This window comes from Pseudomonas sp. 10(2024) (assembly GCF_045164175.1).
Taxonomy (GTDB): domain Bacteria; phylum Pseudomonadota; class Gammaproteobacteria; order Pseudomonadales; family Pseudomonadaceae; genus Aquipseudomonas; species Aquipseudomonas alloputida.
Window position 1 is genome coordinate 789,785 of record NZ_CP174006.1, and the last position, 230,686, is coordinate 1,020,470.

The following is a 230,686-nucleotide window of genomic DNA, read 5'->3' on the forward strand; positions in this document are numbered from 1 at the left end:
GTGATATCCCTTTACGCCGCGCCGATGCTTACCCAATAGCGTGTCCTGTACTCGACCCGCACGGGCAGGCTGCGGGTGAGCAGTTGCAGAATCTGCCCGGTGTCAGCCAACTGATAGGTGCCGGAAACCTTCAAGCCCGCCACTTCTGGAGCGCAGCGCAACAGGCCCGGTCGGTATCGGCCGAGTTCGCTGGCAAACTCGGCAAGCGGCATCTGCTGCACGCTGAGTACACCTTCGGTCCAACCCCAGGGGTCGTTGTGCAGTGTTCTGGCCTGAATGCTGCCGTCGGCTGTGACTTGCAAGGTTTCACCGGGCAGCACTTGCCTCGCTGAGGCCGAGGCAGGGAACAGCGTGACTTCACCACGACGCACCGACAGCAGCAGCCCTTGGCTGTTTTCGCGCAGCAACAGCTGGCCATCGAAGGTGGTCAGCGGGCCGACACGGGTGGCGACGTGGAACGGGCGGTTGTCGTTGGGGTTGCTCTCCAGGCTGACCTCGCCATGGATCAGTTTCAGCTGGCGTTGCTCCGCACTGTAGTGCAAGTCGATGGCACTGGCGGTGTTGAGCTGCAGACGGCTGCCGTCACTGCCTTGCCATTGGCGCCGTTCGCCTGTGGCAGTGCTGGTGTCGGCCAGCAGCTGTGGCAGGCCTAGCGGTTCGCGCGTGGCCCAGCCCAGGCTGCCGCCCACGGCCAACAGCCCCAGCAACTTCAGGTGGTCCCTGCGGCTGGCTTTTGGGTGCTGGCTAGCGTCCAGGGTGCGCCGGCTCAGGTCCTTGGGCAGCCCGGCCAGTTCATCACCCAGATTACTGACTCGCTGCCAGGCCAGGCGGTTGTGTGGGTGGCTGGCCAGCCAGTGTTGAAACTGCTGCTCGGTGCGCGGGCTGGGGGTGTCGAAACGCAGCTTCACCAGCCAGTCGATGGCCTGATCGACCTGCGCCTGTGCGGGCGTACCATCAGGCATCGGCATAGCGCAACCGGTAGCAGGCGCCCAGGGCTTTGGCCAGGTCGCGCTCAACGGTGGCCCTGGACACCTCCAGACGTTGGGCAACCTGCACGATGCTCAAACCGTCTAGCTGGGCCAGCAGGAACGCTTGGCGGACGCGCGGTTTCAACTGCTGCAAGGCGCGGTCGAGACGTTCCAGGCTATCGAGGATTACAAGCTTATCCTCTTCGCTGGGCACTTCTGCTTCGGGCAGGTGAGCCAGGCTCTCCTGGTAGGCCCGCTCCAGCGCGCGGCGGCGGAACTGGTCGATCATCAAGCCACGGGCGATGCTGCTGAGGTAGGCGCGGGGTTCTTTGAGCGGCGACACCTGGCGGGCACGCAACAACCGCACGAAGGTATCCTGGGCCAGGTCTGCGGCATGTTCACTGCAACCGACCCGGCTGCGTAACCAGCCACGCAACCAGGCATGGTGAGACTGGTAGAGCAGAGCGACCTCGGTGGGCTTGAGCGTGTCGTTGATCTGCATCGTAGAGAAGGCCCAGTCCAGTGATGTGTGCGATTGTGAATAGTTCTCAATTCTATGCGGGGAAGATGGCGCGGAGCAATGGCATGCCAAAGATTAGCTGCGCAAGAACCGGCGTTTGCCCGATGAACGGCTGCGCTAAGCTGGACCTGCAATCGACTTGATGGAGGTGCAATGATGCTGGCCGACCTTTCGCCCGAGGCCTATCACGAGGCCGCGCAACACCTGGCGGCACTTGACCCGGACTGGTCACGGCATATCGCAGCGATCGGGCCCTGCCTGCACCAGGCTACGCCGGGACGTGAGCCTTATGAGGCATTGGTGCGGGCGATTGCCTACCAGCAACTGCACGCCCGCGCCGCCGAGGCGATCCTGGGGCGTTTGCTGGCATTGTTTCCGGCAGATGATTTTCCCCAGCCAGAGCAGTTGCTGGCGGTATCCCCGGAAACCCTGCGTGCCTGCGGCTTTTCGGCGAGCAAGCTGGTGACGGTCCAGGGCATTGCTCAAGCCACCCTGGAGGGCCTGGTACCGACGCGGGAGCAGGCGTTATCCATGGCTGACGAGGCGTTGATCGAACGCCTGGTGGCGCTGCGCGGGGTAGGGCGGTGGACGGTGGAGATGCTGCTGATCTATAGCCTGGGGCGTTCTGACATTCTGCCGGTGGACGATTTTGGCGTGCGCGAGGGGTATCGGCGGCTCAAAGGGCTGGAGACGGCGCCGACACCGGCGCAAATGCGTTCGCTGGGCGGCGCCTGGCGGCCGTTTCGTACCGTGGCGGCCTGGTACCTGTGGCGGGCCTGAGGTTTTTGCATCGCCCGTACAAGCAACAACATATCCGGGAAACAAAGATGAATCTCTACACCACCCCCGACCAACGCTGGCAAGCCGTAGAGAGCCGCGACACTGCCGCTACAGGCCACTTTGTCTACGCCGTACGTACCACCGGCGTCTACTGCCACCCCGGCTGCAAATCACGCCAGGCCAAGCGCATGAACGTCGAGTTCTACGACACTGCCGCGGCTGCCGAGGCTGCCGGCTACCGTGCTTGCAAACGCTGTATCAGCAAAGCCAGCGCCACCCGCCACAGCCAGCTGGTTACTCACGCCTGCCGCTTGATCGAAACCAGCGACCCCGTTCCAAGCCTCGGCCAACTCAGTGCACGGCTGGCCGTCAGCCCCTTCCACCTGCATCGGCTGTTCAAGGCCGAAACCGGGGTTACCCCCAAAGCCTACGCCACGGCCTTCCGGGCCCGGCGCCTGCGTGCGCACCTGGAAGACGACCAGCACTCGGTCACCGATGCTATCTACAACGCCGGCTACAACTCCAACAGCCGCTTCTACGAAAGCGCCGACCAGCGCCTGGGCATGCGCCCCCGGCAATACCGCGCCGGCGGTGCCGGGGCAACCATTCACTTCGCCCTTGGGCAATGCTCGCTGGGTGCAATACTGGTAGCCCAGAGCGACAAGGGCATCTGCGCGATTCTGCTGGGCGACGACCCCGAGGGCTTGTTGCACGAGCTGCAGGATCAGTTCCCCAAGGCCCACCTGATTGGCGGCGACAGCGCCTACGAACAGAAGGTCGCCGAAGTGATCGGTTTCGTCGAAGCGCCCTCCTTGGGCCTGGCCCTGCCGCTGGATGTGCAAGGCACCGCGTTTCAGGAGCGGGTGTGGCAGGCGCTGCGTGAGGTGCCGGCCGGCAGCCGGGTCAGCTACACCGACATCGCCGAGCGCATTGGCGCCCCCAAGGCCGTGCGGGCGGTCGCCATGGCCTGCGCGGCCAACCGTATTGCCGTGGCCATCCCTTGCCACCGCGTCGTGCGCCGGGATGGCGACATCAGCGGTTACCGCTGGGGCGTGGAGCGCAAACAGCAATTGCTGAAGCGAGAAACGGCACTCTCCTGACCGCCCGAAGCCGCGTAGAATCCCCCGCCAAATCGAATTGCAAAGAGGAATATTCGATGAGGCGTGTCAGCCTTGCCCGTTATTGCCCAGGTCTGATTGCCCTGCTGGCCCTGATGCTGTTGCTTGTCAGCCCAGCTTGGTCGGCCCCGGCCACGCCATTGTCCAACCTGGCGGCTGCCGAGGCGCCCGCACTGGACGAAAACGCCAGCCTCGAACAACTGAGCGACCGCTTGGACCTCATCCGCCAAGGCGTCACCAGCGAGGCCAACGACGACGTGCTGTCGCAACTGCGCCTGGGCGCGATGCAGGTTCAGCGTCAAGCTGATGCATTGAGTGCGCTGCGCACTGCCGATGTGGGAAAACTCGACGATCAGCTGAAGGTTATCGGCCCGGCCCAGCCGGACGAGGCCGCTACCCTGACGCAGCAGCGCAAAGCGCTGGAGGCCGAGAAAAAGGCGCTGGTAGCCCAGCAGGATCAGGCCACCAAGCTGACCCAGTCGGCCCGGGACCTGTCCACGCAAATCGTCAACCTGCGCCGCAGCCAGTTCAATTCGCAAATCACCAGCCGCGCAGCCTCGCCGCTGAGCCCGGCGTTCTGGCAGAGCATCATCCGCCCCACCCAGGACGACGTAGCGCGCCTGCGTGACCTGCGCGGCGAGGCGGCCGACGCCATCAGCAGCGCCTTCAGCGCCGAAAACCGCTGGCTGTTCGTTGCCAGCCTGGTGGCGGCGATTCTGGTGTGGACGTTGGTACGGCGCGTGCTTGAACGCTTGCTGGCCAGTGCCATGATCCGTTGGTTGCCGGAGGGCCGCCTGCGCCGCAGCGCCTTGGCTCTGGGCGTTAGCCTGGCAACCCTGGGCACCATCGCCGGCTCGGTGTCTTTGCTGCGCTGGGGGCTGGAAAGCAATGCGCGATTGGGTTCGGATATCACCAGCCTGACCAATCACATTCTCACCCTGGTGGTGTTCAGTGCCTTCATCACAGGCCTGGGCCGCGCCATGCTGATGCTGCAGCGTCCGTCCTGGCGGTTGCCGGCGATCCACGACGAAGTCGCCAGTGCGCTGGGCTGGTTCCCGAAGGTGCTGGCATTGGCACTGATGGTCATGATGACCATGGAGCGCATGAACAGCGTGATCGGTGCCAGCCTGGCGCTGACGGTGGCCGTCAACGGGCTGACCGCGCTGGTGGTGGCGCTCACCTTTGCAGGCGCGCTGCTGTGTTACCGCCGCACCCTGCGCAAGCATGACCTGGAGCGCCCGACGGGCCTGGCCGGGCTGATCCCGTTCGTGATGGTCATCTGGCTGACGTTGATCCTGCTGGCACTGCTCACCGGCTACCTGACACTCGCCTATTTCCTCACCGCCAAGCTGTTGTGGGTCAGCCTGGTGATCACCTGTGCCTACTTGCTGACCACCTTCTTCGGCGACCTGTGCGAAACCCTGCTGTCGCCCCGCCAGCCCGGTGGCCTGGCACTGGCGTCGACCCTGGGCCTGGCGCCTCGCCATCAGGCGCAGGCCAGCACCATACTGGCCGGCATCGGCCGCACTGTCGTGCTGTTCCTGGCACTGCTGCTGGTGTTGATGCCGTCGGGCACCAGCCCTAGCGAATTGCTGTTGAGTCTGGGCGACTGGGATGGGACCGGCGGCAAGGTGCTCGGCAACCTGAACATCGTGCCGCAGGACATCCTGCTGGCCTTGGCGATCTTCCTCGGTGGCCTGTTCGCCATCCGTGTGGTCAAGCGCTGGCTGAGCGACCGCCTGCTGCCGGAAACCGAGATGGACGCCGGCATGCGGGCCTCGCTGGTGACCCTGGTGGGTTACCTGGGTTTCCTGTTCCTGGCCATGCTGGTGATGTCGACCTTGCGTATCAACCTCACCAGCCTGACCTGGGTGGTCAGTGCCCTGTCGGTCGGTATCGGTTTCGGTTTGCAGCAGATCGTGCAGAACTTCATTTCCGGCCTGATCCTGCTGACCGAGCGCCCGGTGAAGGTCGGCGACTGGGTCAGCCTGGCGGGTGTCGAGGGTGATATCCGCCGCATCAACGTGCGCGCCACGGAGATCCAGATGTCTGACCGTTCCACGGTGATCGTGCCCAACTCGCAGTTCATCTCGCAGAACGTGCGCAACGTGACCATGGGCAATGCGCTGGGCGTGGTCAGCATTACCCTGACACTGCCGCTGGAGACTGATGCCAACCGCGTCCGGGAGCTGCTGCTGGCGGCTTACCATGAGCATGAGGCGATTCTGGATGCGCCAGCTGCCTCGGTGTCGTTCAAGGACCTGACGGCCAGCGGCATGGTGATTGGTGTGAGTGGCTATGTGGCCGGGCCGCGGCAGGTATCGGGAGCCCGCAGCGACCTGCTGTTCACCATTCTTGGCCGGTTGCGTGATGAAGGCATTCCACTGTCTTCGCCGCAGAGCATGGTGCTGGTGCAGGAGGGCGCGCGGCCGGCTGACGAGTCGGTGTAGGCATCGGGGGGCAGTCCAGCTGGTAGGAGCGGGTTTACCCGCGAAAGGGCCGGCCCTGCTGGCCAATCTCCCCCGCCGTTCACCGTTGCCGCCGCCACCGTATTCGCGGGTAAACCCGCTCCTACGCAGATTGGTGGTGGACACACCTCGGGGGTTGGACACAGGCCGTTGTGTAGGATCGGGTTTACCCGCGAATGGGCCGGCCCTGCTGGCCAATTTCCCCCGGTGTTCACCGTTGCCGCCGCTACCGTATTCGCGGGTAAACCCGCTCCTACGCAGATTGGTGGTGGACACACCTCGGGGGTTGGACACAGACCGTCGTGTAGGAGCGGGTTCACCCGCGAAGAGGCCGGCCCTGCTGGCCAATCTCCACCCGCGGTTCACCGTTGCCGCCGCTACCGTATTCGCGGGTAAACCCGCTCCTACGCAGATTGGTGGTGGCCACACCTCGGGGGTTGGACACAGACCGCCGTAGGACCGGGTTCACCCGCGAAGAGGCCGGCCCTGCTGGCCAATCTCCACCCGCGGTTCACCGTTGCCGCCGCTACCGTATTCGCGGGTAAACCCGCTCCTACGCGGATTGGTGGTGGACACACCTCGGGGGTTGGACACAGGCCGTCGTGTAGGAGCGGGTTCACCCGCGAAGAGGCCGGCCCTGCTGGCCAATCTCCACCCGCCGTTCACCGTTGCCGCCGCTACCGTATTCGCGGGTAAACCCGCTCCTACGCAGATTGGTGGTGGACACACCTCGGGGGTTGGACACAGGCCGTGTGTAGGAGCGGGTTCACCCGCGAAGAGGCCGGCCCTGCTGGCCAATCTCCACCCGCCGTTCACTGTTGCCGCCGCTACCGTATTCGCGGGTAAACCCGCTCCTACGCAGATTGGTGGTGGACACACCTCGGTGGTTGGACACAGACCGCTGTAGGAACGGGTTTACCCGCGAACACCGGCAGAGCCGGTGCCATTACGCGGCCCCTTGCGATATCAGCCCAGGCAGCGGGTTACGTGCTTGACCGACTGATAGGCCGACAACCCCCAAGGCCCCAGCTCACGGCCGATCCCGCTGCCCTTGGTGCCCCCCCATGACGTTTCGACGAACACCGCCTGCACCGAGTTGATCCACACATGGCCAACCTCCAGCGCATCGGCCACGCGCTCGGCGCGTTCCAGGTCGGCGGAGCATACTGTAGCCACCAGCCCGAAGCGGCTGTCATTGGCTTCGGCAATGGCCTGTTCCTCGGTGGCAAAGCGCCGTGCGCAGAGCACCGGGCCAAAGATTTCCTCGGTCCACAGGCGGCTGTCTTTCGGCACATCGGTATACAGCGTCGGGCTGACGAACCAGCCTTCACGGTCCAGTGCATGGCCGCCTGCCAGGCACTGCAAACCTTCTTCCCGCGCCGTGGCAAAGTAGCTGGCCACCTTCAACCATTGCGCTTGGCTGGTCAGCGGGCCCATGTCGACCTCTTCGGTCAAAGGATTACCCACCCGCAGGTTTTCCAGTGCCGCCTGCAAGCGCGGCAGCAGTGCATCGGCAATGCCGTCCTGCACCAGCAGCCGCGATGTGGCCGAACACATCTGGCCGGCATTCCAGCTGATGCCGGCAACAATCCATTCCACTGCCTGGTCGACATCGCAATCATCGAACACCACGATGGCCGACTTGCCGCCCAGTTCCAGCGTCACCGGCCGGCACTGCGCCGAAGCGCTGCGCATCACCTGGCTGCCGACGCTGTTGCTACCGGTGAAGGACAACTTGTCCAGGCCGTTGTGATTGCTCAGCGCGGCGCCGGTCTCGGCCTTGCCGTTGACGATGTTCAGCACCCCGGCGGGCAGGCCAAGGGCGTCGGCGATCTGGCCGTAGGCCTGCTCGATCAGCGGGGTGACCTCTGAAGGCTTGAGCACCACGGTGCAACCGGCGGCCAGGGCCGGGGCAAGTTTCCAGGCGCTGGTCACCAACGGGAAGTTCCACGGCACGATCAGGCCGACCACACCCACCGGTTCAAGGCGGGTGCGGGCGGTGAAACCCGGCGCAGCCAGCGGCACAGTGCGGTTTTTCGATGGCAGCTGCTCGGCCAGCTCGGCGTAATAGCCAAAGGTGGCGATGGCGTCATCCAGGTCGATTTCCGCTTCGTGACGCGGTTTGCCGTTATTGCGCATCTGCACGGTGACAAGCGCTTCGCGGCGCTGCCCGAGCTGTTCGGCAAAACCACGCAGGAAGGCGGCACGTTCACTGGCGCAGGTGCTTTTCCAGGCGGGCAGGGCGCTGCGGGCAGCGGCGACGGCCTGGTCGACCTGGCTCACGCTGGCGGCCATCAGCTCGGCGAACGGTTGCCCCAGCGCAGGGTCGTTGACGCTGATGCAGTCGCTGCCTTGGCCTTCGACCCAATGGCCGGCGATATAGTGGGAAGTGGTCATGGTCGGTTTCCAGTCAGGCCATTTCGGCGGTGGTCACAGGCGTATGCGCGGTGCTTTTGCAACGCACCCATCGCGGGCCCAGGGGGCCATACACGCCAGCAGGTTCAGGGAACAGGTTGAGCAACAGCAGGTACAGCACGCCAGCCAGCCCCAGCGTGACCGGCAGGCTCAGGTCGATGCCGCCCGCCAGGTCACCCAGTGGGCCGACGAACTGCCCCGGCAGGTTGACGAAGCACAGGCCAACCGCCGCGCTGGGGATCCACGCCCCCATGCCGCGCCAGTTCCAGCCGTGCAGGAACCAGTAGTGGCCACCACGCTGGCCGCGGGTGAATACCTGCAGGTCATCGGCGTGGTAGAAGCCGCGGCGGGTAATCAGGCCAAGGATCATGATCACCATCCACGGGCTGGTGCAGGTAATGATCAGCACGGCAAAGGTCGATACGCTCTGCACAAGGTTGAAGGTGAAGCGGCCAATGAAGATGAAGCCAATCGCCAGCACGCCGATCAGCAGCGTAGCGCCAGCACGGCTGAGCAGGCGCGGGAACACGCTGGACATGTCCAGGCCGGTGCCATACAGCGCGGTGGTGCCGGTGGACATGCCGCCGATCACCGCAATCAGGCATACCGGTAGGAAGAACCAGCTAGGGGCAACTGCTAGTAGGCCGCCGACATAGTTGTTGGCGGCAATGTAGTCCGGCGCCTGGGTGGCGACCAGGGTGGCCGTACACAGGCCGAACAGGAACGGAATCAGCGTCGCCCCCTGTGCCGCGATCACTGCCAGCATGATGCGTGCCTTGGGGGTTTCGCGTGGAATATAGCGTGACCAGTCACCCAGGAAGGCGCCAAACGACACCGGGTTGCTCATGGCCAGGATCGCCGCGCCGACGAACGCAGCCCAGAAGCCTGCCTGGCCAAGGTTGACGCTGCCTGCGTAGCCGGCATCGAAGGGCCCGGCAAAGGCGACGATGCCCAGCAGGAACAGCAGGCTCGAGGCCCACACGGCAATCTTGTTGACCCACAGCATGAAGCGGAAGCCAAAGATGCATACCACCAGTACCAGCACCGCGAACAAGCCGTAGGCCAGGCCCAGGGTCAGGTCGGTCTCTGGCAGGCCGGCCAGGCGCTTGGCACCACCGACCAACGCATCGCCCGAGCTCCACACCGAGAGCGAGAAAAACGCCACCGCCGTAAGCAGCGACAGGAACGAGCCGACGATGCGCCCGTGTACACCAAAGTGCGCACCCGATGAAACGGCGTTGTTGGTGCCGTTAAGCGCGCCGAACAGCCCCATCGGTGCAAGGATCAGCGCGCCGATGCCAACGCCAAGCAGAATCGCCCACACACCCGCCTGGAAAGACAACCCGAAAAGCACCGGGAAGCTGCCCAGTACGGCGGTAGCGAAGGTATTGGCACCGCCGAAGATCAGGCGGAACAGGTCTAGCGGGGAGGCGTCGCGTTGATCGGCGGGGATCTGTTCGACGCCGTTGGTCTCGATACCGGTCGAGTGGCTCATGGTGGTGCTCCAGCGCGGTTGTTGTAGCCAGCGCAGTGCGCGGGCCTTCTTGTGGGTGCGATGGCAGGGCGGCAGCGCCGCGTAAAGGGTGATCAGGCCGGTGTTACGACCGACAGGTGCTCGTGGCAGGCCAGCCACAGGTCACCATGGCGACGGAAGACGATGGTCTCGCGCTCGCTCAACGGGTGTTCTTCACCGCCGATGCGGATACGCGTGGCCACATCGTGCATGAACACAGCCACGTCGCCTTGCAGGCTTACATGGGCGTTGCCCGATTCGCAGGCAAGCACGGTAAAGCCCTCGGCCTGCCACTGGGCCCAGAGCTCTTCATAGGCGCGACGCGACAGCAGCGGATACGGCAAGGTGTGGAACAGAAAGGTGGCGTCTTCGCTGAAGCAAGCGAAATAGCGGGCGGTGTCGTTGCTGGCGAACGCCGCGACGAGGTCGGCGGCGGCTTGCCGCACTTGAAGTGTCTGGTCCACGGGAGTGGCCTCACGGTTTATTGTGATTGTGGTGAAGCGATTCTGGTGGCGGTGGGCGAGGGGAAAAATCGCTGGCGGCAAATAATCAGTTCAGGAATTTGTGAAGTGATGGGGGACGCCAGAACAGGCAAGCCGACTGACGGTCTCTCCCACCCCCCATCCTTGCCTACGCTGATACTCCCAACCCGCTGAAGCAAGGAGATCCACCGTGGCCTTCCAATACAAGCGTCTGGACAAGAACAACGCAGCCGTACTGCTGGTCGACCATCAGACCGGTTTGCTCTCGCTGGTAAGGGACATCGACCCCGACCGCTTCAAGAACAACGTGTTGGCCCTGTCCGACCTGGCCAAATACTTCAAGCTGCCGACCATCCTCACCACCAGTTTCGAGACTGGGCCCAACGGCCCGCTGGTGCCGGAACTGAAAGAGCAGTTCCCTGATGCCCCCTACATTGCACGTCCGGGCAACATCAACGCCTGGGACAACGAAGATTTCGTCAAAGCGGTAAAAGCCACCGGCAAGAAGCAGCTGCTGATTGCTGGTGTGGTCACTGAAGTATGCGTGGCCTTCCCGGCCCTGTCGGCATTGGAGGAGGGCTTCGAGGTATTCGTCGTCACCGACGCCTCTGGCACGTTCAACGAACTGACCCGTGATTCGGCCTGGCGACGCATGGAGGCTGCCGGGGCGCAGCTGATGACCTGGTTCGGCGTGGCCTGCGAACTGCACCGTGACTGGCGCAACGACATCGAAGGGCTGGGTACTCTGTTCTCCAACCATATCCCGGACTACCGCAACCTGATGACCAGTTACAACAAGCTGGCCAAATAGTGCCTCCCGGGGGCTGCACGACAGCCCCCACATCAATCTGCAAGCGAAGCGGCAAACTGGCATTAATCGACCATACTCACTCTTCATTAGCCTTCAGGAGCGTGTCATGTCGAAGCCGTCCAGGAAGCCCCCCAAAAAACAGCCAGAAAAGCTGGGCGGTAAGGCGTACGAAAAAGCGCTCAAGAACCTGCATGTAGAGTTGGTGAAGCTACAGGAGTGGGTGGTCGCCAAGGGCCTGAAGGTATGCATTGTCTTCGAAGGCCGCGATGGCGCCGGCAAGGGTGGCACCATCAAGGCCATTACCGAGCGTGTCAGCCCGCGGGTGTTTCGTGTAGTGGCGCTGCCCGCACCGACCGAGCGGGAAAAGACCCAGATGTACGTGCAGCGTTACCTGGGCCATCTGCCTGCGGCGGGTGAAGTGGTGATCTTCGATCGCAGCTGGTACAACCGTGCGGGCGTTGAGCGGGTAATGGGCTTTTGCTCTGGCGAGCAAGTGGACAAGTTTCTGACCGGAGTACCCGGGTTCGAAAGGGTCATGGTCGATTCAGGGATCATCCTCATCAAGTACTGGCTTGAAGTCAGCGCCGATGAGCAGACACGGCGCCTGCAGGATCGCATCAACGACGGCCGCAAGCTGTGGAAGTTGTCGCCGATGGACCTCAAGTCGTATAGCCGCTGGGATGAATACACCCAAGCGCGTGACGAAATGTTCCAGGCGTCGGATACCGCCTGGGCACCGTGGTTCATGGCCAATTCCAACGACAAACGTCGCGCGCGGCTGAATATCATCAGCCACCTGCTCAGCCGTATTCCCTACAAGGACATAACCCGCGACCAGCAGGTGAAGCTGCCCAAACGCGGCAAGATCGGCAAGTACAAGGCAGTCGCCTACCCGTTCAAGTTCGTCGAAGAACGCTTCTGAACCCCTCCCAGCAGGGAGCTGCGAAGGTACGAGCTCATGCCACATGACGGCAGCCTGTTGCAGGCGACGGTGGTATTCCTTTTGGCGGTGGTACTTCTGGTACCGCTGGCGCAGCGTCTGAAAATGGGCGCAGTACCGGGATACCTGTTGGCGGGTATCCTGATTGGTCCGTCGGTGTTTGGCCTGCTCGGCAACCCGGACAACGTGGCGCGGCTGTCGGAAATGGGCGTGGTCATGCTGTTGTTCGTGATTGGCCTGGAGCTGTCCCCAAAGCGTCTGTGGACCATGCGCCGGGCGCTATTTGGCGTCGGCAGCTTGCAAGTGGGGCTGACCGCTGTGCTGCTTGGGCTACTGGCATTCTGGCTGTTCGACCAATCGAAACCTGCCGCCATCGTGCTGGGCCTGGGCCTGGCGCTGTCGTCCACCGCCTTTGGCTTGCAGGTACTGGCCGAGCGCAAGGACCTGGGCAAACCTCATGGCCGCCTGGCCGTGGCCATCCTGCTGTTCCAGGACATTGCCGCCATTCCCTTGATTGCCGTGGTGCCGCTGCTCGGTGGCGATGTCAGCACTGCTGACGAAGGTGCCTGGCCCTTGCTGGCTGTGGTTGTCGGCATTGGTGTGCTGATTGTTTTTGGCCGTTATCTGCTGACCCCGATATTCAAGTGGACGGTGGGTTCGGGCCTGCCTGAACTGTCGACCGCCACGGCCTTGCTGGTCGTGCTGGGCACCGCTTGGTTGATGGAGCATGTGGGTGTGTCGATGGCGCTGGGGGCCTTCCTGGCCGGTGTGCTGATGGCCGAGTCGCCGTTTCGCCACGAACTGGAAACCCAGATCGAGCCGATCAAAGGCCTGTTTCTTGGATTGTTCTTCGTTGGCGTAGGTATGAGTGCCGACCTGCGTCTGCTGTTCGGCATGCCGCTGATGGTGTTGGGCCTGACGTTGCTGCTGGTCGCCATCAAGCTGCCCTTGTTGTATGGCCTGGGGCGCACGATGGGTGGGCTCAACAAGGCCCAGGCGCTCTGCCTGGGCGTGGTGCTGGCTTCGGGGGGCGAGTTCGCCTTCGTGGTGTTCAAGCTGGCGCTGGAGCACCAAGTGCTCACGCAAGCGGTACACGACCTGCTGGTGCTGGCCATCACCTTGTCGATGGCGGTGGTGCCCTTGGTCATGATGGCCTTGGCGCGGCAGCTGCGCGATGACAGCCCTGTGCAGGCATCCCCTGAAACGGGGCAGTGAATTGCGCCGTGCTGGTGCATTGAATATCGGGAGATGAATCATGCAGTCGAGTTTCAAGTTGGACAGCGCCCTTTCGCGGGGCTTGCTCGATGTGCTCATCAAGGCCGGTCTGGTGGCAGCCTTGGTGATCTTCGCCTTCCAGGTGTTCCAGCCGTTCCTGGAGTTGATGCTGTGGGCGGTGATTCTGGCGGTCACCTTGTACCCGTTGCATTGCCGCATCCAGCGCCGCACCGGGCTCAAGCAAGGCTATGCGGCGACGCTGGTGGTGCTATTGGTTCTGGTGCTGCTGCTGGTGCCTATCTACCTGGTGGTGATGTCCATCGGCGAATCGGTGGACAGCCTGGTGACGCTACTCAAGAGCGGCGCCTGGAGCGTGCCGGTCCCGCCTGATTCCGTGGCGGCCTGGCCACTGATCGGGCCGAAGGTGCACGCGCTGTGGTTGGCGGCCTCCGAAAACATGGCCAGTGTACTGAATCAGTGGATGCCCCAGATCAAGGGGGCCGGGCTAACGGTGCTGGGCGCTGCGGCCAGCGCCGGCGGGGCCTTCCTTCTGTTCATCGGCGCAATCATCATTTCCGGGGTCATCATGGCCTTCGGTGAACGAGGTGAAATCGCTACCCAACGCATCGCCATGCGGGTTTCAGGCGCAGAGCGCGGTAAACCCTTGGCCACACTGTGCACGGCCACCATTCGCGCGGTGGCACAAGGGGTGATCGGCATTGCCTTCATCCAGATGTTGCTGATCGGTGTCGGCTTTGTCGTCAAAGGGGTTCCCGGTGCCGGGATGCTGGCCATCGTCATCCTCATGCTGGGCATTGCACAGGCCCCGGCGACGCTGGTGACCTTGCCGGTGATCATTTATGTGTTCAACGCCGAAGGCTTCACGGTGGCGACCATCATTTTTGCCATCTACACCTTCGTCGCCGGCCTTGCCGACAACGTGCTCAAGCCGCTGCTGCTGGGGCGCGGGGTTGATGTACCGATGCCGGTGGTACTGATTGGGGCATTGGGCGGCATGGTGGTCAAAGGCATCATCGGCTTGTTCATCGGCCCGGTAATCCTCGGCGTGACGTACGTGCTGTTCTGGCAATGGGTTGCGCTGCAGGTGCCGGAGCAACCGGCACCCCCTGCCGCCTGAGCCATGCCCAACCGCTGCTATGGCCTGGGGCTGCTGATGGTGCTGGCCGGTTGCACTCAGGTTGGTCCGGATTTCGAGAAGCCCCAAGCGCCGTGGCTGGACGGCTGGAGCACGCCAATGCTGGAGCAGGCAGGGCGCAGCGCGGCGGCGCCCGACCTGCGCCAGTGGTGGGCGGTGTTTGCCGACCCGACCCTGGACGCGTTGATAGCCGAGGCCGATGCCAACAACACCAACCTGCGCGTGGCTGGCCTGCGTATCGCTGAAGCCCGTGCCCAGTTGGCCATCGTGCAGACCGGGCGTTATCCGCAGCTGCAGCAACTGAGTGCGCAGAGCCTGTATCTGAAGCAGAATCAGTCTGGTACGCCTTCGGCCCGTGATTCGGTGTTCTGGCAATCCAGCGTGGGCTTCGACATCGGCTGGGAAATTGACTTCTGGGGCCGCTTCAGTCGCGCCATCGAAAGCGCCGATGCCGTCTACTTCGCCTCCCAGGCCAACTACGCCGATGCCATGCTGCTGCTGCGTGCGCAGGTGGCCGACACCTACTTTGCCCTGCGTACCGCCGAGGCGCGGCTGGCTATTGCACAAGAGAACGCCAAGCGCCAGGCGCGTAGCCTGGAGATTACCGAGCGGTTGTTCCGCCACGGCGAAAATGACGAGCTCGACTGGCAGCAGGCGCGTACTCAATATCTGGCGACCCTGGCCACCATTCCCGAGTTCGAGAACCAGCTCAACGCCCTGCGCAACGTACTGTGCTCGCTGCTTGGCCGCCCGCCCGGGCCGCTGCCGCAGCTGGAGGCCGGGCATGGCCAACTGCCCTTGCCCAACCGGGCAGTGTTGCAGGATGTACCTGCCAGCCTGCTGCAGCGCCGCCCGGACATCCGCGCCGCCGAGCAGGCAGTGGCGGCGCAGTCGGCGCTGGTCGGGGTGGCCGAGGCCGATCTTTATCCACAGCTGAGCTTGCTCGGCAGTATCGGCTGGACCTTCCTATCGGCCAATCATCTGCCCGACACCTTCGACCTGGCGGCTGGCCCAAGCCTGATCTGGAACCCGTTCGACTATGGCCGGCGCAAGAACACCGTACGCGTGGAAGATGCTCGGTTGCAGCAACTGATCGAGTTGTACCAGCAGGGCGTGCGCGAAGCCGCCCGTGAGGCCGACGATGCTGCCAGCGGGCTGGTGCGCTCGCTGCAGAGTGCAACCATTCGCGACCAGGCCTCTCAGGCTGCACAGCGCTCGCTGAATTTGGCCAGCTCACAGTATCGCGAAGGCTTCGCCGATTTTCAGCGGGTGCTCGATGCTCAGCAACTGCTGTTGCAGCAACAGGACGGCTACCTGGTCAGCCGTGGCAACGCGGTCAGCAGCCTGGTGACGTTGTACAAGGCCCTGGGCGGTGGTTGGGACGCCAGCCGCGCGCCGATCGACCCGGCCACCCGCCAGCAAATGCAGCAACGCACCGACTGGGGCGAGTTGCTTGACGAGCCAGCCCCCACCGCGCATGCACAAGGTGAAACCGAATGAGCGACGCCACGCCCACGCCGCCCCCGTCAGCCCCGGATCGCGGCATGCGCTGGGTGCTGCTGCTGATTGCCGTCAGCCTGCTCTGGTACTTGCTGGCTGACCGCTATACGCCGTACACCCAGCAAGCTCGCCTGCAGGCTTACGTAGTCCCGGTGGCCGCCGAAGTGGCCGGGCAGATCAAGCGTGTGGCCGTAGGCAACAACCAGGAGGTGCGCCAGGGTGATGTGCTGTTCGAACTCGATCAGGAGCAGTACCGCATTGCCTTGGCCCGTGCCGAAGCCGACCTCGATACCGTGCGCCGGCAGATCGGCGCCAGTACCGCCGGCATCGATTCGGCGCAGGCAGCGCTGGTGGCCGCCCAGGCCAACGAACGCAAGGCGCGGCAGGACGCCGAGCGCCTCAAACGGCTGATTGACGAAGACCCCGGTACGGTGTCGGTGCGCCGCCTGGAAGGCGCCCAGGCCACCCGCGACCAGGCCATCAGCCAAGTGGCGGCGGCCCGCGCCGAGGTGGAGCGCGCCCGTGAGCAGCAGGGCGGGGCACAGGAAGACAACGCCCAACTGCGCAGTGCCGCGGCCAATGTGGAAAAGGCCCGCCTGGACCTTGCCCGTACCGTGGTGCGTGCCGACGCAAACGGTTTGATCACCGACCTGCGCACAGACGTTGGCCACTATGTCGGGGCGGGCAGCCCGATGATGACCCTGATCAGTATCCATGATGTGTGGATAAGTGCCGACATGACCGAGAACAACCTAGGTCGCTTGCGCCCTGAAACCCCGGTGCTGGTGGTGCTCGATGCGCTACCGGGCACTGTGTTGAAAGGGCGTATACGCAGCATTGGCTATGGCGTGAGCGTGGGCCAGAGCACGCCGCCGGGTACGCTGCCGACCGTGCAGAATAGCCGCGAGTGGCTGCGTTCGGCGCAGCGCTTTCCGGTGATTGTCGAACTGGAGCGCGATCAGCTTCAGGACAAGACCGTGCTGCGGGTTGGTGGGCAGGCCGAGGTCATGGCCCTGCCTAGCGAAGGCAACCCACTGAACCTGCTGGGCCGGTTGTTCATGTGGCTGATGAGCTGGCTGTCGTATGCCTATTGAATTGCGCCGCCTGCGCGCACTGCGCCTGGCCTGGGGCGTGGCGCTGTGCCTGGCGGTGAGCTTTGGTATCGGCTTGCCGGTGCCGATCCTGGCGCCGGTGTTTGCGGTGCTGTTGCTGGCCATGCGCAGTCAGCCATTGCCCCTGCGTGCAGCACCGGCCCTGGCGCTACTGGTGCTGCTCGCTTGCGGCAGCGGTTTGCTGCTGATTCCGCTGTTGCGCCATGCTCCGTTGGCTGGGGTGTTACTGGTTGGGATGGGTGTTTTCCTGACCTTGCGCTATGCGCTGAAGGGCGGCAACGGCTTGCTGGCCAACCTGCTGGTGATCGGCCTGACCATGATCGCCGCTGCCGGCACCAGTGACTTCACCCTGGCATTGTCGGTGGTCGAAGCGCTGGCCAAAGGCATGCTGCTGGCAGTGCTGGGCACGTCGGTGGCGCATACGTTGTTCCCCGAACCTGCCAATGCGCCAGCACCGCCGGTGCCGCCGCTGCTGGGTAGCGAGCATGTCAGCTGGGTGGCGCTGCGTGCCACGTTGATCGTGATGCCGGCCTTTCTGCTGGCATTGATCGCCCCTGACCAGTACATGCCGTTGATCATGAAGGCCGTGAGTGTGGGGCAACAAGCAGGCGAAACCCGCGCGCGGCACGCCAGCCGGGAGCTGATCGGTTCAACCTTGCTTGCCGGGGTGTTGGCGATAGCGCTGTGGGTAGCGCTGAGCCTGTTCGTTCACCTGTGGATGTTCTTCTTGTGGGTACTGCTGTTCGCCCTTTGGCAGGCTCGGCGCCTGTACCAGGCGGTGCCGAGCCGGCAGAGCCCGGCGTACTGGGTCAGTTGCCTGACGACCATGTTGATCTTGCTGGGGCAGTCGGTGCAGGACAGTGCAGGTGGGCAGGATGTGTATAAGGCATTTGCGGTGCGTATGGCGCTGTTTCTGGCGGTATCGGTGTATGCCAGCGCCATGTTGATCTGGATTGACCGGCTTCGGAGTCGGCGCGGGCTTCTTCGCAGTTAAGCCCGCTCCCCCAGGCAATTCAGGGCTGCCAATCAACCCCACTCTCTTCCAGATAGGCATCCACCGCGGCGCCCACCGTCGGATGAAAGGCCTTCTCCCCCATGTGTTCGAACAACTCGAACTGCCGCATCTTGTCCTTCACCGGGTCCTTCATTTCGGCGAACTGCAACTCCACCCCCCGCGCCTCCAATGCCCGGTCCAGCTCGGCCAGCATGTCCGCCGAAGTGATATCGATACTGGTCACAGGCTCAGCGGCAATTACCACCCGCTGCACAGGCGTTGGCGACGCGTCCACCGCCGCCATCACTGTGTTCTGGAACTGCTCGGCGTTGGCAAAGAACAACGGCGCGTCCCAGCGCAGCAGCACCAGCCCTGGAATACGCCGGGCCTGTGGATAACGCTGTATGTCATGGTAGCCGCGCAGCCCATCGGCCCGGCCGAGCACTGCGTAATGCGGCCGCCAGCCGTCCCACAGGAACTCGATCACCGACACCGCCACTGCAATGCAGATACCGGGAATGGCGCCGAACACCGCCACGCCGACAAAGCAGGTGAACGACAGCCAGAACTCCCACTGCTGCATGCGGAAGATACGCTTGAGGTCGGCAAATTCGAACAGCCCCAGTGCAGCGGCAATCACCACCGCAGCCAAAGCGCTGTTAGGCAGGTGCTGCATCAGATTGGGCGCTACCAGCAGCAACAGGGTTACCGCCAGGGCGCCGATGATGCCGGTGAGCTGGGTCTGCGAGCCGGCAGCTTCGGCCACTGGGGTGCGTGACGAGCTGCTGCTGATCGGGATGCCCTGGAACAGCCCCGAGGCCACGTTGGCCACGCCCAGGCCGAACATTTCCTGGTTGGGGTTTACCCGCATCTTGAGGCGCGCGGCATAGGAGCGTGACAGCACACTGGTGTCGGCGAACGACACCAGCGCCACTGCAATCCCGCCCAGTAGCACCTCGACCAGGTCAATGTCGCTGACCCAGGGGAAGACGAAGCCGGGCAGGCCCTGAGGCAATTGCCCGAGTACCTTGACGCCCATCTGATCGAGGTTGAACACGCTCACTGCCAGCGTCGCCAGTACCACGGCGATCAGGATGCCCGGCAGGCGCTTGAACGGTTTGAGCAGCAGAATCAGCGCCAGGCTACCGGCACCCACGACAAAGCTTGGCCAGTGCCCTTGGCCGGCGTATAGCGCCTGGCCCAAGTACCAAAGGTCGCGCAAGGGGCCTTCGCTGTCGACTTTGATGCCGAACAGCTTGGGCAACTGGCTGATCAATACGGTCAGGGCGATGCCGTTCATGTACCCATAGCGGATGGGCTTGGACAGCAACTCGGTGATAAAGCCCAGGCGCAGCAGCCCGGCAATCACACAGAACGCCCCGGCGACCAGGGCCATCATGCTGGCGATGGCGATCGCCCGCTGCGGGTCGCTGGCGGCGTATTGCACCACCACAGCCAGGATAGGCGCGGCCAGCGCCGAGTCCGGGCCCAGCACCAGGATACGGCTGGGACCGAACAGGGCATAGGCCAGCAGGGGGATGATGGTGGCGTACAGGCCATAGATGCCGGGGACGCCGGAAGCCTCGGCGTAGGCGATGCCCACAGGCACCAGCATGGTGGTGAGCACCAGGCCGGCGGCGATGTCCTTGGGTAGCCAGGCTGCCTTGTAGTGGAGCAGGGTGACCAGGCCGGGGAGCCAGCGTTGCCAGTCGAAACGAGTGGGTTGGGGCATGGTGTCGGCTCTGGGCGAGAAGGGCGCTGAACCTCAGCTTAGATGCTGGGATCGAGTGCCGCTTTGCGGCCCGTTGTCATCAATGAATCGATCAATGCCCTGCTGGCCCCCGACAGCTGGCGATGCGGCGGATAGATCACCGAGAAAGGCCGTCGGGCACCCTCGTAATCCTCCAGCAAGCGCACCAGCCGGCCCTGCTGCAGGCGTTCTGCGACTATGAACTCGTAGGTCTGGCAGATCCCGACACCTTGCTCGGCCAGTGAGATGCACCCCAGTACATCGTCCGCCACCATCGGATTTCCCTGCGGAACGAAGAGCAGCTCCTCCTCTCCTTGACGGAACTGCCAAACGCCTGGCCTGCCATTGCTGGGCATGATGAAAGGCAGGCAGTTGTGTCCGGCCAGTTCCGCCAGTGATTGCGGCCTGCCGGCACGCGCGAGGTAAGCTGGCGCGGCCACCAGGCATAGTCGAGCCTCCTCCAGCCGACGCGCCACCAGGCTACTGTCCGGCAGGTCGCCAAGGCGAATAGCCAGGTCATACCCTTCGGCCACTAGGTCGACATTACGATTGGTGATGTTCAATTCGACCTGCACTTTCGGATAGCGCAGGGCGAAGGCTGCCAGCATGGCCGGCAACCGGTGATGCCCATAAGTGGTCGGCGCGCTCAGGCGCACACGGCCCTGTACTTCGCCATGGCCGCTCAGGGCTTGCTCTGCGCTGGCGATCTGCTGGAACGCAGCGCGCGCCTGCTCGACGTATTCCAGGCCACTGTCGGTGAGGCTCAAGCGACGCGTGGTGCGGCGTAGTAACTGCACCCCCAGGTGCAACTCAAGCCGCGAAATGGCCCGACTAACCACCGACGGGGTGGTGGCCAAGGCCACTGCTGCCGCACTGAGCGAGCCACGTTCGACCACTTCCAGCAGAGCCTCGACATCCCCCAGGTGACCAAACCGTCGCGCCATTCTGTTCTCCAAAACAAAAATGCTTTCCCACAGGCCCAATTTATCGCTTGTCTGATCGCCAATAAAGTGTCGATCAGTGCACGGCATCCTGCCTGTGCCTGAATGGAGGGAATGCTATGCGCACTTACCAACGACTGGTCCTGGCTGCTGTCATAGGTAGCTCGAGTCTGGGCGCTCATGCGGCGAACGTCCTTGTGGTGCTGTCTGACGAGAGCCATCTGGAGCTACGCGACGGCAAGGCATTTGCAACCGGTTTCTACCTCAACGAACTGCTGGAACCAACCAAAACGCTGCTGGACGCAGGCCATCACGTAACCTTCGCTACTCCCCTCGGTCGCGCGCCGACGTTGGACCGCAGCTCGGCCGCGGCCCAGTACTTCGGCAACGATCCGAAGCAACTGGAGCAATATCAGGCGCTGCTGGACCAGCTGCAGCTTACTTCTGCGAAGCATTCGCCGGTGATCAGCCTGTCCCGCGTGGAGCAGATTGGTTATGGCAACTTCGATGCAGTCTATGTGCCTGGCGGCCACGCCCCGATGCAAGACCTGCTCGCCAACCCGGCGCTGGGGCGTCTGCTTCGCGCTTTCCACGCCGAGGGTAAAACCACCGCGCTGGTCTGCCACGGTCCCATTGCTCTGCTCTCGGCGCTGGAACGGCCGCAGAAGCTGATCCAGGCACTGGAGAGCGGGAACCGGACAGCAACGCCCGACGACTGGATTTATGCCGGCTATCGCATGACAGTCATCAGCAATCAGGAAGAAGAACAGGCCAAGGGCCTGCTCGGCGGGGGGCAGATGAAGTTCTATCCGCAGACCGCCCTGGAGCGCGCCGGCGGGCAGTATCAGAGCAACCCATCGCCGTGGGCGCCTAATGTTGTCATCGACCGCGAATTGATCACTGGGCAGAACCCGGCGTCAGCGGCCCAGGTGGGCCAAGCCATATTGCATCGTCTGCAGAAACACTAACGGTAGAGACACGCCATGACGCAACGTACTTTTCTTGTTACAGGAGCCAGCAAAGGCATCGGCCGGGCAATCTCCGAGCAACTGGTGGAGGAGGGCCATCAAGTCGTTGGTATCGCTCGCCAGGCTGGGGATGCCAGCTTCCCCGGCGAACTGATCGCCACCGACTTGAGCGACTCAGAGCGTTTGATTGCGACACTGGCCGACTTGACCAACCGCTATGCATTCGACGGTCTGGTAAACAATGTGGGCCTGGTCCGTCCCCAGCCACTGGGCGAAATTGACCTGGCAAGCTTCGACGAAGTAATGCGGGTCAACCTGCATCCCGCGCTGCAGGCGACCCAAGCGCTGCTGCCAGGGATGCGCGAGCGCTGCTGGGGCCGCGTGGTGAATATCTCCAGCCTGACCGTGCTCGGCATTCGCCAGCGCACTGCTTACGCCGCTGCAAAGGCAGCGCTGGTCAGCTTCACTCGCAGTTGGGCGCTGGAACTGGCACAAACCGGAATCACGGTTAATGCGGTCGCTCCAGGGCCGATCGAGACCGAACTGTTCCGCGGTGGTAACCCGGTGGGCAGTGCAGGCGAAGCCGCCTATATCGACGGCGTGCCGATGGGGCGGCTCGGGCAGCCACACGAGGTCGCTTCAGCAGTGACCTTCCTGCTCGGGGATCGCAGCGCTTTCATTACCGGGCAGACAATCTACGTGGATGGTGGCGCCTCTATCGGTCGCAGCGGTCTTTGATGACTGGGGGCAGGCGGCTACCCATGGGAATACGGTAGAACGAATGTTCCCACCCTGCATCCCAGAAAAACAAAACCCCTGAGGTGCAGACCTCAAGGGTTTGTAGTGACAGCAGTCTACCGCTTAGACGTTAAAGCGGAAGTGCATCACGTCGCCGTCTTTGACGATGTAGTCTTTGCCTTCCAGACGCCACTTACCGGCTTCCTTGGCACCGGCTTCACCCTTGAACTGGATGAAGTCGTCATAGGCCACCACTTCAGCGCGGATGAAGCCTTTTTCGAAGTCGGTGTGGATAACGCCGGCTGCCTGCGGGGCAGTGGCTCCGACGCGAACGGTCCAGGCGCGTACTTCCTGCACGCCGGCAGTGAAGTAGGTCTGCAGGTTCAGCAGCTCGTAACCGGCGCGGATCACGCGGTTCAGGCCAGGCTCTTCCAGGCCCAGGGCCTCGAGGAACATGTCCTTCTCTTCACCGTCTTCCAGCTCGGCGATTTCCGCTTCGATCTTGTTGCACACCGGCACCACTACCGCGCCTTCTTCCTCGGCAATGGCCTTGACCACGTCCAGGTGCGGGTTGTTGTCGAAGCCGTCTTCGGCCACGTTGGCAATGTACATCACCGGTTTGCTGGTCAGCAGGTGGAAGCCACGGATGACGGCCTTTTCGTCGTCAGCCATGTGCTTCATCAGGCTGCGCGCAGGCTTGCCTTCGGTGAAGTGCGGGATCAGCTTTTCCAGAATGGCCTTTTGCGCCAAGGCATCCTTGTCGCCGCCCTTGGCGTTGCGGGCTACCTTCTGCAGTTGCTTTTCGCAGCTGTCGAGGTCGGCGAAGATCAGTTCGAGGTCGATGATCTCGATGTCACGCTTGGGGTCGACGCTGTTGGAAACGTGGATCACGTTCTCGTCTTCGAAGCAGCGCACCACGTGGGCAATGGCGTCGGTCTCGCGGATGTTGGCGAGGAACTTGTTGCCCAGGCCTTCGCCTTTCGAGGCACCGGCAACCAGGCCGGCGATGTCGACGAATTCCATGGTGGTCGGCAGGATGCGGTTTGGCTTGACGATTTCAGCCAGCGCAGCCAGGCGAGCGTCGGGCATAGGCACGATGCCGCTGTTCGGCTCGATGGTGCAGAAAGGGAAATTCTCCGCCGCGATGCCAGACTTGGTCAGGGCGTTGAACAGGGTGGACTTGCCGACGTTGGGCAGGCCGACGATGCCGCAATTGAAACCCATGGGTATTCCCCTCTCTAAAGGAAATCAGGCCTTCTGGCTGTGCAGCTCGCGCATCGCCTTGGCGAAGTCGCCGGCAAGCACGTCCGGCAGCACGCCGAGGGCAAAATCGATGCTGGCGTCGAGCTTCTCCTGCTCGGCGCGCGGCGCGCGGCCCAGGACGAAGTTGGATACCAGTTTGGCGTCACCCGGGTGGCCGATGCCAAGCCGCAGGCGGTGAAAGTCGTTCTGGTTGCCGAGCTGCGCGATGATGTCGCGCAGGCCGTTGTGCCCACCATGGCCGCCGCCGCGTTTGAGCTTGGCAACGCCTGGGGGCAGATCGAGTTCGTCGTGTGCCACCAGTATCGCTTCCGGCTTGATGCGGAAGAAATTGGCCAAGGCCGCTACGGACTGGCCGCTGCGGTTCATGTAGGTGGTGGGGATCAACAAACGAACGTCGTTGCCCTGATGGCTGAATTTAGCCGTCAGGCCGAAATACTTTTTGTCAGCGGTCAGCGAAACACGCTGGGCGCTGGCAAGGCGTTCAACGAAAAGAGCCCCTGCGTTATGCCGGGTCTGTTCGTATTCGGGGCCGGGGTTACCCAGGCCAACGATCAACTGGATGGCGGTCACGTCAGGGGCTCTTCCTTGGAGTTGGTGGGTTACAGTGCGCGCGGCACTGTAACCCGATCAACGCCGGCGTGCGAGTGGATTACTCGGCAGCGCCTTCTGCTTCTGGAGCAACGCGTGGAGCGTGAACGTTGGCAACAGCTTTGTCATCACCGTGGGCCAGAGCGACGAACTCTACGCCTTTCGGAGCTTTCAGGTCCGACAGGTGGATGATGGTGCCGATTTCGGCGTTGCCCAGGTCAACTTCGATGAACTCAGGCAGGTCTTTGGCTTCGCAGGAAACTTCGATCTCGGACTCAACGTGGGAGATCTCGCCGCCTTTCTTGACCGGGGCTTCTTCGTTGATGAAGTGAACCGGAACCTTGGCGGTCAGCTTCTGGCCAGCAACGACGCGAACGAAGTCAGCGTGCATGATGAACTGCTTGGCTGGGTGGCGCTGCATGGCCTTGATGATGACGTTCTGCTTAACACCGTCAACGTTCAGTTCGATAACGTGGCTGAAGGCAGCTTCGTTTTCGAACAGCTTGGTGATTTCCTTGGCCAGGATGGTCAGGGATTGAGCTTCTTTACCACCACCGTAGACAACGGCCGGGATGCTCAGCGAGTGACGCAGGCGGCGGCTCGCACCTTTCCCCAGGTCAGTACGCGCTTGGGCGTTCAGAATAAAATCAGTCATTTTGTTTCTCCAAAATAGCCCCCCGAGGGCGTTTGCGACCAGCGCCAACGGGGATGGCAAAAAAGCCCCGCCCCAACACAGGTTGGGGCGGGGCGCTTCACATCAACACGTGTCCCGCTTAGCGGAACATCGCGCTGATCGATTCTTCGTTGCTGATGCGGCGTACCGCTTCAGCGACAACCGGTGCGATATCCAGCTGGCGGATACGATCACAGGCTTGAGCAGCGGCGGACAGCGGAACGGTGTTGGTCACCACCAGCTCGTCCAGTACCGACTTCTCGATGTTCTCGATTGCGCGGCCCGACAGAACAGGGTGCGTGCAATAGGCGTAAACCTTGGCAGCGCCGTGCTCTTTCAGGGCCTTGGCCGCGTGGCACAGGGTGCCGGCGGTGTCGACCATGTCGTCTACCAGGATGCAGGTGCGCCCTTCGACGTCGCCGATGATGTGCATAACCTCGGAGTGGTTAGCCTTTTCGCGGCGTTTGTCGATGATACCCAGATCGACGCCCAGGGACTTGGCGACAGCGCGTGCGCGCACGACACCACCGATGTCCGGGGAGACGATCATCAGGTTCTCGAAACGCTGGTCTTCGATATCGTCAACCAGTACGGGCGAGCCGTAGATGTTGTCGACGGGGATATCGAAGAAGCCTTGGATCTGGTCAGCGTGCAGGTCGACGGTGAGTACACGGTCGATACCTACGACAGTGAGCATGTCAGCAACGACTTTGGCGCTGATGGCTACACGTGCCGAACGCGGACGGCGGTCCTGGCGGGCATATCCGAAGTAGGGAATCACGGCGGTGATTCGGGATGCTGAGGAGCGGCGGAAGGCGTCGGCCATCACTACCAGTTCCATCAGGTTATCGTTGGTCGGGGCGCAGGTCGGCTGAATAATGAAAACGTCTTTACCGCGAACATTTTCATTGATCTCAGTACTGATCTCGCCGTCGGAGAATTTACCGACAGAGACGTCACCGAGAGGGATATGCAGCTGACGTACGACACGCCGAGCCAGATCGGGGTTAGCGTTCCCCGTAAAGACCATCATCTTGGACACGCGCAGTACCTGAAGGCTGAGGGTATACCTGGATGAGTATAAGGAAAATGGCAGGGGCGGCTGGATTCGAACCAACGCATGGCAGGATCAAAACCTGCTGCCTTACCGCTTGGCGACGCCCCTGTATCTGTTGCTGCGAACGCTCATGCGCTCGACTTCTTGACCAGACTTTGCAGCTTACGATGCAACATCGAAATATTGCTTCCTTTGGCCACAAACCCTGTTTGGGTCGCTGAAAGAAGGGCCAGAACTTTATCAGCATCGGCTTTGCTTGGGAAGGCCCCAAACACACAACTTCCAGTGCCGGTTAGTCGAGCCTCAGTGAATTTCCCCAGTGAATTCAACGCATTGCGAACTTCTGGGTAATTCTGCTCTACCACCGGTTGGCAGTCATTTCGACTGTTTCCCTCGGGAACGGGGCGCATCTTAAGGGGGAGAGAATCACGTGTCAACTGTGGATGTGAAAAAATTTCTACTGTGCTGACAGACACTTGCGGCACCAGCACGACATACCAGGGTTCGATCGGGTCGACCGGTGTCAGCTGTTCGCCTACACCTTGCGCGAACGCTGCGTGGCCGCGCACGAACACCGGCACATCGGCGCCCAGGCTAAGCCCCAGTGCGGCCAGGCGGTCTTCGTCCCAGTCCAGTTGCCACAGGTGGGCGAGGGCCAGCAGAGTGGTCGCGGCGTCCGAGCTGCCGCCGCCGATGCCACCGCCCATGGGTAGAACCTTGGTCAGCCAGATGTCGGCGCCAAGCGTGGTGCCCGATTGAGCTTGCAGCATGCGTGCGGCCCGTACGATCAGGTTGCTGTCGTGGGGGACTGCCTCGATCTCGGTGTGCAAGCGGATCACGCCATCGTCACGCAGGGCGAAGCTCAGTTCGTCGCCGTGGTCGAGAAACTGGAACACCGTTTCCAGTTCGTGGTAGCCGTCTGCGCGGCGGCCGATGATGTGCAGCCACAGGTTGAGCTTGGCCGGGGCGGGCAGGGTGAGCTTTTGCATGTGATCAGTGCCCCAGCTGGCGCGGCTGCCAGTCCTTGACCACCAGGGTCACGTCCAGGTCCTTGCCGTGCAGCTTCAGGCGCTCGGGCAACCAGTAGCCGTTCTGTTCGGTGTAGCTCAGGTACTGCACCTGCCAGCCGTCCTGGTCGAGGCTGGCCAGGCGGCTGTCGCCATCCAGGGTCAGCTTGCTCTTGCTGTCGGGGGCGGGCAGGCCGCGCACCCACCAGACCAGGTGCGAAACCGGCAGCTGCCAGCCCAGTTGTTCTTCCAGCAGGGCTTCCGGGCTGGTGGCTTCGTAGCGGCCCTGGTTGGCCACTTCCAGCACCACGCCACCCGGGCGGCCGGTAAGGCGCGCGGCGCCACGGCCCAGCGGGCCGGCCAGGCGAATGTCGTAATAGTCCTGGCGTTGCAGCCAGAACAGCGTACCGCTGCCGGAATCGCGCGGGGCGCGGATGCCGACCTTGCCGTTGATCTGCCAGCCATCGAGGCTGCTCAGCTGCGCTTTGTGGGCGCGCCACTGTTGCGGGTCGCCGTGGCCCTGCAGGGCCTCACGGCTACCGAAGCCGGCGCAGCCGGCCAGCAGGGCGATCAAGGTAAAGGTGATGCAATGGCGCAGGAACATGGCGTTAAAGAGTCTCGGATCCGGTCAGGCGCAAGAGGGTCTTGCGCAGGATAGGGCTGTCGGCCTGGGCTTCGAAGCCCTTGGCCCATACCTGGCGGGCTTCGCGGCGCTTGCCGTTGGCCCACAGCACTTCGCCCAGGTGGGCGGCCACTTCGTGGTCGGGGAAGTTGGCAAAGGCCTGGCGCAGGTAGGTTTCAGCTGCGTCGAGGTTGCCCAGGCGATAGTTGACCCAACCCAGGCTGTCGAGCACTGCCGGGTCATCGGGGGTCAGCTGGTGGGCTTTGTCGATCAGCGCCTTGGCTTCGGCATAGCGGGTGGTGCGGTCGGCCAGTGTGTAGCCAAGGGCGTTCAGGGCCATGGCGTTTTCTGGCTCGCGGGCGATGATGGCGCGCAGGTCTTTTTCCATCTGCGTCAAATCGTTGCGCTTCTCGGCCAGCATGGCGCGGGTGTAAAGCAGGTTGAGGTCGTCCGGGTAGCGCTGGATGGCTTGCTGCAGCACCTGGTTGGCCTGGGCGTCCTTGTTGTTGTTGCTGTAGCTTTCCGATTCGATCAGGAATAGCTGGATGGCGTAGTCTGGCTGGGCTTCGCGCGCGTCGGCGAGCAGGCGCGAGGCCTCGGTGCCGCGGCCGTTGGCGATCAGGATGTCGGCCTGGCGCAGCTGTGCCGGCAGGTAATCTGGGCCCGGGCCGACCATGGCGTATTCACGCAGAGCGCCAGCAGGGTCGTGGCGCTCCTCGTGGATGCGGCCCAGGTTCAGGTGCGCGGCGTCAACGTAGCTGTCGCGCTCGACCAGCTCCTGCAAGTAGCCTTCGGCTTCATCCCAGTCTTTGTTCTCCAGGCACACCAGCGCCAGCGAGTAGCGCAATTCGTCATCATCGGGGTATTGCTGGACCAGGCTGATGAACTCGCCTTTGGCATCGGCGATGCGGTCCTGTTCGACCAGGGTGCGAGCGTAGGTGAGGCGCAGGCGTTTGTCGTCCGGGTTGTCGCGAATCGCCCCGCGCAGCAGTGGCAGGGCCTCTGGACCTCGGTCCAGGGCCTGCAGCAGACGGGCGCGCAGCAGGATCGGGGCGACTTCGCCGTTTTGTGCCGGGTGCGACTCAAGCAGTTCCAGGGCTTCTTCGGTCTTGCCGTCCTGGTTCAGCAGCAGGGCCTTGCCGAATATCAGCTGGCCGTTGTCGGGGTATTTCAGCAGCAGGCGTTCGAAACTGTGTAGCAGGCCGTCGCGGGTGCTCTGGTCGGTTTCGGCTGCGGACAGGGCGAGGAAGTCGAAGTGGGTGTCGCCCTGGCCCTGCAGTACCTTTTCCATGTAGGTCATGGACTCGTCATAGCGACCGGCGCGGGCCAGCTGGATGGCGGCGGCGCGCTGGGCGTCGAGGTTCTGCGGGTCATTGCGCGCCCAGACCAGCGCATTCTCCAGTGACGGCTCGTCGGCGCCGAGGTACTCGGCAATGCGGTAGGCGCGCTCGGAAACCCCAGGGTCCTGGGTTTTTGCCGCCTGATCGGTGTAGTTGGCCAGGGCGATGTCGAAACGGTTGCGCTGGCCGGCCAGCTCTGCCACCAACAGGCTATAGAGTGTGTCCTGCTTGAACGAACCATACACCACGGGCTTTTCCGCCTCGCCCTTGCCAGCTTCGGCGACGGGAGGCTCGGCCTTTTGCGGGGCTAGGCTTTGGCAGCCCTGTAGCAGGGCGAAGGCAAGCAGCAATGCGTATGGTTTGTTCATAGAAAGGCTTATAGGAGGACTCACCGGCGGTCGGAGCATGATGACACAAGCGCGGAGGCAAACCCACCTGCGAAGGTCGTGGTTTACAGGCTGGGTGGTGCTGAGTAGGACAACGGGGTAGGGGAGAGGTTCGAGGGGGCTTCCGACGCAATGACCCAGCCCCTGCCTGTATATTTTACGTCCCTGGAAGCAGGAAATGGGAGAGCACAAGCGCCATGAGAAGCGTAATGTGCGGAGTTAGGGGCTGTTCCCGTTTCACATGGGTAGCCAAAGAAAGGCGCAGGCCATGGCCACTGCGCTTTCATAATTCCGCTTGAGCTTGTCGAAGCGCGATGCGGCCGCCCGCTAGTGCTTCAACCGGGCGAAGGCGTTTTCAACCAGGCGCAGCCTGAAAAACCTTGAGCCATTTACCCGCCGCGATCCTCGAATCTACCGTCAGGGTTAGTCGCACCGACAATTTTGTCGAGATCACCGGTCAGGATAGATCCGCTCGTATAGTGCCACGTCGCTGGGGCAGTCAATTTCTCCCCAGGGAGCGTGCGTCGCCACGCCGGCGACTGGAAAACCTTCGCTGACTAGTGTCCCTAAAAGCGATGTCATGTCAGTTTGGTCGCGTGCCTGAGGCGTGAGCCCTTGCAATTGCTTTTTCAACGCCTGCCAACCCGCTGGCGTGACTTTGAACAAGCCCATGTACTGGCCCTGAATGACTTCAAGACTGGTAGCGGTCTGTCCAATAGCGCTCACCCATCCATCGACTAAGCGGAAGTTCTCCAGATCTGGTAGCGGCTCGTTGAAGCGTTGCTGCCAGAGACGCACTGCAGCGGGATCGTAGCCCAGGACAATATCGGCTGGATGGTTAATTAGCTCGGATACTAGGGTGCTGTCGTAGAAGATGTCACCGTAGCTAACAAGGCAAGGCTCTGCGCTCAACCAATCGCTGGCGCAATTTAGAGAGCTGAAAATACCGGAGCTGTGCCAGCGGTGGTTGTGAAACAAAGTGTCGGCGAATGGTGTAAGCATTTCGCTTCGATAGCCTGCAACGATGCCAACCTCGCTGACATCGCATCGACGGAGCGTTTCAATTGCGCGCTGTAGCAGTGGCACACCGTTAAAGGGTACCAAGGCCTTGGGGCGTTCATCGGTCAGGGCTTGTAAGCGGCTCCCGCGACCAGCAGCAAGAATGATGGCTTTCATGAAAAAGCTCCAAAGGCATGTCGCACACGTTGAATATCCAATGGATCGGCAGTTAGTTCTCGCTCGGGGTGCCACATGATCCCGGTATGCCGACGGTGGTCGTCATACACAGCCTCGATCACGCCGTCGTCGGCCAGGGCTAGTACGCGGTAGCCGTCGGGCGCCTCGCGAAAGCCGTATTCATGATAGGAATTCACTCGCCGCCGTTGTTCTTGCATGTTGATCATGTGCTCACCTACATGGCCGGCCAAGCGTTCCAAAGTGCCGCCAGCTCGCGTCAACATTACCTGCATGCCGCGGCATACACCGAGCACCGGAAGCCGTAGATTTTCCGCAAGATCAAGCAAGACACTCTCAGTGACGTCGCGTGTGTCGGCTGTCCCACTGAGGGCCTGGCAACTCCCTCCACCAGTAAGCAGGAGGCCCTGAGGGCGCAATGATTGGACTAACGCCATGCTGACTCTCGGATCGTTTGGAAGGTACAGCGGGGTCAGCCCACATTGGCCTAAGAATTCAACCCAGCGCTGGTCGAGCGCGTCCCGCCATTCCTGGCGTTCGGCGTTGAACTGCCTGAGCATGGTCAGCCCAATCAAAATCATGCCAGCACCTGTATACGCCGCTCGGCGCAGTCGAGCAGCAGGCTTGTCGCCGCCAATAGGGTTTTGAATCGAGTATCGCCCACGCCGATAGCTGCGGGAATGGCGAACTCTCGCGCTCGGATCGACATATGCGAGTTCTCGCCTCCGTAGGCGGTGATGAAACCAGCAATGCGGTGGGTAAAAATCCAATCAAAACCCGGATCAGCGTTTTCGATTAAGACAATGCAACCCTCTATGTCCGGTGCCAATTGCCCTGGAAGCACATGGGCCACCCGCGCATGAGTGGCACTTCGAGTGATGAAGTTGGGATTGCACCAGTGCACTCGATGGCCGAATAGATCTTGCGGCTGACAGATGATGCTTGGCGTACGGACTAACTGCGTTTCATACCAGCGGCTACGGTTGTGGGCAATCGCTTGGTGCAAACGTTTGCGATCAATGTCGGCGTACCCGCGGGTAAAGTCGGTGATTTGCGCAAAGCTGAGTTGGTCGCGGTCAAGACCATGTACCTCCCCCCAATCGCATAGTGAGCGCAAAACATCCGAAACAAACGCTGCATAGAGGTATTTGAGCTTCTCGCGCGATGCAATAGCGGCCTGAGCAAATTGGAGGAACTGCTCGGCGGAAACGTTAAGACCGCACTGGTCGAAAGCTTGCTGCATGGCGTTGACCTGGGCCCGAGATACAGTTAGCCCGTTCGTAGATTTTGGGGGGCGTTGTAATGGGCGCTGCCAGTCAAAATAACTCTCCGGAGTCTCGTCGTAGCGCGCCACACGTATATCGTAGGTACCCGGCCGGACATGACCGTGGAGCTTTAGGAAATCGTCCTTATGCAAAGTCTGGAAATCGTTGGCCATCTCGCGACCGATACTATTGACCCCTCCGGTCACATGATCGATGAAACCGGCAGATGCTACCCCCGCTGTTTCCAGCGATTTAATTATTGCGGTACCTACGAACGCTGCACGGGCAGCGCCAGCGAATACTTCAGCGACCACGTTGGCCGCCGATAGAGCATTCCTCATACGTTGCAAGGACTCGCCCCGAGGTTGCCTCGCCATTAAACTCTGCACCTTGTCAGTAATACTCGGTAGACGTGTCAGGTCGGAGAAGAACGGGCCGCTGGGGGAAATAATGTGCTCGGTCAACTGGCGTAGCTCGTTCAAGTAGCATTCGTGCTGCTTGGTACTAAGAGTCCGGAGCGCCGGCAGCGCGGCAGCGGCATCGGGGCTAGTAAGCTCTGGCGTGAAGCAAGTAGGAATGATCGCGAACTCGATCTTGTCATGCAGATGAGGATGCATGGCCAAGTACTCGCCGCACTGTTCGACTACGCGCTCGGCAACATCTTGAGGTACCGAGGCAGGGATGAATGACTCGATGCTGTGGGCAATGCAGATGTAAGGAGAGCCACCCACCTGATACATCAGCGGTTTGCGCCGCAGATCCCGGTAGCCGTATCGGAATCTGGCAGAGGCCCAATTAAGGTCAGTGATCAGCTCCTTATATAGCGAGTAGGCTAGCGCCCGCGGCTTGGTACCGATCATTTCCGCCGGGTTCCAGTCCGGCATAAGGCCAAGGAAGGCGGTCGACGTAGGACGCAGATGGTGTTGCTTGCAGATCAGCTCTTCGAGCTGGGAAACCTCGTGCTCCAAAACTTTGCGTAGTTGGGCGTCGGCAAGTGCGCTGGCATTACGGGGCCCATCTGCGGTCATGGGACGCACTTGGAATAGCAGAGGGCCATCGACAGTGATCGCGAACTCTATGTCCAAGGCATCGCGCCCGGTTAGAACTTGTACCTCTTCGAGCAACGCAAACAGCCCTGGTAATTCCGCAGGCTCGCTTGCCGCCTCGCTGTCAAGGGAGACGAAAGCATGCACAGTCTCGTTGCCGTTAGTGACACCGTCAGTGCTGGCACCTGGTACATAGTCAACTACGTAATATGGCAAACCCGTCTCTGGATCACGGGTCATCGCCACTCCGCTGGCCAATACTCCTCTCGCCATCTGCTGCACCAGCACCTCATCGCGCTCGCGAGCTAGGCCGTAGGAGGCGATCACCGTGTTGATGGCTTCGCCGAGTGCCTGGCCGCCACACACATCTAGAACTGACGCGTACATTCCTGCACCGGAATGGCCGTCGCGGTCTTCGGCTAGGCAGCTGGATCGTACAATCAGCGGCTCATCGCCAAAGAACTCCTGACAGTGCGCGATCACTGCCTGCCAGTCCTCCCGCCACTGTGCCACGGTGAATCGATGAAGGGGCAACACTTGCCCGGTGCTCAGAAGTGGTGCCAGTTGCTGCAGGGTATCGGCCTTGCCGGAAAAAGCGAACACGGGAGAAGGATTTACTGAGTACATATGTCTTCCCTAATCAGTCGAATCAGTCCGTTGCAGGGGGCTGTCAGTTCATGTCAGGTTTAAGCCAATTCGGCGCCGGTATAAGTCGCGAGTTCAAGGCCGTAAAGTGAGGACAGCTCGCGCAGGAAGCGATTGCCCTTTTTCGCCGCAGAGTGGGGGCAGTCGTCCTCAACGATGACGTGGCCAATTGTGCCGATGTTGCCGCTATAAACGTTTACCGCCTGGCCAGGCGCAACGTGGGCGGTGCAAAACCGGATGGCGTACTTGTCCAGTAATGGCTGTAGGGTGTCGGGGTCGTAGTCGTGGGCGATATTACCGCCATTGCGGGAGGCGACAGTTACGACGCTACCTGCGCGCTGAAGCACTGAGTCGTCAATTAGAATGGGCTCGCCCAGGTGCAGACGGACTAGCAGTTCGAACGGGTCGATGCCGGTCAGCATCCGGTACATCTGCGGCGCTACGCTACCCATCATGCGTGCGTTGATCTCCACTAGACAGGGCCCTTTGGCATCGCGCAACAGTTCAACATGATAAAGGCCAACATCCAGCCCCAGAGCGCTGAACACTGCCTGCACATATGCTTTGATCTCGTCGCGCTGTGCTGCGTCAAGGCCTGACGGCATGGTCGCGGTCATTTCTAATATTTCGCTATAGTCGGCGCGGAAACGGATGGTGGTCGCAAAGCAGGAGACCTTGCTGTCCTGGACGATGACTTCCGCTGAATGCAATGTACCGTCGATGTATTGCTCGACCAGATAGTCGCGGCTTACCAAGTGGTCGATCATAGGATCAGCACCCTTGCGACTCTGGCGCAGCTCGGAGAGAAAGGCGTCAAAGTCGGTCTGGCTATGGCAAATGGCGGAAAACTGCTTGGCGAACCCTCGGGTCGGCTTGACAACGAATGGCAGCGGCAAACTCGGAACGACCCCATTGATCAGTTGCTCCTCGCTTAGTACTTCAAAATCAGGAGAGCGTAGTCCGTGTGCCCGCAGCGTTTCGCGCAGTCGACTCTTGTATACCGCCCCGCACAGAGCTTCGTACCTCGGGTAGAGGGTGCCGATGCGCTGGGCCTCCCGCGCCACCGGTACTATGGCTGCTTCAGAGGTAGAGATCAGGGCGTCAATAGGGCGCTCTGCGTGCAGGTTGGCCAACAACCGGCTGAATTCGCCGCCTTCCAGATTATCGATACGCAAATAAGCATCCACATATCGCAGGTAAGGCTCGAGACGGGAGGTGTCGTCCTTGATCGAGATCGTCAGGAACGAGGCGTCGCGCTGATGAATGAAGGTGACGTGGCAGCCAAGCCGTTTGGCTGCCTCAAAAGCCAGCAGGCCGCTTACGGTGCTGTCGACGAAAACCACGTGTTTCATTGGAACCTCGGATTACCAGGGATGAAAGTAAATAGTGCTGAGCCCGAACAGCATTGCGAAGCAAGCGACCGTCGAAGGTGCGCCATACTTGGGAATTCTCAAGCTGGTGACCTGGAGGATGCCGACCAGGGCCATTAGGCCGACGATCACACCGGCACCGTAATGCCCGGCCGATAACCCCATCAGCGCCAGCGCAAAGACAAATCCTGAATATGTGGTGGGTAGCCCCTGATATCCCCCGCCAGCCGATGTGTTGGGCATGCCAAACAGCGATAGCCGCAAAATGGCCGTGAAAACCAGAGTTACTGCGGCCAGCGTGGCCGAAAGAGAGTGGTCGAGGATTAGGATGACAAGGGCTGGCGTGATGCTGAAATTGAGCAAGTCGGCAAAACTGTCTAGATGCTTGCCGAAGGCCCGTTGCGCGCTGTTCGCAGCCAGGTAGCGCCGGGCTATGTGGCCGTCAAGGAAGTCGAGCATCGCGGCCAGGCAAATCACCGTCGCCGCCAGAACAAACCGTCTTTGCAACGCAAAATAAACAGTACCGAAGGCCAGGCCGATATTGAACATTGTTAATATGTTCGCCAAATCCAAAAGACGGACGAACGGAAACACACGCGCCAATGTGGGCATATTGTTCTCCTTGAAGAAATTATTTAGACAGGTTGTTTTCCCTTGATCGCAACTGCCGTTCGCAGGGCGTTGGATGCGACGAAATAGAAAGCAACGAAGATAATGCTCGTGCTGAACAGGCCAACATACTTAACCAGTATTGATCCGGCGAAGATGGTGATTATCATGCCTAAGTAGACCCCCGCATACTGGACAGATGCCATCAACGGCATGGCGCTGGTAGGTGTGCTTCTGACAAGATCGGCTTGCAATTTGAAAAATGCCAGTTCGAAAAAGAATATGTAGAGAAAATACGCGATGTAACTGGACTGAATATCATGGCCGAACGCTGCGAGCATCATGAACAGGCCGCTGACTACAGCCATCGGCATAGGTAGCGGTTGCACATTACACTTGCCCAAACGATAGAACAGTACTGCGCCCACCAAAGCTGCCACACTATTGACGGCCTGCAACAAACCGACATACGCCTCTCCCAAGCCCAGCACATGGGCCGGTAACAGCACCCTGGACACATTGAAGAAGCCCTGAAAAAGGCTGACGAAGACGATGAACTGATAGAGGCTGAGGCGTAGCGCGGGATACTCCTGCAAAAGCGAACCAAGGGCAGTCAATAGTCTTGGTGCGACCTGCACGGTGATCGGAGGCTTTGTTGGCGCAGGTAGTAGATAGGCCGCCAAAGCCGCGATGGAAAAAAGACTGACAGTAATGAGCAGGGCTAACCCAGGCGTCATGTTGGCTTTGAACAGTAGCAGACTGATGCCTGCCAGGCCGCCGGCAATGAATTGTGCGGTGAGTGTCAGAGGCACTGAGCTGGCGATTTGCGCACCCGGGAAATAACACTTGATGGCAACAATACGCCCTACCCGTTGCAGCGCATCCAGGGTGCCAATGACTACCGCGCCTAACACGGCGACTTCCACATGATGTGGCAGGATCTTGTAGGTGGCCGCCGCGCAGCCCAGCGACAGCAAGTTGGAACTCCACAGCAAGGTGCGTGGTGCTAGATAGTCAGCCAGTCGGTAGATTGGAACGACAAGAATTACCGGCAGAACCATTGGTGCAAACAGCACTACTTGGGAAAGTATTAGGCTAGCAGTATGAGCATAAATATAGTAGGAAAAATAAATATAGCTCAGCGTAGAGGCCGAAATAGCACACAAGTTAACGCCCCAAAGAAGCACTGAGTGCCTACGAGATGCTGCAAATTCTTCCATTGCTCGCGCCTATTATATAGCTTCCTGCCATGCACGAAGCATACCCTGCATTGGAAATCGTTTTTAAGATAAGCTTAACAAAAATGAAATATAAAAATGCTTCTTGTTGGTGTGTCATCAAGTAAGTGTGCATCATTCCAGTTCGTCATTACCGCTACTAAACCTCATCAATAAAGCTTCTAATCATCGGCAAAATTAATAGCTGGAAACCGACTGACTGATAGCTCGATGCTATCCAACTCGTATCGCTGTCTCAGTGAGGAATATCGATGTAGCGGTGTCAAGACTAGGTCCGGAAGGAGGGTAGGGCAACAGTTGGGCATGTATTTGGGAAATGGACTACAAGACCGTGGATAAATCTTTTGGAAATATGTCAAAAGTCTTCTCGACCCGGTCGGCGTAGTTGGCTAGGGCGATGTCGAGCCGATGGCTCTGGCTTTTGCTCTTACTGTCGCTTCTAAGCGCGCGGTTGATCAGGCGCTGCAGATTGCGACTTCAGGAGGCCGAGCGTAGGGCTTGCTCCCGGGAGGACCGCGCTGCAGGCCCCATCCTGGGGCACAGCGCTTGACGGGCATCCATGCCCGTCACCTCCCTGCGCAAGGCCTGCGTTCGGCCTCCTGAAGTCGCGAAGATCAAGATCAGGATCAAAAGCCAGATCAAAAGCCGGCAAGACCTGCAAACACCGCTAGGGCAGGCTACGAAAAGGCGGTAGCCGCAGGACTATCAGCACAATAGCGAACGGTGGTTGTCCAAAAACCTGCGAAAGAGGACAATTATCGGCTTCCCGTCACAACCAGCGACCTTGCATGGCCTTTCTTGCACTTGGTATCAACCATAAGACTGCCTCGGTAGACGTACGCGAGCGCGTGGCGTTTACCCCAGAGCAGCTGGTAGACGCCCTGCAGCAGCTCTGCCGACTGACGTCCAGCCGCGAGGCGGCGATCCTGTCGACCTGCAACCGCAGTGAGCTCTATATAGAGCAGGACCACCTGTCCGCCGACGCCGTGCTGCAGTGGCTGGCCGACTATCACCGCCTCAGCATCGACGAGCTGCGCGCCAGCGCCTACGTGCATGAAGAGCACGACGCCGTGAAGCACATGATGCGCGTGGCCTCGGGCCTGGACTCGCTGGTTCTCGGCGAGCCTCAGATCCTCGGCCAGATGAAGTCCGCTTACGCCGTGGCCCGCGAAGCCGGTACCGTCGGGCCGTTGCTCGGGCGCCTGTTCCAGGCCACCTTCAGCGCCGCCAAGCAGGTGCGTACCGATACGGCCATCGGTGAAAACCCGGTTTCGGTTGCGTTCGCCGCGGTCAGCCTGGCCAAGCAGATTTTCGCCGACCTGGGCCGCAGCCAGGCCCTGCTGATCGGTGCCGGCGAAACCATCACCCTGGTCGCCCGCCACCTGCACGAGCAGGGCGTACGCCGTATCGTGGTGGCCAACCGCACCCTGGAGCGCGCCAGCATCCTGGCCGAGCAGTTCGGTGCGCATGCCGTGCTGCTGGCAGACATCCCACAGGAACTGGCCAACAGTGACATCGTGATCAGTTCCACCGCCAGTCAGTTGCCGATTCTGGGCAAGGGCGCGGTCGAGAGCGCACTGAAACAGCGCCGACACAAGCCGATCTTCATGGTCGACATCGCTGTCCCTCGCGATATCGAAACCGAAGTCGGCGAGCTGGATGATGTCTACCTGTACACCGTCGACGACCTGCACGATGTAGTGGCGGAAAACCTCAAGAGCCGCCAGGGCGCGGCCCAGGCGGCCGAAGAGCTGGTATCCGTGGGCGCCGAAGACTTCATGCTGCGCCTGCGCGAACTGGCTGCGGTGGACGTGCTCAGGGCCTATCGCCAGCAAAGTGAGCGCCTTCGCGACGAAGAACTGCAAAAGGCCCTGCGCCTGCTGGCCAATGGCGGCAACCCCGAAGACGTGCTGGCCCAACTGGCCCGGGGCCTGACCAACAAACTCCTGCATGCGCCCAGCGTGCAGCTGAAAAAGCTCTCGGCCGAGGGCCGCCTCGATGCGCTGGCCATGGCCCAGGAACTCTTTGCCCTCAACGAGGGCTCCACGGACAAATCCCCGCAATGAAAGCGTCGCTGCTGAACAAACTGGAAATCCTCCAGGACCGTTTTGAAGAACTCACCGCCCTGCTCGGTGACGCCGAGGTTATTTCCGACCAGACGCGTTTTCGCGCCTACTCCCGCGAGTATGCCGAGGTAGAGCCGGTCTACGCTGCTTATAAAGAGTGGCGTAAAGTCCAGGACGACCTCGAAGGCGCCCAGGCGCTGCTCAAGGACAGTGACCCGGACCTGCGTGAAATGGCCGTGGAAGAGGTGCGTGAAGCCAAGGAGCAACTGTTGACCCTGGAGGCGCAGCTGCAACGCATGCTGCTGCCCAAAGACCCCAACGACGGTCGCAACGTGTTTCTCGAAATCCGCGCCGGTACGGGTGGCGACGAAGCAGCCATCTTCTCTGGTGACCTGTTCCGCATGTATTCGCGCTACGCCGAAAAGCGCGGCTGGCGCCTGGAGATCTTGTCCGAGAACGAAGGCGAGCACGGCGGCTACAAGGAAATCATTGCCCGCGTCGAGGGCGAGAATGTCTACGGCAAGCTCAAGTTCGAGTCCGGTGCACACCGGGTTCAGCGTGTGCCCGAGACCGAGTCCCAAGGCCGTGTTCACACTTCCGCGTGCACGGTGGCGGTGCTCCCCGAGCCGGACGAGCAGGCCGCCATCGAAATCAACCCGGCCGACTTGCGCGTGGATACCTACCGTGCCTCCGGTGCCGGCGGCCAGCACGTCAACAAGACCGATTCGGCGATCCGTATCACTCACTTGCCCACCGGTATCGTGGTCGAATGCCAGGAGGAGCGCTCGCAGCACAAGAACCGTGCTCGCGCCATGTCCTGGCTGTCGGCCAAGCTGAACGACATGCAGACCAGTGCCGCGCAGAACGCCATTGCCAGTGAGCGCAAGCTGCTGGTGGGTTCCGGTGACCGCTCCGAGCGCATCCGCACCTACAATTATCCACAGGGGCGGGTGACCGATCACCGCATCAACCTGACCTTGTATTCGCTGGACGACATCCTCAGCGGTGGCGTAGACGCGGTGATCGAACCGCTGCTGGCCGAATACCAGGCCGATCAACTGGCCGCCTTGGGGGACTGATGACTGTCATCGCCAGCCTGTTGCGCAACGCGCAGTTGCCTGAATCGCCCACTGAGCGCCTGGATGCCGAACTGCTGCTGGCTGCGGCCATCGGTAAATCGCGCAGCTACCTGCATACCTGGCCCGAGCGTATTGTCAGCAGCGAAGATGCAGAGACCTATGCCGGCTACCTGAAGCGCCGCCGTGGCGGCGAGCCAGTGGCCTATATCCTTGGGCTGCAGGGCTTCTGGAAGATCGACCTGGAGGTCGCGCCGCATACCCTGATCCCGCGGCCGGATACCGAGCTGCTGGTCGAGACGGCGCTTGAACTGCAACCCGCTTCGCCCGCCAAGGTTCTCGACCTGGGTACCGGTACGGGTGCCATCGCTCTGGCGCTGGCCAGCGAGCGCCCGGCCTGGCAGGTGACAGCGGTTGACCGGGTGGAGGAGGCTGCTGCCCTCGCCGAGCGCAACCGCCAGCGGTTGGGCCTGGCCAACGCTCGGGTACGGCTAAGCCACTGGTTCGACAGCCTGGCCGGGGAGCGTTTCGACCTCATTGTCAGCAACCCGCCCTACATCGCCGCTGAAGACCCGCACCTGGTGGCCGGCGACGTGCGCTTCGAACCCAGCAGTGCCCTGGTGGCCGGTGTCGATGGCCTGGACGACCTTCGCGTGATCGCCGCCCAGGCCCCCGCGCACTTGTTGCCAGGTGGTTGGCTACTGCTGGAACATGGCTACGATCAGGCGGCGGCGGTACGCGCTCTGCTGGCTGAACATGGCTTTATCGAGGTGGCCAGCCGCACGGACCTGGGCGGCCATGAACGCGTTACCCTGGGGCGACTGCCATGCTGAGTGATCAGGAACTGCTGCGTTACAGCCGCCAGGTGCTGCTGGCCCAGATCGACATCGATGGCCAGCTGCGGCTCAAGCAGAGCAAAGCGCTGATCATCGGGCTGGGTGGCCTGGGCTCGCCAGTCGCCCTGTACCTGGCCGCCGCTGGCGTGGGTGAGCTGCACCTGGCCGACTTCGACACCGTCGACCTGACCAACCTGCAACGCCAGGTCATCCACGACAGTGCCAGCGTTGGCATGAGCAAGGTCGACTCGGCCTTGCAGCGCTTGCAGGCAATCAACCCGGAAGTCAGCCTGGTTGCTCACCGCCAGGCACTGGACGAGGACTCGCTGGTGGCTGCGGTGGCGGCGGTCGACCTGGTGCTGGACTGCTCCGACAATTTCTCTACCCGCGAGGCGGTCAACGCTGCCTGTGTCGCCGCCGGCAAGCCGCTGGTCAGCGGAGCGGCAATCCGTCTGGAAGGTCAGCTGTCGGTGTTCGACCCGCGGCGTGACTACAGTCCGTGCTATCACTGCCTGTACGGGCATGGTAGCGAAGCTGAACTGACCTGCAGCGAAGCAGGCGTCATTGGCCCGCTGGTGGGGCTGGTGGGTAGCCTGCAGGCCCTGGAGGCGATGAAGTTGCTGGCTGGCTTCGGTGAGCCGTTGATCGGCCGCTTGCTGTTGATCGATGCCCTTGGCACCCGTATCCGCGAGCTTCGTGTCAAGCGCGACCCGGCTTGCACGGTCTGTGGTAAGCGCGATGGCTGAGCGCTCGGCGCCGATCGGCGTCATGGACTCGGGGGTTGGCGGATTGTCGGTGCTTGCCGAGATCCAGCGCCTGCTGCCCAACGAAACGTTGCTGTATGTGGGCGATTGCGGGCATATACCCTACGGTGAGAAGTCGCCGGACTATATCCGCGAGCGCTGCCGACGCATTGCCGGGTTCTTCCATGAACAAGGCGCAAAGGCCATGGTCCTGGCCTGCAACACTGCCACGGTGGCGGCAGTGGCCGACCTGCGTGAGTTGTATCCGACCTGGCCGTTGGTGGGCATGGAACCGGCCGTCAAGCCTGCAGCGGCAGCCACCCGCTCGGGCGTGGTCGGTGTGCTGGCCACCACCGGTACCCTGCAGAGTGCCAAGTTCGCAGCCTTGCTCGATCGCTTCGCGAATGACGTACAGGTTATTACCCAACCTTGCCCAGGGCTGGTCGAGCTGATCGAAGCCGGTGACCTGGTAAGCCCGGCGGTGCGCCAGCTGTTGCAAGGTTATGTGCAGCCGCTACTGACTGCAGGTTGCGATACGCTGATCCTCGGCTGCACCCATTACCCTTTCCTTCGCCCATTGCTGGCCGGCATGGTCCCGGATGACGTGGCCATCATCGACACCGGCGCGGCCGTGGCGCGTCAGTTGCAACGGCTGTTGGGTGCCAATGATCTGTTGGCCGAAGGCCCGGCCGGCGCTGCACGCTTCTGGACAAGCGCTGACCCAGAAGCCTTAAGAAAAATCCTACCTGTGCTGTGGCATAAGTCCGACGATGTGCAAAGCTTTGCGTTGTGAAAAAAACGTGAAAAAAGGCTGAACTATCGTTCCACTTCTGCTTTCTACCGCTTTGCCTGAGATGAGGCGGACAAACAACAGCATCAGAAAGAAGGATGTTTCTTATGAGGAAACTGCTCGGCTTGGCAGCGGCTGCTGCCTTTGTTTTGGGGCAAGCGATGTCGGCACAGGCTGCCGATGTTTCGTTTTCGGTAGGGCAGACTGGCGATTCGACAATGGTCTACCGGCTAGGGCTGCAATCGAATTGGGACGCGAGTTGGTGGCAGACCAGCGTTGGTCGGCTGACCGGCTATTGGGATGGGGCCTACACCTACTGGGATGGCGACGAGACCGCGAGCAATCACAGCCTGTCCTTCGCGCCCGTGTTCGTCTATGAATTTGCCGGGGAGTCGGTAAAGCCCTACATCGAAGCCGGCATCGGGGTGGCGGCGTTCTCCAGCACCGAGCTGGAAAGCAACGAGCTGGGTTCTGCGTTCCAGTTCGAGGACCGCATTGGCTTTGGTTTGCGCTTTGCCGGCGGGCATGAGATTGGGGTGCGGGCGATTCACTATTCCAACGCGGGCATCAAAGAGCCCAATGATGGTGTAGAAAGCTACAGCCTGCATTACAGAATGGCGCTCTGAGTTCGCCTGCATTCGCGGGCAATGCCCGCTCCTGCCGGAATACCACAGCATTAAAGGTCTGGGTAATCTGCAGGAGCGGGCTTGCCCGCGAAGAAGGTAATGCTGATTTCAGCGGTCAACGCGCCAGCGGCCACAGGCTACTGAGGTCCAGCGTCTCCAGGACCAGTTCCGGTTCTCTCTGAGGCCACCGGCGCAGCAACTCCTCTGCGGCACTGCCGGGCGTCCACGCCTCCGGTATCGCCTGTGCCGACGTTACCGTAACCTTCAACGATTGTGGCCCTACGATGGTCAGTGCTACCCCTTGGTCCTCAAGGGCCTTGCGCTGCTCACGCAGCCATTGCGGCAAGTTGTTCCAGCCCGCAGTCACCTGTGTCGGTGCAAACAGCTGCAACGCCGAATAGCGGTTGAAAAGCCCCATCACCTGGGGCGACTGCCCCTTTGCCAGCAACGGCAGCGCTTTGCTCAGGCAATGCTCTGCGGCCAGCTGGTTGGTGGTGACGATCGCTTCGATCAGCTCACTTTCACTGACATTGTCTGGCAGGTAATCGGTGGTGCCGGTGTTGAGGATCAGCCCGTCCAGCGAACACCAGGCATGGCAAATCTGTTGGCACGCATCGGTGACGTGTTGTTCTTCCTGTAACTGCCACGGCAAACGCAACAATTGGCTGCCGTAGCGTGCCCCCAAATCATCCAGTGCATCGCTATCCTTGCCACTCGCGGCAACGCGATGTCCTTCATCGAGCATCCGCTCCACCAAAGCCAAGCCAAGTCCGTTGCTTGCGCCTGTAACCCAAAAACTACGCGAGTTAATCAAGACGTTATCCCCTGATTCTGCCGGCGTGGCAGCCCTTTGAATGCTTCCAGGGCCCGCTGGCGACTGCTGCTGAGATCTACGATTGGACTTAGGTACGAAGTATTACCGAAAAGGTCCGTCGATTTAATGGGTTGATGGATGGCTTTTTCATCGAGCTCCTGTAGTTCCGGTACCCAGTGGCGAATGAACTGACCCTGTGGATCGAAGCGCTGCGACTGTGAAACCGGGTTGAAGATACGGAAATAGGGCACCGCGTCGGTGCCGGTGGACGCACTCCACTGCCAACCCCCGTTGTTGGCGGCCAGGTCGCCGTCTATCAGGTGGCGCATGAAGTGCCGCTCGCCCTTGCGCCAGTCAATCAGCAGGTTCTTGCTGAGGAACATGGCCACGACCATGCGCAAGCGGTTGTGCATCCACCCGGTGTGCAGCAGCTGGCGCATGGCGGCATCAATGATCGGGAAGCCGGTGCGGCCCTGCTCCCAGGCCTCCAGGTCTGCGGGGGCGTCACGCCAGGGCAGGGCTTCGGTCTGGGCGCGGAAGGCGCGGTGGCGCGAGACCTGTGGATAACCGCTCAGGATGTGCTTGTAGAACTCACGCCAGAGTAGCTCATTGATCCAGGTCTGCACGCCTGTGCTGCCACTGTCGAACTCGCCCCGGTTGCCGGCCAGTGCACCGTGCAAGCATTGGCGGGGCGAAATCACGCCGGCGGCCAGGTAGGGGGAAAGCTGGCTGGTACCGGGCTTGGCAGGCAAGTCGCGCAGGTGGTGGTAGTCGTCGATGGTTTCGTCCAGGAAGCGTGACAGGCGGGACTGTGCCTCAGCTTCACCGGCTGGCCAGTGGTCGCGCAGTGCGTGCGTGGTTTTTCCGAAGCCCTCGACATGTTGCGGGATCGGGTCGCTGCCGATGTTCAGCGGGGCCTGGCGCTTCACCCGCCGTGCCAGGGCCGGCAGGCTGCGGTGCAGATGCTCCAGGCAGGTTTTCTTGAACTGGCTGAACACCTGGAAGTAATCGCCACTGCGAGTCAGTACGGTGCCCGGACGGAAGAATAGTTGGTCGAGGTAGCTGTGCGCCTGGATGGCCGACTTTTCCAGCAGTGCCCGGGTGGCATCATCCCGGCGCTGCTCATTGATGCCGTACTCCTCGTTCCAGTGCACGCTTTGCACCTGATGTTGGCGGCAGATATCGAGCACCGCCTGTGGCGCCTGGTCCCAGGTATCGATTGTGCGGATCAGCAGGGGGATGTTCAGCTTTTCCAGTGATTGGCGCAGGTCATGCAGGTTACGCAGCCAGAAGTCGACTTTGCAGTCGGCATCGTCATGGGCTTGCCATTGTCCGGGGCTGACCAGCCACAGGGCGATGGTCGGGCCGCGTTCGGTAGAGGCGCTGAGTGCAGTGTTGTCATCGATACGCAGGTCGCTGCGCAGCCAGGTCAGGTGCATGGGGGATTTATCTCTACAGGCTGTCGATCATGGGCTTGAAGCACGCGCAATGCCGCCTGCGGGGTGTCGAACAGGAAAAGGTCGGGCAGCTCAAAAGCCTGCAAGCGGGCTTCATGCAGCGCCAGCGTGGCACCGCCCAGCAGCTTGGGGATCGGCAAGCCTTGCAGGGTGCGCAGCAACGCCTTGTCGTCGATGCGTGGCCCCAGGTGCAGGAGTAAGGCGCGTGGTTTGAGCGCGTTGACGGCGCTTAGCAACTGCGGGCCTGCGACGGGCTGTTCGAGCACCTCGACCGGGAAACCATTGCTGGTGAGTAGCCAGGCGCACAACCATAAGTCTGGGCTGAAGGTGCGTTCGCAGTCTTCGGCCAGCAACACGGCAGGCCCTTGCAGCAGCTGGTTGTCGTGGTACACGCGGGCACCGAGCTTGCTGCGCAGCCAGCTGTGAAAAAACACCTGCTCCAGCCGAGCGTTGAAGTAATTGCGCCAGCGCTGGTCGAGCATGTCGAGGAGCGGCAGTAGCAGTTGTTCGCACAGGGTGACTGCCGGGTACAGCGCCATTGCCTGGTTGAGTTGCTGATCGAGGGCGCGCTGTGAAAGGCCGGCGATGGCTTCGATCAGCTGGAATTGCCGGGCTTGCCAGTCACCCTTCGGTGGGGTGCTGGCGGGTTTGTCGAGCAACTCGCGGACTTGGCCGACCGACGCGCCACGCTGCAGCCAGGCCAGGACGGCCTCGACGCGTTCGACCTGCTCAAGTGGGTACAGGCGATGCCCCTTGGCGGTGCGCTGCGGCTTGAGCAACCCATACCGGCGCTCCCAGGCGCGCAGGGTGACCGGGTTGACGCCAGTGCGACGGGCAAGTTCGCCGATGGGCAGCAAGTCCTCAGACCGCATTGCGCAAGCCCAGGCTCTCGGGGTGAGGCTGCAGGTAGGCTTGTTGCTGCAGGTAGGGGTCTGGGTGCTTGCGCAAATGGTGTTTGAGCAGGGTCAGTGGCACTACCAGAGGTACCACGCCTTGTTGGTATTGGCCGATGACTGCTTGCAACTCGGCCTTGTCCTGCTGTGTAAGGGCATCCTTGAAGTAGCCGCTCAGATGCTGCAGCACGTTACTGTGGGTGCCGCGGCTGGCGCAGCGGCGCAGGGCCTGCATCAGCTGGCTGAAATAGCGCGGGCCGATGCTCTGTGGTTCATCAGCCTTGCTCATGCTGCCAAGCAGGCGGCCGAGGGTGCGATAGGCCTGGGGGTTGTTGGCCATCAGCAAATACTTGTAGCGCGAATGAAAGCGCACCAGCGCGCCACGGTTCAGGCCCTCGGCCAGCAGGCGCTGCCAGTCGGCGTAGGCGTAAACGCGGCTTATGAAGTTCTCGCGCAGCACAGGGTCATGCAGGCGACCTTCTTCTTCTACTGGCAGGTCCGGGCGCAATGCGCAGAAAGCCTGGGCATAGACGCCACGGCCGCCATGCACGGCCGGGTGGCCGTTGTCCTGATAAACCTTTACCCGTTCCAGGCCGCATGAAGGTGACTTCTGCATGAAGATGTAGCCGCAGATGTCGTCAAGCTCGTTGGCCATCTGCTCGCCATAGGTGCGCAGCGGGTCGGTAAGGTCCTTGCCAGGATCGCGGGTGCCGACCACTTCGGGTTGCTCGGGGTTGCCGACCAGGCGAATCGGGTCGCGCGGGACACCCAGGCCGATTGCCACTTCCGGACACACGGGTAGCCAGTCGAAGTGCTGTTCCAGCTGTTTACGGCACAGGTCGGAGGCCTTGTGGCCGCCGTTGTAGCGCACGCTGTGCCCGGTCAGGCAGGCGCTGATGGCGATACGCGGCTTGCTGTGGGCGGAAGGGTCGTGCATGGCTGCCTCCGAAAATAAACCTGTACGTGACTCGAAACTTGTACAGGTTTATTTCAGCACAGCGCTGAAGTTATGCAAACTAGTATTTTTGTATAGTTCGGCATCACTCAAGGTGTTCGAGCAAGCGCCGCGCTGCTTCCTGGCCACTGAGCCATGCGCCCTCGACGCGGCCGGACAGGCACCAGTCCCCACAGGCGTACAAACCCTGGTCAGCATCGGCCAGTGCGCCCCACTCATGGTTGCTACTGGGGCGGGCATAGAGCCAGCGGTGGGCCAGGGCGAAGGTGGGCGGGGGGACCACGCAGCCGACCAGTTCGGCGAATTCGCCCCACAGCTGCTCGATCACTTCTTCCTTTGGCAGGTCGATGTGTTGCCGGCTCCAGTCTGACGTTGCGTGCAGTACCCAGGTGTCCAGGTGCTCGTCGCGGCCAGGCTTGCTGCGATTGCGGGCCAGCCAGTCCAGCGGGTTGTCCTGCACGAAGCAGCCTTGCATTGGTGTATCCAGCGGTGTCTCGAAGGCAAGGGCGACGGCCCAGGTAGGTTCCATTTGCACGCCAGCGGCCACGGCGGCCAGCTTCGGTGTGGCGGCCAGAAGTGGCGTGGCCTGCGGTGCCGGGACGGCAATGACCACGCGGCTGTAGGGGCCGTGGCTGCAACCTTCGGTATCTTGCAGGTGCCAGTACTGCTTGCCGCGAAACACTTCCGCTATGCGGCAGCCGAAATTGACGGTGACGTCCTTGAGCAAGCCGCGGGTAATGGCGCTCATGCGTGGCACGCCCACCCAGCGCGTCTGCTCGTCGGGGGAGGGGGTAAGTTCGCCATCACGGTAGTTGTACAGTTGAGGCTTCCACTGCTCGGCCCAGCCGGCGGCCACCCATTGCTGCACCTGATCGACGAAGCGTCGGTCACGGGCAGTGAAGTACTGTGCGCCCAGGTCGAGCGCGCCGGCTTCGCTGCGCTTGCTGGCCATGCGCCCGCCACTGCCGTGGCCTTTGTCGAACAAGTGCACGGATTGCCCGGCCTTCTGCAAGGCCTGGGCGGCTGACAAACCGGCGATGCCGGCCCCGATGATGGCGATAGGTACTGTCATGATGGCCTCTTCAAACCTTGCTGTGAGCAGACTACGCTGTCAGGCAAACCTGTACAATGCCAAAATTATGTATAAGGTTATTCCGTGTTGGCGGCAGGTTGGCCTATGTTTATCCGAGAGCGTCGGGTCAAAAAAGTGCCTTGTTGTTAAAAATAGACCACCGACGCATTCTGCGAGGACACAGCCATGCATATATTGCTGACAGGTGGCACCGGTTTGATTGGCAAGCATCTGTGCCAGTACTGGCTGGGCCAAGGGCATCGGCTTACGGTTTGGAGCAGGCGTCCTGAACAGGTGGCGAAAATCTGTGGTAGCGGGGGGCGTGGTATCGCGCGCCTGGAGCAGCTGGAGGCCGACGATCATCTTGATGCGGTGGTCAACCTTGCCGGTGCGCCGATTGCCGACAGGCCCTGGACGGCCGCCCGGCGCAACGTGCTGTGGGCCAGCCGTGTCACCCTTACCGAGCAATTGCTGGCTTGGTTGGGCACCCGTGAGCAGCGCCCGGAGGTGTTGATCTCCGGCTCTGCGGTAGGTTGGTACGGGGACGGTGGCGAACGCGAACTGACCGAGGCCTCTCCCCCGGTGCGTGAAGATTTCGCCAGCCAGTTGTGTATTGCCTGGGAAGAGACCGCGCAGCGTTCGCAAGCGCAGGGGATACGCGTGGTACTGGTCCGTACCGGCCTGGTGCTGGCCAGCGATGGCGGCTTTTTGTCGCGCCTGCGCATGCCCTTCAAACTGGGGCTGGGCGGGCCTTTGGGCAATGGGCGGCAATGGATGCCTTGGGTTCATATAGACGACCAGGTCGCCCTGATTGATTTTCTCTTGCAGCACAAGGATGCCAGCGGTCCTTATAATGCCTGCGCGCCGGAGCCTGTGCGCAACCGTGAGTTTGCCAGGCGACTGGGCCGCGCCCTGCATCGGCCGGCGCTGTTGCCAGTGCCGGCATTGCTGCTCAAGGCCGGGCTTGGCGAGATGTCGACCTTGCTGCTGGGAGGCCAGCGGGCGCGCCCGGTACGCTTGCTGGAAGCCGGCTTCACGTTCCGCTTCAACGATCTGCAATCGGCGCTGGACAACCTGTCCAGTCGCCTCTGACATAGGACGCTGCATGACCGATCACGCCCTGCTGCTGGTCAACCTGGGTTCCCCGGCCTCCACCTCGGTGGCCGATGTGCGCCGCTACCTCAACCAGTTCCTCATGGACCCGTACGTGATCGACCTGCCGTGGCCGGTGCGGCGTTTGCTGGTGTCGCTGGTCCTGATCAAGCGCCCGGAGCAGTCGGCACATGCCTACGCTTCGATCTGGTGGGAGGAGGGCTCGCCTCTGGTTGTGCTGACCCGTCGCCTGCAGGCAGCGATGGCCGAGCACTGGCCCCATGGCCCGGTGGAAATCGCCATGCGCTACGGTCAGCCGGCCTTGCCTGATGTGCTGGCGCGGCTGGCCGCCCAAGGTGTGCGCAAGGTGACTTTGGCACCGCTTTATCCACAGTTCGCCGACAGCACGGTGACCACTGTGATCGAGCAGGCAAAACAGACGGTCAGCGAGCACCAGTTACCGTTGCAGATGCGCGTGCTGCAGCCGTTCTATGAGCACCCGGCGTACATCGAGGCGCTGGCAGCCAGCGCTCGGCCGTACCTGGAGCAGGGTTACGACCACCTGCTGCTGAGCTTCCATGGGTTGCCGGAACGGCACCTGAAGAAACTGTTTCCGAAGGGGGTCAAGCACGACCTGCGCGCTGCCGATTGCTGCCACGGTGCAACCGCCGAAGTACGTTCGGTTTGCTATCGTGGGCAATGCCTGGCTACGGCCAAAGCCTTTGCGCAGAGCATGGGCATACCGGATGGCAAATGGTCGGTATCGTTCCAGTCGCGGCTGGGCCGGGACAAGTGGATCGAACCCTATACCGAGACGCGGCTGGATGAGCTGGCCAAGGCCGGTGTGAAGAAGCTGCTGGTGATGTGCCCGGCGTTTGTGGCGGATTGCATCGAGACCCTGGAAGAGATAGGCATGCGTGGCAGCGAGCAGTTTGTCGAGGCGGGCGGCCAGGAGCTGGTGCTGGTGCCGTGCCTGAATGATCACCCGGAATGGGTGAGGGTGTTGGCTGATATGTGTGAAAAGGCCTGAATCGAAGGGGCCGCTTTGCGGCCCCTTCCGACCGGTCATACATCCAGCTTCTTGTGCTTCCAGCTGTCATTACCCGGCAGAATCAGGTTCAGGGCAATAGCCACAATGGCGCACAGGGCGATGCCCTTCAGGCCCCAGTCATCCGGGCCGTCACCGCTGCCGATCAGCACGCCGCCGATACCGAACACCAGTGTCACCGAGACGATCACCAGGTTGCGTGCCTCGCCCAGGTCAATCTTGTGGCGGATCATGGTGTTCATGCCCACCGCTGCGATCGAGCCGAACAGCAGGCACAGAATGCCGCCCATCACCGGCACCGGGATGCTCTGCAGCAGCGCGCCGAACTTGCCGATGAATGCCAGGGTAATGGCGAAGACCGCCGCCCAGGTCATGATCTTCGGGTTGTAGTTCTTGGTCAGCATCACCGCGCCGGTCACTTCGGCGTAGGTGGTGTTGGGCGGGCCGCCGAACAGGCCGGCTGCAGTAGTCGCCAGGCCGTCGCCCAGCAACGTCCGGTGCAGGCCAGGCTTTTTCAGGTAGTCACGGCCGGTCACGCTGCCCACCGCGATCACCCCGCCGATATGCTCGATCGCCGGCGCCAGCGCAACCGGGACGATGAACAGAATGGCCTGCCAGTTGAACGCAGGGGCGGTGAAATTGGGGATTTCCAGCCATGGTGCGGCAGCGATCCTGGCGGTGTCGACCACGCCAAAGGCGAACGACAGGGCAAAGCCCACCAGCACGCCGGAGATGATGGGTACCAGGCGGAAAATGCCCTTGCCGAATACGGCAACGATCAAGGTTGTCAGCAGCGCTGGCATCGAGATCAGCATGGCCGTCTTGTACGGCATCAGCGCTGTACCGTCCCCACCTTTGCCCATCGCCATGTTGGCGGCGATCGGTGCCATGGCCAGGCCGATGGAGATGATCACCGGGCCGATCACCACCGGCGGTAGCATGCGGTCGATGAAACCGGTGCCTTTGATTTTTACCATCAGCCCCATGAAGGTGTACACGAAGCCGGCAGCCATTACGCCACCCATGGTCTCGGCAAGGCCGAACTGGCCTTTGGCGAGGATGATCGGTGTGATGAAGGCAAAGCTCGAGGCCAGGAACACCGGTACCTGACGACCGGTGACCAGCTGGAATAGCAGGGTGCCGATGCCGGCGGTGAACAGCGCGACGTTCGGGTCAAGGCCGGTGATCAGGGGCATCAGCACCAGCGCGCCGAATGCCACGAAGAGCATCTGCGCGCCCGAAACGACCTGGCGCCAGAGCGGGTCGTTGAAGCCGTCCTGCATGGTCAGGCGTCCTTTTGCTTGGTGCCGAAGATCTTGTCACCGGCATCACCCAGGCCTGGCACGATGTAGCCGTGCTCGTTCAGGCGCTGGTCGATCGAGGCGGTGTAGATCTTCACGTCCGGGTGGGCTTTTTCCACCACCTCGATGCCTTCTGGCGCGGCGACCAGCACCATGGCGCGAATCTCTTTGCAGCCGGCCTTTTTCAGCAGGTCGATGGTGGCAACCATCGAGCCGCCGGTGGCCAGCATCGGGTCGATGATCAGGGCCAGGCGCTGGTTGATGTCCGGCGCGAGCTTTTCCAGGTAGGTGTGGGCTTCGAGGGTTTCTTCGTTTCGGGCAACGCCGACGGCGCTGACCTTGGCACCCGGGATCAGGCTGAGCACGCCGTCGAGCATGCCGATGCCGGCGCGCAGGATCGGTACTACGGTGATCTTCTTGCCGGCGATTTTTTCAACCGAGACCTTGCCACACCAGCCGTCGATCTCGTAGGTTTCGAGGGGCAGGTCCTGGGTGGCTTCATACGTCAGGAGCGCGCCGACTTCCTGGGCGAGTTCGCGAAAATTCTTGGTGCTGATATCGGCACGGCGCATCAGGCCAAGCTTGTGGCGGATCAGCGGATGGCGGATCTCACGAGTGGGCATAGGGGAGGGCTCCGAAAGGCGGGCAAAAAAACCGCGCTAGATTAATCTATTCAGCCTGTGCTGTCGTCTGGTCATTCTGGACGTTAGTCCATAAATGCTTGATCTGTGACGAGCGGATGCGTACCTTTGCCCGCTTTTCCAAAATGCCCCCCGGAGCGCGCCATGTCCGCCGATCTCGAGCATATCCGTCAAGTCATGCATGAAGCTGACTGCCTGTACACCGAAGCCGAAGTCGAAGCGGCCATCGCCAAAGTCGGCGAGCAGATCTGCAAGGACCTGCACGACAAGAACCCGGTTGTGTTCTGCGTGATGAACGGTGGCCTGATCTTTTCCGGCAAACTGCTGACCCACCTGCAGTTCCCGCTGGAAGCCTCGTACCTGCACGCTACCCGCTACCGCAACCAGACCAGCGGCGGCGAGCTTTTCTGGAAGGCCAAGCCGGAAGTGTCGTTCATCGACCGTGACGTGTTGATCGTTGACGATATCCTCGACGAAGGCCACACCCTCAGCGCCATCATCGAGTTTTGCAAGCATGCCGGCGCCCGCTCGGTGTACACCGCTGTGCTGATCGACAAGGACCACGACCGCAAGGCAAGCCCTGACCTCAAGGCGAACTATGTGGGCCTGCCTTGTGTCGATCGCTATATCTTCGGTTACGGCATGGACTACAAAGGTTACTGGCGCAACGCTAACGGCATCTTCGCCGTAAAGGGGCTGTAACCGTGCGCCAGCCTGCGTTCATCGACCAATCGCTGTTCGCCGGGCTGGCCGAAAAGGCCGCTGCCAACCCGCGCGGGCGGCAGCACCATAACTTTCACGCTATGGAAGAGCCCTGCCACCGCATGGCCGTCGGGCTGCAACCGGGCACCTACATTCCGCCGCATCGCCATTTGAGCGCCGACAAGGCTGAAACCTTGATAGCGCTCAAGGGGCGTTTTGGCCTGTTGATCTTCGATGAACAAGGCGCGGTGACTGACAAGCGGGTGCTGCAGGCCGGTGGCGACTGTCTGGGTGTGGATCTGGCGCCTGGTACCTACCATGGCTTGGTGGTGCTGGAACCCGACAGCATCCTGTTCGAGTGCAAGGCTGGGCCATACCGACCAGTGGGCGAGGGCGAGCACGCACACTGGGCGCCGCGCGAGGGTGAGGCTGGCGTGGCCGATTACCAATCCTGGATGCGCGCGCAGTTCGATTGATATCGCCTGTACCCGGCGTGCTAGAGTGCTCCTTCATACAAGGAGCCTCACATGCGTGCGATTCTTCCCCTCCTGCTGGCGGTCAGCCTGCCGCTCGCTGCCGCACCGCTGCACAGTCAGTTCCTGCCTCCTGATGACCAGTCCCTGCGCCAGGAAGCACCGACCAGCCAGCAATTGCTGCAAGTGACTGACTATTCGGTGGTCGTAGGGGCCCAGCGCCAGTCCGATCAGCAGCCGATCCCGATCACATCGTCGTTGCAGGTGCGCCTGAAGGGCAAGCCGCTGAGCAAGGGTGCGACCATTGCCCAGGTGCTGCTGACGTTCGATGGTGAAGCGGCCAAAAGCCTGAAAAAGCCTGTGTATGACGCTAAATCCCGCACCTTGAGCCTGAATTACCCGGTCAGCAACTACCGGGTGGTCATGGACCTGCTGCGTAACGAAACCCTGTACGTGCAGTTTCTGACTTATGGCAACGGCCACATCTGGGCCGACTTGCACACCGGGACGGTACGTACGCGTTGAGGCGCGAAGCCTGCGGGGGGTAAACTGCCGGCCTTCGAAATTCCGTGATGGTCCAGTTGGAGTCGGCAATGCGTAAAGACAAGAAACAGGTAATCGGTGACGAAATCAGCGACGACTACATCAAGTCGTTCCTTCAGTTCGAGCCGGCCGATGGTGTGACTTCGCCGTCGCTGCACAAGCTGGTCAAGGCCTACCGTGGCCTGCGCGTGGACGACTTCGAGCGCTTTGTAGGCTTCTTCGTCGAAGCTGGCCTGGACCTGGACGGCAAGGACGAGCACGGCAAGACCTTCGTCGAGCAGATTGCCGACCAGCGCAATGCCCCTGAGTACATCGAGATCATCGATAAAGCCCGCGGCTGATCTGTAGCCAGTGCCGGCCTCTTCGCGGGCGCGCCCGCTCCCACAGGAGTCGCGTCGCACCTGCGGGCATTACCGAACCTGTGGGAGCGGGCATGCCCGCGAAGAGGCCGGTACAGGCTGATCAAGCGCCAGGCACAAAAAAACGCCCCGAGGGGCGTTTTTGCGTTTCAGGCCGGCTTAGGCGTAATAGACCTTCGTCGAGCAGATTGCCGACCAGCGCAATGCCCCTGAGTACATCGAGATCATCGTAAAGCCCGCGGCTGATCTGTAGCCAGTGCCGGCCTCTTCGCGGGCGCGCCCGCTCCCACAGGAGTCGCGCCGCACCTGCGGGCATTACCGAACCTGTGGGAGCGGGCATGCCCGCGAAGAGGCCGGTACAGGCTGATCAAGCGCCAGGCACAAAAAACGCCCCGAGGGGCGTTTTTGCGTTTCAGACCGGCTTAAGCGTAATGCTTGGCCGCCGGGCTGCTCTCTGCCAGATCCAGCGCCGCGTCGTTATCGGCACTGATCTTGTGGTACAGCGCAGCATCGGTTGCCAGGGTCTTCTCGCGAGCCGGGAAGATTTCCTTGAGCTTGGCAGCCCAGGCGCCCTTGGCCTGCTCGGGGAAGCAGCGCTCGATCAGTTCCAGCATGATCGATACGGTTACCGAGGCACCTGGCGATGCGCCGAGCAGTGCTGCCAGGCTGCCGTCCTGGGCCGAGACCAGCTCGGTACCGAACTGCAGCACGCCGCCTTTTTTCGGGTCTTTCTTGATGATCTGCACGCGCTGACCCGCCACTTCCAGGCGCCAGTCTTCGGCCTTGGCCTGCGGATAGAAACGACGCAGGGCTTCCAGACGCTGCTCCATCGACTGCATCACTTCGCTGACCAGGTACTTGGTCAGGTCCATGTTGTCGCGGGCCACGGCCAGCATCGGGCCGATGTTGCCCATGCGCACCGACAGCGGCAGGTCCATCAGCGAGCCGTGCTTGAGGAACTTGGTAGTGAAACCGGCATACGGGCCGAACAGCAGCGAAGTCTTGCCGTCCACGACGCGTGTGTCCAGGTGCGGCACCGACATCGGCGGGGCGCCGACAGCGGCCTGGCTGTAGACCTTGGCCTGGTGCTGCTTGACGATTTCCGGGTTGTCGCAACGCAGCCACTGGCCGCTGACAGGGAAGCCGCCGAAGCCTTTGCTTTCCGGGATGCCGGACAACTGCAGCAGCGGCAGGGCCGCGCCGCCAGCGCCGAGGAAGACGAAGCGGGCGTCGACTTCACGGCTGCCGCCGCTGTTGACGTCCTTGATGCTCACGGTCCAGCCGCTGCCGTTGCGGCGCAGGCCGACCACCTTCTTGCTGTACTTGACCTGCGCGTCCGGCGAGTCGGCCAGCAGCTTGAGCAGCTTGTTGGTCAGTGCGCCGAAGTTGACGTCGGTGCCTTTGGCCACGCGGGTAGCGGCGATGTGCTGGTCGGCCGGGCGGCCAGGCATCATCAGCGGCATCCAGTCGTTCATCACGGCCTTGTCTTCGGTGTATTCCATCTCGGCGAAGGCGTGGTGCTGCTTGAGCAGCTCGAAGCGCTTCTTGAGGAAGGAAACACCCTTGTCACCCTCGACGTAACTCAGGTGCGGGACAGGGTTGATGAAGGCACGCGCCGAGCCGAAGTTGCCCTTCTTGGTCAGGTAGGCCCAGAACTGGCGCGAAACCTCGAACTGGGTGTTGATGTGCACGGCCTTCTTGATGTCGATGCTGCCATCGGCGGCCTGCGGCGTGTAGTTCAGCTCGCACAGGCCGGCGTGGCCGGTGCCTGCGTTGTTCCAGGGGTTGGAGCTTTCCGCGGCCCCGGAGTCCATCGCCTCGACGACCTCAAGCTTCAGGGTCGGGTCAAGCTCCTTGAGCAGTACGGCCAGGGTGGCACTCATGATGCCCGCGCCTACCAGTACCACATCAACCGATTCGTTCTGCGCCATTTAACGCGTCTCCACAATCTACAGCTACCTAATTGACAGCATAGGACCTGGGTTTGCCAGGGTCGCCATGTCCGACTTTTCGCAGTTCTTGCAACTTCCGCGGACACCGCCAATCAGTCTTCGGGTTCGTGTATTGAACGCCGTTTGCCACAGGTGCGGCAATTCGACTTATGGTCAAGGTGTCGTGCGTGCGTTATGGAACGGTTCAGACACTCATACGGGATGAGCGCATCTGCCGCCTGTTCAGGGCTGTTCGGGACACATCTGCCGCTTTTGCACATGCCAGACTGTTCATTTGCTCGCCACACTCTTGTGAAGTTGTGAAAACCGTTTTTTCACGCTCTTTTGGAGACGTGAACCTCAAAAGGGGACTGCGCGATGGCAACCCGCAGGTTCATGCAGTGTGAAGGGCCGGAAAAAGCAGGCACGACAGCCGATGCAAGACCTGAGTGGAAGGCTCTCTGTGGGCGAAGCGGTGAAGTTGCCGGGGTCAATCGGCGAGTGCGGGGCCCGATCAGGAGACGTCCTTATAATCGGGGGGAGATTATAGCGATGTCGCGGGCAGAAATGTCGCCATTCGTGGTTTTTATTGCAGCGTTTGTCAGGCAGCGAGGAGGCGCTGGTGCCAACGGCGGTTTGCGCGGGCGCAAACCCGGGCTTCGATGGGCAGCTCGCGGCCCAGCCAGGCCAGCTGAATTTCGCTGATCTGCACCCAGTCGATGCCGCTTGGTGCCTGGCTGCATTGCTTGAACGCCAGGCATTTGCCATCCGCGTCAAGGCGGGCATAAGCGTTGTAGCGCGGCCGTTGGAAGAGCTGAGTCCAGAGCGAGGTCATGGCGGCGAGTCCTTTGCGTTAGGGCTTGGCGCAAGGATAAGGGTGTGGCGATGAAACGATTGTGACAAGCGGGCCGGGCCGATGACTGGTCTGTGCCTGGCTAGGTATACTGTGGGCCTTTGCCGCATTTTCTGGAGAAACGCGCATGTTGCAACGTCTGTTGTTCGGTTTGATCGCCGTGGCCAGCCTTAGCCTGGTCGGTTGTGCCCACAGCCCGCAACAACTCAACCCGCAACCCACGCTCAAGGCCCAGCTGGCCCCGGTCGGTCATGGCCAGCCGGTGGTGGTCCGGGTAGTTGATGGCCGGCCTTCGCAGTCCCTGGGTACCCGCGGTGGCATGTACCCCGAGACCAGCACCATCAGCGTCAGCGGTAATGACGTGGTGCCCAAGCTGCAGGCTCAGGCTGAAGCGGCTGTGCGCCTGCTCGGCTTCACCCCGACCCCGAACGCCGGCAATGCGCCGCAGCTGACCGTGACCCTGGCCGAGCTGAAGTATCAGTCGCCGAAAGACAACCTTTACGTGACCGAGGCCACCATCGGCGCCACCTTCCGCGCTGATGTGACCAATGGCGGCCGCCGTTACAGCGGCCGTTATGGCGCTTCGCTGGACCAGCGTTTCGGCATGGCGCCGAACCAGGACACCAACACCCAGCTGGTGGGTGATGTGCTGAGCGATGCCCTGACCCGCCTGTTCAAGGACCCGAGCATCGGGCAGGTGCTGGGTCAGTAAGCTTCAGGTGGTGCAAGAAAACCCGCTGCCTGAGTGACAGGCAGCGGGTTTTTTGTTGTCTGGCCGGTACAGATCTACGCCGCTTCTATGTGGAAATCCAGCAAGCTGAACCCAGTGCCGGCATCCACTTCGGGCAAGTCCTCATGCACATGTCCGCCAAGCGCACAGTAGACCAGCCACTGGCGGTCCTGCACGTTGATGGCAAAACCATCGATCAGCGCCTGTTGTTCATCGCTCTGGGCAACGAGGTAGAGGCGGTCCTGGTTTTCGGCGTGCAACATGAAAAAGCTCCGGGTCATCAAAAGGTCGACAGGGTCGCCTGTATGGATGACGAGCGGATGACAGATGAAATTTAATGACAGTTTGTCGCCAAGGCCGGGCGCCACGGTGCGACTTGGGTAGAATGCTGGCCTTTGCCACTGCTCACACCGAGGTTGCGTGATGTCCTTGCAAGTGCTCTGGGGGTTCCTGGCCGCCCATCCCACCAAGCTGATCAACCTGCTGGCGCTGCTGCTGACCTGCCCGGGCGGTTTGCTGCTGCACAGTGCGCGGCGGCGTGAGGCCGAAACCCGCCAGTACATGGCAGTAGACGACGGGGTAGTGGACGCTTTCGACCTTCGGGTGCCGAAATACTTCTACATTCTGGGCTTTTCGTGCCTGGCGATGGCGCTGCTGCTGTCCTGGTTCAGCACCTGGATCTGAGCACCATCGGGGCTGCAACGCAGCCCCAAACCTGATCAGGCTACAGGTGCCTGCTGCCTGACCTGATACTGGTTGCGCACCGGCGTCGCATACTGCAACACCAGGTATGGCCGCTGCTCTTGCGGGCAGGCATCCAGGCGCCGTTGCCATTCTTCCTTGGCCTTGGCCAGCTCATCCGCCGGGAACACCTTCTCGGCGCTTGGCACCTGCAGGGCTTCGTCCTTGCCCTCCCACATCGCATATGCCAGGTAATGCACCGGGAACAGTCGGTAGCCCCCCAGAATCTGCCGGTCAATCTCTGCCGCCAGCTGTTTTGTGTCTTCGTGGTACTCGGTTACCGGCGGCGCGAAGTTGATGTGGACTCGGCCCTTGTAGCCGGTAATGCCTTTGGCAATGCTGTTGTCATCTTCGCCCGGCGCCTTCTTGTAGGTGCCGGTAGTGGCGCGGATGTACAGCTCGCGGGCCTTGGCCTGGTCGCACGGGTCGTATTCGTAGCTGATCGACACCGGGGTCAGGTTCAGGCTCTGGATCACTGCACCGAACGGTTCGTCCTTGCGGCTCATGTGGAACATCTTGAGGATCGCCGAGTCGGTACGGTCGTCACCGTCCTTGGCCCGACCTTCGGCCTGGGCGATCCAGATCGAGGTGGCATCGTTGCGGATCGAGTGGTTGATGTAAGCCGACAGCAGTTGGTAAGCAGCCAGTTTTTCGCGCCGCCCGCTGATCGAACGGTGCACGATGAAGCTCTTGTTCAGGCGCATCATGTCGCTGACAAAGGGCTTTTGCAGCAAGTTGTCGCCAATGGCGATGCGCGGCGTGGGCAGGCCGGCGTGGTACACCGCATAGTTGACGAAGGCCGGGTCCATGACGATGTCACGGTGGTTGGCCAGGAACAGGTAGGCGGTGCCGGCCTTGAGCTGTTCCACTCCCGAGTAGGTGACGCCGTCGGTGGCGCGATCGATGGTCTGGTCGACGTAGTACTCGACTTTGTCCTGCAAGGTCGAGACACAGGTAACACCGGCGAATTCCTTGCGCAGGCGGCGTGCGATCAAGGGCTTGAGCAACCAGCCGAGAGCGCCGGCCGCCCGTGGAAAGCGGAAGTGGGTGAGGATATCGAGGAATGCCGGGTCGCTGAGCAGGCGTGCCAGAACGGCAGGGACCTCAGCGTCGTCGTACGGTCGGATGGCATCGAATTCGCCCATCATGCTCTCTTGTTGGAAACGGCTAGGGTAATAAGGTAGGGACGGGCTCCGAAAAACGGCTCGGACGCACACAGACCCTGTAAACAGACCGGCAATTATACGCATAAGTCACTGCGGAGGCCGCGATGCTGGAAACCGACTTCTATGATTGCCCTTATTGTGGCGAACGTGTGGAAACTACCGTCGATCTGTCTGCGGGCGACCAGGTTTATACCGAGGATTGCCAGGTGTGCTGCCAGCCTGTGGTGTGCATTCTGCAGGTGCATGGTGACGAATGGATGCTTGAAGTCCGCCGCGAGGACGACACCTGATGCAGCGTATCTACGAACCGGAAAGCCTGCTCGAGGCGCAAATGCTGGCAGGCATGCTTGCCAGCGAGGGGGTCGATGTACACGTGGTCGGCCGTGACCTGGTCGGTGCCGCTGGCGAGCTGCCCTTGCAGGGCCTGCTGGGGCTCGTCGTGGCTGATGAGCAGGCCGAATGCGCACGGCAGCTGATCGATGCGTACAATGATGCCCAGCCACTGGTTGGCGACGAACCGGAGAATGTCCCCGGTACCTTGATCTGCTAGGTTCTGAATTCGCCCATGTGTGGACGTTATGCCCTGTTTCGCTGGCCCCAGGCCCTTGCCAGTCTGCCGGGCTTTCCCGTCGGCCAGCCGGCCCAATGGAATATATCGCCTGGGGCGTCGGTGCTGATCCAGCGTCAGCTTGACGGCCAGCAGCAACTGGCCAAGGCGCGCTGGGGGTTGACCCCGGCCTGGCTCACCGACCTGTCCCGCACCCCTGCCCATGCCCGCGCCGAAACGCTGGCCGAACAACCGATGTTTCGCGATGCATTTCGTCAGCGTCGCTGCCTGATGCCGGCCAACGGCTTTTACGAATGGCGTGGCAGCGTGCGCAAACGCCCGTTCTGGTTGACCCCGGGGGAGGGCGCGTCGCTGTACTTTGCGGCGGTGTGGGAGGCCTATCCGGTGCAGGACCAGGTATGGCTGAGTTGCGCGGTGGTGACCCAGGCGGCCATGAATCAGCGTCGGCCGCTCATCCTCGACGAAGCGGGGCAGGCGGCCTGGCTTGACCCGGACACGCCGATTACCCGCTTGCACGAGCTGCTGGCCAGCCCACCGGCGACGCTACGTGAGCGGGCCTTGGCCAATTTCGTCAATGACCCGAAGCTGGATGCGCCGGAGTGTCTTACCCCGGCTTGATGGGGGGCTGTGCCGGCCCTTTCGCGGGCAAGCCCGCTCCTACAATGATCGTGTTACCCCTGCTGTAGGAGCGGGCAAGCCTGCTCGTGCCCACGGTCGTGTTACCCCTGTAGGAGCGGGCTTGCCCGCGAAGAGGCCGGTTCAGGCGACGAAAATCTTCCCTGCGGCTATGGCAGCCACTGGCGACTCGGCCTAGGATACGGCGCATGTGGATAGGGAGTGTTTTCATGCGTAAGTCTTTTGTCGTCAGCCTGCTGAGCGCTGGCATTCTGTTGGCCGGCTGCCAGGCGGTGAATACCACCAGCGGCGGTGCTGTTGGCGTCGAGCGCCAGCAGTACATGTTCAGCATGCTCTCGACCGATGAGGTCAACCAGATGTACGCGCAGTCGTATCAGCAGACCCTGGGTGAAGCATCGAGCAAGGGTGTGCTCGACAAGTCCAGCGCCGATGCCAAGCGTGTGCAGACCATTGCCAACCGCCTGATCGCCCAGGCGCCCAAATTCCGCCCGGATGCCGCGCAGTGGGACTGGCAAGTCAACGTGATCAAGAGTGACGAGCTGAACGCCAACTGCGGCCCGGGCGGCAAGATCATCGTCTACACCGGGCTGATCGATCAGCTCAAACTCACCGATGCGGAAATTGCCGCAGTGGTGGGGCACGAGATTGCCCACGCCTTGCGCGAGCATAGCCGCGAGGCCATGTCCAAGGCATACGGTGTGGAAATGGCTCGCCAGGGTGCCGGTGCCATCTTCGGCCTCGGCCAGAGCAGCATGGCCATGGCCGACACGGTGGTGAACTACGCCATGACCTTGCCCAACAGCCGGGCCAACGAAAACGAGGCCGACCTGATTGGCCTGGAGCTGTCGGCCCGTGCCGGCTACGACCCGAATGCCGCGATCACCCTGTGGAACAAGATGAGCAAGGCTTCCGAAGGTGCACCGCCTGAGTTCATGAGTACTCACCCGGCGTCCGCGAGCCGCATTGCTTCGCTGCAGGCGGCGATTCCGAAGGTGATGCCGCTGTATCAGGCTGCAGCCAAGCCGTAAATGCCTGAATCCAGGGGCTGCATGGCAGCCCCTGATGTGCCCTTTACCCAATCCAGCCACTGGCCTTCATTGCCGAATAGACGGCCACGATCGCCAGCACGAAGAACGCCGTTGCCGCCAGGCGGCGAATCAGCGTCAACGGCAGTTTGTCTGCCGCGAAGTTACCCGCCAGTACCACCGGAACGTTGGCAATCAGCATACCCAGGGTAGTGCCAATAATGACCATGATCAGGTGCGGATACTGCGCAGCCAGCATCACGGTGGCGACCTGGGTCTTGTCGCCGATTTCGGCCAGGAAGAACGCAATCAGTGTCGTCAGGAACGGCCCGAACCGGCGCGCCGGGTTCTCGTCGTCATCCATTTTGTCCGGCACCAGGGTCCACAGTGCGGTGGCGGTAAAGCTCGCAGCCAGGATCCAGTGCAGGGCCGAATCGCTGAAGAAGCTGCCGACCCACGCCCCCACGGCACCGGCTGCGGCATGGTTGGCCAGGGTGGCGGCGATGATGCCGGCGATGATCGGCCAGGGTTTGCGGAAGCGGGCAGCGAGAATGAGTGCGAGCAGTTGCGTCTTGTCGCCGATCTCGGCCAAGGCAACGATAGCGGTGGGGACCAGCAGTGATTCCAGCATCAGGATTCCTACGGGGGCGGGTCGACACGGCTATGACACGTACAGCCTCCCCGCCCCGGGTAAGGTGTGCGTGTCATAGGTCTTGTCAAACCCTCGATCCGTCTATGCGGATCTCGCCATGCAGGCGTGCATGGTGGGTCGCACGCGCCATGGTCTGTGGACCAAGTATGTTGACGCGTACCGGGCGAGCTGGGTGCTCGCGGGAGACTACTCCCCTAGGACGGTGCGGATTCTGCCTAGGCAAAACGTTTTCGGCAAGCGCTGTTTTTTATCCGCGAGTTGCCTGGTAGATGCGGAAACCGTCGGCCTCATCACGTACCTGGCAGTTGCCCAACGCCCCTTCGATCAGTGGCTGGTAGCGCAGGAAACTGTTGGCGACCAAGCGCATTTCGCCACCTTTTCGCAGATGAACGGCCGATTTTTTCAGCAAGTTTTCCGAAGCCTGATAGTTGGTATGAACGCCGGTGTGGAATGGCGGGTTGCTCAGGATAAGGCTCAGTTCGGTAGGGGCGGCGTCGATGCCATCGCCGCTGATCACTTCGCCTTCCAGGCCGTTGGCAGCCAGCGTCAGGCGGCTGGCGGCCACGGCGAAGGCATCCACGTCCAGCAAGGTCACCCGGCTTTGTGGGTAACGGCGTTTGAGCGTGGCCCCCAGTACCCCGGCACCGCAGCCAAAGTCCAGCATGTGGCCACCGGGCAGTCCGTCAAGATGCTTCAGGAGCAGGGCGGTACCTCGGTCGAGTCGGCCATGGCTGAATACTCCAGGCAGGCTGACCACCTGCAGCGGGCCGTCTTCCAGGGCCAGCTCGAAGCGCTCGGCCAGGCTTTCCAGCGGTTTTGCCTGCGGCGCCTGGTCGATGGTCACTTGCCACAGCTGGCAGTGCCGGGCGCTGTCGAGCTTGCGTGGCTTGCCAAAGGCCTGCAACTGCTTGGCCGCACCCTCGATGCCACCGCGCTTCTCGCCGACCAGGTACAGCTCGCGGCCAGCCAGGCGCGACGCCAGGGCGTTGAGCAGATAGGCGGCCAGCTCGCGGGATTTGGGCAGGAACAGCACGGCGCTGTCGAATGCTGCTTCAGGTGCCTCGACGCCGTAATGGCTGCGGCCTGCGAAGCGGCTTTCGAGCATGGCCTGATCGCCGGCATGCCAGGTCCAGGCCTGGGCCTGAGGCAACTGGCCGAGCAGGTCGTCGGCGGGGGCGCCGGCGATCAGCAGCGGCCCCTGAAACAGCTCTGCCTGACGGAGCAACACTTCACTGCGCGGGTCCATGGACGACGTCTCCTGGAAAAAAGTGGCGCAGTGTAGCAGAGGCGGGCGCCTGGCTCAGCTGACCACGCGGCGTGGCTGCCCGGCGAAGAAGGCCTGGGCGTTCTCGCTGAGCTGGCCGACGATGCGCTGGCGCGATTCCACGGCACCCCAGGCGCTGTGCGGGGTGATGATCAGGCGCGGGATGCCGGGCTCCAGCAGCGGGTTGCCGTTGACCGGCGGCTCCACGCTCAGCACGTCGGTGGCCGCGCCGCCCAGGTGACCACCGCGCAGGGCATCGGCCAACGCCTGTTCGTCGATCAGGCCGCCACGGGCGGTGTTGACCACCAGCGCGTTGGGCTTGAGCAGGGCCAGTTCGCGGGCACCGAGCATATGCCGGGTGTGCTCGTTCAGCGGGCAGTGCAGGGTCAGGGCATCGACTTGCGGCAGCAACTCGTCCAGCGGCAGCCGGTCGGCGCGCTCCGGACGGCCAGGGATCTGCCCGCTCAGTACACGCATACCGAAGGCTTCGGCCAGCCTCGCCACTGCGCCGCCCAGTTCGCCGTGGCCGAGCAGGCCGAGGGTTTTGCCCTCCAGTTCGACGATAGGAAAGTCCAGCAGGCAGAACTGGCTGGCCTTGGCCCACTGGCCATCGGCCACCGCCTGGTTGTAGTCGCACAGCCGAGTGGCCAGGGCCAACAGCAGGGCCAGGGTATGCTGGGCGACAGACGGCGTGCCGTAGCCCTGGCAGTTGCACACGGTGATGCCCTGGGCGCGGGCGGCAGCCAGGTCGACATTGTTGGTGCCGGTGGCGGCCACCAGGATCAGCTTCAGTTGCGGGTTGGCGGCCAGGGTTGCGGCGTCGAGCATGACCTTGTTGCTGACCACTGCCACGGCGCCCTGCAAGCGTTCCGCGACTTGTTCCGGGCGGGTGGCGGCGAACAGTTCGAACTGGTCGAACTGCTGCTTCAGGGGCGAAAGGTCGAGGTCGCCAAGGTCCAGGGACTGGTGATCGAGAAACACGGCGCGACGCGGGCTGGGCATGAAGATCTCCGGTGGCAGGGAGGGATAAGGGCGTTGTGGCCATTTGCGGGCATGCCCGCGCCCACAAGGTCACCACAACCCTTGCAGGAGCGGGCTTGCCGGCGAAGAGGCCCTCGGCTTCGGTGCAAACCTGAAGCCGCCGCCGCAGTGTCTAGCTCAACCTTGCTGCCCGTCAACGCCCGCCACTCATACCTCTGCCGCGCAAATCATTCCTTCGGCTGATTTGGCCGTCACATTGGCGAACTACAGTAAACCCAGACTTGTCCGGCCCGCTTTTCAGAAAAGGGATCCCCATGTTGCAGACACGCATCATCAAGCCCGCCGAGGGCGCCTATGCCTATCCATTGCTGATCAAGCGCCTGCTGATGTCCGGCAGTCGCTATGAAAAGACCCGCGAAATCGTCTACCGCGACCAGATGCGGCTGACGTATCCACAGCTCAACGAGCGCATTGCCCGCCTGGCCAATGTGCTGACCGAGGCCGGGGTCAAGGCCGGTGACACCGTGGCGGTGATGGACTGGGACAGCCATCGCTACCTGGAATGCATGTTCGCCATCCCGATGATCGGCGCTGTGGTGCACACCATCAATGTGCGCCTGTCGCCCGAACAGATCCTCTACACCATGAACCATGCCGAAGACCGCGTGGTGCTGGTCAACAGCGACTTCGTCGGCCTGTACCAGGCCATCGCCGGGCAGCTGACCACTGTCGACAAGACCCTGCTGCTGACCGATGGCCCGGACAAGACTGCCGAACTGCCCGGTCTGGTCGGCGAGTATGAGCAGCTGCTGGCTGCTGCCAGCCCGCGCTACGACTTCCCGGATTTCGACGAGAACTCGGTGGCCACTACCTTCTACACCACTGGCACCACCGGTAACCCCAAGGGCGTGTATTTCAGTCACCGCCAGCTGGTGCTGCACACCCTGGCCGAGGCCTCGGTCACCGGCAGTATCGACAGCGTGCGCCTGCTGGGCAGCAACGACGTTTACATGCCCATCACCCCGATGTTCCACGTGCATGCCTGGGGCATCCCCTACGCTGCCACCATGCTCGGCATGAAGCAGGTGTACCCGGGGCGCTACGAGCCGGACATGCTGGTCAAGCTTTGGCGTGAAGAGAAGGTCACCTTCTCCCACTGCGTGCCGACCATCCTGCAGATGCTGCTCAACTGCCCGAATGCCCAGGGGCAGGACTTCGGCGGCTGGAAGATCATCATCGGCGGCAGCTCGCTCAACCGTTCGCTGTACCAGGCCGCCCTGGCGCGCGGCATCCAGCTGACCGCCGCGTATGGCATGTCGGAAACCTGCCCGCTGATCTCCGCGGCACACCTGAACGATGAACTGCAGGCCGGCAGCGAGGATGAGCGCGTCACTTACCGTATCAAGGCCGGTGTGCCGGTGCCGTTGGTCGAAGCGGCCATCGTCGACGGCGAAGGCAACTTCCTGCCCGCCGATGGTGAAACCCAGGGCGAGCTGGTACTGCGTGCGCCGTGGCTGACCATGGGCTACTTCAAGGAACCGGAGAAGAGCGAGGAGCTGTGGCAGGGCGGCTGGCTGCACACCGGTGACGTCGCCACCCTCGACGGCATGGGCTACATCGACATCCGCGACCGCATCAAGGATGTGATCAAGACCGGTGGCGAGTGGGTTTCCTCGCTCGACCTGGAAGACCTGATCAGTCGCCACCCGGCCGTGCGCGAAGTGGCGGTGGTGGGGGTGGCCGACCCGCAGTGGGGTGAGCGCCCGTTTGCCCTGCTGGTGGCACGTGACGGCCACGATATCGACGCCAAGGCGCTGAAGGAACACCTCAAGCCATTCGTCGAGCAAGGTCATATCAACAAGTGGGCGATTCCAAGCCAGATCGCTCTTGTTACTGAAATTCCCAAGACCAGTGTCGGCAAGCTCGACAAGAAACGCATTCGCCAGGACATCGTCCAGTGGCAGGCCAGCAACAGCGCGTTCCTTTCCACGTTGTAACCCTTGTGCGGGTCGCGCACGTCAGAGCGTGACCCGCATGCTAGAGAGCCCGCCGCCTTGCCAAACGACAGAAATGCGCCATCCTTGAGCACTACCAGCCCGCAACCGAAGCAAAACTGCAGCGAGTTGGTGGCATGGAGCGCAAATCACACTTTAGAGGGATCAAGCGCCTGTGCCTGCTGGCTATAGTCGGGGCCAGGGGATTTTCAGGAATGGGGGAGGGCGACATGCGCAAGCTGTGTCGCCGCAGGTGCAAGCCTGCAATCCGGTCGCTCGGGCCGTTCTTGAAAGGACTCACTGCCATAACAAAAAAGTACATGGAGTAGCGTCGATGAAATCTGCAAACCTGTTCTGGCGCCGGGCCAAGCTGCCCTTGGCCGTCAGCCTTGCTTCCACGCTCGCAAGTCCTGCTTTCGCTGTCAGTTTCAACATTGGTGAAATCGAAGGCCAGTTCGACTCGTCGCTCTCCATCGGCGCCAGCTGGTCGACGGCCAACCCCAACAAGAACCTGATAGGGGTGAACAACGGCGGCAAGGGCCTGTCACAGACATCCGACGATGGCCACCTGAACTTCAAGAAGGGCGAAACCTTCTCCAAGATCTTCAAGGGCATTCATGACCTGGAGCTCAAGTACGGCGACACCGGTGTGTTCGTGCGCGGCAAGTACTGGTACGACTTCGAACTGAAGGACGAAAACCGCGAGTTCAAGGACATCAGCGACTCCAACCGCAAGGAAGGCGCCAAGTCGTCCGGGGCCGAGCTGCTCGACGCCTTTGTCTACCACAACTACTCCATCGGCGATCAGCCTGGCTCGGTGCGTTTTGGCAAGCAGGTAGTGAGCTGGGGCGAAAGTACCTTCATCGGCGGCGGCATCAACTCGATCAACCCCATCGACGTGTCGGCGTTCCGCCGTCCCGGGGCCGAGATCAAGGAAGGCCTGATTCCGGTCAACATGTTCTACATCTCGCAGAGCCTGACCGACAACCTGTCGGCCGAGGCCTTCTACCAGCTCGAATGGGACCAGACGGTCGTCGACAACTGCGGCACCTTCTTCTCCCAGCCGGACATCATTGCCGACGGCTGTACCGACAACTTGCGCGTGCTCAATAGCAGCCGCACGGTGCCGGGCGCTGCGCAGCAGTTCCTCGCCACGCGGGGCGTGGACATCAACGAAGAGGGTGTGATGGTGCGCCGTGGTGCCGACCGCGATGCGCGTGACAGCGGCCAGTTCGGTGTGGCCATGCGCTATATGTTCGAGCCGTTGGACACGGAGTTCGGCGCCTACTTCATGAATTACCATAGCCGTGCACCCATCTTCAGTGCCACAGGGGCCCCGCCGTCCGTGTTCGCCGGGCTGAGCGCCCTGCCTGCGCAGCTGCGCGCATTGGCGCCTCTGATCGTGGCGGGTAATTCCGAGTACTTTGTGGAATACCCCGAGGACATCCGCCTTTATGGCTTGAGTTTCTCCACCACGTTACCCACTGGCACCGCCTGGAGCGGCGAAGTCAGCTACCGCCCCAACGCGCCAGTGCAGCTCAATACCACGGATATCCTGTTCGCCGGTGTCCGTCCCATTGGCGGCGCGTTGAGCAACGCATCGCTGCTGACCGGTACGCCGGGGCAGGACCTGCATGGGTATCGCCGTAAGGAGATCACCCAGTTCCAGACCACCCTGACCCATTTCTTTGACCAGGTGATGGGTGCCAGCCGGATGACTGTAGTCGGTGAAGTGGGTGTTACCCATGTCGGCGGCCTGGAGAATGCCCACGATACCCGCTACGGTCGCGACCCGGTGTTCGGCCCAGGTCCGTTGCCATCCACCGGTGGCGCCGATACCTGCCAGGCGCTCAATGGCAGCACCATCGCCGGCGCCGGTGCGGGGGCGTCCACCGCCAACCTGAACCGCAAATGCGAGAACGACGGCTACACCACCAGCACTTCCTGGGGTTACCGCGGCCGTGTCATCTGGGACTACAACGACGTATTCGCGGGTATCAACCTGAAGCCGAGCGTGGCCTGGTCGCATGACGTGTCCGGTTATTCGCCTGGCCCTGGCGCCAACTTCGAGGAAGGCCGCAAGGCTGTCAGCCTGGGCCTGGACGCCGAGTACCAGAACACCTATACGGCGAGCCTGTCGTACACCAACTTCTTCGACGGCAAGTACAGCACCGTGGATGACCGCGACTTCGTCGCCCTCAGCTTCGGCGTGAACTTCTAAGCATACAGATCCAGGACGACACGACATGAACAAGACCAGAAGTCTGCTGCAAGCCGGTGTGCTGGGCCTGTCCCTGCTGGCGACCAGCGTCATGGCTGCGGTATCCGCCGACGAGGCGGCCAAGCTGGGCAGCACCCTGACCCCGATGGGTGCCGAGAAGGCCGGCAACGCCGACGGCTCCATCGGCCCGTGGGAGCCGCTGTCGAAGACCGCAGGCAGCGTCGACGGCAAGGGCTTCCTGTCCGACCCGTACGGCAGTGAAAAACCGCTGTTCACCATCACGGCGCAGAATGCCGACCAGTACAAGGACAAGCTCTCGCCCGGCCAGTTGGCCATGTTCAAACGCTACCCGAACACCTACAAGATCCCGGTGTTCAAGACCCATCGCGGCGCAACCGTCCCGGCCGATGTGTTCGCTGCCATCAAGGAAAACGCCACCAAGACCACCCTGGTGGAAGGCGGCAACGGCCTGAGCAACTTCCGCACGGCGGTGCCGTTCCCGATCCCGAAAAGTGGCCTTGAGGTGATCTGGAACCACATCACCCGCTACCGCGGCGGCAGTGTCAGCCGCCTGGTGACCCAGGCCACGCCGCAGCAGAATGGCTCGTTCAACCCCGTGTACTTCTCCGACCAGTTCGTCTTCCGCGACAAGATGAAGGACTACGACCCGAACAACCCAGGCAACATCCTGTTCTACTTCAAGCAGGAAGTTACTGCGCCTGCGCGCCTGGCCGGGACTGTGCTGCTGGTGCACGAAACCCTCGACCAGGTGAAGGAGCCGCGCAAGGCGTGGATCTACAACGCCGGCCAACGCCGTGTGCGCCAGGCACCGCAAGTGTCGTATGACGGCCCAGGTACCGCCGCCGACGGCCTGCGTACGTCGGACAACCTGGACATGTTCAACGGTGCACCGGACCGTTATGACTGGAAGCTGGAAGGCAAGAAGGAACTGTACATCGCATCGAACGCCTTCAAACTTGATGATCCTAAGCTCAAGTATGCCGACATCATCAAGGCCGGGCACATCAACCAGGACCTGGCCCGTTACGAGCTGCGCCGCGTCTGGCACGTAGTTGCAACCCTCAAGCCAGGCCAGCGGCACATCTACGCCAAGCGGGACTTCTACATCGATGAGGACACCTGGCAGGCCGCAGTGATCGACCAGTACGACGGCCGTGGCCAACTGTGGCGCGTGTCCGAGGCCCATGCTCAGCCTTATTACAACGTGGAAGTGCCTTGGTACACCCTGGAAGCCATCTACGACCTGCAGTCCGGTCGTTACCTGGCCCTTGGGATGAAGAACGAAGAGAAACGTGCCTACGACTTCGGCTTCAGTGCCAGCAAGGCCGATTTCCAGCCCGCAGCGCTGCGTCAGTCGGGTATTCGCTAAGCTGAAATCACTGAACGCCGTGTGATCCCCAGAACGCCCCGGCTCGCCGGGGCGTTTCTATTTCCTGAACCGGCCTCTTCGCGGGTGAACCCGTTCCTACAGGTTCCGCGGTAGGAGCGGGTTCACCCGCGAAGAGGCCGGGCAAGGCAATAAACCTCCTGAATACCTCTCCAAACCCCCGCCCCAGCCCCTGTCCATCAGCCATGTTGCTTTTTGTCGCAGTCTTTTCCACGCCTATTGCGCCCATCATCTTCAAATGCGCAGCGTTAACGGCTAGTCTCGCAAACATCCATACCGCCGTTGTCTTCCAACCAGAACGAGCCGGCCATGACAGATCTGTCCCGTACCCATGGATTCGCAAGTCAGGCCCTTGGCCTGCGGGACGGGCGTTTCTTCCGGCCGCCGCTGCCGGACGGCCATGTACCGCGCCTGCGTTTGTGCCAGCGGCTGGAGGCCGGTTTGGGCGGGCGGCTGCTGCTGGTCAATGCGCCGGCGGGTTTCGGCAAAAGCTCCCTGGCCATCGAGTTTTGCGAAACACTGCCCGAGCACTGGCGCAGCCTGTGGCTTGGCCTGAGCCAGCGGGATGCCGACCCTGGCCGCTTCCTTGAGCGCTTGCTTGAAGGCCTGCAGCAATACTGCCCGGCACTGGGCGGCCAGGCCATGGGCCTGCTGAAAATGCGCCAGCGCCACCAGCCGTTTGCCTTTGAAGAGTGGCTTGACGGCCTGCTCGACGAGCTTGCGCTGTACCTGCAGGCTGATACGCCGCTGCTGCTGGTGCTGGACGACTATCACCTGGCCCAGGGGCCGGTGCTCGACCGTTGCCTGCAGTTCTTTCTCAATCACCTGCCCCCCGGCCTGGTGTTGCTGGTGACCAGCCGCCAGCGGCCAGACTGGCACCTGGCGCGCCTGCGCCTGTCCCGGCAGTTGGTCGAGCTTAACGAACAGGACCTGCGCCTCACCGCGGATGAGTCGCTGGCGGTGATCGGTCGCCAGCCTACCGGCCTGCGCGGCCAGGCACTGGACAACCTGATCCAGCGCAGCGACGGCTGGGTGGCCGGGTTGCGTTTCTGGCAACTGGCGGCCAGCGACAGCGCCGACGAGCAAGCCTTGCCCCAGGCGCTGCATGGTGGCGAGGGCCTGATCCGCGACTACCTGCTTGAAGAGGTCATCGACAGGCTACCTGCGGACGTGCAGGCCTTCTTGGACGAAACTGCCTGCCAGGAGCGTTTCTGCGCTCCGCTTTGCGATGCGATGCGTGGCCGCCACGACAGCGCCGCCGTCCTGAGCTTCCTGCAGGCGCATCAGGTGTTCCTTGTGCCGCTGGACGAGCATGGCCACTGGTTCCGCTATCACCATTTGTTCTCCGACCTGCTGCGCAGCCGCCAGGCGAGCGAATCGCAGGTCGCTCTGCATTTGCGGGCCTGCCGCTGGTTTGAAGCTCAAGACCTGCTGGACGAGGCGGTGGAGCAGGCTTTGCGTGCCGGCCACCTCGATGTTGCCGCCGACCTGGTGCAAAGTCTGTCCGAGGAGCAACTGCTGGCCGAGCAGAATGTCGGCATGTTGCTGCGCTGGAAGATGGACCTGCCCGACAGTCTGTTGATCAGCACGCCGCGGCTGATCGTGCTGTACAGCTGGGCGTTGGGGCTGGCTTGCCAGCTGGATGCTGCCGAGGAACTGGCTGGCTACCTCAGTCGCTTTCTGCCCGCGCCTTCGGCGACCGCACAAAAGTCGATGCTGGCCCAATGGCTGGCACTCAGTGGGGTCATTGCCCGTGGCCGTGGCGACCGCGAGCGCACCCTGGCCTATTGCGGCGAAGCGTTACAGAGCCTGCCGAGCAAGCGCTACGGCCAGCGGCTGGTGTGTTTGTCGACGCTGTCCAACCTGGCCATTGCCGATGGTGACTTCTGGCGGGCCCGAGGCTGGAACCGCGAGGCCCTGGAGCTGGCCCAGCGGGTCGGTAACCCCTTGTTCGAGGCGCTGGCGCATTACGATCGGGCGCGGGTGCTGCATGCCCGTGGCGAGGTGCTGCGTGCGCTGGACGAAGTGCGCCAAGGGCTGCAACGTCTGCAAGGGCTTTCGGCGCAGCGGCTGTATGCCGTGCGTGCGCGGCTGACGCTTTACGAAGGTTACCTGCTGGTCTCGCGTCTGCAGCCGGCGCAGGGCCGCGCGCGTTTGCGCGCGGGGCTGGGCGAGGCGCGAGCGTGCCGGGACATCAGTGTGCTCATCGGTCATTGCGTGATTGCCACGCTCGATGGCCGGGAAGGTCACTTTGCCGAGGCCTTTGCCGAACTGGCCGAGGCCGAACGCTTGATGCACATCTGGGATGTGCCCCCGGTCTACTACCTGGCCATGATTACCCTGGTCAAATGCGAACTGTGGCTGGCCCAGGGGCGTATCGACCTGGCGGAGTCCTGGCTGCAGCGCCTGGGCCAGACCTATGGCGGCGAGCAGCCGGCGGCGGCACCGGAGTTCCATCCGCTGCTGCCGTTGCACATTGCGTTGCAGCAGGCAGCGCTCGATCGCATCCAGTTGCGTAGCGACGATGCCGTGCAACGCCTGGCATGCTTGGTAAAGCGTGGCCAGGACAGTGGCGGCATGATGCTCGCCGTCAGCGCCCTGAGCCAATGGCTTTCCCTGCTGTTGGACGAAGGCAAGGAAGGGCAGGCCGCGCAGTTGCTGCCAAGCTTGCTGGAAGCGGCGCATGGCGGTGTGATGCAGCCGATGCAGCCACTGCTGGAAAAACACCCGCAATGGCTTCATGAACAACTGCAGGCAGGTACCGCTTGCCCGGTTCAGGCGGAACTGCTCAAGCACCTGCCGCCAGTGCCAATCGCCAGTACGGGCAACGGCGAAGCGCTGAGTGGCCGCGAAATGGCTGTGCTCGAACTGATTGCCCAAGGTTGTTCCAATCAGCAGATCAGCGAACGGCTGTTCATTTCCCTGCACACGGTGAAGACCCACGCCAGCCACATCAACAGCAAGTTGGGCGTGGAGCGGCGCACCCAGGCGGTGGCCAAGGCCAAATCCCTGGGGTTGCTGGCGTGATACTGGCCCTGTAGGTCATTGCTCGTTAAAGTGATGGCCTGACGCCATATTTTCTGGCCGACAATGCTCTACCCTCATCTTTCCCGACCAGCTGCCGATACAGCTATCGGTGGCATCGCCTCGCGCGATTTTTCAATCATTCCAAGGCAGGTCGTGTTGATGCTGCAGTACGGGCAAAAGAGCTTTCTGATCGTCGACGACTTTACCGACTTTCGTACGTCGACCCGTTCCATGTTGCGCGAGTTGGGCGTGCGCGACGTGGACACCGCTGACAGCGGCGAGCAGGCGCTGCGCATGTGCGCGCAGAAGCGCTATGACTTCATCCTGCAGGACTTCCATCTGGGTGATGGCAAGAAGAACGGGCAGCAGGTGCTTGAAGACCTGATCATCGACAAGCACATCAGCCATGAGTGCGTGTTCATCATGGTCACTGCCGAGAGCAGTCAGGCGATTGTTCTCAGCGCCATCGAGCACGAGCCCGATGCCTACCTGACCAAACCGTTCAACCGGGTTGGCCTGGCCCAGCGTGTCGAGAAACTGTTCCAGCGCAAGACGTTGCTGAAGCCGATCCTGCAGGCGCTGGACCGCAACCGTCCGGCCGAAGTACTGGCGGCCTGCGCCGAGCTGTGCAAGAAGGATCCGCGCCTGGCACCCTTGTGCTTGCGCTACCGGGCCGATGCCCTGCGCAACCTCAACCGTTTCGAGGAACTGGAAAAATTCCTCAAGGCCATCCTGGCCAGCCGTCCGCAGCCGTGGGTATATGCTGCATTGGGCGCACTGATGCACAAGCGTGGTCAGAATGCTCAGGCCCAGGGTGTATACGAGCAGGCGCTCAAGGCGTTCCCGATCATGCCAGGCCTTTACGATGGCATGGCCGAGGTGCTGGTGGCTCAGGGGGATACCCGGCGCGCGCAGAACTTGCTTGAAGAAGCCGTGCGCCTGTCGCCTTTGTCGGTGCGTCGGCAGTCGACGCTGGGCAAGCTGGCGCTGGAGAACGAAGACTTCGAGAGCGCATCGAAGGCGTTCCGTCATGCGGTGAACCAGGGGCAGAGTTCGCGCTACAAGGATGCCGAAAACAACCTTGGCCTGGTGCAGGCGTTGATGAGCAAGAATGCAGGCTTCGGCCTGGACGCCCGTACCCGGGTCGAGATCAACACCACGCTCAGCGAAGTGGCCAAGGAAAACCCCGAGGACCAAGGCCTGCAGGTGCGTGCGCGGATGATGAAGGCTGCCAGCCTGCAGCAGGCCGGCGACCCGGAAACGGCCGGCAAGTTGACAGAACAGGCGATTCAGCGTCTGGACAAGATGAACCAGTTCTTCTCGGTCGATTCGGCCCTGACCGTCGCTGCGCAATTGCAGGCGATGGGGCAGGAAGCCGCCGCTATCGGCGTGCTGAAGAACTGTGTGGAAAGTTATGGCGATGACCCCAAGGTCATGGAGAAAGTGGGCAAGCTGACGGATGACCCCAGCGTGCTCAACGCCATTACCGAAGCGGTCACCCTCAATCGTCAGGGTGTGCGCAGTTACCAGGGAGGGCAGCTTGGCGAGGCGTTGCAACTGTTCCGAAAGGCATTGGGTTTACAGCCGAAGAACATCAGCATCGCCCTCAACACCGCCCAGGCGCTGCTGCGCATCGGCGGTGACAACCCTCAGCCTGCGATCATGCAGGAGTGCCGCGACGCTTTGACCAGCGTGGCCGGGATCCCTGCCAGCGACAATCGCTATGACCGTTACCGCAAACTGCACATCCGAGTGTTCGGCGCATGAATCAAGACAATCAGGGGCTGGATTTTTCTACGGTGATCGCCTCCACCGTGCACGACCTCAAAAGTTCGTTGTCGGCGCTGATCCAGTCCCACAGCCAGTGGGTGGAACGCTTGCCCGAGGAACTGCGCGGCGGCGCCGAACAGGGGATCATGGAGCATGAATTTCGTCACCTCAACGGCATGCTGGTGCAGTTGCTGGGCTTGTACAAACTGGGTGTGAACCAGTTGCCGGTATGCCCGGACTACCATGAGCTGGATGATTTCATCGAAGCCCAGCTGGCGGCGCACGAGGAAGTACTCAAGCACAACGACATTCTCGCCACTTGGCGCATCGACACCGACAACCCGCTGGGTTTCTTCGACCGCGAACTGGTGGCCTCGGTGATCGCCAACGTCATCACCAACGCCACCCGCTTTGCCGGGCACGCCTTGCTGATCACCATCGAAGAGGCCGACAACCAGTTGGCCATTTGCGTCAACGATGACGGCCCGGGTTATCCAAAGCACATGCTCGAGCGCCAGGAGGATTACATCCAGGGCATCGACTCGACCAGCGGCAGTACCGGCCTTGGGCTGTATTTTGCGGCGCGGATCGCCGCGTTGCATGAAAGCGGCGGGGTGCGCGGGCGGATCGAGATCTCCAACGGCGGGGCGCTTGGGGGTGGGTTGTTCAGGTTATTCCTGCCTTGAGGTATTGGGTGCCTCGGAGATCGAGCGCCGCCCGCGCGGCGCATCGCGAGCAAGCTCGCTCCTACATCTGTTTCGAGCCAGTTATTCCTGAGGCGGAGGTGCGCGCCCCCTTGGTGCCCACCTCGATATTGTGTGGAACAAACAAGGCGGTCGCGCGCGTGGGTGCAGGCAATACTGGCCCGAAACAGATGTAGGAGCGAGCTTGCTCGCGATGCGCCGCGCGGGCGGCGCTCGATCTCACAGGCGCCACTTCGCTCAAGACATGAACCTCGTGCACCCACCCCATTTTCCTGTCAGGCTCCCAGCAGAACCCAGCTTCACCTGCGAGAACACCATGACCCAAGCCCCGCCTGCTCTCATCCGCGAAACCTTCCCTGTCGGCCCCTTGCAGTGCAACTGCACGCTGATCGGCGACCCCCTGACCAAGAAAGCCATGGTCGTGGACCCGGGTGGTGATGTGGACAAGATCCTTGCTCGCCTGCAGGTCCACGGCCTGACGCTGGTGAGCATCATCCACACCCATGCGCACTTCGACCACTTCCTCGCCTCAGGCAAGCTCAAGGAGCTGACGGGTGCCACGCTGCACCTGCACAAGGACGACCAGATGCTGTGGGACAACCTTGAGATGCAGTGCCAGATGTTCGGCGTACCCTACACGCCGGTACCGGCACCGGACCGCTGGCTGGGCGATGACGAAGAACTGGCCTGCGGCTGCGGTGTGGCGTTGCATACGCCAGGCCATACCCCGGGCTCGATGAGCTTCTGGTTCGCCGACGCCAAGTTGTTGATTGCCGGTGACACCCTGTTCCGCCGGGGTATTGGCCGCACCGATTTATGGGGTGGCGACCAGCGGGCAATCGTGCGTTCCATCAAGGAGCGGCTGTACCGGCTGGACGAAGAGGCCATCGTGGTGACCGGCCACGGGCCCGACACCCGTTTGGGCGACGAGATGCGGGAAAATCCATTCGTGCGTGCCTGATGGCACATGAAGGCACTTTCATGGAATTTTTCGTTGCCGATGCGTTCCAAGGCTGGCATAGAACCCTTTGGGATCTGCCGCATTTATGAATTTCAGTAGGAGCTTGTCCATGTTCACCATGCGTCGTCTGATTATCGTCGCAACCGCCGCTGCACTGATGACCGGCTGCGCCGGCCAGAACCCTTACGACAACCAGGGTCAGGCGCAGGGCTCCACAGGGATGAGCAAGACCGCCAAGTACGGCGGTTTGGGCGCGCTGGCCGGTGCCATCGCGGGTGCCGCCATCGACCACAACAACCGTGGCAAGGGTGCCCTGATCGGTGCCGCAGCAGTGGGTGCTGCCGCTGCAGGTTACGGCTATTACGCCGACAAGCAGGAAGCTGAGCTGCGCGCACAGATGGCCAACACGGGTGTGGAAGTGCAGCGTCAGGGTGACCAGATCAAGCTGATCATGCCGGGCAACATCACCTTCGCCACCGACTCGGCCAACATCGCCCCAAGCTTCTACTCGCCACTGAACAACCTGGCTGGCTCGTTCAAGCAGTTCAACCAGAACACCATCGAAGTGGTCGGCTTCACCGACAGCACGGGCAGCCGCCAGCACAACATGGACCTGTCCCAGCGCCGTGCGCAGGCGGTCAGCACCTACCTGACTTCGCAGGGTGTGGATGCCTCGCGTATCTCTGTACGTGGCATGGGCCCGGACCAGCCGATCGCCAGCAACGCTGACGCCAATGGTCGTGCGCAGAACCGCCGTGTGGAAGTGAACCTGAAGCCGATTCCGGGTCAGCAGTATGAGCAGCAAGGTCAGGTTCAGCAGTATCCCTGATTGACCTTCCGGGCCGCTTTGCGGCTCTGTGGGGGCGGGCAGACCCGCTCCCACAAGGCTTGCAAAGAAGCCTCTGCTTTTAGCGCGCCACGCTGGCCTGAATCGCCGTCAGGGCAATGGTATGCACGATATCGTCAACCTGCGCCCCTCGCGGCAAGTCATTCACCGGCTTGCGCAAACCCTGCAGCATCGGCCCCAGGCTGACCCCGTCGGCACTGCGCTGTACCGCCTTGTGCGTGGTATTGCCGGTATTCAGGTCGGGGAACACGAACACCGTGGCGCGCCCGGCCACCGGGCTAGCCGGCGCCAGCTCTCGCGCGATCGCCGGGTTGGCCGCTGCGTCATACTGCAACGGCCCATCGATCAGTAGCTCCTGCGCCGCGTCCTGTGCCAGGCGTGTCGCTTCGCGCACTTTCTCCACTTCTTCATCGCTGGCCGAATCGCTTGAATAACTGATCATCGCCACCCGTGGCGCGATGCCGAAGGCCTGCGCCGAGGCGGCACTCTGTTGGGCAATCTCCGCCAGCTCGGCAGCGCTTGGGTGCGGGTTCATCACGCAGTCGCCGTACACCAGCACCTGCTCGGGGAACAGCATGAAGAACACCGACGAGACCAGGCTCGAGCCGGGTGCGGTCTTGATCAGCTGCAGGGCCGGGCGGATGGTGTTGGCCGTGGAGTGCACCAGGCCGGAGACCAGGCCGTCCACTTCGTCCAGGGCCAGCATCATGGTGCCGATCACCACCGGGTCTTCCAGCTGCTGCTCGGCCATCGGTGCGTTGAGGTTCTTGCTTTTGCGCAACTCGACCATGGGTTCCACGTAGCGCCCGCGAATCAGTTCGGGGTCGAGAATCTCCAGCCCCGGCGGCAACGTGATGCCCTGGGCGCGGGCCACGGCGTCGACGTCTTCGGGTTTGGCCAGCAGCACGCAACGGGCGATGCCGCGGGCCTGGCAGATGGCTGCAGCCTGCACCAGCAGTGGCTCGGCGCCTTCTGGCAGGACGATGCGCTTGTTGGCCTGCTGAGCACGCTGGATCAGCTGGTAGCGGAACACTGCCGGCGACAGGCGCAGTTCGCGTGGCCTGCCGCAGCGTTGGTGCAGCCAGGCCGCGTCGAGGTGGCTGGCGACGAAGTCGGTGATGAACTCGGCACGCTCGCGGTCGTCCACCGGGATTTCGCGGTTCAGCGAGTTGAGCTGGTTGGCGGTGTCGTACGAGCCGGTGCTGACCGAAAGGATCGGCAGGCCGGCCTGCAGGGCACCGCGGCACAGGCCGAGGATACGCACGTCAGGCTTGCTGTCGCTGGTCAGCAGCAAGCCGGCCAGGGGTACGCCATTGATCGCTGCCAGGCTGACAGCGAGGATGATGTCGTCGCGGTCGCCCGGGGTTACCACCAGGGTACCCGAGGTCAGTAGCGGGACCGTGTTGGCCACCGTGCGTGCACAGATGATGATCTTGCTCATGCGCCGCTGCTCGTAATCGCCGGCATTGAGCACCTGGGCGCCGAGCAGCTCGGCCACATCGCGGGTCCGCGGGGCGTTCAGCTCGGGCTGGTAGGGGATGCAGCCAAGCAGGCGGAAGTCATTACCGCGCAGCAATGGCGAGTGCTCGCGCAGGCGGGTGGCGAAGTCCGCCATGCTCTCGTCGGTGCGCACCTTGTTGAGGATCACCCCGAGCACTTTCGGGTCGCGTGGGCCGCCAAACAGTTGGGCCTGCAGTTCGACCCGCCCAGACAGCTCGCTGAGCACTTCGTTTTCCGGGGCCGATACCAGGATTACCTCGGCATCCAGGCTCTTGGCCAGGTGCAGGTTGACCCGCGCTGCGTAGCTGGCGTGGCGCGTGGGCACCATTCCCTCGACCACAACCACGTCATTGCCGACGCAGGCTTGCTGGTAGAGGCGGATGATTTCTTCAAGCAGCTCGTCCAGCTGGCCATCGCCGAGCATGCGCTCGACGTGGGCCAGGCTCAGTGGGACCGGTGGCTTGATGCCGTGGGTGCGGGCGACCAGTTCGGTGGAGCGCTCGGGGCCGGTGTCACCCGGGTGGGGCTGGGCGATAGGCTTGAAGAAGCCGACCTTCAGGCCGGCACGCTCCAAGGTGCGCACCAGGCCCAGGCTGATCGAAGTCAGGCCGACACCAAAGTCGGTCGGCGCAATGAAAAATGTCTGCATGCGTGCTTCTCGAAATAAGCGGTGCAAGAAATTAACGGTCAAGGGTAGCGCTATCGGCCCCTTGTGCGCACCAGCCGCAAGCGAAAGGCTGGCCGATGTGTTGCGCACGTTGTGCCGGGTCGAGCACCCAGGGGCGTGCCTGCCACGGCGGCTGGTGGCGCAGGTGCTGGGTATGGCCGCACGAAAGTTCCGCCACCCAGTGGCCTTCTTCGTCCTGATGAAAGCCGTTGATCCGACTGATGGGCCGTTGCTCGTCTGCACCACGTTCGCAATCGGACGATGGCAAGGTTACACTTGTCCGCTCTACATTCTTTTGCAAAAGGTCTTGCCCCATGCTGATCGCCGCCAACAAGGCTGTCTCCATCGACTATACCCTGACCAACGACGCCGGGGAGACCATCGACAGCTCCGCCGGTGGCGCGCCGCTGGTTTACCTGCACGGTGCCGGCAATATCATCCCGGGCCTGGAAAAAGCCCTGGAAGGCAAGCAGGCTGGTGACGAGCTGAACGTTTCCATTGAACCTGAAGAGGCCTACGGCGAGTACCTGGCCGAACTGGTCAGCACCCTGAACCGTAGCCTGTTCGAAGGTGTCGACGAGCTGGAAGTGGGCATGCAGTTCCACGCTTCGGCGCCGGACGGCCAGATGCAGATCGTCACCATCCGCGACATCGACGGCGACGACGTCACCGTTGATGGCAACCACCCACTGGCCGGTCAGCGCCTGACCTTCCAGGTCAAGGTTGTGAACGTGCGTGACGCCAGCGACGAAGAAATCGCTCACCGTCACATCCACGGTGAAGGTGGCCATCACCACTGATTTTCTGCGCTAAGCTCAGAAAGTCGCCAGGCGCTCGGGCAAGCCGATTTGCCTTCCTACGGGAGGTGAACGGTTTGGACGAGCGCCTTTTTAGTGGGCGGAATTCGCCTGCACGGCAACCGGGAACCTGAGAGGGGATTTCATCATGAGTGCATTTCACGACCTGAAACTGGAAGCGCTGAACGGCGGAGAGCTGCCCCTCGCACCCTTCAAGGGCCAAGTGGTGCTGGTGGTCAACGTTGCCTCCAAATGTGGCCTGACGCCGCAATACAAGGCCCTGGAAAACCTCTACCAGATCTACAAGGACAAGGGCTTCAATGTGCTTGGCCTGCCGTGCAACCAGTTTGCCGGGCAGGAACCGGGTAGCGAAAAGGAAATCCAGGACTTCTGCAGCCTCAACTACGGGGTCAGTTTCCCGCTGGGGAGCAAGCTGGAGGTCAACGGGCCGCAGCGCCATTCGTTGTACCGCCTGCTGGCAGGGGAGGGGGCCGAGTTCCCCGGTGACATTACCTGGAATTTCGAGAAGTTTCTGGTGGGCAAGGATGGCCGGGTGCTGGCGCGTTTCTCGCCGCGCACGGCACCGGATGACCCGGCGGTGGTGCAGGCCATCGAGAAAGCCCTGGCCTGAAGAGTCTCTGACGTGATGTTTTGGCACCTGTAAGATCGAGTGCCGCGCGGGCGGCGCTGGATCTCACAGGCGCTGCAAACATTGCGCAGAACGCCCAGCCGTAGCACCAGGTTGCCGGCATGCGCTGTTCAGATACCCCTCGAACTGTTCGACAATCGCCGGCCAGCCCTGGCGGCTGGCATGCTGTCGCGCATTCAGGCGCACCCTGCGCAAGGTTTCCACTTCTTCCAGCAACCAGCACGCTGCATCGACAAACGCCGCCTGGTCCCCCGGCATCGCCAGCGCGCCACTGTGGCCATGGCGAATATGCTGCGCGGCGGCCGCCTCGTCATAAGCAACTACCGCCAACCCTGAGGCCATGGCTTCGAGCACCACATTGCCGAAGGTCTCGGTCAGGCTCGGGAACAGGAACAGGTCGCCGCTGGCATAGTGCTCGGCCAGTCGTTCACCGCGCTGGGCGCCGCAAAACACGGCGTCCGGTATCTCTTGTTCGAGCTTGGTGCGCTGAGGCCCGTCGCCGACCATGATCAGGCGCAGGCGCTTTTGTGGATACGTCTTGCGTAATGCCTCGAAGCAAGGCCGTAGCAAGCCAAGGTTCTTTTCCGCCGCCAGCCGCCCGACATGCAGTACGGCGATGTCCTCCGGGCCTAGCCCCCAGCTTTCGCGCAGGGTCTGGCTGCGCCGGGCCGGATTGAACAGGCAGGCATCGACCCCTCGGGCCAGCAACTCCAGGCGTTCGAAACCGCGACGCTCCAGCTCTAGGCGCTGGCTGGCACTCGGCACCAAGGTGATTGCCGTGCGCCGATGGAACCAGCGCAAGTAGTGGGTGAGCAGGCGCGCCAGCAGGCCAAGGCCGTACTGGCCGGAATACTGCGGGAAGTTGGTGTGGAAGCCACTGACAACCGCCACCCCCAGGCGTCGGGCCGCGCGCAGGGCGCTGAGCCCCAGCGGCCCCTCGGTGGCGATGTACAGTACATCCGGGCGCTGCCGGCGCCAGTGGCGCAACAGCTTGTGCATCGACACCTCGCCCCACTGCAAACCCGGGTAGCCAGGCAGCGCCCAGCCACGGCACAGCATCAGCTGCGGATCGTTGTGCGCGTGCCCTTCGCCGGCCTGGCGCGGGCGCACCACCTCGACCTCATGGCCGCGTTGGCGCAACCCATCACTGAGGCGGCCAAGGGTGTTGGCCACGCCGTTGATCTCGGGTGGGAAGGTTTCGCTGACCAGGGTAATGCGTAGGGCGGGTGTATTCATGACAAAAAGTTTCCGCCTGCCGGGTTGCGCCAATGTGACCGCCTTGTGACGTAAAGATGACGCCTGACTGCCGGCATTTTTGCCTTTATGAATATTTCCTCGCACAGCACTCAAGAAGGTGTCGCCGGCAGCCGATGAAGATGCATTCGACTACGTGATGCGCTCCAGGAGAGCGGTGATGTTCAACAACAAGCTCAAGCAAGAAATCCGGCAACTGCGCGAAGACCTGATGTCCATCGAACAGGTCAAGAGTAGTCTCGACAGCGAGATGCTGGTGCTGCAGCTCGACCCTCAGGGACGGATCGAGATGGTCAACGGCAATTTCGAGAGCGAGATGCTCTACCGTGCCGAACAATTGCTTGGACGCAATATCGAGGACATCGTCCCCGCCCACGTAAAGTCGCTGGACTTCTACCAGCGCATGAAAAGTGCGATCAGCCGTGGTGAACACCTGAACGGTGCGTTCCGTCTTCTGCGGGGCAATGGTCAGGAAGCCTGGCTGCGCTCGATCCTGCAGCCGGTGAAGAACAGCGAGGGGCGCATCAAGTACTTCACCCTGCATTCCAGCGACCTCACGCGAACCATCGAGACCTCACGCGAGCACGAAAGCCTGATCAAGGCCCTGATGCGCTCGACTGCGGTGATCGAGTTCGACCTCGACGGCATCATTCTCACTGCCAACGATCGTTTCCTGGCCACCGTCGGCTATCGCCTGGAGCAGATTCGCGGTAAGCACCACCGCATGTTCTGCGAACCGCAGGAGGTCAACTCGGCTGGCTACCAAGCGTTCTGGGAAAGGCTGCGGCGTGGCGAATATGTTGCCGAGCGCTTCAAGCGCATCGATGCCCATGGCCGGGTGATCTGGCTGGAGGCCTCGTACAACCCGATCTTCGATGCCCACGATGTGCTGTACAAGGTGGTCAAGTTCGCCACCGTGATCACCGACCAGGTCAACCAGGAGCTGGCAGTGGCCGAGGCGGCAGATGTCGCCTACAACACCTCGCTGGGTACCGATGTCAGTGCTCGCAAGGCCACCGAAGTGGTCACCCAGACTGTCACCGTGATGCGTGGACTGGAGGCTTCGATGCAAGAGGCCGCCGACGGCATCCAGGCGCTGGATACCCAGTCGCGGGTGATCGGTTCGATCATCAAGACCATCAGCGACATTGCCGGGCAGACCAACCTGCTGGCCCTTAACGCGGCCATCGAAGCTGCCCGCGCGGGTGAGCAAGGGCGGGGCTTTGCCGTCGTTGCCGACGAAGTGCGTCAACTGGCCTCTCGCACCAGCACCGCCACCGAAGAAATCGCCCGGGTGGTACAGCAGAACGAACAACTGGCGCAGGCGGCGGTGTCGATCATCGACACCAGCAAGCGCCAGGCCGAACAGGGGCTGGCGCTGGCGGATGAGACGGGCACCGTAATTGTCGAGATCCAGGACGGGGCGAAGCGGGTGGTGGATGTGGTGGGGCAGTTTTCCAGCCGGTTGGGGCAGTGAAACCCAGGCCAGGCACGCTCTGCTTTTTTGTGGGAGCGGCCTTGTGTCGCGATAGGGCCGCAGAGCGGCCCCAGATTTCAGCGCCACTGCACAGATTGCTGGGGCCGCTTTGCGGCCCTATCGCGACACAAGGCCGCTCCCACAGGGGCCCGCGCAATCCAAGTCAATCGCACACGGTCCAGGAGTCAGCTCCGCTCCCGCACCCAGAACAGCGTAGCCCCGGCCACCGCCGCCGGCATCATCAGCACGTTAACCCCCGGAATCATCAGCGCCAGGTAGGTGATGCCGCCAAAGCCCAGGCTCTGCCAGCGCTTCTGGCGCAGCCAGGCGAGCATGTCCTGCCAGGTCATCTTGTTGTTGTCCGCCGGGTAGTCGATGTACTGGATGGCCATCATCCACACGCCGAAGATCAGCCACAGCGGCGCAGCCACCACGTTGACCACCGGGATCAGCGACAGGACGAACAGGCCGATGGCGCGTGGCAGGAAGTAGCCCAGCTTGCGCATTTCGCGGCTGAAGGTGCGCGGTACCATGGCTGCCAGCTCGCCCCAGCTGAAGGCTGGGAAGGTGTCTTCGCCACGCACTACCACCTCGACCTTTTCCGCCAGAAAGCCGTTGAACGGCGCGGCAATGATATTGGCCACCAAGGTGAAGGTGAAGAACACCATCAGCACCAGCAAGGCAACGAACAGCGGCCAGAGGATGTAGCTGAGGAAGCTCAGCCAGTCAGGCAGAGTGGGCATCAGGGCATCGAGCCACATGCCGAACTGGTGGCCGGCGAAGTAGATCAGGCCACCGAACAGCAACAGGTTGACCGCCAGTGGCAGCAGCACGAACAACCGCAGGTTGGGGCTCAGCACCAGTTTCAGGCCTTCGCGCAAGTATTGGGGGCCAGAGAGGACAGGGGCTTGCATCTAGATACTCCGCAGAGAAGGAAAACGCGCTGACCTTACCGAGTTTGCCGCGCCGACGAAAGGCACGCAGTGGGCGGGAAACGGGATGTAACAAAAGCGCCCGGCGCGTGTTTATCGATGAAATCGCAGCATAGGCGATGCCTATGAGGTGGATTGTCTAAGGATATTTCCTTAATCTTTGCGACCTCGCTACAGTGCGCTCAACTTTTCGCTTTGCGGGCCTGCGCGTTTTAGCCTTCCCCAAGTGCTGCGTGGGTCCTTTTTAATTTCTTGGCTGGCGCAGCCGGTACACCGATGCCGGCCCTGCGGCCCGCTCGACAGGAGTTCGACATGTCTGAAGTACGTCATTCGCGCGTCATCATTCTCGGTTCCGGCCCTGCCGGTTACAGCGCTGCGGTGTATGCCGCCCGTGCCAACCTCAAGCCGCTGCTGATCACCGGCATGCAGGCTGGTGGCCAGCTGACCACCACCACCGAAGTCGACAACTGGCCTGGCGACCCCCACGGCCTGACCGGCCCGGCTCTGATGCAGCGTATGCAAGAGCACGCCGAGCGTTTTGAAACCGAAATCGTCTTCGACCACATCAACGCTGTCGACCTGGCCAACAAGCCATTCACCCTGCAGGGTGACAGCGGCAAGTACACCTGTGATGCGCTGATCATCGCCACTGGCGCCAGCGCTCGCTACCTGGGCCTGCCGTCGGAAGAAACCTTCATGGGCAAGGGTGTTTCGGCCTGTGCCACCTGTGACGGTTTCTTCTACCGCAACAAGCCGGTCGCCGTGGTCGGTGGTGGTAACACTGCCGTGGAGGAGGCACTGTACCTGGCCAACATCGCCAGCAAAGTGACCCTGGTACACCGTCGCGAAACCTTCCGCGCCGAGAAGATCCTGGTCGACAAGCTGAACGCCCGTGTGGCCGAAGGCAAGATCGAGCTCAAGCTCAACGCCACCCTGGACGAAGTGCTGGGTGACAACATGGGCGTAACCGGTGCGCGCCTGAAGAACAACGACGGCAGCAGCGACGAAATCAAGGTCGACGGCGTGTTCATCGCCATTGGCCACACCCCGAACACTTCGCTGTTCGAAGGCCAGCTGACCCTGAAAGACGGCTACCTGGTAGTCAATGGCGGCCGCGAAGGCAACGCCACCGCTACCAACGTCGAGGGTGTGTTTGCCGCTGGCGACGTGGCTGACCACGTTTACCGCCAGGCCATCACTTCGGCCGGTGCGGGTTGCATGGCAGCGCTGGATGTCGAGCGCTACCTGGACGGTTTGGCCAACGCCTCGTTCTGATCTGAGAAAAAGGGGGGCAAAGCGCCTAATGCCAGTCAGTTAAGACTGACGCATTGACCTTTAGCCCATAGGCCGCAAAATCCGATGCTTGGAAACGAGCATCGGATTTTTTATGCGCCTGTCAAAAGCCCTGTCCCTCACTCATGAAATGGCATCGCGGCCACATGCCCTCGAAGGGCTTGGAGCCTTGCTTGATCCAGACATTGTGAAACAGGCCTTCGAAACGGCAGGCGTCTCGACTATACGCAAGCGCCGGTTGCCGTTGGAAAGCCTGGTCTGGTGCATCATCGGCATGGCGTTGTTCCGCCGGATGTCGGCTTGGGATGTCGTGAATCACATGGACATCATGCTGCCGGGCAAGCGACCGCTGGTGGCGCCCAGCGCTGTTGTTCAGGGACGGCAACGGCTGGGTAGCGAAGCGGTTCGCGAGGTGTTTTCGCTCACCCAGCAGCGATGGCATGCAGAAGTCCAACACCCTCAATGGTTGGGGTTAACGCTTTTGGGTGTGGATGGCGTCGTCTGGAATACCCCCGACACCGCAGAAAATCGGGCGTGCTACGGCGGCGCGACCAATCAGCATGGCGATGGCAGTTACCCTCAAGTCCGAATGGTCTGCCAGATGGAACTGACTAGCCATCTGCTGATAAGCAGTACTTTCGAGAGCTATCACAGTAGCGAAATGAAGCTGGCCGAACAGTTGATCGCTACCACGCCTGATCACTCGCTGACCCTGTTCGATAAAGGTTTCTACTCGTTGGGTTTGCTGCATCACTGGCAATCACAAGGCGAGCAGCGTCATTGGCTTATTCCTTTGAAGAAGGGTAGCCAGTACGAAGTCGAGCACAAGCTTGGGCGCAACGATGCCGTAGTCATTCTGCGCACCTCGCCACAAGCCCGTAAGCAATGGCCCGGCCTGCCGCTGGAGACTCGAGCACGGCTGTTAAGCAAGACGATTAAAGGCAAGGTGGTGAGCGTACTGACCTCAATGGTCGATCCGCTGCGTTTCCCGGGTGATGAGATCGTCGACCTTTACAGTCAGCGTTGGGAAATCGAACTGGGATATCGAGAGATCAAGCAAGGGCTTTTAGGTGGTGAATATACGCTGAGAAGCAAGACGCCGGAGATGATTGCGCAAGAGCTATGGGGCGTACTGCTGGGCTACAACCTGTTGCGTTATCAGATGGTGCAAATGTCTCGACAGTGCCCTGGTGTGTACCCATGCGAGATGAGTTTTACTGCCTGTAGCTGGGCAATACTGGGCTTGCTGCATGGCACATCCTTGAACCACCCCGGAAATTTGCCGGGATTTTTGTCGGATCTGCAGGCTTCGGCGGCACAATATGTCTTGCCACATCGACGGCCTGACCGATGGTTTCCGCGAACGGTGAAGCAACGTCCAGCGAAGTACCCCACCCGAAAATGAAAAATGCCAGTCAGCTTAACTGACTGGCATTAGGCCAAGCGCCGGTTTTTTATTGCCTGCAATCAGCTCACAGGCTCAGTCGCATCGACAGGTCCACCGCTTTCACATCCTTGGTCATGGCACCAATCGAGATGTAGTCCACCCCTGTTTCGGCGATCACCCGCAGGGTCGTTTCGTTGACCCCGCCGCTGGCTTCAAGTTTGGCTTTGCCCGCGGTAATGCGCACGGCTTCGCGCATTTCGTCCAGGTTCAGCTCGTCGAGCATGATGATGTCCGCGCCAGCGGCCAGCGCCTGGCGCAGTTCCTCCAGGCTTTCGACCTCGATTTCCACCGGCTTGCCCGGCGCAATGCGGTGCGCTGCGGCCACAGCCTCGGCTACGCCGCCGCTGGCGGCGATGTGGTTTTCCTTGATCAGGAAGGCGTCGTACAGGCCTATGCGGTGGTTGTCGCACCCACCGCAGGTCACCGCGTATTTTTGCGCCAGGCGCAGGCCCGGCAGGGTTTTGCGGGTGTCCAGCAGGCGCACCTGGGTGCCGGCTACCAGGTCGGCGAGAAAGCGCGCACGGGTGGCGACCCCTGACAGCAGCTGCAGGAAGTTCAGTGCGCTGCGCTCCCCACTGAGCAGCGAACGGGCCGGGCCTTCCAGGTGGAACAACGGCTGATTGGCAGTGGCCTGCTCACCGTCGGCCACCTGCCAGTGCACTGCAACGCGCGGGTCGAGCTGGCGGAATACGGCATCGACCCAGGCGGTACCGGCGACTACGCAGTTTTCACGGGTGATGATGGTCGCCTTGGCCAGGCGCTCGGCCGGGATCAGTTGCGCGGTGATATCGCCACTGCCGATGTCCTCCAACAGCGCGCGGCGCACGTTGGCTTCAATTTCAGCGGTCAGGTCGGCAAGGCGTAGGTTCGGCATGGTCGGCTCCACAAGCTAGGTGCCCGCGATTATAGGGCAGGGGGCCGGTGTGTACAGCAGCCTTGGCGCTGACCTTTGGTCGGGCGTCGTGAGTAATCGGAGCAGATCAGGGTCATTAGCCAGCCAGCGAAACGGCGCTGGTAGCTATGTGATTTTTTACCGATAATGGCGACTAGTATTTGGCGTCATAGCTTTGACGATTTTTCAGCCCTTTCGGGCAAGACACCCTGCAAGGAGTCCAGGATGCAAAAAGAAGGCAAGGTGGTGCCCTTGGCGGCAACCATCGACCGAGGGGGGCGTACGCCTCATCCTTGCCTTCCGGTCTTGTTGCTGCAGGTGCGCGACAAGGCAGCGTTGCAGTTGCGTCAGGGCCTGCAGGACTTGTTCGACAATGCCGATGACACGCTCTTCGAAATGGCCGACAAGGCCTTCGACCGCGGTGACCAGAACCTGTACTTCGAAGCCATGCGTGACCTGCGCCTGAAGCGCAAGAGCATCGAGCGTGGTTTTCTGGATACGTTCCATGATGCTTTCCTCCGCGCCGGCCAGGTCGACTTGCTGGCAAACCTGGCCCAGCCGGGCAAGCCGCGCAGCAAGGCTCAAATGGAACGGGCCGCCGCCATCGAGGGCATGGTGGCGCGGGTGCTGTCACGTGATGGCGTTGCCCTGCAGCAACTGGGTCTGCGCCTGCAGGCATTGCTCGACCGCCCCCTGTACGAGCAGCACAACCCATTGGGGCCAGCCGCGCTGTGTCGTTACTTTCTCGACGCCGGGCGTAATCTGGGCGTTGGCCTGCGGGTCAAGCTGGTGCTGCTGAAGCTGTTCGAGCGTTATGTGCTGCGCGATGTCGATGTGATCTATGGCGAAGCCAACCAGTTGCTGGCCGCTGCCGGCGTACTGCCCGAGCTGCAACCGGCGCCGCGCCGGCGTGCCGAAGACCGGCGCATGCGTGCGCGGCCCAGGCCGGCGAACCTTGGCCAGGAGGAGGGGGCGGACGCCGCAGGGCAGGCGTTGTTTGCCTCGTTGCAGGCACTGCTGGCGCCGGTGCGCGGGCAGTTCGCTCCGCGCTTGCAAGCGGTGGCTGCCGCCCAGCCGATCAGTACCGCCGACCTGCTCCGGCTGCTGTCGCATTTGCAGCGCTATGTGCCCGCCACGTACGAGGCCGATGACTTCGAGCTCGGCCAGCAGCTTGAGCAACTGCTGTTGCGGGTCAGCGTGCGCAGCGGTACGCGTCGGCGCCTTCACGTGGCTGACGAAGACATGATCAACCTGGTTGGCCTGCTGTTCGCGTTCATCCACAACGATGACAACCTGCCGGCCAGCCTGCGGGCGCTGATTGCGCGCCTTCATATTCCCCTGCTCAAGGTGGCATTACTGGACAAGGGGCTGTTCAGCCGGAGTAGCCACCCGGCGCGCCGTTTGCTCAACGAAATCGCCGGCGCCGCGATTGGCTGGGAGTGCGGCAGCGAGTGCCAGCGTGACAGCTTGCACATGCGGGTAGAGCGTATCGTCCAGCGCTTGCTCAATGATTTTGCCGACGATGCCAGCCTGTTCGCCGAGCTGCTCGACGACTTCCTGGCATTCAATCAGGACGAACGGCGACGTAACGAGTTGCTGGAGCAACGCACTCGCGACGCCGAAGAAGGCCGTGCCCGGGCAATGCAGGCCAGGCAGCAGGTGCAGCACGTGCTCAACCAGCGCCTGCGCGGCCGGGTATTGCCGCAGGTGGTGGTGCAAATGCTGGTGCAGGCCTGGAGCCAGGTACTGCTGTTGGCTTGGCTGAAACAGGGCGAGGCCTCACAGGCCTGGCACGACGCAGTGCAGACGATGGACATGCTGCTGGCCAGCATCACGCCGCCACATGAGCCGCAAGCCTTGCTGCAGCAGGTGCCAGGCCTGCTCAAGGCGCTGCGCGATGGCCTGGCCAGCATAGCCCTGGACGCGGTGGCGACCCGCGAGTTCTTCCTGCAACTGGAACAGTTGCACCTGCGCGCCTGCGCAGGTAATGAAGCGCTGCCGAGCGGAGAGGGCCAACCCTTGGGCGATGTGCGGGTGGCCCAAGAGATTGTGCTGACGATTGCCGAAGAACCCGCCTGCGTGCCCCTGCACGCTGCCGACGGGCAGGCTGCAGCGCTGCGCCAGGCGCAACGCCTGCGTATCGGCACCTGGGTCGAGGTTCTCGACGAGGATGAGCCACTGCGCTGCAAGCTGGTCGCGCGCATTGAAAGCAGTGACAGGCTGGTGTTCGCCAACCGCACCGGCATGAAAGTGCGCGAGTGGAGCAGCGCCAGCCTGGCCCAGGCACTGCAGCGGCACGAAGTGCGCGTGCTGGATGATCGCCTGTTGTTCGAACGGGCGCTGGAGGCGGTACTTGAAAGCTTGCGGCAAGGGCAGGCGCAATAGGTCGACGCATTACAATCATTCACATGCACACGGCGTTGGCCGCGGGCATACTGTGGGCATGTTCACGGCGTTTTTCAGGATCTGCCCATGCAATTGGACCGTGCCACTGGCTGGTTCCACGGAATCGGAATCACCCACTGCCCCTCGCCGAACTTCAATGCGCGCCCCGAAGGCGAATCGATTTCTCTGCTGGTGATCCACAACATCAGCCTGCCCCCGGCCTGTTTCGGCACGGGCAAGGTGCAGCAATTCTTCCAGAACCGCCTGGCCCCTGATGAACACCCGTATTTTGCCAGCATCACCCACCTGACCGTGTCGGCGCACCTGTTCGTCGAGCGTGACGGCGCGGTGACGCAGTTCGTGTCGTTGCATGACCGTGCCTGGCATGCAGGTGTGTCGAGCTTTGACGGGCGCGAAGGCTGTAACGACTTTTCCATCGGCATCGAACTGGAAGGCACCGACGACCTGCCCTATACCGATGCACAGTATGCGGTGCTGGAACAACTCACCCGGCACATCCGCGATGCCTGGCCAGCCATCGACCTGAACCGCATTCAGGGCCACAGCGACATTGCCCCGCAGCGCAAGACCGACCCTGGTCCGGCCTTCGACTGGTGGCGCTACCGCCAGGCGCTGCAGCACAACGAGGACAAGGCATGAGTTTTCTGGTTTTGTTGCTGGCGCTGTGGGTCGAGAAGTTTTCGGCCCTGCGCCATCAGGTGCAGCGTGACGGGTTCTTTATTGGCGAACTGGTGCGTCTGGAACGCAACGGCAAGGTGCACCCATGGTGGACGTTGGCCATCCTGGTGTTGGCGCCGGTAGCGCTGCTGGTGTTGCTGCTGCATGTGCTGGAGCCGGTGGCCTATGGTCTGCTGGCATTGCCGGTGCACCTGCTGGTGCTGATCTACAGCCTGGGCCGCGGCGATGCCAAGGCATCGCTGGGGGCGTTTCGTGATGCCTGGCGGCGGGGCGACGATCAGGCGGCGCTGCACGCGGCCGAGCGCGACCTGGGCCTGGTGGCCGATGAACCGCACAGCTTGCTGGTGCGGGTGCAGGGTAACTTGCTGTGGCAGGTGTACCAGGGCTTTTTTGCGGTGATCTTCTGGTATTTCGTACTGGGCCCTGGCGCTGCGCTGGCTTATCGATTGTTGGCGCTGTGTAGTGAGCACAGCAAGCAGCCGGCTTTGAAGGCGCGTGCCGAGCAGTTGCGGCACATCATGGACTGGTTGCCGGTGCGGGCGCTGGCGTTGAGCTTTGCCCTGGTGGGCAACTTCCTCGCGGTGACACGGGTGATGCTGCACGAGGTGCTCAACTGGCACATCAGCGCCGGGCACCTGGTGGCTCGGGTGGGGCGGATTGCCGATGACATTCCCGAGGAAGAGGACAGCCAGCGTGGGTTGGGGCGGCTGGACAGCCTGTGGGAATTGCTGTTGCGCTGTGCAGTGCTGTGGTATGCCGGGTTTGCGCTGTGGACCGTGCTGGTCTGATTCCGCGCCACTCGCATCCCGCGGTAATCCCGTTCACCCGAGTTTCACCAGCCAAACAACGTGCAAGCATTGCGGGTGCTGGCCTGTGCCAGCACCTCGACATCCAGCCCCATTACGTGCGCCAGCGCCGCTGCAATTTCCGGCAGGTGCTCCGGGCTGTTGCGTATCCCTGGGTACATCGCCGGTGCCATGTCCGGTGAGTCAGTCTCCAGCACCACACTGTCCAGTGGCAGCCGCGCCAAGGTCTTGCGCAGCCGCAGCGCCTGCGGCCAGGTACCCGCACCGCCCAACCCCAGCAGGAAGCCCAGCTTGATGTACTCGCGGGCCTCTTCGTAGCTGCCGGCAAACGCATGAATCACCCCCGCCCGCGCTGGCTTGTAGCGCTTGAGTGTGGCAATCACCTGGGCATGGCTGCGGCGCACGTGCAGCAGGGCTGGTAGTTCGAAGTCGCAAGCCATCTGCAGTTGCGCTTCGAACAGCGCCTGCTGGCGGGTCTTGTCAAGGTCTGCGAGGTAATAGTCCAGGCCGAACTCACCTACGGCACATAGCCGCGGGTTGTCGCGCAGGCGCTCCAGCCACTCGCGCAGTTGCACCAGGTGCTCAGGGCGATGCTGGTCGAGGTAGACCGGGTGCAGGCCAAGCGCGGCGAACAGGCGCGGCTCGGCGCAGGCCAGTTCCCACACCCGCTGGAAATTCGCCTGGTACACCCCCAGCACCACCATTCGCTCCAGCCCACGCGCCGCCGCGTTGGCCAGCAGGCGCGGGCGGTCGGCGTCGAAGTCGGGGAAGTCCAGGTGGGTGTGGGTGTCGATCAGGCGCATGTTCAGGCCGCTGAGATGCGTTGCTTGAAGGTGCGGCCAACGGCGTGCACGCCGGGTTCATAGCGTTTTTCCTCGATGGCGGCCAGTGCCAGTTCAAGCGCGGTGGCGGCAATCTGGCCATGCTGCTGGGCCATGGCATTGACCGGCAGCGGCAGGAAGTCGAGCAACTGGTTGTCGCCAAAGGTACCCAGCTGCAGTTGGCGCGAGTCGACCGGGCGCGCCTGGAGGGTGTCGAACACGCCCTGCAACAGCACGTACGAAGTGGTCACCAGAGCATCCGGCAGGCCACCCAGGTCGTCGATCAGTTGCTGCATCAGGCGTTGGCCGCACTCACGGCTGAACGCTTCGCCCTGATAGCGGCGCACTTCGCCGGTATAGCCTTGCAGGGCTTCGTCGAATCCGCCGGCACGCGCCTGGCTAACCGACAGCTCGGGGCGTGCGCCTATCAGGGCGATGCTGCGTGGGGCCGAGCTGAGCAGGCTGGCGGCCAGCTGGCGGCTGGCATCGCGGTCGTCGCTGATCACCGAGCAGAAGTGTGCGGGGTCCAGACGGCGGTCGATGGCAATCACCGGCAGGCCTTTGTCCTGCAGCTCGCGGTAGCTGTCATCTTCTGGCGGCAGGCAACTGGCAACGAACAGCGCATCGCATCGGCGCGCACGGAACAGTTGCTGCAGTTGGCGCTCGCTGTCTGGCTGGTCATCGCTGCTGGCGATCAGCAGCTGGTAGCCGCGGGCGCGTGCGCCTTGCTCCAGTTGCTTGGCAATGCGGGCGTAGCTGGGGTTCTCCAGATCCGGGAGAATGAAGCCCAGGGTGCGGGTATGCCGGCTGCGCAGCCCAGCAGCCTGCGGGTTGGGGGTGAAGCCGTGGGCTTCGACCACCGCGCGTACCCGCTCGACAGTACTGTTACTGATGCGCTGCTGTTCAGCCTTGCCATTGATGACGTAGCTGGCAGTGGTCACGGACACACCGGCCAGACGGGCGATATCGCTGAGTTTCACCGAATTTTCCTTGTTATTTCCGGGGCTGCCTGTAAGGCCAGACCGGGTAGTTTGACCCGGTACAGGCATCACGCGCAGACGACCATTGTCGCAATTGTCCGACAGGATGGGGCTTTTTACTGGGCAGATTATCGAGTAACGTGGCCGTCTGGTCAGATTAAACGTTTCAGCTGCCGAATTTTCTGCCTCGGCTGCCACCCGCGCAAGGCTGCTGAACTGGCCCTTTATGTGAATTTCACAACAATACTCCAGTACCCGAACGGGAACTGCAAAAGGAGAAGGTCATGCTCGAGCTCGCCAATGAGCAGATAGCCATGGGCCAGAAGGCCGCCGACAAGGACGAGGCGTTGCGCCTTCTGGCGGATCGGCTGGTTGCGGACGGTCTGGTCGCCGAGGGTTACCTGCAAGGGCTGCAGGCCCGGGAGGCACAAGGCTCCACGTTCCTTGGCCAGGGCATCGCCATTCCCCATGGTACGCCGCAAACACGTGACCTGGTGTATGCCACCGGCGTACGCCTGCTGCAGTTCCCCGAGGGGGTAGACTGGGGTGACGGGCAAATGGTCTACCTGGCCATTGGTATTGCCGCCCGCTCCGACGAACACCTGCGCCTGCTGCAGCTGTTGACCCGGGCGCTGGGCGAGACCGACCTGGCCGAAGCCTTGCGCCGTGCCAGCTCTGCCGAAGCGCTGCTCAAGCTGCTGCAGGGCGCGCCCCAAGCGCTGGCGCTGGATGCGCAGCTGGTCGGCCTGAACGTGCCGGCAGAAGACTTCGACGAACTGGCCTGGCGCGGTGCCCGCCTGCTGCAACGTGCCGACTGTGTCGACAGTGGCTTTGCCGCCGTGCTGCAGCAGGCCGAGCCGCTACCGCTGGGTGAGGGCCTGTGGTGGCTGCACAGCGAGCGCCAGGTTCGTCAGCCGGGCCTGGCCTTCATCACCCCGCAGCAGCCGCTGCGTTACCGCGACCAGCCGCTCAACGGTCTGTTCTGCCTGGCCAGCCTTGGCGCCGCTCACGAGGCCCTGCTCGAGCGGCTGTGCGAAGTGCTGATCGAAGGCCGTGGGCAGATGCTCTACCAAGCCACCAGCAGCCGTGCGGTGCTGGAAGTGCTGGGCGGCGAAGTGCCGGCGGACTGGCCTAGCGCACGTATCGTGCTGGCCAATCCACATGGCTTGCATGCGCGACCGGCCAAGGTGCTTGCACAACTGGCCAAAGGCTTTGAAGGGGAAATCCGTATGCGCCTGGTCGATAGCGCGCAGCCAGCCGTATCGGTGAAGAGCCTGAGCAAGCTGCTCAGCCTCGGCGCACGCCGTGGTCAGGCACTGGAACTGGTCGCCGAACCGAGCATCGCTGCCGATGCCTTGCCGGTGCTGCTGGCTGCTATCGAACAAGGCTTGGGTGAAGAGGTGGAACCGCTACCGCAGAGCGTCGCGCCCATTGCCGATGACGTCCCCGAAGTACTGCAAGCGCCAGCGGCCGGCAGCCGTATCCAGGGTGTGGGCGCCGCCCCCGGCATTGCCAGCGGCCCGGCGCATGTCTGTGTCGAGCGTGAGTTCGACTATCCCTTGCGGGGTGAATCTTGCGCCCTGGAGCGGCAGAAACTGCGTGAAGCCTTGGCTACCGTCAATGGCGAACTGCAGGCTTTGGTCCTGCGCAGCGACAAAGCCATTGGCGAAATTTTCGTCACCCACCAGGAAATGCTTGCCGACCCGGCCCTGACCGACGATGCCGAACAGCGCCTGGCCCAGGGCGAAAGCGCTGCGGCCGCCTGGATGGCCGTGATCGAAGCTGCGGCCCGTCAGCAAGAGGCGTTGCACGATGCGCTGCTCGCCGAGCGCGCCGCCGACCTTCGCGATATTGGCCGCCGCGTGCTGGCGCAGTTGTGTGGTGTGCAGGCGCAGGTTGAACCCGAGCAACCCTATGTGCTGGTTATGACCGAAGTCGGTCCATCCGATGTCGCCCGCCTGGACCCCAACCGGGTTGCCGGCATTGTCACCGCCCAGGGCGGCGCCACGGCCCACAGTGCCATCGTCGCCCGGGCGTTGGGCATACCAGCAGTGGTCGGCGCGGGTGCATCGATACTGCTGTTGGAGAGTGGTACGCCGCTGCTGCTCGATGGCCAGCGTGGTGTGGTCAGCGTCGCACCGCCAGCGGATGAGCTGCAGCGGGCGCTGGCCGAGCGTGACCTGCGCGAGCAACGCCTGCAGGCCGCCTGGGCCAACCGCTTCGAGCCGGCCATCACCCGTGATGGGCATGCCGTCGAGGTGTTTGCCAACATCGGCGATAGCAACGGCATCGCCAAGGTGGTGGAGCAGGGCGCCGAAGGTGTCGGCCTGCTGCGTACCGAACTGATTTTCATGGCCCACCCTCAAGCGCCGGATGTGGCTACCCAGGAAGCCGAGTACCGCCGCGTGCTCGATGGCCTCGATGGGCGCCCGCTGGTGGTGCGTACCCTGGATGTTGGCGGCGACAAACCGTTGCCTTACTGGCCGATCGCTGCCGAGGAAAATCCCTTCCTCGGCGTGCGCGGCGTGCGTTTGACCCTGCTGCGCCCGCAAGTGATGGAAGACCAGTTGCGCGCGTTGCTGCGGGCCGCCGACCAGCGCCCGTTGCGTATCATGTTCCCCATGGTTGGCCAGGTGCACGAATGGCGTGAGGCTCGGGCCATGGTGGAGCGCCTGCGTGCAGAAATCCCGGTAGCCGACCTGCAACTGGGCATTATGGTCGAGGTGCCTTCAGCGGCCCTGCTGGCAGCGCAATTGGCGCGCGAAGTGGACTTCTTCAGCATCGGCACCAACGACCTGACTCAATACACCTTGGCCATCGACCGTGGCCACCCCAGCCTCTCGGCACAGGCCGATGGCCTGCACCCGGCGGTATTGAGCCTGATCGACATGACCGTGCGCGCCGCCCATGCCCACGGCAAGTGGGTGGGCGTGTGTGGCGAGCTGGCAGCCGACCCGCAGGCGGTGGCCGTGCTGCTGGGGCTGGACGTGAACGAACTCAGCGTCTCCGCGCGCAGCATCGCCGAAGTCAAGGCACTGGTTCGCCAGGCCGATCATCAGACAGCCCGCGCCCTGGCGCGCGAGGCCCTGCAACAGGACAGCGCCGCAGCAGTTCGCGCGCTGGTGGAGCGTTACTGAATGGCCAAGATCCTCACTCTTACCCTCAACCCTGCGCTGGATATCACCATCGGCCTGGACACTCTGCGCCCAGGGCAGGTCAACCGTAGCCAGGCGCAGCACAGTCACGCCGCAGGCAAGGGGCTGAACGTTGCCCAGGTACTGGCCGACCTGGGGCACAGCGTAACCGTGGGCGGTTTCCTGGGGAGCGACAATCTGCAGCCCTTCGAGGCGCTGATCGACGGCCGCGGTTTTATCGACTGCTTTGTCCGTGTGCCGGGCGAAACCCGCAGCAATATCAAGCTGGTCGAGGCGGATGGCCGCGTGACCGACATCAACGGGCAGGGCCCGGAGGTCGACGAGGCGGCACGCAGTGCCTTGCTGCACAGGCTGGAACAGATTGCCCCCGGTCACGATGCCGTGGTGGTGGCCGGTAGCCTGCCGCGCGGAATCAGTGCCGACTGGTTCCGCCAGTTGCTCGAACGGTTGAAGGCCCAAGGCCTCAAGGTAGTCCTGGACAGCAGTGGTGAAGCCCTGCGTGTTGGCTTGCAAAGCGCGCCCTGGTTGGTCAAGCCCAATACCGAAGAACTGGGCGAAGTGCTGGGCCTGGCTGTGGATAACCTGACGCAACAGCGTGCTGCCGCCAAGCGCCTGCTGGACAGTGGCGTTGAACACGTGGTGGTGTCTGCGGGCGAGCAGGGCGTCAGCTGGTTCAGTCGCGATCTGGCCCTGCAGGCCCGCCCACCCAAGGTGCGGGTTGCCAGCACGGTGGGGGCGGGGGATTCGCTGGTGGCCGGCATGGTCCACGGCCTGCTGCTGGCCGAGGCGCCTGCGCAGACGTTGACCCGGGCCACTGCCATCGCCGCCCAGGCCGTTACCCAGGTTGGCTTCGGCATCCATGACCGCGAGCACCTGGCGCAGTTGGAAGCGGCCGTGCAACTGACAGAACAACAAGAGGGTTGCCGATGAACATTGCCATAGTCACCGCCTGCCCCAACGGCCAGGTATCGAGTGTACTGAGCGCACGCTTGCTGTCCGCCGCTGCCCAGCGGCGCGGCTGGAGCACCAGCGTCGAAGTGCAGAATACTGAACACCCCGAGCGGCAACTGAGCGCCGCACAGATCGCCGAGGCTGACTGGGTGCTTGTGGTCAGCACCGGGCCGGTGGACCTGGCCCGCTTCGTCGGCAAGCGCCTGTACCAAAGCATGCCGTCCCAGGCGCTGGCTGATCGCGAAGGCTTTCTCGACGAAGCGGCGGCCAACGCCGAGCTGCTGACCGCAGTGACAGATGGCCCGGCCGCCGCTGGCAGTGCTGGTACCCGCATCGTTGCCGTGACTGCTTGTCCGACCGGCGTAGCCCATACCTTCATGGCCGCAGAAGCCTTGCAGCAAGCCGCACAGCAACTGGGCTACCAGTTGACCGTCGAGACCCAGGGCTCGGTCGGTGCGCGCAATCCCTTGTCTGCTGAAGCCATCGCTGCGGCGGACGTGGTGCTGCTGGCCGCCGACATTGAAGTACCCACTGCACGTTTCGCCGGTAAACGTATTTACCGTTGTGGTACCGGCATTGCCCTCAAGCAGGCCAGCGCTACCCTGGACAAAGCCCTGGCGCAAGCCACGGTGGAAAACGCTGCCGACGCCCCAGCGGCGACCACGCCGACCAAGGGCGAGAAAACCGGTGTGTACAAGCACTTGCTGACCGGCGTGTCATTCATGCTGCCGATGGTGGTGGCCGGCGGCCTGCTGATTGCGTTGTCGTTCGTGTTCGGTATCGAGGCCTACAAAGAGGCGGGTACCTTGCCGGCGGCGTTGATGCAGATTGGCGGTGAGGCTGCCTTCAAGTTGATGGTTCCGCTACTGGCAGGCTATATCGCCTGGTCCATCGCCGACCGCCCCGGGCTGGCCCCCGGCATGATTGGCGGCCTGCTGGCCAGCACCTTGGGGGCCGGCTTCATCGGTGGCATCGTCGCCGGTTTCCTCGCCGGTTACAGCGCCAAGGCCATTGCCCGATGGGCGCGCTTGCCCAGCAGCCTGGAGGCGCTCAAGCCGATCCTGATCATTCCATTGCTGGCCAGCCTGTTCACCGGGCTGGTGATGATCTACGTGGTTGGCCAGCCGGTAGCGGCGATGCTCGAAGGCCTGACGCACTTCCTCGACAGCATGGGCACCACCAATGCCATCCTGCTGGGGCTGTTGCTGGGCGGCATGATGTGCGTCGACCTTGGCGGGCCGATCAACAAGGCCGCCTATGCGTTCTCGGTGGGGCTGCTGGCCTCGTCGAGCTACGCGCCAATGGCGGCGACCATGGCCGCCGGCATGGTGCCGCCGATTGGTTTGGGTATTGCCACTTTCCTGGCCCGGCGCAAGTTCGCCCAGAGCGAGCGCGAGGCGGGCAAGGCGGCGTTGGCGCTGGGGTTGTGCTTCATCTCTGAGGGGGCGATTCCGTTTGCCGCCAAGGATCCATTGCGGGTGATCCCGGCCAGTATCGCTGGTGGTGCGCTGACCGGGGCATTGTCGATGTATTTTGGCTGCAAGCTGATGGCGCCGCATGGCGGCTTGTTCGTGTTGTTGATCCCCAACGCGATCAACCATGCGTTGCTTTATCTGCTGGCGATTGTGGCGGGTAGCCTGGTGACAGCGGTGGTGTATGCGGTTATCAAGAAGAGCGAGCGTGTGGAGTTGGCCGTGGCGCCTGCTAAAAGTGTATGAGCAGACCTCGTTCTGTGGGAGCGGCCTTGTGTCGCGAAAGGGCCGCAAAGCGGCCCCGGCAATCTAAGTTGCGAAGCTGAAAATCTGGGGCTGCTTCGCAGCCCTTTCGCGACACAAGGCCGCTCCCACAGAGCCCGCGTTGGCCTTTCAACTGCGATGCTTCTGCCGCAACGGCACCAGTAGATCACCCAGCCCGTTGTGATCGATCTCATGCATCAACGCCAGCAACCCGCCCAGTTCCCCTGCCGGGAAGCCCTTGCGCGCAAACCACGCCAGGTAGTCCCCGGGCAGGTCGGCAATGATCCTGCCCTGGTACTTGCCGAACGGCATGCTGCGGGTCACCAGTAGTTCGAGGGTTTCCGGCTTCATCTTCGCGCACCTGGCTGTGGAAAGGTGCCGACCATACTGCAATCTGCACGAAGCCCCAAGCGGCAATCATGCAGAACGCCGTTGACAGCTGATGCCATCATTTTCGTAACTTATTGAATGGTAAGGAATTTATATTTTTTGAAAGCGTGGCACGAACACTGCAATTCCCTAGTGGACTATCACCTGCCAAGGAGTTCGACCATGAGCAACCCCAACAAAGACGTGATCGATGTACTCAACGACCTGATCGAGTACAGCAAGGATGGCGAGAAGGGTTTCAAGGCCTCGGCCGATGATGTGAAGAACCCCGAACTGAAAGCGTTCTTCGTCCAGCGTGCGGGCGAGTGCGCCAACGCTGCCAGTGAGCTGCAGAGCGAAGTGCGCCGCCTGGGCGGCGATCCGGAAACTTCTACCAGCATCAGTGGCGACCTGCACCGCGGCTGGGTCAACCTCAAGTCGATGGTCACCGGCAAGGACGAGGAGGCAGTGCTGAACGAGGTAGAGCGTGGCGAGGACCACGCCCTCAAGGCCTACAAGGAAGCCCGCGAGAAGCTGGTGAAATTGGGCCGCACTGCCAGCGACATGACCTACAGCCTGGTGGAAAAGCAGCTGCAAGGCGTGCAGCGCAACCATGACCAGGTCAAGGCCCTGCGCAACGCCGCTCGCGCCCGCTCCTAATCGAGCGGGCCCTCTACCCGATTGCGGCCATTGGCCTTGGCGCGGTAGAGCGCTTCGTCCGCAGCACCCAGCAGCCTGCCAAGGTCCTGCTGGGTGCCGGACAGACCGATACCGATGCTCACGGTCACGGCGTGGGCATCATCTGCAAACGGCGCCAGCGCCTCGACGTTGGCGCGGATGCGTTCAGCCAGTAGCTGGGCCCCGGCCAGATCGGTTTCTGGCAACACTACCTGAAACTCCTCCCCACCATAGCGCGCAGCCAAATCCGCAGGGCGACGAATGCATGCCTCGATGGCCTTGGCCACCTCGCGCAAGGCATGGTCGCCACCGGCATGGCCATGGCGCTGGTTGAATGCCTTGAAGTGGTCCACGTCCACCATCAGTATCGCAAGCGGCTTACGGCTACGTTGGGCGCGGGCCCATTCCTGGCGCAGCACATGGTCCAGCCTGCGGCGGTTAGCCAGGCCAGTCAGGCTATCGGTGGAAGCGAGCATGGCCAGGTTTTCTTCGGCGTCGTGGCGGCGGCGTAGTTCGCGGCCCAGCAGCAATGTCAGCCAGAGAATGCCCACGCACAGACCGCCGGTGGCGACGCTGACCAGAATGGCGGTGCGGCGCCAGGACTCGAACACCTCGTCGGCCGAGTGCGCCACCAGCACGATCAGTGGCAACTGCGCGACCCGGGCGAAGGTGAACATGCGCAGCTTGCCGCTGCCGTGGGAGCGGGCGGTGAAGCTACCGCTCTGTTCACTGAGGATGCGTTTGAAATTGGGCCGTTCGGTGTAGTAGGTGCCAATCAGTGGGTCCTGTCCGCGGTAGGGCTGGCGGACGAGCAACTGCCCATCGGCATTGAACAGGTTGATGCTGCTGTCGTGGCCAATGTCCAGGCGCTGGAACAACTCATTGAAGTACGACAGGCGCAGCGCACCCGCTGCCAACCCGGCGAACTCGCCATTGGGGCCGGAGATACGCCGGCTGAAACTGATACACCAGTCCAGGTCGCCAAGCTTGGCCTTGAAAGGCGGGCCCACCAGCAAGCCGAGGTTGGCATTGTGCTGGTGGGCCTTGAACACCCCGGTGTCGCCGAAGTTGGCCTTGCGCGGCACGCTGCTGGTGGAGTCGCCAACGATATTGCCTTGCTTGTCCAGCCACAGCACGTCACCGCGCTTGCGGTCGACGAAGGCTTCATTGAACAGCAGGCGCTGGCGTATCGGGCCGGGGACTTCCGGCAGTTCCTTGCGGCCGACGGCCCAGATCAAGCCTTGCAGGGATTGGTCGTAGAGTTCGACGTTGCGCAGGATGTCGCTTTCGATCAGCTGCACGAGGTTGTTCGACGAGCGCACCGCCGACTGCTCGACACTTTCGCGCTCGCGGGCAAGCAGGTAGCTGACGATGGCTACGATGGCGAGCACGGCAAGGCAACTGCCCAGGTTGAGGATCAGCTCGGGGTGCGACCTGTAGACTGCGAAACGCGGGGATTGGGTGGGCATGCTCGCTACTGCGTGGGCAGGGCCATTCGCGGCGGCGATATTCTAGGGAAGCGGGCATTGTCGGACAAGATTTGTCCGACGGAAGCACGGTGTACCGTACTTTTCGATTTGCCGTCGCCTGTAGGAGCGGGTTTACCCGCGAATGGGCCGGGCCTGCTGGCCAATCTCCAGCAGGCGTTCACCGTTGCCGCCACCACGGTATTCGCGGGTAAACCCGCTCCTACACACTGATCTGCGGTGGACACACACCGGGGATTGGACACAGGCCGTTGTAGGAGCGGGTTTACCCGCGAACATCGGCGCAGCCGGTGCCCAACACCGCGGTGCCTTCTTCGCGGTTGAACCCGCTCCCACAGGGTTATTTGCGATGCTTGCAGCGCAAGATCAGAACACGTTCAGTGGGTAATCGACGATTACCCGCAGTTCATCGTTGTCGCTGTTGCTGTCGATCGACGCATAACCCTGGCTGCCGCGGTGGGTGGCATAGCGTACCAGCACCGACAGGTCCTTGAGGTCACCTTCCTGGAATACGTATTTCACGTCCAGGTCGCGCTCCCAGTGCATGGCGTTCTTGCCATCTTCACGGTAGTAGTCGTAGTGAGTGGTGTCCTGAGTGGCCTTGGTCAGGTCAGCCTCGCCGCGCGAGTAGGACAGCGAGGTGGACAAACCAGGCACGCCGACACCGGCGAAGTCATAGCCGTACTGCAGTTTCCACGAACGCTCGTTCGGCGCGTTGAAGTCCGAGTACATGCGCGAGTTGTCCAGGTACACGCTGTCGCCCAGGTTGATGTAGTCGAATGGCGTGTTGCCGTTCACTCGCTGGTAGGCAGCGGTGACGCTGTGGAAGCCTGCATTGACGGTGAAGTGCACGCTGTAGGTGTTGTTGTCGATCTTGCCTAGCAGGGCCTGGCCGGTGTCCTGGGTGTGATAGAAGTGTACGCCCGGGTTCAGGCTGACCAGGTCATTGACCACATAGGTGTAGTCGAAGTCCGCGTAGTACTGGTTCCAGATGTCCTTCAGCTCGGCGGCGTACAGGTTGGCGGTGATGTGCTCGGTACCGCTCCACGACGCGCCGGCCCAGTTCAGGTGCTTGCTCTTGTCGTGCTCGTCCAGTGACCCGTAGTAGGTGTCGATGCGGCGGTGGCCGCTCTGGTTGTACGGGTGGGTGAAGCTGACCTGGCCACCTTCGAGCAACAGGCCGTCGATGCTGGTGTTGGTCAGGCTTACACCGCGGAAGGTTTGCGGCAACATGCGCGTTTCACCGCCGGCGATCACTGGGTTGGTGAGGAACAGGTCACCGGCTTTCAGCTCGGTGTCGAAGGCTTTCAGCTTGACCGCAGCACCGGCAGTGGAGAACGAATGCGGGGCAGCGCCCAGCTCGCCGTCGTCCTTGATGTGTTCGGGCAGGATGCTGGTGCCGGCATGGCCGCCACCGCCGTCGAGCTTCAGGCCCAGCATGGCATGAGCATCCAGGCCAAAGCCGACCACGCCCGGGGTGTAGCCCGACTCGAAACGCGCTACCGCGCCCTGGCCCCACTCGCGGGTGTCGCGCACGCCGGCGTTGTGGTTGTCGCGGTTGAAGTAGGCATTACGAAAATGCAGGTTGAAGGACGAACCTTCGATGAAGCCATCAGCCTTGTCTTCATCTGCCTGGGCGGCGAAAGGGATCGTTGCAGTCAACGCAATGAAAAGCGGGGTAAAACGAAACGCGGAAGGCACCGGTACTAGCTCCTTGGATCTGGCGGTGTGGCAGTTTTTATATTTGAATGTGCGTCTTTTTTATAGGTACACGTTACAGCCGGGCTGAGCGTTAAAGCACATAAAAAAAGCCGCTGATCGGCAGCGGCTTTAAAAGGCTAACATATCGGCACCGGGGGTGCCCATGGCGTAGCCAAGGGAAAACGGGAGTAGCGACAGCGCGTGATCAGCTGTCGGCACTGGTCTCGACGCTGACTTTGGAAGCTGTCTGTTTCGCGTCTTTTACGGTATCGGCCTTGTTTGCGGCTACAGCGTCACGGGCTTCTTGATGGACAGCCGCGATCTCTGCATTACGGGCAACGAATGCCGGGGATTCTTCGGCCATGGCCAGGGGCGACAACAACAGGGAAGACAGGACGAAGACGCTGGCAATACCCATACTGTTGGACATTTGAAACTACCTTCTTGCGGTGCAAGTGCTAATGAGGACAGGGGTAAAGTTAGTCCTTTCAGTGCACTCGAAACAGAGCGAAGTGCGATAAGCACTGTTGCGCAAAAGGTAACGATCCTAGGGGGAAACAACGGGGCTTTCGGCGAAAGCCCCGTGCTAGGGCGCCTGCACAGGGCGCCGCCTTGGCAGGCTAGAAGCCGATAAAGGCGTAATAAACCGGGGTTTCATGGGTTGTGCGCAAACCCAATGCCTGCAAGCTTGCCGTCAGCGCTTCATCCTGCACATGCAAGGTCCACTGCGCCCCTTCATTCCCCTGTACCTGCGCCAGCGCCGCAGCAAACGCCCCCATATCCGGCAAGTAGGCGGTAAAACCGTTACCCTTGAGCGCACTGGTCGTCATGCCCAATGCCTGGCACACCGCCACCTTGGCGGCAATGTCATCGCGGTCGGCCTGGCGCGAAGCCTGTACCAGCGCCTGCAGTTCCACATCGACCAGTTGCGTGCCGAGAATCAGCTCCGGCCCCTGTTGCCAGGCCTCCGGCGGGCAGTCCTTGCTGTCTGGCCGCAGGGGAATATGCGGGTTGATTTCTACCGGATAGATGCGACAGACCAGTGGGCGCTGCTCATAGATGGTGCAGAGGTCGTTGGCGTCGAGGTTACGGCAACGTCCGGGGTTGAATGCAGCAAAGGTCACCGAGACGCGTGCCTCGCCCTCGCCGCAATGCACCGGATGGGAGCGTCGCAGCACATGGTCACGTTGATCCAGCGGCATGCCGGGGCCGTCCACGACGAAGGCCTCGATCAGTACCACCACCTGGCCGGCATCGTCCGCCCAGCGACGCGCTTCGGCCAGCGTCAGGGGCACATGGTGGCCGGTGCAGCATTTGCCGCAGCCGGTACAGCCGAAACGTAAGCGGTCGGTCACTTGGCTTCCGGGCTCCATTCACTGACGAACGCACGCTGGTGCTGGCGATCGTACAGGCACAGCTCGGTGCCGGTGCGCTGCTGCATGTGTTTCTGTGGGTAGACGCCTTCGATCAGCAGGGCACTCATGCCGGCCTGGTCATCGAACTCGGCGGGCTTGCCGCGGGCATGGGCGTCCTTGAACTGGCTGGCGGTCAGGCAAGCCTTGAGCATCTGCTGGCGCTGCTCGTTCCAGGCCTGGCTACTGGAGGCCTGGGCAATACCGCTGAAGAGGGCGCAGCTGATCAAGATAGAGCTGAGAAGCTTCATACGCGATTCCGGCAATTTTCTTGCGAGGGGCGCGAATTATGCCCGAGTCACCCCCGGCGGCAAGCCGGGGAGTTTGTCGCTGAATATATCAGTGCTCGGCGAACACCACGGTACGCGCAGCCACCACCAGACAATCGGTCAGCTCTGGCGAGGAGAACTTGGTAAGGATGGCATTGGCCCCGGCCTGGGTCGCCTTTTCACTGCTCATGGCACTGTCCAGCGAGGTGTGCAGCAGCACGTACAGGTGCTGGAAGTCAGGGGTTTCACGCAGCGTGCGGGTGAAGGCGTAGCCGTCCATTTCGCTCATTTCGATGTCGGAGACGATGATGTTGATCTCCTGCGCGGTGCCCTGCAGTTCCAGCAGCACATTGATGGCGTCTTTGGCGCTGCGCGCGGTGTGGCATTCGATACCGAGGTTGCGCAGGGTGTGCACCGACTGCTGCAAGGCCACCTGGCTGTCGTCCACCACCAGGATATTGGCGGCGGCCAGCAGGCTGGCATCTTCTTCGTTCAAGGTGCTGTGCACTGGCTCGGCGACGGGCGGGGCGATGGCGTGTATGACTTTTTCGATGTCCAGCACCTGCACCAGGGTGTTGTCGACGCGCGTCACACCGGTGATGAACGAGCGGGTGCCCGAGGCGTAGGGCGGCGGTTTGATGTCGGTGCTCAGGCAATGCACGATGCGGCTGACCGCCTGTACATGCAGGCCTTGGCGCGAGCGGCTGATCTCGGTAACGATCAGGCAGCCACCCTGCGGGTCGACCAGTGGCTGTTCGCCAATGGCGCGGGACAGGTCGATGACCGACAGCGAGTGGCCGCGCAGGGTTGCCACACCTTTTACGTGGGGGTGCGACTCAGGCAGCTTGGTCAGCGGCGGGCAGGGGATGATCTCGCTGACCTTGAGCAGGTTGATTGCCATCAGCTTGCCGCTGCGCAGGGTGAACAGCAGCAGGGATAGCGAATCCGCGCGGGCATTTTGCGTGGCCATGGTGACCTTCGGTGAGGAGCAGGGGATAACCGGTTATCGGCCTGTTTGGGTTGGGCTTTAGGCATTTTGCACAGAACCCAGGAGGGCTAGGGACCCTTGTGGAAGCGGGCATGCCCACGAAGCGTGCGACGCGGTACATTGCACCGGCTTCGCCGGTGTTCGCGGGCATGCCCGCTCCCACAGGGATGTGTGTAAATGCCCGGTTCAGCGGCTTGAAAGGATAACCGAGGATGGATTCTGGCCAGAGTGTGCGGCGAGTTGCCCACTACTCCGGAGCGCCTGGGACCCTTGTGGGAGCGGGCATGCCCGCGAAGCGTGCGACGCGGTACATGGCACCGGCTTCGCCGGTGTTCGCGGGCATGCCCGCTCCCACAGGGGGAGGTGTTTAAACGCCTGGATCAGCGTTCACGCAGGGCCTCCTTGGCTCGGTTCAGCGGCTTGATCAGGTAATCGAGGATGGTTTTCTCGCCCGTTCGGATATCCACCGTGGCAATCATCCCTGGCACGATCGCAAAACGCTTGCCGGCCTTGTTCTGCAAGCTGTCCTGTTCGGTGCGGATGAACACGCGGTAGTAGTAGATTTCCGGTTTGACCTCGTCCTGCAGGGTATCCGGCGAGATGCCCACCACCTTGCCGTCCAGCCCGCCGTATACCGAGTAGTCATAGGCACTGATCTTGACCTTGGCCGCCTGGTCGGGGTGAATGAAGGCGATGTCCCGTGGCGCGATGCGGGTTTCGATCAGCAGGCGTTCGTCCATCGGCACGATCTTCATCACCTGGCCACCAGGCTGCACCACGCCACCCAGGGTGTTTACCTCGATGTCCTTCACGATGCCGCGCACCGGCGAGCGCAGGGTCAGGCGGGTGAGCGAGTCGCTGCGCCCGCGGATCACTTCCGACAGGGCGTCCGCTTCGGCGCTGGCCTTGGCCAGTTCTTCCCGGGCGCGCACCAGATAGTCCGAGCGTGCCTCGTTGGCCTTGAGTTCCAGCTCGGAACGCTGGCGGTTCAGGCGGATCACTTCAACCCGGCTGGAGGCACCCATCTTTGCCAGGTTCTCGGTGATCTTCAGCTCGCTGCGCACCAGCTGCAACGAGTCCTGAATACCCGCCAGGGTCTGTTCCAGGCCGCGGCGGCGGGTCTGGTACAACGCGGTTTCGGCATCGATCAGGTCAGGAGAGTCGCGCAGACTCTCCGGGAAGGTCAGTGGCTTGCCGGTCACCTCTGCCTGCAGGCGGGCCTGGCTGGCCCTGGCAGCGCGGTACTTGGCTTCGCTTTCACCCACACTGGAAGCCGTCTTGGTCGGGTCGAGCTGGGCCAGCACCTGGCCGCGCTCGACCAGGTCGCCTTCGGCCACGCTCATCTGCGCGACGATACCGCCCTCGAACGACTGAATGACCTGCTCTCGCGAGCTTGGGATGACCTTGCCTGTGCCGGTGGACACCTCGGTCACCTCGAACCAGGCCGCCCAGGCCAGGAACGCCGCCAGCATCAGCGCGCAGAGGGTGATGATGCGGCCGGCGCGGAATACCGCCTGGTCGTCCTGCCCGTCCAGGTAGGAAGCCGGGAGTTCATGGTTGCTCATGCCTGGGCTCCCTGCAGTTTGGCCAGCGCGGCATCGCGCGCGTCATCGATGACGATGCGCCCGGCGTCCAGCACCAGGATGCGGTCGACCCGCTGCAGAACACTCAGGCGATGGGTTGCGATCACCAGTGTACGGCCCTGACAGAAGCGCTCCAGGTTATCCAGCAGCTTGCGCTCGGTCATGTCGTCCAGCGACGCGGTCGGCTCGTCCAGCAGCAGCACCTGCGGCTGGCGTACCAGCAGGCGCGACAGCACCAGGGCTTGGCGCTGGCCGCCAGACAAGCCCAGGCCTCCTTCGAGGATCAGGTGGTCCATGCCCTTGGGCAGGCGGCGGACGAAGTCCAGTGCGCCAGTGGCGGCCAGCGCGGCCACCAGTTCCTGGTCGCTGGCCTGGCCGGCGCCGAGGGTGAGGTTTTCCCGCAGGGTGCCGTGGAACAGCCTCGCGTACTGCGGCAGCAGGCCGACGTCACGGCGCAGGTCAGCAGGGTCGAGGTGGGCCATGGCGATGCCGTCCAGGCTGATCTCGCCCTGCACCAGGTCCATGGCCCCACCCAGCGCCTGCAGCAAGGTTGATTTGCCGGCGCCGTTGCGGCCCAGCACGGCAATGCGCTCGCCCGGCTGGATGTCCAGCCGGCCAATGTTCAGCACTGGCGGGTAGTCTTCGCTGTAGCGGAAGTTGGCCTGGCGCAGGCGGTACTCGCCGTGAATGGCCGGCAGGTGCACGCGGGCTTCGCCTTCGGGGTGGTCGACCGGCGACTGCATCAGCTTGTCCAGGCCTTGCAGCGCGACCTTGGCCTGCTGCCAGCGGGTCAGCACATGGGTCAACTGGGCCAGCGGCGCCATCATCCGCGATGAAAGCATGGATGCCGCCACCAGGCTACCCGTGGTGAGGTCGCCGGCGATGACCATGGGGGCGCCGATCACGATGACCACGGCAAACACGGCACCCTGCACGTTCTGCGTCCAGGTCACCAGGCCGTTGGTGAGGGTGCGCAGGCGCAGGTTGGTGTGCGCGCAGGCCGCGTTGTACTGGTTCCACTGCCGTTCGAAGCGTGCCTCTGCCTGCAGTGCCTTGATCTCGTCCAGGCCCTGGATACTTTCCACCAGCATGGCGTTGCGCAGCGCCGACTCACGCATCGAGGCATTGGCCAACCGTGCCAGGCGCCGTTGTGCAAGCAACCCGGGCAACACCATGGCCAGCAGCGCGACCAGCGGGATGAACACCAGTACGCCGCCGATCAGCCAGAACACGAACAGGAACAGCAGGAAGAACGGCAGGTCGGCCAGCACCGTGGCGGTGCTGGACGTGATCAGGTCGCGGATCGACTCCAGCTCGCGCAACTGCGAGATGAACGAGCCGGTGGACTTCGGCCGCACCGAGTTGCGCAGGCGCAGGGCATGGCCGTAGACCAGGTCGCTCACCCGCAGGTCGGCGCGCTTGCCGAGCAGGTCGGTCACCTTTAGCCGCAGCAGGCGCATGCTGAAGTCGAACACCAGTGCCAACACCACACCGCCAAACAGGACGTAGAGGGTGGGCAGGGATTCGGCCGGTATGACTCGGTCGTACACCTGCATCGAGAACAGCACGCCGGCCAGCGCCAGCACGTTGGCCACCAGTGACGCGACCATCACCTGCCCATAGGGACGCAGGTCGCGCAGTACGATGCGGGCGAACCAGTGGCGGTCGTAAGGCGCGGTGTAGTCGTCGGTGCGCACATCGCGCAGTGGCCGGGCCGGGCGCAGCAGGGCAACGCGGTTGATACGGCCCTTCAGGGTGTCGCGGGGCAGGCGCGAAGTCAGGCCCTGGTCACCGGCGAACACCACCGCCAGGTCGTCTTCTTCGGTCACCGACTCGACCACCGCCAGCTGCCCATCGTCCAGCTCCAGCACCAGCGGCGTGCGCCATTGCCGCAGGCCCTTGGCATCTAAGTGCACGAAGCGCAATGCCAGCCCCGCCTGACGTGCCATGTGGCGGAGGATTTCATTCAACGGGCGGGCATCCTCCGCAGCGGCCAGGCGAATACGCTGGGGTGATACGTCCAGGCGGTAGTGGTGTGCCACCTGCAACATCACCTCAAGCCAGGGGCCAAGGTCTGGCCGGTGCGCGGCGGCCTGCTCCGGCGCGGGCGCCTGGTTGGGCAGGGTCACATCGATCGAATCACTCATGGCTGGATCTCCACACCTTGCAGGTTGCGCCCCTCAAGGCCAAAGGCCGTGCGCAGGGCGCCGGTGTTGTACAGGCAGTCGACATCCAGGCGCAGCAGATCGGAGCGGGTGCCGGCAAGTTCGAAGCGTGACTGGTAGATCTCCTGCTCGGCGTTGAGCAGGTCGAGCAGTGGCCGTGTGCCCAGGTCCAGGTACTGACGCCCGTAGAGCATGCGTGCCTCCTGAATGCTGACCTGGCGGGCTTCCAGCGAAGTCAGCCGGCGGCCCAGCCCGGAGGTTTGCGCCTTGGCCTCCGCCAGGCCCCGACGCGCCTGCAGCCGTGCGGCGTCTTCGGCGGAGTCGGCGGCGGTCAGCGCATGGCCGGCAGCGCGGGTGCGGGCGCTGATGGAGCCCCCTTGGTAGATGGGGACTTCGACGTTCAGGTAGATGCCCGCCTGGGTGCGGTCCAGCCGTGCGTTATCGCGGTTGTAGTCGTCGTCCAGGTAATGATTGACCTGCGGTTGCAACGACAGGGTAGGGTAGGCCTCCGCCTTGGCCTGGGCCAGCTCGGCCTGGCCCTGTGCGCGCTGGGCCAGGGCCATCAGCACGGCGGGCAGGCGGTCATCACCCTGAGCAGGGCGCTTGCAGGCCTGGTCCAGCTCGGCGGGTGAGCCCTCGGCCAGTGCCGGAGGGGTAACGCGACCCATCAGCGCCGCCAGGGTCGAGCGCCAGCGCTCGTACTGCGACTGGTACTCCTCCAGGGTGGCACGGGCGCTTTCCACGCGCGACTCGGCCTGTACCACGTCGGAACGGGTGCTGGCGCCCATGTCGCTGCGCTGGCGGGCCATGCCGGCAATGTCGCCCACGCCGCGAATCTGGTCGCGGGCAATCGTCATCAGTTGCTCGTAGCGGCGGGTCTCGATCCAGGCATAGGCTGTGTCGCGGGCCAGATCGTCGACCACCAGCAGGATATTGGCCTGTGCCCGGGCGGCGGCAGCCTGGGCCGCGTTGACGGCGCTGTCGACCTTGCCGAAGTCATAGAGCATTTGTTTGAGCGACAGGTTCAGGGCCTGGCTATTGCGGTCGCCGCCATAGCCGGTGTCATAACCGGTGCGGATACCGCCGGAAATCTGTGGGTAATACCCCGCTCGGGCGACGTTGATGCCTTCGCCCTGCTTGTAAAGGTTGCCGATGGCCTCTGCGATGCTCGGGTGCCATTGCGCTGCCTGCAGCACTGCGTCGGTAAGGCTCAGCCGTTCGCCACTGGCGACCGGGGCCATGCCGATGGGGGGGCGGGCGGGCACCGCTTCGGGCGCATCGCGTAGCAGCGACGGCCCGATCTGGCGCAGGTGGGGGTCTATATCATCGGCTGCCTGGGCAACCGGGTGGAAGTTCAGGGCCAGGAGCCCGAAGGCTCCCAGCAACAGCGGTGACAGCGGACTGCTTCGCTTCACATAGTTCCCTTACTGCTGGTCGTCCATGCCGCCGGGCATTCACCCGGCGGGTTTGCAGCGGCCTCAAACCACATGGATACCGTTTTGTACCCACAGGTGATGGCTTGGATCCTCCTGGGCCGTGTACTGGTTATAGTCGATGCCGTCGGCAGTTTGGTTCCCGACCAGCGTCCAGTTGTCCGTCATGTGAACCGAGTCTTTGTCGTCCCCCTTGATGATCAGTGTGTCGGTAGCGGTTTCGGTGATGGCCACCACATCCGCCAGGTTGAGGGTGAGCGCCACCGAACTGGTGTCGTTGAGGTCGAGGATTTCGATGTCGTGTACGCGCCCGGCCAGGTTGCCCAGATCGATGCTGGCATCACCGCCGCCCCACAGCAGGGTGTCGGTTCCCGAGCCACCGTCGACGCTGGCGAAGTTCTGGTCGACCACCACCAGCGTGTCGTCACCCGCACCACCCTGCAGGGTGATGTGGCCACCCTGGCTGCCATCGAGGTGGTCGTTGCCGTCGGTGCCGGCGATCACATCGGTGGCCGCTGCCAGGCTGGCGAGTGCCTCTGATTCGTCGCCGGTATCGGCCAGCAGCGATGTGGTCGCGGTGAGGCCGGCAGCATCGTCCACGTTGATGGTCAGGGTTGCGGTGTCGGTGGTGCCGTTCGGGTGGCTTAGCTCGTAGGTGAAGGTGTCTTGCTGACCGACCACCGCCGAGGTGAGCCCCGCGTTGAGGGTGTAGGTGTAGCTGCCGTCGGCATGCACCAGCAACGTGCCGTAGGTACCGGCCACGCTTACCCCGTTGTAGCCCGGGATGGTGTAGGTGTTGGCCGCTGTCAGCACGCTCAGCACGGTCAAGGCCGAACCGATGTTGTCGTCAGTCAGCAGGTTGCCGGTGGCGGCTGTCGCGCCACTGACCACGAACTCGGTCAGGTACGTTGTGGTGGTGTTCAGGCTGGTGGTGATGGAGCTGAGCAAGCCAATGCCGCCGGCGGTGACACGGACTTGGTAGGTACCGGCGCCCTGGTTCTCGAAGGTATACCCGGCGCCACCCCCCAGCACGCTGATCAGCGAACCACCCGGTACCGACTGCACCAGAACGTACTGGCCGGTGGCCGGGTTGAGCTTGAGCAGCTCGATGGTGGTGCCGTTGAGCAGGCTCAACAGGTTGGCGGAGTTGACCACCACCTGCAGGTCGGCCGTGGTGTCGGCGGCAACCGTGGTGCTGTAGGTGGCCTGACGGGTACCAATCAGTGGCAGGTTCAGCGAGCCCAGCGTACTGCTGCTGGTGTCCACGCGGTTGTCCAGGGTGACTTGGCTGCTACCAACGTCGTTGACTGCGTCGACCACCGTGGCCGGTGCACCGTAGTTGCTGTCGCTCCAGATTTCCGTGGCTTGCGGGCTGTCGATGCGCACGTACAGGTTGGCGGTATCGGACAGGCCGTTCGGGTGCACCAACTGGTAGCTGAACACATCCACCTTGCCGACACTGTTCGGGCTGCCGTTGGGCGTGTAGGTATAGCTGCCGTCCGCACTGATCACCAGGGTGCCGTACTGGCCCTGAACCGTCGTGGCGGTCCCGGCCGAGACGTAGCTGCCGTCTTTCAGCACTTGCAACACGGCGGCGCTGTCCGGGCCACGGGCATCCACCGCGCCATCGGTGCCCACGTCGGTAATGACGTTGCCGGAGGTGGCAATGCCGGTGCCGGTGAATTGGGTCAGGCTGGTGGAGACGATGTCCAGCGTGGTGCTCACTTCGGTGATCAGGCCGATGCCGCCACTGCCCACGGTCAGTCGATAATCACCGGCTTGCAGCACGCCGATGTCCACCTGCAAGCCGATTGGCAGCACGATCAGGTCGAGCAGGCCTTGGGTGTTGCCGGTGGCGATGGTCACCCAGGCGCCGCTGGCGTCTTTCACCTGCAGGGTGAAGCTGGTGTTGTTGAGCAGTGCCAGCACGCTGTTGGTGGTCAGTGTGAGGGTAGGGTCGGCCGTGGTGCCTGCTGCCACCGTCCAGGTGTAGGTCTTGGAGAACCCCGACAGCAGCGTGGTGAAGCTGTCGGTGTAGGTCTCCGTGGCGCTGACCGCTGCCAGGTTGACCGTGGCCGTGGCCAGGTTGTCGCTGGCGATGACCGGTGCGTTGGCATCCACATCCGGTGCCGTGACGTTGACGTTACCCGACACGTTGCCGCGCGGGTCACTGAGGGTCACAGACAGGATCTGGCCGTTGTCCTGAGGCGGGCTCAGGGTCACGGTGAAGGTGCCGTCCGCCTGCACCGTCGCGGTTTGCAGCACGGTACCGCCGGCGCTGCGTACGGTTACGGTGGCACCCACTTCGCCCGTACCGGTGAGGGTACTGCCGTCGGCACTGAACAGCAGGTTGCCGGCAGCCGCAGGCGGGGTCAGGTCCGGTGCGGTCAGCGCAGTGCCTGTGGACACGTTACCGGCGCTGTCGGTGAGGGTGACGCTGAGCGCCTGGTTGTCGATCTGCGCCGCAGTCAGGCTGACCACGAACAGGCCGTTGCTACCCACCGTTGCGGTGCCCAGTACGGTACCGGCGCTGTTGCGCACGGTGACCGTGCTGCCGATCTGGCCAGAACCACTGACCGAGGTGCCGTTGGCGTTGATGGTGGCCAGCGGGGCGGCTGGCGGGGTGGTGTCCGGCGCAGTCAGGCTGGTGCTGGCGGACAGGTTGCCGGCAGCATCGGCCTGGCGTACCACCAGCAGTTGCCCGTCGTTCTGTGGCGAGGTCAGGGTAATGCTGAAGGTGCCGTTGGCCTGCACCACTCCGGTACCGACCTGGCCGTTCGGGCCTTGGACGGTAATGGTAGCGCCCGCCTCACCGCTACCGGTAAGCACGGTACCGGTGCCGTTGATGGCGACGTTGGTGGGGGCAGCGGGTGGCTGCAGGTCTGCGGCGGTGTAGCTTGTGCTGCCGGACGCATTGCCTGCAGCGTCAGCCTGGCTCACGCCCAGGACCTGGCCGTTGAGCTGCGCGGCGTTCAGGTTGACGGTGAACACGCCACCGCCATTCACCACCGCCGTGCCGAGCACATTGTCGCTGGCATCACGCACTGTCACCGTTGCACCGGCTTCACCCGTGCCGCTCAGCACCAGGCCATTGACAGAGAGGCTGGTCACCACCGGGTTGGCCGGTGGCGTGATGTCAGCCGCTTGCAGGAAGGTCGGCTGTGATTCGCCGCCGACCAGTGCCACCGCTGTCACCGAAATGTGCTCGCCGTTGAGCTGGGCTGCGTCCAGTGTCAGAGTGAAGGTGCCGCTCAGGTTTGCGCTGCCTGTACCGATCAGGTTGCCTGCGGCATCGTACACGCGAATGTCCACACCGCTTGGTGCACTGCCTGTCAGGGTCAGGCCGTCGCTGCCCAAGGTCACGTCGGTTGGCGGCACGGGTGGTGCGATCAACGGTGTGAGGTAGGTCGCGACCGCAGACGTATTGATGCCGTCGGACTGTGTCACTTCCAGGGTGGCGAGCGAGCCCACCGCTGGCACCAGTGTTATCTGGAAGTTGCCAGCGCCATCCACCACGCCAGTACCGATCACGTCTCCGTCGAAGCTGACGGTGACCGTGGCATTGGCTTCGCCCTTGCCGGTCAGCACGTTGAAGGTGTTGTTGATCGCCAGGTTGGTCACCAGGTCGGGTGGCGAGGTGTCGTTGGTCTGGTAAGGGACAGCCACCGAAGCGTTACCGGCATCATCGGTGGACACCACCGTCAGCAACTGGCCGTTGTTCTGTGCCGGGCTGATCGGCACAGTGAACTGGCCGTTCGCATCCACTTCCACCGTGCCCACGATGCTGTTGTCCGGGCCGCGTACCGTGATGGTGCTGCCGGCTTCGGCCGTACCCGTCATCGACGTACCGGCTGCGTTGAGCAGCAGGTCGGTCGGCTGCACCGGTGGCGTCAGGTCTGGCGCAGTCACCGCCAGCGGTACCGACGGGTTGCCAGTGGCGTCCTGGGCGATGATGGTGAGCGTTTCGCCGTTGATTTGCGGGAGGTTCAGGTCAAGGACGAAGGTGCCGTCCGGTTCCACCGTTACCTGGCCCAGCAGGTCGCCGTTGTTGTTGACCACAGTGACGCGGGTGCCGGCTTCGGCAGTACCGGTCACCTGGGTACCGCTGTCGTTGATGCTGGCGATCACGGTGGCCGGTGGTGTGGTGTCCACGGCCGTGACCGAACTGATTGGCGAGATGTTGCCGGTTGCATCGGTCAGGGTGACCTGCAGCACCTGGCCATCGAGCTGTGCTGCATCCAGCCCTACGATGAAGGTCCCGTCGGCGCCCACTGTGCCGGTACCGACCTGCGTGGTGCCGACGTACACGCGCACGGTGGCGCCCACTTCGCCGATACCGCTCAGCTCGTCACCTGCCGCATTGAGCCGCAGCTCTGTTGCAGCAGCTGGCGGCGTGAGGTCCGGCGCCTGGACGTTGACCGGCAGGCTGACGTTGCCGGGTGGGTCGGCCTGCAGCACCGACAGTGTCTGGCTGTTGATTTGTGCAGGTGACAGCTCGACGCTGAAGCTGCCATCAGCAAGCACGATACCCGTGCCCAGTACGGTACCGGCTGCATTACTGACGATTACTGTGGCGCCGGCCTCGCCCAGGCCGCTGACCACGCTGCCGTCGGCGTTGATCACCACTTGGGTGAGTGGGTCGGGCGGGGTGAAGTCCGGGGTTTGCAGAGTTGCCACTGCCGACACGTTGCCGGCCGCATCGGCCTGGGTGAAGCTGAGTAGCTCGGCGTTGCCCAGCGCCGGGTTCAGCGTGATGGTGAAGTGGCCACTGGCATCGACCGTGGCGCTGCCGATTTCCTCGCCTGCCGGGTTGGTCACGGTCACCAGCGCGCCCACTTCGCCGCGGCCGGTGAGGGTGACACCATCACCGGAAACGGCCAGTTCGCCGGGTGCCGATGGCGGTGTGGTATCGGGCGCGGTGATGGCGCTGGCGGCAGACTGGTTGCCAGCCGCATCGGCCAGTACCACTTGCACCTGTTGGCCGTTGGCCTGCGGCGATGCGAGGTTGACCTGGAAGGTACCGTCGGCGCGCACCGTTGCACTGCCCAGCACCGAACCATCGGCGGCGAGCACACGCACGGCGGCACCCGCTTCGCCGGTACCGTTCAGCAAGCTGCCACCCCCGGCGAAGGCCAGGTTGCCGGCAGCATCCGGCGCGACGCGGTCAGGGGCTGTCAGGCTGACGCTGTTGGACTCGTTGCCGGCCACATCGGACTGGCTGGCGCTGAGCTGTTCGCCGTTGATTTGAGCGACGCTCAGGTCGACGTTGAAGTCGCCATTGGCATCGACCACGGCAGTGCCCAGTTCGATACCGCCTTCGCCAAGCACGGTAACGGTGGCACCTGCTTCACCGCGGCCACTGAGTACCAGGCCGTCGTTGGACAACACCAGGTTGGTCAGTGGTTGCGGTGCCGTGGTGTCCGGTGCCTGTAGGGTAGCGGGCAGCGATACGGTGCCATCGGGGCCCGTTGCGCTGACCTGCAACACTTCGCCATTGGCCTGTGCACTGCCGAGATTGACAGTGAACGTGCCGTCGTTGGTGACCGGGCTGCTGCCCAGCAATACGCCGTTGGGGCCGTACACCTTGATTGTGCTGCCCGCCTCGGCGGTGCCGCTCACCGACAGGCCGTCGGCGGCCAGTATCAGGTTGTCCGGCGTGGCCGGTGCCAGCGCGCCCGGCGCCGTCACGTTTTGCGCAGGGGAGACATTCTGTGCGGCATCGGCCTGTACCACGCTCAGGCTTTCACCCGTGATCGCTGCCGGTGACAGGGACACGCTGAAGTGACCGTCGGCGGCCACTGTAGCGTTGCCCAGCACGGTACCGTCCGGTGCTCGTACGGTCACGGTTGCGCCTGCTTCGCCATCGCCTGTCAGGGTGGCGCCATTGGCGGAGACAGCCAGGTTGGCCACGGCGGCCGGCGGCGTGGTGTCCGCTGCAGTGTAAGGTGCGGCCGGCGACACGTTGCCGGCTGCGTCGGTGGCGGTCACCTGCAGCGTCTGGCCATTGGTCTGGGCACTGTTCAGGGTGACCTGGAAGGTGCCGTTGCCACCGGCTACCGCTGTGCCCAGCACGTTGCCGCTGGCATCGCGCACGGTCACGGTGCTGCCGGCTTCGGCGTTACCGGTCAGTTGCAGCCCGGTACCGGACAGCGCGAGTGCTGTCGGTGCCGTAGGCGGGGTGAAGTCCGGCGCGGTGACCGCCACGGCGTTGGAGGTGTTGTTGCCCGCGTCGGTCTGCGTAACGCTCAGGAGCTGGGCGTTGAGCTGGGCGCTGTTCAGGGTGAGGGTAAAGCTGCCATTGGCCGCCACCAGGCCGGTGCCGATGATGGTCCCGTCCGGGCCGTGAACGGTGACCGTGGCACCGGCTTCGCCCAGGCCGGTCAGGGTCAGGCCGTTGTTGTTCAGCACCACGTTGGTCAGCGGTGCGGGTGGGGTCAGGTCCGGGGTTGTCACGTTGATCGCCGGCGAGGTATTGCTGGCGGCATCCATTTGCGTCACGCCGATGACCTGGCCGTTGGCTTGCGGCGTGTCGAAGGTCACCGTGAAGCGACCGTCGACGCCCACCGTGGCGGTGCCGAGCAAGGCACCGGCGGCGTTGCGTACCTGTACCGTGGCGCCCGCTTCACCGCTGCCGGAAAGCTGCCGGCCGTCCTGGCTCAACACCGGGTTACTGATGGCCGCTGGCGGCGTGTGGTCTGGCGTGGCCAGGCTGGCCGGGCCGGACACATTGCCCGCGGCATCACTGAGGGTGACCTGTAGCGGGCTGCCGGTGACCTGCGCGCTGGGCAGGGTGATCTGGAACTGGCCGCTCTGGTTGACGGTGCCAGTGGCCAGGATGGCGCCGCTGGCGTCGCGCACGGTGACGCTGGCGCCGGCTTCGCCCTGGCCGCTGAGCACGGTGGCTGCGCTGTTGAGGCTGAGGTTGCTGGCTGCCAGCGGTGCCTGCAGGTCAGGCGCTTGCAGGGTGGCCGCGAGCGAAACATTGCCTGCAGCATCAGCCTGGGTGACGATCAGGTTTTGCCCATTGGCCACGGCCGGCGAGAAGCTGACGCTGAACAGGCCATTGCTGTCGACGGTTGCAGTCCCCAGCAAGGTGCCTTGTACGTCTGTCACGCGCACGGTTGCACCCACCTCGCCTTGGCCGGTCAGCGTACTGCCGGTGGCGTTGAGGTTTACCTGTGTCGGCGCGTCCGGTGCCGTGGTGTCATTGGCCACGATAATGGCCGGCACCGAAGGCTGGCTGTCGACGGTAGCCTTGGCACTGACCTGCAAGATCTGGGCGTTGAGCTGGGCGTTCTGGAAGAACACACGGAAGGTGCCGTCGCTGCCGACCGTGGCGCTACCCAGCGTGGTGCCACCGGAGGTCACGGTAATCAGCGAGCCGACCGTACCTTGGCCGGTCAGCAGGAAACCGTCGGCGCTGATGGCAAGGGCTGAAGGCGTGGCCACTTCGGTACCGGTCGGGCCAGTCAGTGGTATTTCAGGAGATTCGTTGCCGGCAGGGTCGATCACCACCACATCGACGGTTTCGCCTGATCCCAGCGGTGGGTCGACAGGTATCACGAAGGTGCCGTCCGGCCCTGCAGTTACAGTGCCGCGCACGGTGTCATCCGGGTTGCGGACTTCCACTGTGCTGCCAGGCTCGGCTGTGCCGCCGACCGAGCTGCCGTCCGGGCTTACGGTAAGCCCGGTCGCCGGTTCTGGGTTGGTCGTGTCCGGAGCGGTGACGGAGACCGGCGCGGAGTCGTTGCCGGCTGCGTCGGTCACTACCACGGTTACGGTCTGGCCGTTGTTCTGCGGTGTATCCAGCGGCACGCTGAAACTGCCATCCGGGTTGACCGCAACGGTGATCACATTGCCGGCCCCATCGCTCACGGTCACTGAACTGGCGCCAGGTGCATTACCGGTCACAGCCGTGCCATCGCCGTTGACTGCAACGTCGGTAGGCAGCGCTGGTGGCGTGATGTCAGGCGCAAGGATCTGGCTGGGCTGCGAAATATTGCCGGCCGCATCTGTCAGCGTCACATCCAGGGCCTGGCCGTCCAACTGGGCGGGCGATAGTGGGACTGTGAAGCTGCCGCCTGCGGGCACAACGACCGTGCCAACCAACGTGCCGTCGGCAAGCTTCACTTCCACCGTGGAGCCAGCTTCACCGGTACCCTGGATGGCACTGCCGCCCGGGGTGATCGTGAGGCCGGCAGGCGCAGCTGGCGCGGTGCTGTCGTCAGCGGTGAACGTGGCCGACGGCGAGGCATTGCCGCCGCCATCGATCAGCACCACCGACAGCACTTCGCCGTTGGTCTGGGCCGGGGAGAGTGCCACTTCGAACGTCCCGTCAGCATTCACCGGGATGGTGCCTAGCAGGTTGCCCGCAGCATCGCGTACCTCTACGGTGCTGCCTGCCTCGCCCTGCCCGCTGAGCAGTGTGCCAGTAGGATCAAGGCCCAGCCCTTGCGCCGGCAGCGGTGCCTCGAAGTCAGGTGCGATCACAGTGCCAGCGGGCGAGCCGTTGCCGCTATTGTCCGCCTGAGTGACAGACAGCGTCTGGCCATTGAGCTGTGGCGGGTCGATGGCCACCTGGAAGGTGCCATCGGGCTGGACCGTTGCGGTGCCCAGTACTGTGCCGCCAGTGCCGGTCACGGTCACCTGCGCACCCGGCTCACCGCTGCCGCTCAGGCTGCTGCCGTCGCCGGCCAGGACCAGCCCGGTGGGGCTATCGGGTGCCTGGGTATCCGGTGCCGACAAATCGACCTCCGCCGACAGGTTGCCGGCCGCGTCGCGTTGCTCCACGGTCAGTGCCTGGCCGTTGGTTTGCGGCTCGTCGAGGGTAATTTCGAAAGCGCCACCCGCGCCGACCACCGTGCTGCCCAGCACGCTGCCATCCGGCCCGCGCACGGTCACGGTGGCGCCCGGTTCGCCGTTGCCGGTGATCGTGGTACCGGTGCCGTCGATGGCCGGGTTGGTGACCACTTGCGGTGGGGTAGAGTCGGGGGCGGTGAAGTCCACCGGCCCTGCGCTATTGCCCAGGTTGTCGGTCGCTTCGACGGTCAGGCTTTCGCCATTGCGCTGTGGCGCGTCGAGTGTGACGTCGAAACGGCCGTCGCCGCCCACGGTGGCAGTGCCCAGCACATTGCCGTCGGCGTCACGCACGGTGACGATGGAGCCGCTTTGGCCCTGGCCGGTAAGGTGGATGCCAGCGGTATCGATGGCCAGCCCGGAGGGTTGCAGCGGACCGTCGGTATCGGGCGCGACGAGGGTGGCGGTCGAGGTGTTGCCAGCGGGGTCGCGCAGGACCACGTCCAGTTCCTGGCCGTCGGTCTGCGCTGGGTTCAGGACCACGCTGATCACACCGTCGGCACCGACCTGGGCGTTGCCCAGCACGGTGCCGCCGGCGCTGATGACCTGCACGGTGGTGCCCGGTTCGCCGCGACCGGTGAGCAGGCTGCCATCGGCACTCAGTTGCAGTTCGCTGGCTTCATTGGGCGGGGTGATATCGGGGGCGGTGATCTGGGTAGGCAGCGAACTGTTGCCAGCGCCGTCAACCGCCACGACATCCAGGGTCTCGCCGTTGGCCTGGGCCGGGGTCAGGCCGACGGTGAAGCTGCCATCCGGACCGGCCTGGGCGCTGCCCAGGACATTGCCCTGTGCGTCACGCACTTGCACCTGCGTATCTGCCGGTGCGGTACCGGAAACGCTGGAGCCGTCACCGGCCACCACCACGCCGCTCGGGCTTTCGGGCAGCGGTGTATCGGCAACGGTCACGCTGACCCCTGCCGAGGTATTGCCGGCGGCATCGGTCTGCACCAGCACGAGGTTCTCACCTGCGGCCAGCGGTGCCTCCAGGTCAATCACGAAGGTGCCATTTGGCGCCACGGTGCCAGTACCGATGACTGCGCCCTGGGCATCACGCACTTCCACTGTGGCACCGGGCTCGCCACGGCCAGACACGGCCAGGCTGCCATCGCTTGCCACCACGTCGGCGACGATCGCTGGCGCGGTGATGTCCGGGGCCACGTAGCTCAGCGGCACCGAAGTGTTGCCTGCCGCATCGGTCACGGTGATGGACAGGGTCTCGCCATTGGCCTGTGGCGGGTCGAGGGTCAGGCTGAAACTGCCATCCGGCTCGGCAATGGCGCTGCCGATCAGGTTGCCTGAGGCATCTTTGACCTCTACTCGTGCGCCACCTTCTGCAGTACCGGCCAGGCTGTCGCCATTGCTCAGCACCAGGTCGGTTGGTTGCAGCGGTGCTACCTGGTCGGGCGCCGTCAGCGGGCTAGGTGTAGAGACGTTGCCGGCGGCGTCGGTCAGGGTCACTTGCAGGGACGAGCCATCCACCACCGGGGTTGGCAGTTGCACATTGAAGCTGCCATCGGGCTGAACGGTGCCGCTCACCAGCACTTGCCCCTGATCGTTGCGCACCTCCACGGTGGCGCCCGCTTCGCCGCGCCCGGAGACTGTGCGGCCATCGTTACTGATGGCCAGCTCGGTAGCGGGTTCCGGCGGTGTGGTGTCGCCGCCGTTGTCCACGATCGGTGCGGTGACGCTGCCGGCCGTGGAGGCGTTGCCTGCGACATCGGTGGCCGTCACCTGCAACTGCTCGCCTGCCACTTGTGGCGGGGTGAGGCCGATGCTGAAGGCGCCGCTGGCCCCCACCACGACACTGCCCAGTACAGTGGTGCCATCGGCGGCCAGCACACGGACGGTGCTGCCTGCTTCGGCGCGGCCGCTGACAACGGTACCGTCGCCACTGATTGCCAGATCGCTTGGCGCCGCAGGCGCGGTGATGTCTGGTGCGGCGACCTGCACCGGCAACGACGAGGTGCCGTTGTTGTCGATCGCCACCACGTCCAGCAACTCGCCATTGGCCTGGGCCGGTGTAAGCACCACGGTGAAGGTGCCCTCGGCACCCACCACGATGCTACCGACCAGCGTGCCGTTGGCATCATGCACTTCCACGCGGCTACCAGCAGGAGCAGAACCGCTGATGCTGCTGCCATCGGCAGCGACAACCAGTTCGCTCGGGCTGGTCGGGGTGACCACCAGTGGCACGTCGTAGGTCAGCGCTTCAGAGGCGTTGCCGCTCGGGTCGGTCTGTACCAGGCTCAGGCGTTCACCCGGCAGTGCAGCCGGATCGAGGTCGATCAGGAAAGTACCGTTCGCGGTCACTGTGCCGGTACCGACCAGCGTGCCATTGGCATCGCGCACCTCGACGGTAGCACCGGCTTCGCCGCGACCGCTCAAGGTCAGGCCGTCGGCGCCGACGACGATGTTGCTGACTACGGCAGGCGCGGTGATGTCCGGAGCCTCGAACTGCAGGGGTGAAGAGACATTGCCGGCAGCATCGATCAGACGGATGTCGAGGATTTCGCCATTGGCCTGGGCCGGCGACAGGGTGATGCTGAAACTGCCGGTTTCAGGGACCAGGCCAGTGCCGAGCAAGTTGCCCAAGGCATCGCGTACCTGCACGGTAGCGCCCGGTTCGCCGTTGCCGCTCAGGGTCACGCCGTCGGCCAAGGCCACGCCGGTCGGTTGAGCCGGGGCCTGCAAGTCCGGGGTAACCACTGACGCCGGGGCCGAAGCATTGCCGCTGGCATCGGTCAGCACCACTTGCAGGTTGCTGCCATCTTTCACCGGTGGGTCGAGGGTGATCTGGAAGGTGCCGTCCGGGTTGACCGAGCCGCTGGCCAGTACATTGCCCTGGGCATCGCGCACCTGCACGCTGGCCCCGGCTTCGCCGCGGCCATTGAGCTGGGCGCCGGCCAGGCTGACTACCAGGTTGGTCGCGGCATCCGGTGGTGTGGTGTCGCCGCCGTCGATGTCCGGCGCGGTGATGTCGCCGGCCGTGGAGGTGTTGCCGGCGGCGTCAGTGGCGGTGACTTGCAGTACCTCGCCGTTTACCTGTGGCGGGTCGAGGGTGATGCTGAAGCTGCCAGTGGCGTCGACCACCCCACTACCCAGCACGGTGGTGCCATCGGCGGCCACCACCCGCACGGTGCTGCCCACTTCGGCGCGGCCGGTGACCTCGCTGCCGTTGGCACTGATCGCCAGCTCGCCCGGGGTGACCGGTGGGGTGATATCCGGTGCGGTGACCTGCACGGGTAGCGATGTAGCACCGCTGCCGTCGATGGCGACCACGTCCAGCAATTCGCCGTTGGCCTGGGCCGGGTTGAGGATGACGGTGAAGGTGCCATCGGCATCTACCACCACACTGCCGACCAGTGAGCCGTTGGCGTCGTGTACTTCCACACGGCTGCCCGCCGGGGCTGTACCGCTGATGCTGACACCGTTCTCAGCCACCACCAGGTCGCTGGGGCTCGCGGGCGCGGTGGTTACCGGAACTTCATATCGCAGGGCCTCGGAGGCGTTGCCGCTCGCATCGGTTTGCACCAGGCTCAACTGAGCGCCCGGCTGGGCAGCCGGGTCCAGGTCGACCTCGAAGGTGCCGTTGGCGCCGACGGTGCCGGTACCGATGACAGTGCCGTTGGCATCACGTACTTGTACGGTAGCACCCGCTTCGCCCCGGCCACTGAGCACCAGGCCATCGGCGCCGACCACGATGTTGCTGACAGTAGCTGGCGGCGTGATGTCCGGTGCAGTGAACGCCAGCGGCGTCGAACTATTGCCGGAGGTGTCCACCACGCGAATGTCCAGTGCTTCACCATTGGCCTGGGCGGGGAACAGCGTGACGCTGAAGGTGCCGTCTTCGTTGACCAGGCCTGTGCCGATCAGGCTGCCGGTGGCATCGCGCACCTGTACGGTGGCTCCGGGCTCGCCGCGGCCGGTGAAGGTCACACCATCGATCAAGGCCAGCTCGGTTGGCTGCGCGGGGGCCAGCAGGTCCGGCGTGGCGACCGAACCGGGTTGCGAGACATTGCCGGCAGCGTCGGTCAGGGTCACTTGCAGGGTACTGCCATCGGTGATGGCCGGGTTCAAGGTGATGGCGAAGGTGCCATCCGGATTGACCGTGCCCGTGGCAACTACGGTGCCTGCGCCATCGCGCACCTGAAGGCTGGCACCGGCTTCACCGCGACCGGTCAGCTGGCTGCCGGCAGGGTTGATCACCAGGTTGGTCGGGGCTTCCGGTGGCGTTGTGTCGCTGCCGTCGATGTCCGGCGCGGTAAGGTTGCTGGCGGTGGAGGGGTTGCCTGCCGCATCGGTGGCCGTGACCTGAAGCACCTCGCCGTCTATCTGTGGCGGGTCGAGGGTGATGCTGAAGCTGCCGGTAGCGCCAACTACCACGCTACCTAGCACAGTGGTGCCGTCGGCGGCCAGCACGCGTACGGTGCTGCCCGGTTCGGCGCGGCCGGTGACCACGCTGCCGTCGGCATTGATCACCAGTTCGGCCGGTGCGGCAGGGGCGGTGATATCCGGTGCGGTGATCTGTGCGGGCAGCGAGGAAACGCCGCCGTCATCGATGGCGACCACGTCCAGCAGTTCACCGTTGGCCTGAGGCGGGTCGAGGGTGACGGTGAAGCTGCCGTCGGGGTCAGCCACCACAGTGCCAATCAGGGTGCCGTTGGCGTCATGTACTTCCACACGGGTGCCGGCCGGCGCGGTACCGGTGAGGGTGGTGCCATCAGCATCGATGGCCAGATTGATCGGGCTGTCGGGCGCGGTGGTCAGCGGTACGTCGTACTCGGTGGCCACGGAAGCATTGCCGCTTGGATCGGTCTGCACCAGGCTCAACTGCTCGCCCGGCTGCGCCGCCGGATCCAGATCGATCAGGAAGGTGCCGTTGGCACCCACGACACCCGTGCCGATCACAGTGCCATTGGCATCGCGCACTTCGACAGTGGCACCCGATTCGCCGCGACCGCTCAGCGCCAGGCCGTCAGCACCAACTGCAATATTGGTTACTGCTTCAGGTGGGGTGATATCCGGCGCATCGAATTGCAGCGGCGCAGAGGTGTTGCCGTCAGCATCCACCAAGCGCACGTCGAGTGCTTCACCATTGGCCTGGGCCGGCGACAGGGTGAGGCTGAACAGGCCGTCGGCACCGACGACACCAGTACCGATGACAGCACCGCCGGCATCGCGTACCTGCACGGTGGCACCGGGCTCGCCGCGACCAGTGAAGGTGACGCCATCGGCCAAGGCCAGGTCAGTTGGTTGTGCGGGCGGCACCAAGTCAGCCGAGGTGACCGAGCCCGGTTGGGATACGTTGCCGGCGGCGTCGGTGAGGGTGACTTGCAAGGTGCTGCCGTCGTTGACGGCAGGGTCCAGGGCGATGACGAAGGTGCCATCTGTAGCGACGGTGCCAGTCGCTAGGATGTTGCCGGCCGCGTCACTCACCTGCACGGTAGAGCCGGCTTCGCCTCGACCACTGAGCTGGCTGCCGGTAAGGCCGATCACCAGATTGGTCGGGGCTTCAGGCGGGGTGGTGTCGCCGCCATCGATGTCTGGGGCGGTGACCGAGCTGGCAACGGAAGTATTGCCAGCGGCATCGGTCGCCGTGGCCTGCAGCACTTCGCCGTCAACTTGTGGTGGGTTGAGGTTGAGGCTGAACACGCCGGTCGGGCCGACCACGGCAGTGCCCAGTTCAGTGCCGTCGGCAGCCACGATGCGCACGGTGCTGCCCGGTTCGGCACGGCCGGTGATAACGCTGCCATCCGCGCCCACGGCCAGTTCGGTCGGTGCGGCTGGGGCGGTGATATCCGGTGCGGTGATCTGGGTAGGCAGCGAGGAAACGCCGCCGTCATCGATGGCGACCACGTCCAGCAGTTCGCCGTTGGCCTGAGGCGGGTCGAGGGTGACGGTGAAGCTGCCGTCGGGGCCAGCCACCACAGTGCCAACCAGCGTGCCGTTGGCGTCATGTACCTCCACACGGGTGCCGGCCGGTGCGGTACCGGTGAGGGTAGTGCCACCAGCATCGATGGCCAGATTGCTCGGGCTATCGGGCGCAGTGGTCAGCGGTACGTCGTACTCAGTAGCCACTGAAGCATTGCCGCTTGGGTCGGTCTGTACCAGGCTCAACTGCTCGCCCGGCTGCGCCGCCGGATCCAGATCGATCAGGAAGGTGCCGTTGGCACCCACGACACCCGTGCCGATCACAGTGCCATTGGCATCGCGTACTTCCACAGTGGCACCTGGCTCGCCGCGACCGCTCAGAGCCGTGCCATCTGGGCCGATCAGGATATCGGTGACCGCATCGGGCGGTGTGATGTCCGGGGCATCGAATTGCAGTGACGCCGAGGCGTTGCCGTCAGCATCCACCAAGCGTACGTCGAGAGCTTCGCCATTGGCCTGGGCAGGCGACAGGGTGATGCTGAACAGGCCGTCGGCACCGACGACACCGGTGCCAATCAGGTTGCCGGCTGCATCGCGTACCTGCACTGTAGCGCCGGGTTCACCACGACCGGTGAAGGTGACGCCATCGGCCAGGGCCAAGTCAGTCGGTTGTGCTGGCGGCAGCAAGTCGGCCGAGGTGACCGAGCCCGGTTGCGATACGTTGCCGGCGGCATCGGTGAGGGTGACTTGCAAGGTGCTGCCGTCGTTCACGGCAGGGTCCAGGGCGATGGCGAAGGTGCCATCCGCGGCGACGGTGCCGGTCGCAAGGATGTTGCCGGCCGCGTCACGCACCTGCACGGTAGAGCCGGCTTCGCCTCGACCACTGAGTTGGCTACCGGCAAGGCCGATCACCAAGTCAGTCGGGGCTGCCGGTGGCGTGGTATCGACCCCGTCGACATCCGGTGCGGTGACTGCGCTGCTTGGCGATGTGTTGCCAGTGGCATCGGTCGCGGTGGCCTGTAGCACTTCGCCGTCAACCTGTGGCGGGTTGAGGTTGAGGCTGAACGCGCCGGTCGGGCCGACCACGACAGTGCCCAGTTCGGTGCCGTCGGCAGCCACGATGCGCACGGTGCTGCCCGGTTCGGCACGGCCGGTGATAACGCTGCCGTCCGCGCTCACGGCCAGTTCGGTCGGTGCGGCAGGGGCGGTGATGTCGGGCGCGGTGATCTGGGCGGGCAGCGAGGAAATGCCGCCGTCATCGATGGCGACCACGTCCAGCAGTTCGCCGTTGGCTTGTGCGGGATTCAGTTCGATGCTGAAGCTGCCATCGGCGCTGGCAATGGCACTGCCAATCAACGTGCCGTTGGCATCATGCACTTCCACACGGCTGCCGGCCGGCGCGGTACCGGTAAGGGTAGTGCCATCAGCATCGATGGCCAGATTGCTCGGGCTATCGGGCGCAGTGGTCAGCGGTACGTCGTACTCAGTAGCCACCGAAGCATTGCCGCTTGGGTCGGTCTGTACCAGGCTCAACTGCTCGCCCGGCTGAGCGGCTGGGGCGAGGTCGATCAGGAAGGTGCCGTTGGCACCCACGACACCCGTGCCGATCACGGTGCCATTGGCATCGCGAACTTCGACGGTGGCGCCGGGCTCGCCGCGACCGCTCAGAGCCGTGCCACCTGGGCCGATCAGGATATCGGTGACCGCATCGGGCGGTGTGATGTCCGGGGCATCGAATTGCAGTGACGCCGAGGCGTTGCCGTCAGCATCCACCAAGCGTACGTCGAGTGCTTCGCCGTTGGCCTGGGCAGGCGACAGGGTGAGGCTGAACAGACCGTCGGCACCGACGACACCAGTACCGATGACAGCGCCGCCGGCATCGCGAACCTGCACGGTAGCACCGGGCTCGCCGCGACCGGTGAAGGTGACGCCATCGGCCAGGGCCAAGTCAGTCGGTTGTGCTGGCGGCAGCAAGTCGGCCGAGGTGACCGAGCCCGGTTGCGATACGTTGCCAGCGGCGTCGGTGAGGGTGACTTGCAAGGTGCTGCCGTCGTTCACGGCAGGGTCCAGGGCGACGGTGAAGGTGCCATCTGCAGCGACGGTGCCAGTCGCGAGGATGTTGCCGGCCGCGTCACGCACCTGCACGGTAGAGCCGGCTTCGCCTCGACCACTGAGCTGGCTGCCGGCAAGGCCGATCACCAGATTGGTCGGTGCTTCAGGCGGGGTGGTATCGCCGCCGTCGATGTCCGGCGCGGTAAGGTTACTGGCGGTGGAGGCGTTGCCTGCCGCATCGGTGGCCGTCACCTGCAGCACTTCACCGTCTATCTGTGGCGGGTCGAGGGTGATGCTGAAGCTGCCGGTAGCACCAACTAGCACGCTACCTAGCACAGTGGTGCCGTCGGCGGCCAGCACGCGTACGGTGCTTCCCGGTTCGGCGCGGCCGGTGACTACGCTGCCGTCGGCATTGATCACCAGCTCGCTCGGTGCGGCAGGGGCGGTGATGTCGGGGGCGGTGATCTGTGCGGGCAGCGAGGAAACGCCGCCGTCATCGAAGGCGACCACGTCCAGCAGTTCGCCGTTGGCCTGAGGCGGGTCGACGGTGACGGTGAAGCTGCCGTCGGGGCCCGCCACCACAGTGCCAATCAACGTGCCGTTGGCGTCATGTACTTCCACACGGGTGCCGGCCGGTGCGGTACCGCTGATGCTGCTGCCGTCTTCGGCGAACACCAGGTCGGTGGGGCTGGCAGGCGCAGTGGTGACCGGGACTTCGAATTGCAGTGCCGAGGAAGCGTTGCCGCTTGGGTCGGTCTGCACCAGGCTCAATTGTTCGCCCGGCTGAGCGGCCGGATTCAGGTCGATCAGGAAGGTGCCGTTGGCACCGACCACACCCGTGCCGATCACGGTGCCATTGGCATCACGCACTTCGACAGTGGCACCCGATTCGCCGCGACCGCTCAGCGCCAGGCCGTCAGCACCAACTGCAATATTGGTTACTGCTTCAGGTGGGGTGATATCCGGCGCATCGAATTGCAGCGGCGCAGAGGTGTTGCCGTCAGCATCCACCAAGCGCACGTCGAGTGCTTCACCATTGGCCTGGGCCGGCGACAGGGTGAGGCTGAACAGGCCGTCGGCACCGACGACACCAGTACCGATGACAGCACCGCCGGCATCGCGTACCTGCACGGTGGCACCGGGCTCGCCGCGACCAGTGAAGGTGACGCCATCGGCCAAGGCCAGGTCAGTTGGTTGTGCGGGCGGCACCAAGTCAGCCGAGGTGACCGAGCCCGGTTGGGATACGTTGCCGGCGGCGTCGGTGAGGGTGACTTGCAAGGTGCTGCCGTCGTTGACGGCAGGGTCCAGGGCGATGACGAAGGTGCCATCTGTAGCGACGGTGCCAGTCGCTAGGATGTTGCCGGCCGCGTCACTCACCTGCACGGTAGAGCCGGCTTCGCCTCGACCACTGAGCTGGCTGCCGGTAAGGCCGATCACCAGATTGGTCGGGGCTTCAGGCGGGGTGGTGTCGCCGCCATCGATGTCTGGGGCGGTGACCGAGCTGGCAACGGAAGTATTGCCAGCGGCATCGGTCGCCGTGGCCTGCAGCACTTCGCCGTCAACTTGTGGTGGGTTGAGGTTGAGGCTGAACACGCCGGTCGGGCCGACCACGGCAGTGCCCAGTTCAGTGCCGTCGGCAGCCACGATGCGCACGGTGCTGCCCGGTTCGGCACGGCCGGTGATAACGCTGCCATCCGCGCCCACGGCCAGTTCGGTCGGTGCGGCTGGGGCGGTGATATCCGGTGCGGTGATCTGGGTAGGCAGCGAGGAAACGCCGCCGTCATCAATGGCGACCACGTCCAGCAGTTCGCCGTTGGCTTGTGCGGGATTCAGTTCGATGCTGAAGCTGCCATCGGCGTTGGCAATGGCACTGCCAATCAGGGTGCCGTTGGCATCATGCACTTCCACACGGCTGCCAGCCGGCGCGGTACCGGTAACGGTGGTGCCATCAGCATCGATGGCCAGATTGCTCGGGCTGTTGGGCGCGGAGGTCAGTGGGACGTCGTACTCGGTAGCCACGGACGCATTGCCGCTTGTGTCGGTCTGCACCAGGCTCAACTGCTCGCCCGGCTGCGCCGCCGGATCAAGATCAATCATGAAAGTGCCATTGGCTCCCACAATACCCGTGCCGATCACGGTGCCACTGGCATTGCGCACTTCAACGGTGGCGCCGGGCTCGCCGCGACCGCTCAGGGCCAGGCCGTCAGCGCCGACGGCAATGTTGTTCACCGCATTGGGCGGGGTAATGTCCGGCGCATCGAACTGCAATGGGGTAGAGCTGTTACCGGCGGCATCCACCAGACGCACATCGAGTGCTTCACCATTGGCCTGGGCAGGCGACAGGGTGAGGCTGAACAGGCCGTCGGCACCGACGACACCGGTGCCAATCAGGTTGCCGGCTGCGTCGCGCACCTGCACGGTAGCACCAGGCTCACCGCGACCGGTGAAGGTGACGCCATCGGCCAGGGCCAGGTCGGTCGGTTGTTCAGGGGCTGTAGTATCAGGGGTGTCGACGTCCGGTGCCGTGATGCTGGCAACTGGCGAGCTATTGCCTGCCGCGTCTGCAGCGCTGACCTCCAGGGCCTGGCCGTCGCTTTGTGGCGGTTGCAGGGTGATGCTGAACTGGCCGTCCGCACTGGCCACCGCAGTGCCCAGCAATACGCCACCTGCGCCTCGTACGGATACCGTCGAGCCGGGCTCGGCACGACCGGTGAGGGTGGTGCCCTGTTCATTGATCGCCAGGTCGGTCGGTGCCAGTGGTGCAGTTGCGTCCGGTGCAGTGACAGTGCCAGGCGCCGAGACATTGCCGGCGGCGTCGGTCAAGGTGACATCAAGGTTTTCGCTGTTGATCTGCGGCGCATTCAACGTCACCTCGAAGATGCCGTCGGCACCCACTGTGCCGCTGCCGATCAGGTTGCCGGCGGCGTCGCGGATGTTCACCGTGGTGCCTGCTTCGCCACGGCCGGTCAGACGCAGGCCATCCGGTGAAACCAGCAGGTCGATTGGCGTGGCCGGTGCGCTGGTGTCGGGGTCGGAACCGCCGCTGCTGCCCCCGCCTCCATTGTCCGCCGCTGCTGCTGCGCCGCCCACGCCGAGCAGGCTGAGCCCGGCAATCGCCCAAGTTGGCATGGCGCTGCCTGCAGTACCGATGCCTGCGACCAGTTCGTCCAGCGAGGCCACTTCTTCGAAGGTGAAACCGGTGAACGCTGCCGCATCGTACTGGGCATGCCACAGGGTGCCGTCTTCGCCGACGAAGACCATATCGCTGCCGACCCCGGCCTGGTCCACGGCGAAGAAGTTACCGATGGTGACCTTTTCCCCCGACTTCAGGGTGACGATCAGGTCCTGCCCGCGCTGGGTGACCGTGGCCACTTTGTCTGGAGATACCGGTATCTGCACGACGCTGGGTGCTTTGAGATTGATATTGCCCCAGGCGCTCTGAGTGGCGACTTCGGATTGCTTATCGGCGACGACGATGTTGTCCATGGATGCTCCCTGCTGATATCCGGATCCCCCGGCCCGAGTGTTCGGGACATAACCGGCGTAACAGAGCCCTGTCAGGGGTTTTACGCACAGCCTCGACCAGGCAGTCGACAAACGGGTGGTTAGGGAGATATAGCAGCCGGTTGGGAAGCAACCAGATGGCTTTCTGGGTTAATCCTTTGGTAGAAAAGCCTCAGCGAAGCCCAAGCCTGCGGGCCAAACGGCTCAGGTTTGCGCGGTCCAGACCGAGTTCGCGGGCCGCTGCTGCCCAGTTGTCCTGATGCCGCTGCAGGCAGGCTTCGATCACCTGTCGTTGGTAAATATCGACGGCTTCACGCAAGCCGCCTTCAGGCGGGGCGACTACTTGCTGCGGTGCAGCGGGGGAGGGCAGCGTGCCTGGCGTGGCTGCCGACACACGCAGGTCCAGGTCGATGGCTTCGAGGGTGAGGATACGTGGCCGATCAGGGTGCTGGCCCAGCGCCTTGAGTGCCGAGCGGCCGATCAGGTGTTCCAGTTCGCGCACATTGCCTGGCCAGTCGTAGGCGATCAACGCGGCTTGGGCCTCATGGCTCAGGCGCAGGCTGTTCAGGCCAAGCCGTGAACGGTTCTGTTCGAGGAAGTAGCCCGCCAATAGCAGCACGTCACGCCCACGTTCGCGCAACGGTGGCACGTGCAGCGGGTATACGCTGAGGCGGTGATAGAAGTCGGCGCGGAAGTTGCCCGTACGCACCTCGGCAGCCAGGTCGCGGTTGGTCGCGGCGATCAGGCGCACGTCCACCCGGTGCTCGCGGTCCGAACCCAGGCGTTGCAGTTGGCCGCTTTGCAGCACGCGTAACAGCTTGGCCTGGACAGTCAGCGGCAGTTCGCCCACTTCGTCGAGGAACAGTGTGCCGCCGTTGGCCAGTTCGAACTTGCCGCGGCGCTCGCCATGCGCGCCGGTGAAGGCGCCGCGCACATGGCCGAACAGTTCGCTTTCCACCAAGGTGTCGGGCAGGGCGGCGCAGTTGAGGCTGACCAGCGGCTTGTCGGCGCGGCTATTGGCTCGGTGCAGGGCCTGGGCCACCAGCTCCTTGCCGACCCCGGTTTCGCCGGTGATCAGCACGGTCAGGTCGCTGCTGCCGACCAGACGAATTTCCTCCACCAGGCGTTTGTGCGCGGCGCTCTGGCCAATCAGCTCTCTATCCTGGCCGCTGGCCTGGCGGTAGAGCTCGGCGCGATGGTGTTCATCTTCGGCGCGCAGGGCCAGGTGCTCGATACGCTCGGCCACGGTAACGGTGGCGGCAGCCAGGCTGGCAAAGGCCTGCAGGGCATCCAGCTCCAGGCTCTGGAACTGCCCGGGGGTGAGGGCGTCGAGGGTGACCAGGCCCCATGGGCGCTCATCGACCATCAAGGGGCAGCCCATGCAGTCGTGCACTTCAAGGTCGGCATCGGGGGCATTGACCAAACCATCGTAGGGGTCGGGCAGTTCGGAGTCGCTGGCGAAACGGGTGGGTTCCGGGCGGCTGAGCAGTATCTGGAAACGCGGGTGCTCGCTGACCCGAAAGCGCCGGCCGAGGGTGTCGGGGCTAAGGCCATCCACTGCCAGCGGCACCAGCCATTCACCATCCAGTCGCAGCAGTGCTGCAGCATCGCACGGCAGCAGGCCGCGCATGGCTTGCAACAGGCGGCGGTAGCGTTCCTGGTCGGGCAAATCGCGGGACAGGTCGCTGACCAGAGGCAGCAGGGTGGTGAGCAGTGGCTTTGTAGTCATAAGGACTCCTGTGGGTCGATATGACTATACGCAGGGGTGGGTCGTTTTGACATGACCTGCATCAAACCCCTGATTTTGCTGGCGATAAAAGTTGGCACGATTGCTGTAATGGCAGGGGCAGTCATTTGAAGCCATAGGCTCAGGAGTTGTTGCAATGCTCAATGCCGAACAACGTGCAATCATCAAGGCCACTGTACCTCTGCTGGAAAGCGGCGGCGAAGCGCTGACCACCCACTTCTACAAAATGATGCTCAGCGAGTACCCCGAGGTACGGCCGCTGTTCAACCAGGCCCACCAGGCCAGTGGCGATCAGCCGCGTGCGCTGGCTAACGGCGTGTTGATGTATGCCCGCCATATCGACCAGCTGGAGCAACTGGGCGGCCTGGTCGGGCAGATCATCAACAAGCATGTTGCCCTGCAGATTCTGCCGGAGCACTACCCGATTGTCGGAAGCTGCCTGCTGCGCGCCATCGAGGAAGTGCTGGGCAAGGACATTGCCACCCCTGCGGTGATCGACGCCTGGGGCGCGGCCTATGGCCAGCTGGCCGACATTCTGATTGGCGCTGAAGAAAACCTCTATAAAGAGAAGGAAGAGGCCGAGGGTGGCTGGCGCGGTACCCGTGAATTCCGCCTGGTACGCCGCGAGCAGGAAAGCAGCGAGATCGTTTCGTTCTACTTCGCCCCGGTTGATGGCATGCCGGTGCTCAAGGCAGAACCTGGCCAGTACATCGGTCTGAAACTGGACATTGACGGTGCCGAGCAGCGCCGCAACTATTCCCTGTCGGCGCTGTGCGACGGCAAGGAATACCGCATTAGCGTCAAGCGCGAGGCGGGCGGCAAGGTCTCCAACTACCTGCACGATGAGCTGGTGGTGGGCGATACCCTGCAACTGTTCCCGCCTGCGGGTGACTTCACCCTGGCAGCCAGCGACAAGCCGCTGGTGCTGATCAGCGGAGGGGTGGGCATTACCCCGACCCTGGCGATGCTGCAGGCAGCACTGCAAACCCGGCGCGAGGTGCATTTCATCCACTGTGCGCGTAACGGCGCGGTGCATGCCTTCCGGGACTGGATCGATGGCCTGGCGGCGCGTCATCCACAGCTCAAGCGCTTCTACTGCTATGCCGAGCCGGAAGGTGGCGCTGCGGCCGATGCCGTGGGTTTGCTGAGTGAAGACCTGCTCGCCGAGTGGCTGCCGCAGGAGCGTGACGTGGATGCCTACTTCCTTGGGCCCAAGGGCTTCATGGCGGCGGTCAAGCGCCAGCTGAAGGGCCTGGGTGTGCCCGAGCAGCAGAGCCGCTACGAGTTCTTCGGGCCGGCGGCAGCGCTGGAGTGATGTAGCGCCTGTGCCGGCCTCTTCGCGGGCAAGCCCGCTCCCACAGGTATTGCACCGATCTTGAATGTGGTGCCGTCTCTGTAATCGATGGACTCGCCCCCGCCGAGGCATCACAGTGCCACGGTGGTGTTCGAAGAAGCCAACGGCAGCGAGGGCGAGACCATGAAAAAGCATAGTTCGAAACACGATTCCCTGTCTTCCACTGATGTGGAGCTTTGCACAACCATCTGCGTAGACCTGGCCAAACAGGTCTTCCAATTAGCAGGCGAGGACGCTACTGGGCGGGTGATCTACGAAGATCGCATCAAATCCCGCCAAGCGTTCCATGATTTCCTGCTCAGGCTGCCAACGACCGTGGCCGTCTTGATGGAGTGCGGTCCAGGTGCGCAAGCCTGGGCCAGGCTGCTGCAGGCCAAAGGTAATCCGGTTCGCATCCTGCCGGCGCAACGTGTCGCCGAACATCGCAGCGGTGCAAAGAACGATCGTAACGACTGCTATGCCATTTTGCGTGCCGGTCGCGATACGAGCATCGCTTCGATACCGATCAAGAGCACCACAGCACTGGCTATTCAAGCGCTGCACCGTATCCGGCGCGGTAACATCAAGCGACATACCGCGCTGGGCAATCAGATCCGTGGTTTGCTACTTGAGCATGGCGTATCCATGCCCCAGGGCGATGCCGCGATCAATAAGCATGTGCCTCAGGCGCTTGAGGATGCTTCCTTGCCTCTACCCGACCTGTTGCGCGAGTTGCTCGATGAGTTGCTGATGGACTGGTTGTCTCTAGGTGAACGCATAGCGGCGCTGAGCCGCCGGCTCGAAGCGACTGCCCAAGAGGATAAAGTCGCTCAGCGACTGATCACCATTCGCGGCGTCGGCCCTATCATTGCCACGGCGATCGTGGCGAAACAGACCGACCCCAGCCGCTTCGCCAGTGGCCGAATGTATTCCGCCTTCTTCGGTATCGTGCCCGATCAGCACAGCAGCGGAAACAAAATCAGATTGGGCAAGATGAGCAAGCGCGGTGACGGCTACATACGCAGCCTGATGATCCAGGGCGCGCATTCCGTCTTGAGCCAGCTAAGGCCTGATTCCGATCAGCCAGATGATCGCCGCCTCTTGCGTTGGCTATCCCGCCTTGGGCGCAAGGAGGCGGCGATCAGGCTGGCTAATCGAAATCTGCGGATTATCTGGGCCCTGTTACAGAGCGATCAGGTTTACCAACGCAAACCGAACGAAAAACCGGAGGCGGCTATGAGCCTCTGACCCACCGGGTAATGCCACCGGGGCGCTAGGCGCTCCAACCCCTGCTAGTGAACATTGACCCTAGGTAAGACCGTCGCAGACCGATGCCTCCGCTCCTACAGGCCTGATAGTGGCCTCAATGTAAACGGCACACTGCGAGCTCACCACGATGTTGGCCAGAAGCAAAAAGCTTCCTCGAACAGGCCTGATACATAGATGCAACCGGGTTCCTATGTTCAAAAAAGCAGCTAGACAGTGTGGGCGAGTCCATACATAGGAGCGGGTTTACCCGCGAAGGGGCCGGTACAGGCCTATAGCGTACTCGTCCCCCGCTGCAGCACACTTTTCTGCCTATATATAAAGAAGAGATGAAAGCACCTGCGCAGCTTTCATCCTTAATCATCCTTTAATCACGGTATCCTTCACTCCCGGGTGTCGAGGGGCTTGCCCCTGCGCGGCACCTGGGCAGCCGTTTTTTTGCCGCCCGGCGTTGAACCGACGTCGTTGCGGCCGGTCTCAGCCACACTGGATAGCCCTGCGCAGTGCTTCCGCGACGCTCCCTCGGCATGCTCACAGGCCATGCCCAGCGTGTAGACTTGCGCCCAGGCAGGCGGACCACGCTGCCACTATCCATCGAAGGAACCGGCAATGAACGAACAAACATCGCGCCTGAATCGGGAACGGCGCTTTCTGGTGCTGTTGGGGCTGATCTGCCTTTCACTGATCGGCGGCGCCCTCTACATGCAGGTGGTGCTAGGCGAGGCACCCTGCCCGTTGTGCATCCTGCAGCGTTATGCGTTGCTGTTCATTGCCGTGTTTGCCTTCATCGCTGCGGCGATGCCCGGGCGCCGCAGCCTGACCTTCTTCGAGGCGTTGGTGGTGCTCAGTGCCATTGGCGGAATCGTTGCGGCGGGCAACCATGTGTATATACTCGCCAACCCCATGGTCAGTTGCGGTATCGATACCCTGCAGCCGATCGTGGATGACCTGCCACTGGCAAAGCTGTGGCCACTGGCGTTCCAGGTCGACGGCTTCTGCAGCACGCCGTATCCGCCGATCCTCGGCCTGTCGCTGGCGCAATGGGCACTTGTTGCCTTCGTGCTGACCGCCGTCCTGGTTCCGCTCGGTATCTACCGCAATCGACGCCAGGCTTAGACAAAAGTCCCGAATTGCATGGGGTCTTTTGCACCGCATGAGAAGAGGGAAAAGTTGCGCACCGCTTGATCCAGATCAACCCGCAGGCCTTGCAGGATGCGGCTTTGAGGCCTATCAAGCGGGGTGCGACAAACTGTCGCGAAGTTGAATTATCGAGCAGCATTGTTACGTATTCTGTAAAAGACTGTTGCTCAATAAGTCATAGTCAAGGGTTGGCGACCTATCTACAATCGCCCCCAATTTCCGTTCGGCACTGCTTGCGAGTCGCAGGATTGAAGGAAGCCTCAGCGCTCCTTTTTGCTGACTTCGTCAAGTTTCGCCCAACGGCGATACCGGGCGGACACCCCTCCGCGTTTTCCCGCACCAAATGGACTTGGTCTGAAGTACAGGCCTGTTGCCTACGAAACCATAAGCACCGCTAACCCGCTTGAAGCCAAGGTCCTGCAGTCGGACCCCAGGCAGGAGCGAGTACGGGCGCGAAATGCCTCACTTGGCAGGACGAAGTGTTGGCTACCAAAACACAAATTGCATTGAAGCAAGCTGATCTAGAGGTCGTGAGATGAGTAAAAAGCGTTACCCCAGACTGTTTGGCATATTGCCCTTTTTAGGCATGCTTTTACTCAGTGGGTGCAACTGGACCCTGCTCGACCCGAAGGGCCAGGTCGGCATTGAGCAAAAGAACCTGATCCTGATCGCTACCGGCCTGATGCTGCTGGTGGTAATCCCTGTGATCATCATGACCCTGGCGTTCGCCTGGAAGTACCGTGCTTCCAACAAGGCAGCCACCTACACCCCTGACTGGTCGCACTCGACCAAGATCGAGGCCGCGGTATGGATCATCCCGATCCTGATCATCATCGCCCTGGGTTACGTCACCTACCACTCCACCCACAAGCTGGACCCTTATCGTCCGCTGGATTCGGACGTTAAGCCGATTCAGATCGACGTGGTCGCGCTGGACTGGAAGTGGCTGTTCATCTACCCGGAGCAGGGCATTGCCACGGTCAACAAGATCGTCTTCCCGGCTAACACTCCGGTCAACTTCCGCGTCACTTCCGACGCCGTGATGAACTCGTTCTTCATCCCGGGCCTGGGCGGTCAGATCTACGCCATGGCCGGCATGACCACCAAGCTGCACCTGATCGCCAACGAAAACGGCGAATTCGACGGTATCAGCGCCAACTACAGCGGTGCTGGCTTCACCGGCATGAAATTCAAGGCTACTGCCACCTCTCAGGAAGACTTCGACAAGTGGGTCGCTGAAGTCAAGCAGTCGCCGAAGAAGCTGGACAAGGCCGAATACGACGCCTTGGCCAAACCAAGCGAAAACAACCCGGTCGCGCTGTATAGCGAGGCTTCGCCTGAGCAGTTCCAGCTGATCGTCGACAAGTACGAAGGCATGAACCGCGGTCGTAGCCACGAAGAAGCAGGCAGCAAAGATCTGGCCACAACCAAGGGTGTGGAATCGAGTATGCAACCAGCTGCCGGTGCAGAGGAGTAAGAGATGTTCGGTAAATTAAGCCTGGAGGCGATACCCTATCACGAGCCGATAGTCATGGTGACGCTTGCCATGATCGCGCTCGGCGGTATCGCTGTCGTCGGTCTTATCACCTATTTCCGCAAGTGGACCTACTTGTGGAGCGAGTGGCTGACTACTGTCGACCACAAAAAGATCGGCGTGATGTACATCATCGTCGCGATGGTCATGCTGCTGCGCGGCTTTGCCGACGCCATCATGATGCGTACCCAGCTGGCTGCCGCAACCGGCGGCTCCGAAGGCTACCTGCCGCCTGAACACTATGACCAGATCTTCACCGCTCACGGTGTGATCATGATCATCTTCATGGCGATGCCGTTCTTCACCGGCCTGATGAACCTGGCGGTTCCTCTGCAGATCGGTGCACGTGACGTTGCCTTCCCGTTCCTGAACTCCCTGAGCTTCTACCTGCTGCTGGCAGGCGTGCTGCTGGTCAACATCTCGCTGGGCGTTGGTGAATTCGCCAAGACCGGCTGGGTTGCCTATCCGCCGCTCGCGGGCATTCAGTACAGCCCTGGGGTGGGTGTCGACTACTACATCTGGGCGCTACAGCTATCCGGATTGGGTACGACGCTTACCGGCGTGAACTTCCTCGTCACCGTGATGAAGATGCGCGCACCTGGCATGAAACTGATGGACATGCCGATCTTCACCTGGACCTGCACCTGGGCCAACGTGCTGATCGTCGCTTCGTTCCCGATTCTGACTGCTGCACTCGCTCTGCTGACTGTTGACCGTTATCTGGACTTCCACATCTTCACCAACGAGCTTGGTGGGAACCCGATGATGTACGTCAACCTGTTCTGGGCGTGGGGTCACCCTGAGGTTTACATCCTGATCCTGCCGGCCTTCGGCGTGTTCTCGGAAGTAACTTCGACGTTCTCTGGCAAACGCCTGTTCGGCCACCACTCGATGATTTACGCATCGGGCGCGATCGCCATCCTCGGCTTTGCTGTATGGCTGCACCACTTCTTCACCATGGGTGCCGGCGCCAGCGTCAACACCTTCTTCGGCCTGGCGACGATGCTGATCTCCATTCCGACCGGTGTGAAGCTGTTCAACTGGCTGTTCACCATGTACCAAGGCCGTGTGCGCTTCACTGCACCGATGCTCTGGACCCTGGGCTTCATGGTCACCTTCTCCATCGGTGGCATGACCGGCGTACTGCTGGCCGTTCCGGGTGCTGACTTCGTCCTGCACAACAGCCTGTTCGTAATTGCGCACTTCCACAACGTGATCATCGGTGGCGCGGTATTCGGCTACATCGCCGGTTTCGCCTTCTGGTTCCCGAAAGCCTTCGGCTTCACCCTGAACGAGAAGTGGGGCAAAGCTGCCTTCTGGTTCTGGCTGTCGGGCTTCTACGTTGCGTTCATGCCGCTGTACGCCCTGGGCTTCATGGGCATGACCCGTCGTCTGAACCACTCCGACAACCCACTGTGGGAACCCTACCTGTACGTAGCCGTTGTCGGCGCCGTGCTGATCCTGTTCGGTATCGCTTGCCAGCTGATCCAGATCGTCGTTTCGGTCCGCGACCGCAACCAGAACCTGGACGTGACCGGCGACCCATGGGGCGGCCGTACCCTGGAATGGTCGACTTCTTCGCCACCTCCGTTCTACAACTTCGCTCACATGCCTGAGAAAGTTGGTCTGGACTGCTGGCACGAAGCCAAGGAAGCAGGCGTTGCGTACAAGGCCCCGGCCAAGTACGAAGCCATTCACATGCCGAGCAACACCGCTACCGGTCTGTTCATGGGCCTGTTCCTGACTGTCTTCGGCTTCGCCTTCATCTGGCACATCTGGTGGCTGGTTGGCGCGAGCCTGGTTGCAACCATCGCTGTCTTCGTTCGCCACGCTGCACGTGACGACCAGGGCTACATGGTTCCGGCCGAAGAAGTGGCGCGCATCGAAGGCGAGCGTATGAAAGCGCTGGCCAAAGCAGGTGCTCTGCCTGCCGGCGCACGTGTCGAATCGTTTGAGCGGGTGTAATCAATGTCCAGTCAAGTAATGCACGGCGCTGCTCATGGTCACGACCATGGGCACGACGACCACCACCACGACTCGGGCCAGATGACCGTACTGGGCTTCTGGCTGTACCTGATGACCGACTGCATCCTGTTTGCGTCGCTCTTCGCCACCTACGCGGTGCTGTCCGGCAGTTTTGCCGGCGGCCCGTCGGGTCATGACATCTTCCAGCTCGATTTCGTAGCTGTTGAAACGCTGCTCCTGCTGCTGTCCTCGATCACCTTCGGCTTCGCCATGCTGAAGATGTTCGATGGCAAGAAAGCTGGCGTACTGGGCTGGTTGGCTGTGACCTTCCTGTTCGGTGCAGGCTTCATCGCGATGGAAATCTATGAGTTCCATCACCTGATCAGCGAGGGCTTCGGCCCGCAGCGCAGTGGCTTCCTGTCGGGCTTCTTCGCCCTGGTAGGTACCCACGGTCTGCACGTGACTGCTGGTCTGATCTGGATGGCAATCATGATGTACCAGATCAACAAGCACGGCATCACGCCGACCGCCAAGACCCGCATGAGCTGCCTGAGCCTGTTCTGGCACTTCCTGGACGTGGTCTGGATCTGCGTATTCACCGTCGTTTACCTGCTGGGGGTTCTGTAATGGCTAACGCACACGACACTCATCACGAAGGTAATCACGGCAGCGTCAAGTCGTACATGATCGGTTTTGTACTGTCGATCATCCTGACTGCTATCCCGTTCGGCCTGGCCATGACCGCCAGCCTGCCGAAGAACCTGACCGTTCTGATCATTGTTGCCATGGCCGTGATCCAGGTAGTTGTTCACCTGGTTTACTTCCTGCACATGGACCGCTCGAAAGAGCAACGCAACAACGTTTCGACGTTCCTGTTCACCACCCTGGTGATCGCTCTGCTTGTCGGCCTGTCGCTGTGGATCATGTTCAGCATCCACTTCGAAATGTTGGCCAAGTGAGGTAAGACTGCATGTCCGTTAAGCACTTTATCCAAATCACCAAACCGGGGATCATTTTCGGTAACGTGCTTTCCGTGGCAGGCGGTTTCTTCCTTGCCTCGAAGGGCCATGTGGATTTCGCCCTGTTCCTGGCGGTGGTGATCGGTACTTCGCTGGTGGTTGCGTCCGGATGCGTGTTCAACAACTGCATCGACCGTGACATCGACCACAAGATGGAGCGCACCAAGAACCGTGTCATGGTTCAGGGCGGCATGTCGCTGCCCCTCGCGCTGATCTACGCCACCCTGCTCGGGGTGGCGGGTTTCAGCCTGCTGTATGTCCAGGCCAACCCGCTGTCTGCGTTCTGCGCACTGATTGGCTTTGTCGTCTACGTCGGTTTCTACAGCCTGTGGCTGAAGCGTAAATCGGTGCACGGCACCTTGGTTGGCAGCCTGTCGGGTGCCATGCCTCCGGTGATCGGCTACTGCGCTGTGAGCAACAGCTTCGACCTGGCTGCGGTAACCCTGCTGGTGATGTTCAGCCTTTGGCAAATGCCGCACAGCTTTGCCATCGCGATCTTCCGCTTCAAGGATTACAGCGCTGCCAACATTCCGGTTCTGCCGGTGGCACGTGGCATCCTCGCGGCGAAAAAGCAGATCGTGCTGTACGTGCTGGCCTTCGTGCTCGCCACCCTGATGCTTACCCTCGGCGGTTACGCCGGCCTCGGCTACCTGGCCGTGGCAGCAGCCATGGGCCTGTACTGGCTGTACATGGCCTGGGGTGGTTACAAGGCCGAGGACGACAGCAAGTGGGCCCGCAAGGTGTTCGGCTTCTCCATCCTCACCGTCACTGCCCTGAGCGTGATGATGGGTGTGGACAGCCAGACCGCTGCGGACGTGCTGATGACCTACGCACGCTGAAACTGCTGCCTGTTTCACGAAAGCCCCGGCCTCTGTGCCGGGGTTTTTTTATAGGTTTTTTCCTATGCTGGCCTCTTCGCGGGTAAACCCGCTCCTACAAGGTTCCTGTAGGAGCGGGTTTACCCGCGAAGAGGCCAGCACAGGAAAATATAAATCTCTGATTTTCAAACAATAGATCTGAAAAGTTCTAACAAAACAGGAAATTGTCCTTTACACGGATCATGTTTCGGCACTATCTTCTGATTCAGGCCGCCACATCGGCCAACGTCGCTCGGACGGTTCCGGGCGCTTACGTACTCAGAGGAAGCCATGGCCAACCCAGGTTCGCCGCGCCGCTTTGCGCGCATCGATCGTCTCCCCCCCTACGTCTTCAACATTACCGCCGAGCTCAAGATGGCTGCCCGCCGTCGTGGCGAGGACATCATCGACCTGAGCATGGGCAACCCCGATGGCGCCACCCCGCCGCACATCGTCGAGAAGCTGGTACAGGTCGCCCAGCGTGAAGACACCCACGGCTACTCCACCTCGCGCGGCATCCCGCGCCTGCGCCGGGCCATCTCCAACTGGTACAAGGACCGCTACGAGGTCGACATCGACCCGGAAAGCGAAGCCATCGTCACCATCGGCTCGAAAGAGGGCCTGGCCCACCTGATGCTGGCCACCCTCGACCAGGGCGATACGGTGCTGGTGCCCAACCCCAGCTACCCGATCCACATCTACGGCGCAGTGATCGCCGGTGCCCAGGTGCGTTCGGTGCCGCTGGTGCCGGGTGTGGACTTCTTCAACGAGCTTGAGCGGGCCATTCGCGAGTCCATCCCCAAGCCGAAGATGATGATCCTGGGCTTCCCGTCCAACCCGACTGCCCAGTGCGTGGAACTGGACTTCTTCGAGCGCGTGGTGGCCCTGGCCAAGCAGTACAACGTACTGGTGGTGCATGACCTGGCCTATGCCGATATCGTCTACGACGGCTGGAAAGCCCCGTCGATCATGCAGGTGCCGGGTGCCAAGGACATTGCGGTGGAGTTCTTCACCCTGTCCAAGAGCTACAACATGGCCGGCTGGCGCATCGGCTTCATGGTCGGCAACCCCGAGCTGGTCAGCGCCCTTGCGCGGATCAAGAGCTACCACGACTATGGCACCTTCACCCCGCTACAGGTTGCAGCCATTGCCGCGCTGGAAGGCGACCAACAGTGCGTGCGCGACATTGCCGAGCAGTATCGCCAGCGTCGCAACCTGCTGGTCAAAGGGCTGCACGAACTGGGCTGGATGGTTGAGAACCCCAAGGCGTCGATGTACGTGTGGGCGAAGATCCCGCCGGAGTATGCGCACCTGGGTTCGCTGGAGTTCTCCAAGAAGCTGCTGGCCGAGGCCAAGGTCTGCGTGTCGCCGGGGATCGGCTTTGGTGACTATGGGGACGACCATGTGCGCTTTGCGTTGATCGAGAACCAGGACCGTATTCGCCAGGCCATCCGCGGGATCCGGCAAATGTTCCGGGCTGATGGTTTGGCTCGCAAGTAAGCCCAAAGGGGCTGCGAAGCAGCCCCACCTGCCTCTTGGGTGAGCTTTCCGCCTGCCTTCTGGTTACCCGTACGCCTACCGTCAGCACTCATTTCTCACCAAAGAGATCCCCCATGAGTGTCTTCACCGCCTACTTCTGCGGCACTGGCTCGCACCGTTTCGACGACGCCAATCCCAACTTCTGGAATGGCGAGCTGGTCTCGACCCTGGCCAGCAACGACCAGAGCCGGGAATTTGCCCACTGGATCGCCGTCGACGGCCCAGGCAGCGGCAACCTTCAGGATGACAACCTGTTCGTCGAACCCGGCGGCTATTTCAACTGGACCGGCCAGCTGTTTGGCCGCGGCTGGGAGGAGAACGTCAACCATGTGCTGCAGGTCATCAAAGGTGAAAGCAGCTGGCGGCGCACCAAACTCAGTGAGCAAGAATACGAGCGGCTGAAAGCTGCCGGTGTGCCCATTCCGGACGTGTCTTCCTCCGCCTCATGGTTCTGGCGAACCTACGACTACGGCGATCGCCACCCGACCCCGCAGGAACTGCAGGAGCGCATCATCAGCATGTTCCGCAAACCGCGCCTGCCAACCCAGGTCAATCTGGTGGGCTGGAGCAGGGGAGGGATCAGCTGCCACATGCTGGCCAATGCCATGGCGCAAGACCCGGTATTGCGCGGCATACCGGTGAACATATTTGCCATCGACCCGGTGCCTGGCGTCGGTAACCTACAGGCCGAGCGCGTAACCTTGGCGGACAATGTCAAAGAGTACGTAGGCTTCTACTCAAGGGATGAGCGCTCCAAAGGTTTTGCCTGCGTGATCCCTTCGGTCGCCAAAGAAACACGGATATGCGTTTACCCGATGCCGGGCCGCCATGCCACGCTGGTGGGCAACGCCTCGGCTGATGGCGCAGGCGATGGCAAGGTGCTGACCGAACCTGGGCTGATCGTTCGCCACTTTGCCGAGGTTTGCCTGACCCGCTGGGGCGTGCAGCTGGACAAACGTCTGGCCTTGAGCAACTGCCAGTTGATGAAGTATCACCAGGTCATGGCGGCTGCCGACAGGCAGTATCAGGCCATGCGCAGTAAGTCCTACACGGTACTCACCGAGGGCGATGAGAACGATCGTCTGGTGCATTGTGGTGAGGCGCATACGCAATTCAGCAAGGTGCAGGGAGGTGGCTACGAGCCGAGCGCAGGCCTAGGTTTGCAACGCTGGGATGCAGAGACCTACCAGCCCATCTGCTGACTGAAAAGGGGGCGGCCGGCGAAGGTATTGGCCGTCCTTGTCCGGCAGCCGGATCAGCGGCATTTTTTTTTGCATTCCCCCTCTATCCAGCGGCCCTTGCTTGGGCTAAAAATGGCGCCGCGGGCCAGCCCCGATAACAACAACCTTCCCTCCGTGACATCATGTCTGAATATAACCCTTGCCTTGACTGCGGCGCCTGCTGCGGGTACTTCCGTGTGTCCTTCTTCTGGGGCGAATGCCAGTCTGCCGGGGGCCTAGTGCCGGACGACCTGGTGGTACAGATCAACCCCACGCGCGTTGCCATGATCGGCACCGATGCCAAGCCCTGCCGCTGTGTCAGCCTTCAGGGCGAGATCGGTAAAGAGGTAGCGTGTACGATTTACGCCAACCGTTCCAGCCCGTGCCGCGAGTTTGATGCGTCGTGGGAGGGTGGGGTGCATAACCCGAGCTGTGATGATGCGCGGGCGGCGTATGGTTTGCCGCCGCTGACCCCGCCAGAGGCCAACGAGCCGCATTGGCCGGATGATGGGGCTGAGGTGGCCTGAAGTATCGATCAGCCTGACGCGGTCGATGTGTGGCCTTGTGTCGCGAAAGGGCCGCACAGCGGCCCCAGGCATCAGCGGCACCGCGAGAATTGCCAGGGCTGCTTTGCAGCCCTTTCGCGACACAAGGCCGCTCCCACAGGTAGCGTGAAAGGCTCCTGGCCTGTGGTGAACCTGCCGGCGACGGGCTGCAAAGCTGCCTCGAGATGCCTGAACCCTGCACTTGACGTTAAACTGTCATCTCCCCAGCAATGGACAGGAGATCCGGCGTGACCCCACCCCGCAGTTTCCCCAGTGACCTCTGCCTCGACAGCCCACGCCTGCAACTGCGCCCCATGCGCCATGCCGATGCCGCGCAGTGGTTGGCGATCATGGCCGACCCCGAGGTCATGCGCTATTGGCACCATGCACCCTGGCAAGACCTGGCCGAAGCCGAGAGCGCCCTGGCCGCCGACCGCGAAGCCTATGCCAATGGCGACCAGCTCAAGCTTGGCATGTACCGCCGCGACAACGGCGAACTGATCGGCATGGTCCAGCTGTTCAACATCGACGACATTTCCCGCCGTGGCGAAATCGGCTACTGCCTGGCTAGCGCCGTGCAGGGCAGGGGCTACATGGACGAGGCTCTGACCTGCTTCATCGACTACCTCGCCCACACCCTGCACATGCGCCGCCTGGAAGGCGAAATCGATCCGCGCAACCAAGGCTCGGCACGCACCCTTGAGCGCCAGGGCTTCGTGCTGGAGGGCACCTTGCGGGCGCGCTGGTGCGTGGCGGGTGAGCTGTCCGACTCTGGCATTTACGGCTTGTTGCTCGAACCACCTGTTGCATAGTCTTACGGCGAATAGCTACTATTCGGGAACAATTCTCACTTGTGTCCCGGTGCCCCATGCCCGTAGCCGACTCACCGAGCCCGTACCCGCTTGAACAGCTGTACAGCGAGCACCATGGCTGGCTTTTCAGCTGGCTACGTCGCAAGCTGCGTTGTTCGCACAGCGCAGCCGACCTGGCCCAGGACACCTTCGTGCGCATCCTGGCCTCGCGTGATGCCTTGCTGGGCATGCGCGAGCCACGCGCCTACCTCAGTACCACTGCACGCCGCCTGTTGATTGACCGGGTGCGCCGACAGCAAATCGAAGAGGCCTACCTCAGCGAACTTGCCTTGGCTGCCGAGGCGCTGGAAGGGCACCAGTCTCCCGAAAGCATCCTCATCACCCTCGAAGCGCTGGAGCAGATCGCTTTCCTGCTGGAAGGCCTGCACGTGAATGCCCGCGAGGCCTTCGTCGGTTACTACCTGGACGACCTGACCCAGCCTCAGATTGCCAAACGCCTGCAGATTTCCCCACGCATGGTGCGCAAGTACCTGGCCCAGGCCCTGATCCATTGCCACCGCACGCTGGACATTGCCGAACCGTGAACCCCTCGCGTATCGAACAGGAAGCTGCCGAATGGGCCCTGTGCCTGGGCGAGGGTGAGCTGGATGCCGACGAGGCGCGTGAGTTCGACGCATGGCTGCAGGCCGACCCACGCCACGGCGCCACCTTGCGCCGCATGCAAGGGGTGATCAGCCAGGTGCAGGCACTGCGCGAGCAACGCGGCCCGGTGGGCGCCGGGCTGCGCGCCGGTGTACGGGGTTCGGCGCCAGGCTCGGGCGCACGGCGCACTTTGCTCGGTTTGGCCCTGGCAATCTCCTTGCTGGGCACACTGAGCCTTTCCGGTGGAACGCCGCGCGACTGGCTGGCCGACTTGCATACCGCGCCGGCGGAGTGGCGCAGCCAAACCCTGGCAGATGGCTCGCAGCTGACCTTGGCCGGCAACTCTGCCGTGGATGTCGAGTTCAGCACTGGCGAGCGGCGCATCCGCCTGCTGCATGGCCAAGTACTGGTGGATGTCAGCCATGACCCGACTCGACCCTTCGTGATACAGACCGACGAAGGCAGCTTCAAGGCGCTGGGTACGCGCTTCGTGGTCAGCCAAGGCCGCGCTCGCAGCGAGCTGACCATGCTTGAGTCCCGGGTCGAGGCGCGCACTGCCGTGTCCGGCGATCAGTTGGTCGTCGGCCCGGGCGAGCGGGCATGGGTGGCGCGTGACGGGCTTGGTCCGTTGCCGGCCATCGATCCGGCGCGGGTCGATCGAGCCTGGCAGCATCACCAGTTGGTGGCCGACGGCGTACCGCTCGACCAGGTGCTCGATGCCTTGGCCGAGCAACGCCGTGGCGTGCTGCGCTTCGACCGCCAGGCAATGCAGGCGATCAAGGTGTCGGCGGTACTGCCTCTGGATGACAGCGAAAGGGCCCTGCGCCTGCTGGCCGAGGCGCTGCCGATTCGTATCGGCGGCGTTGGCCGCTGGTGGACCACGGTCGAACCCGTCTCACGAGAAAATTGAGCCAGGAGGTTCCGCTTCTGCGCAGTGGCCCGTCAGACAAGAGGCCAACCGATCAAGAACAAGGAGCCGATCCACCATGCGCCGATTCCCTGGCCACCCCGTCCTCAGCCCGCTAGCCCTGGCCTTGCGCCTTTCCTGTGCCGGGCTGGCCCTATCCGTTGCGGCCCTGCCGGCCGTCGCCGAGGAGGCCGCCCGCCTTAGCTTCGAAGTGCCCGCCGGCAACCTGGCCCAGGCGCTTGGTAGCTATGCCCAGCAAGCCGCCGTGTCGCTGGCCTTCACCCCCGAAGCACTGGCCGGCCTGCAAAGCAACGGCCTGCATGGCCTGTATTCGGTGGACAGCGGTTTTGCCGTGTTGCTGGCCGGCAGTGGCTACCGGGTAGAGCGTAGCGATAACGGCTACCGGCTGGTGGCCGAGCCGCAAGCGGCGGTGAGCAGTGACGCGATGGAACTTGGCGTGACCACAGTAGCCGGGCAGGGCATGGGCCAGAGTACCGAGAACACCGGCTCCTACGCACCGGGCCTGATCAGCGTTGGCTCCAAGACCCCGACCAGCCTGCGCCAGACGCCGCAATCGGTGTCGACCGTGACCCGCCAGCTGATTGAAGACCAGCAACTGACCGACATCAACCAGGCGATGAAAGTGACGCCGGGCATCGTCACCCAGAGCACCACCTTCCGCACCCAGGACTTCATCTCGCGTGGTTTCAGTATCCAGAACCTGCAGATCGACGGCGCTGCACCGCAGGCGCTGGGTACCGCCATGGGTTCGTTCTATTCGTCGAACATCTTCGAACTGGCCGAGTTCGACCACATCGAGGTACTGCGTGGTACTGCTGCGTTGTATGGTGGCTCGGGTGACCCGGGTGGCATCATCAACATGGTGCGCAAGCGGCCGACTTCCTTTAACCAGCTGAAGCTGACCCTGTCGGCCGGTAGCTGGGACAACTACCGCCAGGAGTTCGACCTGTCCGGCCCGCTGGGCTGGGATGGTCGCGTGCGCGGCCGCCTGGTGATGTCCAACACCGATCGCCAGTACTTCACCGACAACCGCGCCACCGAGCGGCCGTTGGTGTATGGCGTGCTGGAGGCGGACGTTACGGACGACACCATGCTCACCTTCGGTGCTCGCTACAACAAATCCCACGAAACCGGCAGCAACAGCGCGGTGCCGCGCTACAGCAATGGTGCTGACCTGAACCTGCCACGGCATACCGGCCTGACCAAGAATTGGGCCTACCTCGACGCCACCGCGCGCGAGTACTTCGCCAAGGTGGACCACCGATTCAACGACGACTGGAAGCTCAACCTCAGCTACACCAACACTTGGGACCTTGGGCTGTTCAAGACGGCGACCACCCTGAATGCAGTAGACCCGGTGACCAATACCGGGGCGACCTGGTACGGCACCTCGACCCGCCAGGAGAACGAGCAGCACCTGTATGACGGTAACGTCTCTGGCCACTTCCAGGCCTTTGGTCTGGACCATGAAGTGGTCTTCGGTGCCGATTACCAGAAGATCGACAGCCGGTGGCTGGGTACTGCGCCTTATGCCGCCTCGGGCGCGCCGGCCAACGTGTTCGACCCCGACAGCTCGGCGTTCGACGACCCCGGCAACGGGCGTGACTACAAGCGCGACTACAGCCCCAACTCGCAACGCCAGTATGGCCTGTACGGCAGCCTGCGTTTGCAGCTGGCCGAACCCCTGCACCTGATTGTCGGGGCGCGTGCACAGCGTTTCCACTTTTGGCAGACCTACACCAACAACCTGACCTCGCCAGCAAGTATCTCCAGCCCGGAGCAGCGTATAGGCACGAAGGTCACCCCGTTCGGTGGCCTGGTCTACGACCTTGACGATCAATGGTCGACATACGCCAGCTATTCGGAAATCTACAAACCGCAGTCCAGCCGAATCAGCGGCCCTGCGCAAAGCGGTTCGCCGCTTGAGCCCATGACCGGCAAAACCTACGAAACCGGCCTCAAGGGTGAGTTGTTCAACGGCGCACTCAACGCCAGCGTGGCGCTGTACTACAGCACCCGCGAAAACGAAGCGGTGCAAGACCCGAACTTCCTGGCCACCAACGCCGGCTTCTCGGGCAGCTGCTGCTATGTGTCCAACGGTAAGGTGGTGAGCAAGGGCATCGACATGGAGCTGTCTGGCGAGCTGCTGCCGGACTGGATGCTGGTGGGGGGCTACACCTTCAACCTGAACCGCAACCGTAGCGCCGATGCACCGCTGAGCACGGTGATGCCAAAGCACCTGTTCAAGCTGTACAGCACCTACCGGCTGCCGGGTATCCTCAGCGACTTCAAGGTCGGCGGTGGCGTGCAGGTGCAAAGCGCCACGTACATGAGCGGTACAGTGAATCGCTACGACAGCAGCGGCGCGCTGGTTGAGCGAAACGTACCGTTCGACTTCGACCAGAGCGGCTATGCGATCTGGAACGCGTTGGTCGAATACCGTGTCGATGATCACTGGAACGTCACGCTCAACGGCAACAACCTGTTCGACAAGAAGTACTACGAAACCGTGGGTACTTCGACCTATGGCAACTACTATGGTGAGCCACGCAACTTCATGGTGACCCTGCGCGGCACCTATTGAGGGTTTGGAAGCGGGGCAGGGCCTGGGTTAAGGTCGTAGGCTGTCCCGTTTCTCTCAGGAATCCCCTTTGCCCGCTTTCTACCTGAGTATCAGCCTGCTGCTGTATTTGCTCGCCCTGTTCTTCGATGGCGCGCTGATGAGCGGCGAGCGTCATATGCCGGCCCTGCAGATGCTGCTGTACGGGCCTTGGGGCATGCCGTTCGGCTTGTACCAATGGTTTGCCAACCCGCTGCTGGCCCTGGCCATCCTTGCTCATCGGCGGTTTCGCCGGCTGGCCTTGCTGGCCGGGCTTGGGGCGGCGTATCTGGCAGCCAGCAGTTTTGGCATCGACCGCTTGCCGGATAACAGCAGCTATGAATTTCATGACCTTACCGGCTTTGGTGCTGGCTTTTACCTGTGGCTGGTATCGATGGTGATGTTTTGCCTGGGGCAAGCCTGGTTTTGCTGGAAGGCGCGAAGGGCTGACGACGTGCCAGGCTGGAACTGGCTTGATGTCGCGTTGATTGCCGCCCTGGGGGTAACGTTGTATGCAGCGACGCAAATGCCCTCGCTGCGCTTCGAGCCAGGCAAGGTGCTGATGCCCCCGGAGCAGCCGCAGACGCTTTGATACCCACAAGGAGGGTTAGCATGATCAAGCATTACCTGGCAGGTCTGGCACTGGCTTGCGTGCTACCGGTAGCGATGGCGGACGATTACACGGTGGCCTACGGGCAGTGCATGGACAAGGCCTCCAGCACCGTGGCCATGAACGCGTGCATCGGGGCCGAAACGCAAGTGCAGGACCAGCGGTTGAACCGGGTGTACAAGCAGTTGATGGGCAAGCTGGATGCCGGGCAGCAGAAGAGCCTGCGGGATGTGCAGCGCAAGTGGCTGGCCTACCGTGATGGCAATTGCCAGTTCCATGTACAGGCCAGTGGCGGGACCCTGGCGCAGCTGGAAGGTGGCAACTGCATCATGGACATGACCCGCGACCGCGCTGCGGAGCTGGAGCGGGTGCTTAGCCCGGGGCAGTAACGCCTGTTCAGGCATGATTGGCCTACATTTGCAGGCGCGGGTTCAGTCGCGAACATCGGCTTTGCCGGTGTCATGCACCGCGTTGCCTTCTTCGCGGGTAAACCCGCTCCTACAGGGTGCTGGTTCTATTTGCGCGGTTGGCGCAGCGCCCGGGCCTTGAGGTACTCGCGTACTTCCACGGCATCCCCGGCAAACTCGATGCGCTCGGCCTTGGCTGCGCGCTGGTAGGCATACATCGGGTCGTAGTACTCGTTCAGCAAGCCTTCGATCCAGCCCCGGTGCAGGTCTACTGCGCCGCTGCGCTGCTGCTCTTCCAAGGCTTCGCGCAGCATCTCGGACAAGCGCTGATGGCGCTCTCCACCTAAACGCTTGTAGATATTGGCCATGCTCTGCAGCATGCGCTCGGCAAACAGCCGGGGACCGTCTTCTTCGCCATGCACGGCCTTGAACTCGGCGCTCAGGTTGACCACGTAGTCGCGCAGGATGCGCTCCACGCGGTTGGTGAAGCTGTCTTCAAGCCACACCAGCGGGTAATGCTGCATGCCTTGGTACAACTCCAGCGGCACCGTGCAGCTGCCAACAATGCGGCCTTCATCTTCCAGAACGAACTGCCCGATACCGCGGGCGCGCTTTTTCAGCACGTCGATTGCCAGCTGGTTTTCAAAGTCGATCTGCGCCGGTTGTGCCGTGGCGCGCTTGCCGAAACTGGAACCGCGATGGTTGGCGTGGCCTTCAAGGTCGAGCACGTTGTCCAGCTGGTGCAGCACATCGGTCTTGCCAGTACCGGTCAGTCCACCGACCAGTACGAAATCACATTGCTCCACCGCTTGCTGGGTTGTCTCCAGCAGGAAGGTACGCATGGCCTTGTAGCCGCCTTTGACACGCGGGTACTGAATACCCGCCTCATCGCGCAGCCAGCCCTGCACGATCTGCGATCGCAGGCCACCACGGAAGCAGTACAGGTAACCGTCAGGGTGCGCCTTGGCAAACGCTGCCCAGGCCTCCAGACGGGCTTGCTTGGTGGCGCCACTGACCAGTTGGTGGCCCAGGGCGATGGCGGCGGCCTGGCCCTGCTGCTTGTAGCAGGTGCCGACCTTCTGCCGCTCCTGGTCGTTCATCAGCGGCAGGTTTACCACGCCAGGGAAGGCGCCTTTGGCGAATTCGACGGGGGCGCGCATGTCCATCATCGGCACGTTGTCGAGGAACAGCTGACGGAAGTCGGTGCAGTCGGGGCGCATCAGATCACCTCGACCGCATGGCTCTGTCGCTCGACCAGCTTGCCGATCGGGGACAGTTTCAGGCCCAGTTCGGCAGCCACGGCGAGGAACTCGGCTTCACCCTCCGGGGCAACAGCTACCAGCAATCCACCGCTGGTCTGCGGGTCGCACAGCAGGTGCTTCTGGTCGTCGCTCAGGGCGCCGATCTTGTGCCCGTAGCTGTCGTAGTTGCGCAGGGTTCCACCGGGGATGCAGCCCTCGGCCAGGTAGTGGTCGACGCTAGCCAGGCGTGGCACGGCGGCGTAGTCCAGGTGCGCGGTGAGGCCGCTGCCTTCGGCCAGCTCGACCAGGTGGCCGAGCAGGCCGAAGCCGGTGACGTCGGTCATGGCCTTGACCCCGTCCAGCTTGCCGAAGCGGCTGCCCGGCGTATTGAGGGTGCACATCCAGTCACGGGCCAGGCCTTGGTCTTGCACGCGCAGCTTGGCCTTCTTTTCGGCAGTGGTGAGGATGCCGATGCCCAGGGGCTTGGTCAGGTACAGCTGGCAGCCTGTGCTGGCGGTGTCGTTGCGTTTGAGGTGGCGTTTACTGACCACCCCGGTGACGGCCAGGCCAAAGATCGGCTCGGGCGCGTCGATCGAGTGGCCGCCGGCCAGCGGGATACCCGCTTCGGCGCACACCGCTCGGCCGCCGCGGATGACTTCGCGGGCGACTTCCGGCGGCAGCACGTTGACCGGCCAACCGAGGATGGCGATGGCCATCAGCGGGTCGCCGCCCATGGCATAGATGTCGCTGATGGCGTTGGTGGCGGCAATGCGGCCGAAGTCGTAAGGGTCATCGACGATCGGCATGAAGAAGTCGGTGGTCGAGACCACGCCGCGCTCGTCGTCCAGCGCGTACACTGCTGCATCGTCGCGCGATGCGTTGCCGACCCACAGTTTCGGGTCCAGGGCCTGGGTGCCGCTTTCGGCAAGGATCACGTCCAGCACCTTGGGGGAGATCTTGCAACCACAGCCGGCGCCATGGCTGTACTGGGTCAGGCGAATCGGCTCGCTCATACGCACCTCTGCAGGTCAAATTGTTGCGCGATTGTAGCAAAGCTGGCCTTTAGGCCCTTGCCTCTTATAATTCCCGGTGTCGGCAAATGTGTCGGCACTTCCCCGCTATTGAACCGGAGAACACCCATGCTCAACCGCCCCCTGGCGCTCGCCGCCGGCCTCGTGCTGTCTTGCTGTGCCGCTGTCGTTCAGGCCGCAGAAACCCTGCGGGTCAGCGCCATCCCCGACGAAGCGCCGACCGAACTGCAGCGCAAGTTCAAGCCTTTGGGTGAGTACCTGGCCAAGCAACTGGGCATGGAGGTGAAGTTCGTACCCGTGGCGGACTACCCGGCGGTGGTCGAGTCGCTGGCCGCAGACCGCCTCGATCTGGCCTGGCTGGGGGGCTTCACGTTCGTTCAGGTGCACCTGAAGGACCCGACCGCCACACCACTGGTACAGCGTGAGCAGGACGCACAGTTCACCTCCAAGTTCATCACCGCCAACCCCGACGTGAAGAGCCTGAGCGATCTGAAGGGCAAGTCGTTTGCCTTCGGTTCCATTTCGTCTACTTCGGGCAGCCTGATGCCGCGTTACTTCATGCTCAAGCAGGACAATATCAAGCCTGAAGAGTACTTCAGCCGCGTGGCCTATTCTGGCGCCCATGATGCCACCGTGGCCTGGGTGCAGGCTGGCAAGGTCGATGGTGGCGTGCTCAACGCCAGCGTGTGGCAAAAGCTGGTGGATGCCGGCAAGGTCGACACCACCAAGGTGAAGGTGTTCGCCACAACCCCAACCTACTTCGACTACAACTGGACCGTGCGCGGCAACATGGACCCGGCGTTGAAACAGAAAATCAAGAAAGCCTTCCTGGACCTCGACCCGAGCAACCCGGAGCATAAGGCGATCCTTGACCTGCAGGCCGCCAGCCGCTTCATCGAGACCAAGCCTGAGAACTACAAGGGCACCGAACAAGCTGCACGCGAGGCCGGCCTGCTCAAGTGACAGCTTCGAATGCGGCAATTCATCTGCACGGTGCCAGCCTGCGCCATGGCCAGGTACGCGCGCTTGATGCGGTGAGCCTGCGTATCGCGCAGGGCGAGCGTGTCGCCATCATCGGGCCGTCGGGGGCGGGCAAGTCCAGCTTGCTGCACCTGATGGCCACGGCCATCCAGCCCAGCAGTGGGCGCCTGGAGTTGCTTGGCGAGCAGCCTTGGGCACTGTCGGCAAGGGCACGCCAGCGACTGCGTGCGCGGGTTGGCCTGGTGCATCAGTCGCCGCCTTTGCCACCGCGTCAGCGGGTGGTGACCGCCGTACTGGCGGGTCGCCTGGGGCAGTGGGGGACGCTGCGCGGCTTGCTCAACCTGCTGTATCCCAGCGATGTGCCGGGGGCGCGCCAGGTGTTGGCTGAACTGGGCCTGGCCGACAAGCTGTTCGTGCAGTGTGGGCAGTTGTCCGGTGGCCAGTTGCAGCGGGTGGGCATTGCTCGGGCGATGTACCAGCGTCCGCAGGTGCTGCTGACCGACGAACCGGTGTCGGCCATGGACCCGGTGTTGGCCGACCACAGCCTGGCCTTGCTCAATCGCCATGCCCAGGCCACTGGCGTGACGTTGGTGGCGAGCCTGCACGCCGTAGAGTTGGCGCTGGCGCATTTTCCGCGGGTGATTGGCATTCGGGAAGGGCAGGTTGTGTTCGACTGCCCGGCCGAAGCGGTCACCGAGCAACTGCTGGACGCGCTATACGCCAACGAACAACTGGCTCCGCCGCCAACCCAGGGGCCGACCCTGACCGTGCAGATTCCGCGATGCTGAAGGCCGACGCCCGCGACCCCGCGCTGCTGCCACGGTTGCTGCTGGCCCTGTTGGCGGTAGCAGTACTGTGGCCGGCTATCCAGACAAGCGAACTGAACCCCGGGGTGCTGTTGCAGGCGGACAACCGTCAGCAGATTGCCAGCTTTACCAGAGCCTTCTGGCCGCCGGCACATGATGCCGATTTTCTTGCACTGCTGTATGAAGCCACCTTGCAGACCCTGGCCGTGGCGACTGCCGGCATGGCGCTGGCGTTGTTGTTGGCGATCCCTGCTGGCTTGCTGGCCAGCCGTGCCTTGTCCTTGCGTGCTGCTTCACGCGGCGGGCGGGCCGGGTTGTGGTCGCGACTGTTGCGCCTGCCGGTGCGTGGGCTGCTGATTTTCCTGCGTAGCGTGCCGGAGATCGTCTGGGCGTTGCTGTTCGTGCGCGCCGTGGGGCTGGGGCCGACGGCGGGCGTACTGGCTATCGCCATCACCTACAGTGGCATGCTCGGCAAGGTTTATGCCGAAATATTCGAGTCGGTCGACCAGCGCCCGGCGCATGCCTTGTTGCAGGCGGGCAGTGGCCGGCTGGCGGCGTTTCTCTACGGCATCCTGCCCAATGCTGCCTCCGAAGTGGTGTCGTACACCGTGTACCGCTGGGAGTGCGCGGTGCGGGCTTCGGTGGTGATGGGCTTTGTCGGTGCTGGCGGGCTGGGCCAGCAGATCGACCTGTCGATGCGCATGTTTGCGGGTGCGCAAGTGGCGAGCATGCTGTTGACGTTCTTGTTGCTGGTGATCCTGGCCGACCTGCTCAGCCGCCTGCTGCGCTGGAGGCTGGCATGAACCGGGTGATCAACTGGGTGCTGTTGGGTGCCATCGTGTCAGCGGTGGTGGCCTCGTTCGCATACCTGGAGCTGGACCTGCACGCGCTGGTCGGCAATGGCGGGCTGGGGCAGATGGGCGAGTACGCCGGGCGCTTCCTGCAGCCGGATCTGTCTGCGGGGCACCTCAAGGCGGTGTGGCGCGGGGCGCTGGAAACCCTGGCCATGTCTGGCATGGGCACCTTGTTGGCAATGGTATTGGGGATGTTGCTGGCACTGCCGGCGGCGGGGCGCTTCGGTTGGCCGTTGCAAGGGGCCGCGCGTTTGCTGCTCAATGCCTTGCGTGCCATTCCTGAACTGGTGTGGGCAGCGCTGACTGTGCTGGCGGCTGGGCTGGGGCCGAATGCCGGTACCCTGGCTTTGGCGTTGCACACCGCTGGCGTGCTGGGGCGTTTGTTTGCCGAGGCGCTTGAGAACGCCCCGCCCGAGCCTGCGGCGGCGATCCGTTTGCAGGGGGGCAGCCAGGTGGCGGCGTTCTGCTTTGGTACCCTGCCCAACCTGTGGCCGCAGTTGCTGGCCTACAGCTTGTACCGCTGGGAGAACAACATCCGCATGGCCAGCGTGCTCGGGTTCGTCGGGTCGGGCGGGTTGGGGCAGATGCTGTACACCACTTTGAGCCTGTTCCAGGAGGCCCAGGCCAGCACGGTGATCATCGGTATGCTGGTGTTGGTGTTGCTGGTGGATGTGTCGAGTGATGTGTTGCGTCAGCGCTATGTGCGGGCCTGACGGAAAGCCCGGGCTGCAAAGCAGCCCCGACATCTCTCAGGCGTCTACAGCCTCGGCACACTGCGCCTCCCGCTGCATCGACTCCAGGTTACGCTCGATCGTCTCGCATATGGTATCCATCTGGATCTGATGCTCGCTGAACCTGAACGGGCTCTGCAAGTCCGTGCCGATCCGCTCGATGGCCAGCAACATGAACCCTACCACCGTCGACGCCAGCGGCGTGAACCAGCCCAGCGACTCCACAAGCCCCACCGGCACGATCAGGCAGAACAGGGTGATGAACAGCCGTGGGAAATACACATAGGGGTAGGGCAATGGCGTATTGGCAATCCGCTCCATGCCGCCCTGGGCGTTAGACAGGTCTACCAGCGTCGACTCCAGCCGCGCCAGACGAATGCTGTCCAGTCGCCCGGCCTGGTATTCCCGCGCCAGCAAGGCTGCCGAGCCGCCGAGAATGTCATTGGCGAAATTGTTCGAGCGGTTGCGCCGTTCAAACTCCGCCGGGGGGATGAAGGCCATCAGCTCCTCCGGGCAGCTTTCGCCTTTCAAGTGCGCCGCCAGGCAGTTCACATAGGCGATATGCCGGCGCAGCAGGGTGGCCTTGACCGGGTTCAGGCCGTCATCCGGGTCATCGATCAGCGTCAGCGTCTGCCGGGCGAAGCTGCGCGAACTGTTCACCAGCGCCCCCCACAGGGTGCGAGCTTCCCACCAGCGGTTGTAGGCGCTGCTGTTGCGAAAACTCACCAGCACCACCAGGGCTGAGCCCAGCAGGGTCAACGGGATCAGTGGCAGGGTGAACTTGCTGTTCAAGAACAGCATGAAATCGAGGGTGACCAGCACATCCCAGATCAGCAGCCAGAACAGCGACCAACCGATATAGCCGATGGTCTTCACCACCAGGCGGTACTTGCGGGTGATGACGTCTTTCACGCGGGGGTACCTCGAAACGCGGGGGATGCAGGATGGGACGCCGAGGCTCGTCGAAGGTTCGAGGGTTGAGTGTTGCAAGGGATTTTGTAGCTGAAACGAAGGGAAAACTCCGACCAGCCTATCAGATGTGCCTGAATTCCTGATTCAGCTCGAAAACGACAGAGTGGGTCACTTCAATCCTTGAAAGGGTGTATCCATAAGGATACGGCTGGGTGACCACTTGATGTTTCTCGTTGAACAGAGGAAAGCTTTGCCGCTTGGCTACTGCCACCCAGGCCGCCGACATCCTCAAAGCCAGAAAGCTGCTGAAGGAGATGAAATGAGCGAAAAATTGATCCCGTTTGATATGGCAGTCTTGTTGAGCAGCGATGAGGCAATCAGTGAATACCTTAGCCAGGTGCTATCAGATGGCGATACCGAGGAAATCATTCGAGCACTTGGCCATATCGCTCGTGCACGGGGCATGACACATATTGCTACGGAGAGTGGGCTGGGTAGAGAAAGCCTGTACAAGGCGCTGAGCCCTGGCGCGAAGCCTCGTTTTGACACTGTATTGAGGGTCATTCGTGCTCTGGGGGTGGACCTTCTCGTTCAGCCACATGCAATGACCCGCTGATCCAGTTCGGTTAAGTCAGTATTTGCTTCATCTGCACCAACGCTACCCGCGTGCCGTCCCACGCCTGCCGCTCCTCGATGCCGAACGGTGTGAAGCCCAGCTGTGGGTAAAGCAGCAGGCCGGCGGTGTTGTGATTGAAACATGACACCCAGACCTCCCGGGCGCTGTACTGCTGGCGGGCGAGGTCGATCATTGCCGTTACCAGATAACGCGCTACACCAAGGCCGCGGGCGCCGGGGGCCACCACTACGTTGCCCAGGGCACATAGGCCGCCATGTTCGGCTTTGTAGAAATTGGCGAAGGCCAGGACAGCGCCGTCACCTTCCACTACCGTGGAGCCGCTGCGTTGGGCTATGGCGTCGCTCAGTTGGTTGGGGGTGAGGGGGTAGGTGGCTTTGGGGAACATGTAGAACAGTTCGTCCGGGCTCTGCGGGAAGCTGCAGATAACGGGGATGTCTTCTGGCCGGATGGGGCGGTGGGTCAGGTGCATGGCAGGTCCTTCTCGCGTTGGCTGGCAGGGCCTCTTCGCGGGTTTACCCGCGAAGAGGCCATCAGCCTCACATCATAGGCCGCTTTCCATCCAAAACAGCGCCCCGATTCACGGCTTGGCGGCCACCGCCACGTAGCCTTTGACCGCAGCTGGCGCCCTCGGCTTGGCCTTGTGCGCCAACAGGTACTGATAGCGCCGCCATTCCTTGTCGATCTCGTTGAATGACATGAATACGCTGATGCGCGCCTTGCCCGCCAGGTCCGGGCGCTTGCCGGCGTCGATCTCGCTGGTGGGAATTATGGCGACGTTGATGCCTACCACCTTGCCGTCATCTGCAAACACAGGCCCACCCGACATGCCCTTGGTGATCGGGCCGTCATGTACTGAGTAGAAGACACTGCCAGGCGTACCTTCAAGCCGTACCAGCGATGACAGGGCATGGCCCTTGCCCTGCATCGGCATCATGAAACTGTTGAAACCCACCGCCGTCACTGCCTCCCCCGGCACGTACTGGCGCCAGTGCGGCACGTTACTGGCCTTGTGCTTGAAGAACACCACGTCACCCAGGCCCTCGTGGACCACGTTGCGCAGGAAGGGGGTGTGTTTGGCGGTGACTGCGTAATCCTCGTTCCACTGGATGGCGCTGGCCATCAGCAACATGGGCAGCGGGGCACCTGAGGTAACCACGAACGCCTGGCTGTAGACGGGATCTGAAACGTACGACGTTGGCACTCCATTGCACCCACTGAGCAGCATCATTGCCGCCATGCAGGGCGCGATTGTTTTCATGGGACACACATTGCGTGGAGAAAGGGGAGCGCCACTATGGCGAAGTGCCATTACGCTAACAATACTTTCGGAATATATCTGACGAATGACAGCTTAAGTGCTAGCGCAAGGCGCGGCCAATAGAATGCAGGTATGGGGGGAGGCGCGGGAGTCAGGGGGGCGGCGTCAACGACGTGCGTGAATCGCAGGCACAAAAAAACCGACCGTAAGGTCGGTTTTTTCCGGATTTGGTGCCCCGAGGGAGACTCGAACTCCCACTCCTTTCGAAAACGGATTTTGAATCCGCCGCGTCTACCAATTCCGCCATCAGGGCGTGGCGCGCAGTATAAAGAGGTGCCGCTGGTCGGTCAATCGGCTTTCATGGTCAATTTTCACACATTGGGCTAAACTTCCCGGCCCTGCCGAACCGAACATCATCATGCGCGTCGCCGATTTTTCCTTCGAACTCCCTGATTCCCTGATCGCCCGCCACCCGTTGGCCGAGCGCCATGGCAGCCGTCTGCTGGTGCTCGATGGGCCTACCGGCGCGCTGGCGCACCGGCAATTCCCCGACTTGCTCGACTATCTGCGCCCCGGCGACCTGATGGTGTTCAACAACACCCGGGTGATCCCGGCGCGGTTGTTTGGCCAGAAAGCCTCCGGCGGCAAGCTGGAGGTACTGGTCGAGCGCGTACTCGACAGCCACCGGGTGCTGGCCCATGTGCGTGCCAGCAAGGCGCCCAAGGTAGGCGCGGTCATCCTCATCGATGGCGGTGGCGAGGCCGAAATGGTCGCGCGCCATGACACGCTGTTCGAGCTTCGCTTCACCGAAGAGGTGCTGCCGTTGCTCGACCGTGTCGGCCATATGCCGCTGCCGCCCTATATCGACCGCCCGGACGAGGGCGCCGACCGTGAGCGCTACCAGACCGTGTACGCCCAGCGCGCCGGCGCGGTTGCCGCGCCTACCGCAGGCCTGCACTTCGACGAGGCGCTGCTGGAAAAGATCGCCGACAAGGGCGTCGAGCGCGCCTTCGTCACCCTGCATGTGGGCGCCGGCACCTTCCAGCCGGTGCGGGTCGACAAGATCGAAGACCACCACATGCATAAAGAGTGGCTCGAAGTGGGCCAGGATGTGGTCGATGCCATCGAGGCCTGCCGGGCCCGTGGTGGGCGGGTGATTGCGGTTGGCACCACCAGTGTGCGTTCGCTGGAAAGCGCCGCGCGTGATGGCGTGCTCAAGGCCTTCAGTGGCGACACCGACATCTTCATCTACCCGGGCCGGCCGTTCCATGTGGTCGACGCCCTGGTCACCAACTTCCATCTGCCGGAGTCCACGCTGCTGATGCTGGTCTCGGCTTTCGCCGGCTACCCCGAGACCATGGCTGCCTACGCAGCGGCGGTCGAGCACGGGTACCGCTTCTTCAGTTACGGTGATGCCATGTTCATCACCCGCAATCCGGCGCCACGCGGGCCCGAGGATCAAGCATGAGTCGCACCTGTCGAATGTCCTTCGAACTGCTGGCCACCGACGGCAAGGCCCGTCGTGGTCGCATCACCTTCCCACGTGGCACCGTGGAAACCCCGGCATTCATGCCGGTGGGTACCTATGGCACGGTCAAGGGCATGCTGCCACGCGATATCGAGGCCATCGGCGCCGAGATGATCCTCGGCAACACCTTCCATCTGTGGCTGCGTCCGGGCACCGAGGTGATCAAGAAGCACAACGGCCTGCACGATTTCATGCAGTGGAAAGGCCCGATCCTCACCGACTCAGGTGGTTTCCAGGTATTCAGCCTGGGTGCCATGCGCAAGATCAAGGAAGAGGGCGTGACCTTCGCATCGCCGGTCGATGGTTCCAAGGTGTTCATGGGCCCGGAAGAGTCGATGCAGGTTCAGCGTGACCTGGGCTCGGACGTGGTAATGATCTTCGACGAGTGCACCCCGTACCCGGCCGAGCACGATGTGGCACGCACCTCCATGGAACTGTCGCTGCGCTGGGCCCAGCGCTCGAAGAACGCCCATGCCGACAACACCGCAGCGCTGTTCGGCATTGTCCAGGGCGGCATGTACCAGGACCTGCGCATGCGCTCGCTGGAAGGCCTGGAAAACATCGGTTTCGACGGCCTGGCCATTGGCGGCCTGTCGGTGGGCGAGCCCAAGCACGAGATGATCAAGGTGCTGGATTACCTGCCGGGCCAGATGCCTGCTGACAAACCTCGTTACCTTATGGGGGTAGGCAAACCGGAAGATCTCGTTGAGGGTGTGCGCCGCGGCGTCGACATGTTCGACTGCGTGATGCCGACGCGTAACGCGCGCAACGGTCATCTGTTCGTCGATACAGGGGTGATCAAGATCCGCAATGCGTTCCATCGTCACGATGAATCGCCGCTGGATCCGACCTGTGACTGCTATACCTGCACCAACTTCTCGCGCGCCTATCTCCATCATCTGGACAAATGCGGCGAAATGCTGAGCAGCATGCTGAATACCATCCACAACTTGCGCCATTATCAGCGCTTGATGGCCGGTTTACGCGAGGCTATTCAACAGGGTAAATTGGCCGCCTTTGTCGACGCCTTCTACGCCAAGCGCGGGCTTCCTGTACCGCCCTTGGACTGACTGTCCGCATCCATTATTAGAAAATTACATTAGGAGTGCCCAATGAGCTTCTTCATCCCCGCCGCATACGCGGACGCTGCAGCACCTGCCGCTGGCCCAGCCGGTACCGGCTTCGAGTGGATTTTCCTGGTCGGTTTCCTGGTCATCTTCTACCTGATGATCTGGCGCCCGCAGGCCAAGCGCGCAAAAGAGCAGAAGAACCTGCTGAGCAACTTGCAGAAAGGTGACGAAGTTGTCACTAACGGCGGCATCGCCGGCAAGATCGTCAAGGTTTCCGATGACTTCGTGGTGCTGGAAGTGTCCGACACTGTCGAACTGAAGTTCCAGAAGGGTGCCATTGCTGCGACCCTGCCAAAAGGTACGCTCAAGGCTATCTGAGTTACCGGTTTTATTTTCCAGTCGGGGCGCGCAACGCGCCCCGCGTCTTGAACGGGCGGCGTGATGCTGAACAAATATCCTCTGTGGAAATATGCACTGATCGTGCTGGTACTGGTGGTCGGTTTCATTTATTCCGCTCCCAACCTCTACCCGGATGACCCGGCGGTACAGATCAGCGGTGCCAGCTCGGCGCTGCAGGTGAATCAGGCCGACCTCGATCGCGTCAGCAAGGCGCTGGTCGATGCCAAGATCGCTGTCAAGGGCGCAAGCCTGGGTGAAAAGGGCAGCGGGCTGATCCGCCTGACCAATCAGGAAGACCAGTTGCCAGCCAAGGATGTCGTGCGCAAGGCACTGGGCGATGATTACGTCGTGGCCCTGAACCTGGCCCAGACTACCCCGCAATGGCTGCGCAACCTGGGCGCAAGCCCGATGAAACTGGGCCTGGACCTGTCTGGTGGTGTGCACTTCCTGCTGGAAGTGGACATGGACAAGGCCATGACTGCCCGCATGAAAGTCTACGAAGGCGAGGTCAAGACCTTGCTGCGCAAAGAGCGCGTCCGCTACCGCAGCCTGCCTCAGCAGGATGGCGGCATCATGCTGGGCTTCGCTGACGATGCCACCCGCGAACAGGCACGTGCCCTGATCCGCAAGAATTTCAATGATTTCGACCTGACCACCACCGAGCGCAACGAGCTTGCGGTGCTGCGTCTGGCGCTGACCCAGGCGAAAGTCGCCGAGATCCGCGAATACTCGATCAAGCAGAACCTCACCACCGTACGCAACCGCGTGAACGAGCTGGGTGTGGCAGAGCCCCTGGTACAGCGCCAGGGCGCCAACCGTATCGTGGTCGAGCTGCCTGGCGTGCAGGACACTGCCGAAGCCAAGCGTATCCTCGGTAAAACGGCCAACCTGGAGTTCCGCTTCGGTGCTGAACCAGGTGCCTCCAAAGCCACTACCGAGGTGTTCGAGTTCCGTGAGGGCGGCCGCTCCGCCGCAGTCGAGCGGGGCCTGATCATCACCGGTGACCAGGTCACCGACGCCCAGGCCAGTTTTGACGAGCATGGTAGCCCGCAGGTGAACATCCGTCTGGATGGTCACGGTGGCGAGCTGATGAGCCGCGCAACGCGCAGCAACGTTGGCCGTAGCATGGCGGTGATCTTCATCGAGCAGAAGCCAGTCACCCGTTACGTCAAGCAGACTGTCGGGGGCGTCGAGAAGGACGTTGCCGTACAAAGCTTCGTCGAAGAGAAGAAAATCATCAGCCTGGCGACCATCCAGTCGCCGCTGGGCAGCCAGTTCCGCATCACCGGCCTGAACGGCCAGGGTGAATCGTCGGAACTGGCATTGCTGCTGCGTGCCGGTGGTCTGGCCGCGCCGATGTACTTCGCTGAAGAACGTACCATTGGCCCAAGCCTGGGTGCCGATAACATCACCAAGGGTATCAACGCGTCGCTGTGGGGCATGCTGTTCGTCTCGCTGTTCATCATCGCCATCTACCGCGCCTTCGGCGTGCTGGCCACCATCGCCCTGGCGGGCAACATGGTGCTGCTGCTGGCGTTGATGTCGCTGCTGGGGGCGACCCTGACCCTGCCGGGTATTGCCGGCATCGTGTTGACCATGGGTATGGCGGTGGACGCCAACGTGCTGATCTTCTCGCGTATTCGCGAAGAAATCGCGGCTGGCATGTCGGTGCAGCGCGCCATCCACGAAGGCTTCAATCGCGCCTACTCGGCAATCGTCGACGCCAACCTGACCACCCTGTTGGTCGGCGGCATCCTGTTTGCCATGGGTACCGGCCCGGTCAAAGGCTTTGCGGTCACCATGTCCCTCGGGATTTTCACCTCGATGTTCACTGCCATCATGGTGACCCGTGCATTGGTCAACCTGACCTGTGGCGGGCGTGACATCAAGAAGCTGTGGGTTTGAGGGAGCTGCGATGAAAACCATCAATTTCATGGGCGTGCGCAATGTCGCGTTCGCCGTCACCGTGCTCCTCACCGTGTTGGCGCTGTTCAGCTGGTGGCAAAAGGGCCTGAACTTCGGGCTGGACTTCACCGGGGGCACGCTGATCGAGCTGACCTACGAGCGCCCGGCCGACGTCAAGGCTGTGCGTGCCGAGTTGGTCGAATCCGGCTTCAACGAGGCCGTGGTGCAGAGCTTCGGTGCTACCACTGACCTGCTTGTGCGCATGCCTGGCGACGATCCCATGCTGGGTAACAAGGTAGCTGAAGCCCTGCAGAAGGCCGGAGGTGACAACCCGGCGAAGGTCAAGCGTGTCGAGTTCGTCGGCCCTCAGGTGGGTGAAGAGCTGCGTGACCAGGGTGGCATAGGCATGTTGCTGGCCTTGGGCGGCATCCTCATCTACCTGGCGTTCCGTTTCCAGTGGAAGTTCGCCGTGGGGGCGATCGTTTCGCTGATCCACGACGTGGTGGTAACGCTGGGTATCCTGTCGTTCTTCCAGATCACCTTCGACCTGACGGTGCTGGCGGCGGTGCTGGCGATCATCGGTTACTCGCTGAACGACACCATCGTTGTGTTCGACCGGGTACGTGAAAACTTCCGCGTCATGCGCAAGGCCTCGTTGATCGAGAACATCAACGTATCCACCACCCAGACCCTGCTGCGTACCGTCGCCACTTCGGTTTCGACCTTGCTGGCCATTGCCGCGCTGCTGTTCTTCGGGGGTGACAACCTGTTCGGTTTCTCGTTGGCTCTGTTCATTGGTGTCATGGCCGGTACCTACTCGTCGATCTATATCGCCAACGTGGTACTGATCTGGCTGAACCTGAGCAGCGAGGATCTCATTCCGCCGGTCAAGGCCGAAGGTGTGGACGAACGTCCGTAGGTTTTTCCTGCGCCGTTTGGCGATGAAAAGGCGCGAGTGTTGAACTCGCGCCTTTTTTTTTGCTCCAAGGCTGGGAGAAGCGCGGGTTCACACCCGCTGGTACGATCAGGAGGTTCACGTGAATAAATCAATGCTGGTGGGTGCGGTGCTGGGTGCTGTCGGTGTAACTGCCGGAGGTGCTGTGGCGACCTACAGCTTGGTGAACAAAGGCCCCGAAGTCGCCCAGGTGACTGACGTGCAGCCGATCAAGCAGCAGGTGAAAACCCCGCGTGAAGTTTGCAAGGACGTGACTGTGACGCGCCAGGCGCCGGTCAAGGATCAACACCAGATTGCCGGTACCGTGGTCGGTGCGTTGGCAGGTGGTCTGTTGGGTAACCAGATTGGTGGCGGTACCGGCAAGAAGATTGCCACGGTGGCCGGTGCGGTCGGTGGTGGTTATGCGGGTAACAAGGTGCAGGAAGGCATGCAGGAGCGTGATACCTACACAACCACGCAAACCCGCTGCAACACGGTCAACGACATCAGTGAGAAGGTGGTGGGCTACAACGTGACCTATTCCATCGGTGATCAGGTAGGCAAGGTGAAGATGGATCGCGAACCGGGGTCGACCATTCCGTTGGACAAGAATGGCAAGTTGATCCTGAGCGAGACTGGGCAGTAATTTGCGTTGTCTGTACGGGCCTCTTCGCGGGTAAACCCGCTCCTACAGGGGCAATGCGATCCATGTAGGAGCGGGTTTACCCGCGAAGAGGCCGGCACAGGCCACGCAAAACCACCAAGCACAAAAAAAGCACCTCAAGAGGTGCTTTTTGTTTGCCGGCAATCTGCGCTTAGCGCTTCATGCTTTCTGGCAGGTGCGGCTGGATGGCAGTCAGTACCGCCTTGAAGCACTTGATGTTGCCTGCAACGATGTGACCTTTGTCGAGGAAGTCGTGGCCGCCGTTGAAGTCGCTCACCAAGCCACCGGCTTCCTGGATCAGCAGTACGCCAGCTGCCATGTCCCATTCGGACAGGCCCGACTCCCAGAAGGCGTCGAAGCGGCCAGCAGCCACATAGGCCAGGTCCAGGCTGGCGGAGCCGGCGCGGCGGATGCCGGCGGTCTGGCCGGTCAAGGCGCGGAACATGCCCAGGTAGTTGTCCATGTCCGCCATCTGGCCATCACGGAACGGGAAGCCGGTGCCCAGCAGGGCGCCTTCCAGGCTTGTGCGCGAGCTGACGCGCAGGCGGCGGCCATTGAGTTGGGCGCCACGGCCACGGCTGGCGGTGAATTCTTCCTGGCGAACCGGGTCGACGATCACGGCGTGCTCAAGGCGGCCGCGGTATTTGCAGGCGATGCTGACGGCGAAGTGCGGGATGCCGCGCAGGAAGTTGGTGGTGCCGTCCAGCGGATCGATGATCCACAGGTAATCTTTGCCTTCTTCGCCGCTACCCGCGTGCAGGCCGGTTTCCTCGCCCTGGATGGAGTGGTTCGGGTAGGCCTTGCGCAGGGCGTTGACGATGCTCTGCTCGGCGGCGCGATCGACTTCGGAAACGTAGTCCTTGGCCTCTTTCTCATCGACCTTGATGCTATCCAGGCGTTCGATGGAGCGGAAAATCAGTTCACTGGCGCTGCGAGCGGCGCGCAGGGCGATATTCAGCATAGGCTGCATGGGCGGGTCACCTGGAGATGTTAAAGAAGAAAGCCGATCATTCTAGCAGAAAACTTTGGCGGCAGAAGTGTCACATTTGCTTTCATGGCGTTACGTCTGTCGGTTCTGTAAGATCGAAGGCCCTGATTCCTGCATCTGTGAGCACAACACCTTGCTGCAAAATATTCGTGTTGTTCTGGTCAATACCAGCCACCCCGGCAACATCGGCGGCGCTGCGCGTGCCATGAAAAACATGGGCTTGTCGCGTCTGGTGCTGGTGCAGCCGAAAGAATTCCCCGCCGTGGATGCCAGTGCCCGTGCTTCGGGCGCCGACGATGTGCTGGATAACGCCCAGGTGGTCGACAGCCTCGAACAGGCGCTGGTCGGCTGCAACCTGGTGATGGGCACCAGCGCCCGCGAGCGCAGCATTCCCTGGCCGTTGATCGGCCCGCGTGAATGCGGTGCCAAGGCGGTGGAGCATGCCAATGGCGGCGAGGAAATCGCCCTGGTGTTCGGGCGCGAGCACGCCGGCCTGACCAACGAAGAACTGCAGCGATGTCACTTCCACGTGCACATTCCCTCCAACCCCGACTTCAGCTCGCTGAACCTGGCGGCTGCCGTGCAGGTGCTCTCCTACGAGGTGCGCATGGCCTGGCTGGCTGCCGGTGAAGCACCGGGCAAAGTCGAGAAGGTTGACGCCGCTGAGCTGGCGACCATGGATGAAATGGAGCTGTTCTACGACCACCTGGAGAAAACCCTGGTGGGCATCGGCTTCCTCGACCCCGAAAAGCCCAAGCACCTGATGCCGCGCTTGCGCCGGCTGTATGGGCGGGTGGCGGTCGAGCGTTCGGAAATGAGCATTTTGCGCGGCATCCTCACCGAGACCCAGAAAGTGGTCCGGGGCGAGCCGCATAAACGGAAGGACTGACAGATGTTCGAACGCCTGCGTGAAGATATTCAAAGCGTATTCCACCGTGACCCGGCTGCACGCAATGCCTTTGAGGTGCTCACCTGCTACCCCGGCATGCATGCCATCTGGCTGCACCGCCTGGGCAATGCCCTGTGGAGGCGTGATTTCAAATGGCTGGCCCGGCTGGTGTCGAACTTCGGTCGCTGGCTGACCGGTATCGAAATCCACCCTGGTGCCACCATTGGCCGGCGCTTTTTCATCGACCACGGTATGGGCATCGTCATTGGCGAAACCGCCGAGATCGGCGATGACGTCACCCTGTACCAGGGGGTGACGCTCGGTGGCACCAGCTGGAACAAGGGCAAGCGCCACCCCACCTTGGAGAACGGCGTGGTGGTAGGGGCGGGTGCCAAGGTGCTGGGGCCTTTCACGGTCGGCGCCGGCGCCAAGATTGGTTCCAATGCGGTGGTCACCAAGGCAGTACCGGCCGGGGCTACCGCGGTAGGCATTCCGGGGCGGATCATCGTCAAGAGCGAGGACACCGAAGTCGAAGCCAAGCGTAAGGCAATGGCCGAGAAGATCGGCTTCGACGCCTATGGTGTCAGTGGCGACATGCCCGACCCGGTAGCGCGGGCCATCGGCCAGATGCTCGATCACCTGCAGGCCGTCGACGAACGGTTGGAGGGTATGTGTGGCGCGCTGACCAAGATGGGCAGTGACTATTGTGCCAAGGAACTGCCGGCCTTGCCGGAGGACGACTTCAGCGAGGCTGCCCAGGTGGCCCAGCGCGACACTCAGCCGCATTGATCGCGCCGCACTGAAGCCATGGTGGCATGCGGGGCGTGTGCTCACGCCCCTCGTCTGCTACAATCGCGCCCGCCTCCCAGATGCAATCCCGACTAAAGCAGTAGGTCTAATAGTTGACTTAAATGCTCGGGAATCGCATACTCGCACACATCCTGAAACTCCCGTGGTACCCAATAGCCATGCGACTGACTACCAAAGGCCGATACGCCGTGACCGCCATGCTCGACCTGGCGTTGCACGCGAAGCATGGGCCGGTGTCTTTGGCCGATATTTCCGAGCGCCAGGGCATTTCCCTCTCTTATCTGGAGCAGCTGTTCGCCAAGCTGCGCCGCAGCAGCCTGGTTTCCAGTGTGCGCGGTCCAGGCGGTGGCTACCAGCTGTCGCGGGGCATGGAAACCATCCAGGTGGCCCAGGTTATCGACGCGGTCAACGAATCGGTCGATGCCACCCGTTGCCAGGGGCTCGGGGACTGCCATGCCGGTGATACCTGCCTGACCCACCACCTGTGGTGCGACCTCAGCCAGCAGATCCATGAATTCCTCAGCGGCATAAGCCTGGCCGACCTCGTCAAGCGCCGTGATGTGCAGGAAGTCGCCCAGCGCCAGGACCTGCGCCGTGTCGCAGGACGAACCGCCCAGCTGGACAAGATTGAGACGTCTGCCGTCGATTGACCCCCTGGGACGACGAGCGACGCCACCGCCTGATAGGAGAGACAAATGAAGTTGCCGATCTACCTTGATTACTCTGCGACCACTCCGGTCGACCCACGCGTGGCCCAGAAGATGGCCGACTGCCTGCTGGTCGACGGGAACTTCGGTAACCCGGCCTCGCGCTCCCACGTCTTTGGCTGGAAGGCCGAGGAAGCGGTGGAGAACGGTCGTCGCCAGGTTGCCGAGCTGATCAACGCCGATCCGCGCGAAATCGTCTGGACCAGCGGTGCCACCGAGTCCGACAACCTCGCGCTCAAAGGTGTCGCGCACTTCTATCAGACCAAGGGCAAGCACATCATTACCTCCAAGATCGAGCACAAGGCGGTCCTGGATACCGCTCGCCAGCTGGAGCGCGAAGGTTTTGAAGTCACTTACCTGGAACCAGGCGAAGACGGCATCGTCACCCCGGCCATGGTAGAAGCGGTGCTGCGCGACGACACCATCCTGGTCTCGCTGATGCATGTGAACAACGAAGTCGGCTCGATCAACGACATTGCCGCCATCGGTGAACTGACCCGTTCGCGCGGCGTACTGTTCCATGTCGACGCCGCCCAGTCGGCCGGCAAGGTCGAAATCGACCTGCAAAAGCTGAAAGTCGACCTGATGTCGTTCTCGGCGCACAAGGTCTACGGCCCGAAAGGCATCGGCGCGCTGTACGTCAGTCGCAAGCCGCGTGTACGTCTTGAAGCCATCATTCACGGCGGCGGTCATGAGCGCGGCATGCGTTCGGGCACCCTGCCGACCCACCAGATCGTCGGCATGGGCGAAGCCTTCGCCATTGCCAAGCAGGAAATGGTTGCAGAAAACGCACGCATCAAGGCCCTGAGCGACCGCTTCTTCAAGCAGGTCTCAAACCTTGAAGAGCTGTACGTCAATGGCAGCCAGACTGCGCGTGTACCGCACAACCTGAACCTGAGCTTCAACTACGTCGAAGGCGAATCGCTGCTGATGTCGCTGAAAGACATCGCCGTATCGTCCGGTTCGGCCTGTACCTCCGCGTCGCTCGAGCCGTCCTACGTACTGCGTGCTCTGGGCCGCAACGACGAGCTGGCGCACAGCTCGATCCGCTTCTCCTTCGGCCGTTTCACCACCGAAGAAGAAGTCGACTACGCCGCGCAGAAAGTCTGCGAGGCCGTCAATAAACTGCGTGAGCTGTCGCCGCTGTGGGATATGTACAAAGACGGCGTTGACATCTCCAAGATCGAGTGGGCCGCCCACTAAGCAGTCGCCGGCAAGAGCGGCTCCCTGATGAGGAAGGAATTGCACCATGGCATACAGTGAAAAGGTCATCGACCACTACGAAAACCCGCGCAACGTCGGCAAGATGAATGCCGAAGACCCGGATGTCGGCACCGGCATGGTCGGCGCCCCGGCCTGCGGTGACGTGATGCGTCTGCAGATCAAGGTCAACGAGCAGGGCGTTATCGAAGACGCCAAGTTCAAGACCTACGGCTGCGGTTCGGCCATCGCTTCCAGCTCCCTCGCCACCGAGTGGATGAAGGGCAAGACCCTGGATGAGGCCGAAACCATCAAGAATACCCAACTGGCCGAAGAGCTGGCGTTGCCGCCGGTCAAGATCCACTGCTCGGTACTCGCCGAAGATGCCATCAAGGCAGCCGTACGCGACTACAAGCAGAAGAAAGGCTTGATCTAAGTCGCCTGTTGCAAGGTAAGGAGTTCTGATGGCTATCAGCATGACAGAAGCCGCCGCCAACCACATTCGCCGCTCCCTCGACGGGCGCGGCAAAGGTGAGGGCATTCGCCTGGGCGTGCGCACCACCGGTTGCTCGGGTCTGGCCTACGTGCTGGAATTCGTCGACGAACTGGCGGACGAAGACCAGGTGTTCGAAAACCATGGCGTCAAGGTGATCATCGATCCCAAGAGCCTGGTCTACCTCGATGGCACCGAACTGGATTTCGTCAAGGAAGGGTTGAACGAAGGCTTCAAGTTCAACAACCCCAACGTGCGCGGTGAGTGTGGCTGCGGCGAAAGCTTCAACGTTTGAGGCTGGCTGTGGGTACTCCTTGTCATTACGCATTGTTTGACCTCCAGCCAAGCTTCCGTCTGGATCTCGACAAGCTGGCCACTCGCTATCGCGAGCTGGCCCGCGAAGTCCATCCTGATCGCTTTGCCGACGCCTCCGAGCGTGAGCAGCGTATAGCGCTGGAAAAATCCGCGGCCCTCAACGACGCTTACCAGACGCTGCGCAGTGCGCCGCGTCGCGCGCGCTACCTGCTGGCCATCAGCGGCCACGAAGTGCCCCAGGAGGTCACGGTCCACGACCCTGACTTCCTGCTGCAGCAGATGCAGTGGCGTGAAGAGCTCGAAGAACTGCAGGATGAAGCCGACCTTGACGGTGTCGGCGTGTTCAAGAAGCGCCTGAAGGCCGCCCAGGACACGCTGAATGAGGACTTTGCCGGCTGCTGGGATGCCCCGGGCGAGCGCGACAAGGCTGAACGCCTGATGCGCCGCATGCAGTTCCTCGACAAGCTCGCCCAAGAAGTGCGCCAACTGGAAGAGCGCCTCGACGATTAACCCCGGTGCTGCCCGTGATGGCACCTAAGGTATTCAGATAAGCATGGCCCTACTGCAGATTGCCGAACCCGGTCAAAGCCCTCAGCCGCACCAGCGCCGCCTGGCGGTTGGAATCGACCTGGGTACCACCAACTCAATGGTCGCTGCACTGCGCAGCGGCCGTAGCGAGCCCCTGCCCGACGCGCAGGGTAACGTCATTCTGCCGTCCGCGGTGCGCTACCTCGAAGGGCGCAACGAAGTGGGGCAGGCCGCGCGTGATGCTGCCTCCAGCGACCCGTTGAACACCGTGCTGTCGGTCAAGCGCCTGATGGGGCGCGGCCTGGCCGACGTCAAGCAGCTGGGCGAGCAACTGCCATACCGCTTTGTGGGTGGTGAATCGCACATGCCGTTCATCGACACCGTGCAGGGGCCGAAAAGCCCTGTGGAAGTGTCTGCCGACATCCTGAAGGTGTTGCGCGAACGGGCCGAAGCCACCTTGGGTGGCGAGCTGGTAGGCGCGGTGATCACCGTGCCGGCCTATTTCGATGACGCCCAACGTCAGGCTACCAAAGACGCAGCGCGTCTGGCCGGCCTGAACGTGCTGCGCCTGCTCAACGAACCGACTGCGGCCGCCGTAGCCTACGGCCTGGACCAGAACGCCGAAGGCGTGGTGGCCATCTATGATCTGGGCGGCGGTACTTTCGATATTTCCATCCTGCGCCTGACCGCTGGCGTATTCGAAGTGCTGGCCACCGGCGGTGATACCGCCTTGGGTGGTGACGACTTCGACCATGCTATTGCCGGCTGGATCATCGAGCAGGCTGGCCTGTCGTCCGATCTGGACCCGGCTACCCAGCGCGCGCTGTTGCAAACCGCCTGTGCCGCCAAGGAAGCCCTGACCGACGCTGATGTGGTCAACGTCAGTCACGGTGCCTGGCACGGTGAGCTGACCCGCAGCGCCTTCGAAGCCATGATCGAGCCACTGGTTGCCCGCAGCCTGAAGGCCTGCCGCCGCGCCGTGCGCGACAGTGGCGTTGAACTGGAAGAAGTCAGCGCCGTGGTCATGGTCGGTGGTTCGACCCGCGTGCCGCGTGTGCGTGAGGCCGTGGGCGCGCTGTTCGGGCGCACCCCGCTGACCTCGATCGACCCAGACCAGGTGGTGGCCATCGGTGCCGCCATCCAGGCCGACACCCTGGCCGGCAACCGCCGCGAAGGTGGCGAGCTGCTGCTGCTCGATGTCATCCCGTTGTCGCTTGGTCTTGAAACCATGGGCGGGCTGATGGAGAAGGTGATCCCGCGTAACACCACCATTCCGGTGGCGCGCGCTCAGGAGTTCACTACATACAAAGATGGCCAGTCGGCCATGATGATCCACGTACTGCAGGGCGAGCGCGAGCTGATCAGCGACTGCCGTTCGCTGGCCCGCTTCGAGCTGCGCGGCATCCCGGCCATGGTTGCCGGTGCTGCAAAAATCCGCGTCACCTTCCAGGTGGATGCCGATGGCCTGCTCAGCGTCGCTGCCCGCGAGCTGGGTTCGGGCGTGGAAGCCAGCATTCAGGTCAAGCCGTCCTACGGCCTGACCGACGGCGAAATCGCCCGCATGCTCAAGGACTCCTTCGAACACGCCGGTTCCGACAAGCACGCCCGCCAGCTGCGAGAGCATCAGGTAGATGGCGAGCGGCTGCTCGAGGCGGTACAGGGCGCCCTGGACGCCGACGGCGATCGCCTGCTCAGCAGTGATGAGCGCGACGCCATCGAATTCCAGATGCAAGAACTACGTGATTTGCTGGCCGGCACCGATGGCGCAGCCATCGAGCAACAGACCAAGCGTCTGTCGCAGGTGACCGATGCATTTGCCGCCCGTCGCCTTGATTCGACGGTCAAAGCCGCACTGGCCGGGCGCAACCTGAATGAGATCGAGGAGTAATCGATGCCGCTGGTGACATTCCTGCCGCATGAGAAGTTCTGCCCCGAGGGGCTGACCGTGGAGGTCAAGCCCGGGACCAACATCCTGGAGCTGGCCCACGACCATCACATCGAGATGGAAAGCGCTTGCGGCGGCGTCAAGGCCTGTACCACTTGCCACTGCATCGTGCGCAAGGGCTTCGATTCGCTCGAAGAGGCTGACGAGCTGGAAGAAGACATGCTGGACAAAGCCTGGGGCCTGGAAGCGCAATCGCGCCTGGGTTGCCAGGTTTTCGTCGCTGACGAAGACCTGACCATCGAGATCCCCAAGTATTCGCTCAACCATGCTGCCGAAGCACCGCACTGAGGGCCTGTACATGAGTCTGAAATGGGTTGATGTACTTGAGATCGCAATCCAGCTTGCAGAAAGCAAGCCTGAGGTCGATCCTCGTTATGTGAATTTCGTGGACCTGCACAGCTGGGTGCTGGCACTGCCAGAGTTCAGCGACGATCCGTCACGCGGCGGTGAGAAAGTGCTCGAGGCAATCCAGGCCGCCTGGATCGACGAAGCCGACTAAGCGTCACTTGCAGGTTAGGCAATCCCCCGGAACCCGCGTATAATTCGCGGGTTTAATTTTTCGTAACACTCATATTCTGGAGTTTTCCATGGCTGTTCAACGTACTTTCTCCATCATCAAGCCTGACGCTGTTGCCAAAAACGTCATCGGCAAGATCACCACTCGCTTCGAAGAAGCCGGCCTGAAAATCGTTGCCTCGAAAATGAAGCAACTGTCCAAAGCCGAAGCCGAAGGCTTCTACGCTGAGCACAGCGAGCGCGGCTTCTTCGGTGACCTGGTTGCCTTCATGACTTCCGGTCCGGTCGTTGTCCAGGTTCTGGAAGGCGAGAACGCCATCGCCAAGAACCGTGAGCTGATGGGTGCTACCAACCCTAAAGAAGCTGCTGCCGGCACCATCCGCGCTGACTTCGCCGAGTCGATCGACGCCAACGCCGTTCACGGTTCGGACTCCGAAGCTGCTGCTGCTCGCGAAATCGCTTACTTCTTCGCTGCTACCGAGGTAACCACTCGCTAAGCGAAAGCTTACGGGTGAGGGTGAATCCATGACGACATCTACTGGCAAAATCAACCTGTTGGGTCTGACCCAGCCGGAAATGGAACAATTCTTCGACTCTATTGGGGAGAAGCGCTTCCGTGCCGGCCAGGTGATGAAATGGATTCACCATTTTGGCGTGTCCGACTTTGCGGCCATGACCAACGTAGGCAAGGTCTTGCGCGAAAAGCTCGAGGCCGTTGCCGAAATTCGCCCACCGGAAGTGGTCAGTGAAGACATTTCCGCCGACGGCACCCGTAAATGGGTGATCCGCGTTGCCTCCGGCAGCTGCGTCGAGACCGTCTATATTCCAACCGACGACCGCGGCACCCTGTGCGTATCGTCGCAAGCCGGCTGTGCCCTGGACTGCAGCTTCTGCTCCACCGGCAAGCAAGGCTTCAACAGCAACCTCACTGCCGCCGAAGTGATCGGCCAGGTGTGGCTTGCCAACAAATCCTTCGGGACCGTTCCTGCCAAAGTCGACCGCGCGATTACCAACGTGGTCATGATGGGCATGGGCGAGCCCTTGCTGAACTTCGACAACGTCATTGCCGCCATGAAAATCATGATGGATGACCTTGGCTATGGCATTTCCAAGCGCCGTGTCACCTTGTCCACCTCGGGCGTGGTGCCGATGATCGACGAACTCGCCAAGCACATCGACGTGTCGCTGGCCCTGTCGCTGCATGCGCCGAACGACGAACTGCGCAACAAGCTGGTACCGATCAACAAGAAGTACCCGCTGAAGATGCTGCTGGAATCGTGCATGGGCTACATGTCCACCCTGGGCGGCAAGCGCGTGCTCACCGTCGAGTACACCCTGCTCAAGGACGTCAACGATCAGCCCGAGCATGCCGCGCAGATGATCGAGCTGTTGCGCGATGTACCCTGCAAGATCAACCTGATCCCGTTCAACCCGTTCCCGCATTCGGGTTACGAGCGACCGAGCAACAACGCCATTCGTCGCTTCCAGGACCTGCTGCACCACGGTGGTTTCAACGTCACCACCCGTACCACGCGCGGCGACGACATCGACGCTGCCTGTGGCCAGCTGGTCGGCCAGGTCAATGACCGTACTCGCCGCAGTGAGCGCTACATCGCTGTTCGCCAGCTTTCTGCGGACGTCGAACTGCCAGACAGCGCCGCCAGCCACTGACAGGTACCTTGCCCATGAGCCTGCGTGCCGCGCTGTCGATCCTTGCGCTTTCGCTGCTGGCCGGCTGCGTGTCGGGCGGCGCGAGCGACCCCTTGGCCAGCCGCCAGGGCAGGGTTGAGGCAGGGCGGGCTTATGTGCAGCTTGGCTTGGGTTATTTGCAACAAGGTTTGACCGAACAGGCCAAGGCGCCGCTGGGAAAGGCCCTGGCGCTGGATGACCAGGATGTCGACGCGCACGCCGCCCTGGCGGTAGTGTTTCAAGCCCAAGGCGAGCCGGCGTTGGCCGAAGCACATTTTCGCAAGGCCTTGCAGATAAGCCGCGGTGACACGCGAATTCGCAACAATTACGGCAGTTTCCTTTATGCTCAGGGGCGATTTGCCGAGGCCAAGCAGATGTTTCGCCTGGCCAGTGCCGATACCCTGTATCCTGAGCGTTCACGCGTGTACGAGAATCTGGGCCTGACTGCCCTGAAGCTCGAACGCCGCGATCAGGCGCACGCGTATCTGTTGAAAGCGTTACAACTCAACCAGCGGCAACCAAAAGCGTTGCTGGAAATGGCTGAGTTGTCCTACGAAAACAGGCATTATGTGCCGGCCCGGGACTACTACGATCGTTTCAGCCAGTTGAGCGACCACGACGCCCGTAGCCTGCTGCTGGGCAGCCGCCTTGCCAGGGTGTTCGACGAGCAGGGCACACTGGCCGAATTGGGCCAGCAATTACAACGACTTTATCCCGGTACGCCGGAATATCAGCAATACCTGTCGGAGCAACGATGAACGCCGCGCATCCCGAAGTAGCAGTAGCGCCTGGCCAGAACCCCGGTGAGCTTTTGCGCCTGGCCCGTGAGAAACGGGACTGGTCTCAAGCCGAGGTGGCCCGCAAGCTCAACCTCACTGTCAGTTCGTTGAACCACGTGGAAACCGGCGCCTTCGACAAGCTGCCCGGGCATACTTTCGCTCGTGGCTACATTCGCGCCTACGCCAAGCTGATGGACCTCGACCAGGCCGCCCTGGTAGATGCCTTCGACCGCTACACCGGTACCCACGCCAAAGGCAGCGACGTGCATTCGCTGGGCCGTATCGAAGAGCCTGTGCGGTTGTCGCACAACATCCTGCGCGGCGTCAGCCTGCTGTTGCTGGTGGCTGTGGTCGGTGGTGGCTTTTTCTGGTGGCAGGACCAGGGCAGCCTGCGGGGCAAGGAGCTGGCGAAGATTGCCCTCGAGCACGTCGAGGTCGAAAGCGCCGACGGCACCACACAGATTCACCCGCTCGATGAGCCTGAAGACCAGGCCGTTTCCGCTGGACAGCAACCTGAAAGCGCGCCGCTGGCGCTGGAGCAGGGCGCTGCCGAGCAGCCTGCTGCCGCTGAACAGGCGCCGGTAACCTCTGAGGCAGTCATTGCCACAGCGCCTGCTCCAGCACAACAAGCGCCTGTGCAACCCGCACCTGCTGCTTCGCCTGCACCGGTTACTCCTCCGGTACAGGCCACTGCTGCACCTGCACCTGCACCTGCACCGGCCGTGGCGGCCGCCGAGCCTGCCGCGGTGCCAGCAGGCAGCGCCAAGGTCGCCATCCAGTTCACCGCCGATTGCTGGACCCAGGTCAGCGACGGCAACGGCAAGGTGCTGTTCAGCGCCATCAAGCGCAAGGGGGACAACCTCGAGCTGACCGGCAAGCCGCCATTCGCGGTACGCCTGGGCTTTGCCCGGGGCGCCCAGGTCAGCTACAACGGCCAGGCCGTCGATGTTGCCCCGTTCACCAGTGGCGAGACCGCTCGCCTGAAGTTGGGACAGTAAGTCATGCACGGCGAATCTCCGATCAAACGTCGCGAATCCCGCAAAATCTGGGTTGGCAATGTGCCGGTGGGTGGTGATGCGCCCATCGCGGTGCAGAGCATGACCAACACCGACACCAACGATGTCGCTGCCACCGTGGCGCAAATCCAGCGTCTGGTCGATGCCGGCGTGGACATCGTGCGGGTCTCGGTGCCGGACATGGACGCGGCCGAAGCGTTTGGCAAGATCAAGCAACAGGTCAGCGTGCCGCTGGTCGCCGACATCCATTTCGACTACAAGATCGCCCTGCGTGTTGCCGAACTGGGCGTTGATTGCCTGCGGATCAACCCGGGCAACATCGGCCGTGAAGACCGCGTGCGCGCCGTGGTCGATGCTGCCCGCGACCGCGGCATTCCGATTCGAATCGGGGTCAACGCCGGTTCGCTGGAAAAAGACCTGCAGAAGAAGTACGGCGAACCGACCCCGGCCGCGCTGGTCGAGTCGGCCCTGCGCCACGTCGAGCATCTCGATCGCCTGGATTTCCAGGACTTCAAGGTCAGCGTCAAGGCCTCGGACGTGTTCATGGCTGTCGAAGCCTACCGTCTGCTGGCCAAGCAGATCGTGCAACCGCTGCACCTGGGCATCACTGAAGCCGGTGGCCTGCGTTCGGGCACCGTGAAGTCCGCCGTCGGCCTCGGTATGCTGCTGGCCGAAGGTATTGGCGATACCATCCGCATCTCGCTGGCGGCCGACCCGGTCGAAGAAGTGAAAGTCGGCTACGACATCCTCAAGTCGCTGCATCTGCGCTCGCGTGGCATCAACTTCATCGCCTGCCCGAGCTGCTCGCGGCAGAATTTCGATGTGGTCAAGACCATGAACGAGCTGGAAGGGCGTCTGGAAGACCTGCTGGTGCCGCTGGATGTGGCGGTGATCGGTTGCGTGGTCAACGGCCCGGGTGAAGCCAAGGAAGCCCATGTAGGCCTGACCGGCGGTACGCCGAACCTGATCTACATCGACGGCAAGCCGGCGCAGAAGCTGACCAATGACAACCTGGTCGATGAGCTTGAAAAACTCATCCGCCAGAAAGCGGCCGAAAAGGCCGAGGCCGACGCGGCGTTGATCGCTCGTGGCTGACACACAGAATTCGTAAGGACTTTTCGTGAGCAAATCGCTGCAAGCCATCCGTGGCATGAACGACATCCTGCCAGAACAGTCGCCGCTGTGGCGCTACTTCGAAGGCACCGTGGCCGGGCTGCTGGACACCTACGGGTACAGCCAGATCCGCACGCCGATCGTCGAGTTCACCGAGCTGTTCAAGCGCTCGATCGGTGAAGTGACCGACATCGTCGAAAAAGAGATGTACACCTTCGAGGACCGCAACGGTGATTCGCTGACCCTGCGTCCTGAAGGCACTGCGGCCTGCGTGCGAGCGGTGCTCGAGCACGGCATCACCGGCAACGGTCAGGTGCAGAAGCTGTGGTACATCGGCCAGATGTTCCGCCACGAGCGCCCACAGAAGGGCCGCTACCGCCAGTTCCACCAGATTGGCGTGGAAGTGTTCAACCTGGACGGCCCGGACATCGATGCCGAGCTGATCATGCTGACCTGGCGCCTGTGGGGCCTGCTGGGCATCCAGGACGCGGTCAAGCTGGAGCTCAACAGCCTGGGCACCAGTGAAGCCCGCGCACGTTACCGTGACGCGCTGGTCGAGTTCCTCTCGGCGCGCCTGGAGCAACTGGACGAAGACAGCCAGCGCCGCCTGAAGAGCAACCCGCTGCGCATCCTCGACAGCAAGGATCAGAACACCCAGGCGGTGCTTGTTGGGGCGCCGAAGCTGGAAGACTACCTGGACGAAGAATCGCGCGTGCACTTCGAGGGCCTCAAGGCCCGCCTGGACGCTGCCGGTATTCCGTTCGTGATCAACACCAAGCTGGTACGTGGCCTGGACTATTACAGCAAGACCGTGTTCGAGTGGGTAACCGACAAGCTCGGCGCCCAGGGCACGGTGTGCGCGGGTGGCCGTTACGACGGCCTGGTCGAACAGATGGGTGGCAAGCCGACCACTGGCGTTGGTTTCGCCATGGGCATCGAGCGCCTGATCCTGCTGTTGGAAACCTTGGGCAAGGTGCCGGAGTCCATCAGCCGCCAGATCGACGTTTACCTGTGCGCCTTTGGCGAACAGGCGGAGCTGGCTGGCCTGCGCCTGTCCGAAGGCCTGCGCGACCGCTTGCCGGGCCTGCGCCTGGCCGTCAACGCCGGTGGTGGCAGCTTCAAGAGCCAGTTCAAGAAAGCCGACAAGAGCGGTGCACTGTTCGCCCTGATCCTCGGCGACGACGAGCTGGCCAAGCAAGAAATCGGCTTGAAGCCCCTGCGTGGCCAGGGTGAACAACAGAACATTGCCTGGGATGCTCTTGCAGAGCACCTGGAAACCGCGATCGCGCAAGCGTAACGCGGTTCAACAAGCGAATAGGCGAAAAGGAGTATTGGGGTGTCGAGTACCGATGATGATGACCTGGCAGGCGTCAAGGACTGGTGGAGCCGCAACGGCAAGCCGCTGCTGACCGGTGCATTGCTGGCTGGCGTGGTGGTGTTGGGCTGGAATACCTGGCACAAGTACCAGAACAACCAGTCGCAAGGTGCCTCGCAGTTGTATCAGGCGTTGATTGAAACCAGCCTGACACCGACCGGCCAGCCGGACGCCACCAAGGTCGCGGAACTGGCCGGCAAGCTCAAGAGCGAGTTTGGCGGCACCGCTTACGCCCAGTACGGCAGCCTGTTCGTGGCCAAGGTCGCGGTCGACAGCGGCAAGCTCGATGACGCCGCAGCCGAGCTGAAAAGCGTGTTGGACAATCCGGCCGACGTCACCCTGGGCGAGATTTCGCGTCAGCGTCTGGCGCGCGTACTGGCAGCCCAGAACAAGGCCGAGGATGCCCTCAAGCTGCTCGACGGCGACGCCGACAAAGCCTTCCTGGCCAGCCGTGAAGAGTTGAAGGGTGACCTGCTGGTGCAGCTGGGTCGCACCAACGACGCGCACAGCGCTTACGAAAAAGCCAAGGCTGCGCTGTCCGATGACGCGGCGGTCGGTGGCCTGCAATTGAAGCTGGATGACCTGGCTAAAGGGGACGCGTAAGTGATCGGTTGGAAACATGCAGCAGTGCTGACCCTGGCCGTACTGGCCGCAGGTTGCAGCAGCAACAGCAAGAAGGAACTGCCCCCGGCCGAGCTGACCAAGTTCACCGAGGAAGTGGTGCTGAAGAAGCAGTGGAGCCGTTCGATCGGTGACGGCCAGGGTGAAACCTACAACACCCTGGTACCGGCCATCGAGAACGACCGTATCTACGCTTCCGACGTCAACGGCGAAGTCTTCGCCCTCGACCGCATCACCGGCGACGTGGTGTGGAAGAAGGACCTGGAGCTGCAGGTTTCCGGTGCAGTTGGCGTAGGCTATGGCCTGGTCATGCTCGGTACCCTCAAGGGTGAAGTCATTGCCCTGGACTCCAGCACCGGTGAGGAGCGTTGGCGCTCGCGCGTGACCAGCGAAGTGCTGGCCCCACCTGCCAACAACGGTGACGTGGTGGTGGTGCAGACCCAGGACGACCGCCTGATCGGCCTGGATGCCGCCACTGGCGACCGCCGTTGGATCTACGAAAACTCCCCGGCCGTGCTGACGCTGCGTGGTACCGGTGCGCCGATCGCCACCAACCGCCTGGCGGTTGCCGGCCTGTCCACCGGCAAAGTGGTCGCGGTTGACATCAACAACGGTGTGCCGGTGTGGGAAAGCCGCGTGGCCATCCCGAAGGGCCGTTCCGAGCTGGACCGTGTGGTTGATATCGACGGCGGCTTGTTGCTGTCTGGTGGTACCCTGTACGTCAGCACCTACCAGGGCCGTGTAGCGGGCCTGGACCTGGAAAGCGGCCGCGAGCTGTGGCAGCGCGATGCTTCCAGCTATGTGGGTGTCGCTCAGGGCTTCGGTAACGTCTACGTCAGCGAAGCCTCGGGTACCGTGGAAGGTGTGGATGAGCGCTCTTCCAGTGCCCTGTGGAGCAACGACAGCATGGCTCGCCGCCAGTTGACCGCCCCTGAAGTGTTCAGCAGCTACGTGGCTGTGGGTGACTTTGAAGGTTACCTGCACCTGCTGAGCCAGGTGGATGGCCGCTTCGTCGGCCGTGAGCGTATCGACAGCGATGGCCTGCGCGCCCGCCCACTTGTGGTCGGCGACACCATCTATGTCTTCGGCAACAGCGGCAAGCTCGAGGCACTGACCATCCGCTGAAGCTATGCTTGAAGCCTTGGCGGGCTTCAAGCCGCGGCGTAGGACACGCCGCCCAAACTCCGGCCGCTGCCTTGCAGCGGCCTTTGCATTTTCAAGAATTCGAGAGTGGAGAGCCGATGGTTCCCGTAATTGCCCTGGTGGGCCGCCCGAACGTCGGCAAATCCACCATGTTCAACCGCCTGACCAAGACCCGCGATGCCATCGTCGGTGACCTGTCGGGCCTGACCCGTGACCGCCAGTATGGTGATGCCAGCTGGCAGGGTCGTTCCTTCATCCTGATCGACACCGGTGGTATCACCGGTGACGAAGTGGGCATGGACGAGAAAATGGCCGAGCAGTCGCTCATGGCCATTGAAGAAGCCGACTATGTGCTGTTCCTGGTTGATGCCCGTGCGGGCATGACTGCAGCAGACCAGATGATCGCCGAGCACCTGCGCAAGCGGAACAAGGCGGCGATCCTGGTTGCCAACAAGATCGACAACATCGACCCCGACGTTGCCCGCGCCGAATTCTCGCCAATGGGCATGGGCAACGCCATTCCGGTGGCGGGCTCCCAGGGCCGTGGTATCAACGCCTTGATGGAGGCCGTGCTCGGTCACCTGCCGCGTGATGCCGAAGAAGAAGCCCTCGAACAGGACGTCGCTGAAGGTGAGGAAGCCGTGCGCATTCCTGGCCCAAGCGAGAAGGATGGCATCAAGATCGCGATCATCGGCCGCCCGAACGTTGGCAAGTCGACGCTGGTCAACCGCATGCTCGGCGAAGAGCGTGTGGTGGTCTACGACGAGCCGGGCACCACCCGTGACAGTATCTACATCCCGTTCGAGCGCGATGGCGAGAAGTACACCTTCATCGACACCGCCGGTGTGCGCAAGCGTGGCAAGATCCACGAGGAAGTCGAGAAGTTCTCGGTGGTGAAGACGCTGCAGGCGATCAAGGATGCCAACGTCGTCATCTTCGTCATGGATGCCCGCGAAGGTGTGGTCGACCATGACCTGAACCTGCTTGGCTTCGCCCTTGAAGCCGGTCGCGCCATCGTCATTGCCCTGAACAAGTGGGATGGCATGGAGCCGGGTGAGCGCGCCTACGTGAAGACCGAGCTGGAGCGCCGGCTGTTCTTCGTCGACTTTGCCGACATCCACTTCATTTCCGCGCTGCATGGCACGGGCGTGGGCAACTTGTACAAGTCGGTACAGGCTGCGTTCCAGTCCGCGGTCACCCGCTGGCCGACCAGCCGCCTGACGCAGATCCTCGAAGATGCCGTGAGCGAGCACCAGCCGCCGATGGTCAACGGTCGCCGCATCAAGCTGCGCTATGCCCACCTTGGCGGTGCCAACCCGCCACTGATCGTGATCCACGGCAACCAGACCGACAGCATTCCCAAGTCGTACTCGCGTTACCTGGAAAACACCTATCGCCGGGTGCTCAAGCTGGTCGGTACGCCGATCCGTATCGAGTACAAGGGGGGTGAGAACCCGTACGAGGGTAAGAAGAACACCCTTACCGATCGCCAGGTCAACAAGAAGCGCCGCCTGATGTCGCACCACAAGAAGGCCGAGAAGAAGCGTCGCGACAAACGCTAAGCAGCGCCATGTGGGGGCGGGCAAGGCTGCCCCCACAGAGGCCCTTTGATCCAGAGCAATCCCCCTATTGTTTCAACCTTTTTCCTGACCGCTCGATCCGCTATGCTCGGACTCCACCCCGTGCCGGATGTACCCCAGGAAAGAGGGCTCCATGATCCGCAGCAAACTGCCGAATGTCGGCACGACCATCTTCACCACCATGTCCCAGCTCGCCGTGCAGACTGGCGCGCTCAACCTGTCCCAGGGCTTTCCTGACTTCAATGGCCCGCAGGCCCTGCTCGATGCAGTGGGCCGGCACGTGGCTGCCGGGCATAACCAGTATTCGCCCATGACCGGCCTGCCGGCCTTGCGCCAGCAGGTGGTGGCCAAGGTCGAGCGGCTGTATGGGGCCAGGGTGGATGCCGATCAGGAAGTGACTATCACCCCCGGCGCCACCGAGGCTATTTTCTGTGCCATCCAGGCGGTGGTGCATGCCGGTGACGAAGTGATCGTCTTCGACCCCTGCTACGATAGTTACGAGCCGTCCGTGGAGCTGGCCGGTGGTCGCTGTGTACATGTGCAGTTGAGCGACGGCGATTTCCGTATCGACTGGCAGAAATTCAGCGATGCATTGAGCCCGCGCACGCGCATGGTCATCCTCAACTCGCCACACAACCCCAGCGGCGCGCTGATCACCCGCGAAGACCTCGACCAGTTGGCCGCACTTATTGCCGACCGCGATATCTACCTGGTCAGCGATGAAGTGTACGAACACCTGGTCTACGACGGCGTACGCCACGCCAGTGTGCTGGCCCATGAGCAGTTGTACTCACGTGCCTTCGTGGTCAGTTCCTTCGGCAAGACGTACCACGTTACCGGCTGGAAGACCGGTTACGTGATCGCACCACCAGCCTTGAGCGCCGAGCTGCGCAAAGTGCACCAGTACGTCAACTTCTGTGGCGTGACGCCGCTGCAGTGTGCCTTGGCCGACTTCATGGCCGGGCACCCCGAGCATATTGATGAGTTGCCGGCCTTTTACCAGGCCAAGCGCGACCTGTTCTGCGGTTTGCTGGACGGCTCGCGTTTCAACTTTACCCGCACGACGGGCACTTATTTCCAGCTGGTGGACTATTCGCAAATCCGTCCGGACCTGAACGATGTCGACATGTCGCTGTGGCTGACGCGTGAGCACGGCGTGGCGACCATCCCGGTATCGGTGTTCTACCAGCAACCCATCCCCGAGCAACGCCTGGTACGCCTGTGCTTTGCCAAACGAGAGGAGACGCTGCGTCAGGCAGCGGAAAGACTATGCGCGATCTGAGTACACTGCCGAACCTGAAAGTCGCCCTGGTGCAAACCACCTTGGCCTGGCACGACCGTGAGGCCAACTACGCGCACTTCGAGGTGCTGCTGGAGCAGGTGGGCGAGGTTGACCTGGTAATCCTGCCGGAAATGTTTACCACCGGTTTTTCGATGCAATCGGAAAGCCTGTGCGAACCGGAGAACGGTCCGACCTATAAATGGCTGAAGGCGCAGGCCAAGAAGCACAATGCGGTGATTACCGGCAGTGTGATCATCCAGGCCGCCGATGGCAGCCACCGCAACCGCCTGTTGTGGGCGCGGCCGGACGGCGAGATTCTGCACTACGACAAGCGCCACCTGTTCCGCATGGCCGGTGAGCACAAACATTACACCCCAGGCGAGCGGCAGGTGCAGTTCGAGCTCAAGGGCTGGCGCATTCGCCCGCTGATCTGCTACGACCTGCGCTTCCCGGTGTGGAGCCGTGACGCCCAGGACACTGACCTACTGCTGTACACCGCCAACTGGCCGGCCGCGCGTCGCCAGCACTGGAACCGCCTGCTACCGGCGCGGGGGATCGAGAACCTGTGCTATGTGGCGGCGGTGAACCGGGTGGGCACGGACGGTAAAGGCTTTGCTTACTCTGGTGACAGCCAGGTGCTGGATTTCCAGGGCGAGAGCCTGCTCAGTGCCGGGGAGGCGGACGGTGTGTTCACTGCAGTACTGAGCGCGGCGGAACTGGCGGCGTACCGGGCCAAGTTCCCGGCCAATCTGGATGCCGATACCTTCGAGTTGCACTGACAACAGGCCCGGCCCTTTCGCGGGTAAACCCGCTCCTACACACGCATCGGCGGTTGGTCACAGGCCGTTGTAGGAGCGGGTTCACCCGCGAAAGGGCCGGCCCTGCTGACCAATTTCCATCCGCCGTTCACCGTTGCCGCCGCCACCGTATTTGCGGGTAAACCCGCTCCTACACACGCATCGGCGGTTGGTCACAGGCCGTTGTAGGAGCGGGTTCACCCGCGAAAGGGCTGGCCCTGCTGGCCAATTTCCATCTGCCGCTCACCGTTGCCGCCGCCACCGTATTCGCGGGTAAACCCGCTCCCACACACGCATCGGCGGTTGGTCACAGGCCGTTGTAGGAGCGGGTTCACCCGCGAAAGGGCCGGCCCTGCTGACCAATTTCCATCCGCCGTTCACCGTTGCCGCCGCCACCGTATTTGCGGGTAAACCCGCGCCTACACACGCATCGGCGGTTGGTCCCAGGCCGTTGTAGGAGCGGGTTCACCCGCGAAAGGGCCGGCCCTGCTGGCCAATCTCCACCTGCCGTTCACGGTTGCCGCCGCTCCCGTATTCGCGGGTAAACCCGCTCCTACGCAGATCTGGACTGCACCCCAGATGTTGGACATCCGTCCATCTTCTGGGGTTTTTATGAGCAAATATTCAAAGCAGTTCAAGCTGTCTGCTATCCAAGCGTTTCTTGATCGCGGGCGGGGCTTTCGCCATATCGCCGCGCAGTTCCAGATCGATCCGACCCTGCTTCGCCGCTGGGTCGAGGCCTATCGCGTGCACGGTGAGGCCAGTCTTAACAAACCAGGCGGCCACTACAGCGTCGAATTCAAACTCGGCGTTATCCACCGCAAGCTGCGCGACAACCTCTCGTTACGGGCCACGGCAGCACTTTTTAATCTCGGCAACTCGACACTGGTTCGCAGGTGGCAAGAACAGTATTACAGTGGCGGGAGTCAGTCCCTGTCCAACCGTAAAGAGATGCTGGTTACCGCGATGCGCAAAGCTCCACGCAAGCCTGTAGAAACTGCTTCCAAGCCCATTGAGGAACTCACCCGCGCGGAGTTGCTCGAGAGGTTGGCCATGCTTGAAGTGGAGAACGCTTACCTAAAAAAGCTCGAGGAGTTAGACGAGGAGAAGGCGAGGCTGAAGATAGCCAGGAAAAAACCCGGCTAGTGGCGGCGCTGCGTAAGCGCTACTCGCTTACCCGACTGCTCAAGGTGGCTGGCCTGCCCCGCAGTACTTACTACTACCAGCTTGGCGTGCTCGCGGCCGGGGATCAGTGTGCCTCGCTCAAGGCGGCAATCCAGGAGATCAGCCACCGGCACCGAGGCCGTTATGGTTATCGTCGGATCACCTCTACGCTACGCAGCGAAGGACAAATGGTTAACAGTAAAAAAGTACGCCGCCTAATGGTTGAGCTGGACCTCAAATGCACCGTACGCCTCAAGAAGTACAAATCTTATCGGGGACTAATGGGTGAAGCAGCACCGAACATCCTCAAGCGCGATTTCAAAGCCGAACAGCCCAACCAGAAATGGGTGACGGACGTCACCGAGTTCAAAGTGGCTGGGGAAAAGCTCTACCTCTCGCCGGTGATGGACCTGTACAACGGTGAGATCGTTGCGTACCACACCGCCACCCGGCCACGCTTCACACTGGTAGGTGAGATGCTGGAGGCGGCGATTAATCGACTTCCAGCGGGTAGCAATCCGCTTCTGCACTCAGATCAAGGCTGGCACTACCGGTATCCCGACTACTGCAAACGGTTGAAAGAGGCAGGTCTTGAGCAAAGCATGTCACGTAAGGGCAATTGCCTAGACAACGCTGCGATGGAGAGCTTTTTTGGGACGCTCAAGTCGGAATACTTCTACCGCGAACGCTTCGAGAATGTTGCAGAGCTTAAGGCGGGCCTGGATGAATACATCCACTACTACAACCATGACCGGATAAAAATGAAACTGAACGGCCTGAGCCCTGTGGCCTACAGGGTTCAGGCTGAGATAGGCTAACGCCGAGTATCCAACATTTGGGGCGCAGTCCAGCATCGGCGGTTGGTCACAGGCCGTTGTAGGAGCGGGTTTACCCGCGAAGAGGCCGGCCCTGCTGGCCAATTTCCACCGGCCGTTCACCGTTGCCGCCGCCACCGTATTCGCGGGTAAACCCGCTCCTACACACCGATCAATACACATCTCGCCGATACCGCCCATCCTCGATCAACTGCTGTACAGCAGCTTCACCCAGCATGCCTTTGAGCGCCGCATCCACCCCCGCTGCCATGCCTTGCAGGCTGCCGCAGACATACACGCAAGCCCCGTCGGCCACCCAGCGCTTGAAGTCCTCGGCCTGCTCCAGCATCACGTCCTGCACATACACCTTCTCGGCTTGATCGCGTGAGAACGCCAGGTCCAGCCGTGCCAGGTCGCCGTTGTCCAGCCAAGCGTGCAGCTCATCGCCACACAGCAAGTCATGCGCCCGATTACGCTCGCCGAACAACAGCCAGTTGCGCTGCTCACCGGCATTGACCCGGGCGCGCAACAGGCTGCGAAGGCCCGCCAGGCCAGTGCCGTTGCCGATCAGGATCATCGGCGCAGCAGCCTCAGGCAGATGGAAGCCACTGTTACGCCGCAGGCGCAGGCTCAGGGTGCCATTCATTGGCAGGTATTCAGTCAGCCAGCCAGAGCCCAAGCCAAGGCTGCCGTCTGGGTGGCGTTCCTGGCGCACGATCAGCTCCAGCACACCATCGCTGGCGATCGAGGCGATGGAGTATTCGCGGCTGCCGATTGGCGCCAGTGCATCGACCAGCGCTTGTGGCTGCAAGCCGATCAGGTGGTCGCGGCGCGTCGGCAGTTGGCGGCCAGCGAGTGCCTGGGCAAGGGTTTCGCTCAGGCCATTCACCTGCACCTGGCTGCTGGCGTCCAGTGCCATGCCCTTGAGGAACGCGTCGATCCGTGGCTGCCCATTCAGCGGCAGTACCTCTACCAGATCGCCGGCTTCCCAGCTTGCAGGTTCTGCAGCCTGCAGGCCAAGCAGGTACACCGGTTGGCCTTGGCTGCCGGGGTTGAGCAGTTCGCGGCGCACCAGCGACCAGTTGGCAAAGGTTGGCGGCTGCCAGGCGGCCACCGGCTGGACACCGGTCAGTTGCGCCAGCTCCTGCTGCCATTGCTGCAGGGCGGCCTGGTCGGCGTTGTCCACTTCCACCGGGCTGAATGCACTGCTGGCACCGCGCTCTCCCAGCCATGCCTGAAGGCGACGAGCGAAACCGCAGAAGTGCGGGTACTGACGATCACCGAGGGCAAGCAGGGCATAGTTGAGGTTGTTGAGTGCCCAAGGCTGGCCGAGTACCTTGCGCTCGAAGGCGCGAGCGCTGTCGGGCGCTTCGCCGTCGCCGAAGGTACTCACCACGAAGAGCGCGCGATGGGCCTGGCGCAAGTCGTTTTCACCCAGCTCGGCAAGGGCGCGCACCTGAACGGGCTGGCCAGCTGCCTGCAGCTGCTCGGCGCTCTGCCAGGCCAACTGTTCGGCAAAGCCACTCTGGCTGGCAAAGCCGATCAGCCAGCCGTCGCCATTGCCGCTGTTGGCGACGTTGCCACGGGCTGCGCGCACCTGACGTTTCTTGCGGCGGCGGTCGAGGTACAGCAGCCAGCCGGTGACGAAGAACAACGGCATGGTGAGACTGGCGATGGTGACGATGATGCGCCCCGGCAAGCCGAAGTATTCGCCGACGTGCAAGGCGTAAACACTCTGCAGTAGCTGCGCCTTGAAGGATTTGTCGGTGTAGCGGTCGTGCTTTTTAACCTGGCCAGTGGCCGGGTCCAGCACCAGAGTATTGAAGGCACGCGGGTGCGCAGCGTTGTCGAGCAGGTAGAACAGGTTGGCCGGCTGACCACCAGCGGGCGGCAGGCGCAGGTTGTAGGTGGACAGGCCTGGGCCTGCGGCGTCCTTGAGGTTGGCCCAGATGGCGTCGTAGTCCACCACCAGCGGCGGCGCATTCTTGTCGACTTTTTGCGGCCCGTGCCGGCCACGGCCTTCACCCCGTTTTTGCTGCTGGCCCGCAGCCGGCGCGTCGGCCAGCAGCTTGTTCAGGCCTTCGCGGTACCACTCATAGGACCAGAACAGCCCGGTCAGGGCGAACAGAAGATAGAACAGCAGGCACCAGGTGCCGGCAACGGCGTGCAGGTCCCAGTTGAAGGCGCGGCCTTTCTTGGCCCAGTCGAAGGTCAGCCAGGTGCGCCAGTCCAGCGCTTTGCGCGGCCAGCGCAGGTACAGGCCGGACAGGCAGAAGAACACCAGCATCAGGGTGCAGGCCCCGGTGATTTGCCGGCCAGTATCGCCCATGGCGAGGAAACGGTGCAGCTTGAGCATGAGGTTGAAGAAGCCTTGCCCGGCCGCTTCACCTTTGAGTTCGCCGGTGTACGGGTCGGCATAGCGCAGCTCGCCACGGCGTTCGCCCGGTGCGGGCATGAAGAAGATCCGTGCAGCGTTGCCTTCGCGCACGTCGACCCACAGCATCGAGACTTTGTCGTGTTGCTGGGCTTCGACCCGCTTAACCAGCTCGGCCGGCGGTAGCACACCTTCGGCGCGTACTTCTACCTTGAGTACATCGGCATTGAATGCGCGCAGCAGTTCTTCCTGGAACGAGTACAGCGCCCCGGTAATGCCCATCAAGGCCAGCACCAGGCCAGCGGTGATGCCAAAGAACCAGTGCAATTGGAACAGCGTCTTCTTCACCACGTTTCTCACCTTGAGTTGCTACCGCGACCAGCGCGGCGTGCATTATGCCTTGATACGCAAAAGCCCCGCTCACGGGAATGAACGGGGCTCGGGGTGACTTGATTAGAAGTGGAAGTTGGCACTCATGAGTGCAGTTCGACCAGGCGCTACGTGAGCGTAATGCGTAGCGAATACTTGATCGAAGTAACGCTTGTCGGTCAGGTTTTGCACATTCAGCTGCAAGTCGACATTCTTCGTCAGGCGATAGGTAGCCATGGCGTCATAGCGCCAGTAGGAAGGCACCTCGACAGAGTTGGCTTCGTCACCGAAGCGCGAGTCGACAAAAGTCGCGCCAGCACCGACGGTCAGTTGCGGAATGATGTCGTAGGTCGACCAGAACGTGAAGTTGTTACGCGGCGTGCTAGGCATGTGGTTGCCTTCGTTCGCTGCAGTAGAGGTTTTCACGATCTCGCTTTCCATATAGGTGTAGCCACCATAGACCTTCCACTTGCTGGTCAGATTACCCGAGTAGGTCAGCTCCACACCCTGGACCCGTTGCTCGCCATCGAGCACCTGATAAGTGGCGTTGTCTGGATCGGTGACGCGTGCGTTGGTTTTATCGGTACGGAACAAGGCTGCGGTCAACGATAGGTTGTCGTCGAAGAAGTCCCACTTCGTGCCGATTTCGTAGTTGCGGTTACGTTCTGGATCGAGGTTGCTGTTGTTGGCCGCCAGCTCCAGGCCGCCATTGCCGCTGGTTTCGCCCGACGGGTTGCTGGAGGTCGACCATGCAGCGTAAATACTGCCGTTGGGCAACGGCTTGTAGACTACGCCAACTTGGTAGTTCCACAGATGCGCGTTGTTTTCGCGAGAGAAGTCCCCCGCCACCGAGCCACGACCACCTGTGCTGTATCCGCTTGATTTGGTCTGGTAATCGTCGTAACGCAGGCCAAGGTTCAGCGACCACTGTTCGTTGAAAGTCAGTGTGTCAAATACGTAGGCAGCGCTGGTTTTCGTATCCGTATCGGTGAAGGCTTGGCTGTCGGTAATCGTGCCAGACCAGCCGTCATCCGGGGATGGGTCGTAGAGGCTGGTGCAGTCGCCCGAAGCCAGCAAGGCGGGGGTGCAAACAGTGCCTGTGCCAGCTGCCGAGGTAATGACATACCCGCGGTTGTGCGTGTCGCTGTAGGTGAACTCCAGACCTGTCACCAGGCTATGCTCGATGAAGCCGGTATTGAACTTTGCACTCAGGTCGGTCTGGTTCACCCAGCCTTTGGAGGTCGAGTTGCGGTTCTTGGTGGCGCGATAGACCGTACCGTTGGCGACGTTACCTTTACTGTCATCCGGGTTGGTCACGATGTAGTCAAGGGTCGAGCGCGACATGCGGAAGCTGTTGGACAGAGTCAGGTTGTCGTTCAGGTCATGTTCGATACGGATCGTGCCGCTGTCGTTGCTGGTCTTACGATAGTCGCGGCTGTTCAAACCGTAGAAGTTGTCGCGGTCAACGTGAGCCGGGCCATCTACATCGTATTTGCTGCGCGTGGCGCTGCTATTCAGCGGGATGCCATAGTCAGGCATGTCGTCGGTTTTCAGGTGGTAGTAACCCACTGTGACCCGTGTATCGGTGCCCAAGCCAAAAGCGAACGACGGTGCCACCCCCCAACGGCTCACATCCACATCGTCACGACCGGCGACGTTGGCTTCGTGCTTCATCAGGTTCAAGCGAAAGGCAGAGGTGTCGGTCAGTTGCTTGTTCAAGTCCAGGGTGGTGCGTTTGGTCTGGTCTGAACCCCAAGTGAACCCACCGTTGTAGCTATCGCCAAGTTTTGCGGTCTTGGTGACCAGGTTGAGGCTCCCGCCCGTCGAGCCAGCACCGGTAAAAGCGGAGCCAGGGCCTTTTGCGACCTCAATGGACTCGACGTTGAAGATCTCCCTGCTTTGGGATGCGACATCGCGCATGCCATCGACAAATACGTCACTTTCGGCGTTGAAGCCGCGAATGATAGGGCGGTCACCCGCTGGATTGCCGCCTTCTCCTGCGCCAAAAGTGATGCCTGGGGTTGTGCGCAAGGCGTCTACCAAGGAAGTCGCACCTGTGTCATGAATGACTTGCTGAGGGATCACCGTGACACTCTTCGGTGTTTCACGCAGCGGGGCGGTGTACTTCTTCGAGCTGGCGGTGTCCGTCTTGTAGCTGGTGACATCTTGTGCAGCGTTGACGCTGGTCGCGTCGAGTGAAATGACAGAATCAGCAGCCTGATCATCTGCACATGCAAGCTGAGCAGTCGATGCAGCAGAGATGGCAACGCCGATGGCGGACGCAAGCAGGCGTTGTGAGCTCACAGCAGATGGCACGTAGTGACGCATTGGTAAGGACCTTCCCCAAGGTTTCGAGGCGGTGGATCTTAATGTAAGCAATTTTGACTAACAATTGAGAGTCGTTACCATTCGTGAAGAATTTACAATCTTTACAATTTGTCTTTACGGTTTCATGCCGCTGAAACGTCTTAAGCGGCGAATGGGGCTTGTGTAGCGTAAAAGTGAATCAATATCATTGCGCCTTTACATTTCCTAACGGTGCTGTTGCCATGCTGCTTCACATTCCAGGCCTGTTCGACGCTGATGAACTGGCCCGTATCCGCGAGGCGCTGGAGCGGGCCGACTGGGCCGATGGCAAGGTTACGGCGGGTTATCAGTCGGCCAAGGCCAAGCACAACCTGCAGCTGCCGGAAGGCCATGCACTGGCCAAGGAAATCGGCACTGCGCTGATCGACCGCCTGTGGAAGACCCCGCGCTTCATGTCGGCAGCCTTGCCGCACAAGGTGTTCCCGCCGCTGATCAACTGCTACCGCGATGGCGGCAACTTTGGTTTCCACATCGACAATGCCCTGCGCCAGCCCAAGGGCAGCCCGGAGCGGGTGCGTACCGACCTGTCTTCCACGCTGTTCCTCAGCGACCCGGAAAGCTACGACGGCGGTGAGCTGGTGATCCAGGACACCTATGGCGTGCAGCAGATCAAGCTGGCCGCCGGTGACATGGTGCTGTACCCCGGCACAAGCCTGCACAAGGTCAACCCGGTGACCCGTGGCCAACGCTATGCCGCATTCTTCTGGACCCAGAGCCTGGTGCGCGATGACAGCCAGCGGGCGCTGCTGTTCGAGATGGACAACGCAATCCAGCAACTGACTGCCGATGTGCCGGACCATCCTTCGCTTTTGCAACTGACGGGCACCTACCATAATTTGCTGCGCCGCTGGGCTGAGGTCTGAGCCGTGTCCTACCTGCTGCGACGTGAGGAAGTGGTGGATGTGGCCGGCTTGCAGGCCATGCTCGAGGAAACCCCCGGCAAGGCCGCCCAGGCGATTCTGGCGGCAGCGGGGCAGGGCGTGGTCGAGGCGCAGCTGCTGCTGGGGCAGATCCTGCTGGATGGGCGTGGCATCCAGCAGGATGCCACGGTTGCCCGGCGTTGGTTCGGTATCGCTGCACAGGGTGGCAGTGCCATGGCGCACAACATGCTCGGGCGTTGCCTGGAGCATGGTTGGGGCGGCGAGGTGAGTTTGGCGCAGGCTGCCGTTCACTACGCCCGTGCGGCCGACTCCGGGTTGGACTGGGGCCTGTATAACCTGGGCAACCTTCTGGCGACCGGGCGTGGGGTGCCGGCCAATCAGGCGCAGGCACTGATGTGCTACGAGAAGGCTGCGCAGCTGGGGCATGCCAAATCGATGAACCTGTATGGGCGTTACCTGGAGCAGGGCATTGCCACGGCGCCCAGCCCGGCGCGGGCGGTGCGCTGGTATCGGCGTTCGGCCGAGGCGGGGGATTTTCGTGGGATGTTCAGCCTGGCGCTGGTGCTGGTCGAGCGTGGGCAGTTGGCCGAGGCAGGGCAGTGGCTGGAGCAGGCCCGGGTTGCGGGGAACATGAATTTCCTGCGTGCTGCGTTGGTAACCCTGCAGGGTGCGGGGCCGGTGTTGATGGCCTTTGCGGCGCGGTATGCCGAGGAGATCGATCGGCGTGGTGAGTGAGGTTGACTGTGCCGGCCAATTTCCACTGGCCGTTCACCGTTGCCGCCGCCATCGTATTCGCGGGTAAACCCGCTCCTACACACGCATCGGTGGTTGGGCGCAGGCCGTTCTACGGTTTACCCGCAAAGAGGCCAGCATCGACAGCACACAAATGAAAACGGGGCCTTTCGGCCCCGTCGTGCATTACAGGTAGTAAGCCTTCAGCGGCGGGAAGCCGTTGAATTCCACTGCGCTGTAGCTGGTGGTGTAGGCGCCGGTCGACAGCCAGTACAGGCGGTCACCGATGGCCAGGTTCAGCGGCAGCCCGTACTTGTAGTTCTCGTACATGATGTCGGCGCTGTCGCAGGTCGGGCCGGCGATGACTACTTCTTCGGCTTCGCCTTTCTTCTCGGTCCAGATCGGGAACTTGATGGCTTCGTCCATGGTTTCGATCAGGCCGGAGAACTTGCCCACGTCGGTGTAGATCCAGCGCTCGACGGCAGTACGCGACTTGCGTGCGACCAGCACCACTTCGCTGACCAGGATGCCGGCGTTGGCGATCAGCGAACGGCCGGGCTCGAGGATGATTTCCGGCAGTTCGTCACCGAAGTCTTCCTTGAGGAAGCGGATGATTTCTTCGGCGTAGGTTTCCAGGCTGTTGGTACGGGTGATGTAGTTGGCTGGGAAGCCACCACCCATGTTGATCAGCTTCAGTTCGATGCCGTCTTCTTCTTTCAGGCGTTCGAAGATTACCTTGACCTTGGCGATGGCGGCGTCCCACACGCTGATGTCGCGTTGCTGCGAGCCCACGTGGAAGGAGATGCCGTATGGCACCAAGCCCAGGTCGCGGGCGAGGATCAGCAGGTCCATGGCCATGTCGGTCTGGCAGCCGAACTTGCGGGACAGCGGCCAGTCGGCAGTGGTGGAGCCTTCAGTCAGAATACGCACGTACACTTTCGAGCCCGGTGCGGCCTTGGCGATGTTGCGCAGGTCGGCTTCCGAGTCGGTGGCGTACAGGCGCACGCCCTTCTCGTAGAAGTAGCGGATGTCCTTGGACTTCTTGATGGTGTTGCCGTAGCTGATGCGGTCGGCGCTGACACCGCGGCCCATCACTTTGTCCAGCTCGTAGATCGAGGCGATGTCGAAGCTCGAACCTTTCTCTTTGAGCAGGTCGATGATTTCAACGGCCGGGTTGGCCTTGACCGCGTAGTAGACCTTGGCGAATTCGAAACCGGCGCGCAGGTCGTCGTACGCCTGGCTGATCATCTGGGTGTCGATGAGTACGAACGGGGTTTCCTGCTTGTCAGCGAACGCCTTCATTTTCTGGAAGGTTTCACGCGCGAAATAGTCTTCGACCTGGATCGACATGCTCAGGGACTCCATGGGCAAACTGAAAGATTAAGTGGCTGCAAACTGAACGTCCTCCGTATCCCCACTTTGGTTCGCCTACTCAGTACTTGAGCCGGATGGATCGTTTCCAGCATGGACGTTCGGCGCGCACTTTAGGGCGTGAAGAATGCAGAATCAACAGGCAATCCGGGCGTGATCGACGTGGATCGACGACCAGCCATTTGAATAACCGACTCGTGTGACCGGCTGATGTTCCCTGCGATCTTTCAAGCGTAAAAAATTGTGGAATGGAGCGTGTTGGGCCCTTCGCGGGCAAGCCCGCTCCTACAGGGGATACGCGTTCCATGTGGGAGCGGGCTTGCCCGCGAAAGGGCCGGAGGTGTTCATATTTATGGCCACATTTTCCTGGTCCCCCCGTACAGGAAATCGCCCATAAATTTTTTGTTACCGACTGGCGGATTTGCTGCTTTTGATGAGAAACATTACTATTCGCACCCTTATCTGCCTCCCTGATGACCCCCGACCGTGTCCGGACACAAAGGCTTCCTCGACCACTACCATGAGCTGATCGGCACCTGGACGCGCAAGCTGCGCAGTCGTCAGCAGGCCGAGGACCTCACCCATGATGCCTTTGTCCGGGTACTGGAAACCCCGCGCGAGCAGGTTGAGCAGCCACGCGCCTACCTGCATCAGGCTGCGCGCAACATCGCTGTGGATGGCTTCCGTCGCGAGGACCGCCGCCAGGCCCTGGAGCGGGAAGCCTTCGAAGAAGGCGCAACCGGCAGTGGCGACCCGGAAGCCTACGTGCATGCCCTGGAGCTGGCCGACAGCGTCGAGCGGGCTCTGGCCGAGCTGCCACTCAACTGCCGGCAGGTGTTCATCTGGCAGAAGCTTGAAGGCCTGACCCAGGCCGAAATTGCCGAGCGCATGGGGTTGAGCAAGAACATGGTCGAAAAGTATATGATCCGCACGCTCCGGCACCTGCGTGAGCACCTGGATGTGTCGGCATGAAGAGTCAGGAGGCCTTTTCGATGAAACAGCACGGTACCGATGCCGTCCGCGAGCAGGCGGCCGCATGGTTCGCCCGCGTGCAGGATGCACCTCGGGATGCCGGGCTGCACAAGCAGTTGCGTGCCTGGTTGGCGAGCGACGAGCACCACCGGGAAGAATATGAGCATCTCTGCCGCGTGTGGCAGGCCGCCGACTTCATTCCACGCCAGCACCTGGAGGCGCTGTGCCGGCCAGACCCGGTGCAGCAGCTGCCACGACGGCGTTTCATGCGCCAGGCGTTGGCCGCCAGTGTCGCGGTAGTGGCGCTGGGCCTGGGCTGGACCGGCTGGCACCACCTGCAACTGAACCATCAGGGCAGCCTGCAGACGGCCTTCAATGAGCGCCGTCAGGTCGAACTGCCGGATGGCTCGCATCTGGAGCTCAATGGCAGCACGCAGTTGCAGGTGGAGTTCAGCGCCGGCCAGCGGCACGTGCGCCTGAACGCCGGGGAAGTGATGTTCAGCGTCGCCCATGACAGTAACCGGCCGTTTGTGGTCGACACTGCCCAGGGCAGTGTGATCGTCACAGGTACCCGCTTTGACGTCCGCCTGGACCCAGCCAGCACCCGTGTGGCGGTGGAACAGGGGTCGGTGCGGGTGCAGGGCAAGGGCGCCTCGCTGGCGCAACTGACGGCCGGGCAGGGGTCGCATATAGATGCACAGGGCCTGGTCGCCGCACCCTATGCGGTCAACACCGGCGCCATGACCGCATGGCGACAGGGCAAGCTGGTGTTCGACAACGCAACCCTCACCGAAGTAGTGGCCGAAACCTTGCGCTACCGTAGCCAGCCATTGCGGGTCGCCCCTGGGAAAGTCGCGCGGCTGCGCCTGTCCGGCACCTTCAGTACCAACGATACAGACGCTCTGCTGCGGGCTTTGCCGAGCATCCTGCCGGTGGCCATCAAGGCCCATGAAGACGGCTCCAGCGAAATAATCGCCAACTAGATTCAGGTTTTTTTTCACTCGTTCGTCTTCCTCGCCAGCTGCAACTGCCAAGCATTTCCATTTGCACGCGGTTGGCGTTTATTCCGCATTCCAGGATGTTTCGACGACGTGAACAACAACAAACCCTTCCCACGCTTTTGCGCCCTGGCGCTGGCCCTGGCGGTCAGCGCCGTGGCCGTTGACAGCCAGGCCGCAGAGGCCGGCAATACCCTCCAGATCCAGGCCCAGCCGTTGGGTTCGGCGCTGAACCAGCTCGGCCAGCAGACCAGCCTGCAGCTGTTTTTCAGCCCCGAGCTGGTCGCCGGCAAACAGGCCCCGGCGGTATCGGGCAACCTGGCGCCGGTGCAGGCGCTGCAACAGCTGTTGCAAGGCAGCGGGCTCACCTACGAGATGTCCGGGGACACCGTTGTGGTGAAGCCTCTGCCGACTACCCTTGACCTGGGCAGCGGCAGCCTGGAGCTGGCACCCACCGACATCAAGGTGGTCGGTGACTGGCTGGGTGATGCCCAGCAGAGCGTGGTACAGAACCACCCCGGGGCACGCACCGTGGTACGCCGCGAGGCGATGGTGGAGAAGGGCGCAATGAACGTGCGCGACGTGCTGCGCGGCATCCCCGGCGTGCAAGTGCAGGACTCCAACGGAACCGGTGGCAGCGACCTGTCGCTGAACGTGGGCGTGCGCGGCCTTACTTCGCGCCTGTCACCACGCTCCACGGTACTGATCGATGGCATCCCGGCCGCGTTCGCGCCGTATGGCCAGCCACAGCTGTCGATGGCACCGATTTCCTCTGGCAACCTCGACAGCATCGACGTCGTGCGCGGTGCCGGCTCGGTGCGCTATGGCCCGCAGAACGTGGGCGGCGTGATCAACTTTGTAACCCGGGCGATTCCGGAAAAGGCCTCGGCAGAGCTGTCCACCACCCTGGAGACCTCCCAGCACGGTGGCTGGAAACACACCGAGTCAGCCTTCGTCGGTGGCACGGCCGACAATGGCATGGGCGTGGCGCTGTTGTACACCGGGGTGAATGGCAACGGTTACCGTGAAAGCAACAACGGCAACGACATCGACGACGTTATCCTCAAGACGCATTGGGCGCCAACCGATGTCGATGAGTTCTGGCTCAACTTCCATTATTACGATGGCCGTGCCGACATGCCGGGTGGCTTGACCCAGGCCCAATACGACAGCAACCCGTACCAGTCGCTGCGCGATTACGACTACTTCGCGGGCCGGCGCAAGGATGTGTCGTTCAAATGGCAGCGGCAGCTCGACGATGCCACCCAGTTCGAAGTGCTGACCTACTACACCGACAGCTTCCGCGGCAGCACAATAGCCTCGCGGGACATGAAGACGTTGTCGTCGTACCCGCGCAACTACCACACCTTCGCCATTGAACCCCGTGTGTCGCGCATCTTCTTTGCCGGCCCAACCACCCAGGAAGTCAGTGTCGGTTACCGTTACCTGAAGGAAGCGATGCGCGAACAGTCGACTCGCCTGGCGCTGATCGACAACGTACCGACGGTGACCCCGACTTCCGACGGCCACGTGTTCCAGGACCGCAGCGGCGGCACCGAGGCCAGCGCCTACTACATCGACGACAAGATCGACGTGGGCAACTGGACCATCACCCCTGGCGTGCGCTTCGAGCACATCAATACCGACTGGCGCGACCGCCCGGCGCTGGACGCCAACAACCGCCCGGTAGCCGAGAAGAAGCGCAGCATCACCAGCAACGAGCCTTTGCCGGCACTGAGCGTGATGTACCACGTTTCCGATGCCTGGAAGGTATTCGCCAACTACGAGACTTCGTTCGGTAGCCTGCAGTACTTCCAGCTGGGCCAGGGCGGTTCTGGCAACAGTACGGCCAATGGCCTGGAGCCGGAAAAAGCCAAGACCTACGAAATCGGTACCCGTTATGACAATGGCGGCTTTGCCGGTGAGCTGACGGCGTTCTACATCGACTTCGATGATGAGCTGCAGTACATCAGCAACGACGTGGGCTGGACCAACCTCGGTGCGACCAAGCACCAGGGCATCGAGGCCTCGGTGCGTTATGACCTGGCAGGGCTGGACCCGCGCCTGGACGGGCTGTCGGTGAGCGGTGGCTACACCTATACCCGCGCGACCTATGAAGGGGATATCCCGGGGTTCAAGGGCCGTGACCTGCCGTTCTATTCACGCCAGGTGGCCACTGCCGGGGTGCGTTACGCGATCAACCACTGGACCTGGAACCTGGATGCCTACGCCCAATCCAGGCAGCGCGCACCCGGTACCGGGATCAATGCCGATGGCAGTTTCAATGGCGACTACATCACCGAGCCGAGTGCTGACGGGCAGTATGGCGATATTCCAGGCTACGTGACCTGGCATGCCCGTGGCGGTTATGAGTTCGGGCCGCAGTTGTCCAACCTGAAGCTGGCGGCTGGTGTGAAGAACCTGTTCGACAAGCAGTACTTCACCCGCTCCAGTGATAACAATGCCGGCCTTTACGTGGGTGAGCCGCGAACCTTCTACGTGCAGGCCAGTGTTGGGTTTTGATCGGAGATTGCCGGGGCCGCTTTGCGGCCCTTCGCGGCCGTCGTAGGAGCGGGTTCACCCGCGAAAGGGCCGGGCCTGCTGGCCAATCTTCACCCGTCGTTCACCGTTGCCGCCACCACCGTATTCGCGGGTGAACCCGCTCCTACACATTGATCGGTGGTGGACATACATCGGGGATTGAACACAGGCCGTTGTAGGAGCGGGTTTACCCGCGAAGGGGCGCAAAGCGCCCCCGGCGATTACGAAACCACCGCCTCGGCCGGCGAAACGATACTGCTCTTCGCCCCCCGCGATCTCCCCGAGCTCAGGTACGCAGCAATCGACTCCTGCGTCACCTCGCCCAGGAACACCTGCTCGGCATCCAGCACTGGCAACCACGCGCGGTTGAACTCGTACATGCGCGACAACAGGATGCGCAAATGCTCATCGTGCGACGCCGTGGCATTGAACGGCCGCAGGAAATCGCCACACGTCCCTTGCTGGCGGTGCATGTCACGTCGGCGCACATAGCCCAGCGCCTTGTTCTGCGCGTCGGTCACCACCACGTAGCGGCGGTCGTGCTCATCGAGCAGCTCCAGCGCGTCGCCCACCGGTGTTTCCGGGCTCACCGACGGCGCGTTGTCCGCTGCATCCTCGGCACGCACCAGCAACAGGCGTTTGAGCGTGCTGTCCTGGCCCACAAAGTTGCTGACGAAATCATCCGCCGGGTGCGCCAGCAGGGTATCCGGGTGATCCAGCTGCAACAGCTTGCCGGCACGGAAGATGGCAATCTTGTCGCCCAGTTTGATCGCTTCGTCGATGTCGTGGCTGACCATGATTACCGTCTTGTTCAGCGCCCGCTGCATTTCGAAGAACTCGTTCTGGATCATCTCGCGGTTGATCGGGTCGACCGCGCCGAACGGCTCGTCCATCAACAGCACGGGTGCATCTGCTGCCAGGGCGCGAATCACGCCGATACGCTGTTGCTGGCCGCCAGACAGCTCCCGCGGGTAGCGTTGCAGGTACTGCTTGGGTTCGAGCTTGATCATGTGCATCAGCTCGCGAGCCCGCTCGTGGCATTTCTGCTTGTCCCAGCCAAGCAGACGCGGGACCACGGTAATGTTCTCCTCGATGGTCATGTTGGGGAACAGACCGATCTGCTGGATCACATAGCCGATGTGCCGGCGCAGGGTGACTTCGTCCAGCCCGGTGGTGTCTTCGCCATTGATGAATACCTGGCCCGAGGTGGGCGTGATCAGGCGGTTGATCATTTTCAGCGTGGTGCTCTTGCCGCAGCCCGACGGGCCGAGGAACACGCAGATTTCCCCTTCGTTGACGGTGAGGCTTACCGAGTCGACGGCTTTGACGTCCTTGCCGTTGACGTTGAAGGTTTTGCTGAGGTTCTTCAGTTCGATCATGAGCGCAGTCCTTCTGGAGTCAGGGCACGTTGCAGGGTTTGCAGCAGCAGGTCGGCGATGATCGCCAGCAGGCTGACCAGTACGGCGCCGACCAGCAGCATCGACATGTCGCTGCGGCTGATGGAAGTCAGAATCAGCACGCCGAGGCCGCCGGCGCCGATGGTGGCGGCAATGGTCATGACGCCGATGTTCATCACCACGGCGGTGCGCACGCCGGCGAGGATCACCGGTACGGCGATGGGCAGCTCGACCATGCGCAGGCGCTGGCCGAAGGTCATGCCAATGCCACGCGCGGCTTCACGGATACCGGGCTCGACATTGGTCAGGGCCAGGTAGGTGTTGCGCATGATTGGCAGCAGCGAATAAAGAAACACGGCAGTGATCGCCGGCAAGGGGCCCAGCCCCTGGCCGAACTTGGAGTAGAACGGCAGCAGCAGGCCGAACAACGCAATCGATGGGATGGTCAGCAGCACTGTGGCGCTGGCCTGCAGCGGGCCGGCCACTGCCGGGAAGCGGGTCATCAGGATGCCCAGCGGCACGCCAACGAGGATCGCCAGGCCGACGGCGATGCCGACCAGCATGATGTGCTGCCAGGTCAGTTGCAGCACCTGGGCCCAGTCGAGGTGGGCGAACGTGTCGAGCAGGCTCATGGCTGTACCTCCTTGAGGGGATGCTCTCGCAGGAATGCGGCGGCCACTGCGGTCGGGTTCTGGTGGTCTACGTCGACCTTGGCATTGAGCTGGCGCATGGTCTCGTCATCGAGCTGCTCGGCCAGTGGCTTGAGCAGGGCGACCAGTTGCGGGTTGGCGTCGAGCACGGCCTTGCGCACCACCGGGGCGGCGGTGTAGTCGGGGAAGTAGTGCTTGTCGTCTTCGAGCAGCTTGAGGTTGAACGCGCTCAGGCGACCGTCGGTGGTGTAGACCAGGCCTGCGAACACCTGGTTGTTGTGCATGGCCGTGTAGACCAGGCCCGCGTCCATCTGGCGGATGTTGGCGCGGCCGACCTGCAGGTCGTACATTTCCTTGAGCCCGACCAGGCCGTCGGGGCGGTTGGCGAACTCGGTGTCCAGGGCCACCAGGTGATTACGCTTGCGCTCGTCGCGCAGCACCTGGTTGAGGTCGCTGATCGAGTTGATCTGCGGGTAGGCCTCGGCGACCTGCTTTGGCAAGCCGAGGGCATAGGTGTTGCTGAATTTCGACGGGGTCAGCCAGATCAGGTCTTTTTTGGCATCCAGCTCCTTGACCTTGGCGTAGGTGGCCTCGGCGCTGGGCATACGCTCATCGATGTGGTTGTAGGACACCAGCGACACCCCGGTGTATTCCCACATCAGGTCGAGCTGGCCGGTTTCCTGGGCCTGGCGAGCGAGGCTGCTGCCAAGCCCGCCGATGACACGCACATCGAAGCCATTGGCGCGCAGGTACTGCGCGGTGATTTCGGCGAGCACGGTCTGTTCGGTGAACACCCGCGCGCCGATGCGGATCAGCGGTTTTTCCGCTGCCTGGGCAAATCCTGCGAACAGCAGGGCCGCGCCCAGCAGCAAGGCGATTCTCTTCTTCATGCGTTTCCTATCCTTATTGGGCCAGGCCACGTTCCAGCCAGCGCCTGCTGGAGAAACTCACCGCCGCGTCCAGTACCAGTGCCAGTAGCGCGGTGCAGGCGGCCCCCAGCAGCAGCTGCGGCTGGTTGTTCAGGGCGATGCCGGGGAAGATCAGGCTGCCCAGGCTGTTGGCACCGATCAGGAACGCCAGCGGTGCGGTGCCCACGTTCAGCGCCAGGGCCACGCGTACGCCGCCGACGATGATCGGCACGGCGTTGGGCAGTTCCACCTGCCAGAGTTGCTGGCGCGGGGTCATGCCAATGCCGGTAGCGGCTTCCTTGAGCGATGCGGGGACGTTTTTCAGGCCTTCGTAGGTGTTGCGCACGATGGGCAGGAGGGACGCGAGGAACAGTGCGAAGATCGCAGGCCCGGCGCCGATGCCCAGGATACTCAGGGCGATGGCCAGAACGGCCAGAGGGGGGATGGTGTTGCCAACGTTGAAGAACTGCATGAAGCGCTCGGCTTTGTCGACCCGGTGCGGTCGACTTAACGCAATGCCGGCGGGGATGCCCACGGCCAGCGCCGCCGCCATCGAAGCCAGCACCAGTACCAGGTGCGCTTGCAGATAGAACCCAAGATCGTCGCGATAACGCGCGATCGTGTCGATGCCGATCCAGTGGACCAGCAGGGCCAGGATGACGAGCACGGCGGCCCATCCCAACAGCCCCTTTCCGTAGCGTTTAGCCACAGGTGGACTCCTTGTGTAGTCGGCGAGCACACTTCTTGGTTGCCGGCCAGTCCTGGCGGCGGGTGGTGTGTTCGCGAGTAGCAGCGTGATGCAAACCGAGGGCTGCGATCAGGCCATGAGCCGAACCCCGTCGGGCCCGAAAATGCTGATGAAACCAGTCCCCAACCGAAGCGGTTTGCAGGGGAGTGGACGTCTCCGTGGGCGTAAAGGTTCCCATCTGGGACGGCATTTGGCCAGTGTTAATCGCTGGGTTGCGGGTTTTTGGGCGAGAAAAAACAGCGACTTGACGTGCTGCAGGCGTTGAAATAACTGCGTTTTGGTTATTTGTCGTGATAAAGCGATTGCCTGTTGGATTCCTTTTGTCTGTGCTGGCCTCTTCGCGGGTAAACCCGCTCCTACGAAGACTGCACCGCATCCGAACCCTGTGTCGTACCTGTAGGCGCGGGTTTACCCGCGACGGGGCCGGTACAGGCGCCATTCATTCGGCAGATTTTGGTCCAGGCCCAACTTCAGGTATGATACTGCCCCTTTCAAATCCCCCAGTCAGGCGATTTCCCATGACCAACCAGGCCGCCGAAGTCGCGAAGCGCCGCACTTTCGCAATCATTTCCCACCCCGACGCCGGTAAGACCACCATCACCGAGAAGCTGCTGCTGATGGGCAAGGCCATTGCCGTCGCCGGTACCGTGAAGTCGCGCAAGTCCGACCGCCATGCCACCTCCGACTGGATGGAAATGGAGAAGCAGCGCGGCATCTCCATCACCACCTCGGTGATGCAGTTCCCGTATCGCGAGCACATGATCAACCTGCTCGACACCCCCGGCCACGAAGACTTTTCGGAAGACACCTACCGCACCCTGACCGCGGTGGACTCGGCGCTGATGGTGCTCGACGGCGGTAAAGGCGTTGAGCCGCGTACCATCGCCCTGATGGACGTGTGCCGCCTGCGCGACACGCCAATCGTCAGCTTCATCAACAAACTCGACCGAGACATCCGCGACCCGATCGAACTGCTCGACGAGATCGAAGCCGTTTTGAAGATCAAGGCCGCGCCAATCACCTGGCCGATCGGTTGCTACCGCGACTTCAAGGGCGTGTACCACCTGACCGGTGACTACATCGTGGTGTACACCCCGGGCCATGGCCACGAGCGCACCGAAGCCAAGATCATCCAGAAGCTGGACTCGGACGAAGCCCGCGCGCACCTGGGCGACCAGTACGATTCGTTCGTCGAGCAACTGGAGCTGGTGCAGGGCGCTTGCCACGAGTTCAACCAGGAAGAGTTCATCAACGGTCAGCTGACCCCGGTGTTCTTCGGTACTGCGCTGGGCAACTTCGGTGTCGACCACGTGCTCGACGCCGTGGTCGACTGGGCGCCGCGTCCGCTTGGCCGTGTGGCCCACGAGCGCACCGTGGAGCCTGTGGAAGAGAAGTTCACCGGCTTCGTGTTCAAGATCCAGGCGAACATGGACCCGAAACACCGCGACCGTATCGCCTTCATGCGCATCTGCTCGGGCAAGTACGAGAAGGGCATGAAAATGCGCCACGTGCGCCTGAACAAAGACCTGCGTATCGGCGATGCGCTGACGTTCTTCTCCTCCGAGCGTGAGCAGCTGGAAGAAGCCTTTGCCGGTGACATCATCGGCCTGCACAACCACGGCACCATCCAGATTGGCGACACCTTCACCGAAGGCGAGGCGCTGGGCTTCACCGGTATCCCGCACTTCGCACCGGAGCTGTTCCGCCGCGTACGCCTGAAAGACCCGCTGAAATCCAAGCAACTGCGTCAAGGCCTGCAGCAGCTGGCCGAAGAAGGTGCTACTCAGGTGTTCTTCCCTGAGCGCAGCAACGACATCATCTTGGGTGCGGTCGGTGTGCTGCAGTTCGACGTGGTCGCCAGCCGCCTGAAGGAAGAGTACAAGGTGGAGTGCGCCTACGAGCCTATCACCGTCTGGTCGGCGCGCTGGATCAGCTGCGATGACAAGAAGAAGCTCGAGGAATTCCAGACCAAGGCCATGGAAAACCTGGCCATCGACGGCGGCGGTCACCTGACCTACCTGGCGCCGACCCGGGTCAACCTGGCGCTGATGGAAGAGCGCTGGCCGGACATCAAGTTCCGCGCTACCCGCGAGCACCATTAAGGCCTGAAATCGGGGCTGCTTTGCAGCTTTTCGCGGGCACGCCCGCTCCCACAGGGAATCACCAAACCAGGAGGTCATGGGATACCTGTGGGAGCGGGCGTGCCCGCGAAGGGCCGCTAGGCGGCCCCATTTCAGTTCCCGGCTTTGATACTGGTCCAGATTCGCGTACGAATACGGTCGATCTTCGCCGGCATCGCCTCCAGCGCATACAGCTTGCCCATCACCTCGTCGCTCGGGTAAATCATCGTATTACCCTTCATCGCCGGGTCCACCAACCCGTCCGCCTTGAGGTTGCCGTTAGCGTACTGGACGTGGTTGCTGATGTTGGCCATCACTTCCGGCTGCAGCAGGTAGTTCATGTAGGCATATCCGGCCTTTTCATCCGGCGCATCGACGGGCATGGCGACCATGTCGAACCACATCGGCGCGCCCTCCTTGGGTATCGAATAGCCCACCTTCACGCCATTGTTCGCCTCATCGGCGCGGTTCTTCGCCTGCAGCACGTCCCCTGAGAACCCCACTACCACGCAGATATCGCCGTTGGCCAGGTCGCCCGTGTACTTGGACGAGTGGAAATAGCTGATGTAAGGCCGCACTTTCATCAGCAGGTCCTTGGCCTTCTCGTAGTCCTTGGGGTCTTGGCTGTGATGGGGCAAGCCCAGGTAGTGCAGGGCGATCGGCAGCAGTTCGGGGCCATTGTCCAGCACCGCGACCCCACAGCTTTTCAGCTTGCTCATGTACTCGGGCTTGAAGATCAGGTCCCAGGAGTCCACGGGCGCGTTGTCGCCGAGCACTGCTTTGACCTTGTCGATGTTGTAGCCAATACCGGTACTGCCCCACAGGTACGGGAAGCCGTACTGGTTGCCCGGGTCGTTGACCTCCAGCGCCTTGAGCAGCACCGGGTTGAGGTTGTGCCAGTTGGGCAGCTGCGACTTGTCCAGGCGCTTCAAGGCTTTGCCCTGAATCTGCCGGGCCATGAAATGGTTGGAGGGAAACACCACGTCGTAGCCGGAATTGCCGGTCATCAACTTGCCATCGAGGGTTTCATTGCTGTCGTACACGTCATAGGTCGGCACGATGCCGCTGGCTTGCTGGAAGTTCTTCAACGTGTCGGGGGCCACGTAGCTGGACCAGTTGTAGATCTTCACCGTTTCAGCGGCGCTGGCCACGCTGGCGGCCAGCATCAGGGGGGCGAGGAGGAAGGTGCGCATGTCGGGTTTACCTTGCTTTGTCTGTTGTTATCGAAGGCAGGCGATCAGCGGATCAGAAAATAAGCACGTAGGTCTTGCGCACGGTCTCCTGGATGTCCCAGGTGCCGGTGCTGTTGGCCGGTAGCATCAATGCGTCTCCGGCTTCTATGACCAGGGGCTCGCCACCGTCGGGGGTGAACGTGCAGCGGCCCTTGATGAAATGGCAGAACTCCTGTTGCACGATCTGCCGCCGCCAGCGCCCTGGGGTGCATTCCCAGATGCCGGTTTCAACGCCATCGCTGCGCTCCACGCAGGTGACTGACGTGACTGCCACGGGTTCGCCGAGCGGTACCGCGACCGGGTTGGAGCTGTCGAGCACGGCAAATTCGGTGTTCTTGAACTGGGTGATGCTCATGACCGGTGGATCCTGTACGAGTGAAAAGGGAAGTCAGTGCATGAAGCCTTCCATGAAGTCCGCAACCGAGATGGCCAGGCGCCGCCTCCACGGCGCGCTGGCGGGGTTGGCGAGGGTCCGGTCCTCGTGGACGAAGCTCTGGATGATCGCGTTGTAGCCCAGCCAGCGGCAGGGCTCGGGAGGCCAGCTGGCCAGGCTCGATAGCGGGCGGTTGTCGAGCACCCAGGGTTGCGCCGTCAGCTCGTTGCGCTGGTTGAGGATCAGCGCCGCCAGGGTGCGTCCACCCAGGTTGGTAGCCCCCACGCCTTCGCCGCCGTAGCCGCCGGCAAGGGCGATGCCGCGCTGGCGGTCGCAGAGCATGTGTGGGCGGAAGCGTCGCGCCATGCCCAGGTTGCCGCCCCAGGTATGAGTGATGCGTACCTGTTTGAGCTGCGGGAACAGTTCGCCGAACAGGTAGCGGCGCAGTTCGACTTCGTGTTCGTCGAGGTTGAAGTTTTCGCGCAGACGCCCACCGAAGCGGTAGCCACCGCGGGCACCGAAGACCAGGCGGTTGTCGGCGGTGCGCTGGCCGTAGGTGACCTGGCGGCTGCTTTCACTGAAGGCTTGGCCCTTGCTCAGGCCAATTTGCTCCCAGGAGGCCTCTGGCAGCGGCTCGGTGGCCACCAGCAGGCTCTGTACTGGCAATTGGTGTTTGCCCAGTGGCGGCAGGCTGGCGGCGTAACCCTCCACGGCAGGCACCATCCACTGGCAGCGAATCTGTGCCAGCGGGGTACGCACCTCGCTCGGCTGCCAGTCGATGGCCGGGGTGTTTTCGTAGATCGATACGCCCAGCGCTTCCACTGCCCGGGCAAGGCCGCGCACCAGCTTGGCTGGCTGGATGGTCGCCGTGTGCGGGCTGTAGATGGCTCCAAACGCATTGCTGACCTGCAGCTGGCCCCCCAACTGCTCGGGGCTCAGCCAGCGGTAGTCGTCCTCGGTCATGCCTTGGCGATACAAGTCGTCGAGGTAGGCGCGCAGGCTGCGTTCCTGCTCCGGGTAGCGCGCCGCGCAATACAGCACGCCGCCTTTGCGGTAGTCACAGTCGATGCCTTCGCTTTGCAGCACGCGATGCACTTCATCCGGGATGCCGTGCAGCAGGTCGATGCTGGCGCGGCGCTGTTGCGGTGAGAGGGTGCCGAGCAGGCGGTCTTCGCCGAGCAGGTTGCCCATCAGCCAGCCCCCATTACGGCCGGAGGCGCCGAAGCCGGCGATTTGGGCTTCGATCACCGCGATGTTCAGCTGGGGGGCCTGGCGCTTGAGGTAGTACGCGGTCCAAAGGCCGGTATAGCCGGCACCGATGATGCACACGTCAACGTCGAGGTCATTGCGCAGTGCCGGGCGCGCGCACAGCGGCTCGTCGAGCTGGTCCATCCACAGGCTGAGCGTGCGCAGGGGTTGCATCGGGTTCGGCTCCACATCCGTCAAGGTCTGTGGGCGATCGTAGTGGTGTCAGCGGGCAGCTGTCCTACGTGCGTGCACGCAGGGAAATTTGCTTCAGGTAGGCCTTGGGCGTGAGCCCGGTGTGCTCACGGAAGCACTTGTAGAACGCCGACAGCGAGTTGAAGCCGGCACTGAAGGCCAGCTCGTCGATCGTCGCCTCGACGCTGTCATCGCCGAGGCTGGCCATCAGGTGCTGCAGGCGTGCCTGGTTGACGTAGCGGTAGAAGCTTTGCCCCAGCACCTGGTTGAGCAGGTAGGAAATCTGGTTGCGGCTGTAGCCGCTGGCGTCGGCGACCTGTTGCAGGTCGAGCTCCGGGTCGAGGTAGGGGCGTTGACGCTGGAAGTAGTGCTCCAGGTCCTGGGCCATGGTCGACAACTGCCGGGGTGACAGGCCCAAGCGGCTGGTGGCGGGGCGCGGACCGCTGTTGGCGTGGCCTGTGCCGTTCTGGCGGACCAGCGTGGCGTATTCGTTGACCCGCCAGATCAGCCCGTCCCTGACGGTGATCGCCTCGCTGGACTGGAACGCAACCAGGCCGTCGCCGCCCTGGACCGTGACCTGATACTGAATGAATGCGGTGCAGCCATCGACGCGGATGCGGTCGCTGTGGACGATGTCCTCGCCAGCTTCATGGGGCAGGCAAGCGCATACGTAGTCGCGCAGTTCCTGATGGCCGAGCACGCGATTCTGGAAGAAGTCGTGGTACTGGATATCGGGGTGGTAGAGCGCCATGACACCGTCGAGGTCGCGATGCTTCCAGCAGAGGTGGTAGCGCAGCACGATTTCGGCGGTAAGCGGGGTTTGCTCGGGGCCGTCGGGGAGGGTGGTGGCGATCATGGGTGGATAGTGCATTGCAGAACACCCAGGTGCAAGGGCGTGGATCCTGCATATTGCACGGTTTGCTCAGGCGGTTTGGTGGGTAAGCCTTTGATTCTTATAAATGTAGTTTTTTGATACAACTGGCATGGCGGCTGCACCTTTCTTGTCACCATCGAACAAGGAGAAAGGCCATGCGCTCGATACTGCTTTGGATGATTGGGGTGCCGATTCCGGTGATCATTCTGATCTGGTTCTTTATGCATTGAGATTTTGGGGGCCGCTATGCGGCCCTTTTGCTACAACTCTTCGCTACAAAAGGCATGTGCAAGGCAGGGCCCGGATGTCGGGCTTGAGATCAATAAATCCAATTTGGTGTTCTGATGAACACCAAAGGTCTCGTTGAATTAGTAATATTTAGTGTAGTAAGTGCAGGTGGAGTGTTGTCTGAAAGTTCCTACAGTATTCTCTTGGCACTTGCCGCTATCTCTACAGTACTAACTAACTCGTTAATTATGTTGCTAGGCTGGTGGGCGTGCCGAAATACGTTAGTCTGTAGATTCTTGTCAAAATAGGTGTTTGATTTCTGCTGTTTTCCCGATTACTGTCTGAGGAGGTTCAGGAATAATTCATAATTAAGGACCATTGCTATGGACGTATTCATGGGGTTGCTGGCTGCGGTGTTCTGGGGGGGCACCGACTTCTTGGTCGGCGTGAACGCAAGAGCGGTTGGAGTAAAGCGGGCGGTATTTTTCGGTCAGTTGCTAGGGCTTTTCTTGATGGCAATCATTATTGCCATTTCAGCCGATCAGTGGCAGAAATTTACTTCTGCGCCCTGGCTCACGATAGGGTTAGGAATTGTCGCCTCTCTATGCACCGTAGTAGGAGCGCTGGCGCTTTCAAAAGCTTTCGCTATTGGCAAGACAGCCATCGTGGCGCCCCTGGTCACTTCGTATGGTGTTTTTACAACGCTGTTGGCATGGCTGGGTGGCGATGCCCTCTCCGCTTGGCAGGTGGTCGGTATCCTTGTCTGCTTTTTCGGCGTGCTGTTGGCCTGCCGCAGCGATAATGGTGGTGGTTTCGATCGTAAGGTCACCAGTGTGATGTCTGTGTGGTTTGCTTTGTTGGCGGCCATGCTTTACGGCATCAGCTTCTGGATTCAGGGGAAATTCACCTTGCCGGCGCTGGGACCGGTGAACATGCTGGCGCTAGGGTATGCGGTGGGGGTCATGTTCCTTATCCCTGAAGCCATCAAGTTTCTGCGGGACCATACGACGATAATGCTGAAGACCTATGGCTCACTGTGCGGGGCAAGTCTTTTCAACTTGGGAGGGTTTTCTGCGTTTTCTTGGGGGGCTCTAAATGGCTCGGTGTCCGTTGTCACCGTCATCAGCACGTTGTCGGGTGGTATCGCCGCGATCCTGGGGTACTTCTTTTTTCGCGAGCGGCTGTCAGTCATCCAGATCGGTGGTGTTAGCCTAGTGTTGTCAGGGGCTTTGCTTCTGCACCTGTATGGGTGACATTTTCTTCGGTATATAAATTGTAGATTTTGGGGGATGTGCCAATGGCGTATTTCTTCGCTGTGGGCCTGTAGATATGAGTGCTCATAGTGATGGACTATCAAATCTATCTTGCGAAAGTCATGTTGATATGTTGCCTTGCATGGCAGCATTTGCGGTAGTGGTTGAAACTGGAAGTATTGTATACGCATCTGCCCGATTAGGCTTGACGGCGTCTGCAGTCAGCAAGCAGGTATCAAAGCATTGAAAATACCTTGTCCCGTACACAAAAGTCTGACACTTCCCTGATGGTCGAATCCCGGTATCCGTCCGGCCAACACATCTTCCTGATGGAACCGGCGAAGGCCATGGTGTCCACCTAAAAGTAGACACCATTTCTGACCCAGCAAGCGGATTTTCCAGGCCTCAGCGCCGTACCTACAATAAACCTTTCAAAGCCCAGAGTGCGACGAGCCCGGCGCCTCCATCGCAAACATCGCCTTGGGCTACAGCCTCAATGGCAACCTCGTCCACAAATGGATTCAGCTCCACAATCAAAAAGCCTTGGTACTTCAGCTGGGCAGCGCAGCAAACTGCTGTTTTTCGCATTGAGGGCTGCCCAGTTTTCTAACAGTTAAAGAAACTGCTCCGCATAGTGGCACGCAACCTGCCGCGTACTCACCTGCCTCAGCGCCGGCACCTCCTTGGCACACCGCTCGGTCGCATACGGGCAGCGTTTGTGGAAGGCACACCCATCCGGCGGGTTCAGCGGGTTGGGCAGCTCCCCGACGATGCGAATCTTCGGCTTCAACGGGTCTGGATGAATCGCCGGTGTCGCCGACAGCAGCGCCTGGGTATAGGGATGCAGCGGCTTGTTGTAGATGTCCTCCTTCGGCCCCATCTCCGCCGGCCGCCCCAGGTACATCACCAATACCTGATCCGCCACATGCCGTACCACCGCCAGGTTGTGCGAGATGAACACGTAGGCGGTGTTGAACTCCTTCTGCAGATCCATGAACAGGTTCAGCACCTGCGCCTGAATCGACACGTCCAGCGCGGAGGTCGGTTCGTCGGCCACCAGCACCTTGGGCTGCAGCATCATCGCCCGGGCCAGGGCGATACGCTGGCGCTGGCCGCCAGAGAACATGTGAGGGTAGCGCTGGTAGTGCTCGGGGCGCAGGCCGACCTGCTCCATCATCTTCTGCACTTTGTCGCGGCGCTCGGCCTTGCTCAGCGAGGTGTTGATCAGCAGCGGTTCGGCCAGTTGGTCACCGATCTTCTGCCGTGGGTTGAGCGAGGCGTAGGGGCTCTGGAACACCATCTGCACATCGCGGCGCAGTTGTTTGCGCTCTGCCTTGCTGGCGCCCTTCACCTCGGTGCCGGCAATTTGCAGCGAGCCGGACGACGGCTCTTCGATCAGGGTCAGGGCGCGGGCCAGGGTCGACTTGCCGCAGCCCGACTCGCCGACCACGGCCAGGGTCTTGCCGGCCTCCAGTTCGAACGACACGCCATTGAGCGCGCGCACCAGCGCATGGCCCTTGAACAGCCCGCGGGAGACTTCGTAGTGCCGGGTCAGCTCCCGGGCAGATAGAACGACGGCCATCACGCCACCTCCTGGTTCAGCGGGTAGAAGCAACGCACCAGGCTGTGGGCCTGTGGGTCGAGGGGCGGGCGCTGGCGCCGGCAATTGTCCTGTACATAGGGACAGCGTGGTGACAGCAGGCAACCGACCGGGCGGTCGTAGCGGCCGGGGACGATGCCAGGCAGTGTGGCCAGGCGTTCGGCGCCAATGCTGTGCTCGGGGATTGCGGCGAGCAGGGCTTCACTGTAAGGGTGGGCGGGCACATCGAACAGTTCTGGCACCTGGCCTACTTCCACGGCCTGGCCGGCGTACATCACGCACACCCGCCTGGCGGTTTCGGCGACCACGGCGAGGTCGTGGGTGATCAGGATGAGCGCCATGTTGCGCTCCTTCTGCAGGTTGACCAGCAGTTCCATGATCTGTGCCTGGATGGTCACGTCGAGGGCCGTGGTCGGTTCGTCGGCGATCAGCAGCTTGGGCTCGCCGGCAATGGCCATGGCGATCGCCACACGTTGGCTCATGCCGCCTGACAGCTGGTGCGGGTAAGCGTCCAGGCGGCTTTCGGCGGCCGGGATCTCGACCTTTTTCAAGAGCTCCAGAGCACGCTGGCGTGCAGCCTTGCCTTTCAGGCCCAGGTGCTGTCGTAGCACTTCCTCGATCTGGAAGCCTACGGTGTAGCTGGGGTTGAGCGCGGTCATCGGGTCCTGGAAGACCATGGCGATGTCCTTGCCCACCACCTTGCGCCGCTGACGGCCGCTGAGCTTGAGCATGTCGGTGCCGTCGAAGGTGAGGGCGTCGGCGGTGATGCGCCCGGGGGCATCGATCAGGCCCATCAGGGCCATCATGGTGACCGACTTGCCCGAGCCGGACTCGCCGACGATGGCCAGGATTTCGCCGGCATCCACCGCCAGGTCCAGGCCATCGACCACCGGTACCGCGTTGGCGTCGCCGAAGCGCACATTCAGGTTGTTGATCTGCAACAGTGACATGGCGTTCTCCTCAGGCGGCGTTCTTGAGTTTCGGGTCCAGCGCATCGCGCAGGCCGTCGCCCATCAGGTTGATTGCCAGCACACTGAGCAGGATGGTCAGGCCGGGCAGGCTTACCACCCACCAGGCGCGCTCGATGTAGTCCCGGGCCGAAGCCAGCATGGTGCCCCACTCGGGGGTAGGCGGCTGCACGCCGAGGCCGAGGAAACCCAGCGCAGCGGCGTCGAGGATCGCCGAGGAAAAACTCAGGGTCGCCTGCACGATCAGCGGTGCCATGCAGTTGGGCAGCACGGTGACGAACATCAGTCGGGGCAAGCCGGCGCCGGCCAGGCGGGCAGCGGTGACGTAGTCGCGGTTAAGTTCGCCCATCACCGCGGCGCGGGTCAGGCGCACGTAGGACGGCAGGGAAACGATGGCGATGGCAATCACGGTGTTGATCAGGCCAGGGCCGAGGATGGCGACGATGGCCACGGCCAGCAACAGCGACGGCAAGGCCAGCATCACGTCCATCAGGCGCATGATCGACGGGCCGAGCAACTGCGGGAAAAAGCCGGCCAGCAGGCCAAGGAGAATGCCTGGGATCAGTGACATCACCACTGACGACAGGCCGATCAACAGCGATAGCCGTGCACCCTGAATCAGCCGCGAAAGCAGATCACGGCCCAGTTCGTCGGTGCCCAGGATGAACTGCCAGGTGCCGCCTTCCAGCCACACCGGCGGGGTCAGCAGGAAGTCGCGGTACTGCTCGCTCGGGTCATGCGGGGCTACCCAAGGCGCGAACAGCGCGCAGAACACCACCAGGCACATGAAGGCCAGGCCCATCACCGCGCCCTTGTTGCGCGCGAAGGCTTGCCAGAATTCTTTGTACGGGGAGGGGTAGAGCAGGCTCTGGTCCACCGGGCTGGCCGGTGACACGGATTTTGTAATCGGGCTAGTCATGGCAAGGGCCTCAGCGCTGATGACGGATGCGTGGGTTGGCCAGGCCGTAGAGGATGTCCACGACGAAATTGACCAGAATCACCAGGCAGGCGATCAACAGGATGCCGTTCTGGACCACGGGGTAGTCACGGGCACCGATGGCTTCGATCAGCCATTTGCCGATGCCCGGCCAGGAAAAGATGGTTTCGGTCAGCACCGCACCGGCCAGCAGCGTGCCGACCTGCAGGCCGAACACGGTCAGCACCGGGATCAGTGCATTGCGCAGGCCATGGACGAACACCACACGGGCCGGTGACAGGCCTTTGGCGCGGGCGGTGCGGATGTAGTCTTCGCGCAGTACTTCAAGCATCGACGAGCGGGTCATGCGGGCGATCACCGCCAGCGGGATGGTGCCGAGCACGATGGCCGGCAGGATCAGGTGCATCACAGCGTCCTTGAACGCGCCTTCTTCATCGCTAAGCAGGGTGTCGATAAGCATGAAGCCGGTCTTCGGCTCGATGTCGTAGAGCAGGTCGATGCGCCCGGACACCGGGGTCCAGCCCAGGCTCACGGAGAAGAACATGATCAGGATCAGGCCCCACCAGAAAATCGGCATCGAGTAGCCGGCCAGTGATATGCCCATGACCCCGTGGTCGAACAGCGAACCGCGCTTGAGTGCGGCGATTACACCGGCCAGCAGGCCGACGACGCCGGCGAACAGCAGGGCGGCGAAGGCCAGTTCCAGAGTGGCCGGGAACAGGGTGAGGAACTCGCGCCACACGCTTTCGCGGGTGCGCAGCGATTCGCCAAGGTCACCCTGGGCAAGTTTGCCGACGTAGTCCAGGTACTGGACCGGCAGTGGCTTGTTCAGGCCCAGGCGTTCCATGGCCTGGGCATGCATTTCGGGGTCGACCCTGCGCTCGCCCATCATCACTTCCACCGGGTCGCCGGGGATCAGGCGTATGAGCGCGAAGGTCAGCAAGGTGATGCCGAAAAAGGTCGGTATCAGCAGGCCAAGGCGCCGGGCAATAAAACTCAACATTGTCGGGGTTACCTCATCAGGCCGTGGGGCGATCAGCCCGGTACGGCAGTGCCGCCGGTCCCCGTGTGGGTCGCCGGCGGTCGTTGTTGTTCTACTTCACCTTGGTGGTGGCGAAGTTGTTGTTGGTCAGAGGGTTGATCACGTAGCCCTCCACGTTGTCACGCATGGCGGTGAACATCTTTGGATGAGCCATGCTGATCCAGGGTTGTTCGTCATCGTACACTTTCAATGCCTCGTTATAGAGCCTTGCACGCTCGTCGTTGTCGATCACTTCGCGGGCGCGGCTGATCAGCTCCTGGAACTTGGGGTTGCACCAGCGCGCATAGTTCTCGCCACTTTTCACGGCATCGCAACTGAGCAGCGGGCTGAGGAAGTTGTCCGGGTCGCCGTTGTCGCCGGCCCAGCCGGTGGACACCAGGTCGGCTTCGCCGTTCTTCGCCCGGCGCAGCATCTCGGCCCATTCCATGACGCGGATATCCAGCTTGAGGCCGATCTGTTTGAGGTCGGCTTGCAGCATCTCGGCGGACAGGCGCGGGTTGGGGTTGGTCGGGCCGCCGCCGTTGCGGGTGAACAGGGTGATTACCGTGCCCTCGGGTACACCGGCCTGACTGAGCAGTACGCGGGCTTTATCGAGGTCGCGCGGTGGGTTCTGGTTGTGGGTGTTGTAGCCGATCATGGTGGGTGGGTAAGGGTTTACACCTACCAGCGCGTTGCCTTTGCCAAACAGTTGGTCGACATGGGTCTGGCGGTCGAAGGCCATGTTGATGGCTTTACGCACACGCACGTCGTTGAGGTATTTGTGCTGGGTATTCATGGCGATGTAGCCGGTGACCAGGGCCTCGATTTCTTCAACCTTGAGTTTCGGGTCTTGCTTGATCGACGGCACGTCATCGGGCTTGGGATAGAGCGCCACCTGGCACTCGTTGGCGCGCAGTTTCTGCAGGCGCACGTTGCTGTCGATGGCAATGGCGAACACCAGCGCATCGGCCGGCGGCTTGCCGCGGAAATAGTCCGGGTTGGGCTTGAAGCGGACCTGGGCGTCCTTGTTGTAACGCTGGAAGATGAAAGGGCCGGTGCCGATCGGCTTGCTGTTCAGCTCGGCGGTCTTGCCAGACTTGAGCAACTGGTCGCCGTATTCGGCGGAGTAGATCGAGGTAAAGCCCATGGCCATGTCGCGCAGGAACGGCGCTTCCGGTCGGCTGAGGGTAATCACCACGGTGTGCTCGTCAGCCTTGCTGACCGACTTGAGCAGTTCCTTGAACCCCATGCTCTCGAAGTACGGGTAGCCGACGCTGGTCTTGTCATGCCAGGGGTGGTTCGGGTCGAGCTGGCGATTGAGGCTCCACAGCACGTCATCGGCGTTCAAGTCACGGGTGGGCTTGAAGTAGTCGGTGGTGTGGAACTTCACCCCCTGACGCAGATGGAAGGTGTAGGTCAGGCCGTCGGCTGAAATGTCCCAGCGCTCGGCCAGGGCCGGCTGGATCTCGGTGGTGCCGGGTTTGAAGTCGACCAGGCGGTTGAACACTGTCTCGGCCGAGGCATCGGCGGTGACTGCGGTGGTGTACTGGACGATGTCGAACCCTTCCGGGCTGGCTTCTGTACACACCACCAGCGGCTTGGCCGCCAGTTGCGTGGCGCCGCCCAGAAGCAGCGCGACCAGGGCTAGGCGCAACGGCCGCGATTTCATGAAAGCTCTGTGCATGTGTTGAAAACTCCCTGCTTGCATTGGTTCCAGCGTAGCCGCCCCGGCCCGCAGCGAAACGGGCCAGGGCGCCGACGGTCAGAGAATGTTGAACGGAATGGTGGTGACCACGCGGAACTCATCCAGGCTGCCATCGCCCTGGGCCTTGCTGGCGCGATGGGTGGTGTAGGTGGCGCGGATGCTGGTGTCTTTCAGCGGCCCGCTCTGCAGCGCGTAGCTGGTGCCGATACCCCACTCATAGTGGGTTTCGCCATCCAGGCCATTCACGTCGTAGGCAGTGCCGCGGTAGTGGGTGCCGTCGATACCCCAGCCGCGGGCGTTGTACAGGTTGAACTTCAGGCCAGGCACGCCATAGGGCGCCATGTTCAGCACATAGGAAATCTGCAGCGATTTCTCGTTGGGGCCGTTGAAGTCCGACAGCAGCGAGTTGGCCAGGAAGATGCCGTTGGTTTCGTGCAGGTAGTCGAAGTACTCATTGCCGTTGACCTGCTGCCAGGAGGCGCTGAGGGTGTGGGCCTGATGGGTCAGGCCCAGTGACAGGCTGTAGGTGTCGTTGTCGATCTTGCCCATTTTCTGGCTGCCGGCGTCGACGGTCTTGTAGTAGTTCAGGCCGGTGCTCAGGCTGAGCACTGCGCTGTCGCCGAGCACATGGTTGGCGCCGAAGTAGTACTGGTTCCAGAAGTCGTCGACCTTGGTGGCGTACAGGCTGGTACTCAGGCTCTTGAACGGCTGGTAGTTGATGCCGGCGGTGCTGGCACGGTCGGTTTCCACGCCGGTGGCGCTGTACTCGCTGCGGAACTTGCTGAGGCTCTGTTCGGTACGTGGCGAGACGCGGTCGAAGGTGCCCAGGTCGATGCTGAGGTTGTCGAATTCAGCGCTGTGCAGGAACGCGCCCTGGAAGCTCGAGGGCAGGGCGCGGTTGCCGATGTAGGCGATCATCGGCGTGTCCACCGACTGGCGGCCAAGGGTAAGGGTGGTGTTGGACACGCGCGCCTTGATATTGCCCAGGCCCAGTTTGCTCCACTGGCCGACGGGGTCGCCATCGCTGTGGGTGAGGGTGCGGTTGTTGGGGCCGGCGATGGCTTCGCGGCTCTGCTGCAGGGCGATGGCGTTGTAGCCGGCAGCCTCGACGGCGAAGCCCACGGTGCCCTGGGTGAAGCCGGAGCTGTAATTGAGGATGGTGCCCTGAACCCAGTTTTCACGGCTGTGGGTGTCGTGGCGGGTGCCGTCGTTCTTGTAGTACTTCCACAGCGGGGCGCGTGCGGCACGTTCACGGGCATACCAGTTGCGGGTGCTGCCGGACAGGCTTTGGCCGTCGATGAAGCCGCTGGCTTGCGCTTGCTCGCTGCTGCTTTTGAGGGTGAGCGGAATGTAGTCCTGGCTCTGCGGATCTGCCTGGGCCACCGTGGAAAAGGCACTGATGGATAACGCCAGTGCGGTCAAGGTGAATACTTTCAAGGTTAAAGCTCCCTTTCTTTTCTAGTTATGGCCGGCCTTGTGGGCCGGGTGATTGCTGCGGTGTTGCCAGGGGTGCCGCGGGATCGCCGGGCAGAATCGGGGCGTTGTGTTGGCCGTTCTGGCCTCTTCGCGGGCAAGCCCGCTCCCTCAGGTAGGGCGCAGTGTCCGAACCTGTCGAGATCCTGTGGGAGCGGGCTTGCCCGCGAAGAGGCCGGTACTGGCTAACGCTTAATCAACACTCACACCGGAAAAATCATTGCGCCCAAACGGGCTGACCTTGAACTGGGAAACCTTGACGCTAAGCGGCTGGCTCACGGTGGAATGCGCCACCGGCGTAATCGGTACCTGCTGCTTGAGCCGCTGCTGGGCCTGCTGGTACAGGGCGGTGCGTTGCGTACGGTCGGTCACTTGCTTGGCCTGCTTGACCAGGCTGTCGTACTGCGGGTCGCACCACCGCGAGTAGTTGTTGCTGCCGATGGCTTCGCAGCTGTAGAGGGTGCCCAGCCAGTTGTCCGGGTCGCCGTTGTCACCGGTCCAGCCGATCAGGGCGATGTCGTGCTCACCGTTTTTCATGCGCTTGAGGTATTCGCCCCATTCGTAGCTTACGATGCGCACCTTGAATCCGAGCTTGCTCCAGTCCGCCTGGAGCATTTCGGCCATCAGCTTGGCATTGGGGTTGTACGGGCGTTGCACCGGCATCGCCCACAGGGTGATCTCGGTGCCAGGTTTGACACCCGCCTGCTGGAGCAGCTGTCTGGCCTTTTCTGGCGCGTACGGGGCGTCCTTTATGCTGTCGTCATAGGACCACTGGGTCGGTGGCATGGCGTTGACCGCCCGTTGGCCGGCGTCCTGGTACACCGCCTGGAGGATGGCTTCCTTGTTGACCGCCATGTCCATTGCCTGGCGCACTTCCAGGCGGTCGAATGGCGGGTGCTGGGTGTTGTAGGCGATGTAGCCGAGGTTGAAGCCTGGTTGCTGGAGCACCTGCAGCGTGCTGTCGGCCTTGAGCGCCGGCAGGTCGGCCGGGCGTGGGTGCAGGGTCACCTGGCATTCATTGCGGCGCAGCTTCTGGATACGCACCGACGGGTCGGTATTGATCGAGAACACCAGGTTGTCGATCTTCACTTCGTTCGCTGCCCAATAGTCCTTGTTGCCCTTGTAGCGGATCTGCGAATCCTTCTGGTAGCGCTGGAACACGAACGGCCCGGTACCGATAGGCTGCTGGTTGATGTCGCTGGGGCGTCCACTGGCCAGTAGCTGTTCGGCGTATTCAGCGGAGAGGATGGAGGCGAAACTCATGGCCAGGTTCTGGACGAACGCGGCATCGACGGTGTTCAGGGTGAACACCACGGTCAATGGGTCGGCCTTCTCGACGCGGGCGATGTTCTTGTCCAGGCCCATGCCGTTGAAATAGGGAAACTCGGTAGGGTAGGCCTGACGGAACCGATGACCCTTGTCGAGCATGCGGTTGAAGGTGAACAGCACATCGTCGGCGTTGAACGTGCGGCTCGGGCTGAAGGCCTTGTTGCTGTGGAACTTGACCCCTTCACGCAGGTGGAAGGTGTAGCGCAGGCCGTCGTCGGACACCTCCCAGTGCGTCGCCAGGGCCGGGTGCACGGTGGTGCCGCCACGTTCGAACTCGACCAGGCGGTTGTAGATGGGTTCGGCGGCGTCGTTGTCGGTGGCGCTGGTGTACTGGGCGGTGTCGAAGCCGGCTGGGCTGCCTTCAGAGCAGAACACCAGGTTGTTGGCCAGCAGGACCGGGGATTGGCTGACCAGGCCCAGAGCCAGCAGCGCGGAAAGGCGGGTAACGTGGCGCATGGCAAATCCTTTTTCATCTGTTCGCGCCGCCTCCGGGTACGAATGGCGGCAACAGTTCGCCGTCCCCGCAGCGTATGGCCGCAGGACGACATGAAGAGGTGGCGGGGGTGAAGGGCACCCGCGATTCAGCGGGTGCCTCAGTCAGCCTATTTGTCCACGCTGACGCCGTAGAAGGAATTCAGCGCGAACGGGCTGATCTTGAAGTCCTTCACCTTGGCGCTCATGGGCTGGTAGACAGTGGAGTGGGCGATCGGGGTGATCGGTACCTGCTCCTTGAGGATATGCTGCGCCTTCTGGTACAGCTCGGTGCGCTTGGCCTGGTCGGACGTGGCCTTGGCCTGCTTGATCAGGTCGTCGTAGGGCTTGTAGCACCACTTGGAGAAGTTGTTGCCATCGACGGCATCGCAACCGTAGAGGGTACCCAGCCAGTTGTCCGGGTCACCATTGTCACCGCTCCAGCCAATCAGCATGGCACCCTGTTCGCCACCTTTGGAGCGCTTGATGTACTCGCCCCATTCATAACTGACGATCTTCGCCTTGATACCGATCTTGGCCCAGTCGGACTGGAGCATTTCAGCCATCAGTTTGGCATTGGGGTTGTACGGGCGTTGCACGGGCATGGCCCACAGGGTGATTTCGGTGCCTTCCTTGATGCCGGCTTCCTTGAGCAGTTGCTTGGCTTTCTCGGGGTCAAAGGCGGCGTCCTTGATGCTGTCGTCATAGGACCACTGCGTGGGCGGCATGGCGTTGACCGCCAGCTGGCCGGCGCCCTGGTACACCGACTCGATGATCTTTTTCTTGTCCACGGCCATGTCCAGCGCCTGTCGGACTTTCAGCTGGGCCATGGGGTTGGCCTCGTTGCTGCCCTTGATCTTGTCCATCACGTTGTACGCGATATAACCGAGGTTGAAACCGGCCTGCTGCGGCATTTGCAGGTTCTTGTCGGCTTTTAGCGGCTCGATGTCGGCCGGGCGTGGGAACAGGGTGACCTGGCACTCGTTCTTCTTGAGCTTCTGCATGCGCACCGAGGCGTCGGTGGTGATGGCAAAGATCAGGTTGTCGATCTTCACGTCCTCGGGCTGCCAGTAGTCCTTGTTGCCCTTGAAGCGGATCTGCGCGTCCTTCTGGTATTTGCTGAACACGAACGGGCCGGTGCCGATCGGCTTCTGGTTGATGTCGGCGGCCTTGCCGTTCTTTAGGAGCTGGTCGGCGTATTCGGCGGACTGGATCGAGGCAAAGCTCATGGCCAGGTTCTGGATGAACGCGGCGTCAACCTCGTTGAGGGTGAACTTCACCGTGTGCTCGTCAAGCTTCTCCACCTTGGCAATGTTCTTGTCCATGCCCATGTCGGTGAAGTATGGAAACTCGGTGGGGTACGCCTTGCGGAACGGGTTGTCCTTGTCGAGCATGCGGTTGAAGGTGAACAGCACGTCGTCGGCGTTGAACGGGCGACTGGGCTTGAAGTAGTCGGTGGTGTGGAACTTGACCCCTTCGCGCAGGTGGAAGGTGTAGGTCTTGCCGTCGTCGGACACTTCCCATTTGGTCGCCAGGCCCGGGATGACCGCAGTGCCGCCGCGCTCGAACTGGGTCAGGCGGTTGAACACGGTCTCTGCCGAGGCATCGAAGTCGGTCCCGGTGGTGTACTGCCCCGGATCGAAGCCAGCCGGGCTGCCTTCGGAGCAGAACACCAGGTTGGATGCGGCAACGGCCGACGGTGCGCCGCTGAGCAAGCCTGCACCCAGCAGGAACGGAATGACTGCGTGTTTGAGCATGGTGGCCTCATTGTTGTCATTTTTTGGATGAGGTGGCCTCGTGAGCCGACCTGCGGATACTTATGCAGGGGGCGTTCCCATTGCAACAGGTACAAGGATAGTTGACGCCGGGAAAGTGGCACGAACGTACATGGATGTCGCATCGGTATAACTTTTGGCGAAGTTAAACGTTTGCGTAGGCAAAATGATGGCGTTTTGCGCGATGTTTCTAGGCAGGGGAATGCGTAGGACGCACCCTGTTGGTGCGTAAGAAATGTCTGAAAATCGTGACAATGACGCAGTCACCCGTAGGAGCGGGTTTACCCGCGAACACGGGCGAAGCCCGTGCCTCCACCACCGTGTCTGCTCGCGGGCTCCCACAAATGATGCGTGGACGCCTTATGGCATCTGCACTTCGATCAGGCCATCGGCATTCATGCTCACTTCACTGGTGCCTGCCTCGATATCTGGCGCCGGTGCCGCTTCATCAGCCCCCATGGCCTTCATCGCCATCGGCGCGCTACGCAAGTACGGGCGCGGGTAGCCGCTGCTGTTGAGATTCAGGCTCACCACTTTGTAGCCTTTGCCACCCAGCGCTTCGGTCGCCAGTTGCGCGCGTGCCTTGAAGGCATCGACCGCATCCTTGAGCAGAGCATCCTCGCTGGCCTTGCGCGTGGCCGGGGCGATGGAGAAGTCCATGCCAGCCATTTTCAGCTCTTGCAACAAATCGGCGGTAAGCTGGGACAAGGCCGGGAAGTTGGCGCTTTCAAGGCGCAGTTCGGCGCGCTCGCGCCAGCCGGTAATTTTCTGGCCCTTGCTGTCATACACCGGGTAGCTGTTGCGGCTGCCTTGGCTGATCTTCACGTCCTTGACCTGGCGCGACTGCTGCACGGCCTTGTTCATGGTTTCGGTAATCTGCTTGGCGAGCTTGCCCGGGTCGCTGTTCTGCGCTTCGCTGTACAGGGTCACGACCATCAGGTCGCGCGCCACTTCCTTGCTGACTTCGGCACGCAGCGATACCTGGTTGAAACGCGGTTCATCGGCAGCCAGTGCCGGCAGGCTGGCGAGCAGGCCGCAAGACATGATCAGGGCGGCGCCGCGACGTGGGATTTGCATGTGGTACTCCTTGGCATTTGAAGGCGTGGGGGCTGGTCATCCATTCCACGCATGGCCCATAGGACCGGCAACAGTGTAGTGGGTTCAAAAGTGCCATCATGAACCTGTGACAAAGTGTGGCGCTTTGCCGCATCGCTGCAGCGAGGCGCCCGGCTTCGGTATACTCCAGCCGATTTTTCTGGAGCACTCATCAGGAGAGCTCATGCTCGCCGCCGTACAACCGTTGTCCGCTACCCGCCAGAACCTCTGGCGCCTGACCGTCATTCGGGTCCTGGTCCTGGCTGCCCAGGCCGGCTCGGTGGGCGTTGCCTACTGGACCGAACTGCTGCCATTGCCCTGGCTGTCACTGGCCGGCACCTTGGCCTTGTCTTCGTTGCTGTGTGCCTTCACGGCCCTGCGCCTGCGGCTGTCGCTGCCCGTCACCGAAATGGAGTACGCCCTGCAGCTGGCCTGTGACCTGCTGATCCACAGTGCCTTGCTGTATTACTCCGGCGGCTCGACCAACCCGTTCGTGTCGTATTACCTGGTGCCGCTGGCGATCGCTGCGGTGACCTTGCCGTGGCTGTATTCGCTGATCCTGTCGGGCATTGCGCTGACGGCCTACAGTTTGCTGCTGGTGCAGTTCTACCCGCTCGAAGGGCTGCCGATGGCGCGGGACAAGATGCAGGTCTACGGCATGTGGCTGAGCATTGCCCTGGCGGCGGCTGTGATCACCTTCTTTGCCGCGCGCATGGCCGAAGAGCTGCGCCGCCAGGAGCAGCTGCGTTCAGAGCGGCGTGAAGAAAGCCTGCGCGACGAGCAACTGCTGGCTGTGGCTACCCAGGCTGCCGGTGCCGCCCATGAACTGGGTACACCGCTGGCGACCATGAGCGTGCTGATCAACGAAATGCGCCAGGACCACACCGACCCGCTGTTGCAGGAGGACCTGCAAATCCTCCAGGACCAGGTAAAGCTGTGCAAAGAGACCTTGCAACAGCTGGTGCGCGCAGCCGAAGCCAACCGGCGCCTGGCCATCGTGGAGCAGGATGTCACCGCCTGGCTGGACGAGGCGCTCAACCGCTGGCACCTGATGCGCCCGGAAGCCAGCTACCGCTTCCAGCGCCTGCGCGACGGCAAGGTGCCGCGGCTGGCGCCGCCGCCAGACCTGACCCAGGCGTTACTGAATCTGTTGAACAATGCCGCCGATGCCTGCCCTGATGATCTGGAGGTTCGCCTGGACTGGGACGCCCAAGACATCGTCATCAGTATCCACGACCATGGTCCTGGTGTACCGCCAGCCATTGCCGAAGCCATTGGCAAACCTTTTATTACCACCAAGGGCAAAGGCTTCGGCCTGGGCCTGTTCTTGAGCAAGGCCAGCGTGACCCGTGCGGGCGGCTCGGTGAAACTCTATAGTCATGAACAGGGTGGCACCCTGACCGAACTGCGCCTGCCCTATGGCAAGCGAGGAGATGAATGATGAGCGAAGAAAACCAGGTCGAAAGCGAAGAGCTGCCGCACCTGCTGCTGGTGGATGACGATGCCACCTTCACCCGGGTCATGGCCCGGGCCATGAGCCGTCGCGGTTTCCGTGTGAGCACTGCCAGTTCTGCCGAAGAAGGCTTGATTCTGGCCCAGCAGGATCTGCCGGACTACGCCACGCTGGACCTGAAGATGGATGGCGACTCCGGCCTGGTGCTGCTGCCCAAGCTGCTGGAACTGGACCCGGAAATGCGCGTGGTGATCCTGACCGGGTACTCGAGCATTGCCACCGCAGTGGAGGCGGTCAAGCGCGGTGCCTGCAACTACCTGTGCAAGCCGGCTGACGCCGATGACGTGTTGGCAGCACTGCTGTCGGAGCACACCGACCTGGATACCCTGGTGCCGGAAAACCCGATGTCGGTCGATCGCCTGCAGTGGGAGCACATCCAGCGCGTGCTGAACGAGCATGAAGGCAATATCTCGGCCACCGCGCGGGCGCTGGGCATGCACCGACGGACGTTGCAGCGCAAGCTGCAGAAGCGACCGGTTCGGCGCTGATTCCTTATCGATGATGTTGGCCTGTTCGCGGGGGAATCCGCTCCTGCAACTGTGAGCGCGGGCTTGCCCGCGAAGGGCTGCTAAGCAGCCCCAATCAAGGCGAGCTCGATGAAGGTACTGTTGGTCATCCTTGCGCTGGTTGCAGGTAGCGCCAAAGCTGAAGACTGGCCTGACCCGCAGTGGCAGAACGACCCTGCCACCCTCGACTGGCAGGCCGTCGATGCCTACGCCTTTCCTGCACGCTCCCCCTCGGAGCGCAACGGCATCCGCACGGACGCTCTGTTGATCATCCGCGACGGGCGTATCCTCCACGAGCGCTACACCGCGCCCACCCGCGCCGCCACCGCGCACCTGACCTGGTCGGTAAGCAAGAGCGTACTGGCCACGGTAATGGGCGTAGCCCAGGGCGAAGGCCGCTTCCAGCTGCAAGACCCGGTCAGCCGCTTCTATCCCCCCATGCGCGCCCACCCAGGCGTGCGCGTGGCCGACCTGCTGCACTGGGCCAGTGGCCTTGAGTGGCAGGAAGACTACGAATACGCGCCGCTGAAGTCCTCGGTGGTGGCCATGCTGTATACCCGTGGCCGCGCAGACATGGCCGCCTACGCGGCGGCCCGGGGTGCCGCCGCCAGCCCCGGTCAGCGGTTCCTCTACTCCAGCGGCGACAGCAACCTGCTAGCCGCTGCGCTGCGTGGCATGCTCGATGCCGGGCAGTACCCCGACTACCCCTGGCACGCACTGTTCACCCCGTTGGGTATCGGCAGTGCGGTGTGGGAGCGTGACCGGGCAGGCACCTACGTAGGCTCTTCCTATCTCTACCTCAGTGCCCGCGATTTGGCCCGTATTGGCCTGCTGATGCAGCGCGACGGGCGCTGGCAGGGCCGACAATTGCTGCCCAAAGCCTGGGTAGCTTTCAACCGCACCCCGTTTGCCCAGGCCCAAGCGCTGCCTGGCGAGGCCATCCCGGGTGGCCACTGGTGGCTCAACCAGCCGCTGGCTGGCGCCGAACGGCCTTGGCCCAGTGCACCCGCAGACACCTTCGCCGCCCTTGGCCACTGGGGGCAGGCGTTATATGTGCTACCTGAGCAAAGGCTGGTGATCGTGCGCTACGCCGATGACCGCGACAGCAGCTATCGACACGACGAATTGCTCAAGCGGGTGCTGGCGGTACTGGCCGGGGAGGGGGCATGAAGCGGTTATTGCTGCTGGCGCTGGCAGGGCTCCTGTACTGGGCCTGGCAGGAACGCCAGGCGCTGGCGGACTTCCCCGGCATACTCTCGGCCTACTCGGCCAAGGAATATTGTTCCTGCCGCTTTGTCATGGGCTTCGACAAGGTGTACTGCCAAGGGTACGTGAAGCAGTGGCTGCCACTGAGCCTGCTGGAGGAAAACAGCCAGCAGCAGCGAGTCACCGCTGAAGGCCTGGGGCGGCGCAGCCAGGCGGCCTGGCAAGGCGCGCGTGAGGGCTGCCGCTTGCTGCCATGAATGCAGGCGGGTAAGGTTGGCGGCCTGGTTTCACGAGATCTGTCATGTTCAAGTTGCCCCGTCTGCTGCCTGCCTTATTGCTGGCTCTGTGCCTGCCCGCTCATGCCAATTGGCACCTGGATGGCGAATCTTCACGGCTGTCGTTCATCACCGGCAAGAACGGCGACACCGCCGAAGTGCATCGCTTTCTGGTGTTGCATGGCACGGTCGATCGCAAGGGTATGGCCGGGTTGAGGATCGAGATGGACTCGGTGAGCAGCGGTATTCCGCTGCGTGACGAGCAAATGCGCGACAACCTGTTCGAGGTCGAGCGCTTCGCCGAGGCCACAGTGAAGGCGCAGATCGACCTGCAGCCGATCAATGACCTGGCCGACGGTGCACAGATCGAATTGCGCCTGCCGCTGACGGTCACCCTGCATGGCCAGTCGCACAGCTACAATGTCCTGTTGCTGGCCACCCGCCTGGATGCGCGGCGCTTTCAGGTGGTGACCCTTGAGCCTCTGGTGCTGCGCGCCGAAGATTTTGGCTTGGTGCCGGGGCTGGAAAGCCTGCGCAAGTTCGCCAGGTTGAAGTCCATCAACCCGTCGGTACCGGTTAGCGCGGTGCTGATCTTCACTGCGCGCTGACATGGCGGGGCCGGTCTTCCCCTGGCGGGATGGCAATCAGTTCGAACTGCTTATCGACGGCCCTGCGTTCTTTCCGCGCATGCTCCTGGCGATCATGCGTGCCGAGTTCCAGGTTGACCTGGAGCTGTACCTGGTCGAGGCCGGTGCCTGTGCCGAGGCGGTGGTCGACGCGCTGGAGCAGGCTGCCCGGCGTGGCGTGCGGGTGCGGTGCCTGTTCGATGACTACGGTTCATTGGCCTTCAACAGCGCGTTGCGTCAGCGCCTGCTGGACGCTGGCGTGTACTTGCGCTGGTATAACCGCCTGCGCTGGAAGCGTGGCCTGCGTAACCTCTACCGTGATCATCGCAAATTGCTACTGGTTGACGAACGTTGGGCAGTGGTGGGGGGGACGGGCGTTACCGACGAGTTCTGGACGCCGGGTGAGGCGACCAGCGAATGGCACGAAGTGATGGTGCAGATGCAGGGGCCGGTGGTGAGCGACTGGCAGTTGCTGTTCGACCGTCAGTGGCAAGCCAACAACCGCCGCACCGCCTGGCGCCCTGCTGAAGGCTTTGGCCTGCCGCGTCTGCCCAAGGTGCCTGCGCAGGGGCAGGGCATGGGCCGGGTCGCTTATGCCGACGCCCGCCAGCACCAGGACATCCTGCATGCGCTGGTACGGGCGCTGAACAGCGGCCAGAAACGGGTGTGGCTGGCCACGCCGTACTTCTTGCCGACCTGGAGCGTGCGCCGGTCGTTGCGCCGGGCTGCCAGCAAGGGCCTGGACGTGCGTCTCTTGTTGACCGGCCCGCGTACCGATCACCCCTCGGTACGCTACGCCGGGCATCGTTACTACCCGCGTCTGTTGCGTGCGGGCGTACGGATTTTCGAGTACCAGCCGTGCTTCCTGCACCTGAAGATGGCTGTGGTAGACGACTGGGTCAGCGTCGGTTCGTGCAACTTCGACCACTGGAACTTGCGCTTCAACCTTGAAGCCAACATCGAAGCGCTCGACCCGCCGTTGACAGCGGCGGTGGTGGCCAGCTTCGAGCGC

Annotated in this window: 193 protein-coding genes, 2 tRNA genes, 3 pseudogenes and 1 riboswitch (2 of these 199 cut by a window edge); of the genes and pseudogenes, 116 read left to right on the forward strand and 82 right to left on the reverse strand. The window is 62.4% G+C overall.

Going from position 1 to position 230,686, the window contains the following annotated elements:
• Nucleotides 1-4 carry the 3' portion of an MFS transporter gene (locus ACI7M0_RS03570; protein WP_129933725.1) on the forward strand. 1,154 nt of this gene lie to the left of the window's left edge, so 4 of the gene's 1,158 nt are visible here — the last part of the coding sequence; its start codon lies off the left edge, out of view; it ends in the stop codon at nt 2-4.
• 7 nt (nt 5-11) lie between these two features.
• Here ACI7M0_RS03570 and ACI7M0_RS03575 read toward each other — a convergent pair whose 3' ends face one another.
• Nucleotides 12-968: a FecR domain-containing protein gene (locus tag ACI7M0_RS03575; protein ID WP_165366990.1), complete on the reverse strand. Its 957-nt coding sequence runs from the start codon at nt 966-968 to the stop codon at nt 12-14.
• Entirely contained in the window at nt 955-1,470 is a 516-nt protein-coding gene (locus ACI7M0_RS03580) for a sigma-70 family RNA polymerase sigma factor (protein ID WP_020191527.1), read from the reverse strand. Before ACI7M0_RS03580 ends, ACI7M0_RS03575 begins: the two co-directional genes overlap by 14 nt.
• Before the next feature lie 171 nt (nt 1,471-1,641).
• On the opposite strand from ACI7M0_RS03580, the gene ACI7M0_RS03585 reads away from it, so the two are divergent.
• The 3 genes from ACI7M0_RS03585 to ACI7M0_RS03595 are packed head-to-tail and all read left to right on the forward strand — an operon-like array spanning nt 1,642 to nt 5,836.
• Entirely contained in the window at nt 1,642-2,268 is a 627-nt protein-coding gene (locus tag ACI7M0_RS03585; protein WP_129933726.1) for a DNA-3-methyladenine glycosylase, read from the forward strand.
• A 47-nt stretch (nt 2,269-2,315) separates the two neighbouring features.
• A complete protein-coding gene (gene ada / locus ACI7M0_RS03590; RefSeq protein WP_129933727.1) occupies nt 2,316-3,368 on the forward strand; it encodes a bifunctional DNA-binding transcriptional regulator/O6-methylguanine-DNA methyltransferase Ada in 1,053 nt (350 codons plus the stop codon).
• A gap of 56 nt (nt 3,369-3,424) precedes the next feature.
• The gene (locus ACI7M0_RS03595) at nt 3,425-5,836 is read left to right on the forward strand and encodes a DUF3772 domain-containing protein (protein ID WP_121161010.1); all 2,412 of its coding nucleotides are present in this window, start codon (nt 3,425-3,427) and stop codon (nt 5,834-5,836) included.
• A gap of 984 nt (nt 5,837-6,820) precedes the next feature.
• Here the strand turns inward: ACI7M0_RS03595 and ACI7M0_RS03600 are convergent.
• From ACI7M0_RS03600 to ACI7M0_RS03610, 3 genes are all read right to left on the reverse strand, one after another.
• A complete protein-coding gene (locus ACI7M0_RS03600) occupies nt 6,821-8,251 on the reverse strand; it encodes an aldehyde dehydrogenase family protein (protein ID WP_014755310.1) in 1,431 nt (476 codons plus the stop codon).
• A 13-nt stretch (nt 8,252-8,264) separates the two neighbouring features.
• Nucleotides 8,265-9,764, reverse strand: a complete 1,500-nt coding sequence (locus tag ACI7M0_RS03605; RefSeq protein WP_010951957.1) for a cytosine permease — start codon at nt 9,762-9,764, stop codon at nt 8,265-8,267.
• A gap of 92 nt (nt 9,765-9,856) precedes the next feature.
• The gene (locus tag ACI7M0_RS03610) at nt 9,857-10,246 is read right to left on the reverse strand and encodes a nuclear transport factor 2 family protein (protein WP_104886694.1); all 390 of its coding nucleotides are present in this window, start codon (nt 10,244-10,246) and stop codon (nt 9,857-9,859) included.
• 208 nt (nt 10,247-10,454) lie between these two features.
• Between ACI7M0_RS03610 and ycaC the strand changes: the two genes are divergently transcribed.
• The 7 genes from ycaC (at nt 10,455) to ACI7M0_RS03645 (ending at nt 17,992) form a co-directional block, all read left to right on the forward strand.
• Nucleotides 10,455-11,075, forward strand: coding sequence for an isochorismate family cysteine hydrolase YcaC (gene ycaC / locus ACI7M0_RS03615; protein ID WP_010951959.1), 621 nt, complete (start codon nt 10,455-10,457; stop codon nt 11,073-11,075).
• A 106-nt stretch (nt 11,076-11,181) separates the two neighbouring features.
• On the forward strand, nt 11,182-11,997 hold the full coding sequence (ppk2, locus tag ACI7M0_RS03620; protein WP_010951960.1) for a polyphosphate kinase 2: 816 nt from the start codon (nt 11,182-11,184) through the stop codon (nt 11,995-11,997).
• 36 nt (nt 11,998-12,033) lie between these two features.
• Nucleotides 12,034-13,230, forward strand: a complete 1,197-nt coding sequence (locus tag ACI7M0_RS03625; protein ID WP_129932893.1) for a monovalent cation:proton antiporter-2 (CPA2) family protein — start codon at nt 12,034-12,036, stop codon at nt 13,228-13,230.
• Nucleotides 13,231-13,270: 40 nt separating this feature from the next.
• Nucleotides 13,271-14,368, forward strand: coding sequence for an AI-2E family transporter (locus ACI7M0_RS03630; protein WP_076402554.1), 1,098 nt, complete (start codon nt 13,271-13,273; stop codon nt 14,366-14,368).
• Nucleotides 14,369-14,371: 3 nt separating this feature from the next.
• Nucleotides 14,372-15,886 carry an efflux transporter outer membrane subunit gene (locus tag ACI7M0_RS03635; protein ID WP_104886692.1) on the forward strand — a complete coding sequence of 505 codons (1,515 nt, stop codon included), beginning with the start codon at nt 14,372-14,374 and terminating at the stop codon, nt 15,884-15,886.
• A complete protein-coding gene (locus ACI7M0_RS03640; RefSeq protein ID WP_020190535.1) occupies nt 15,883-16,980 on the forward strand; it encodes an HlyD family secretion protein in 1,098 nt (365 codons plus the stop codon). Before ACI7M0_RS03635 ends, ACI7M0_RS03640 begins: the two co-directional genes overlap by 4 nt.
• The gene (locus tag ACI7M0_RS03645; protein ID WP_129932894.1) at nt 16,970-17,992 is read left to right on the forward strand and encodes a DUF2955 domain-containing protein; all 1,023 of its coding nucleotides are present in this window, start codon (nt 16,970-16,972) and stop codon (nt 17,990-17,992) included. Before ACI7M0_RS03640 ends, ACI7M0_RS03645 begins: the two co-directional genes overlap by 11 nt.
• Nucleotides 17,993-18,011: 19 nt before the next feature.
• On the opposite strand, the gene ACI7M0_RS03650 is transcribed toward ACI7M0_RS03645, so the two are convergent.
• Nucleotides 18,012-19,724, reverse strand: a complete 1,713-nt coding sequence (locus ACI7M0_RS03650) for a SulP family inorganic anion transporter (RefSeq protein ID WP_010951966.1) — start codon at nt 19,722-19,724, stop codon at nt 18,012-18,014.
• Between the two features lie 38 nt (nt 19,725-19,762).
• A complete protein-coding gene (locus ACI7M0_RS03655) occupies nt 19,763-20,686 on the reverse strand; it encodes a LysR family transcriptional regulator (RefSeq protein WP_129932895.1) in 924 nt (307 codons plus the stop codon).
• A 116-nt stretch (nt 20,687-20,802) separates the two neighbouring features.
• Here ACI7M0_RS03655 and ACI7M0_RS03660 point away from each other — a divergent pair, with 116 nt between their 5' ends.
• Together ACI7M0_RS03660 and ACI7M0_RS03665 are read left to right on the forward strand one after the other, a co-directional pair.
• A complete protein-coding gene (locus ACI7M0_RS03660) occupies nt 20,803-21,651 on the forward strand; it encodes a type 1 glutamine amidotransferase domain-containing protein (protein ID WP_129932896.1) in 849 nt (282 codons plus the stop codon).
• 15 nt (nt 21,652-21,666) lie between these two features.
• Nucleotides 21,667-22,389, forward strand: a complete 723-nt coding sequence (locus tag ACI7M0_RS03665; RefSeq protein WP_129932897.1) for an SDR family oxidoreductase — start codon at nt 21,667-21,669, stop codon at nt 22,387-22,389.
• A 123-nt stretch (nt 22,390-22,512) separates the two neighbouring features.
• Here the strand turns inward: ACI7M0_RS03665 and ychF are convergent, their stop codons facing one another.
• The 15 genes and pseudogenes from ychF to ACI7M0_RS03740 form a co-directional block, all read right to left on the reverse strand.
• Nucleotides 22,513-23,613, reverse strand: coding sequence for a redox-regulated ATPase YchF (gene ychF / locus ACI7M0_RS03670; protein WP_003247414.1), 1,101 nt, complete (start codon nt 23,611-23,613; stop codon nt 22,513-22,515).
• A gap of 24 nt (nt 23,614-23,637) precedes the next feature.
• Nucleotides 23,638-24,222, reverse strand: coding sequence for an aminoacyl-tRNA hydrolase (gene pth / locus ACI7M0_RS03675; RefSeq protein ID WP_003247413.1), 585 nt, complete (start codon nt 24,220-24,222; stop codon nt 23,638-23,640).
• A 79-nt stretch (nt 24,223-24,301) separates the two neighbouring features.
• Nucleotides 24,302-24,895 (reverse strand): 50S ribosomal protein L25/general stress protein Ctc, encoded by a 594-nt coding sequence (locus ACI7M0_RS03680; RefSeq protein WP_020190538.1) that lies wholly within the window; start codon nt 24,893-24,895, stop codon nt 24,302-24,304.
• Between the two features lie 118 nt (nt 24,896-25,013).
• Nucleotides 25,014-25,955, reverse strand: coding sequence for a ribose-phosphate pyrophosphokinase (locus ACI7M0_RS03685; RefSeq protein ID WP_003247410.1), 942 nt, complete (start codon nt 25,953-25,955; stop codon nt 25,014-25,016).
• A 48-nt stretch (nt 25,956-26,003) separates the two neighbouring features.
• Nucleotides 26,004-26,078 (reverse strand) — tRNA-Gln (locus ACI7M0_RS03690).
• Between the two features lie 20 nt (nt 26,079-26,098).
• Nucleotides 26,099-26,959 carry a 4-(cytidine 5'-diphospho)-2-C-methyl-D-erythritol kinase gene (gene ispE / locus ACI7M0_RS03695; RefSeq protein WP_129932898.1) on the reverse strand — a complete coding sequence of 287 codons (861 nt, stop codon included), beginning with the start codon at nt 26,957-26,959 and terminating at the stop codon, nt 26,099-26,101.
• 4 nt (nt 26,960-26,963) lie between these two features.
• Nucleotides 26,964-27,581, reverse strand: a complete 618-nt coding sequence (gene lolB, locus ACI7M0_RS03700; protein ID WP_010951969.1) for a lipoprotein insertase outer membrane protein LolB — start codon at nt 27,579-27,581, stop codon at nt 26,964-26,966.
• A 4-nt stretch (nt 27,582-27,585) separates the two neighbouring features.
• Entirely contained in the window at nt 27,586-29,307 is a 1,722-nt protein-coding gene (locus ACI7M0_RS03705; RefSeq protein ID WP_129932899.1) for a tetratricopeptide repeat protein, read from the reverse strand.
• 255 nt (nt 29,308-29,562) lie between these two features.
• Nucleotides 29,563-29,691: pseudogene (locus tag ACI7M0_RS03710) on the reverse strand (IS5/IS1182 family transposase); the annotation flags it as partial.
• A gap of 84 nt (nt 29,692-29,775) precedes the next feature.
• Nucleotides 29,776-30,501 (reverse strand): phosphocholine cytidylyltransferase family protein, encoded by a 726-nt coding sequence (locus ACI7M0_RS03715; RefSeq protein ID WP_129932900.1) that lies wholly within the window; start codon nt 30,499-30,501, stop codon nt 29,776-29,778.
• Nucleotides 30,498-31,100 (reverse strand): type 1 glutamine amidotransferase, encoded by a 603-nt coding sequence (locus ACI7M0_RS03720; protein ID WP_129932901.1) that lies wholly within the window; start codon nt 31,098-31,100, stop codon nt 30,498-30,500. The genes ACI7M0_RS03715 and ACI7M0_RS03720 overlap by 4 nt, the downstream gene beginning before the upstream one ends.
• Nucleotides 31,097-33,457 (reverse strand): PEP/pyruvate-binding domain-containing protein, encoded by a 2,361-nt coding sequence (locus tag ACI7M0_RS03725; RefSeq protein WP_129932902.1) that lies wholly within the window; start codon nt 33,455-33,457, stop codon nt 31,097-31,099. Before ACI7M0_RS03725 ends, ACI7M0_RS03720 begins: the two co-directional genes overlap by 4 nt.
• Before the next feature lie 59 nt (nt 33,458-33,516).
• Entirely contained in the window at nt 33,517-34,827 is a 1,311-nt protein-coding gene (locus tag ACI7M0_RS03730; RefSeq protein ID WP_129932903.1) for an ATP-grasp domain-containing protein, read from the reverse strand.
• Nucleotides 34,828-34,839: 12 nt separating this feature from the next.
• The gene (locus ACI7M0_RS03735) at nt 34,840-35,457 is read right to left on the reverse strand and encodes a phosphatidylcholine/phosphatidylserine synthase (RefSeq protein ID WP_129932904.1); all 618 of its coding nucleotides are present in this window, start codon (nt 35,455-35,457) and stop codon (nt 34,840-34,842) included.
• A 23-nt stretch (nt 35,458-35,480) separates the two neighbouring features.
• Nucleotides 35,481-36,674 carry a hypothetical protein gene (locus tag ACI7M0_RS03740; protein ID WP_256658250.1) on the reverse strand — a complete coding sequence of 398 codons (1,194 nt, stop codon included), beginning with the start codon at nt 36,672-36,674 and terminating at the stop codon, nt 35,481-35,483.
• An 806-nt stretch (nt 36,675-37,480) separates the two neighbouring features.
• Between ACI7M0_RS03740 and hemA the strand changes: the two genes are divergently transcribed.
• The 6 genes from hemA (at nt 37,481) to ACI7M0_RS03770 (ending at nt 42,829) form a co-directional block, all read left to right on the forward strand.
• Entirely contained in the window at nt 37,481-38,758 is a 1,278-nt protein-coding gene (gene hemA, locus ACI7M0_RS03745) for a glutamyl-tRNA reductase (protein ID WP_010951977.1), read from the forward strand.
• On the forward strand, nt 38,755-39,837 hold the full coding sequence (gene prfA / locus ACI7M0_RS03750) for a peptide chain release factor 1 (protein ID WP_003247392.1): 1,083 nt from the start codon (nt 38,755-38,757) through the stop codon (nt 39,835-39,837). The genes hemA and prfA overlap by 4 nt, the downstream gene beginning before the upstream one ends.
• Nucleotides 39,837-40,667 (forward strand): peptide chain release factor N(5)-glutamine methyltransferase, encoded by an 831-nt coding sequence (gene prmC, locus ACI7M0_RS03755; protein ID WP_129932905.1) that lies wholly within the window; start codon nt 39,837-39,839, stop codon nt 40,665-40,667. The genes prfA and prmC overlap by 1 nt, the downstream gene beginning before the upstream one ends.
• Nucleotides 40,661-41,416 (forward strand): molybdopterin-synthase adenylyltransferase MoeB, encoded by a 756-nt coding sequence (locus ACI7M0_RS03760; protein ID WP_129932906.1) that lies wholly within the window; start codon nt 40,661-40,663, stop codon nt 41,414-41,416. Before prmC ends, ACI7M0_RS03760 begins: the two co-directional genes overlap by 7 nt.
• Nucleotides 41,409-42,206 carry a glutamate racemase gene (gene murI, locus ACI7M0_RS03765; RefSeq protein WP_129932907.1) on the forward strand — a complete coding sequence of 266 codons (798 nt, stop codon included), beginning with the start codon at nt 41,409-41,411 and terminating at the stop codon, nt 42,204-42,206. Before ACI7M0_RS03760 ends, murI begins: the two co-directional genes overlap by 8 nt.
• Nucleotides 42,207-42,310: 104 nt before the next feature.
• Nucleotides 42,311-42,829 carry an acyloxyacyl hydrolase gene (locus ACI7M0_RS03770; RefSeq protein ID WP_003247385.1) on the forward strand — a complete coding sequence of 173 codons (519 nt, stop codon included), beginning with the start codon at nt 42,311-42,313 and terminating at the stop codon, nt 42,827-42,829.
• A gap of 115 nt (nt 42,830-42,944) precedes the next feature.
• Here the strand turns inward: ACI7M0_RS03770 and ACI7M0_RS03775 are convergent, their stop codons facing one another.
• The 5 genes from ACI7M0_RS03775 to ACI7M0_RS03795 all read right to left on the reverse strand — a co-directional run bounded on the left by ACI7M0_RS03775 (nt 42,945) and on the right by ACI7M0_RS03795 (nt 48,020).
• A complete protein-coding gene (locus ACI7M0_RS03775) occupies nt 42,945-43,643 on the reverse strand; it encodes an SDR family oxidoreductase (RefSeq protein WP_129932908.1) in 699 nt (232 codons plus the stop codon).
• The gene (phrB, locus tag ACI7M0_RS03780) at nt 43,640-45,082 is read right to left on the reverse strand and encodes a deoxyribodipyrimidine photo-lyase (protein WP_129932909.1); all 1,443 of its coding nucleotides are present in this window, start codon (nt 45,080-45,082) and stop codon (nt 43,640-43,642) included. The genes ACI7M0_RS03775 and phrB overlap by 4 nt, the downstream gene beginning before the upstream one ends.
• Nucleotides 45,073-45,972, reverse strand: coding sequence for a MerR family transcriptional regulator (locus ACI7M0_RS03785; RefSeq protein WP_129932910.1), 900 nt, complete (start codon nt 45,970-45,972; stop codon nt 45,073-45,075). The genes phrB and ACI7M0_RS03785 overlap by 10 nt, the downstream gene beginning before the upstream one ends.
• Entirely contained in the window at nt 45,962-46,930 is a 969-nt protein-coding gene (locus ACI7M0_RS03790) for a DUF523 and DUF1722 domain-containing protein (protein WP_010951986.1), read from the reverse strand. The genes ACI7M0_RS03785 and ACI7M0_RS03790 overlap by 11 nt, the downstream gene beginning before the upstream one ends.
• Before the next feature lie 103 nt (nt 46,931-47,033).
• Nucleotides 47,034-48,020 carry an NAD(P)/FAD-dependent oxidoreductase gene (locus tag ACI7M0_RS03795; RefSeq protein WP_121161024.1) on the reverse strand — a complete coding sequence of 329 codons (987 nt, stop codon included), beginning with the start codon at nt 48,018-48,020 and terminating at the stop codon, nt 47,034-47,036.
• A 186-nt stretch (nt 48,021-48,206) separates the two neighbouring features.
• Between ACI7M0_RS03795 and ACI7M0_RS03800 the strand changes: the two genes are divergently transcribed.
• Nucleotides 48,207-49,112, forward strand: coding sequence for a TIGR01777 family oxidoreductase (locus ACI7M0_RS03800; RefSeq protein ID WP_129932911.1), 906 nt, complete (start codon nt 48,207-48,209; stop codon nt 49,110-49,112).
• A gap of 13 nt (nt 49,113-49,125) precedes the next feature.
• Nucleotides 49,126-50,142, forward strand: coding sequence for a ferrochelatase (hemH, locus tag ACI7M0_RS03805; protein WP_129932912.1), 1,017 nt, complete (start codon nt 49,126-49,128; stop codon nt 50,140-50,142).
• A gap of 35 nt (nt 50,143-50,177) precedes the next feature.
• Here the strand turns inward: hemH and ACI7M0_RS03810 are convergent, their stop codons facing one another.
• Both ACI7M0_RS03810 and upp read right to left on the reverse strand, forming a co-directional pair.
• Entirely contained in the window at nt 50,178-51,443 is a 1,266-nt protein-coding gene (locus ACI7M0_RS03810; protein WP_003247369.1) for a uracil-xanthine permease family protein, read from the reverse strand.
• 2 nt (nt 51,444-51,445) lie between these two features.
• A complete protein-coding gene (gene upp, locus ACI7M0_RS03815; RefSeq protein WP_003247366.1) occupies nt 51,446-52,084 on the reverse strand; it encodes a uracil phosphoribosyltransferase in 639 nt (212 codons plus the stop codon).
• Nucleotides 52,085-52,246: 162 nt separating this feature from the next.
• Between upp and ACI7M0_RS03820 the strand changes: the two genes are divergently transcribed.
• The 4 genes from ACI7M0_RS03820 (at nt 52,247) to ACI7M0_RS03835 (ending at nt 54,161) form a co-directional block, all read left to right on the forward strand.
• The gene (locus tag ACI7M0_RS03820) at nt 52,247-52,804 is read left to right on the forward strand and encodes a hypoxanthine-guanine phosphoribosyltransferase (protein ID WP_010951990.1); all 558 of its coding nucleotides are present in this window, start codon (nt 52,247-52,249) and stop codon (nt 52,802-52,804) included.
• Between the two features lie 2 nt (nt 52,805-52,806).
• The gene (locus tag ACI7M0_RS03825; RefSeq protein WP_129932913.1) at nt 52,807-53,280 is read left to right on the forward strand and encodes a WbuC family cupin fold metalloprotein; all 474 of its coding nucleotides are present in this window, start codon (nt 52,807-52,809) and stop codon (nt 53,278-53,280) included.
• A gap of 51 nt (nt 53,281-53,331) precedes the next feature.
• Nucleotides 53,332-53,802: a hypothetical protein gene (locus ACI7M0_RS03830; RefSeq protein WP_129932914.1), complete on the forward strand. Its 471-nt coding sequence runs from the start codon at nt 53,332-53,334 to the stop codon at nt 53,800-53,802.
• A gap of 68 nt (nt 53,803-53,870) precedes the next feature.
• Nucleotides 53,871-54,161 (forward strand): PA4642 family protein, encoded by a 291-nt coding sequence (locus ACI7M0_RS03835; protein ID WP_003247360.1) that lies wholly within the window; start codon nt 53,871-53,873, stop codon nt 54,159-54,161.
• A gap of 440 nt (nt 54,162-54,601) precedes the next feature.
• On the opposite strand, the gene mqo is transcribed toward ACI7M0_RS03835, so the two are convergent.
• Together mqo and ACI7M0_RS03845 are read right to left on the reverse strand one after the other, a co-directional pair.
• On the reverse strand, nt 54,602-56,110 hold the full coding sequence (mqo, locus tag ACI7M0_RS03840) for a malate dehydrogenase (quinone) (RefSeq protein WP_129933279.1): 1,509 nt from the start codon (nt 56,108-56,110) through the stop codon (nt 54,602-54,604).
• A gap of 601 nt (nt 56,111-56,711) precedes the next feature.
• Nucleotides 56,712-56,945 carry a hypothetical protein gene (locus ACI7M0_RS03845; RefSeq protein ID WP_014589680.1) on the reverse strand — a complete coding sequence of 78 codons (234 nt, stop codon included), beginning with the start codon at nt 56,943-56,945 and terminating at the stop codon, nt 56,712-56,714.
• Between the two features lie 145 nt (nt 56,946-57,090).
• On the opposite strand from ACI7M0_RS03845, the gene ACI7M0_RS03850 reads away from it, so the two are divergent.
• The gene (locus ACI7M0_RS03850) at nt 57,091-57,675 is read left to right on the forward strand and encodes a YajG family lipoprotein (RefSeq protein WP_010951995.1); all 585 of its coding nucleotides are present in this window, start codon (nt 57,091-57,093) and stop codon (nt 57,673-57,675) included.
• 74 nt (nt 57,676-57,749) lie between these two features.
• On the opposite strand, the gene ACI7M0_RS03855 is transcribed toward ACI7M0_RS03850, so the two are convergent.
• Nucleotides 57,750-57,956, reverse strand: a complete 207-nt coding sequence (locus ACI7M0_RS03855) for a hypothetical protein (protein WP_003247353.1) — start codon at nt 57,954-57,956, stop codon at nt 57,750-57,752.
• A gap of 160 nt (nt 57,957-58,116) precedes the next feature.
• Here ACI7M0_RS03855 and ACI7M0_RS03860 point away from each other — a divergent pair, with 160 nt between their 5' ends.
• Nucleotides 58,117-58,377 (forward strand): hypothetical protein, encoded by a 261-nt coding sequence (locus tag ACI7M0_RS03860; protein WP_104960780.1) that lies wholly within the window; start codon nt 58,117-58,119, stop codon nt 58,375-58,377.
• A 35-nt stretch (nt 58,378-58,412) separates the two neighbouring features.
• Here ACI7M0_RS03860 and ACI7M0_RS03865 read toward each other — a convergent pair whose 3' ends face one another.
• Nucleotides 58,413-59,582: a 1-acyl-sn-glycerol-3-phosphate acyltransferase gene (locus tag ACI7M0_RS03865; RefSeq protein WP_014589682.1), complete on the reverse strand. Its 1,170-nt coding sequence runs from the start codon at nt 59,580-59,582 to the stop codon at nt 58,413-58,415.
• A gap of 122 nt (nt 59,583-59,704) precedes the next feature.
• On the opposite strand from ACI7M0_RS03865, the gene ACI7M0_RS03870 reads away from it, so the two are divergent.
• The 4 genes from ACI7M0_RS03870 (at nt 59,705) to ACI7M0_RS03885 (ending at nt 61,832) form a co-directional block, all read left to right on the forward strand.
• Nucleotides 59,705-59,890: a CPXCG motif-containing cysteine-rich protein gene (locus ACI7M0_RS03870; RefSeq protein WP_010951999.1), complete on the forward strand. Its 186-nt coding sequence runs from the start codon at nt 59,705-59,707 to the stop codon at nt 59,888-59,890.
• A complete protein-coding gene (locus tag ACI7M0_RS03875) occupies nt 59,890-60,150 on the forward strand; it encodes a putative signal transducing protein (protein ID WP_129933281.1) in 261 nt (86 codons plus the stop codon). Before ACI7M0_RS03870 ends, ACI7M0_RS03875 begins: the two co-directional genes overlap by 1 nt.
• Nucleotides 60,151-60,165: 15 nt before the next feature.
• A complete protein-coding gene (locus tag ACI7M0_RS03880; protein ID WP_010952000.1) occupies nt 60,166-60,786 on the forward strand; it encodes an SOS response-associated peptidase in 621 nt (206 codons plus the stop codon).
• Nucleotides 60,787-61,013: 227 nt separating this feature from the next.
• On the forward strand, nt 61,014-61,832 hold the full coding sequence (locus ACI7M0_RS03885; RefSeq protein WP_104960781.1) for a M48 family metallopeptidase: 819 nt from the start codon (nt 61,014-61,016) through the stop codon (nt 61,830-61,832).
• Between the two features lie 43 nt (nt 61,833-61,875).
• Here ACI7M0_RS03885 and ACI7M0_RS03890 read toward each other — a convergent pair whose 3' ends face one another.
• The 3 genes from ACI7M0_RS03890 to ACI7M0_RS03900 all read right to left on the reverse strand — a co-directional run bounded on the left by ACI7M0_RS03890 (nt 61,876) and on the right by ACI7M0_RS03900 (nt 64,747).
• Nucleotides 61,876-62,460, reverse strand: coding sequence for a TMEM165/GDT1 family protein (locus ACI7M0_RS03890; RefSeq protein ID WP_003247342.1), 585 nt, complete (start codon nt 62,458-62,460; stop codon nt 61,876-61,878).
• An 88-nt stretch (nt 62,461-62,548) separates the two neighbouring features.
• Nucleotides 62,549-62,688: riboswitch (yybP-ykoY riboswitch) on the reverse strand.
• Nucleotides 62,689-62,728: 40 nt separating this feature from the next.
• The gene (locus ACI7M0_RS03895; protein WP_010952002.1) at nt 62,729-63,727 is read right to left on the reverse strand and encodes a class I SAM-dependent methyltransferase; all 999 of its coding nucleotides are present in this window, start codon (nt 63,725-63,727) and stop codon (nt 62,729-62,731) included.
• A 54-nt stretch (nt 63,728-63,781) separates the two neighbouring features.
• Complete coding sequence (locus tag ACI7M0_RS03900; protein WP_010952003.1) at nt 63,782-64,747, reverse strand: 2-hydroxyacid dehydrogenase; 966 nt, start codon at nt 64,745-64,747, stop codon at nt 63,782-63,784.
• A 293-nt stretch (nt 64,748-65,040) separates the two neighbouring features.
• Between ACI7M0_RS03900 and ACI7M0_RS03905 the strand changes: the two genes are divergently transcribed.
• The 8 genes from ACI7M0_RS03905 (at nt 65,041) to ACI7M0_RS03940 (ending at nt 77,640) form a co-directional block, all read left to right on the forward strand.
• The gene (locus ACI7M0_RS03905) at nt 65,041-66,723 is read left to right on the forward strand and encodes a fatty acid--CoA ligase (protein ID WP_010952004.1); all 1,683 of its coding nucleotides are present in this window, start codon (nt 65,041-65,043) and stop codon (nt 66,721-66,723) included.
• A 331-nt stretch (nt 66,724-67,054) separates the two neighbouring features.
• Nucleotides 67,055-68,941 carry a DUF1302 domain-containing protein gene (locus tag ACI7M0_RS03910; RefSeq protein WP_064490772.1) on the forward strand — a complete coding sequence of 629 codons (1,887 nt, stop codon included), beginning with the start codon at nt 67,055-67,057 and terminating at the stop codon, nt 68,939-68,941.
• 25 nt (nt 68,942-68,966) lie between these two features.
• A complete protein-coding gene (locus ACI7M0_RS03915; protein WP_010952007.1) occupies nt 68,967-70,331 on the forward strand; it encodes a DUF1329 domain-containing protein in 1,365 nt (454 codons plus the stop codon).
• A gap of 327 nt (nt 70,332-70,658) precedes the next feature.
• Complete coding sequence (locus tag ACI7M0_RS03920) at nt 70,659-73,376, forward strand: LuxR C-terminal-related transcriptional regulator (RefSeq protein ID WP_129933283.1); 2,718 nt, start codon at nt 70,659-70,661, stop codon at nt 73,374-73,376.
• 159 nt (nt 73,377-73,535) lie between these two features.
• A complete protein-coding gene (locus ACI7M0_RS03925; RefSeq protein WP_003247330.1) occupies nt 73,536-75,143 on the forward strand; it encodes a tetratricopeptide repeat-containing response regulator in 1,608 nt (535 codons plus the stop codon).
• On the forward strand, nt 75,140-75,832 hold the full coding sequence (locus ACI7M0_RS03930; RefSeq protein WP_010952009.1) for a sensor histidine kinase KdpD: 693 nt from the start codon (nt 75,140-75,142) through the stop codon (nt 75,830-75,832). Before ACI7M0_RS03925 ends, ACI7M0_RS03930 begins: the two co-directional genes overlap by 4 nt.
• 334 nt (nt 75,833-76,166) lie before the next feature.
• The gene (locus ACI7M0_RS03935) at nt 76,167-76,811 is read left to right on the forward strand and encodes an MBL fold metallo-hydrolase (RefSeq protein ID WP_004575872.1); all 645 of its coding nucleotides are present in this window, start codon (nt 76,167-76,169) and stop codon (nt 76,809-76,811) included.
• A 109-nt stretch (nt 76,812-76,920) separates the two neighbouring features.
• Nucleotides 76,921-77,640, forward strand: coding sequence for an OmpA family protein (locus tag ACI7M0_RS03940; RefSeq protein ID WP_003247328.1), 720 nt, complete (start codon nt 76,921-76,923; stop codon nt 77,638-77,640).
• Between the two features lie 79 nt (nt 77,641-77,719).
• On the opposite strand, the gene pta is transcribed toward ACI7M0_RS03940, so the two are convergent.
• Together pta and ACI7M0_RS03950 are read right to left on the reverse strand one after the other, a co-directional pair.
• Nucleotides 77,720-79,807, reverse strand: coding sequence for a phosphate acetyltransferase (gene pta, locus ACI7M0_RS03945; protein WP_129933285.1), 2,088 nt, complete (start codon nt 79,805-79,807; stop codon nt 77,720-77,722).
• Between the two features lie 31 nt (nt 79,808-79,838).
• Nucleotides 79,839-80,141: a DUF3565 domain-containing protein gene (locus ACI7M0_RS03950; protein ID WP_010952015.1), complete on the reverse strand. Its 303-nt coding sequence runs from the start codon at nt 80,139-80,141 to the stop codon at nt 79,839-79,841.
• On the opposite strand from ACI7M0_RS03950, the gene ACI7M0_RS03955 reads away from it, so the two are divergent.
• Together ACI7M0_RS03955 and ACI7M0_RS03960 are read left to right on the forward strand one after the other, a co-directional pair.
• A complete protein-coding gene (locus ACI7M0_RS03955; RefSeq protein WP_003247325.1) occupies nt 80,140-80,625 on the forward strand; it encodes a peptidylprolyl isomerase in 486 nt (161 codons plus the stop codon). The two genes, ACI7M0_RS03950 and ACI7M0_RS03955, sit on opposite strands and share 2 nt — an antisense overlap.
• Nucleotides 80,626-80,770: 145 nt before the next feature.
• Nucleotides 80,771-81,253, forward strand: coding sequence for a glutathione peroxidase (locus ACI7M0_RS03960; RefSeq protein ID WP_004575870.1), 483 nt, complete (start codon nt 80,771-80,773; stop codon nt 81,251-81,253).
• Nucleotides 81,254-81,316: 63 nt separating this feature from the next.
• On the opposite strand, the gene ACI7M0_RS03965 is transcribed toward ACI7M0_RS03960, so the two are convergent.
• On the reverse strand, nt 81,317-82,507 hold the full coding sequence (locus ACI7M0_RS03965; RefSeq protein ID WP_129933287.1) for a glycosyltransferase family 1 protein: 1,191 nt from the start codon (nt 82,505-82,507) through the stop codon (nt 81,317-81,319).
• A gap of 307 nt (nt 82,508-82,814) precedes the next feature.
• On the opposite strand from ACI7M0_RS03965, the pseudogene ACI7M0_RS03970 reads away from it, so the two are divergent.
• Both ACI7M0_RS03970 and ACI7M0_RS03975 read left to right on the forward strand, forming a co-directional pair.
• Nucleotides 82,815-83,408 (forward strand): annotated as a pseudogene (locus tag ACI7M0_RS03970) (PAS domain-containing protein); the annotation flags it as partial.
• 180 nt (nt 83,409-83,588) lie between these two features.
• Nucleotides 83,589-84,002, forward strand: a pseudogene (locus ACI7M0_RS03975) (methyl-accepting chemotaxis protein); the annotation flags it as partial.
• A 185-nt stretch (nt 84,003-84,187) separates the two neighbouring features.
• On the opposite strand, the gene cysZ reads toward ACI7M0_RS03975, so the two are convergent.
• The gene (gene cysZ / locus ACI7M0_RS03980) at nt 84,188-84,916 is read right to left on the reverse strand and encodes a sulfate transporter CysZ (protein WP_021781720.1); all 729 of its coding nucleotides are present in this window, start codon (nt 84,914-84,916) and stop codon (nt 84,188-84,190) included.
• Between the two features lie 330 nt (nt 84,917-85,246).
• Between cysZ and trxB the strand changes: the two genes are divergently transcribed.
• Together trxB and ACI7M0_RS03990 are read left to right on the forward strand one after the other, a co-directional pair.
• Nucleotides 85,247-86,209, forward strand: a complete 963-nt coding sequence (gene trxB, locus ACI7M0_RS03985; RefSeq protein WP_003247318.1) for a thioredoxin-disulfide reductase — start codon at nt 85,247-85,249, stop codon at nt 86,207-86,209.
• 112 nt (nt 86,210-86,321) lie between these two features.
• Nucleotides 86,322-87,632: an IS4 family transposase gene (locus ACI7M0_RS03990; protein WP_104960600.1), complete on the forward strand. Its 1,311-nt coding sequence runs from the start codon at nt 86,322-86,324 to the stop codon at nt 87,630-87,632.
• 67 nt (nt 87,633-87,699) lie between these two features.
• On the opposite strand, the gene nadC is transcribed toward ACI7M0_RS03990, so the two are convergent.
• Nucleotides 87,700-88,548 (reverse strand): carboxylating nicotinate-nucleotide diphosphorylase, encoded by an 849-nt coding sequence (gene nadC / locus ACI7M0_RS03995; RefSeq protein ID WP_129933049.1) that lies wholly within the window; start codon nt 88,546-88,548, stop codon nt 87,700-87,702.
• A gap of 243 nt (nt 88,549-88,791) precedes the next feature.
• Here nadC and ACI7M0_RS04000 point away from each other — a divergent pair, with 243 nt between their 5' ends.
• The 3 genes from ACI7M0_RS04000 to ampE all read left to right on the forward strand — a co-directional run bounded on the left by ACI7M0_RS04000 (nt 88,792) and on the right by ampE (nt 92,438).
• A complete protein-coding gene (locus ACI7M0_RS04000; protein ID WP_129933048.1) occupies nt 88,792-90,951 on the forward strand; it encodes a DUF1631 domain-containing protein in 2,160 nt (719 codons plus the stop codon).
• Between the two features lie 87 nt (nt 90,952-91,038).
• The gene (gene ampD, locus ACI7M0_RS04005) at nt 91,039-91,611 is read left to right on the forward strand and encodes a 1,6-anhydro-N-acetylmuramyl-L-alanine amidase AmpD (RefSeq protein WP_129933047.1); all 573 of its coding nucleotides are present in this window, start codon (nt 91,039-91,041) and stop codon (nt 91,609-91,611) included.
• A complete protein-coding gene (gene ampE / locus ACI7M0_RS04010; RefSeq protein WP_010952026.1) occupies nt 91,608-92,438 on the forward strand; it encodes a regulatory signaling modulator protein AmpE in 831 nt (276 codons plus the stop codon). The genes ampD and ampE overlap by 4 nt, the downstream gene beginning before the upstream one ends.
• 44 nt (nt 92,439-92,482) lie before the next feature.
• Here the strand turns inward: ampE and ACI7M0_RS04015 are convergent, their stop codons facing one another.
• Both ACI7M0_RS04015 and cra read right to left on the reverse strand, forming a co-directional pair.
• Entirely contained in the window at nt 92,483-93,259 is a 777-nt protein-coding gene (locus ACI7M0_RS04015; RefSeq protein ID WP_129933046.1) for a TatD family hydrolase, read from the reverse strand.
• 2 nt (nt 93,260-93,261) lie between these two features.
• On the reverse strand, nt 93,262-94,257 hold the full coding sequence (gene cra / locus ACI7M0_RS04020) for a catabolite repressor/activator (RefSeq protein ID WP_003247312.1): 996 nt from the start codon (nt 94,255-94,257) through the stop codon (nt 93,262-93,264).
• A 284-nt stretch (nt 94,258-94,541) separates the two neighbouring features.
• On the opposite strand from cra, the gene ptsP reads away from it, so the two are divergent.
• Genes ptsP through ACI7M0_RS04035 form a run of 3 tightly spaced genes read left to right on the forward strand, consistent with a single transcriptional unit; the run spans nt 94,542 to nt 100,081 of the window.
• Nucleotides 94,542-97,394, forward strand: coding sequence for a phosphoenolpyruvate--protein phosphotransferase (gene ptsP, locus ACI7M0_RS04025; RefSeq protein WP_129933045.1), 2,853 nt, complete (start codon nt 94,542-94,544; stop codon nt 97,392-97,394).
• Nucleotides 97,395-98,342, forward strand: coding sequence for a 1-phosphofructokinase (gene pfkB / locus ACI7M0_RS04030; protein WP_129933044.1), 948 nt, complete (start codon nt 97,395-97,397; stop codon nt 98,340-98,342). It abuts the gene before it with no gap.
• Nucleotides 98,339-100,081, forward strand: coding sequence for a PTS fructose-like transporter subunit IIB (locus ACI7M0_RS04035; protein ID WP_129933043.1), 1,743 nt, complete (start codon nt 98,339-98,341; stop codon nt 100,079-100,081). The genes pfkB and ACI7M0_RS04035 overlap by 4 nt, the downstream gene beginning before the upstream one ends.
• A gap of 147 nt (nt 100,082-100,228) precedes the next feature.
• Here the strand turns inward: ACI7M0_RS04035 and ACI7M0_RS04040 are convergent, their stop codons facing one another.
• On the reverse strand, nt 100,229-100,450 hold the full coding sequence (locus ACI7M0_RS04040; protein WP_049586403.1) for a DUF3820 family protein: 222 nt from the start codon (nt 100,448-100,450) through the stop codon (nt 100,229-100,231).
• A 201-nt stretch (nt 100,451-100,651) separates the two neighbouring features.
• Between ACI7M0_RS04040 and ACI7M0_RS04045 the strand changes: the two genes are divergently transcribed.
• Nucleotides 100,652-101,128 carry a PA2169 family four-helix-bundle protein gene (locus ACI7M0_RS04045; RefSeq protein WP_014589713.1) on the forward strand — a complete coding sequence of 159 codons (477 nt, stop codon included), beginning with the start codon at nt 100,652-100,654 and terminating at the stop codon, nt 101,126-101,128.
• On the opposite strand, the gene ACI7M0_RS04050 is transcribed toward ACI7M0_RS04045, so the two are convergent.
• The 11 genes from ACI7M0_RS04050 to norR all read right to left on the reverse strand — a co-directional run bounded on the left by ACI7M0_RS04050 (nt 101,125) and on the right by norR (nt 134,196).
• Nucleotides 101,125-102,615 (reverse strand): sensor domain-containing diguanylate cyclase, encoded by a 1,491-nt coding sequence (locus tag ACI7M0_RS04050; protein WP_104960796.1) that lies wholly within the window; start codon nt 102,613-102,615, stop codon nt 101,125-101,127. The two genes, ACI7M0_RS04045 and ACI7M0_RS04050, sit on opposite strands and share 4 nt — an antisense overlap.
• A gap of 384 nt (nt 102,616-102,999) precedes the next feature.
• Nucleotides 103,000-104,334, reverse strand: coding sequence for an OprD family porin (locus tag ACI7M0_RS04055; RefSeq protein WP_010952035.1), 1,335 nt, complete (start codon nt 104,332-104,334; stop codon nt 103,000-103,002).
• 205 nt (nt 104,335-104,539) lie between these two features.
• Nucleotides 104,540-104,764: a hypothetical protein gene (locus ACI7M0_RS04060; RefSeq protein WP_129933042.1), complete on the reverse strand. Its 225-nt coding sequence runs from the start codon at nt 104,762-104,764 to the stop codon at nt 104,540-104,542.
• A gap of 190 nt (nt 104,765-104,954) precedes the next feature.
• Complete coding sequence (locus ACI7M0_RS04065) at nt 104,955-105,689, reverse strand: YkgJ family cysteine cluster protein (RefSeq protein ID WP_064492571.1); 735 nt, start codon at nt 105,687-105,689, stop codon at nt 104,955-104,957.
• Complete coding sequence (locus tag ACI7M0_RS04070) at nt 105,686-105,997, reverse strand: hypothetical protein (RefSeq protein WP_014589718.1); 312 nt, start codon at nt 105,995-105,997, stop codon at nt 105,686-105,688. The genes ACI7M0_RS04065 and ACI7M0_RS04070 overlap by 4 nt, the downstream gene beginning before the upstream one ends.
• 88 nt (nt 105,998-106,085) lie before the next feature.
• Entirely contained in the window at nt 106,086-106,985 is a 900-nt protein-coding gene (locus ACI7M0_RS04075; protein WP_014589719.1) for a chemotaxis protein, read from the reverse strand.
• A gap of 398 nt (nt 106,986-107,383) precedes the next feature.
• Nucleotides 107,384-108,568 (reverse strand): HlyD family type I secretion periplasmic adaptor subunit, encoded by a 1,185-nt coding sequence (locus ACI7M0_RS04080; protein WP_010952039.1) that lies wholly within the window; start codon nt 108,566-108,568, stop codon nt 107,384-107,386.
• Nucleotides 108,565-110,733: a type I secretion system permease/ATPase gene (locus ACI7M0_RS04085; protein ID WP_020193273.1), complete on the reverse strand. Its 2,169-nt coding sequence runs from the start codon at nt 110,731-110,733 to the stop codon at nt 108,565-108,567. The genes ACI7M0_RS04080 and ACI7M0_RS04085 overlap by 4 nt, the downstream gene beginning before the upstream one ends.
• A complete protein-coding gene (locus ACI7M0_RS04090; protein WP_010952041.1) occupies nt 110,730-112,166 on the reverse strand; it encodes a TolC family outer membrane protein in 1,437 nt (478 codons plus the stop codon). Before ACI7M0_RS04090 ends, ACI7M0_RS04085 begins: the two co-directional genes overlap by 4 nt.
• A 63-nt stretch (nt 112,167-112,229) precedes the next feature.
• The gene (locus tag ACI7M0_RS04095; protein ID WP_405314548.1) at nt 112,230-132,449 is read right to left on the reverse strand and encodes a BapA/Bap/LapF family large adhesin; all 20,220 of its coding nucleotides are present in this window, start codon (nt 132,447-132,449) and stop codon (nt 112,230-112,232) included.
• A 190-nt stretch (nt 132,450-132,639) separates the two neighbouring features.
• On the reverse strand, nt 132,640-134,196 hold the full coding sequence (norR, locus tag ACI7M0_RS04100; protein WP_129934029.1) for a nitric oxide reductase transcriptional regulator NorR: 1,557 nt from the start codon (nt 134,194-134,196) through the stop codon (nt 132,640-132,642).
• A gap of 154 nt (nt 134,197-134,350) precedes the next feature.
• Between norR and hmpA the strand changes: the two genes are divergently transcribed.
• The 17 genes from hmpA to ACI7M0_RS04185 all read left to right on the forward strand — a co-directional run bounded on the left by hmpA (nt 134,351) and on the right by ACI7M0_RS04185 (nt 152,612).
• Nucleotides 134,351-135,529, forward strand: coding sequence for an NO-inducible flavohemoprotein (gene hmpA, locus ACI7M0_RS04105; RefSeq protein WP_019750481.1), 1,179 nt, complete (start codon nt 134,351-134,353; stop codon nt 135,527-135,529).
• Nucleotides 135,530-135,736: 207 nt separating this feature from the next.
• Nucleotides 135,737-136,795, forward strand: coding sequence for an IS110-like element ISPpu11 family transposase (locus ACI7M0_RS04110; protein ID WP_405314606.1), 1,059 nt, complete (start codon nt 135,737-135,739; stop codon nt 136,793-136,795).
• A gap of 627 nt (nt 136,796-137,422) precedes the next feature.
• A complete protein-coding gene (locus ACI7M0_RS04115; protein ID WP_003248609.1) occupies nt 137,423-137,929 on the forward strand; it encodes a disulfide bond formation protein B in 507 nt (168 codons plus the stop codon).
• A 559-nt stretch (nt 137,930-138,488) separates the two neighbouring features.
• Nucleotides 138,489-139,430, forward strand: coding sequence for a ubiquinol oxidase subunit II (gene cyoA, locus ACI7M0_RS04120; RefSeq protein ID WP_003248605.1), 942 nt, complete (start codon nt 138,489-138,491; stop codon nt 139,428-139,430).
• A gap of 3 nt (nt 139,431-139,433) precedes the next feature.
• Nucleotides 139,434-141,452 (forward strand): cytochrome o ubiquinol oxidase subunit I, encoded by a 2,019-nt coding sequence (gene cyoB, locus ACI7M0_RS04125; protein WP_010952047.1) that lies wholly within the window; start codon nt 139,434-139,436, stop codon nt 141,450-141,452.
• 3 nt (nt 141,453-141,455) lie between these two features.
• Nucleotides 141,456-142,079: a cytochrome o ubiquinol oxidase subunit III gene (cyoC, locus tag ACI7M0_RS04130; protein WP_019436939.1), complete on the forward strand. Its 624-nt coding sequence runs from the start codon at nt 141,456-141,458 to the stop codon at nt 142,077-142,079.
• Nucleotides 142,079-142,411 carry a cytochrome o ubiquinol oxidase subunit IV gene (gene cyoD, locus ACI7M0_RS04135; protein ID WP_003248599.1) on the forward strand — a complete coding sequence of 111 codons (333 nt, stop codon included), beginning with the start codon at nt 142,079-142,081 and terminating at the stop codon, nt 142,409-142,411. The genes cyoC and cyoD overlap by 1 nt, the downstream gene beginning before the upstream one ends.
• 11 nt (nt 142,412-142,422) lie before the next feature.
• Entirely contained in the window at nt 142,423-143,310 is an 888-nt protein-coding gene (cyoE, locus tag ACI7M0_RS04140) for a heme o synthase (RefSeq protein WP_003248596.1), read from the forward strand.
• 309 nt (nt 143,311-143,619) lie between these two features.
• Complete coding sequence (gene alaC, locus ACI7M0_RS04145) at nt 143,620-144,828, forward strand: alanine transaminase (protein ID WP_004576357.1); 1,209 nt, start codon at nt 143,620-143,622, stop codon at nt 144,826-144,828.
• Between the two features lie 113 nt (nt 144,829-144,941).
• On the forward strand, nt 144,942-146,069 hold the full coding sequence (locus ACI7M0_RS04150; protein WP_129932828.1) for a hypothetical protein: 1,128 nt from the start codon (nt 144,942-144,944) through the stop codon (nt 146,067-146,069).
• A 161-nt stretch (nt 146,070-146,230) separates the two neighbouring features.
• Nucleotides 146,231-146,614: a YkgJ family cysteine cluster protein gene (locus ACI7M0_RS04155; protein ID WP_028697385.1), complete on the forward strand. Its 384-nt coding sequence runs from the start codon at nt 146,231-146,233 to the stop codon at nt 146,612-146,614.
• A 266-nt stretch (nt 146,615-146,880) separates the two neighbouring features.
• The gene (locus tag ACI7M0_RS04160; RefSeq protein ID WP_003248588.1) at nt 146,881-147,444 is read left to right on the forward strand and encodes a GNAT family N-acetyltransferase; all 564 of its coding nucleotides are present in this window, start codon (nt 146,881-146,883) and stop codon (nt 147,442-147,444) included.
• A gap of 56 nt (nt 147,445-147,500) precedes the next feature.
• On the forward strand, nt 147,501-148,028 hold the full coding sequence (locus ACI7M0_RS04165; RefSeq protein WP_012051229.1) for a sigma-70 family RNA polymerase sigma factor: 528 nt from the start codon (nt 147,501-147,503) through the stop codon (nt 148,026-148,028).
• The gene (locus ACI7M0_RS04170; protein WP_129932829.1) at nt 148,025-148,996 is read left to right on the forward strand and encodes a FecR domain-containing protein; all 972 of its coding nucleotides are present in this window, start codon (nt 148,025-148,027) and stop codon (nt 148,994-148,996) included. The genes ACI7M0_RS04165 and ACI7M0_RS04170 overlap by 4 nt, the downstream gene beginning before the upstream one ends.
• Nucleotides 148,997-149,072: 76 nt before the next feature.
• Nucleotides 149,073-151,598, forward strand: coding sequence for a TonB-dependent receptor (locus tag ACI7M0_RS04175; protein ID WP_104960804.1), 2,526 nt, complete (start codon nt 149,073-149,075; stop codon nt 151,596-151,598).
• Nucleotides 151,599-151,665: 67 nt separating this feature from the next.
• Nucleotides 151,666-152,205: a hypothetical protein gene (locus ACI7M0_RS04180; protein WP_104960805.1), complete on the forward strand. Its 540-nt coding sequence runs from the start codon at nt 151,666-151,668 to the stop codon at nt 152,203-152,205.
• Nucleotides 152,206-152,225: 20 nt separating this feature from the next.
• Nucleotides 152,226-152,612, forward strand: coding sequence for a lysozyme inhibitor LprI family protein (locus ACI7M0_RS04185; protein WP_129932830.1), 387 nt, complete (start codon nt 152,226-152,228; stop codon nt 152,610-152,612).
• A 125-nt stretch (nt 152,613-152,737) separates the two neighbouring features.
• Here ACI7M0_RS04185 and mnmH read toward each other — a convergent pair whose 3' ends face one another.
• On the reverse strand, nt 152,738-153,850 hold the full coding sequence (gene mnmH / locus ACI7M0_RS04190; protein ID WP_129932831.1) for a tRNA 2-selenouridine(34) synthase MnmH: 1,113 nt from the start codon (nt 153,848-153,850) through the stop codon (nt 152,738-152,740).
• Complete coding sequence (gene selD, locus ACI7M0_RS04195) at nt 153,850-154,884, reverse strand: selenide, water dikinase SelD (protein ID WP_129932832.1); 1,035 nt, start codon at nt 154,882-154,884, stop codon at nt 153,850-153,852. The genes mnmH and selD overlap by 1 nt, the downstream gene beginning before the upstream one ends.
• Nucleotides 154,885-155,010: 126 nt before the next feature.
• On the opposite strand from selD, the gene ACI7M0_RS04200 reads away from it, so the two are divergent.
• From ACI7M0_RS04200 to phnE, 4 genes are read left to right on the forward strand one after another with little or no spacing between them, the layout of a single operon-like run.
• The gene (locus ACI7M0_RS04200) at nt 155,011-155,865 is read left to right on the forward strand and encodes a putative selenate ABC transporter substrate-binding protein (RefSeq protein WP_010952054.1); all 855 of its coding nucleotides are present in this window, start codon (nt 155,011-155,013) and stop codon (nt 155,863-155,865) included.
• Entirely contained in the window at nt 155,862-156,671 is an 810-nt protein-coding gene (locus ACI7M0_RS04205) for a phosphonate ABC transporter ATP-binding protein (RefSeq protein WP_129932833.1), read from the forward strand. Before ACI7M0_RS04200 ends, ACI7M0_RS04205 begins: the two co-directional genes overlap by 4 nt.
• Complete coding sequence (locus ACI7M0_RS04210; RefSeq protein ID WP_129932834.1) at nt 156,665-157,492, forward strand: ABC transporter permease; 828 nt, start codon at nt 156,665-156,667, stop codon at nt 157,490-157,492. The genes ACI7M0_RS04205 and ACI7M0_RS04210 overlap by 7 nt, the downstream gene beginning before the upstream one ends.
• The gene (phnE, locus tag ACI7M0_RS04215; RefSeq protein ID WP_129932835.1) at nt 157,489-158,256 is read left to right on the forward strand and encodes a phosphonate ABC transporter, permease protein PhnE; all 768 of its coding nucleotides are present in this window, start codon (nt 157,489-157,491) and stop codon (nt 158,254-158,256) included. Before ACI7M0_RS04210 ends, phnE begins: the two co-directional genes overlap by 4 nt.
• Before the next feature lie 36 nt (nt 158,257-158,292).
• On the opposite strand, the gene ACI7M0_RS04220 is transcribed toward phnE, so the two are convergent.
• Entirely contained in the window at nt 158,293-159,186 is an 894-nt protein-coding gene (locus ACI7M0_RS04220) for a bestrophin family protein (protein WP_129932836.1), read from the reverse strand.
• A gap of 319 nt (nt 159,187-159,505) precedes the next feature.
• On the opposite strand from ACI7M0_RS04220, the gene ACI7M0_RS04225 reads away from it, so the two are divergent.
• Nucleotides 159,506-159,802, forward strand: a complete 297-nt coding sequence (locus ACI7M0_RS04225; RefSeq protein ID WP_129932837.1) for an addiction module antidote protein — start codon at nt 159,506-159,508, stop codon at nt 159,800-159,802.
• A 10-nt stretch (nt 159,803-159,812) separates the two neighbouring features.
• Here ACI7M0_RS04225 and ACI7M0_RS04230 read toward each other — a convergent pair whose 3' ends face one another.
• The 3 genes from ACI7M0_RS04230 to ACI7M0_RS04240 all read right to left on the reverse strand — a co-directional run bounded on the left by ACI7M0_RS04230 (nt 159,813) and on the right by ACI7M0_RS04240 (nt 161,394).
• Nucleotides 159,813-160,292, reverse strand: a complete 480-nt coding sequence (locus tag ACI7M0_RS04230; RefSeq protein ID WP_129932838.1) for a GNAT family N-acetyltransferase — start codon at nt 160,290-160,292, stop codon at nt 159,813-159,815.
• 108 nt (nt 160,293-160,400) lie between these two features.
• Nucleotides 160,401-161,048 (reverse strand): trypsin-like peptidase domain-containing protein, encoded by a 648-nt coding sequence (locus ACI7M0_RS04235; RefSeq protein ID WP_029615322.1) that lies wholly within the window; start codon nt 161,046-161,048, stop codon nt 160,401-160,403.
• Between the two features lie 261 nt (nt 161,049-161,309).
• Nucleotides 161,310-161,394: transfer RNA gene (locus tag ACI7M0_RS04240), tRNA-Leu, on the reverse strand.
• A 105-nt stretch (nt 161,395-161,499) separates the two neighbouring features.
• Between ACI7M0_RS04240 and queA the strand changes: the two genes are divergently transcribed.
• From queA to ACI7M0_RS04270, 6 genes are all read left to right on the forward strand, one after another.
• Entirely contained in the window at nt 161,500-162,549 is a 1,050-nt protein-coding gene (gene queA / locus ACI7M0_RS04245) for a tRNA preQ1(34) S-adenosylmethionine ribosyltransferase-isomerase QueA (protein ID WP_004576301.1), read from the forward strand.
• Nucleotides 162,550-162,563: 14 nt separating this feature from the next.
• On the forward strand, nt 162,564-163,679 hold the full coding sequence (gene tgt, locus ACI7M0_RS04250) for a tRNA guanosine(34) transglycosylase Tgt (RefSeq protein WP_014589748.1): 1,116 nt from the start codon (nt 162,564-162,566) through the stop codon (nt 163,677-163,679).
• 42 nt (nt 163,680-163,721) lie between these two features.
• Complete coding sequence (gene yajC, locus ACI7M0_RS04255; protein WP_003248556.1) at nt 163,722-164,057, forward strand: preprotein translocase subunit YajC; 336 nt, start codon at nt 163,722-163,724, stop codon at nt 164,055-164,057.
• Between the two features lie 63 nt (nt 164,058-164,120).
• Complete coding sequence (gene secD / locus ACI7M0_RS04260; RefSeq protein ID WP_020189973.1) at nt 164,121-165,983, forward strand: protein translocase subunit SecD; 1,863 nt, start codon at nt 164,121-164,123, stop codon at nt 165,981-165,983.
• A gap of 10 nt (nt 165,984-165,993) precedes the next feature.
• On the forward strand, nt 165,994-166,902 hold the full coding sequence (gene secF / locus ACI7M0_RS04265; protein WP_010952062.1) for a protein translocase subunit SecF: 909 nt from the start codon (nt 165,994-165,996) through the stop codon (nt 166,900-166,902).
• A 118-nt stretch (nt 166,903-167,020) separates the two neighbouring features.
• A complete protein-coding gene (locus ACI7M0_RS04270; RefSeq protein WP_129932839.1) occupies nt 167,021-167,563 on the forward strand; it encodes a glycine zipper 2TM domain-containing protein in 543 nt (180 codons plus the stop codon).
• A gap of 169 nt (nt 167,564-167,732) precedes the next feature.
• On the opposite strand, the gene suhB is transcribed toward ACI7M0_RS04270, so the two are convergent.
• A complete protein-coding gene (suhB, locus tag ACI7M0_RS04275; protein ID WP_003248548.1) occupies nt 167,733-168,551 on the reverse strand; it encodes an inositol-phosphate phosphatase in 819 nt (272 codons plus the stop codon).
• Between the two features lie 151 nt (nt 168,552-168,702).
• On the opposite strand from suhB, the gene trmJ reads away from it, so the two are divergent.
• The 22 genes from trmJ (at nt 168,703) to ACI7M0_RS04385 (ending at nt 189,349) form a co-directional block, all read left to right on the forward strand.
• Complete coding sequence (gene trmJ, locus ACI7M0_RS04280; protein WP_004576300.1) at nt 168,703-169,458, forward strand: tRNA (cytosine(32)/uridine(32)-2'-O)-methyltransferase TrmJ; 756 nt, start codon at nt 168,703-168,705, stop codon at nt 169,456-169,458.
• 3 nt (nt 169,459-169,461) lie between these two features.
• The gene (gene cysE, locus ACI7M0_RS04285) at nt 169,462-170,247 is read left to right on the forward strand and encodes a serine O-acetyltransferase (RefSeq protein WP_010952064.1); all 786 of its coding nucleotides are present in this window, start codon (nt 169,462-169,464) and stop codon (nt 170,245-170,247) included.
• A gap of 179 nt (nt 170,248-170,426) precedes the next feature.
• The gene (gene iscR / locus ACI7M0_RS04290) at nt 170,427-170,918 is read left to right on the forward strand and encodes a Fe-S cluster assembly transcriptional regulator IscR (protein ID WP_003248542.1); all 492 of its coding nucleotides are present in this window, start codon (nt 170,427-170,429) and stop codon (nt 170,916-170,918) included.
• A gap of 45 nt (nt 170,919-170,963) precedes the next feature.
• Nucleotides 170,964-172,178, forward strand: a complete 1,215-nt coding sequence (locus ACI7M0_RS04295) for an IscS subfamily cysteine desulfurase (RefSeq protein WP_003248541.1) — start codon at nt 170,964-170,966, stop codon at nt 172,176-172,178.
• A gap of 46 nt (nt 172,179-172,224) precedes the next feature.
• Entirely contained in the window at nt 172,225-172,611 is a 387-nt protein-coding gene (gene iscU, locus ACI7M0_RS04300) for a Fe-S cluster assembly scaffold IscU (RefSeq protein ID WP_003248539.1), read from the forward strand.
• Between the two features lie 28 nt (nt 172,612-172,639).
• Nucleotides 172,640-172,963, forward strand: a complete 324-nt coding sequence (gene iscA, locus ACI7M0_RS04305; RefSeq protein WP_003248536.1) for an iron-sulfur cluster assembly protein IscA — start codon at nt 172,640-172,642, stop codon at nt 172,961-172,963.
• A gap of 8 nt (nt 172,964-172,971) precedes the next feature.
• Nucleotides 172,972-173,493: a co-chaperone HscB gene (gene hscB, locus ACI7M0_RS04310; protein WP_010952065.1), complete on the forward strand. Its 522-nt coding sequence runs from the start codon at nt 172,972-172,974 to the stop codon at nt 173,491-173,493.
• A gap of 43 nt (nt 173,494-173,536) precedes the next feature.
• A complete protein-coding gene (gene hscA, locus ACI7M0_RS04315; RefSeq protein ID WP_064492819.1) occupies nt 173,537-175,399 on the forward strand; it encodes a Fe-S protein assembly chaperone HscA in 1,863 nt (620 codons plus the stop codon).
• Nucleotides 175,400-175,402: 3 nt separating this feature from the next.
• Complete coding sequence (gene fdx, locus ACI7M0_RS04320) at nt 175,403-175,744, forward strand: ISC system 2Fe-2S type ferredoxin (protein WP_003248531.1); 342 nt, start codon at nt 175,403-175,405, stop codon at nt 175,742-175,744.
• A 10-nt stretch (nt 175,745-175,754) separates the two neighbouring features.
• A complete protein-coding gene (gene iscX / locus ACI7M0_RS04325; protein WP_064492821.1) occupies nt 175,755-175,955 on the forward strand; it encodes a Fe-S cluster assembly protein IscX in 201 nt (66 codons plus the stop codon).
• An 88-nt stretch (nt 175,956-176,043) separates the two neighbouring features.
• Complete coding sequence (gene ndk / locus ACI7M0_RS04330; protein ID WP_003248526.1) at nt 176,044-176,469, forward strand: nucleoside-diphosphate kinase; 426 nt, start codon at nt 176,044-176,046, stop codon at nt 176,467-176,469.
• A 28-nt stretch (nt 176,470-176,497) separates the two neighbouring features.
• A complete protein-coding gene (gene rlmN / locus ACI7M0_RS04335; RefSeq protein ID WP_003248524.1) occupies nt 176,498-177,643 on the forward strand; it encodes a 23S rRNA (adenine(2503)-C(2))-methyltransferase RlmN in 1,146 nt (381 codons plus the stop codon).
• A gap of 14 nt (nt 177,644-177,657) precedes the next feature.
• A complete protein-coding gene (gene pilW, locus ACI7M0_RS04340) occupies nt 177,658-178,419 on the forward strand; it encodes a type IV pilus biogenesis/stability protein PilW (protein WP_020193002.1) in 762 nt (253 codons plus the stop codon).
• Nucleotides 178,416-179,438, forward strand: coding sequence for a RodZ domain-containing protein (locus ACI7M0_RS04345; protein WP_129932840.1), 1,023 nt, complete (start codon nt 178,416-178,418; stop codon nt 179,436-179,438). The genes pilW and ACI7M0_RS04345 overlap by 4 nt, the downstream gene beginning before the upstream one ends.
• 3 nt (nt 179,439-179,441) lie before the next feature.
• Nucleotides 179,442-180,551 carry a flavodoxin-dependent (E)-4-hydroxy-3-methylbut-2-enyl-diphosphate synthase gene (ispG, locus tag ACI7M0_RS04350; RefSeq protein WP_020192656.1) on the forward strand — a complete coding sequence of 370 codons (1,110 nt, stop codon included), beginning with the start codon at nt 179,442-179,444 and terminating at the stop codon, nt 180,549-180,551.
• 25 nt (nt 180,552-180,576) lie between these two features.
• Nucleotides 180,577-181,866, forward strand: a complete 1,290-nt coding sequence (gene hisS, locus ACI7M0_RS04355; protein ID WP_003248516.1) for a histidine--tRNA ligase — start codon at nt 180,577-180,579, stop codon at nt 181,864-181,866.
• Between the two features lie 39 nt (nt 181,867-181,905).
• On the forward strand, nt 181,906-182,547 hold the full coding sequence (locus ACI7M0_RS04360) for a tetratricopeptide repeat protein (RefSeq protein WP_104960822.1): 642 nt from the start codon (nt 181,906-181,908) through the stop codon (nt 182,545-182,547).
• Nucleotides 182,548-183,690: an outer membrane protein assembly factor BamB gene (gene bamB, locus ACI7M0_RS04365; RefSeq protein ID WP_003248513.1), complete on the forward strand. Its 1,143-nt coding sequence runs from the start codon at nt 182,548-182,550 to the stop codon at nt 183,688-183,690.
• 116 nt (nt 183,691-183,806) lie between these two features.
• The gene (der, locus tag ACI7M0_RS04370; protein ID WP_010952071.1) at nt 183,807-185,270 is read left to right on the forward strand and encodes a ribosome biogenesis GTPase Der; all 1,464 of its coding nucleotides are present in this window, start codon (nt 183,807-183,809) and stop codon (nt 185,268-185,270) included.
• A gap of 151 nt (nt 185,271-185,421) precedes the next feature.
• Nucleotides 185,422-186,570, forward strand: coding sequence for a pyridoxal phosphate-dependent aminotransferase (locus tag ACI7M0_RS04375; protein WP_129932841.1), 1,149 nt, complete (start codon nt 185,422-185,424; stop codon nt 186,568-186,570).
• On the forward strand, nt 186,558-187,349 hold the full coding sequence (locus tag ACI7M0_RS04380) for an amidohydrolase (RefSeq protein WP_012051253.1): 792 nt from the start codon (nt 186,558-186,560) through the stop codon (nt 187,347-187,349). Before ACI7M0_RS04375 ends, ACI7M0_RS04380 begins: the two co-directional genes overlap by 13 nt.
• A 630-nt stretch (nt 187,350-187,979) precedes the next feature.
• Nucleotides 187,980-189,349 (forward strand): IS3 family transposase gene (locus ACI7M0_RS04385; protein ID WP_256658304.1). Its coding sequence is split into 2 segments (ribosomal slippage): nt 187,980-188,459 and nt 188,462-189,349, totalling 1,368 coding nucleotides; the frame shifts between segments, so codons are not numbered across the junction.
• Nucleotides 189,350-189,518: 169 nt separating this feature from the next.
• Here ACI7M0_RS04385 and ACI7M0_RS04390 read toward each other — a convergent pair.
• Together ACI7M0_RS04390 and ACI7M0_RS04395 are read right to left on the reverse strand one after the other, a co-directional pair.
• Nucleotides 189,519-192,071 (reverse strand): sulfite reductase flavoprotein subunit alpha, encoded by a 2,553-nt coding sequence (locus tag ACI7M0_RS04390; RefSeq protein ID WP_129932961.1) that lies wholly within the window; start codon nt 192,069-192,071, stop codon nt 189,519-189,521.
• A 102-nt stretch (nt 192,072-192,173) separates the two neighbouring features.
• Nucleotides 192,174-194,417, reverse strand: a complete 2,244-nt coding sequence (locus ACI7M0_RS04395; RefSeq protein ID WP_129932960.1) for a TonB-dependent siderophore receptor — start codon at nt 194,415-194,417, stop codon at nt 192,174-192,176.
• A 221-nt stretch (nt 194,418-194,638) separates the two neighbouring features.
• On the opposite strand from ACI7M0_RS04395, the gene ACI7M0_RS04400 reads away from it, so the two are divergent.
• Nucleotides 194,639-195,319 (forward strand): Fe2+-dependent dioxygenase, encoded by a 681-nt coding sequence (locus ACI7M0_RS04400; RefSeq protein ID WP_003248502.1) that lies wholly within the window; start codon nt 194,639-194,641, stop codon nt 195,317-195,319.
• A gap of 3 nt (nt 195,320-195,322) precedes the next feature.
• Nucleotides 195,323-196,072 (forward strand): tetratricopeptide repeat protein, encoded by a 750-nt coding sequence (locus ACI7M0_RS04405; protein WP_070096327.1) that lies wholly within the window; start codon nt 195,323-195,325, stop codon nt 196,070-196,072.
• A gap of 183 nt (nt 196,073-196,255) precedes the next feature.
• Here ACI7M0_RS04405 and ACI7M0_RS04410 read toward each other — a convergent pair whose 3' ends face one another.
• On the reverse strand, nt 196,256-197,419 hold the full coding sequence (locus ACI7M0_RS04410) for a type III PLP-dependent enzyme (protein WP_003248498.1): 1,164 nt from the start codon (nt 197,417-197,419) through the stop codon (nt 196,256-196,258).
• 507 nt (nt 197,420-197,926) lie between these two features.
• On the opposite strand from ACI7M0_RS04410, the gene ACI7M0_RS04415 reads away from it, so the two are divergent.
• The 3 genes from ACI7M0_RS04415 to ACI7M0_RS04425 all read left to right on the forward strand — a co-directional run bounded on the left by ACI7M0_RS04415 (nt 197,927) and on the right by ACI7M0_RS04425 (nt 201,933).
• Nucleotides 197,927-198,412, forward strand: a complete 486-nt coding sequence (locus ACI7M0_RS04415) for an RNA polymerase sigma factor (protein ID WP_003248496.1) — start codon at nt 197,927-197,929, stop codon at nt 198,410-198,412.
• A 20-nt stretch (nt 198,413-198,432) separates the two neighbouring features.
• Nucleotides 198,433-199,395 carry a FecR family protein gene (locus tag ACI7M0_RS04420; protein ID WP_064492417.1) on the forward strand — a complete coding sequence of 321 codons (963 nt, stop codon included), beginning with the start codon at nt 198,433-198,435 and terminating at the stop codon, nt 199,393-199,395.
• 108 nt (nt 199,396-199,503) lie between these two features.
• On the forward strand, nt 199,504-201,933 hold the full coding sequence (locus tag ACI7M0_RS04425; RefSeq protein WP_129932959.1) for a TonB-dependent siderophore receptor: 2,430 nt from the start codon (nt 199,504-199,506) through the stop codon (nt 201,931-201,933).
• A 239-nt stretch (nt 201,934-202,172) separates the two neighbouring features.
• Here the strand turns inward: ACI7M0_RS04425 and ACI7M0_RS04430 are convergent, their stop codons facing one another.
• Genes ACI7M0_RS04430 through ACI7M0_RS04445 form a run of 4 tightly spaced genes read right to left on the reverse strand, consistent with a single transcriptional unit; the run spans nt 202,173 to nt 205,615 of the window.
• Nucleotides 202,173-203,330: a betaine/proline/choline family ABC transporter ATP-binding protein gene (locus tag ACI7M0_RS04430; RefSeq protein WP_010952079.1), complete on the reverse strand. Its 1,158-nt coding sequence runs from the start codon at nt 203,328-203,330 to the stop codon at nt 202,173-202,175.
• On the reverse strand, nt 203,327-203,980 hold the full coding sequence (locus ACI7M0_RS04435) for an ABC transporter permease (protein WP_003248487.1): 654 nt from the start codon (nt 203,978-203,980) through the stop codon (nt 203,327-203,329). The genes ACI7M0_RS04430 and ACI7M0_RS04435 overlap by 4 nt, the downstream gene beginning before the upstream one ends.
• Nucleotides 203,977-204,888: a glycine betaine ABC transporter substrate-binding protein gene (locus tag ACI7M0_RS04440; protein ID WP_049586430.1), complete on the reverse strand. Its 912-nt coding sequence runs from the start codon at nt 204,886-204,888 to the stop codon at nt 203,977-203,979. Before ACI7M0_RS04440 ends, ACI7M0_RS04435 begins: the two co-directional genes overlap by 4 nt.
• A 13-nt stretch (nt 204,889-204,901) precedes the next feature.
• Nucleotides 204,902-205,615, reverse strand: a complete 714-nt coding sequence (locus ACI7M0_RS04445) for an ABC transporter permease (RefSeq protein ID WP_003248483.1) — start codon at nt 205,613-205,615, stop codon at nt 204,902-204,904.
• A gap of 557 nt (nt 205,616-206,172) precedes the next feature.
• Between ACI7M0_RS04445 and ACI7M0_RS04450 the strand changes: the two genes are divergently transcribed.
• Nucleotides 206,173-207,756: a peptide chain release factor 3 gene (locus ACI7M0_RS04450; RefSeq protein WP_003248481.1), complete on the forward strand. Its 1,584-nt coding sequence runs from the start codon at nt 206,173-206,175 to the stop codon at nt 207,754-207,756.
• 131 nt (nt 207,757-207,887) lie between these two features.
• On the opposite strand, the gene ACI7M0_RS04455 is transcribed toward ACI7M0_RS04450, so the two are convergent.
• From ACI7M0_RS04455 to ACI7M0_RS04470, 4 genes are all read right to left on the reverse strand, one after another.
• Nucleotides 207,888-208,967, reverse strand: a complete 1,080-nt coding sequence (locus ACI7M0_RS04455; protein ID WP_003248478.1) for a polyamine ABC transporter substrate-binding protein — start codon at nt 208,965-208,967, stop codon at nt 207,888-207,890.
• A gap of 52 nt (nt 208,968-209,019) precedes the next feature.
• On the reverse strand, nt 209,020-209,361 hold the full coding sequence (locus tag ACI7M0_RS04460) for a cupin domain-containing protein (protein ID WP_012051262.1): 342 nt from the start codon (nt 209,359-209,361) through the stop codon (nt 209,020-209,022).
• A 33-nt stretch (nt 209,362-209,394) separates the two neighbouring features.
• Complete coding sequence (locus ACI7M0_RS04465) at nt 209,395-210,801, reverse strand: FAD-binding oxidoreductase (protein ID WP_129932958.1); 1,407 nt, start codon at nt 210,799-210,801, stop codon at nt 209,395-209,397.
• A 64-nt stretch (nt 210,802-210,865) separates the two neighbouring features.
• Entirely contained in the window at nt 210,866-211,690 is an 825-nt protein-coding gene (locus tag ACI7M0_RS04470; RefSeq protein ID WP_177413607.1) for a nuclear transport factor 2 family protein, read from the reverse strand.
• A 614-nt stretch (nt 211,691-212,304) separates the two neighbouring features.
• Between ACI7M0_RS04470 and ACI7M0_RS04475 the strand changes: the two genes are divergently transcribed.
• Together ACI7M0_RS04475 and ACI7M0_RS04480 are read left to right on the forward strand one after the other, a co-directional pair.
• Nucleotides 212,305-213,174, forward strand: coding sequence for a DMT family transporter (locus ACI7M0_RS04475; protein WP_129932957.1), 870 nt, complete (start codon nt 212,305-212,307; stop codon nt 213,172-213,174).
• Between the two features lie 142 nt (nt 213,175-213,316).
• On the forward strand, nt 213,317-213,421 hold the full coding sequence (locus ACI7M0_RS04480; protein ID WP_121162286.1) for a LysR family transcriptional regulator: 105 nt from the start codon (nt 213,317-213,319) through the stop codon (nt 213,419-213,421).
• A 366-nt stretch (nt 213,422-213,787) separates the two neighbouring features.
• Here ACI7M0_RS04480 and ACI7M0_RS04485 read toward each other — a convergent pair whose 3' ends face one another.
• The 9 genes from ACI7M0_RS04485 to ACI7M0_RS04525 all read right to left on the reverse strand — a co-directional run bounded on the left by ACI7M0_RS04485 (nt 213,788) and on the right by ACI7M0_RS04525 (nt 225,530).
• On the reverse strand, nt 213,788-214,756 hold the full coding sequence (locus ACI7M0_RS04485) for a peptide ABC transporter ATP-binding protein (protein WP_003255261.1): 969 nt from the start codon (nt 214,754-214,756) through the stop codon (nt 213,788-213,790).
• Complete coding sequence (locus tag ACI7M0_RS04490; RefSeq protein WP_003255260.1) at nt 214,756-215,724, reverse strand: ABC transporter ATP-binding protein; 969 nt, start codon at nt 215,722-215,724, stop codon at nt 214,756-214,758. The genes ACI7M0_RS04485 and ACI7M0_RS04490 overlap by 1 nt, the downstream gene beginning before the upstream one ends.
• Nucleotides 215,725-215,734: 10 nt before the next feature.
• Entirely contained in the window at nt 215,735-216,661 is a 927-nt protein-coding gene (locus tag ACI7M0_RS04495; protein WP_003255259.1) for an ABC transporter permease subunit, read from the reverse strand.
• A 10-nt stretch (nt 216,662-216,671) separates the two neighbouring features.
• Entirely contained in the window at nt 216,672-217,682 is a 1,011-nt protein-coding gene (locus tag ACI7M0_RS04500) for an ABC transporter permease subunit (RefSeq protein WP_003255257.1), read from the reverse strand.
• A 91-nt stretch (nt 217,683-217,773) separates the two neighbouring features.
• The gene (locus tag ACI7M0_RS04505) at nt 217,774-219,384 is read right to left on the reverse strand and encodes an ABC transporter substrate-binding protein (RefSeq protein ID WP_177413606.1); all 1,611 of its coding nucleotides are present in this window, start codon (nt 219,382-219,384) and stop codon (nt 217,774-217,776) included.
• Between the two features lie 78 nt (nt 219,385-219,462).
• The gene (locus ACI7M0_RS04510) at nt 219,463-220,842 is read right to left on the reverse strand and encodes an OprD family porin (protein ID WP_104886654.1); all 1,380 of its coding nucleotides are present in this window, start codon (nt 220,840-220,842) and stop codon (nt 219,463-219,465) included.
• A gap of 228 nt (nt 220,843-221,070) precedes the next feature.
• Nucleotides 221,071-222,663, reverse strand: coding sequence for an ABC transporter substrate-binding protein (locus ACI7M0_RS04515; RefSeq protein ID WP_064492386.1), 1,593 nt, complete (start codon nt 222,661-222,663; stop codon nt 221,071-221,073).
• Nucleotides 222,664-222,809: 146 nt separating this feature from the next.
• A complete protein-coding gene (locus ACI7M0_RS04520) occupies nt 222,810-224,435 on the reverse strand; it encodes an ABC transporter substrate-binding protein (RefSeq protein WP_010952093.1) in 1,626 nt (541 codons plus the stop codon).
• A 378-nt stretch (nt 224,436-224,813) separates the two neighbouring features.
• Nucleotides 224,814-225,530, reverse strand: coding sequence for an SIMPL domain-containing protein (locus ACI7M0_RS04525; protein WP_003255248.1), 717 nt, complete (start codon nt 225,528-225,530; stop codon nt 224,814-224,816).
• Between the two features lie 202 nt (nt 225,531-225,732).
• Here ACI7M0_RS04525 and ACI7M0_RS04530 point away from each other — a divergent pair, with 202 nt between their 5' ends.
• The 6 genes from ACI7M0_RS04530 to ACI7M0_RS04555 form a co-directional block, all read left to right on the forward strand.
• A complete protein-coding gene (locus ACI7M0_RS04530) occupies nt 225,733-226,989 on the forward strand; it encodes an ATP-binding protein (RefSeq protein WP_014589781.1) in 1,257 nt (418 codons plus the stop codon).
• The gene (locus ACI7M0_RS04535; RefSeq protein ID WP_003255244.1) at nt 226,989-227,549 is read left to right on the forward strand and encodes a response regulator transcription factor; all 561 of its coding nucleotides are present in this window, start codon (nt 226,989-226,991) and stop codon (nt 227,547-227,549) included. Before ACI7M0_RS04530 ends, ACI7M0_RS04535 begins: the two co-directional genes overlap by 1 nt.
• Nucleotides 227,550-227,657: 108 nt before the next feature.
• Nucleotides 227,658-228,737, forward strand: coding sequence for a serine hydrolase (locus tag ACI7M0_RS04540; RefSeq protein WP_129932955.1), 1,080 nt, complete (start codon nt 227,658-227,660; stop codon nt 228,735-228,737).
• Nucleotides 228,734-229,030, forward strand: a complete 297-nt coding sequence (locus tag ACI7M0_RS04545) for a hypothetical protein (protein ID WP_010952096.1) — start codon at nt 228,734-228,736, stop codon at nt 229,028-229,030. The genes ACI7M0_RS04540 and ACI7M0_RS04545 overlap by 4 nt, the downstream gene beginning before the upstream one ends.
• A 44-nt stretch (nt 229,031-229,074) precedes the next feature.
• Nucleotides 229,075-229,656, forward strand: a complete 582-nt coding sequence (locus tag ACI7M0_RS04550; protein ID WP_129932954.1) for a YceI family protein — start codon at nt 229,075-229,077, stop codon at nt 229,654-229,656.
• Between the two features lies 1 nt (nt 229,657).
• On the forward strand, nt 229,658-230,686 hold the 5' portion of the coding sequence (locus ACI7M0_RS04555) for a phosphatidylserine/phosphatidylglycerophosphate/cardiolipin synthase family protein (protein ID WP_104886652.1). 129 nt of this gene lie beyond the right edge of the window; the window shows 1,029 of its 1,158 coding nt (coding positions 1-1,029); it begins with the start codon at nt 229,658-229,660; the stop codon falls past the right edge of the window.

Excerpts from the sequence above, each read along its gene's own strand:
- suhB (WP_003248548.1), bottom strand. The coding sequence starts at position 168,551 with ATGCAGCCTATGCTGAATATCGCCCTGCGCGCCGCTCGCAGCGCCAGT.
- ACI7M0_RS04450 (WP_003248481.1), top strand. The coding sequence starts at position 206,173 with ATGACCAACCAGGCCGCCGAAGTCGCGAAGCGCCGCACTTTCGCAATC.
- rlmN (WP_003248524.1), top strand. The coding sequence starts at position 176,498 with ATGACGACATCTACTGGCAAAATCAACCTGTTGGGTCTGACCCAGCCG.
- mqo (WP_129933279.1), bottom strand. The coding sequence starts at position 56,110 with ATGGCGCAGAACGAATCGGTTGATGTGGTACTGGTAGGCGCGGGCATC.
- yajC (WP_003248556.1), top strand. The coding sequence starts at position 163,722 with ATGAGCTTCTTCATCCCCGCCGCATACGCGGACGCTGCAGCACCTGCC.
- ACI7M0_RS03760 (WP_129932906.1), top strand. The coding sequence starts at position 40,661 with ATGCTGAGTGATCAGGAACTGCTGCGTTACAGCCGCCAGGTGCTGCTG.
- pta (WP_129933285.1), bottom strand. The coding sequence starts at position 79,807 with ATGCAGACATTTTTCATTGCGCCGACCGACTTTGGTGTCGGCCTGACT.
- ACI7M0_RS04200 (WP_010952054.1), top strand. The coding sequence starts at position 155,011 with ATGCTCAACCGCCCCCTGGCGCTCGCCGCCGGCCTCGTGCTGTCTTGC.
- norR (WP_129934029.1), bottom strand. The coding sequence starts at position 134,196 with ATGACTACAAAGCCACTGCTCACCACCCTGCTGCCTCTGGTCAGCGAC.
- cysZ (WP_021781720.1), bottom strand. The coding sequence starts at position 84,916 with ATGCAAGCCCCTGTCCTCTCTGGCCCCCAATACTTGCGCGAAGGCCTG.
- ACI7M0_RS04075 (WP_014589719.1), bottom strand. The coding sequence starts at position 106,985 with ATGGCCACGCAAAATGCCCGCGCGGATTCGCTATCCCTGCTGCTGTTC.
- ACI7M0_RS03885 (WP_104960781.1), top strand. The coding sequence starts at position 61,014 with ATGCGTAAGTCTTTTGTCGTCAGCCTGCTGAGCGCTGGCATTCTGTTG.
- secD (WP_020189973.1), top strand. The coding sequence starts at position 164,121 with ATGCTGAACAAATATCCTCTGTGGAAATATGCACTGATCGTGCTGGTA.
- ACI7M0_RS04040 (WP_049586403.1), bottom strand. The coding sequence starts at position 100,450 with ATGAAGCCGGAAACCCTCGAACTACTGGTGACCCGCAGCATGCCGTTC.
- cyoD (WP_003248599.1), top strand. The coding sequence starts at position 142,079 with ATGGCTAACGCACACGACACTCATCACGAAGGTAATCACGGCAGCGTC.
- ACI7M0_RS03605 (WP_010951957.1), bottom strand. The coding sequence starts at position 9,764 with ATGAGCCACTCGACCGGTATCGAGACCAACGGCGTCGAACAGATCCCC.
- ACI7M0_RS03875 (WP_129933281.1), top strand. The coding sequence starts at position 59,890 with ATGCAGCGTATCTACGAACCGGAAAGCCTGCTCGAGGCGCAAATGCTG.
- ACI7M0_RS04375 (WP_129932841.1), top strand. The coding sequence starts at position 185,422 with ATGATCCGCAGCAAACTGCCGAATGTCGGCACGACCATCTTCACCACC.
- ispG (WP_020192656.1), top strand. The coding sequence starts at position 179,442 with ATGCACGGCGAATCTCCGATCAAACGTCGCGAATCCCGCAAAATCTGG.
- ACI7M0_RS03680 (WP_020190538.1), bottom strand. The coding sequence starts at position 24,895 with ATGACTGATTTTATTCTGAACGCCCAAGCGCGTACTGACCTGGGGAAA.
- ACI7M0_RS04155 (WP_028697385.1), top strand. The coding sequence starts at position 146,231 with ATGTCTGAATATAACCCTTGCCTTGACTGCGGCGCCTGCTGCGGGTAC.
- ACI7M0_RS03640 (WP_020190535.1), top strand. The coding sequence starts at position 15,883 with ATGAGCGACGCCACGCCCACGCCGCCCCCGTCAGCCCCGGATCGCGGC.
- ptsP (WP_129933045.1), top strand. The coding sequence starts at position 94,542 with ATGCTCGAGCTCGCCAATGAGCAGATAGCCATGGGCCAGAAGGCCGCC.
- ACI7M0_RS03955 (WP_003247325.1), top strand. The coding sequence starts at position 80,140 with ATGCTGATCGCCGCCAACAAGGCTGTCTCCATCGACTATACCCTGACC.
- ACI7M0_RS03790 (WP_010951986.1), bottom strand. The coding sequence starts at position 46,930 with ATGCACGACCCTTCCGCCCACAGCAAGCCGCGTATCGCCATCAGCGCC.
- ACI7M0_RS04035 (WP_129933043.1), top strand. The coding sequence starts at position 98,339 with ATGAACATTGCCATAGTCACCGCCTGCCCCAACGGCCAGGTATCGAGT.
- ACI7M0_RS04550 (WP_129932954.1), top strand. The coding sequence starts at position 229,075 with ATGTTCAAGTTGCCCCGTCTGCTGCCTGCCTTATTGCTGGCTCTGTGC.
- ACI7M0_RS04000 (WP_129933048.1), top strand. The coding sequence starts at position 88,792 with ATGCAAAAAGAAGGCAAGGTGGTGCCCTTGGCGGCAACCATCGACCGA.
- ampE (WP_010952026.1), top strand. The coding sequence starts at position 91,608 with ATGAGTTTTCTGGTTTTGTTGCTGGCGCTGTGGGTCGAGAAGTTTTCG.
- ACI7M0_RS04115 (WP_003248609.1), top strand. The coding sequence starts at position 137,423 with ATGAACGAACAAACATCGCGCCTGAATCGGGAACGGCGCTTTCTGGTG.
- der (WP_010952071.1), top strand. The coding sequence starts at position 183,807 with ATGGTTCCCGTAATTGCCCTGGTGGGCCGCCCGAACGTCGGCAAATCC.
- ACI7M0_RS04185 (WP_129932830.1), top strand. The coding sequence starts at position 152,226 with ATGATCAAGCATTACCTGGCAGGTCTGGCACTGGCTTGCGTGCTACCG.
- cyoB (WP_010952047.1), top strand. The coding sequence starts at position 139,434 with ATGTTCGGTAAATTAAGCCTGGAGGCGATACCCTATCACGAGCCGATA.
- ACI7M0_RS04410 (WP_003248498.1), bottom strand. The coding sequence starts at position 197,419 with ATGTCGATCCAGGTCGAAGACTATTTCGCGCGTGAAACCTTCCAGAAA.
- fdx (WP_003248531.1), top strand. The coding sequence starts at position 175,403 with ATGCCGCTGGTGACATTCCTGCCGCATGAGAAGTTCTGCCCCGAGGGG.
- ACI7M0_RS04050 (WP_104960796.1), bottom strand. The coding sequence starts at position 102,615 with ATGCCCACCCAATCCCCGCGTTTCGCAGTCTACAGGTCGCACCCCGAG.
- ACI7M0_RS03810 (WP_003247369.1), bottom strand. The coding sequence starts at position 51,443 with ATGCAGGACGGCTTCAACGACCCGCTCTGGCGCCAGGTCGTTTCGGGC.
- prfA (WP_003247392.1), top strand. The coding sequence starts at position 38,755 with ATGAAAGCGTCGCTGCTGAACAAACTGGAAATCCTCCAGGACCGTTTT.
- tgt (WP_014589748.1), top strand. The coding sequence starts at position 162,564 with ATGTCCTTCGAACTGCTGGCCACCGACGGCAAGGCCCGTCGTGGTCGC.
- ACI7M0_RS04085 (WP_020193273.1), bottom strand. The coding sequence starts at position 110,733 with ATGAGTGATTCGATCGATGTGACCCTGCCCAACCAGGCGCCCGCGCCG.
- ACI7M0_RS04480 (WP_121162286.1), top strand. The coding sequence starts at position 213,317 with ATGGCAGCATTTGCGGTAGTGGTTGAAACTGGAAGTATTGTATACGCA.
- ACI7M0_RS04495 (WP_003255259.1), bottom strand. The coding sequence starts at position 216,661 with ATGACTAGCCCGATTACAAAATCCGTGTCACCGGCCAGCCCGGTGGAC.
- ACI7M0_RS03950 (WP_010952015.1), bottom strand. The coding sequence starts at position 80,141 with ATGGGGCAAGACCTTTTGCAAAAGAATGTAGAGCGGACAAGTGTAACC.
- ACI7M0_RS04380 (WP_012051253.1), top strand. The coding sequence starts at position 186,558 with ATGCGCGATCTGAGTACACTGCCGAACCTGAAAGTCGCCCTGGTGCAA.
- iscA (WP_003248536.1), top strand. The coding sequence starts at position 172,640 with ATGGCTATCAGCATGACAGAAGCCGCCGCCAACCACATTCGCCGCTCC.
- queA (WP_004576301.1), top strand. The coding sequence starts at position 161,500 with ATGCGCGTCGCCGATTTTTCCTTCGAACTCCCTGATTCCCTGATCGCC.
- ACI7M0_RS04530 (WP_014589781.1), top strand. The coding sequence starts at position 225,733 with ATGCTCGCCGCCGTACAACCGTTGTCCGCTACCCGCCAGAACCTCTGG.
- ACI7M0_RS03730 (WP_129932903.1), bottom strand. The coding sequence starts at position 34,827 with ATGAAACACGTGGTTTTCGTCGACAGCACCGTAAGCGGCCTGCTGGCT.
- ACI7M0_RS03855 (WP_003247353.1), bottom strand. The coding sequence starts at position 57,956 with ATGTTGCACGCCGAAAACCAGGACCGCCTCTACCTCGTTGCCCAGAGC.
- ACI7M0_RS03870 (WP_010951999.1), top strand. The coding sequence starts at position 59,705 with ATGCTGGAAACCGACTTCTATGATTGCCCTTATTGTGGCGAACGTGTG.
- ACI7M0_RS04540 (WP_129932955.1), top strand. The coding sequence starts at position 227,658 with ATGAAGGTACTGTTGGTCATCCTTGCGCTGGTTGCAGGTAGCGCCAAA.
- ACI7M0_RS03580 (WP_020191527.1), bottom strand. The coding sequence starts at position 1,470 with ATGCAGATCAACGACACGCTCAAGCCCACCGAGGTCGCTCTGCTCTAC.
- ACI7M0_RS04545 (WP_010952096.1), top strand. The coding sequence starts at position 228,734 with ATGAAGCGGTTATTGCTGCTGGCGCTGGCAGGGCTCCTGTACTGGGCC.
- ACI7M0_RS04440 (WP_049586430.1), bottom strand. The coding sequence starts at position 204,888 with ATGAAGAAGAGAATCGCCTTGCTGCTGGGCGCGGCCCTGCTGTTCGCA.
- ACI7M0_RS03960 (WP_004575870.1), top strand. The coding sequence starts at position 80,771 with ATGAGTGCATTTCACGACCTGAAACTGGAAGCGCTGAACGGCGGAGAG.
- cyoA (WP_003248605.1), top strand. The coding sequence starts at position 138,489 with ATGAGTAAAAAGCGTTACCCCAGACTGTTTGGCATATTGCCCTTTTTA.
- ACI7M0_RS04080 (WP_010952039.1), bottom strand. The coding sequence starts at position 108,568 with ATGAGCAACCATGAACTCCCGGCTTCCTACCTGGACGGGCAGGACGAC.
- ACI7M0_RS04485 (WP_003255261.1), bottom strand. The coding sequence starts at position 214,756 with ATGGCCGTCGTTCTATCTGCCCGGGAGCTGACCCGGCACTACGAAGTC.
- ACI7M0_RS04470 (WP_177413607.1), bottom strand. The coding sequence starts at position 211,690 with ATGCACTATCCACCCATGATCGCCACCACCCTCCCCGACGGCCCCGAG.
- phrB (WP_129932909.1), bottom strand. The coding sequence starts at position 45,082 with ATGCACCTGACCTGGCTGCGCAGCGACCTGCGTATCGATGACAACACT.
- ACI7M0_RS04070 (WP_014589718.1), bottom strand. The coding sequence starts at position 105,997 with ATGAAGCTTCTCAGCTCTATCTTGATCAGCTGCGCCCTCTTCAGCGGT.
- ACI7M0_RS03835 (WP_003247360.1), top strand. The coding sequence starts at position 53,871 with ATGCGTAAAGACAAGAAACAGGTAATCGGTGACGAAATCAGCGACGAC.
- ACI7M0_RS03890 (WP_003247342.1), bottom strand. The coding sequence starts at position 62,460 with ATGCTGGAATCACTGCTGGTCCCCACCGCTATCGTTGCCTTGGCCGAG.
- ACI7M0_RS03910 (WP_064490772.1), top strand. The coding sequence starts at position 67,055 with ATGAAATCTGCAAACCTGTTCTGGCGCCGGGCCAAGCTGCCCTTGGCC.
- ndk (WP_003248526.1), top strand. The coding sequence starts at position 176,044 with ATGGCTGTTCAACGTACTTTCTCCATCATCAAGCCTGACGCTGTTGCC.
- ACI7M0_RS04525 (WP_003255248.1), bottom strand. The coding sequence starts at position 225,530 with ATGCAAATCCCACGTCGCGGCGCCGCCCTGATCATGTCTTGCGGCCTG.
- ACI7M0_RS04235 (WP_029615322.1), bottom strand. The coding sequence starts at position 161,048 with ATGCTGCTCAGTGGGTGCAATGGAGTGCCAACGTCGTACGTTTCAGAT.
- murI (WP_129932907.1), top strand. The coding sequence starts at position 41,409 with ATGGCTGAGCGCTCGGCGCCGATCGGCGTCATGGACTCGGGGGTTGGC.
- ada (WP_129933727.1), top strand. The coding sequence starts at position 2,316 with ATGAATCTCTACACCACCCCCGACCAACGCTGGCAAGCCGTAGAGAGC.
- lolB (WP_010951969.1), bottom strand. The coding sequence starts at position 27,581 with ATGTTCCTGCGCCATTGCATCACCTTTACCTTGATCGCCCTGCTGGCC.
- ACI7M0_RS03900 (WP_010952003.1), bottom strand. The coding sequence starts at position 64,747 with ATGCCCAGCCCGCGTCGCGCCGTGTTTCTCGATCACCAGTCCCTGGAC.
- ACI7M0_RS03905 (WP_010952004.1), top strand. The coding sequence starts at position 65,041 with ATGTTGCAGACACGCATCATCAAGCCCGCCGAGGGCGCCTATGCCTAT.
- ACI7M0_RS04500 (WP_003255257.1), bottom strand. The coding sequence starts at position 217,682 with ATGTTGAGTTTTATTGCCCGGCGCCTTGGCCTGCTGATACCGACCTTT.
- ACI7M0_RS03930 (WP_010952009.1), top strand. The coding sequence starts at position 75,140 with ATGAATCAAGACAATCAGGGGCTGGATTTTTCTACGGTGATCGCCTCC.
- ACI7M0_RS03585 (WP_129933726.1), top strand. The coding sequence starts at position 1,642 with ATGATGCTGGCCGACCTTTCGCCCGAGGCCTATCACGAGGCCGCGCAA.
- selD (WP_129932832.1), bottom strand. The coding sequence starts at position 154,884 with ATGAGCGAGCCGATTCGCCTGACCCAGTACAGCCATGGCGCCGGCTGT.
- cyoE (WP_003248596.1), top strand. The coding sequence starts at position 142,423 with ATGTCCGTTAAGCACTTTATCCAAATCACCAAACCGGGGATCATTTTC.
- cysE (WP_010952064.1), top strand. The coding sequence starts at position 169,462 with ATGTTCGAACGCCTGCGTGAAGATATTCAAAGCGTATTCCACCGTGAC.
- ACI7M0_RS04490 (WP_003255260.1), bottom strand. The coding sequence starts at position 215,724 with ATGTCACTGTTGCAGATCAACAACCTGAATGTGCGCTTCGGCGACGCC.
- prmC (WP_129932905.1), top strand. The coding sequence starts at position 39,837 with ATGACTGTCATCGCCAGCCTGTTGCGCAACGCGCAGTTGCCTGAATCG.
- ACI7M0_RS03635 (WP_104886692.1), top strand. The coding sequence starts at position 14,372 with ATGCCCAACCGCTGCTATGGCCTGGGGCTGCTGATGGTGCTGGCCGGT.
- pfkB (WP_129933044.1), top strand. The coding sequence starts at position 97,395 with ATGGCCAAGATCCTCACTCTTACCCTCAACCCTGCGCTGGATATCACC.
- ychF (WP_003247414.1), bottom strand. The coding sequence starts at position 23,613 with ATGGGTTTCAATTGCGGCATCGTCGGCCTGCCCAACGTCGGCAAGTCC.
- ACI7M0_RS04535 (WP_003255244.1), top strand. The coding sequence starts at position 226,989 with ATGAGCGAAGAAAACCAGGTCGAAAGCGAAGAGCTGCCGCACCTGCTG.
- ACI7M0_RS03650 (WP_010951966.1), bottom strand. The coding sequence starts at position 19,724 with ATGCCCCAACCCACTCGTTTCGACTGGCAACGCTGGCTCCCCGGCCTG.
- ACI7M0_RS04045 (WP_014589713.1), top strand. The coding sequence starts at position 100,652 with ATGAGCAACCCCAACAAAGACGTGATCGATGTACTCAACGACCTGATC.
- ACI7M0_RS03625 (WP_129932893.1), top strand. The coding sequence starts at position 12,034 with ATGCCACATGACGGCAGCCTGTTGCAGGCGACGGTGGTATTCCTTTTG.
- ACI7M0_RS03720 (WP_129932901.1), bottom strand. The coding sequence starts at position 31,100 with ATGATTTTGATTGGGCTGACCATGCTCAGGCAGTTCAACGCCGAACGC.
- ACI7M0_RS04295 (WP_003248541.1), top strand. The coding sequence starts at position 170,964 with ATGAAGTTGCCGATCTACCTTGATTACTCTGCGACCACTCCGGTCGAC.
- ACI7M0_RS03725 (WP_129932902.1), bottom strand. The coding sequence starts at position 33,457 with ATGTACTCAGTAAATCCTTCTCCCGTGTTCGCTTTTTCCGGCAAGGCC.
- ACI7M0_RS04520 (WP_010952093.1), bottom strand. The coding sequence starts at position 224,435 with ATGCTCAAACACGCAGTCATTCCGTTCCTGCTGGGTGCAGGCTTGCTC.
- ACI7M0_RS04420 (WP_064492417.1), top strand. The coding sequence starts at position 198,433 with ATGAAACAGCACGGTACCGATGCCGTCCGCGAGCAGGCGGCCGCATGG.
- ACI7M0_RS03830 (WP_129932914.1), top strand. The coding sequence starts at position 53,332 with ATGCGTGCGATTCTTCCCCTCCTGCTGGCGGTCAGCCTGCCGCTCGCT.
- iscX (WP_064492821.1), top strand. The coding sequence starts at position 175,755 with ATGAGTCTGAAATGGGTTGATGTACTTGAGATCGCAATCCAGCTTGCA.
- ACI7M0_RS03655 (WP_129932895.1), bottom strand. The coding sequence starts at position 20,686 with ATGGCGCGACGGTTTGGTCACCTGGGGGATGTCGAGGCTCTGCTGGAA.
- upp (WP_003247366.1), bottom strand. The coding sequence starts at position 52,084 with ATGCCCACTCGTGAGATCCGCCATCCGCTGATCCGCCACAAGCTTGGC.
- ACI7M0_RS04430 (WP_010952079.1), bottom strand. The coding sequence starts at position 203,330 with ATGATCGAACTGAAGAACCTCAGCAAAACCTTCAACGTCAACGGCAAG.
- ACI7M0_RS04395 (WP_129932960.1), bottom strand. The coding sequence starts at position 194,417 with ATGCGTCACTACGTGCCATCTGCTGTGAGCTCACAACGCCTGCTTGCG.
- iscR (WP_003248542.1), top strand. The coding sequence starts at position 170,427 with ATGCGACTGACTACCAAAGGCCGATACGCCGTGACCGCCATGCTCGAC.
- ACI7M0_RS03740 (WP_256658250.1), bottom strand. The coding sequence starts at position 36,674 with ATGGAAGAATTTGCAGCATCTCGTAGGCACTCAGTGCTTCTTTGGGGC.
- ACI7M0_RS03705 (WP_129932899.1), bottom strand. The coding sequence starts at position 29,307 with ATGAACAAACCATACGCATTGCTGCTTGCCTTCGCCCTGCTACAGGGC.
- ACI7M0_RS04225 (WP_129932837.1), top strand. The coding sequence starts at position 159,506 with ATGAGCGAAAAATTGATCCCGTTTGATATGGCAGTCTTGTTGAGCAGC.
- ACI7M0_RS04475 (WP_129932957.1), top strand. The coding sequence starts at position 212,305 with ATGGACGTATTCATGGGGTTGCTGGCTGCGGTGTTCTGGGGGGGCACC.
- ACI7M0_RS03990 (WP_104960600.1), top strand. The coding sequence starts at position 86,322 with ATGCGCCTGTCAAAAGCCCTGTCCCTCACTCATGAAATGGCATCGCGG.
- ACI7M0_RS03795 (WP_121161024.1), bottom strand. The coding sequence starts at position 48,020 with ATGACAGTACCTATCGCCATCATCGGGGCCGGCATCGCCGGTTTGTCA.
- ACI7M0_RS04465 (WP_129932958.1), bottom strand. The coding sequence starts at position 210,801 with ATGCAACCCCTGCGCACGCTCAGCCTGTGGATGGACCAGCTCGACGAG.
- ACI7M0_RS04460 (WP_012051262.1), bottom strand. The coding sequence starts at position 209,361 with ATGAGCATCACCCAGTTCAAGAACACCGAATTTGCCGTGCTCGACAGC.
- ACI7M0_RS04505 (WP_177413606.1), bottom strand. The coding sequence starts at position 219,384 with ATGCACAGAGCTTTCATGAAATCGCGGCCGTTGCGCCTAGCCCTGGTC.
- ACI7M0_RS03850 (WP_010951995.1), top strand. The coding sequence starts at position 57,091 with ATGTTGCAACGTCTGTTGTTCGGTTTGATCGCCGTGGCCAGCCTTAGC.
- hmpA (WP_019750481.1), top strand. The coding sequence starts at position 134,351 with ATGCTCAATGCCGAACAACGTGCAATCATCAAGGCCACTGTACCTCTG.
- ACI7M0_RS04015 (WP_129933046.1), bottom strand. The coding sequence starts at position 93,259 with ATGCGCCTGATCGACACCCACACCCACCTGGACTTCCCCGACTTCGAC.
- ACI7M0_RS03770 (WP_003247385.1), top strand. The coding sequence starts at position 42,311 with ATGAGGAAACTGCTCGGCTTGGCAGCGGCTGCTGCCTTTGTTTTGGGG.
- ACI7M0_RS04515 (WP_064492386.1), bottom strand. The coding sequence starts at position 222,663 with ATGCGCCACGTTACCCGCCTTTCCGCGCTGCTGGCTCTGGGCCTGGTC.
- ACI7M0_RS03665 (WP_129932897.1), top strand. The coding sequence starts at position 21,667 with ATGACGCAACGTACTTTTCTTGTTACAGGAGCCAGCAAAGGCATCGGC.
- ACI7M0_RS04210 (WP_129932834.1), top strand. The coding sequence starts at position 156,665 with ATGCTGAAGGCCGACGCCCGCGACCCCGCGCTGCTGCCACGGTTGCTG.
- ACI7M0_RS03630 (WP_076402554.1), top strand. The coding sequence starts at position 13,271 with ATGCAGTCGAGTTTCAAGTTGGACAGCGCCCTTTCGCGGGGCTTGCTC.
- ACI7M0_RS03880 (WP_010952000.1), top strand. The coding sequence starts at position 60,166 with ATGTGTGGACGTTATGCCCTGTTTCGCTGGCCCCAGGCCCTTGCCAGT.
- ACI7M0_RS03915 (WP_010952007.1), top strand. The coding sequence starts at position 68,967 with ATGAACAAGACCAGAAGTCTGCTGCAAGCCGGTGTGCTGGGCCTGTCC.
- ACI7M0_RS03715 (WP_129932900.1), bottom strand. The coding sequence starts at position 30,501 with ATGAAAGCCATCATTCTTGCTGCTGGTCGCGGGAGCCGCTTACAAGCC.
- ACI7M0_RS03895 (WP_010952002.1), bottom strand. The coding sequence starts at position 63,727 with ATGGACCCGCGCAGTGAAGTGTTGCTCCGTCAGGCAGAGCTGTTTCAG.
- ACI7M0_RS03935 (WP_004575872.1), top strand. The coding sequence starts at position 76,167 with ATGACCCAAGCCCCGCCTGCTCTCATCCGCGAAACCTTCCCTGTCGGC.
- nadC (WP_129933049.1), bottom strand. The coding sequence starts at position 88,548 with ATGCCGAACCTACGCCTTGCCGACCTGACCGCTGAAATTGAAGCCAAC.
- ampD (WP_129933047.1), top strand. The coding sequence starts at position 91,039 with ATGCAATTGGACCGTGCCACTGGCTGGTTCCACGGAATCGGAATCACC.
- ACI7M0_RS04230 (WP_129932838.1), bottom strand. The coding sequence starts at position 160,292 with ATGCACCTGACCCACCGCCCCATCCGGCCAGAAGACATCCCCGTTATC.
- ACI7M0_RS03845 (WP_014589680.1), bottom strand. The coding sequence starts at position 56,945 with ATGACCTCGCTCTGGACTCAGCTCTTCCAACGGCCGCGCTACAACGCT.
- ACI7M0_RS03820 (WP_010951990.1), top strand. The coding sequence starts at position 52,247 with ATGTCCGCCGATCTCGAGCATATCCGTCAAGTCATGCATGAAGCTGAC.
- ppk2 (WP_010951960.1), top strand. The coding sequence starts at position 11,182 with ATGTCGAAGCCGTCCAGGAAGCCCCCCAAAAAACAGCCAGAAAAGCTG.
- secF (WP_010952062.1), top strand. The coding sequence starts at position 165,994 with ATGAAAACCATCAATTTCATGGGCGTGCGCAATGTCGCGTTCGCCGTC.
- ACI7M0_RS04345 (WP_129932840.1), top strand. The coding sequence starts at position 178,416 with ATGAACGCCGCGCATCCCGAAGTAGCAGTAGCGCCTGGCCAGAACCCC.
- hscA (WP_064492819.1), top strand. The coding sequence starts at position 173,537 with ATGGCCCTACTGCAGATTGCCGAACCCGGTCAAAGCCCTCAGCCGCAC.
- hemH (WP_129932912.1), top strand. The coding sequence starts at position 49,126 with ATGACCGATCACGCCCTGCTGCTGGTCAACCTGGGTTCCCCGGCCTCC.
- iscU (WP_003248539.1), top strand. The coding sequence starts at position 172,225 with ATGGCATACAGTGAAAAGGTCATCGACCACTACGAAAACCCGCGCAAC.
- ACI7M0_RS04095 (WP_405314548.1), bottom strand. The coding sequence starts at position 132,449 with ATGGACAACATCGTCGTCGCCGATAAGCAATCCGAAGTCGCCACTCAG.
- ACI7M0_RS03940 (WP_003247328.1), top strand. The coding sequence starts at position 76,921 with ATGTTCACCATGCGTCGTCTGATTATCGTCGCAACCGCCGCTGCACTG.
- ACI7M0_RS03920 (WP_129933283.1), top strand. The coding sequence starts at position 70,659 with ATGACAGATCTGTCCCGTACCCATGGATTCGCAAGTCAGGCCCTTGGC.
- ACI7M0_RS03860 (WP_104960780.1), top strand. The coding sequence starts at position 58,117 with ATGTCCTTGCAAGTGCTCTGGGGGTTCCTGGCCGCCCATCCCACCAAG.
- ACI7M0_RS03925 (WP_003247330.1), top strand. The coding sequence starts at position 73,536 with ATGCTGCAGTACGGGCAAAAGAGCTTTCTGATCGTCGACGACTTTACC.
- pilW (WP_020193002.1), top strand. The coding sequence starts at position 177,658 with ATGAGCCTGCGTGCCGCGCTGTCGATCCTTGCGCTTTCGCTGCTGGCC.
- ACI7M0_RS04060 (WP_129933042.1), bottom strand. The coding sequence starts at position 104,764 with ATGTCCAACAGTATGGGTATTGCCAGCGTCTTCGTCCTGTCTTCCCTG.
- ACI7M0_RS03735 (WP_129932904.1), bottom strand. The coding sequence starts at position 35,457 with ATGCCCACATTGGCGCGTGTGTTTCCGTTCGTCCGTCTTTTGGATTTG.
- cyoC (WP_019436939.1), top strand. The coding sequence starts at position 141,456 with ATGTCCAGTCAAGTAATGCACGGCGCTGCTCATGGTCACGACCATGGG.
- ACI7M0_RS04435 (WP_003248487.1), bottom strand. The coding sequence starts at position 203,980 with ATGAGCCTGCTCGACACGTTCGCCCACCTCGACTGGGCCCAGGTGCTG.
- ACI7M0_RS03965 (WP_129933287.1), bottom strand. The coding sequence starts at position 82,507 with ATGAATACACCCGCCCTACGCATTACCCTGGTCAGCGAAACCTTCCCA.
- ACI7M0_RS04400 (WP_003248502.1), top strand. The coding sequence starts at position 194,639 with ATGCTGCTTCACATTCCAGGCCTGTTCGACGCTGATGAACTGGCCCGT.
- ACI7M0_RS03785 (WP_129932910.1), bottom strand. The coding sequence starts at position 45,972 with ATGCGGTCTGAGGACTTGCTGCCCATCGGCGAACTTGCCCGTCGCACT.
- ACI7M0_RS03800 (WP_129932911.1), top strand. The coding sequence starts at position 48,207 with ATGCATATATTGCTGACAGGTGGCACCGGTTTGATTGGCAAGCATCTG.
- ACI7M0_RS04175 (WP_104960804.1), top strand. The coding sequence starts at position 149,073 with ATGCGCCGATTCCCTGGCCACCCCGTCCTCAGCCCGCTAGCCCTGGCC.
- ACI7M0_RS03865 (WP_014589682.1), bottom strand. The coding sequence starts at position 59,582 with ATGATGGGCGAATTCGATGCCATCCGACCGTACGACGACGCTGAGGTC.
- alaC (WP_004576357.1), top strand. The coding sequence starts at position 143,620 with ATGGCCAACCCAGGTTCGCCGCGCCGCTTTGCGCGCATCGATCGTCTC.
- hemA (WP_010951977.1), top strand. The coding sequence starts at position 37,481 with ATGGCCTTTCTTGCACTTGGTATCAACCATAAGACTGCCTCGGTAGAC.
- ispE (WP_129932898.1), bottom strand. The coding sequence starts at position 26,959 with ATGCAAAAGCTCACCCTGCCCGCCCCGGCCAAGCTCAACCTGTGGCTG.
- mnmH (WP_129932831.1), bottom strand. The coding sequence starts at position 153,850 with ATGCGCCCCGACTGCACCGACTTCCGTCAGCTGTTCCTCGACAACGTG.
- ACI7M0_RS03600 (WP_014755310.1), bottom strand. The coding sequence starts at position 8,251 with ATGACCACTTCCCACTATATCGCCGGCCATTGGGTCGAAGGCCAAGGC.
- ACI7M0_RS03660 (WP_129932896.1), top strand. The coding sequence starts at position 20,803 with ATGCGCACTTACCAACGACTGGTCCTGGCTGCTGTCATAGGTAGCTCG.
- ACI7M0_RS03645 (WP_129932894.1), top strand. The coding sequence starts at position 16,970 with ATGCCTATTGAATTGCGCCGCCTGCGCGCACTGCGCCTGGCCTGGGGC.
- trxB (WP_003247318.1), top strand. The coding sequence starts at position 85,247 with ATGTCTGAAGTACGTCATTCGCGCGTCATCATTCTCGGTTCCGGCCCT.
- ACI7M0_RS04165 (WP_012051229.1), top strand. The coding sequence starts at position 147,501 with ATGCCCGTAGCCGACTCACCGAGCCCGTACCCGCTTGAACAGCTGTAC.
- ACI7M0_RS04150 (WP_129932828.1), top strand. The coding sequence starts at position 144,942 with ATGAGTGTCTTCACCGCCTACTTCTGCGGCACTGGCTCGCACCGTTTC.
- ACI7M0_RS04455 (WP_003248478.1), bottom strand. The coding sequence starts at position 208,967 with ATGCGCACCTTCCTCCTCGCCCCCCTGATGCTGGCCGCCAGCGTGGCC.
- ACI7M0_RS03595 (WP_121161010.1), top strand. The coding sequence starts at position 3,425 with ATGAGGCGTGTCAGCCTTGCCCGTTATTGCCCAGGTCTGATTGCCCTG.
- ACI7M0_RS03575 (WP_165366990.1), bottom strand. The coding sequence starts at position 968 with ATGCCGATGCCTGATGGTACGCCCGCACAGGCGCAGGTCGATCAGGCC.
- phnE (WP_129932835.1), top strand. The coding sequence starts at position 157,489 with ATGAACCGGGTGATCAACTGGGTGCTGTTGGGTGCCATCGTGTCAGCG.